Source organism: Pseudomonas sp. NPDC098740, assembly GCF_044760065.1.
Classification (GTDB): domain Bacteria; phylum Pseudomonadota; class Gammaproteobacteria; order Pseudomonadales; family Pseudomonadaceae; genus Aquipseudomonas; species Aquipseudomonas rossensis.
In genome coordinates this window covers 173,014-348,230 of sequence record NZ_JBIWAM010000004.1, presented here as the reverse complement: position 1 = coordinate 348,230, position 175,217 = coordinate 173,014, and the positions used below count along the sequence as shown (strand labels likewise).

The 175,217-nt window shown below is 59.9% G+C and carries 150 protein-coding genes and 6 pseudogenes (1 of these 156 running past the window's edge); 73 read left to right on the top strand and 83 right to left on the bottom strand.

Features of this window, described 5'->3' with window-relative positions:
• Positions 1-221 precede the first annotated feature (221 nt).
• From ACIQU2_RS07590 to ACIQU2_RS07555, 8 genes are all read right to left on the bottom strand, one after another.
• Positions 222-659: a CPCC family cysteine-rich protein gene (locus ACIQU2_RS07590; protein WP_403139782.1), complete on the bottom strand. Its 438-nt coding sequence runs from the start codon at positions 657-659 to the stop codon at positions 222-224.
• Between the two features lie 192 nt (positions 660-851).
• Positions 852-1,184, bottom strand: a complete 333-nt coding sequence (locus ACIQU2_RS07585) for a hypothetical protein (protein WP_403139780.1) — start codon at positions 1,182-1,184, stop codon at positions 852-854.
• Between the two features lie 151 nt (positions 1,185-1,335).
• On the bottom strand, positions 1,336-1,641 hold the full coding sequence (locus ACIQU2_RS07580) for a hypothetical protein (RefSeq protein WP_403139778.1): 306 nt from the start codon (positions 1,639-1,641) through the stop codon (positions 1,336-1,338).
• A gap of 13 nt (positions 1,642-1,654) precedes the next feature.
• Positions 1,655-2,164 carry a DUF2247 family protein gene (locus ACIQU2_RS07575; protein WP_403139776.1) on the bottom strand — a complete coding sequence of 170 codons (510 nt, stop codon included), beginning with the start codon at positions 2,162-2,164 and terminating at the stop codon, positions 1,655-1,657.
• Between the two features lie 6 nt (positions 2,165-2,170).
• Positions 2,171-6,994: an RHS repeat-associated core domain-containing protein gene (locus ACIQU2_RS07570; RefSeq protein ID WP_403139774.1), complete on the bottom strand. Its 4,824-nt coding sequence runs from the start codon at positions 6,992-6,994 to the stop codon at positions 2,171-2,173.
• Positions 6,991-7,734, bottom strand: a complete 744-nt coding sequence (locus tag ACIQU2_RS07565) for a DUF4123 domain-containing protein (protein ID WP_403139772.1) — start codon at positions 7,732-7,734, stop codon at positions 6,991-6,993. Before ACIQU2_RS07565 ends, ACIQU2_RS07570 begins: the two co-directional genes overlap by 4 nt.
• Entirely contained in the window at positions 7,724-9,766 is a 2,043-nt protein-coding gene (tssI, locus tag ACIQU2_RS07560) for a type VI secretion system tip protein TssI/VgrG (RefSeq protein ID WP_403139770.1), read from the bottom strand. Before tssI ends, ACIQU2_RS07565 begins: the two co-directional genes overlap by 11 nt.
• Positions 9,767-9,897: 131 nt before the next feature.
• Positions 9,898-10,413: an Hcp family type VI secretion system effector gene (locus tag ACIQU2_RS07555; protein ID WP_054051032.1), complete on the bottom strand. Its 516-nt coding sequence runs from the start codon at positions 10,411-10,413 to the stop codon at positions 9,898-9,900.
• A 445-nt stretch (positions 10,414-10,858) separates the two neighbouring features.
• Here ACIQU2_RS07555 and ACIQU2_RS07550 point away from each other — a divergent pair, with 445 nt between their 5' ends.
• Positions 10,859-11,536, top strand: a complete 678-nt coding sequence (locus tag ACIQU2_RS07550) for a type 1 glutamine amidotransferase domain-containing protein (RefSeq protein ID WP_347806555.1) — start codon at positions 10,859-10,861, stop codon at positions 11,534-11,536.
• Positions 11,537-11,692: 156 nt separating this feature from the next.
• On the opposite strand, the gene ACIQU2_RS07545 is transcribed toward ACIQU2_RS07550, so the two are convergent.
• From ACIQU2_RS07545 to ACIQU2_RS07535, 3 genes are all read right to left on the bottom strand, one after another.
• On the bottom strand, positions 11,693-13,078 hold the full coding sequence (locus ACIQU2_RS07545) for a VOC family protein (protein WP_403139768.1): 1,386 nt from the start codon (positions 13,076-13,078) through the stop codon (positions 11,693-11,695).
• Between the two features lie 276 nt (positions 13,079-13,354).
• Positions 13,355-14,296 carry an alpha/beta fold hydrolase gene (locus tag ACIQU2_RS07540; RefSeq protein ID WP_403139766.1) on the bottom strand — a complete coding sequence of 314 codons (942 nt, stop codon included), beginning with the start codon at positions 14,294-14,296 and terminating at the stop codon, positions 13,355-13,357.
• Between the two features lie 22 nt (positions 14,297-14,318).
• Complete coding sequence (locus ACIQU2_RS07535) at positions 14,319-15,773, bottom strand: flavin-containing monooxygenase (protein ID WP_403139764.1); 1,455 nt, start codon at positions 15,771-15,773, stop codon at positions 14,319-14,321.
• 192 nt (positions 15,774-15,965) lie between these two features.
• On the opposite strand from ACIQU2_RS07535, the gene ACIQU2_RS07530 reads away from it, so the two are divergent.
• Both ACIQU2_RS07530 and ACIQU2_RS07525 read left to right on the top strand, forming a co-directional pair.
• The gene (locus tag ACIQU2_RS07530; RefSeq protein WP_403139762.1) at positions 15,966-17,039 is read left to right on the top strand and encodes a diguanylate cyclase; all 1,074 of its coding nucleotides are present in this window, start codon (positions 15,966-15,968) and stop codon (positions 17,037-17,039) included.
• Between the two features lie 334 nt (positions 17,040-17,373).
• Positions 17,374-17,676 (top strand): hypothetical protein, encoded by a 303-nt coding sequence (locus ACIQU2_RS07525; RefSeq protein ID WP_403139760.1) that lies wholly within the window; start codon positions 17,374-17,376, stop codon positions 17,674-17,676.
• Between the two features lie 98 nt (positions 17,677-17,774).
• Here the strand turns inward: ACIQU2_RS07525 and ACIQU2_RS07520 are convergent, their stop codons facing one another.
• The 8 genes from ACIQU2_RS07520 to ACIQU2_RS07485 all read right to left on the bottom strand — a co-directional run bounded on the left by ACIQU2_RS07520 (position 17,775) and on the right by ACIQU2_RS07485 (position 25,979).
• Complete coding sequence (locus tag ACIQU2_RS07520; RefSeq protein WP_347805545.1) at positions 17,775-18,644, bottom strand: oxaloacetate decarboxylase; 870 nt, start codon at positions 18,642-18,644, stop codon at positions 17,775-17,777.
• Between the two features lie 130 nt (positions 18,645-18,774).
• Positions 18,775-19,809, bottom strand: a complete 1,035-nt coding sequence (astA, locus tag ACIQU2_RS07515; RefSeq protein WP_403139757.1) for an arginine N-succinyltransferase — start codon at positions 19,807-19,809, stop codon at positions 18,775-18,777.
• A 61-nt stretch (positions 19,810-19,870) separates the two neighbouring features.
• On the bottom strand, positions 19,871-20,887 hold the full coding sequence (locus tag ACIQU2_RS07510; protein WP_403139755.1) for an arginine N-succinyltransferase: 1,017 nt from the start codon (positions 20,885-20,887) through the stop codon (positions 19,871-19,873).
• A 119-nt stretch (positions 20,888-21,006) separates the two neighbouring features.
• Positions 21,007-22,356 (bottom strand): APC family permease, encoded by a 1,350-nt coding sequence (locus ACIQU2_RS07505; RefSeq protein WP_403139753.1) that lies wholly within the window; start codon positions 22,354-22,356, stop codon positions 21,007-21,009.
• Positions 22,357-22,413: 57 nt separating this feature from the next.
• Positions 22,414-23,166: an N-formylglutamate amidohydrolase gene (locus ACIQU2_RS07500; protein ID WP_403139751.1), complete on the bottom strand. Its 753-nt coding sequence runs from the start codon at positions 23,164-23,166 to the stop codon at positions 22,414-22,416.
• Positions 23,150-24,481, bottom strand: a complete 1,332-nt coding sequence (locus tag ACIQU2_RS07495; protein ID WP_403139749.1) for a glutamine synthetase family protein — start codon at positions 24,479-24,481, stop codon at positions 23,150-23,152. Before ACIQU2_RS07495 ends, ACIQU2_RS07500 begins: the two co-directional genes overlap by 17 nt.
• Positions 24,478-25,122: an isochorismatase family cysteine hydrolase gene (locus ACIQU2_RS07490; RefSeq protein ID WP_347805551.1), complete on the bottom strand. Its 645-nt coding sequence runs from the start codon at positions 25,120-25,122 to the stop codon at positions 24,478-24,480. The genes ACIQU2_RS07495 and ACIQU2_RS07490 overlap by 4 nt, the downstream gene beginning before the upstream one ends.
• Before the next feature lie 2 nt (positions 25,123-25,124).
• Complete coding sequence (locus ACIQU2_RS07485) at positions 25,125-25,979, bottom strand: MurR/RpiR family transcriptional regulator (protein ID WP_403139747.1); 855 nt, start codon at positions 25,977-25,979, stop codon at positions 25,125-25,127.
• 341 nt (positions 25,980-26,320) lie between these two features.
• Here ACIQU2_RS07485 and ACIQU2_RS07480 point away from each other — a divergent pair, with 341 nt between their 5' ends.
• Positions 26,321-26,893 carry a histidine phosphatase family protein gene (locus ACIQU2_RS07480; RefSeq protein ID WP_403139745.1) on the top strand — a complete coding sequence of 191 codons (573 nt, stop codon included), beginning with the start codon at positions 26,321-26,323 and terminating at the stop codon, positions 26,891-26,893.
• Complete coding sequence (gene cobF, locus ACIQU2_RS07475) at positions 26,893-27,648, top strand: precorrin-6A synthase (deacetylating) (RefSeq protein WP_403139743.1); 756 nt, start codon at positions 26,893-26,895, stop codon at positions 27,646-27,648. The genes ACIQU2_RS07480 and cobF overlap by 1 nt, the downstream gene beginning before the upstream one ends.
• A gap of 124 nt (positions 27,649-27,772) precedes the next feature.
• Here the strand turns inward: cobF and ftrA are convergent, their stop codons facing one another.
• A complete protein-coding gene (gene ftrA, locus ACIQU2_RS07470) occupies positions 27,773-28,747 on the bottom strand; it encodes a transcriptional regulator FtrA (protein WP_403139741.1) in 975 nt (324 codons plus the stop codon).
• Between the two features lie 101 nt (positions 28,748-28,848).
• On the opposite strand from ftrA, the gene ACIQU2_RS07465 reads away from it, so the two are divergent.
• Positions 28,849-29,283, top strand: a complete 435-nt coding sequence (locus tag ACIQU2_RS07465; protein WP_403139739.1) for a rhodanese-like domain-containing protein — start codon at positions 28,849-28,851, stop codon at positions 29,281-29,283.
• Between the two features lie 110 nt (positions 29,284-29,393).
• Here the strand turns inward: ACIQU2_RS07465 and ACIQU2_RS07460 are convergent, their stop codons facing one another.
• Complete coding sequence (locus tag ACIQU2_RS07460; protein ID WP_403139737.1) at positions 29,394-30,026, bottom strand: type 1 glutamine amidotransferase; 633 nt, start codon at positions 30,024-30,026, stop codon at positions 29,394-29,396.
• A gap of 246 nt (positions 30,027-30,272) precedes the next feature.
• Here ACIQU2_RS07460 and ACIQU2_RS07455 point away from each other — a divergent pair, with 246 nt between their 5' ends.
• From ACIQU2_RS07455 to ACIQU2_RS07445, 3 genes are all read left to right on the top strand, one after another.
• Entirely contained in the window at positions 30,273-31,052 is a 780-nt protein-coding gene (locus ACIQU2_RS07455) for an ABC transporter substrate-binding protein (RefSeq protein WP_403139735.1), read from the top strand.
• Positions 31,053-31,265: 213 nt separating this feature from the next.
• On the top strand, positions 31,266-32,378 hold the full coding sequence (locus tag ACIQU2_RS07450; RefSeq protein ID WP_403139733.1) for a succinylglutamate desuccinylase/aspartoacylase family protein: 1,113 nt from the start codon (positions 31,266-31,268) through the stop codon (positions 32,376-32,378).
• Between the two features lie 193 nt (positions 32,379-32,571).
• A complete protein-coding gene (locus tag ACIQU2_RS07445; RefSeq protein ID WP_403139731.1) occupies positions 32,572-33,288 on the top strand; it encodes an alpha/beta hydrolase in 717 nt (238 codons plus the stop codon).
• 3 nt (positions 33,289-33,291) lie between these two features.
• Here ACIQU2_RS07445 and ACIQU2_RS07440 read toward each other — a convergent pair whose 3' ends face one another.
• Positions 33,292-33,879: a hypothetical protein gene (locus tag ACIQU2_RS07440; protein WP_347806261.1), complete on the bottom strand. Its 588-nt coding sequence runs from the start codon at positions 33,877-33,879 to the stop codon at positions 33,292-33,294.
• A 98-nt stretch (positions 33,880-33,977) separates the two neighbouring features.
• Here ACIQU2_RS07440 and ACIQU2_RS07435 point away from each other — a divergent pair, with 98 nt between their 5' ends.
• Positions 33,978-34,316: a hypothetical protein gene (locus tag ACIQU2_RS07435; protein ID WP_403139728.1), complete on the top strand. Its 339-nt coding sequence runs from the start codon at positions 33,978-33,980 to the stop codon at positions 34,314-34,316.
• Positions 34,317-34,552: 236 nt separating this feature from the next.
• Positions 34,553-35,224: a hypothetical protein gene (locus ACIQU2_RS07430; RefSeq protein WP_403139726.1), complete on the top strand. Its 672-nt coding sequence runs from the start codon at positions 34,553-34,555 to the stop codon at positions 35,222-35,224.
• Positions 35,225-35,691: 467 nt separating this feature from the next.
• Here ACIQU2_RS07430 and ACIQU2_RS07425 read toward each other — a convergent pair whose 3' ends face one another.
• The 4 genes and pseudogenes from ACIQU2_RS07425 to ACIQU2_RS07410 form a co-directional block, all read right to left on the bottom strand.
• The gene (locus tag ACIQU2_RS07425) at positions 35,692-36,579 is read right to left on the bottom strand and encodes an alpha/beta hydrolase family protein (RefSeq protein WP_403139724.1); all 888 of its coding nucleotides are present in this window, start codon (positions 36,577-36,579) and stop codon (positions 35,692-35,694) included.
• A gap of 31 nt (positions 36,580-36,610) precedes the next feature.
• Positions 36,611-37,501, bottom strand: coding sequence for an MBL fold metallo-hydrolase (locus tag ACIQU2_RS07420; RefSeq protein ID WP_347804953.1), 891 nt, complete (start codon positions 37,499-37,501; stop codon positions 36,611-36,613).
• 328 nt (positions 37,502-37,829) lie between these two features.
• Positions 37,830-38,084 (bottom strand): annotated as a pseudogene (locus tag ACIQU2_RS07415) (type II toxin-antitoxin system RelE/ParE family toxin); the annotation flags it as partial.
• A 4-nt stretch (positions 38,085-38,088) separates the two neighbouring features.
• On the bottom strand, positions 38,089-38,280 hold the full coding sequence (locus ACIQU2_RS07410) for an antitoxin (RefSeq protein ID WP_403139722.1): 192 nt from the start codon (positions 38,278-38,280) through the stop codon (positions 38,089-38,091).
• 548 nt (positions 38,281-38,828) lie between these two features.
• Here ACIQU2_RS07410 and ACIQU2_RS07405 point away from each other — a divergent pair.
• The gene (locus tag ACIQU2_RS07405) at positions 38,829-39,197 is read left to right on the top strand and encodes a DUF6124 family protein (RefSeq protein WP_403139720.1); all 369 of its coding nucleotides are present in this window, start codon (positions 38,829-38,831) and stop codon (positions 39,195-39,197) included.
• Positions 39,198-39,279: 82 nt separating this feature from the next.
• Here ACIQU2_RS07405 and ACIQU2_RS07400 read toward each other — a convergent pair whose 3' ends face one another.
• The 4 genes and pseudogenes from ACIQU2_RS07400 to ACIQU2_RS07385 all read right to left on the bottom strand — a co-directional run bounded on the left by ACIQU2_RS07400 (position 39,280) and on the right by ACIQU2_RS07385 (position 42,154).
• Positions 39,280-39,606, bottom strand: a complete 327-nt coding sequence (locus tag ACIQU2_RS07400) for a putative quinol monooxygenase (protein ID WP_403139718.1) — start codon at positions 39,604-39,606, stop codon at positions 39,280-39,282.
• A gap of 28 nt (positions 39,607-39,634) precedes the next feature.
• Positions 39,635-40,305 (bottom strand): annotated as a pseudogene (locus tag ACIQU2_RS07395) (glutathione S-transferase family protein).
• Between the two features lie 84 nt (positions 40,306-40,389).
• Positions 40,390-41,301, bottom strand: coding sequence for a DMT family transporter (locus ACIQU2_RS07390; protein WP_403139716.1), 912 nt, complete (start codon positions 41,299-41,301; stop codon positions 40,390-40,392).
• Positions 41,302-41,359: 58 nt separating this feature from the next.
• Positions 41,360-42,154, bottom strand: coding sequence for a hypothetical protein (locus ACIQU2_RS07385; RefSeq protein WP_403139714.1), 795 nt, complete (start codon positions 42,152-42,154; stop codon positions 41,360-41,362).
• A gap of 164 nt (positions 42,155-42,318) precedes the next feature.
• On the opposite strand from ACIQU2_RS07385, the gene ACIQU2_RS07380 reads away from it, so the two are divergent.
• The 3 genes and pseudogenes from ACIQU2_RS07380 (at position 42,319) to ACIQU2_RS07370 (ending at position 44,782) form a co-directional block, all read left to right on the top strand.
• Positions 42,319-42,852, top strand: a complete 534-nt coding sequence (locus tag ACIQU2_RS07380; RefSeq protein WP_403139712.1) for a chalcone isomerase family protein — start codon at positions 42,319-42,321, stop codon at positions 42,850-42,852.
• A 10-nt stretch (positions 42,853-42,862) separates the two neighbouring features.
• Positions 42,863-43,387, top strand: a complete 525-nt coding sequence (locus ACIQU2_RS07375; RefSeq protein ID WP_347806399.1) for a DUF3833 domain-containing protein — start codon at positions 42,863-42,865, stop codon at positions 43,385-43,387.
• 77 nt (positions 43,388-43,464) lie between these two features.
• Positions 43,465-44,782: pseudogene (locus ACIQU2_RS07370) on the top strand (Nramp family divalent metal transporter).
• Between the two features lie 21 nt (positions 44,783-44,803).
• On the opposite strand, the pseudogene ACIQU2_RS07365 reads toward ACIQU2_RS07370, so the two are convergent.
• Positions 44,804-45,586: pseudogene (locus ACIQU2_RS07365) on the bottom strand (LysR substrate-binding domain-containing protein); the annotation flags it as partial.
• 5 nt (positions 45,587-45,591) lie between these two features.
• Between ACIQU2_RS07365 and ACIQU2_RS07360 the strand changes: the two are divergent.
• Positions 45,592-46,137, top strand: coding sequence for an NADPH-dependent F420 reductase (locus ACIQU2_RS07360; protein ID WP_403139798.1), 546 nt, complete (start codon positions 45,592-45,594; stop codon positions 46,135-46,137).
• A 266-nt stretch (positions 46,138-46,403) separates the two neighbouring features.
• On the opposite strand, the gene ACIQU2_RS07355 is transcribed toward ACIQU2_RS07360, so the two are convergent.
• From ACIQU2_RS07355 to ACIQU2_RS07345, 3 genes are read right to left on the bottom strand one after another with little or no spacing between them, the layout of a single operon-like run.
• Complete coding sequence (locus tag ACIQU2_RS07355; RefSeq protein ID WP_403139710.1) at positions 46,404-47,585, bottom strand: acetyl-CoA C-acetyltransferase; 1,182 nt, start codon at positions 47,583-47,585, stop codon at positions 46,404-46,406.
• Positions 47,586-47,596: 11 nt separating this feature from the next.
• Positions 47,597-48,262, bottom strand: coding sequence for a CoA transferase subunit B (locus ACIQU2_RS07350; protein WP_403139708.1), 666 nt, complete (start codon positions 48,260-48,262; stop codon positions 47,597-47,599).
• A gap of 36 nt (positions 48,263-48,298) precedes the next feature.
• Positions 48,299-48,997, bottom strand: coding sequence for a CoA transferase subunit A (locus ACIQU2_RS07345; RefSeq protein ID WP_403139705.1), 699 nt, complete (start codon positions 48,995-48,997; stop codon positions 48,299-48,301).
• 209 nt (positions 48,998-49,206) lie between these two features.
• On the opposite strand from ACIQU2_RS07345, the gene ACIQU2_RS07340 reads away from it, so the two are divergent.
• A complete protein-coding gene (locus ACIQU2_RS07340; protein ID WP_403139703.1) occupies positions 49,207-50,109 on the top strand; it encodes a LysR substrate-binding domain-containing protein in 903 nt (300 codons plus the stop codon).
• A gap of 115 nt (positions 50,110-50,224) precedes the next feature.
• On the opposite strand, the gene ACIQU2_RS07335 is transcribed toward ACIQU2_RS07340, so the two are convergent.
• Both ACIQU2_RS07335 and ACIQU2_RS07330 read right to left on the bottom strand, forming a co-directional pair.
• Positions 50,225-51,067 (bottom strand): NAD-dependent protein deacetylase, encoded by an 843-nt coding sequence (locus tag ACIQU2_RS07335; protein WP_347804686.1) that lies wholly within the window; start codon positions 51,065-51,067, stop codon positions 50,225-50,227.
• A 148-nt stretch (positions 51,068-51,215) separates the two neighbouring features.
• Positions 51,216-52,262 carry a class I SAM-dependent methyltransferase gene (locus ACIQU2_RS07330; protein WP_403139700.1) on the bottom strand — a complete coding sequence of 349 codons (1,047 nt, stop codon included), beginning with the start codon at positions 52,260-52,262 and terminating at the stop codon, positions 51,216-51,218.
• 597 nt (positions 52,263-52,859) lie between these two features.
• Here ACIQU2_RS07330 and ACIQU2_RS07325 point away from each other — a divergent pair.
• Both ACIQU2_RS07325 and ACIQU2_RS07320 read left to right on the top strand, forming a co-directional pair.
• On the top strand, positions 52,860-53,699 hold the full coding sequence (locus tag ACIQU2_RS07325) for a DUF692 domain-containing protein (RefSeq protein WP_403139698.1): 840 nt from the start codon (positions 52,860-52,862) through the stop codon (positions 53,697-53,699).
• Positions 53,692-54,447, top strand: a complete 756-nt coding sequence (locus ACIQU2_RS07320) for a DUF2063 domain-containing protein (protein WP_403139696.1) — start codon at positions 53,692-53,694, stop codon at positions 54,445-54,447. The genes ACIQU2_RS07325 and ACIQU2_RS07320 overlap by 8 nt, the downstream gene beginning before the upstream one ends.
• 31 nt (positions 54,448-54,478) lie before the next feature.
• Here the strand turns inward: ACIQU2_RS07320 and ACIQU2_RS07315 are convergent, their stop codons facing one another.
• A complete protein-coding gene (locus tag ACIQU2_RS07315) occupies positions 54,479-55,873 on the bottom strand; it encodes a sensor histidine kinase (protein ID WP_403139694.1) in 1,395 nt (464 codons plus the stop codon).
• Complete coding sequence (locus ACIQU2_RS07310) at positions 55,851-56,534, bottom strand: response regulator transcription factor (protein WP_033058247.1); 684 nt, start codon at positions 56,532-56,534, stop codon at positions 55,851-55,853. Before ACIQU2_RS07310 ends, ACIQU2_RS07315 begins: the two co-directional genes overlap by 23 nt.
• A 379-nt stretch (positions 56,535-56,913) precedes the next feature.
• Here ACIQU2_RS07310 and ACIQU2_RS07305 point away from each other — a divergent pair, with 379 nt between their 5' ends.
• Entirely contained in the window at positions 56,914-57,852 is a 939-nt protein-coding gene (locus ACIQU2_RS07305; protein WP_403139691.1) for a hypothetical protein, read from the top strand.
• A gap of 254 nt (positions 57,853-58,106) precedes the next feature.
• Here ACIQU2_RS07305 and ACIQU2_RS07300 read toward each other — a convergent pair whose 3' ends face one another.
• Both ACIQU2_RS07300 and ACIQU2_RS07295 read right to left on the bottom strand, forming a co-directional pair.
• Positions 58,107-58,718: a glutathione S-transferase gene (locus ACIQU2_RS07300; RefSeq protein WP_403139689.1), complete on the bottom strand. Its 612-nt coding sequence runs from the start codon at positions 58,716-58,718 to the stop codon at positions 58,107-58,109.
• A 71-nt stretch (positions 58,719-58,789) separates the two neighbouring features.
• Positions 58,790-59,710 carry a MurR/RpiR family transcriptional regulator gene (locus tag ACIQU2_RS07295; protein WP_074875619.1) on the bottom strand — a complete coding sequence of 307 codons (921 nt, stop codon included), beginning with the start codon at positions 59,708-59,710 and terminating at the stop codon, positions 58,790-58,792.
• Between the two features lie 311 nt (positions 59,711-60,021).
• On the opposite strand from ACIQU2_RS07295, the gene iolC reads away from it, so the two are divergent.
• The 14 genes from iolC (at position 60,022) to ACIQU2_RS07225 (ending at position 77,877) form a co-directional block, all read left to right on the top strand.
• Positions 60,022-61,959, top strand: coding sequence for a 5-dehydro-2-deoxygluconokinase (iolC, locus tag ACIQU2_RS07290; protein ID WP_403139686.1), 1,938 nt, complete (start codon positions 60,022-60,024; stop codon positions 61,957-61,959).
• 181 nt (positions 61,960-62,140) lie between these two features.
• Complete coding sequence (iolE, locus tag ACIQU2_RS07285; RefSeq protein WP_403139684.1) at positions 62,141-63,034, top strand: myo-inosose-2 dehydratase; 894 nt, start codon at positions 62,141-62,143, stop codon at positions 63,032-63,034.
• Positions 63,031-63,840: a 5-deoxy-glucuronate isomerase gene (gene iolB / locus ACIQU2_RS07280; protein ID WP_403139682.1), complete on the top strand. Its 810-nt coding sequence runs from the start codon at positions 63,031-63,033 to the stop codon at positions 63,838-63,840. The genes iolE and iolB overlap by 4 nt, the downstream gene beginning before the upstream one ends.
• A gap of 44 nt (positions 63,841-63,884) precedes the next feature.
• Entirely contained in the window at positions 63,885-65,387 is a 1,503-nt protein-coding gene (locus ACIQU2_RS07275) for a CoA-acylating methylmalonate-semialdehyde dehydrogenase (RefSeq protein ID WP_403139680.1), read from the top strand.
• Positions 65,388-65,412: 25 nt separating this feature from the next.
• Positions 65,413-66,234 (top strand): TIM barrel protein, encoded by an 822-nt coding sequence (locus ACIQU2_RS07270; RefSeq protein ID WP_403139678.1) that lies wholly within the window; start codon positions 65,413-65,415, stop codon positions 66,232-66,234.
• Between the two features lie 127 nt (positions 66,235-66,361).
• Positions 66,362-68,293, top strand: a complete 1,932-nt coding sequence (iolD, locus tag ACIQU2_RS07265) for a 3D-(3,5/4)-trihydroxycyclohexane-1,2-dione acylhydrolase (decyclizing) (RefSeq protein WP_403139676.1) — start codon at positions 66,362-66,364, stop codon at positions 68,291-68,293.
• A 39-nt stretch (positions 68,294-68,332) separates the two neighbouring features.
• A complete protein-coding gene (locus ACIQU2_RS07260) occupies positions 68,333-69,343 on the top strand; it encodes a Gfo/Idh/MocA family oxidoreductase (RefSeq protein WP_347804699.1) in 1,011 nt (336 codons plus the stop codon).
• Between the two features lie 145 nt (positions 69,344-69,488).
• Positions 69,489-70,349, top strand: a complete 861-nt coding sequence (locus tag ACIQU2_RS07255; RefSeq protein WP_403139673.1) for a sugar phosphate isomerase/epimerase family protein — start codon at positions 69,489-69,491, stop codon at positions 70,347-70,349.
• A gap of 139 nt (positions 70,350-70,488) precedes the next feature.
• Complete coding sequence (locus ACIQU2_RS07250; protein WP_403139671.1) at positions 70,489-71,541, top strand: Gfo/Idh/MocA family protein; 1,053 nt, start codon at positions 70,489-70,491, stop codon at positions 71,539-71,541.
• Positions 71,542-71,697: 156 nt separating this feature from the next.
• Positions 71,698-72,624, top strand: a complete 927-nt coding sequence (locus tag ACIQU2_RS07245; protein WP_134417173.1) for a sugar ABC transporter substrate-binding protein — start codon at positions 71,698-71,700, stop codon at positions 72,622-72,624.
• Between the two features lie 70 nt (positions 72,625-72,694).
• Entirely contained in the window at positions 72,695-74,260 is a 1,566-nt protein-coding gene (locus ACIQU2_RS07240; RefSeq protein WP_403139669.1) for a sugar ABC transporter ATP-binding protein, read from the top strand.
• Between the two features lie 57 nt (positions 74,261-74,317).
• Positions 74,318-75,340: an ABC transporter permease gene (locus ACIQU2_RS07235; RefSeq protein WP_403139667.1), complete on the top strand. Its 1,023-nt coding sequence runs from the start codon at positions 74,318-74,320 to the stop codon at positions 75,338-75,340.
• Between the two features lie 328 nt (positions 75,341-75,668).
• Positions 75,669-76,073, top strand: a complete 405-nt coding sequence (locus tag ACIQU2_RS07230; RefSeq protein ID WP_007907888.1) for a TraR/DksA family transcriptional regulator — start codon at positions 75,669-75,671, stop codon at positions 76,071-76,073.
• 199 nt (positions 76,074-76,272) lie between these two features.
• Complete coding sequence (locus ACIQU2_RS07225) at positions 76,273-77,877, top strand: methyl-accepting chemotaxis protein (RefSeq protein ID WP_403139664.1); 1,605 nt, start codon at positions 76,273-76,275, stop codon at positions 77,875-77,877.
• Positions 77,878-77,992: 115 nt separating this feature from the next.
• Here ACIQU2_RS07225 and ACIQU2_RS07220 read toward each other — a convergent pair whose 3' ends face one another.
• The 3 genes from ACIQU2_RS07220 to ACIQU2_RS07210 form a co-directional block, all read right to left on the bottom strand.
• Positions 77,993-78,232, bottom strand: a complete 240-nt coding sequence (locus tag ACIQU2_RS07220; protein WP_033057641.1) for a DUF2789 domain-containing protein — start codon at positions 78,230-78,232, stop codon at positions 77,993-77,995.
• A gap of 131 nt (positions 78,233-78,363) precedes the next feature.
• Positions 78,364-78,594: a hypothetical protein gene (locus ACIQU2_RS07215; protein ID WP_134099586.1), complete on the bottom strand. Its 231-nt coding sequence runs from the start codon at positions 78,592-78,594 to the stop codon at positions 78,364-78,366.
• A 156-nt stretch (positions 78,595-78,750) separates the two neighbouring features.
• Positions 78,751-78,999, bottom strand: coding sequence for a hypothetical protein (locus tag ACIQU2_RS07210; protein WP_347804748.1), 249 nt, complete (start codon positions 78,997-78,999; stop codon positions 78,751-78,753).
• Positions 79,000-79,412: 413 nt separating this feature from the next.
• Between ACIQU2_RS07210 and ACIQU2_RS07205 the strand changes: the two genes are divergently transcribed.
• The 3 genes from ACIQU2_RS07205 to ACIQU2_RS07195 all read left to right on the top strand — a co-directional run bounded on the left by ACIQU2_RS07205 (position 79,413) and on the right by ACIQU2_RS07195 (position 81,221).
• Positions 79,413-79,883 carry a hypothetical protein gene (locus ACIQU2_RS07205; protein ID WP_347804744.1) on the top strand — a complete coding sequence of 157 codons (471 nt, stop codon included), beginning with the start codon at positions 79,413-79,415 and terminating at the stop codon, positions 79,881-79,883.
• Entirely contained in the window at positions 79,883-80,086 is a 204-nt protein-coding gene (locus tag ACIQU2_RS07200) for a hypothetical protein (RefSeq protein ID WP_347804743.1), read from the top strand. Before ACIQU2_RS07205 ends, ACIQU2_RS07200 begins: the two co-directional genes overlap by 1 nt.
• A gap of 118 nt (positions 80,087-80,204) precedes the next feature.
• Entirely contained in the window at positions 80,205-81,221 is a 1,017-nt protein-coding gene (locus ACIQU2_RS07195; protein ID WP_403139660.1) for an ABC transporter substrate-binding protein, read from the top strand.
• 136 nt (positions 81,222-81,357) lie between these two features.
• Here ACIQU2_RS07195 and ACIQU2_RS07190 read toward each other — a convergent pair whose 3' ends face one another.
• Together ACIQU2_RS07190 and ACIQU2_RS07185 are read right to left on the bottom strand one after the other, a co-directional pair.
• A complete protein-coding gene (locus tag ACIQU2_RS07190; protein WP_403139658.1) occupies positions 81,358-83,490 on the bottom strand; it encodes a TonB-dependent receptor in 2,133 nt (710 codons plus the stop codon).
• A gap of 89 nt (positions 83,491-83,579) precedes the next feature.
• Positions 83,580-83,966: a DUF2946 domain-containing protein gene (locus tag ACIQU2_RS07185; RefSeq protein WP_347804740.1), complete on the bottom strand. Its 387-nt coding sequence runs from the start codon at positions 83,964-83,966 to the stop codon at positions 83,580-83,582.
• 95 nt (positions 83,967-84,061) lie between these two features.
• On the opposite strand from ACIQU2_RS07185, the gene ACIQU2_RS07180 reads away from it, so the two are divergent.
• Positions 84,062-84,499: a DUF3995 domain-containing protein gene (locus ACIQU2_RS07180; RefSeq protein ID WP_347804739.1), complete on the top strand. Its 438-nt coding sequence runs from the start codon at positions 84,062-84,064 to the stop codon at positions 84,497-84,499.
• A gap of 118 nt (positions 84,500-84,617) precedes the next feature.
• Here the strand turns inward: ACIQU2_RS07180 and ACIQU2_RS07175 are convergent, their stop codons facing one another.
• From ACIQU2_RS07175 to ACIQU2_RS07145, 7 genes are all read right to left on the bottom strand, one after another.
• Complete coding sequence (locus ACIQU2_RS07175; RefSeq protein ID WP_403139656.1) at positions 84,618-84,980, bottom strand: Na+/H+ antiporter subunit G; 363 nt, start codon at positions 84,978-84,980, stop codon at positions 84,618-84,620.
• Positions 84,977-85,255 carry a K+/H+ antiporter subunit F gene (locus tag ACIQU2_RS07170; protein WP_008151692.1) on the bottom strand — a complete coding sequence of 93 codons (279 nt, stop codon included), beginning with the start codon at positions 85,253-85,255 and terminating at the stop codon, positions 84,977-84,979. The genes ACIQU2_RS07175 and ACIQU2_RS07170 overlap by 4 nt, the downstream gene beginning before the upstream one ends.
• Complete coding sequence (locus ACIQU2_RS07165; RefSeq protein ID WP_403139653.1) at positions 85,252-85,740, bottom strand: Na+/H+ antiporter subunit E; 489 nt, start codon at positions 85,738-85,740, stop codon at positions 85,252-85,254. The genes ACIQU2_RS07170 and ACIQU2_RS07165 overlap by 4 nt, the downstream gene beginning before the upstream one ends.
• Entirely contained in the window at positions 85,737-87,419 is a 1,683-nt protein-coding gene (locus tag ACIQU2_RS07160) for a monovalent cation/H+ antiporter subunit D (protein WP_403139651.1), read from the bottom strand. The genes ACIQU2_RS07165 and ACIQU2_RS07160 overlap by 4 nt, the downstream gene beginning before the upstream one ends.
• Positions 87,416-87,760 carry a Na+/H+ antiporter subunit C gene (locus tag ACIQU2_RS07155; protein ID WP_007986256.1) on the bottom strand — a complete coding sequence of 115 codons (345 nt, stop codon included), beginning with the start codon at positions 87,758-87,760 and terminating at the stop codon, positions 87,416-87,418. The genes ACIQU2_RS07160 and ACIQU2_RS07155 overlap by 4 nt, the downstream gene beginning before the upstream one ends.
• Positions 87,760-90,678 carry a monovalent cation/H+ antiporter subunit A gene (locus ACIQU2_RS07150; protein ID WP_403139649.1) on the bottom strand — a complete coding sequence of 973 codons (2,919 nt, stop codon included), beginning with the start codon at positions 90,676-90,678 and terminating at the stop codon, positions 87,760-87,762. The genes ACIQU2_RS07155 and ACIQU2_RS07150 overlap by 1 nt, the downstream gene beginning before the upstream one ends.
• Positions 90,679-90,950: 272 nt before the next feature.
• Positions 90,951-91,955 (bottom strand): DMT family transporter, encoded by a 1,005-nt coding sequence (locus ACIQU2_RS07145; RefSeq protein ID WP_347804747.1) that lies wholly within the window; start codon positions 91,953-91,955, stop codon positions 90,951-90,953.
• A 15-nt stretch (positions 91,956-91,970) separates the two neighbouring features.
• Here ACIQU2_RS07145 and ACIQU2_RS07140 point away from each other — a divergent pair, with 15 nt between their 5' ends.
• The 6 genes from ACIQU2_RS07140 (at position 91,971) to ACIQU2_RS07115 (ending at position 98,227) form a co-directional block, all read left to right on the top strand.
• Entirely contained in the window at positions 91,971-92,534 is a 564-nt protein-coding gene (locus ACIQU2_RS07140; RefSeq protein WP_403139646.1) for a helix-turn-helix domain-containing protein, read from the top strand.
• Positions 92,535-92,689: 155 nt separating this feature from the next.
• Positions 92,690-93,892, top strand: a complete 1,203-nt coding sequence (locus ACIQU2_RS07135) for an SfnB family sulfur acquisition oxidoreductase (RefSeq protein WP_403139644.1) — start codon at positions 92,690-92,692, stop codon at positions 93,890-93,892.
• 10 nt (positions 93,893-93,902) lie between these two features.
• Entirely contained in the window at positions 93,903-94,340 is a 438-nt protein-coding gene (locus ACIQU2_RS07130) for an acyl-CoA dehydrogenase (RefSeq protein WP_403139642.1), read from the top strand.
• Positions 94,340-95,740 (top strand): LLM class flavin-dependent oxidoreductase, encoded by a 1,401-nt coding sequence (locus ACIQU2_RS07125; protein WP_403139640.1) that lies wholly within the window; start codon positions 94,340-94,342, stop codon positions 95,738-95,740. The genes ACIQU2_RS07130 and ACIQU2_RS07125 overlap by 1 nt, the downstream gene beginning before the upstream one ends.
• A gap of 205 nt (positions 95,741-95,945) precedes the next feature.
• Positions 95,946-96,785 carry an acyl-CoA synthetase gene (locus ACIQU2_RS07120; protein ID WP_403139638.1) on the top strand — a complete coding sequence of 280 codons (840 nt, stop codon included), beginning with the start codon at positions 95,946-95,948 and terminating at the stop codon, positions 96,783-96,785.
• 14 nt (positions 96,786-96,799) lie between these two features.
• Entirely contained in the window at positions 96,800-98,227 is a 1,428-nt protein-coding gene (locus ACIQU2_RS07115) for an FAD/NAD(P)-binding protein (RefSeq protein WP_403139636.1), read from the top strand.
• Positions 98,228-98,302: 75 nt separating this feature from the next.
• On the opposite strand, the gene ACIQU2_RS07110 is transcribed toward ACIQU2_RS07115, so the two are convergent.
• The 4 genes from ACIQU2_RS07110 to ACIQU2_RS07095 form a co-directional block, all read right to left on the bottom strand.
• Positions 98,303-98,527, bottom strand: a complete 225-nt coding sequence (locus ACIQU2_RS07110) for a hypothetical protein (protein WP_010455083.1) — start codon at positions 98,525-98,527, stop codon at positions 98,303-98,305.
• Positions 98,528-98,634: 107 nt separating this feature from the next.
• Complete coding sequence (locus ACIQU2_RS07105) at positions 98,635-99,366, bottom strand: substrate-binding periplasmic protein (RefSeq protein WP_403139633.1); 732 nt, start codon at positions 99,364-99,366, stop codon at positions 98,635-98,637.
• A gap of 271 nt (positions 99,367-99,637) precedes the next feature.
• Complete coding sequence (locus tag ACIQU2_RS07100) at positions 99,638-99,901, bottom strand: phage infection protein (RefSeq protein WP_403139631.1); 264 nt, start codon at positions 99,899-99,901, stop codon at positions 99,638-99,640.
• Positions 99,902-100,098: 197 nt separating this feature from the next.
• Positions 100,099-100,839: a response regulator gene (locus ACIQU2_RS07095; protein WP_347804727.1), complete on the bottom strand. Its 741-nt coding sequence runs from the start codon at positions 100,837-100,839 to the stop codon at positions 100,099-100,101.
• 216 nt (positions 100,840-101,055) lie between these two features.
• Between ACIQU2_RS07095 and ACIQU2_RS07090 the strand changes: the two genes are divergently transcribed.
• Together ACIQU2_RS07090 and ACIQU2_RS07085 are read left to right on the top strand one after the other, a co-directional pair.
• A complete protein-coding gene (locus ACIQU2_RS07090; RefSeq protein ID WP_403139628.1) occupies positions 101,056-101,316 on the top strand; it encodes a DUF2790 domain-containing protein in 261 nt (86 codons plus the stop codon).
• Between the two features lie 62 nt (positions 101,317-101,378).
• Positions 101,379-101,630, top strand: a pseudogene (locus ACIQU2_RS07085) (alpha/beta fold hydrolase); the annotation flags it as partial.
• A 64-nt stretch (positions 101,631-101,694) separates the two neighbouring features.
• On the opposite strand, the gene ACIQU2_RS07080 reads toward ACIQU2_RS07085, so the two are convergent.
• Positions 101,695-102,135 (bottom strand): NUDIX hydrolase, encoded by a 441-nt coding sequence (locus tag ACIQU2_RS07080; RefSeq protein WP_403139626.1) that lies wholly within the window; start codon positions 102,133-102,135, stop codon positions 101,695-101,697.
• Positions 102,136-102,217: 82 nt separating this feature from the next.
• The gene (gene ppnN, locus ACIQU2_RS07075; RefSeq protein WP_008151729.1) at positions 102,218-103,591 is read right to left on the bottom strand and encodes a nucleotide 5'-monophosphate nucleosidase PpnN; all 1,374 of its coding nucleotides are present in this window, start codon (positions 103,589-103,591) and stop codon (positions 102,218-102,220) included.
• A 211-nt stretch (positions 103,592-103,802) separates the two neighbouring features.
• Here ppnN and ACIQU2_RS07070 point away from each other — a divergent pair, with 211 nt between their 5' ends.
• Entirely contained in the window at positions 103,803-104,330 is a 528-nt protein-coding gene (locus tag ACIQU2_RS07070; RefSeq protein ID WP_347804724.1) for a DUF3087 domain-containing protein, read from the top strand.
• 306 nt (positions 104,331-104,636) lie between these two features.
• On the top strand, positions 104,637-106,214 hold the full coding sequence (locus ACIQU2_RS07065) for a sensor domain-containing diguanylate cyclase (RefSeq protein WP_403139623.1): 1,578 nt from the start codon (positions 104,637-104,639) through the stop codon (positions 106,212-106,214).
• Between the two features lie 2 nt (positions 106,215-106,216).
• Here the strand turns inward: ACIQU2_RS07065 and ACIQU2_RS07060 are convergent, their stop codons facing one another.
• The 3 genes from ACIQU2_RS07060 to dapA all read right to left on the bottom strand — a co-directional run bounded on the left by ACIQU2_RS07060 (position 106,217) and on the right by dapA (position 108,559).
• The gene (locus ACIQU2_RS07060) at positions 106,217-107,134 is read right to left on the bottom strand and encodes a LysR family transcriptional regulator (RefSeq protein WP_403139621.1); all 918 of its coding nucleotides are present in this window, start codon (positions 107,132-107,134) and stop codon (positions 106,217-106,219) included.
• Positions 107,135-107,248: 114 nt separating this feature from the next.
• On the bottom strand, positions 107,249-107,623 hold the full coding sequence (locus tag ACIQU2_RS07055) for a DUF2784 domain-containing protein (RefSeq protein ID WP_403139619.1): 375 nt from the start codon (positions 107,621-107,623) through the stop codon (positions 107,249-107,251).
• 60 nt (positions 107,624-107,683) lie between these two features.
• Positions 107,684-108,559 (bottom strand): 4-hydroxy-tetrahydrodipicolinate synthase, encoded by an 876-nt coding sequence (gene dapA / locus ACIQU2_RS07050; protein WP_403139617.1) that lies wholly within the window; start codon positions 108,557-108,559, stop codon positions 107,684-107,686.
• Between the two features lie 418 nt (positions 108,560-108,977).
• Between dapA and ACIQU2_RS07045 the strand changes: the two genes are divergently transcribed.
• Genes ACIQU2_RS07045 through ACIQU2_RS07035 form a run of 3 tightly spaced genes read left to right on the top strand, consistent with a single transcriptional unit; the run spans position 108,978 to position 110,209 of the window.
• A complete protein-coding gene (locus tag ACIQU2_RS07045; protein ID WP_403139615.1) occupies positions 108,978-109,676 on the top strand; it encodes an AzlC family ABC transporter permease in 699 nt (232 codons plus the stop codon).
• On the top strand, positions 109,676-109,987 hold the full coding sequence (locus tag ACIQU2_RS07040) for an AzlD domain-containing protein (protein WP_282377912.1): 312 nt from the start codon (positions 109,676-109,678) through the stop codon (positions 109,985-109,987). The genes ACIQU2_RS07045 and ACIQU2_RS07040 overlap by 1 nt, the downstream gene beginning before the upstream one ends.
• A 60-nt stretch (positions 109,988-110,047) precedes the next feature.
• Positions 110,048-110,209 carry a hypothetical protein gene (locus ACIQU2_RS07035; RefSeq protein ID WP_008157331.1) on the top strand — a complete coding sequence of 54 codons (162 nt, stop codon included), beginning with the start codon at positions 110,048-110,050 and terminating at the stop codon, positions 110,207-110,209.
• 45 nt (positions 110,210-110,254) lie between these two features.
• On the opposite strand, the gene ACIQU2_RS07030 is transcribed toward ACIQU2_RS07035, so the two are convergent.
• The 6 genes from ACIQU2_RS07030 to ACIQU2_RS07005 all read right to left on the bottom strand — a co-directional run bounded on the left by ACIQU2_RS07030 (position 110,255) and on the right by ACIQU2_RS07005 (position 114,461).
• Positions 110,255-110,500, bottom strand: coding sequence for a hypothetical protein (locus ACIQU2_RS07030; protein ID WP_403139612.1), 246 nt, complete (start codon positions 110,498-110,500; stop codon positions 110,255-110,257).
• A 91-nt stretch (positions 110,501-110,591) separates the two neighbouring features.
• Positions 110,592-110,864 carry a hypothetical protein gene (locus ACIQU2_RS07025; RefSeq protein ID WP_403139795.1) on the bottom strand — a complete coding sequence of 91 codons (273 nt, stop codon included), beginning with the start codon at positions 110,862-110,864 and terminating at the stop codon, positions 110,592-110,594.
• A 263-nt stretch (positions 110,865-111,127) separates the two neighbouring features.
• Positions 111,128-111,808, bottom strand: a complete 681-nt coding sequence (locus ACIQU2_RS07020; protein WP_403139610.1) for an SOS response-associated peptidase — start codon at positions 111,806-111,808, stop codon at positions 111,128-111,130.
• A gap of 51 nt (positions 111,809-111,859) precedes the next feature.
• Positions 111,860-112,573: an ABC transporter ATP-binding protein gene (locus ACIQU2_RS07015; RefSeq protein ID WP_403139608.1), complete on the bottom strand. Its 714-nt coding sequence runs from the start codon at positions 112,571-112,573 to the stop codon at positions 111,860-111,862.
• 3 nt (positions 112,574-112,576) lie between these two features.
• Positions 112,577-113,413: an ABC transporter permease gene (locus tag ACIQU2_RS07010; protein WP_403139606.1), complete on the bottom strand. Its 837-nt coding sequence runs from the start codon at positions 113,411-113,413 to the stop codon at positions 112,577-112,579.
• A 49-nt stretch (positions 113,414-113,462) separates the two neighbouring features.
• Positions 113,463-114,461: an aliphatic sulfonate ABC transporter substrate-binding protein gene (locus ACIQU2_RS07005; protein ID WP_403139604.1), complete on the bottom strand. Its 999-nt coding sequence runs from the start codon at positions 114,459-114,461 to the stop codon at positions 113,463-113,465.
• A 352-nt stretch (positions 114,462-114,813) separates the two neighbouring features.
• On the opposite strand from ACIQU2_RS07005, the pseudogene ACIQU2_RS07000 reads away from it, so the two are divergent.
• From ACIQU2_RS07000 to ACIQU2_RS06990, 3 genes and pseudogenes are all read left to right on the top strand, one after another.
• Positions 114,814-115,314, top strand: a pseudogene (locus ACIQU2_RS07000) (ABC transporter substrate-binding protein); the annotation flags it as partial.
• Positions 115,315-115,413: 99 nt separating this feature from the next.
• Positions 115,414-116,313 (top strand): polysaccharide deacetylase family protein, encoded by a 900-nt coding sequence (locus tag ACIQU2_RS06995; RefSeq protein ID WP_403139602.1) that lies wholly within the window; start codon positions 115,414-115,416, stop codon positions 116,311-116,313.
• 119 nt (positions 116,314-116,432) lie between these two features.
• Positions 116,433-116,675, top strand: a complete 243-nt coding sequence (locus ACIQU2_RS06990; protein WP_403139600.1) for a DUF1652 domain-containing protein — start codon at positions 116,433-116,435, stop codon at positions 116,673-116,675.
• A 168-nt stretch (positions 116,676-116,843) separates the two neighbouring features.
• Here the strand turns inward: ACIQU2_RS06990 and ACIQU2_RS06985 are convergent, their stop codons facing one another.
• Positions 116,844-117,728: a LysR family transcriptional regulator gene (locus ACIQU2_RS06985; protein WP_347804827.1), complete on the bottom strand. Its 885-nt coding sequence runs from the start codon at positions 117,726-117,728 to the stop codon at positions 116,844-116,846.
• Between the two features lie 127 nt (positions 117,729-117,855).
• Here ACIQU2_RS06985 and ACIQU2_RS06980 point away from each other — a divergent pair, with 127 nt between their 5' ends.
• The 9 genes from ACIQU2_RS06980 (at position 117,856) to ACIQU2_RS06940 (ending at position 125,818) form a co-directional block, all read left to right on the top strand.
• Positions 117,856-119,004, top strand: a complete 1,149-nt coding sequence (locus tag ACIQU2_RS06980) for a muconate cycloisomerase family protein (protein ID WP_403139597.1) — start codon at positions 117,856-117,858, stop codon at positions 119,002-119,004.
• 10 nt (positions 119,005-119,014) lie between these two features.
• Complete coding sequence (gene catC, locus ACIQU2_RS06975; RefSeq protein WP_403139595.1) at positions 119,015-119,305, top strand: muconolactone Delta-isomerase; 291 nt, start codon at positions 119,015-119,017, stop codon at positions 119,303-119,305.
• Between the two features lie 55 nt (positions 119,306-119,360).
• Complete coding sequence (gene catA, locus ACIQU2_RS06970) at positions 119,361-120,290, top strand: catechol 1,2-dioxygenase (protein ID WP_403139593.1); 930 nt, start codon at positions 119,361-119,363, stop codon at positions 120,288-120,290.
• A 210-nt stretch (positions 120,291-120,500) separates the two neighbouring features.
• Positions 120,501-121,460, top strand: a complete 960-nt coding sequence (locus tag ACIQU2_RS06965; protein WP_403139591.1) for an AraC family transcriptional regulator — start codon at positions 120,501-120,503, stop codon at positions 121,458-121,460.
• A 218-nt stretch (positions 121,461-121,678) separates the two neighbouring features.
• Complete coding sequence (benA, locus tag ACIQU2_RS06960) at positions 121,679-123,043, top strand: benzoate 1,2-dioxygenase large subunit (protein WP_403139589.1); 1,365 nt, start codon at positions 121,679-121,681, stop codon at positions 123,041-123,043.
• Positions 123,040-123,528 carry a benzoate 1,2-dioxygenase small subunit gene (gene benB, locus ACIQU2_RS06955; protein WP_403139587.1) on the top strand — a complete coding sequence of 163 codons (489 nt, stop codon included), beginning with the start codon at positions 123,040-123,042 and terminating at the stop codon, positions 123,526-123,528. The genes benA and benB overlap by 4 nt, the downstream gene beginning before the upstream one ends.
• A 10-nt stretch (positions 123,529-123,538) precedes the next feature.
• On the top strand, positions 123,539-124,552 hold the full coding sequence (gene benC, locus ACIQU2_RS06950) for a benzoate 1,2-dioxygenase electron transfer component BenC (protein WP_347804832.1): 1,014 nt from the start codon (positions 123,539-123,541) through the stop codon (positions 124,550-124,552).
• A 139-nt stretch (positions 124,553-124,691) separates the two neighbouring features.
• Positions 124,692-125,465: a 1,6-dihydroxycyclohexa-2,4-diene-1-carboxylate dehydrogenase gene (locus tag ACIQU2_RS06945; RefSeq protein ID WP_403139585.1), complete on the top strand. Its 774-nt coding sequence runs from the start codon at positions 124,692-124,694 to the stop codon at positions 125,463-125,465.
• 152 nt (positions 125,466-125,617) lie between these two features.
• Positions 125,618-125,818 carry an SPOR domain-containing protein gene (locus tag ACIQU2_RS06940; RefSeq protein ID WP_282377869.1) on the top strand — a complete coding sequence of 67 codons (201 nt, stop codon included), beginning with the start codon at positions 125,618-125,620 and terminating at the stop codon, positions 125,816-125,818.
• Positions 125,819-125,875: 57 nt separating this feature from the next.
• Here ACIQU2_RS06940 and osmE read toward each other — a convergent pair whose 3' ends face one another.
• Positions 125,876-126,229, bottom strand: coding sequence for an osmotically-inducible lipoprotein OsmE (osmE, locus tag ACIQU2_RS06935; RefSeq protein WP_403139582.1), 354 nt, complete (start codon positions 126,227-126,229; stop codon positions 125,876-125,878).
• 13 nt (positions 126,230-126,242) lie between these two features.
• A complete protein-coding gene (locus ACIQU2_RS06930; RefSeq protein WP_282377872.1) occupies positions 126,243-126,482 on the bottom strand; it encodes a hypothetical protein in 240 nt (79 codons plus the stop codon).
• A gap of 170 nt (positions 126,483-126,652) precedes the next feature.
• On the opposite strand from ACIQU2_RS06930, the gene ACIQU2_RS06925 reads away from it, so the two are divergent.
• Together ACIQU2_RS06925 and ACIQU2_RS06920 are read left to right on the top strand one after the other, a co-directional pair.
• Positions 126,653-126,871, top strand: coding sequence for a hypothetical protein (locus ACIQU2_RS06925; RefSeq protein ID WP_347804835.1), 219 nt, complete (start codon positions 126,653-126,655; stop codon positions 126,869-126,871).
• Between the two features lie 69 nt (positions 126,872-126,940).
• Complete coding sequence (locus tag ACIQU2_RS06920) at positions 126,941-127,276, top strand: hypothetical protein (protein ID WP_347804836.1); 336 nt, start codon at positions 126,941-126,943, stop codon at positions 127,274-127,276.
• A gap of 46 nt (positions 127,277-127,322) precedes the next feature.
• On the opposite strand, the gene ACIQU2_RS06915 is transcribed toward ACIQU2_RS06920, so the two are convergent.
• The gene (locus ACIQU2_RS06915; protein WP_403139579.1) at positions 127,323-127,454 is read right to left on the bottom strand and encodes a hypothetical protein; all 132 of its coding nucleotides are present in this window, start codon (positions 127,452-127,454) and stop codon (positions 127,323-127,325) included.
• 9 nt (positions 127,455-127,463) lie between these two features.
• Here ACIQU2_RS06915 and ACIQU2_RS06910 point away from each other — a divergent pair, with 9 nt between their 5' ends.
• The 3 genes from ACIQU2_RS06910 to ACIQU2_RS06900 are packed head-to-tail and all read left to right on the top strand — an operon-like array spanning position 127,464 to position 130,704.
• Positions 127,464-128,753 (top strand): NAD(P)/FAD-dependent oxidoreductase, encoded by a 1,290-nt coding sequence (locus ACIQU2_RS06910; protein ID WP_403139577.1) that lies wholly within the window; start codon positions 127,464-127,466, stop codon positions 128,751-128,753.
• A gap of 25 nt (positions 128,754-128,778) precedes the next feature.
• On the top strand, positions 128,779-129,333 hold the full coding sequence (locus ACIQU2_RS06905; RefSeq protein ID WP_140682294.1) for a helix-turn-helix domain-containing protein: 555 nt from the start codon (positions 128,779-128,781) through the stop codon (positions 129,331-129,333).
• Positions 129,334-129,357: 24 nt separating this feature from the next.
• A complete protein-coding gene (locus tag ACIQU2_RS06900) occupies positions 129,358-130,704 on the top strand; it encodes a glutamine synthetase family protein (RefSeq protein WP_403139574.1) in 1,347 nt (448 codons plus the stop codon).
• A gap of 252 nt (positions 130,705-130,956) precedes the next feature.
• On the opposite strand, the gene ACIQU2_RS06895 is transcribed toward ACIQU2_RS06900, so the two are convergent.
• A complete protein-coding gene (locus ACIQU2_RS06895) occupies positions 130,957-131,589 on the bottom strand; it encodes a response regulator transcription factor (protein ID WP_008154581.1) in 633 nt (210 codons plus the stop codon).
• 33 nt (positions 131,590-131,622) lie between these two features.
• The gene (locus tag ACIQU2_RS06890) at positions 131,623-132,990 is read right to left on the bottom strand and encodes a cache domain-containing protein (RefSeq protein WP_347804838.1); all 1,368 of its coding nucleotides are present in this window, start codon (positions 132,988-132,990) and stop codon (positions 131,623-131,625) included.
• Positions 132,991-133,511: 521 nt separating this feature from the next.
• Between ACIQU2_RS06890 and ACIQU2_RS06885 the strand changes: the two genes are divergently transcribed.
• The gene (locus tag ACIQU2_RS06885; protein ID WP_403139571.1) at positions 133,512-135,569 is read left to right on the top strand and encodes a carbon starvation CstA family protein; all 2,058 of its coding nucleotides are present in this window, start codon (positions 133,512-133,514) and stop codon (positions 135,567-135,569) included.
• A 14-nt stretch (positions 135,570-135,583) separates the two neighbouring features.
• A complete protein-coding gene (locus ACIQU2_RS06880; protein WP_007900300.1) occupies positions 135,584-135,781 on the top strand; it encodes a YbdD/YjiX family protein in 198 nt (65 codons plus the stop codon).
• Between the two features lie 100 nt (positions 135,782-135,881).
• Here ACIQU2_RS06880 and ACIQU2_RS06875 read toward each other — a convergent pair whose 3' ends face one another.
• Both ACIQU2_RS06875 and ACIQU2_RS06870 read right to left on the bottom strand, forming a co-directional pair.
• Positions 135,882-136,595: a metallophosphoesterase gene (locus tag ACIQU2_RS06875; protein ID WP_347806289.1), complete on the bottom strand. Its 714-nt coding sequence runs from the start codon at positions 136,593-136,595 to the stop codon at positions 135,882-135,884.
• A 131-nt stretch (positions 136,596-136,726) separates the two neighbouring features.
• Positions 136,727-136,930 carry a hypothetical protein gene (locus tag ACIQU2_RS06870; RefSeq protein WP_283184049.1) on the bottom strand — a complete coding sequence of 68 codons (204 nt, stop codon included), beginning with the start codon at positions 136,928-136,930 and terminating at the stop codon, positions 136,727-136,729.
• A gap of 613 nt (positions 136,931-137,543) precedes the next feature.
• Here ACIQU2_RS06870 and ACIQU2_RS06865 point away from each other — a divergent pair.
• Complete coding sequence (locus ACIQU2_RS06865) at positions 137,544-137,945, top strand: DUF5329 domain-containing protein (RefSeq protein WP_403139567.1); 402 nt, start codon at positions 137,544-137,546, stop codon at positions 137,943-137,945.
• A gap of 427 nt (positions 137,946-138,372) precedes the next feature.
• On the top strand, positions 138,373-139,182 hold the full coding sequence (locus tag ACIQU2_RS06860) for an integrase arm-type DNA-binding domain-containing protein (protein WP_403139565.1): 810 nt from the start codon (positions 138,373-138,375) through the stop codon (positions 139,180-139,182).
• Between the two features lie 258 nt (positions 139,183-139,440).
• On the opposite strand, the gene ACIQU2_RS06855 is transcribed toward ACIQU2_RS06860, so the two are convergent.
• Complete coding sequence (locus ACIQU2_RS06855) at positions 139,441-141,144, bottom strand: ABC transporter ATP-binding protein/permease (protein WP_403139562.1); 1,704 nt, start codon at positions 141,142-141,144, stop codon at positions 139,441-139,443.
• Positions 141,145-141,250: 106 nt separating this feature from the next.
• Here ACIQU2_RS06855 and fhuF point away from each other — a divergent pair, with 106 nt between their 5' ends.
• Positions 141,251-141,997: a siderophore-iron reductase FhuF gene (gene fhuF / locus ACIQU2_RS06850; protein WP_403139560.1), complete on the top strand. Its 747-nt coding sequence runs from the start codon at positions 141,251-141,253 to the stop codon at positions 141,995-141,997.
• Here the strand turns inward: fhuF and ACIQU2_RS06845 are convergent.
• The 7 genes from ACIQU2_RS06845 to ACIQU2_RS06815 all read right to left on the bottom strand — a co-directional run.
• A complete protein-coding gene (locus ACIQU2_RS06845) occupies positions 141,988-143,631 on the bottom strand; it encodes a cyclic peptide export ABC transporter (RefSeq protein ID WP_403139557.1) in 1,644 nt (547 codons plus the stop codon). The genes fhuF and ACIQU2_RS06845 overlap by 10 nt on opposite strands.
• On the bottom strand, positions 143,628-147,443 hold the full coding sequence (locus tag ACIQU2_RS06840; RefSeq protein WP_403139555.1) for an amino acid adenylation domain-containing protein: 3,816 nt from the start codon (positions 147,441-147,443) through the stop codon (positions 143,628-143,630). Before ACIQU2_RS06840 ends, ACIQU2_RS06845 begins: the two co-directional genes overlap by 4 nt.
• 52 nt (positions 147,444-147,495) lie before the next feature.
• On the bottom strand, positions 147,496-156,591 hold the full coding sequence (locus tag ACIQU2_RS06835; RefSeq protein ID WP_403139553.1) for an amino acid adenylation domain-containing protein: 9,096 nt from the start codon (positions 156,589-156,591) through the stop codon (positions 147,496-147,498).
• 87 nt (positions 156,592-156,678) lie between these two features.
• Positions 156,679-170,613, bottom strand: a complete 13,935-nt coding sequence (locus tag ACIQU2_RS06830) for a non-ribosomal peptide synthase/polyketide synthase (protein WP_403139551.1) — start codon at positions 170,611-170,613, stop codon at positions 156,679-156,681.
• A gap of 58 nt (positions 170,614-170,671) precedes the next feature.
• Positions 170,672-173,734, bottom strand: coding sequence for an amino acid adenylation domain-containing protein (locus ACIQU2_RS06825; RefSeq protein ID WP_403139549.1), 3,063 nt, complete (start codon positions 173,732-173,734; stop codon positions 170,672-170,674).
• 114 nt (positions 173,735-173,848) lie between these two features.
• Complete coding sequence (locus tag ACIQU2_RS06820) at positions 173,849-174,895, bottom strand: TauD/TfdA family dioxygenase (protein WP_403139547.1); 1,047 nt, start codon at positions 174,893-174,895, stop codon at positions 173,849-173,851.
• Positions 174,896-174,912: 17 nt separating this feature from the next.
• Positions 174,913-175,217, bottom strand: the 3' portion of a protein-coding gene (locus tag ACIQU2_RS06815; RefSeq protein ID WP_403139545.1) for a condensation domain-containing protein. It continues 3,121 nt past the right edge of the window; only the last 305 of its 3,426 coding nucleotides appear in the window; its start codon lies off the right edge, out of view; the stop codon is at positions 174,913-174,915.

Sequence of the window (175,217 nt, the reverse complement as noted above, 5' to 3'; positions counted from 1 at the left end):
ACTATGAAGCATTGCTGCCGTGGAACTGCTCGCCGGAAATGCCACGGTAAACGGGAAGCGCATCTGACGGAAGGTGTGCTTCATGGATCGCATACCTAGCAACGGAGCTGCAAAGCGGCATTTGCATGCCTTGATCGTGTTCGGTCTGTCAAAACCGGTCGCTGAGGTTGCAGCGGCTGGGGGAGGCTATCGACATTTTTTGTTCTTGCTGTTGTAGTTTTTTATATAGTCCACTTCACTAAAGGCAATATATTCATATTTTTCACGAATATTTCTTTCGCCTCTCCGAGTGTCATATGAATTGGGCCGCTGTATTGTTCAGGATCGACCACGCCATTATCTTCCCATTTGCATAAGTCGCAAATTTCGTAGTTTGCTCTTGAAAAGAGTGTGCGATAACCACAGCAAGGACAGGCCTCCAATGGTTCGATGATTCCGAATACTTCATACTCTCCAAGCCCCATTTTTATCATGGACTTTGATATGTGTGAATTTGTCACTCCTTTGTACGTCGAGGCAAAGGCAATCAATAACAACTCGTCATGCAGAATGTTCTGCACATCGCTCGGAGGTTCATCATTAGATAGTAGTAGATGTTGCATTTCTTTTGATAGTAAAGAAAACTCTTCGTCGCTCTCGTCAATTCCCCACCAGTTCAATAGCTGCGATTCGCGCGCTTCGTTATCGAGTGAATCTAAAGTTTTTTGCTCAGTTTGTAAATTGCGTTGACTCGTGAGATTTTTTGCATGTTAGGATCCCAAAAGGTCAAATTTATTTTGTGAATGCTCAGAATATACGTTTCCCCTTTGTATTTGCTTTCTTGTTTTTTGGGGAGGGAGATATCGCTGGATCTAAAAATAAAAAAACAAACCAGTCTTATTGTGTAGAGCCAACCTGTTTAGGTAGATTATTTTTTCTATGCTGTCGAGCTTTGTGTGTTCGGCTGCATCGCTCAATATATTAAGCAAGGTACTTAGTTCTGCTTGCCCTTGAATGCTTTCGTCTTCGTACTCGTCTATTAATTTTCCTAAAGATGGATTTATCTTTTCAATCACTCCTGATTGCGATAGTTGAACGTATTGCTCCTCTGATAGTTGAAACTCCTCAAGATCCCCTGGCAGACACTCATCTAGATCTAAACGTTTCATCGCTTCGGGGTTCAATGGTGCCGAGATTATTTTCATTTTTCTGACTCCTTGTTGAATTGCCTTACTCCGTTATGCAGTTTTGTATTCGGCTTGTTGTTTTTGTTTGGTGGTGCTTTATAAACTTTTAGGGGGGATGCTGGTTTTGTTGTTTTTTTATGTTGTGAAGGATGTGTTTTTTTGTTGGATGTTATATTTCTAATTCGTTTAAAACGTTGAGAATTGCTTTGTTTAGCTCTGTCCAGCTTCTGGCTTTGTCGCTGAAAGTCGGATGCTCCCAGTCGTAGGCTTTTATTAAAGAAACTCTAAATGTACCGTTTTCACAGAACTCAGGGTACCAGCCTATATCAATGATCTGATCATGAGGGAAGACGGCTTGGAATAGGTCCTCCTTTAAATCATCAATGATCATGGAAGTGTCAGCAAGCTGATCCAGGCGGGATATATCATCAAATGTGATTGTTCCGCCGCGCTCAATGATTTTTCTAGTATCCATACAGTTCCATTTTTCAGTCCCCGTTGTGGATCCTGTCTTGTTGGGCAAACATGGATTTGTAATCTGATAAAGCAGCTCTCCAGTTTTCAAATAATAGCTCTTCAGATCCTTCTACTCCTTCGGGTGAAGGCATGTATCTGACAAAGGGTGCAATTTCTTCTGGATAGTCAAAGTCTGCATACAACTCTTCTACCTTTCCAAGGGGGTCGTTATAGTTTTCTTTGTTCTCCAGTAAAAATGAAAGCAATAAAAAGATCCAGGGCTTCGTGAGGTTTGATTCTGTTGGTGAGTATTTGTCAGTCAGTAATTTTAGTATGTCGCGTACTAAGTAGTTTTCTTGTGGCTCTAGTGAGGCAAGTTCAACTGCTTCTGCTGGAGATGTGCTTGTTAACGCATCACAAGCATACTCCGATACTCCTTTTTCATCTATATAGCCGTTTTCAAGTCCAAAAAAGAGTTCCCTCCAACTAAGCCATGGTGTTTTTGAATATATGTAGTGGCCATCAAGTAGTAGTGGTTTCATTTTTTTCTACTTAGGTAATTTGGATGGGATCTGATTTGGTGTGCCGGTTATTCTTCCTTCAGGGATAAATCTTTGATGGGTAAGTTGCATTTTTGAATTTACGATCCATTCAAAAATTCCCTGTCTATCGTTCATCGTCCCCGGCATTTGTGTAAGCGTATTGTTTGTGCCATCTCCGCCCCTCAGTGGGAATACTCTCCCTTTATCATGTATCTGGTCAACGACATAGCTTGGTGCCCTATGCATCGGATCCTCTTTCAAAGCGCTATCTATTGGCTGAGCAGCTTTTATTTCTTGTGCAGCATAACCTGCACGTTGTCTTTCAAAGAGAGCCACATTGTGGGCGGAGTTATCGCGTGCCTCGGGGGCGTTAGGGGCTCCTTCATTCACTGTCGTATTGGTAGCCGGATTTTTTACCGTGCTTGATGGAGTGGAGCCATTATCCAGACACCCACTCAACCCCAACGGATCCACCCACCCCGTAGGGTTAGGCACGTACTGGTAGTTATTCAATCCACCCGCAAGCTTAATCGGATCCGGCGTCAGAAACCGTCCAGTCCCTGGATTGTAGTAGCGATGCCGGTTGTAGTGTAAGCCCGTCTCGGCATCGAAGTACTGCCCCTGAAAGCGCAGCGGATTGTCGATTTCGGCGACGTCCAAAGAGGCGAGGTTGCCATAGGCGCGATATTTCGCGGACCACATGATGTCACCGCTGTAGTCGGTGAGTTCTTGCGGGGTGCCGAGGTGATCGAGTTGGTAGTAGAAGGGTGTCGCTTTCAGCGGGCCTTCGCCGTCGAGCATCGCCAGAGGTCGAAAGCTGCCCGGTTCGTAGATGTAGCTGCGATAGCGGTTGTCAGCGCTTTCGGCAATCAGGCGTTCGCCTTGCCACAGGAACTCGGTGGCGTGGCCGTCGACGGATTTTTCGATACGGCGGCCGAAGGCGTCGTATTTATAGGACGCGATACTGCCGCCCGGCAGGCTGGCGCCGATCAAGCGGTGCTGGCAGTCGTAACGGTATTCTGTGACGAGTTTTTGCCCGGTGCCGCGACGTTCGCGGATCAGGTTGCCGTAGGCGTCGTAGTCATAATGGCGGTCGCCCTGCATCAGCAGGCGGTTGCCTTTGACGTTCGCCAGGTTCGCGCTGGGTTGATCGCCTTGGCCCAGCAAGTTGCCGGCCGGGTCATGGGCGAAACTTTCCGGGGTGCTGCCACGGACATTGATCAGGCGGTCGAGCGGGTCATAGTGGTAGCTGCGATTGCCTTTGCGGCTGTCGTCGATGCCGACGAGGTTGCCATTGGCGTCATAGGCGTAGCGACGATGGAACAGGTTGCCATCCTGTTGGCTGACACTGTGGGCTTGCAGGCGATCTTGTTCGTCGTACTGGTATTGGCTGAGCAACAGCCCTTGTTGGCGCTGCTGTTCGCGACCGGCGTTGAACTGGTGAGTGGTCAGACGCGAACCGTTGAGGTCGATGCTGCTGAGCTGACCGCCGCGTTGGTGGCGGTAATCAAGCTTGCTGCCATCGGGGAGGCGGCAGTGGCTCAGTTGACCGAGCTTGTCATATTCATAGCGCAGGGTGCCCCAACCCTGATGTTCGGTGATGAGGCGGTCTTGAAGATCGTATTCATACGCCAGCGGCCAGTTGCCGTCATCGACGTTAACGAGTCGACCGAGGGCGTCGTAGCTGTAGTGAGTTTCCTCACCGTCAGCCAAGGTTTTCACTAGTAAGCGGCCCGCAGCGTCGCGCTGGTATTCAGTGGCCAGTTCACTGCCGTCGTCGCCGAATTCGGTTTTCTTCAGCAGCTGGCCGTTGAGGTCGTATTCATAGGCGGTGCGGCGGCCATCAAAACCGGTTTCCTGCTGGATCAGGCCGTTTGCGTGGTAATCGAGGTGGTAGTGTTCGCCACGTTCGTTTTCGATCTCGGTCAGCAGCAGTCGAGAATTGTCATAGCGATAACGCAGCTGACTGCCGTCCGGATTGATGCGGCGACTGACCAGGTGCAGACCATCGGCGTATTCGTAACGGGTCACGCGACCGAGTTCATCACGTTCGGCGGTAACGCGACCGTACGGGTTGTAGGTGAACGCACGGGTGGCGCCGCCGGGCAGGGTAACTTGCGTCAGACGATCAACAGCATCCCATTGGTAGTGGGTGATGGCGCCGGTTTCTTCCTGTCGTGTGATTTGTCGGCCCAACGCGTCGTAGCGGTATTTGCGCTGGCCGCCATCGGGCAGGCGTTCTTCCAGTAGTTGGCCGAGATTGTTCCAGCCCAGTTGGTGACGGCTGCCATCGGGGTGACGAATCTCCAACAGGCGACCCTGACGGTCGTAGCTGTAGTGGGTTTCGTTGCCATGGGGATCCGTTTGTTGGGTGATATCACCCTGGCGGTTGCGCTCGTACTGCCAGCGAGCTCTGCCGCGTTGCACATCGATGAGTTGACCATCGTAGTAGTTGTAACGGGTTGGTTCATCTTCTGGAGGAACAACTGCAATCAAACGCCCGGCGTCGTTGTACTGATACTCGGTGACGGCGCCAAGTGCGTCTTTTTCAGCGATCAGACGACCTTCGTCGTCATAAGCTTTTTGCGTTTGCGCACCATCGGGAGCAGTTTCGCTGATCAGTCGTGCATTCTCGTCATGCACGTACACCTGCTCGCTACCGTCGGCATTGAGGACGGTAACCGTGCCTTTGTCGTCCCATACGTAACGGGCTTCCAGCTGCGAGTAGCTTGCCCAGTGACGGACGCAACGCGCGAACTTGCCTCCACGTTCCCATTCCCAGAAGAAACTGGCGCCACCCGCCAGTTGACGCTCGAGAATGACGTGCTGGTCGTTGTATCGATAATGCTCGCTTTCACCGGCGGCATTGGTGGAACACACGAGCTGATTGCGCTCGTTGTAGTGGTACGTGACTAGGGTCTGCACCGTCTGCCATGGATCCTGTCGCTCGCCGCGTTCGTTGTACTCGGGACGCTGCTGCTGATAGTCCACTGCAGAGATATGGCGGTCGTCATAACGCAGAAACAAGGCGCGGCCCGCGCCATTATCGATACGCTGGATGCGGCCGACCATGTCATAGCTGATGTGCAACTGGTTGTCGTAAGCATCGCTGATGGTGATCAGGCGACCGGCGCGGAAGAGGTAGAAACGTGCTTTTGAACCGGCCTGGGTCAGGATCAATTCGCCCGGTGCGTCGCCGAGATAAATAGCCGCTTCAGCCAGGCTGTTAGTGATAGCCGGACGTTGCTCAGTCGGCATCGGGAAACGGGTCTGACGGTTTTCATTGTCAGTCCACAGCACACCTTCGTCGTCCAGTTGCAGACGATGGGACAGCGAATGGCTCCAGCCAAAACCGAGGCGACTGTCGATTTCGACTGCACTGCTGCGGTACAGGCGCGTCCATTCCAGCGGCAAGAGGCCGTCAAGTTGGCCATCGGTGAGCGTCAGCAATTCCTCGCCAGTAACCATCGACACGGGTTCGCCGTCGGTACAGGTTTTATCAGCGCATTGTGCTGGTTTGTCGGCGAGGGTTTTCGATTGATCGGGGGCGTTGTCGACCGGTTCTTTTTGTTCGATGCGCGTGGTGTTGTTTTTTTTGCCGCGCGCATGGATCTGCGCATCGGTTTCCACCTTTCCACCGGTAACCTTTGGCTTTTTCTTTGGTGCTGTTGCGGTCACAGCCGGCTTGGGGGCGGCGATTTCGATGCTAGCCTTGCGTGCCTGATTGACCGCTGAATTGCCGTTGAGCAGCAATGGTCTGGCGGCTTCGGTGTGGGCTGTGGCGTTTTTCCTGCTGATCTTCATCAGCATTCCGGTGAAGTCTTCGATCAGCTTCAGCACCTTGCCACCGGTTTGCGTGGCATTGAGTGCCTTTGTCCCTACTCGTACCGCGAGCCCCAGACCACCGGTCAGAACTATGCCGACCAGAATGTTCAGCAGGACTTCAGTGGTCAGTTCGGACAGCACTTCGGTGCAGGTTTGTGGCGGCAACATCTTGACCCACGCCATGATCGCGGCCACGTAGACCCACATCAATGGCTCGTCACTGGCGATCAACAGGGCGGTGTGAATCGCTTCGGCCGAGGCGTTGTAGATGCGCTTGATTTCTTCCTCGGTGAAGAACTTCTTCAGTTTTTCGTAATTCTCGCGAGGATGCGCGACCAGGTTGTAGAGGTTTTTGATATCCCCCCATAAACTCATGATCGCTTTCAGGAAACCTTTCCAGGCCGCTTCCAGATCTTGCATGAGACGGCCAGCCATGGAAGCGCTGTTATGCGCCTGCCAGAGCGGCAGAAAATCGGTGCTCCACTGGGTTTGCAGCCAACCACTTAGGTCACCGATCACGCCCTGATAAGAGTTGAACAAGGTGTCGATTTGCGCGGGAGTCGGGTTTGGAAAAAAAGTGATTTTGTATTGCTGGTTTGGCGTAAGACCTTCGACTTCCAGAATCCCGCTGGCGGGGATCGTCTTGGTGATCGCCTGACCTATTTCATTTTTGCCAAACAGCTTGCCGTCAGCCACAGGCGCCAACCGAACCGGTGTATTACCGATAGGGACAAAACGCGCAGACTCGAAACTGTGAACCAGTTTGAGCTTGCCATTGGCTGGGCAGTTTGCGTAAAGGTCGACTTTGTCTTTGCTGTCTTTGTCCTGAGTGCCGACTTCGTCACCGACCTGAAATTGTTGTTCCGCATCCAGCACGCTGCCGTACCAGGCTTCGGCATTGGCACGGTAGTCAACAATACACTTCTTGAAATCACTGATGATGACCTGAGCGTCTGGTTGTTTTGCTGTGAGGTTCCCAACGATCGAACCCATCAAAATGCTCATGCGGCCACCTCATTTTCCAAGTGGGCTTTCAGCAGCCCTGTGTAGTTTTCTTCCGTGAGTGGGGTGCGTTTCACGAAGCGCGTCACTTTTTTTCGCAGGTTGGATTCAGGGAACGAGAAGTACAAATCGGCATGATCCTCCTTCAGCCACTGCATCATGTTGCCGACCACAGTGGATGGATTTTGCTTTGTCAGCCCATCCAGCAATACCTTTGGCACCTCCCACCACGGCCAATCCTTCGCCGGCGGCACCACCCTCGGCCCAACCTCCAGGCTTCGCCCATTAATCAAATACCGATCAAACACCGGCAGCACTTCTCCCGCCGTATCACCCAATCCCTCAAGAATCGGACAAATATGCCGCCCATCCCAAAACCGAAAAAACACCTCGGTCCCATCCGGCATCCGCACTTGAGTCAGGCTGCGCAGATGCTCAAACACAACGTCCGGCGCACTGGTGGACACCGCCAGCCAGCCCCAGTCCTGCGCATCGGTTTCGGCGATCCACGGTAGGAAGTTTGAGTTGGGTTTCACCTCGGTGAGGTAGGGCATCACCGGTTGCCAGGCTGCGTAGGGTGTACCGCCCCAGATCGGGGTGACCTGGGTGGTGGGCTCAACCTGATAAAGCGTCTTCAGCGCTTCGGCATCAGTGGCCGCACTGACAATCAAATAGAGACGTTCATTAGCCTGCAACGGCCGTTCCGCCAGCCAATCCTGCGGGGTCAAAAGATCAGATCGCACAAGCACCTGCCTTACATTTCTCACACTCTTCACAGAACGGCGCATTACGTTTGAGCGTATTGATCTGCGCCGGGGTCAGGACCGCGCCGGCCTTGTCGGCATCCGCCTGTTTCAGCACGCCGGGCATCAGTGGTGCGGCGCCGGTGCCGTTGCCGGGACTTCCACCCGAGTTCATGTTGATCACCGGCCCGCTCAGGGTGACGCCACTGCCGTCGATCTTGATGAAGCTGCCGCCGCCCTTGAGGGTCAGTTCGCTGCCGGCTTCGAGCACGACTTTCATGCCGCTGCTCAGGTGGATTTCCTGGCCGGCTTCAATGAATTGCCCGGTGCCGACTTTGATGTGCTGGTTAACGCCCACGGTGAGGTGGTCGTTGGCGCGGGTTTCGACTTTGCGGTCGGCGTAGACGGTGTGGTGTTCTTCGGCCTTGAATTCGCTGTAGCTGTTTTGCTCGACGGTGTCGTGGCGTTCGTTGCCGACGCGGATTTTCTGGTCGTGCTCGACGTTTTCGTCCCAGTCGCGCTGGGCGTGCAGGAAGATTTGTTCCTGGCCCTTTTTGTCTTCGATGCGCAGTTCGTTGTAACCGCCGCCACCGGGGGAGCTCAGGGTTTTGAAGGTGCTGCGGGTCTTGTTCGCCGGCAGGGCGTACGGGACGACGTTTTCCTTGTGGTACAGGCAGCCGCTGATCAGCGGTTGATCGGGGTCGCCTTCGAGGAAGGTGACGAGCACTTCCATGCCGATGCGCGGGATGGCAATGCCGCCGTAGTGGGCGCCGGCCCAGGCGGAGGAGACGCGCAGCCAGCAGCTGGTCTTGTCGTCGGCCTGACCTTCGCGGTCCCAGTGGAATTGCACTTTGACGCGACCGTATTGGTCGCAGTGGATTTCTTCACCTTTTGGCCCGGTGACCACGGCGCTTTGGCTGCCGAGGATGCGCGGCTTTTTCTGGGTCAGCGGTGGCCGGTTCGGCACGTCCCACGGGGTGGCCTGGAAGCGGTTGCGGTAGCCCTGGTGGAAATCGTCTTTCAGGTTAGTTGTGCTGCTGGTGACCGACTCTTCCAGCACTTGCGGCTGTTTGCCTTCGTGGAGGACTTCGGTCAGCAGCCACAGGTCGTTCCATTTGGCTTTCGGGTGTTGGGTCAGGGCCAGGAAATGGCCGCTGACCAGCAACGGCTGATCGCTTTTGCCTTCGGCGAGCTGGAAGTCGCTACGGTGACGTTCGAGGGCGCGTTTGGCCAGGTGCTTGCCGCGTTCTCGGTCGATAAAGCGACCGGGATAGTCGTAGTCTTCGAGGTCGGGCAGGGCGTCGCCACGGTTCTCGCTTTCCAGCGTCAGGCGCGGTTTTTCGAAGTCGTAGTCGCGGCGGGTGGTGCGGCTGGTGCGGGTTTCCAGGCGCAGGTCGAAGCGCTTGATCACCGGGTCGTTGGCGACCATGCCGGAGTCTTGCTGATAGGCCACTGGCGCGAGTTTCGGGAACACCGTCTGGTCATCGCCGAACACCAGCTTGTGGGCCGTGGCGCTGTGCTGAAAGTGGTAGTGGATACCTTCTTCCTCGCACAGACGCTGAACGAACTGCAGGTCTGATTCATCGTACTGAACGCAGTAAATGCGCTCCGGATAAATCGCCCCGACTTTGAATTCGTAGGCATTGCTTTGAATGCCGTGCTCTTCGAGGACGCTGCCGATGATTTTCGGCACGGTGAGGTTCTGGAAGATGCGTTGGTTGATGCGGTGCGCCAGGTAGGACAGGTGCGGGCGCAGGGTCACCGCGTAGCGGGTCAGGCGTTTGCCGGAATCACCCTGGGCGGCGCGATAGATCTGGCCATGAATGCCGCTGCCGTCAGGCGAGAGCTGCAAAAAGGCTGGTTTGTGCAACAGGGTCTCGAGGTCCAGGGACGGCTGTTCACTGACCAGCTCCACCTCAAACACAAAAGGCTGGCTGATGGCTTCCCGGCCTTGCAGGGCAAGCACCTGGAGATCGTTATCCAGACCTTCGATAGTCAGGGCAAAGTGAGTTTGATTGGCCGGCGCGAACATCCCTTGTTCCTCGTGCAGTGCTGCGGCGTTCGCCAAGACCGGAAAAAGGAATCAGCAGACGCAAAATTCTGGAAGGGCGAAAACAACATCGACCAGCAGAGCTGGCCGATGCTTGAGACGGTCGGCCTGAGTTAGGCGACCGGCTGACGCCAGTCATCGGAACCCGAAGTACCGGATACTTCGTGGGTCCAGGTGATTTTGCGGTAGGTGAATTGCACTTCTTCCAGGTGCGTGAAGTGCGAGTTCGACGGATCCTGGCAGTTGTGCATTTTGTTGTTGATGGCGACGATGATCGCGTCTTCCAGTTTGGTGGTGTAGTAGTGCTCTTGGGTACCTTGAGCCGAAGTGCGGTACCACTGGATAACGATTTCGCTCATGCGCTCGCCGGAGGTCAGAGCCGCCTGCAGCAGTGGCGAAGCCTTGTCGTAGACCTTGGTGATCACGACTGGCTTGTGAACGCGCTGACCGGTCGGTTGGCCGGACTGTGGGTCACGCGGGATGATCACGTCGTGGCTGAAAGCCTGAACCATGACCTGGTCTTCGTGACCTTCCTGGTAGGTGTTGCCAACCGAGTCGGCGGTGAATGCGCCGGCAGTGATCAGACCTTGTTTCTCGCCAGTGACGGACATGTACGCTGGTGTAGCCATGGATGTGCTCCTTGCTAAAAGTTAGGGTGCCCGGGAGGCGGTATCGCCCGGTGGGTGCCTGACTGTTATCAAGGTCCGTGCCATAAACGGGTAACACTATATAAATCAGGTGGTTGAGAGGTTTTTTAGATCGTCTGGATAATGTTCGGCCGCGATTGCCTGTGAATGTGCGCAAGAAATTGCGCAGTGCTGCGCAACTTCTTGCGCACTTGGCTGAGGCGCCTGACAGGCTGGGCGATCAGCCACCCGGGAAGAGCTTTTGCAGCCGTGAGTGCGCAACTTCTTGCGCATCAAGGCGGTTGGCCATCATTCGGGTGACCAATCGTCTCATTGGCCGAAAACCGGCAGTAAAACCGCTAGGGTGACAGGTGCAACGAATGCTGCAGCCTGGAGGTCAAACTCAGCGCCGAGATGAATGAACATCTGCGAACTCAAGGAGAACGACATGAAAATCCTGATGGTTCTAACGTCACACGATCAATTGGGTAACACGGGTAAGAAAACCGGCTTCTGGCTGGAGGAATTCGCCGCGCCGTATTTCGCCTTCAAGGACGCCGGCGCTCAGTTGACCCTGGCCTCACCCAAGGGTGGTCAACCACCGCTGGACCCGAAAAGTGACGAGCCCGACGCGCAAACCGCAGCCACCGAGCGCTTTCGCAAAGACCCCGCCGCCCAGTCCGCATTGGCGTCTACCGCTCTGCTGAGCAGCGCGAGAGCTGAAGATTACGACGCGATTTTCTACCCGGGCGGCCATGGCCCGCTGTGGGATTTGGTCGAAGACAAAATTTCGATCGCTCTGATCGAGGCGTTTTACCAGGCGGGCAAACCGGTCGCGGCCGTCTGCCACGCACCGGGTGTGTTGCGTCACGTCAAGGATGCGGACGGCCAGCCGCTGGTCAAAGGCAAGCGCGTGACGGGGTTTACCAATTCTGAGGAAGAGGCTGTGCAACTGACGAAGGTTGTGCCGTTTTTGGTGGAGGACATGCTTAAGGAGAAGGGTGGTGTCTATTCCAAAGGTGCTGACTGGGCGAGTTATGTGCTCACTGATGGTTTGCTGATTACTGGTCAGAATCCGGCTTCCTCTGAAGCAGCGGCACAAGAACTATTGGCGAAGCTCCGCTAAATCTGACATGTAGCAGCTGGCGCAGCCTGCGTCCGACTGCGCAGCAGTCGTAAAACCGGCAAACACGGTGTGTCTGAAAGACCGCGGCGGCGGATACAACGACTGCTGCGCAGCCGAACGCAGGCTGCGCCAGCTGCTACAGGTTCGAGCCACGCCTCAGACAGCGAGGCTCGACGCTGCGAAACATTCCTCGATCGAGCGCCGCTGCGTCTCGGCATACAACGCCAACTCATCAATCGTCGTTCGACCCAGCGCCTTCTCGAACACCTGCCGGTTCGACTGCACGCCATAGTGGGTTTGCGCCGCATCTCCCAGGTTCGACTGAAAAATCCCCGCTGCGCTAACCGGCAGGAAATCTTCGTACACCAACGGTTCAACCCGCAAATACCCGCCGCTGAGCAGATCCTCCAGCGACCACGATTTCAGCTCATCGGCCCCCAAACCTTTTTCCGTGACGAAGTAGCGAAAGTACGCCAGTTCCTGTTGGCGCATGCCCTCAACGGTGTCAGGGAATTCTGCAAAGTGCTGCGCCATCAGCGCGTTGTAACGTGCGGCATTGGCCTCATTGGGGAAGTCTTGCAGTTCATCCCGGGCAGCGTTGAGCAAACGGTCGTAAAGCGCCCGGCCTTTGGGGGTGAGCGCTGCGCCGCGTTGCTCGATCTCGCCGAAACGGGCGCTGTGGCTGCCGTGAGTCTGGGTTTGATCGGTGAAGGCGACAGGCTCGTCCAGGGCCTTGAAACTGGTCTGGCGCAGCAGGATCGGGCACTGACGGCGGGGTGGCCCTTCGATCACCGCTTTGGGGGTGATGCCGTGGGCAGGCATTTGCGCCTGGACGATGTCGATGTCCAGGGTGCGCGGCGTCAGGTGGTTGATATGCGGGCCGTTGAACGCCACCACGTCGGCGATCAGGCGATGCTGGGCGCTGAGTTTGCGGTACTGCTCGGCGGTCACGGTGGCGGTGTGATGCCAGCGGAACGTTTCCAGCGCCTGCTCGACGAAGTCCTGGGCCTCCTGTTCGGTGAGGCCGCCCTGTGTTTCGGCGCGCTCGATGAGAATCAGCGCAGTGGGCGTGAAGATCGAGCGTTTATCCAACACCGACTGGGCGAACGCTCGCAGTTCCAGGTCGTCGATCAGTTCCAGGCGCAGCAGGGAGGTGAAGACCCGGAACGGGCTGACCTGCAACGCCGCTTCATGCACCGCGCGAAAAGCCGTGGAGTGCACCGGCACGCCGGCCGGGGTCAGGTCGTAATAACCCACCGGCTGCATGCCCATCACCGCAAACAGCCGGGCGAGGGTGGCCAGTTCATCGGCGGTGCCGACACGGATCGCGCCATGCCGCTCCAGGTCCAGGCGCTGGATTTCACCGGTGCTGTTCAACTGTCGGGCGATCTGTGGATCGCTGTCCAGCACGTGGTGGTTGGTCTGTTCCACCAGTTCCATCAGCGCGCCGTACAGCGGCACTTCTTCGCGGTACATGTCGGACATCGCTTTGGAAAAGCGTTGGCGGATCAGGTCAGGGCTGACGAAGTTCGGGTGACTCATGAAAGAATTCCTGGCGCGGTGACGTAAAGGATGCGGGAAAAGATCGCAGCCTTGCGCGGCGCCGACAAACGAAGAATCTTACGGACTTCATTCTGCAAAGGACTGCTGGTTGTAGCAGCTGCCGAGCCTGCGAGGCTGCGTTCGGCTGCGGAGCAGTCGCAAGTCCTGCACACACGTTCCTTCTGACACACCGCAGTGGCTGATTTCACGACTGCTTCGCAGCCGAACGCAGCCTCGCAGGCTCGGCAGCTGCTACAGGGGCGCGGTGTTCGGCTGCTACACAGGAAGTTCCGAGCGCAGCGATGCCAAAAATTCCCGATACAGCCGGGCCGTGTTCGTCGGTTGTTCCACCATCGGCATATGCCCGGTGTGGTCCCAGACTTCCACTCGCAGATCGGCGATGCCTTTGCTCCAGATCGCCACGCTGCTGACATCGATCAAGCGGTCCTTGTGTCCCCACAGCAATAGCGCCTGGCACTTGATGTCGGGCAGTTTCGGCTCCATCGGCGGGCTGGCACGGAAGTCGTTGAAGATTTCTTCCAGCTCATCGCGACTCTGTTCATAGCGCTGCGCGATGGCGTCCAGCACCACCTTGGGTACCCACGGCGGTTCGGCCATGGTCATGGCGTAGAAGCGCTGGAATTCTTCCCGTGAATGAATCAGGAACGGGTTGTGGCCCTTGGCCAAATGCCGCTCCAGGTCGCTCACTTCGGGGGCGGTGACACCCGCGGGGTCGATCAGGGCCACCGAAACAATGCGATCCGGGTACGTGGCCGCCAGCCACGCTGCCATGTAACCGCCCATCGAGTTGCCAATCACATGGACTTTCTCGACGCCGCAGACATCGAGCAACTGGATCATCCGCTTGGCCTGCAACGGAATGTCGTAGCCGCCGCCCGCCTTGAAGCCGGTTTCGCCATGGCCGGCGATGTCGGGGATGATCACCCGATAGTTGCCGACAAAGTGCCGGGCAAAGCGCAGCCAGATATTTTTGTCGGCGCTGTAGCCGTGGAGCATCAGCACGCTGCTGGACGCTTCATACGGCCCGCCTTGCCAGGTCGAGACGGTCATTTCGGCGATCGGCACGACAATTTTGTGCAGTCCATACAGCTTGGCCTCTATCGACATGTTCAAGTCATAGAGCCAATGACCGATGGCCGGGTAGCTCAACCAGCTCCAGGCCACGAAAACTGCGATTGCGACAACCAACAAAAGCATCAGGCATCTTCCTTTTATGTGATCAGGACAGAATGTGATCGGCGGGTTTCAGCGCTCTGGTCAACCGGTGATAGCTGAAACTGAACCCCGGAAACATCGCAATCACATGACCGCTCTTGCTTTGATACCAACTGTGGCAGCCCCCGGACTTCCATACCGTGCGTTCCATCTCCCGGTGGATCATTTCAGTGTAGGTACGTTCTGCTTCGGGGCGTACCTCGATGCTGCGCAAACCGTGTTCTTTTAACGTACGGATGCAATCGAGAATGTAATTCATCTGGGACTCGATGATGAACAGCGCCGAGGTATGGCCGATGCGCGTGTTGGGGCCGGTGACGATGAACAGATTGGGAAAGTCCGGCAGGCTGGTGCCGAGATAGGCCCGCGGATACTGGGCCCAGAACGCTTTGAGCTGTGTGCCGTTTTTGCCGGTGACCGGGTAGGAAATCACCCCGTCGGTGGCGTCGTAGCCGGTGGACCAGACGATCAGGTCCAGATCGATGTGTTGGCCGTCCTGGGTGACGATGCCGGTTTCATCGATGGCGGCGATGCCTTGTTCGCGACTGTGTAGTGTCACATTACTGCGACCGAGTGCCGGGTACAGGGTGCTTGAGATGATTATCCGTTTGCAGCCGATTGCGTAATCCGGCGTCAGTTTTCGCCTTAGTTCCGGATCGGGCACTTGCCGTTTGAGGAAGCGCAGGGCGTGTTGCTGAACCAGACGGATTGCCGGCCGTGAGTATTTGAAGGCAATCACCCGGGTTTCGAACTGCCAGTAGATCATCCAGCGCAACAGCTTGTAGGCCGGTTTGAGCCCCAGCAACCATCGCTGAAATGGCCCAAAGGCACGGTCGGCCCGAGGCAATACCCAGTGCGGCGTGCGCTGGAACACATGCAGATGCTCGACGTCCGGGGCAATCGTCGGAATCACCTGGGCCGCGCTGGCGCCGCTGCCAACGATGGCCACGCGTTTTTGCCGGTAATCGTAGGTGTGATCCCAATTATTGGTGTGAAAAGTCTTGCCCTGAAACCGCTCCTGGCCCTCGAAGTGCGGAACGACGGGTTGGCTCAGCGGCCCGGTGGCGTTGATCAGGAACTGCGCATGGAATGTACCTTTGCTGGCGGTGTGCACCGCCCAGCGTTTGCCGTCGTCGTCCCATTCGATGCGTTCGACATTGGCCTGCAGTTCCACCTTGTCTCGCAGGCCGAAGTGCTCCACCACGTACTGGGTGTAGTGGTGCAGTTCGGCCTGCTCGGCGAACATTTGCGTCCAGCGGTAGGGCGCGAAGGACAGCGAATAGAGTGGCGAGGGCACGTCGACCGCGGCACCGGGGTAGGTGTTTTGGCACCAGGTGCCGCCGAAAAAGTCCCGCCGTTCCAGCAGGCGGAAATCGCCGATGCCTGCCTTGAGCAAATTGATCGCGGCGCACTGGCCGCCAAAACCGCTGCCGATGATCAACACTTGAAAGGTCTGCATGGGCCTCCTTTTTTATCGTTATTGATCGAACCCTCCTTTCATGTATAGCCAAACATTGGGCGCCCGCCTCATGGCTATGCCTTGGTTTTCAGACCGCCAGCCGGTGATGGCTATTTGCTGTTGCCCTGATAGACTCTCACCACACTTGAAACCCTGTGTTTTCAGGTTCCGTTCTGTGGCGCAGAGGCTCCTATGGGAAAAACGGGAGGAAAAGGACTTTCACTGGCCAGGAGGCTTTATACATCGCGAATCCTGGGATTAGCTTTGGGGCTGTTGCTCGTGAGCGCGGCGATGTATCCACTCAACCCGGCACCGTGGGTCTGGGTGGCGATGCTGCTCAACGCCATACTCTGGCCGCACCTGGCTTATCAATGGGCGCGCCGCGCGCAAGTGCCTTATCACGCCGAACACCGCAACCTGCTGGTGGACGCCTTTCTCGGCGGCTTTTGGGTCGCCGCCATGCACTTCAATCCGCTGCCTGGCGCGACGACCCTGGCCATGATGGCGATGAACAATGTGGCCATTGGCGGTTTGCGTTTCCTGTTGGCGGGAACCGTGGCGCAGATTCTCGGGATAGGTGTCGGACTGCTGATTTTCACCCCCGCATTCATCCCGCAAACCAGCCAAATGCAGCTGTATGCCTGCCTACCCTTAATGTGTTTGTATCCGCTGGCATTGGGCTGGATCTGCTTCCGCCAGGCCTACACCCTCGGTCGACAAAAGCGTGAATTGTTGGCCCTGAGCCGCACCGACAGCCTCACCGGCCTGCTGAACCATGGCGCCTGGAAGGATCAACTGGACGTCGAATTCCAGCGTTGCAAACGTCAGCAGCAGGGCGGGGCGATTGCGCTGATCGACATCGACCATTTCAAATCCATCAACGACACGTACGGCCACGTCGCCGGGGACATTGTCCTGCGCCAGCTGAGCAAAATGCTCAAGCAGAACTTGCGCGCGGCGGATGTTGCCGGGCGCTACGGTGGCGACGAGTTCTGCGTGATCCTCCCGGACCTTCCGCTCACGAGTGCTGCGGCGGTCATGGATGCCCTGCGTGATCGCTTCGCCACCTTGGGTTATGAGCAGAGCCCGGCGCTGAAAGTCAGCCTGAGCATCGGCCTGGCCGCCTTCAACCCGGCCCACACCGACGCGACCCTGTGGCTCAACGATGCCGACCAGGCGCTCTACGAAGCCAAAGCCACCGGTCGTAACCGCGTCATCTGTTGCGGCGATGGCGAACTGCATCACCCATTACTTGATTCGGTGTGAATCGTGATCGTTCCCACGCTCTGGAACGATCAACTTGTGGCGCACAACTTTCCAAGACGTTTCCTACGACGTACCCTGTTGCCGCGTTTCGGCATCGACCCCTATAGTTCGGGCTCGCGGAAAACACCGCGAACGACCTTGGCCGGTCGGTCACCCAAACGCATCAGTGTCATTGTTTGGACCTTTTTACGTCTGAACATCGTGTTATGGCAGCTGTGCGCGGGACACCCTCGGGTGTGCCGGATTTATGGGTTGCCGGTCGGCCAACCCGCACACAGCTGCCACCTAATTCGCTTGGCCGCGAACGGTGGTTGCTCTATTTGGAGTTACACCCATGTTCGACCAAGTCATGCCCCGTTACCTCCCCATCGACACCTACGACGCCGAAACCCCGGTGCTCTTCATCAACACTCACAAAGAACTCAGCGACATCACCGCTTGCGCTGCGCATCGCTTCACCGTGGTTCGCGATCTGGCGGACACCTTGTCCAGCCTGAACCTTAAAGACATTTCCGATTGCGATCTGACGCGCGTTACCCGGGCGGTTCATCTGCTGATGCGCGAGGTGTGCGCAATGCTGGATGTGGTTCAGGTGCGGGCGTTGCAGCGGGAGGTGGAGTTCAATACCGCGATGTAGGCAAGATCAAAAGATCGCAGCCTGCGGCAGCTCCTACAGGGCGTACGCCATCTCAATGTAGGAGCAGCTGCAGGCTGCGATCTTTTCGGTGGTATCCGTTATTCCTTGACGCTCATAAACTCTTCCGCCCAACGGATGTATTCCTCAGGCTGCGTATAGGTATGGGTCAACTCGGTCGCATTCAGGTCCGACGCCTGAGTAAAGATCTGCCGTTGTTCCCGCAGGCTGTCATACGTGGCCTTGATCGCGGCGAAGTAGGCGCCGTGACCATCGATGGTGACCCGCACGCCCAGTTCGGCCAGGCGTTTATCGTCGCGCAGCAATGGGTTGCCGTAGGTGACCAGCATCAGCGGTACGCTCAGGTGCTCGGCGATTTGTTCGAGGTGGTCGAAGTCCCGCACGCCCACCATGCAAATCCCGTCTGCACCGGCCTGCTGGTAATGACAGGTACGGCTGATGACTTCCTGCACCGGCAGGATCCCAGCGTTGGTGCGGGCGATGATTGCCATCTCCGAGTCGCCCCGGGCTTCCAGTGCCGCACGAATCTTGCCGACGCCTTCCGCCACCCCGATCAGGTCGGTGGACTTGCGGCCGAACTGGGCGGGCAGCAACGTGTCTTCGATGGTCAGGGCGGCCACACCGGCACGTTCGAGTTCGACGATGGTGCGCATGACGTTGAGCGCGTTGCCGTAGCCGTGGTCGGCGTCGGCGATGACCGGCAGTTGGGCAACGCGGCCAATGCGAGTGGCCTGCTCGGCAAACTCGCTGAGGGTGATCAAGGCAAAGTCGGGGGCGCCCAGTACCTGCAACGATGCGACCGAACCGCCCAGGATCCCCACTTCAAAACCCAGGTCAGCGGCAATGCGGGCCGACATCGGGTCGAAGACCGACGCCGTGTGATAGCAGGCGTTGGAGGCGAACAGCTCGCGAAAGTTACGGCGCAAATCTTGATGAGAAAGCCTGGACATATGAGTTCCACCACTGCAATGGGAATGGAAGGGCTTGAGCAAAAGTGTCAACGCCGAAGGAACAAAAGGCTATCACGCGAGCGGGGGAAGGATGATGACGAATTTGCAGAGGCGGACGGACCACCGTCGGTCACGCCGCCACCGACTGCTGTTGTTGATTGAGCAGCGGCACAGCGCGTACCGAGTTGCCGGGTTGCAGTTGCAGGCGTTTGGCGGTGAGGCGGTCGACGATCAGGCTGTTGCCCACCTGCCTGGCCTGGGCGGCGGTGATGCGGCAGCTTTCCAGGCGACGGTTGTGGATCAGCCACACCGGGGCCTGCTCGTCGGGTGTACCGATGGCCAGCACCAGCGGTTGGCTGTCGCGCACGGTGCGGATAGTCGAGACCGGGGCTTCGATCACCGGACCGGCGTCAAAGATGTCGATGTAACCCTTATGGGCAAAACCTTCGGCGGTGAGGATTTTCAGGGCCGGTTCGGTGTTCGGGTGCGCCTTGCCGATCACGGCCTGGGCCTGTTCGGTGAGCAGGCAGGTGTAGAGCGGTTGGCGTGGCATCAGTTCAGCGATGAACGACTTGCTGCCCAGGCCCGACAAGTGATCGGCGTGGCTGAAATCCATCTTGAAGAAGTGCCGGCCCAGGCTGTCCCAGAACGGTGAACAGCCTTGTTCGTCGGCGCTGCCACGCAGTTCGGCGATGAGTTTGTCGCCGAACAGGTGCGGAAACTCGGCCACAAACAACAAGCGCCCCAACGACAGCAATCGACCGTTATTGCCCTGGCGTTGATCGGGTCGCAGAAACAGCGAGCAAATCTCCGATTGGCCGGTCATTTCATTGTTCAGGAACAACGTCGGAATCTGTCGCCGGATACCCAGGTCCGGTGACGAACTGACCGTGAGCCCGACCCGGTAGTTGTACCAGGGCTCGCGCAGGCCCACGGCGCCCACCAGGCCACTGACGCCCACCAGTTGCTGATCGTCGTCTTCGAGCACGAAGAGGTAATCGGCATCGGCGCGTTCGACCTGTTCGGCGAAGGTTCGTTGGGCCCAGCGTACCCGGTGAGTCAGGCGTTCCTCGTTGGCCGGCAGGGTGGTGAAGCCGGGGCCGGCCTGGTGCACCAGATTCAGCAAGGCGGGCAGGTCGGTGACGTGAACCGGGCGGACAATCATGATGCAACTCCTTCTGCACGCCCGCTCGGGCGCTGTCGTTGGGCGCGGGGCCGGGTGATGCTCACAGGGCGATCAGCCGGATCGGGCTGCCTTCGGTCACGTTCAGGGCGGCGCTCATCTCGGCGCTCAACCCCACAGGTTGCCCGGCCTGGTAATCCAGATCGGCGACGATGGCGCGATAGTCCTTCAGCGAATCGTTGCTCACCAGATAACTGCCAAGGGCATCGATGGACGCACCCGGTTTCGCCGTGCCGGTCTGGCTCTGGGCGATGGAGCGGATGCCGGGAGTGCGCGCATACAACGTCGGACCGCCGTCGAACAGGTCAATGTAGCTGTTGGTTTCAAAGCCTTCGCGCTCGAGGATATCGAAGGCCTCCTGGCCATCGGGGTGGATGCGGCCGATGCAGTCCTGCGCCGCCTTGGGCAGCATCGGCACGTAGATCGGGTATTGCGGCATCAGTTCGGCGAGGAAGGTTCGGCTTTCCAGGCCGCAAAGTCGCTCGGCCTCGGCGTAGGGCAGGTCGAAAAAGTGCTTGCCCACCGCATCCCAGAACGGCGAGTGCCCTTCATCGCTGCTGAAGCCGACGATCTCGGTGATGACGGCTTCGGAAAATCGCTGCGAGTGGGCGGCGATGAACAATAGCCGTGCCCGGGACAGCAGTTCAGAGAACCGTGTGCGTACCAGCGCTGCGTCAATATGAAAACCTCGCAGCAAGGTATGGCCGCTGAGGTCGTGGCACAACGACAACGCGGGCACGCCGTGCTCGATGTTCAGCTCCCGCGAGGCGCTGGTGAAATGCCGGTTGCGCAGGCTGTAGAACGGCTCGCTGAAACCGGCGGTGGCAAGAATCTCCGAGCAGCCCACCAAACGCTCCCGGGTCAGATCTTCCAGCACGAAGAAATAGTTCTCCGGGCCATGACCCTCAACGTCTTTTTCGAATGAGGCGCAGGAGTCGAGAATCTTCTCGCGCAGGCATTCGGTGTCGTCCGGCAAAGACGTGACGCCTACCAGACTGTCGCGCGCCAGTTGCTGCAACTGGGGCAGGTCGGTTAACTCGACTGGGCGTAAGACCAGCATGGATGCACTCCTGTATCAAAGGGTTCGGCGGTTGGCACCGAACCTGACTATCACTGTCGGTTTCCACGCGTTAAATCAGCGGTCGCCTGATTTTTTGTCAGACGCCGCTCTTTTTCTTGTCAGCCGTTGCTTGGGTCGGGCAGTACCGTGCTGGTGCCCAGTTTGTTGAGTACAAACAGGTAGACCAGGCCCAGGGCAATCCAGATCAGGCCGAGTTTCTGTGCATCGACGCCCATGTTGTACATGATGGCCGCGACGATGATGAAACCGATCACCGGGCAGATCAGGTGACGGATCACCTGTCCGGATTTCTGCCGCCGCCAGTAGTAGTTGATGACCGTCAGGTGCAGCAACATGAAACCGCTCAGTGCGCCGAAGTTCACCAGTGAGGTGAGGGTGTCCACCGAGTTGATGAACAGGTAGCAGATCACCAGCGACAGCACGGCCACCAGGTAGATGCTCACATACGGCGTGTTGTGTTTGGGATGAACCTTGGCCAGTACCTTTGGCAGCTTGCCGTCTCGGGCCATGCCGAACAGCAGACGGGACACCGCTGCTTGAGAGGTGATTGCCACCGCAACGCCCCAGGCCAGCGCCGTCGCCACGGCGGTCAGGGTTGCCAGCCAGCTGCCGGCCGCGAGTTCAGCGATTTCATAAAACGCCGTGTCAGCCGATTTGAAACCCATGCCGGCCGCCAGATCTGTCGCAATCCAGGTCTGTACGACGAAGATCACGCCCATGACCACCAGCGTGATCAGCGCGGCCTTGCCGACGCTTCGGCCCGGGTCACCCTTGATCTCTTCGGCGAGGGTGGAAATCGCATCGAACCCGAGGAACGACAGCACCGCAATCGACACCGCTTGCATCAGCAGGGCGAAGTTGAATGTCTCGGGGTTGTACAACGGCGCCAGTGTCAGCTGACCGTTACCGCCGCCACTGTGCAGCGCGTTCCAGGCGTAAAACAGGAAAATCCCCAGCACCACCAATTGCGCCAGCAGAAAGAGGATGTTCATCCGCGCGGTGAAGGTGATGCCCCGCAAATTGACGAAGGTCGCGCTGACCAGGAAGGCCAGGATGAAACCGACCTTCGGAATGTCCGGGTACAAATGATTCAGGGCCATGGCCGCGTACACATACAGCAGCGGCGGAATCAGCAGGTAATCGAGGAGCATCAGCCAACCGGCGATAAACCCTACGTGCTGGTTCAGGCCCCGTTGCGCGTAGGAATAAACCGAACCGGCAATCGGAAAGGCCCGAGCCATGCTGCCGTAACTCAGGGCAGTGAAGAGCATCGCCACCATGCCGATGATGTAGGCCAGCGGTACCAGCCCCGGTGCCTCGGCATTGACGTAGCCATAAACACCGAACGGTGCGATGGGGATCATGAAGATCATCCCGTACACCACCAGATCGGTCAGCGACAGGCTGCGTTTCAACTCTTGCTTGTAGCCGAATTCTTCTATTTCCATGAAGCCTTTCTCCTTGGGATGAAAGCAGCTGCAAGCTGCGAATTTGAAGCGATTCCTTTACAACAGCGGTGCCAGGTATTCGGTAAAGCGACTGACGTCTTCAGGCGTGCGCAGCAGGTCGTTGCGCACCTCGATCAACACCGATTCCAGGCCTCGTGCATCGCCGTGGACCGGCACGGTCATGTCGCCCAGCGGGTTGATTTTGTACGGCTCATTACCGGCAACCTTCAAAGGGTGCTGGCTCAAACCGTCAATCAAACGCTGGGCATAGGTCGTGGCTTGCCCATACAACACGCCGATTTCCAGCATGCGTGGCTGGCCGTGATAGACCGGCGTGAAACTGTGAATGCCCACCACCCGTACCGGCCGCCCTTGAACGACACGTTCGTCGATCAAGTCTGTCAGACGCGAGTGAAACGGCTCGAACAGGGATTGCCGACGGTACTCTCGGGTGGCTTCGTCCAGATCCCGGTTGCCCGGCACCTGATAAATCTCGCTCTGCGCCGGAATGCTGTCCGGGGCTTGGCGCGGTCGGTTGAGGTCGACCAACAGTCGCGAATAGTTGGCTGCCAACAGGGTTGCGCCCAATGCTCGGGACAAGCCCTCGGCCAGCGCCAGGGCGCCGATGTCCCAGGCGATGTGCTCGCGGGCCGCCTCGTGACTCAGGCCCAGGTCATTTAACCCGGCCGGAATAAAACGGCTGGCGTGTTCGCACACCAGAATCAACGGGTGATCGGAGTCTTCCCGACTCAGGGTGTACGCGGGCCCGATGTAAAGACCGAGCTCAGCAGATTCAGTACAGGCGCGCATAGTGCTCACAGCGTTCGGCGGGCGACAGCTGTTCCGTCAGCGTCAGCTCCTCGGTTTTAAGGGCGAGGTAAGTGTCCAGCAACGCGCTCGGCAGGGCTTCAATCAGGGCCTCGCTGTTGCGCAGGCAGTCCAGGGCCTGGGCAAGGGAAGCGGGCAGGGCGACGATGCCGCGCGCCTGGCGTTGTTCTTCGTTCAGGGAGTCGGGGACTTCATCGGTGATCGCATTCAAGGCCAGGCGTTGCTCGATGCCCAGCCGACCGGCAATCAGCAGCGCGGCCATGGCCAGATGCGGTGAGGACGTGGCGTCCATGGCGCGAAATTCCAGGTTGTATTGCGATGCCACCGATTTGCCGCCCAGGCTTGTCGTCGGGCAGATTCGCAGCGCCGCTTCGCGGTTGCGTTGCCCGAGGCAAGCGTAGGACGCGCTCCAGTGATGAGGTTGCAAACGTTCGTAGGACACCGGCGTCGGCGCGGTAAACGCACAGAGCGCGGGCAGGTGATGCAAGATGCCGGCGGCCCAGTGCTGGCCGAGGGTCGACAAGCCATTGGTGGTGCCGGCGTCGTACATCACCGGTTGGCCAGCCAGGTCCAGCAGGCTGACGTGCAGGTGCACGCCGTTGCACACCGCGTGCTCCGAGGTCTTGGGCGCGAAGCTCAACTCCAGGCCCATTTGCCGGGCGATCTCGCGGGTGATTTCACGAACGTTCACCGCGCGGTCGGCAGCGGCCACCCCAAGGGTCGGGCGACAGGTGATTTCGTATTGATGCTTGCCGTACTCGGGCAGGAACATTTCCGGCTCGACGCCACCGGCACGCAGGGCGCTGAGCAGCCAACCGCCAAACTCGGCACCCTGACGCTGGGCTTGCAGAGAAAACGCCAGGTGTTCAACGTCGCCGGTGTTCAAGTTGAATTCATGCTCGAACGCCGCATTGATCTGCAAGCCCAACTCGGCGCGATAACGCTCTACCTCGTTGCGCAACACCGTACGCGGGCAGGCACCCCATGGGCGGCCATCGGTTTCGCGGATGTCGCTGTGAATAAAATCCAGCGCCGGAGCGTGGGCATCCGGGCCGTTACTGACCGTCACTCGGCTGAGCAGATCGGGCATCAGCCGCAAATCTCCATAAGCACCCCACGGGTTGGCGTAGGCGATGATGTCTTGCGGGGTCAGCGCGCTGTTGGCCGGCACCCAGCCACAACCCGTCCTTTGATAGTGCTCGAGTTCGTCCGTGGGAAAGGAGCGTCCGCGTGTCACGCCGATCAGGTCGGTGGTGACGAGGGTGGTCATGGGCAGTGGCAGCAGGCGCTCGCTCATGGCTGCATCTCCTGCAACCGGCCGAGCACAGTCTGGGTGTCGGTGATCCAGCAGTAACCCTTGATTGCATTCAGGCAGGCCTGATGCCGCGCGGCTGTGTAAGTCGCGCAGGCATCTTCCACCAGCGTCACCAGATAACCGCGGTCCGCGGCGTCACGCACGGCCATGTCCACGCACTGGTCGGTGACGATGCCGGCGATGATCAGGTGCCGCGTCCCGAGGTTGCGCAGCACGTAGTCGATGTGGGTGGAGTTGAAGACTCCGGACGAGGTCTTGGGCAGCACGATTTCGTTTTCTGCCGGGGTCAGGTCGTCGATGATCCGTGCTTGCGGGCTGCCCTTGGGCAAGTGCATGTCCGAGAGCTTGTGGTCCAGCGAGCGGTCGCGGCCATCGGCGGTGAGGCTTTCGATGATCGTGTGCAGCACGTTTTGCCTGGCGCTGCGAAAGGCGCTGAGCAACCGGCGTTGATTGGGCACCACCTGCATGTGGGTGCGGGTCAGGAAGTACTCGGCGTCCGGCCCGTTGAGGTGCGGGTCGAACTGCGGCTCAAGCCAGGCGCGTTGCATGTCCACCAGCAACAGCGCGGTGTGATCGGTGACGAATGGCAAATCCCGGGGCGAGTGGTGGGGGAGCGTGAACATCCTTATTTATCCTCCAGCAGGTGGGTGTCGAAGTCGGTCCGCAGGGCGTCGATGCCTTCCAGGCGATCGGCCAGACCCGGACTGCGCAGGGTCAGGCAGGCAATCAGCGCCTCGACCTGGGCCAGCGCCGGAACCAGGGAGTCGAAGGCCGACACCGATTCCACCGGCGCACTGATAATCAGGTCGGCCATTTCCCGCAACGGTGAAGCATAGATGTCGGTGAACAACACCACGCGTGCATATCGACTTTTCGCCGCATTGGCCACGCGCAGGGCCTGTGACTGATAGCGGCGATAGTCGAACACCAGCACCACGTCCTGACGCTGCACGTCGAACAATCGGTCGGGCAGTTGCGCGTTGTCTTCCAGGGCGAAACAGCCCGGACGCAGCAGGCGCAGGTGGTTGAGCAAGTAATTGGCGAGGAAACTGCTGAAGCGCCCCCCGAAGCAATGCACCTGATGGCGGGTGTCGAGCAGCCATTCCACCAGAATCCGCACATCTTCGGGTTGGGTCAGCGCATGGGTGTCCACCAGCGCTCGATGGCTGTGCGCCAGATATTGGCTCCAGGCGTCGCCTTTCTGAAGATGAGCACGAGGCTGCAACAGGGCACTGGGGGAGCGGAGGCGGTGGTCCATGTCGCTGAGCAGGGCATCCTGGAAATCGGCATAACCGCTGAAACCCAGTTTTTTCACCAGTCGCACGATGGTGGGATCGCTGACACCGGCATGTTCGGCCAAACGTGACATCGGGCCCAGTCCGTTACGCGGGTACTGGTCCAGCAAGGCACGGATGACTTTACGTTCCGACGGCGTAAGGTCCAGGCCGGGATCGGTGATCAGGTCTCTGAGAGAAGGCATCCGGGCTCCTGCTGGATGGATATGTCGGTTTTATTTCATAAATTGCTAAAACAGTATTTATGTAGCGGACTCAACATGTCTAGTGAATTTTTCAATGGTTTTTTAAAGCCCCAAAATAGGGCGAGAACCCCGTGGACCATGGGCTACATGGAGGTCGACTGAGCTTGTAGGCCATCGCCCATAGTGGTGTCGGATATCGCCGATTTTTTCAGGTGTATTAAGTTGTCGAACCTGTATGGCCGGATCAAACGAAACGCCCTGGATCGCGCTTCTTGCGGCACAATTGGGCCATTATTCGCGGCGTGACGCCGTTTTCAATTTCCTCGACAGAGTGATCCTTCGTGCAGGCAACCCGTTTGACTCTGATGTGCCACGCTCGAACCGTCGCACAAAAATTGGCGTGTTTTCCTACGAATGAGCCAATAGAGATGGATTGGCAATCGGCAAAGGGATCGCGTCATGCTCAGTTCAAGGGGACGCCGCGGCTGGTGTGTGGACCTGAACTGCGAACCCGGCAAACCGCCGAGCTGTTCGGCAGCGACGTGGAGATTGTCGAGGCATTGAGGGATTGCGATTTCGGGCACTGGCACGGCGCGCGGATTGACGATCTGCAAAAATCCTCAGCCCAAGCGCTACAGATCTGGCTCGATGACCCGAATTCGGCGCCCCATGGCGGCGAGTCGGTGGTGCAACTCGGTGAGCGGGTGGCCGCTTGGCTGAAAACGCTGGAGGCAACACCGGGACACATCGTTGCTATCACCCATCCGTTTGTCATTCGCGCCGCGCTGACGCAGGTGCTGCGAGGCGCGGCGTTCAACCTGATCGACGTTGAACCGCTGTCGGCCATCGAGTTGCGGTTCAACGGCCGCTGGCGCTTACGCTTGCTGGGCACTGACCCTGAAGGAGCCTATTGATGAAAAAACTTCTGGTCATCGGCATCGGCGCCGGCAACCCCGACTACATCACGATGCAAGCCCTGAAAGCGCTGAACCTCGTCGACGTGTTTTTCCTCATGGACAAGGGTCAGAGCAAAGACAAACTGATCGACCTGCGCCGCGAGATCTGCGAGCGCTACATCACCGATCGCGACTACCGCTTCGTCGAAGCCCACAGCCCGGAGCGCGAACGCGGTGATGTGGATTACAAGGCCAGCGTGGAAGACCTGAACCTGGCCAAGCAGAAGACCTTCGAACGGTTGATCAGCGAGGAAATGACCGACGACCAGTGCGCCGGTTTTCTGGTGTGGGGCGACCCGGCGTTGTACGACAGCACCATTCGGATCTTGCAGGCGATTCTGGCCTCGGGCCGGTGCGTCTTTGAATTTGAAGTGATCCCCGGCATCACCAGCGTCCAGGCGCTGGCTGCGCAGCATAAGGTGCCGCTGAACCGCATTGGCCGCTCGATTGAAATCACCACTGGCCGACGGCTGGCGGCGGGGCAGGTGAGCGATGCCGACAGCCTGGTGGTGATGCTCGATGCAGAAGATTCCTACCATCGGGTGGCGGACCAGGAGACTGAGATTTACTGGGGGGCCTACCTGGGGACGCCGGATGAAATCCTGATCAGCGGCAAGCTCAAGGAGGTGGCGGATGAGATCGAACGGGTGCGCAAGGCTGCCCGGTTGGCCAATGGGTGGATTATGGATACGTATCTGTTGCGTAAGCCTTGAGATTAGCAGTGTCTGGGCTGGCCTCATCGCGAGCAAGCTCGCTCCCACATAGAGCGACGTCCGTCCAGACAACTCGGTCAACTGTGGGAGCGAGCTTGCTCGCGATGAGGCTCTAAAGAACACCTCAAATTATTGCTTTAACCTCACGTCCAAACCGCTCCCGATACACCGACGGCGGCACGCCGACCGCACTACGAAACGCCACCCGAAAACTCTCCACCGAGCGATAACCGCAGCGCTGGGCAATCTGGTCGGTGTTCTGGCTCGTGCTCTCAAGCAGCTCGCGGGCCCGGCCCAGGCGCTCATGCTGCAACCACGCCTTGGGCGGCATGCCGGTGGCTTCAGTAAACCGGCGCAGAAACGTCCGTTCACTCATGGCCGCCTCACTCGCCAGCTCACGCACCTCCAGCGGTTCATGCAAACGCTCGCGTGCCCACTGCATGACGCGCGACAAATCGCTACGCGGCGTAGGACTGACCGGTGTCGGAATGAACTGCGCCTGGCCGCCGGTGCGTTGCGGTGACATCACCAGCCGTCGCGCCACCGAGTTGGCCACCTGCGTACCGAAGTCCCGCGCCACCAAATGCAGGCAGGCATCGATACCGGCAGCGCTGCCGGCCGAGGTGATCAGCTGACCTGAATCGACATAGAGCACGTCCGGGTCCACCAGAATGTTCGGAAAACGCTCGGCCAACTCAGCGGTGTAACGCCAGTGCGTGGTGGCGCCGCGACCGTCGAGCAAACCGGTGGCCGCCAGCACGAACACACCCGAGCAGATCGACAGCAGCCGCGCACCCCGCGCGTGGGCCTGGCGCAGGGCCGCGATCAATGCTTCAGGCACTGGGGCGCTGCGATCACGCCAGCCGGGAATGATGATGGTCCGCGCGGCCTTGAGCAGCTCCATGCCACCATCGGCCAGCACCTGAATACCGCCCATGGCGCGCATCGGACCCTGATCAACGGCGGCGATCCGGTGCTCGTACCAAGGGAAGTCAAACTCCGGACGTGCCAGGCCGAAGATCTCCACGGCGATGCCGAATTCGAACGTACAAAGGCCGTCGTAGGCCAGAATCGCGACCAATCCAGGGGTGGGCTGCATTTGGCGGAAAGTTCCCGGTGAGTGTCTTGTGCGCCACTGTAGCCGCAAGCGTCGGGCGGATAAAGTCTTCTCACACCCACTGAGACTTTGGAGTACAGCCCATGACCAGCCTGGTCCGCGAAATTCCCGCCGCCCCATCGGCCATCGCCCTGATGCATTTCAGCAACCGTCTGACCTTCGAAACCGACTGTTCCGACGTCCACGGCAGCCAACAGGCCGGCGAAGTGGATTTTGTCCTGGTAGACGTGCGCGGCCCGCTCGCGTTCGAGCGTGGCCATGTGCCGGGAGCGATCAACATTCCGGGGCGACTGCTGAGCGCTGAAGGTCTGGCGGCCTACCCGAAAACCAGCGTGTTCGTGGTGTATTGCGCCGGGCCCCACTGCAACGGTGCCAACAAGGCTGCCGTGAAACTGGCGGCGCTGGGTTACCCGGTCAAGGAAATGATCGGCGGGGTGACCGGGTGGCTGGATGAAGGGTTTGAGTTGAGTGTTGCGCTGCAACGGCCTGCCAGCACCGTGATCGGTTGCGAATGTTGATGTAGTCGAAAAGATCGCAGCCTCGTTTCACTCGACAGCTCCTACAGGTCTACGCGATCGCCTGTAGGAGCTGTCGAGTGAAACGAGGCTGCGATCTGTTGATCTTGCTTCTATACGGATGCCCACCACCCATCCAGCGTCGCCTGCAACCACTCGAACACGGCTGCATAGTCGGCGCTGTCCTGTTGACCTCGGGGCAGCGGTGACTCGTCGGCAAAGTGTTCATTGAGCGTTGCCACCGATTCAGCCGTCCACTCCGGATGAAACTGCAAACCCACCCGCGTCGGCCCGACGCAATACATCTGCTGCTCACACTGATCACTGCTGGCCAGCAACTGCGCGTTTGGCGGCAGGTCGATGGCGTCTTCGTGCCATTCCAGCACGTTCAGATGCTGACCATCGACGAACGTCACGCGGGTCCAACCGGTTTCGGTTCGATCCATCCGCCGCACCTTCCCGCCCAGGCTCAGCGCCAGTAACTGCGCCCCCAGACAAATGGCAAACACCACCGCGCCTTGATCCAGGCTGCCCGCCAACCACTGGCGTTCAGCTTCCAGCCAAGCCGGCCCACCGTTGGACTCATAAGGCCCGCCCAATAGAATCACGGGTGCTGCACTGACTGGCGGCAACTGACCGAGGTCGGCGCGAAACACGTTCAGGGTCAAACCTCGGGACGCAGCCCACGTGGCAATGGCTCCGGGACCTTCGGCGGGGTGGTGCTGGATCAGGTTCAACGTGGGCATAAGGGCTCTCTTGTAGTTTTTGCTTGTAGGTTTTGTCTGAAAAAAGGGCTTGTCCTATAGTCTTTGCACCGGCTTGGCGCACGCTTCAAGGGACTCAAATCCGTCGGCCACTTTTATATAAGTATTTGTCGCTTAAACACAATTGACCCTCCTTGAGCCGCTCTAGACTGCCGGGCACTTCGGTCTTCACCAACCGAAAGCCAATCGAACGCTGCCAATAAAAGCCTCCGCACACAGGAGTTATAAATGAAGAAGCTAGTGATGTTCGGTGCCCTGGCACTGTCGATGTTGTCCCTGACGGCTGTGGCCGAAGACGCCAAGCCGATCCGCCTCGGTATCGAAGCCGGTTATCCGCCATTCTCGATGAAAACCCCTGACGGCAAACTCACCGGCTTCGACGTGGACATCGGCGACGCGCTGTGCGAGCAGATGAAAGTGAAGTGCACCTGGGTCGAGCAAGAGTTCGACGGCCTGATCCCGGCGCTGAAGGTCAAGAAAATCGACGCGATCCTGTCGTCCATGACCATCACCGACGATCGCAAAAAGAACGTCGACTTCACCATCAAGTACTACCATACCCCGGCGCGCTTCGTGATGAAGGAAGGCAGCGACATCAAAGACCCACTGACCGAACTCAAAGGCAAGAAAGTCGGTGTGCTGCGCGCCAGTACCCACGACCGCTTCGCCACTGAAGTGCTGGTGCCGGCCGGTATCAACCTGGTTCGCTACGGTTCTCAGCAGGAAGCCAACCTGGACATGGTCGCTGGTCGTCTCGACGCGATGCTGGCCGACTCGGTCAACCTGAATGACGGTTTCCTGAAAACCGACGCCGGTAAAGGTTTCGCTTTCGTGGGCCCGACCTACGAAGACGCCAAGTACTTCGGCGGCGGCGCCGGTATTGCTGTGCGCAAGGGCGATACCGCCCTTGCAGAGAAATTCAACACCGCCATCACCGAAATCCGCGCCAATGGCAAGTACAAGCAAGTGCAAGACAAGTACTTCGACTTTGACGTTTACGGCCAGTAATCACGCCGTTCAAAAAAGTGGCAACCGTTGACGCGGTTGCCACTTTTTTTGTGCGCGCATGAATTAACCTGCGGCACACATCCCTTGTAGGAGCTGCCGAAGGCTCGGGCCGCGTTCGGACGATCTTTTGATGTTGCTTTTTAAGATCAAGATCAAAAGATCGTCCGAACGCGGCCCGAGCCTTCGGCAGCTCCTACAGAACAAGGAGTCCTCATGCAACGCATCGACCATTCACTGCCCTGGAGCCACCTGGGCACCGAGCGCACCCTCAGCGTGTTTCGTTATGGCGCGGGCACTCGCAAGGTTTACATCCAGGCCAGCCTGCACGCTGATGAACTGCCGGGCATGCGCACGGCGTGGGAACTGAAAAAGCGTCTGACCGAACTCGAAACCCAAGGTCAGTTGCAGGGCGTGATCGAACTGGTCCCGGTGGCCAATCCCATCGGCCTCGATCAGCACCTGCAAGGCAGCCACATGGGCCGCTTCGAGCTGGGCAGCGGCAAGAACTTCAACCGCTCCTTCGTCGAACTCAGCGCACCGGTCGCCGAGTTGATCGGTGATCGGTTGGGCAGTGACGCGGCTGCCAACATTGCGCTGATTCGCCAGACCATGGGCCAGGTACTCGACGGCTTGCCGGCACCGTCCTCGCAGCTGGAAGCCATGCACCGCTTGTTGCTGCGCCACGCCTGTGATGCCGATATCACCCTCGATCTGCATTGTGATTTCGACGCGGCGATTCATCTGTATGCCTTGCCACAACACTGGCCGCAGTGGCAATCCCTGGCGGCGCGTTTGAAGGCTGGGGTGGCGTTGCTCTGTGAAGATTCCGGAGGCAGCTCATTCGATGAGTCGTGTTCAACGCCGTGGTTGCGCCTGGCCAGGGCTTTCCCTGAGGCGGCGATCCCGCCGGCCAACCTGGCGACGACGCTGGAACTGGGCAGCATGGGTGATACGCGAGTCGATCAGGCTCAAGCCAATTGCGAGGCGATTCTCGGGTTCCTCGCCGAGCAGGGTTTCATCAAAGGCACTTGGCCAGCGGCCCCGAGCGAATGCTGTGAAGGCATGCCGTTCGAAGGCACCCAATACCTGTTTGCGCCGCATCACGGAGTCGTCAGTTTCCTACGCGATTCGGGTGAATGGGTGAAGAAGGGTGATGCGCTGTTTGAAGTGGTCGATCCGCTGAATGATCGAGTTACCACGGTTTGCGCCGGGACCAGTGGGGTGTTGTTTGCCATCGATCGCGGGCGCTACACCCAGCCGGGCACCTGGCAGGCGAAAGTGGCGGGGCGCGAGCCGATTCGGGCCGGGAAACTCATCAACGATTAACCGAGGAATCTTCACCGCTTTTTAGTCCGCCATCGCGAGCAAGCTCGCTCCCACAGGGATCGTGTGAACACTGGAGATCCAATGTGGGAGCGAGCTTGCTCGCGATGGCGGCATCAGCAACACCAAGAATCCCCCGGCAAGCTTCACAGTGTTAGGCTCTCCCCCGAATCCTGCGCTCTGTGAAGGAAGGTTTATGTTGAAGTTTCTCGCTCTGCTGACACTCCTGGCGTCCACTGCCGTCCACGCTCAAACCCCGCTGCAAACCGATCTGCCGCTCAAGTACCTGGAGCAGGCCAACCCCGAATCGCGTAATCAGCCCCTGGTGATTTTCCTCCACGGTTTTGGCAGTAACGAGGAGGACCTGTTCGACATCAAGGATGAATTGCCCGCGTCATACAACTACCTGTCGGTACGCGCACCGATGGTGATGGAGGAGGACAGTTACAAGTGGTTTCGCGAGAAGGGTAACGCTGCCTACAACGGTGAGACCGATGATCTGAAGTCCAGCGGCCAGGTGCTGCAGGATTTCGTCGCACAGGCGGCGAAGAAATATCACACCGAACCGAACAAGGTATTCCTGGTGGGTTTCAGCCAGGGCGCGATCATGTCCTATGAGGTGGCCCTGCGTCATCCCGAGGCGGTGGGCGGGATCGCGGCGTTGAGTGGACGGATTTTACCGGTGCTGAAGTCCGAACTGAAACCGGATGAAAAACGCCAGAAGCTGGCGATTTTCATCGGTCATGGCACTGCGGATAAACGCCTTCCGTACATTGACGGCACGGACGCCGACAGCCTGTTGCAGAGCCTGTCACTCAAGCCTGAATTTCATGCCTACCCTGGCGTCGGTCACAGCATCAGTGCTGCCGAAATGCAGGACTTGAGCGCCTGGTTGCAGCGTCTCAATCCCTGATGCTTACTTGCCGGTGACAATCTGTTTGACCAGCGTCTCGTGGCCAGCGTTGTCGCTGAGGCGGGAAATCACCTGAACGATCGCCATGCGCGTGTTGGAAGCGGCCATCAGCGTGGTGTCGAGGGTTTTGCCGCCGCCCTGGGTGGCGGTGCTGTCGATCTGCCGCAGCCCCAGGCCAGTGCCTTTCTGGGTCAGGCTTTTTTCACTGAGTTTGGTGAAGTCCGGCAGCGCCGTGGCTTGTTCGGTGGCGAAGTCAGACGCCACGGAGTCGAGGAACTGACCGTCGTTGTCTTTGACATTGAGGCCGCCGGGGATGGTGTTTTCAGCGGCGATCACTACGGTTTTAGTGGCCTTGTTGGTGTACATGGTGCCCGTTGCCCCGGCGGTGCCGGTGGCCGCGTCGCCGGCAGGCAACGGGTTGGCGACGAAACCTTTGGGCAGGGTGAACGTGAACTTGCCGCCGAGCATCGAGACTTTCTGTGCGGGCGCGGTATCGCTGGCAGTGGCCTTGGCGGCCTGCGCATTCAGCGCTCCCAGACTGGCAACCGCCGTCAACAACAGGACAACGGTTTTTTTACTCAACAATGACATTCAGAAACTCCAGGGATGATCGGTCTCGCGGTGGGGGGCGATCATCCCATGGAGGTTGCGGCGCATTCCAGCGCGGTCTAACGGACGGTCACGTTCTTATGGCCAGCGCAATTACCTATGGCTACTTATGGCCCAGCTCCAACCAACCACTGCTGGGCGTCATCGGCCTGGAACGGCCACTCACCGCACGCATCGACGACGCCACCAGCGAGGTCAACCTGCTCAACGAAAACGGCATCACCACCGTCTTCAACTCCTACGGCACCGGCCTGCGTCTATGGGGCAACCGCACCGCGGCCTGGCCCAGCGTCACCCACATGCGCAACTTCGAAAACGTGCGCCGCACTGATCTCCGATTCTTGCCGGTGCTCGCTGGTATTGGGTCGACTCCTGTCGGTCGCCACCGGCAGAAATCGGCCAAAAGCGGACATGCATGACCGAGCACTTCCGACGCAAAGGTTGGTGCATAACCCCAGTTTCGGCTCTGAAAGCGCAATCTAGAGCCGTCAGGGCCGTCTGCAATAGAATTTCATCCACCAATTGGGCGGTTCTTCGTCCATTAATTTCGTGTCTATTTATAGTTAGGCGTCTAAGGTTTCTTGCTAGATGTCATTTCGGGGGCAGTGACATTTGGCAAGCTTCGCAGCGCCCCAGTCAACTAGAGGACGTGAGCATGTCTATGGATAAAAAAAAGAAAACTCCTGACAGTAACCTCATAACCGTTACTGGCACACTCAGCGGAAGTATCAATGGAGTGACTATCAATGGAACAGTTACGGGCACAGCCGACAGAAGCACGGGGCATGTCACGAATGTCTATCACGGCATTGACCCTGCTATTGGCCCAGAGCTAAGTCGAATCGTTCTGGGGCTAACCATCGTATGCGCCAATATGGCTGTCGAAGTGGGGCCGGGGCGAAATCTCAACTCGATGGCCCCACTGCAATCGATGCAGCGCATCGCGACTTTCACACTACCGTCTCACTCCATGCAGTGCTTGCAGACGGTGGCGTGGCAGGAGCCAAACGTGGCTGTGGTCACTATGGCGTACTCGGGCACTCTTCCGTCGTTCTCGGGAGCATCGCTCCCGATACCCGATGTGCTATCTGAGTTTCGGCAGACCGGCCCTCAGACGATCCACCAAAGCGGCACGACCCAAGCTACGTTTGACGGCTCCCCACAGCCCCTATCCGTCGATATTCAGTATTCGATCAATGGGCCCAAGATCGCTTGGTCAACGCCGCTAGGGTCGCAGTTCCTAGAGAATGCGAACAACACATCGTCGTATGACGAAACGACGCAGGAGATTACTTATAACACCGATGTGCGCATGCTGAAGACCTAACTGTCGGCTCCACTCGGACGCCACACTGGCCATGCCTTCGGCATTTTCATGGCCAGTGTTGGTACCCTCCGCGCTTCGCGCTCCGCAACCAGTTAACCTGAGCGTTTCTGACCGTTTTTGGCCGCTTACTGCTTTCCGCGAAAGTCTGCAATGGGTCGTGAGCGGACGTAGTCGAACGTCCGTTTTTGGCCGATTACTGCCCGTCATGACAGGCAGTAGTCGACCCAAAGCAGTCAGTCATGAAGGGCAGAAAACAGCCGTTTTTGTTGATTCGACTGAGACATGGAACGGTTCTTTTCCGGTCAACGTCTGAGTCCAGGTGGCGTTGCGTGGTCTTCGTGTTGACGCTCACGCATTCGCCGAACACGGTAACGTCATGCGGCTTTAGCGACTAAGCCCCTTGCCAGTCGTTAGTCAACGGCAAGGGACTCGTTTCAAGCAACTTGAAATAGTCGGGGATACCGGGATCAGCGAATGTGTTTCTTGACGAAGGTAGCGGTAATCGAAATCAGCTCGTCGATCTGCTTCTCGTCTTTGGTCATGTTGAAGGCGTGATCCATGGGCCGGACAAGCAGCTCATGTTCTCCGGGGTGATAGCTGATAAAGCTTTTCCCGAGGGTTGGCTGCGGAGAAACGATGTCGTCATTAGTGCCGACGGCGACGAGCAGTGGCCCCTTGTATTGGGTGATCTCGGCGGCGGCATCGAGGGTCATCAAGCTGACAAAGAACGCGGATTTAAGCTTGACCTCGCCACCACCAGGTACTGCCAGTACGACGGGGGTGTCACCGCTGCGCAATGCTTCCTTGATCTTCTCGGAGCCCCACAGCAGCGGGAAAGCGGCTCCCATATTGGTCGCAGGGTTCCAAAGTGCGACCGCGTCGAGTTTATGCGGGGTCCGTCCTGCTACAGCAGCACCAATTGCTCCGCCCATGCTCCATCCAACAAGCGCCATGCGGTTGGCGTCGACGCGCCCGGACTTGGCCAGAAAGTCGAGCGCAGCCAGCCCATCCTCAACATCCGTATCGAGTGTGCCGTCGGTCTTTGCACCATCACTGTCGCCATCAAAACGGTAATCGATACGGAGGCTGGCAATGCCTTGTTCGGCCCAAAGACGTGCGGCCCGGGCAAAGATACCTTCATTGACGGCCGGAATGATCCCCTCATCCCTACTGCCCCCGAAACTGTGAAGTAGCAGAATTACCGGGGGCTTCTTAACGCCGTCGGGCAGGTTCAGGGTGCCGACGACGTTCATTCCCTCAACGGAGAAGGTGACTTTTTCTTCAGCCGCAAACGCGAAATACGGGGCTGTAACCAGGCTTGCGAGAAGTACTATACGGGTCAATAAAGTAGGCATGGGGGCGATCCTCAGCTAGACGGGTAAAGGTTTAATTCTTGGGCTGGGGGGCGTCGCCCGAAGATGCAGTCGGCGTTCCGAGCAGTCCGATAGCGCTGTACCAGAGCGGTCCTTGATTGATGCGGTCGGGGTGGAGTTCGATCATCTTGTCGAAGAACTCACGTGGGGTCGGCTTCTCGGCGAGTAGTTCTATGGCATCCAACAGGTATTGGCGGGTCTGCTCCAGAATGACTGGATCATCGGCACGATTTTTCTGTTTGTGCCCAGCAATAACGATGCGCGGTTTCAAAGCTTCTACTTGGTCAATCGCCTTGACCCAAGCTTGGAGCCCCCCGTTGCCGCCTTCGAGGAGATATTGGTGTACACCGTTGTAGGCAACGTCGCCGGCCACCACCAGTCCCATGGACGGCACATACAGCACCGTGGTGTCGTCAGTATCTGTGTGACCGACATCTATGGCCTGGATGGTATTGCCCTCAAGTGTGAAGCCTTCAGCAGGTATCGGTTGAGCAATAACATCGGTCTTTCCAATGAGCCCGGGAAAGTCCTTGTCATATACCTTTTCGCGTCCGACAGTGGCCTGCTGGTGCATGAGCCGGATCGTGCCTTCGGTGGCATATACAGTGGCCCCTGGGAACCGCTCGAGGATCTGTTCAGTGCCGAACCAGTGATCGCCATGTCCGTGGGTCACGTAGATGTATTTCAAGTGCTTACCGGATTGCGCAACCCAGTCGCTGACCTTTTGCGTTTGCTCACGGCTCATTGGCGGATCGATCAGCACAGCGTCGGTTTTCCCGAAGATCAGGGTTGAGGTGATCGGCGATGAAACGATGCGATCACCATTGGGTAGGCGTTTATCGCTCGCCCTAATTACCCCGTCAGTAACGAGTACTTCATAGGACAATGCCGAAGGGTGGGACATATCGTTCTCTCCTGTACTTTTCGCTGCTGCGGACTCGGCAGCGCCTGATAAGCAGGAGGCCGTGACCAAGATAGTGGTGAGCAGTGCTCGAATGGAGTTGCTGGGCATAACTGACCTCTATCTAGTGAAGTGGGACGGAGGTTGGACATCTACTTGCGTTGCCGATGTCAGATGCAGCATTGATCGAACCATTAGCCAGGAGTGTAGATTAGTGCTGGGAGCATGAGTCGGTCCTCGATGCGACGCAGCTTCGACCGCTTATGGCCGTTCTCTGCCGGTTATATCCACGAAGCGTGCTGGTCAAATCCGATGCAAATGACTGGTCGAGTCAGGGGTATTCCTGCCTGGCATGCAAAACGGTCACGATCTCGATTCGATCCGTCACCCGGTAGACCACCAAGTAATTGGGGTGCACAACAATTTCCCGCGTACCGGGTACACGACCAAATCGATAAAGGTAGAGATGTTGCGGAAGGGCTGAGGTAGCAGCCTCGATGGCTTGGTACAGCTCGCTCGCCGCTACAAGGTGGCGGTCGCCAATATAATCAATGATTTGCCACAGTTCAGCCCGCGCTTCGGGCCGTCACTCAACCAGCATCGCGCTTATTGCGCTTGGTTTCGATAAGGGATCGCATATCAGCCATTACCTGATCGTGCGGGACATTCGGGCGTGGATCATCGAGCGACGCCTGCACTTTGGCACGGAACCAACGGTCGTAGCTGGCGGCCTGCTCTTCGGTTTCAAACTCTGAAACGATGGGGGAAAGTTCGGCGCTCATAGTGTGACCTCCGGGATCAATACCTAGCAATCTCATCGGTATGTGGCTCGCTGTCGTGGGTGTCAAGATGAAGTGCACCCTGCCAAGCATCACGTGGTCCCATGTCTCTACCTGATGGGAGCAACCACACTAAACCTCTCGCTTCCGACAGCCAACCCCTAAAAAATGTCAGACGTTTCCTCAATTTTTTGAAAGCTTTCATGCGTTTAACGTACGCGTTTAAAGACACTCGTTGTTACGTCCTAACGGCTACAACGCCTTGCGCCGTTGCCTACGCGTACGCCAGAATCCGCTGGCTTGTGCGCCTTGGTACTGGGCCTTATCGTTTCCCCGTCGCTGAAAAACAGCGATCGGGTTTGGTAGCCCGGTGTACTGGCGCATAGCCGAATGCAGACGCTTTTTCAGGTCGATGCTTTTTGGTGGCCATGCGCAGGGTCCCTCGGGGCGCCGGTTCCAGTACTCCGGTCTACCAACCTGTGTATGGCCACCACCCTTCGTTTGGTAGCGAAAGTGATGGCTCCTATATGACCAGTACTGGAGTTCCATCTATGTTCAAAGTTACGCCCAACCCCCCGAATACCAGTCCGTTACCCTACGACGCCTTTCTTGATCTTGACCCCAAGAAAATGAATGAGGCGGCCGACCGCGCACTCAGCTTTTACCTCAACCCCGGGGCGTCGAAAACGCAGATACCGCCCCGCAAGCCCAGCACCATTTTCACCATCGACGCAGCGGTGGATGACGAAACGTTGCTCGTCGAGGCCTGCGAATCGTTGGCAGCAGCCAGCGCCATAGTCAACGATCTCACCGACTTAACGGACGGCCCACGACGCCAAACGATGCTGGTGCTGCAACGGGTCATCATGTTGGGTGAGTTAGCGGTTAATCGCGTATTGGATAACCACAAGCCTGGGTAGTCGCCAGGCGGGTAGCGAGGGCGCTTGCGCCCTCGCTGTTTAGCAGCATTCACGCGGCTCGTGGTCACGCTGGAAGGTCCGTTCAGCCCCCACGTCGCACCGGATAGCTCTTGATCACATCCAGAAACTCAATGCGACGTTCGCTGACCAGCAACTGCGGGAGCAGCTGTTCATACGCCTGTCGATACGGCTTGCTCAGGTGACGCGTGATGAAGTCGCCCTTGCTGCAGTTCCAGGTTTCGTAGAGCACCAGGGTGTTCGGGTCGTCCTGGAGTTGGTGAACCCAAGTGTTGACGAAGTCCGGTTCGGCCGACATCTGGTGCACCACGTCCAGCAGCCGTTCTTTCATTTCGGCGAAACGTTCCGGTTTGGCCGGCAGGTAAACGATAAACGCGACTTGATCACTCATTTCATCACCTTCGCACGCTGGGATTGGGTTACTGCGGCTGGTTCTGCGGGAACAGGTTGCGACGGGTTTCTTCGTCGAACTCCGCCTTCAGCACCAGTTTCTCTTTAAGACCGTGGGCACGTTGAGCGGCTGGTCGGGCGCTGATTTCATCGAACAGGCGCTTGACGCTCGGGTACGCCGCTAGACCGTTCTCGCCGAGGATGTACGGCGCGTAATTGGCCCAACCCCAGAGCGCCATGTCGGCGATGCTGTAGGAGTCGCCGGCCAGGTACTGATGGTCGGCCAGACGCTGATCGAGCACGCGGTAGTGGCGTTCGACTTCCTTGAGGTAGCGGTCGCATACGCCAGGTCTTCCGGTGCGTGGTGCAGGAAATGCACCGCCTGGCCGGAAAATGGAGACAGGCCCGTCGCGATGAACATCAGCCAGGACAGTAGCTCGGCTTGCCCGACCACGGAGGTCGGCAGGAAACGCTGATGTTTCTGCGCCAGGTGCAGCAGGATCGCCTGGGAGTCGAAGACGGTGGCGTCGCCATCGACCAGAGCTGGCACTTTGGCGTTCGGGTTGATCGCCAAAAAGGCCGGCAGGTGTTGCTCGCCTTTGAAGGTATCGATGCCGATCAATTCGTAGGGCGTTTGCAGTTCTTCAAGCAGCAGGGCGACTTTCATCGGGTTCGGCGATGGGTGGAAAAAGAACTTCATGGTGTAGGCCTCAGTCAGTGGTTGGTTTTGAACTGAGGCTGATGTTGAAGTAAATACGTTCGAATGACGTGCGAGCTTTTTGCTTTACTCGTTCGAAACTATCGAACGTGTTATCGGCGCTTTAGCAGTTGATCGCGACGTGGCGATGACTGCACCGGCGATAATCAGCAGCGCGGGGACGATCAGAATCGGGCTGGCATGGCTGCGTCCCACGGTGATCAGCAACAACGTGGAAATCAGCGGCGCCAGGTAGGACAGCGCCCCCAGCGTCGCCAGACTGCCGTGTTTGGTGGCGTGATCCCAGGCAAAAAACGCCAGTCCTACCGGCCCAAGCCCGAGGACGACAATCGCGGTCCATTGGCTGAAGTCGGGCTGTACCGTGGTTTCGAACGCCAGGTGACAGACCAGTCCGGCCACGGCTACCAGGCCGCAGATGCCACCAATGATGCTGCTCGGTACTTCGCTGAACCGGCGGTTGATCACCGAGTAAACCGACCATATCAGCGCACAGCCAAACGCCGCGAGATAACCGGCGACGGGCATCGCGGCATCAGCATTCGGAGCGCGCTGCTGCATGATGAAAGCCGTGCCGGCCAGGCCCAGCAGTGCGCCGAGCAATTGCCGTTTGTGCAGCCTTTCTCCGGCCGAGAACGCCGACAGCAACACCAGCAACAGTGGCCAAAGGTAGTTGATCAGACTGGCTTCAGCTGCCGGGGCGGCTTTGAGTGCGAAAAAGTACAGCGCGTGATAAACGAAAATTCCGACGAACCCGGTCGCCCATACAGCCCAGGGCTGGCGCCAACTGGTGAACCCTGCGATCCCGCGTCGGCCCAGAATCATCAGGCTCGCCGCGAACGCCGCGCCGAAGCCCAGTGTCAGCAGTTCAAACGGTGGAATGCCTTCGGTGAGGGTGGTCAGCAATGCCAGCGAGGACCAGAGCACTATCGCAATCACGCCGACGGCCGTCGCGCTGTGGCTGTTTCGAAGCGGAGTCATGTCTGTTCCTTCAGCGCGATGAGCGGGCGACCATCCTGGCCCGATGACATCAACCAGCTTAGCGTTTGATCGCCGTACGTCCAGCGTCCGGTGAGGGGCTCGCCGGCTTGGCCAACAAGCGCTTGGTCACCCCGAGCATCCCTACTGACATCGCGACGCCCAGGGCGAACGCGGTCAGACCCATGCCAGGCAAGGCCAGCGCCAACACCAGGCAAAACGCAGCGAACGAATACATGCCAGTCGCCGTCGCTCGCAGCAATGCGGCCGTAAACGCTGGGCCGCGGGTTTGCTGGGAAAACACCGCCATCACGCTGCCGAGCACCGGGAAAACTGCGAGCAGACCGCTCCAGCCTTCGCCGACGGTGCTGGCGAGTAATGTCACGGCGAGGGTGAGCAGGGCGCCGGCAATCATGCGCAGCAGCAGTCTGTCGGACTTCGGCGCCGGGCCTGTAACGATGGGTTGCACGCTGGGAAACAGGTATGGCGCCGCCAGTAGCGCGGTGGCGGCCGCAATCACCGAGAACACCAGCGACGGTGGAATCAGCGAGAGCACCACGGCCACGGCGGCCCAGACCAGCAGTGAAATCGTCAACGCCCATGGCCATCCCGCCCGTTGTGCGACCTGGGCGTAGGTCACGCAGAAGGCAATCATCGCGAACATCGCCGACAACGCCGCCGTCGCTGATTGAGCGGCGAACACCTGGCCTTGTTCGATGGCCAGGAAGAACAGAATCGGCCCGACCACCACCGGCAATCCCGACAGCCAACCGGCTATGCTCGGGCCCCAGCGTTTGCCAGCCAGTGAAATCAACAAGAGAAAGCCTGGAATCACCAGCAGTTTAAGCATCAACACGCACGCGTCTCCGACCTGAGTGGGGCGCTAACGTTAGCACTGCGGACGTAGGATTGCTCTAGGAATGAGGAGATTTTGTATACAAACCTTACGGCTCAAATAATTGTACAAAATGATGCTTTGCGTATAAGTTTTTAGCAGATACCCATGGTGAAAAGAACGCGATGAACAGACCCCGATTACGCCTGTATTACGGTGTGTTGTTGCTGGGATTGTCATGCACTCAGGCCTTGGCCAATTGGCAGGAGGCATTGCCCGGTGCGCAGATCATCGGCACCGGCGAGTTTCGGGTGTTCGGTTTCGCCGTCTACAACGCTCGGCTCTGGAGTGCGGCCCGGCCCTTGGCGCCGGACCAGCCGTTTGCCCTGGAACTGATCTATCAGCGCAGCATTTCCCGCGATGATCTGGTGCAGGCCAGTGTCGATGAAATCAAGCGGTTGTCCGGCGCCTCGGTCAGCACCGAGCAACTCGAGCGCTGGAAGGTGCAGATGCAACAGTCGTTCGTCGATGTAAAAGCCGGCACCCGCATTACCGGCGTTTATTTGCCGGGGCAGGGGGCGCGGTTCTTTGTCGGCCAGCAGCCGCAACACGAGGTGAAAGACCCGCAATTCGCCCGGGCCTTTTTCGATATCTGGCTCGACCCACGTACACGTAATCCCGAGTTGCGCCAGCAGTTGCTGGGCAGCGCCAAGCCTTGAGGTGCATGACATGCTGAAGAATCTGCTGTTGGTGTTGTGCGTCTGCCTGGCCGGTTGCAGCGTCGATGTGCAGCGCTACAGCGAGCAAAACCCCAAGCTCGATCTACCCGGGTTCTTCGTCGGGCGAGTGGATGGCTGGGGAATGTTCCAGAAGCGCTCGGGCGAGGTGATCAAGCGCTTTCATGTGCTGATCAACAGCCGAATGGACGGCCAGAACCTGATCATGCATGAAGCCTTTACCTACAGCGATGGCACCCGGCAGACCCGCGTCTGGACGTTGTACCCGGACGGCCCTGGCCGTTGGCGCGGTACGGCCAGCGATGTGGTCGGCGAGTCCCGCGGTGAGGTCGCCGGCAACGCGCTGCACTGGCGCTATGAACTCAGCCTGCCGGTGGACGACAAGGTCTACCAAGTGCATTTCGACGACTGGATGTACTTGCTGGACGAAAACACCATGGCCAATCGCTCAGCCATGACCAAGTTCGGTGTTGAGTTGGGCCAGGTGACATTGTTCTTCCGCCGCCACGGCGCCTGATACCCGGGCATCTGCCTCTGGGGCGCACGGGCTGAAACGTCTAAGCTGCGCTTTTCCACCTGTCGACGGATGTTTGCGTGAAATTCAGTTTGCCCAAAACCGCCACGGCGCCGTTCTGTCCGCCGGAAGTGGCGGTCAGCGTGGCCGTTGATCCGCGCGCCTCATTCTTCAAGCGAATGCTGCGCTTTGCCGGTCCTGGCTTGCTGGTGTCCATCGGCTACATGGACCCGGGCAACTGGGCGACCGCCATAGAGGCCGGCTCGCGGTTTGGTTACAGCTTGTTGTTCGTGGTGCTGCTGGCGAGTCTGGCGGGGATGGTGGTGCAGTGTTTGTGTTCGCGCCTGGGCATTGCCACCGGGCGTGATCTGGCGCAGTTGTCCCGGGAGCGCTACAGCACGCGCACCGCACGGACCCAGTGGGTGTTGGCGGAATCTCGATCATCGCCACTGACCTGGCCGAAGTGCTCGGCTGCGCCCTGGCGTTCCATTGCTGCTGGGCTGTTCGCTGACCTTCGGAATCGCGCTCACGGCGTTCGACACGTTGCTGGTGCTGGCCCTGCAAAACCGTGGCTTGCGCCGACTCGAAGCGATCATGCTGGTGTTGGTGGGCACCATTGGCGTGTGTTTTTTCGTTGAATTGCTGCTGATCAAACCCTACTGGCCGGACGTCGCCCGGGGTTTCACTCCGTCACTGTCCGCCATCGGTGATGCCGCGCCGCTGTACCTGGCCATCGGTATTCTCGGGGCCACGGTGATGCCGCATAACTTGTACCTGCACACCTCCATCGTGCAGACCCGGATGATGGGCAAGGACATGGCCAGCAAGCAGGACGCGGTGAAACTGGCGCGCATCGACACCATCGGCTCCCTGGCGCTGGCGTTGCTGGTCAACGCGGCCATCCTGATCCTCGCCGCGGCGGCGTTCCACAAGACTGGGCATACCGACGTTGTGGACATCCAGGACGCTTATCACCTGCTCGACCCGTTGGTGGGCGGGGCGCTAGCCAGTGTGTTGTTTGGCGTCGCGTTGCTGGCTTCGGGTCAGAGCTCGACCTTCACCGGGACCATCGCCGGGCAAGTGATCATGGAGGGCTTCCTGAACCTGCGGATTCCTTGCTGGCAACGGCGATTGCTCACGCGCGGGCTGGCGCTGATCCCGGCGTTCATTGGCGTCTGGCTGATGGGCGACAATGCGATCGGCAAGCTGCTGGTGTTGAGTCAGGTGGTGTTGAGTCTGCAATTGCCGTTTGCGTTGTATCCACTGATTCGCATGACCAACGATCACAGGCTCATGGGGCCGTTGGTGAATCGGTGGCCGACGCGGGTGCTGGCGTGGGGGTTGTTTGGGGTGATCAGCGGGGCGAATAGCTGGTTGATCTTGCAGTTTTTGGTGTGAAATCCTTAAAAGATCGCAGCCCCGTTCAAACGCCTCAACGATAAAGTCGATAAACACCCGAGTCTTGGCCGGCATCAACGTCCGGCTCGGGTAATACAGCGAAATCGGCCCCGCGTCGGCATGCCAATCGGGCAGCAGGCGCACCAGTTCGCCACGCTGGATATTCGCCAGCACATCCGGCAACACCAGCAGTGTCACGCCCAAGCCGAGTATCGCCGCTTCGCGCATGGCGGCCGGGTCATTGAGCACAATGTGTTCGTTCAGATTGGCCGGTGCTTCGTTGCCCGCGCCATCATGCATCAGCCATTGGCGAATCCGCCCGGTACGGGTGCCGCGCATCACAATGCCGGTGTGTCCGGACAGGTCTGCCGGACTGTCGGGCAGGCTGCGTCCTGCGAGGTAGGCGGGAGAGGCGACCGCCACCACGTGCGCCGCCGCCAACGTCCGCGACACCACCCCTGGCGTCAACTTGAAGCCGCCGCCAATGGCCGCGTCATACCCTTCGGCAATCAAATCCACAGGGCGGTTTTCGAAGTGCCATTCCGGGCGAATCAGCGGGTAGCGCGCCAGGAACGCCGGCAGCAGCGGCAAGACATGACCGATGCCAAACGTCGGCGCCAGACTGACCTTGAGCACACCCGCCGGCTCGCCTTGGTCGCTGCTTACCGCGCTGATCGCTGTCTGTAACGCTTCCAGATTGCCGCCGATGCTCGTCAGAAAGCGTTCCCCGGCTTCGGTCAGGGACAGCTTGCGGGTCGAGCGCTGGAACAGTCGCACGCCGATGTTGCGTTCGAGCATGGCCAAGAGCACTGTCGCGTCAAGGCATTGAAGTGGTGATCGCCAACAGCCGTGGGCCGCAAAGCCTGGCCTCGCTGGTGGCAGAACTCGGGCCAACGGCGCGTGCCGGAACCCGCGAGGAGGCCGCCGCACAAGCTATCGTGTTGGTTGCGGTCAACTGGTCGAAGTTGCCGACCGCGCTCGCCGGTCTGCCGGATTTTGGCGGGCGGATTGTCATCGATGCCAACAACTCAATTGAGGCGCCGTCGTTCAAGGCCGTGGATTTACAGGGGCGAATGTCCAGCGAAGTGTTTGCCGAATGGGTGCCCGGTGCGCGGGTGGTGAAGGCGTTCAATCACCTTCAGGCGCGGTTTCTGAAAAGCGATCCGGCGGCGGACGGTGGGCGGCGGGTGCTGTTTCTCTCGGGTGATGATGCCGATGCGAAAGCTCAAGTGGCGGCGCTGATCGAACAGCTGGGCTTCTTCGGGATTGATCTGGGGGAATTGAGCGTCGGGGCGCGGCTGGTGCAGTTTCCAGGCGGTCCGCTGCCGGTGCTGAATCTGGTGAAATTCGCCTGACGATGCAACCTGTAGCAGCTGGCGAAGCCTGCGTTCGGCTGCGAAGCAGTCGTTAATTCAGACAATGCGGTGTCTCAGGAAGACCGCGCACTCAGGTTTGACGACTGCTTCGCAGCCGAACGCAGGCTTTGCCAGCTGCTACAAAGTATGCGGCGCGGCGTAGATTTATGACTGACTGTAGGACCCGGTGCGACGTGAATCGCACCGGGTGTTTTGCCAGACGGCGAACGGATATTCGTGGGTCCCCGCGCCGTCTGTTGAACGCTTTACGTCCGTTCGATCGCCAGTGCCACGCCCTGACCACCACCGATGCACAGGGTGGCGAGGCCTTTCTTGGCGTCACGCTTGATCATTTCATGCAGCAGAGTCACCAGTACTCGACAACCCGACGCACCGATCGGGTGGCCCAGAGCGATAGCGCCGCCGTTGACGTTGACCTTGTTCAGGTCCCATTCCAGATCCTTGGCCACCGCCAGAGATTGCGCAGCGAAGGCTTCGTTGGCTTCGATCAGGTCCAGTTGGTCGATGGACCAGCCGGCCTTGTCCAGGCAACGACGAGTCGCGCTGACCGGGCCGATGCCCATGATCGCCGGGTCGACGCCCGCATTGGCGTAAGCCGCGATTTTCGCCAGCACGGGCAGGCCGAGGGCCTTGGCCTTTTCCGCGCTCATCAGGATCACGGCGGCGGCACCGTCGTTCAGGGAGGAGGCGTTACCAGCGGTCACCGAACCGTCCTTCTTGAAGGCCGGTTTCAGTTTGCCCAGGGAGTCGGCGGTGGTGCCGGCGCGTGGTTGTTCATCGGTGGCGAAGGACAGCGGATCACCCTTACGCTGAGGAATCAGGATCGGCGTGATCTCATCGGCAAAACGCCCGGCTTCGATGGCGGCCGTGGCTTTTTGCTGCGAGGCCGCGGCGAAGGCGTCTTGTTGCTCGCGAGTCAGGCTGTACTTGTCAGCCAGGTTCTCTGCGGTGATGCCCATGTGGTAATCGTTGAACGCATCCCACAGGCCGTCGCTGATCATGGTGTCGACGATTTGCGCGTGACCCATGCGCAGGCCGGTGCGGGCGCCGGGCATGACGTAATTGGACAGGCTCATGTTTTCCTGGCCGCCGGCAATGATCACGTCGGCATCGCCGCAACGAATCGCCTGAGTGGCCAGGTGCAGCGCTTTCAGGCCCGAGCCGCAAACCTTGTTCAGGGTCATCGCAGGCACGGTAAATGGCAGGCCAGCCTTGATCGCGGACTGGCGGGCAGGGTTTTGTCCGGCGCCGGCGGTCAACACCTGGCCCATGATCACTTCATCGACTTCAGCTACGTCCAGGCCGGTTTGCGCCAGCAACTGACGGATCACCGCGGCACCGAGATCAACCGCGGACACGTTGGCCAGGGCACCCTGGAAACTGCCAATGGCGGTACGGGTGGCGGCGACAATGACGACTTCTTGCATGGAATGATTCCTCACTGGGCAGCGAACTGCATTTCCGGAACGTGATTCGGCACGATCAGTTTACCGGCGGTCTTGGCGACAATCTCCTCGACGCTGACGCCCGGTGCACGCTCCTTGAGAATGAACGCGCCGTTTTCGATTTCCAGGTAAGCCAGGTCAGTCAGCACACGCTTGATGCAACCGGCGCCGGTCAGTGGCAGGCTGCATTTGGACAACAGCTTGGACTCACCGTCCTTGGACGCGTGGGTCATGATGACGATGATGTTGTCTGCACCGGCTACCAGGTCCATGGCGCCGCCCATGCCCTTGACCAGCTTGCCGGGAATCATCCACGAGGCGATGTTGCCTTGCACGTCTACTTCAAAGGCGCCCAGCACGGTCAGGTCGACATGACCGCCGCGGATCATCGCGAAGGACTCGGCCGAGGAAAAGATCGACGCGCCGATACGCGCGGTCACCGTTTGTTTGCCGGCGTTGATCATGTCGGCATCGATGGTTTCTTCAGTAGGAAACGGGCCCATGCCCAGCAGGCCGTTTTCCGACTGCAGCATGACTTCCATGCCTTCGGGAATGTAGTTGGCGACCAGGGTCGGAATGCCGATGCCCAGGTTCACGTAAAAGCCGTCCTGCATTTCGCGGGCGACGCGTTGAGCCATTTGTTCGCGGGAAAGTGCCATTGTTGTTATTCCTTCATTCGGTCCGGGGGCAGGGGATCACTTACGCACGGTGCGCTGTTCGATGCGCTTCTCGAACGTGCCGCAAATGACCCGGTCGACGTAGATGCCAGGCGTGTGGATCTGCGACGGGTCCAGCTCGCCGGGTTCGACAATTTCTTCGACTTCGACCACGGTAATCTTGCCCGCGGTGGCGGCCAGCGGGTTGAAGTTCTGGGCGGTGTGGCGGTAGATGACGTTGCCGAAATGGTCGGCTTTCCAGCCTTTGACGATGGCGAAGTCACCGGTGATGGATTCTTCCATCAGGTACTTGCGACCGTGGAATTCGCGCACTTCCTTGCCGTCGGCAACGGGAGTGCCGACGCCGGTGGCGGTGAAGAACGCCGGGATGCCGGCGCCGCCAGCGCGCATTTTTTCGGCCAGGGTGCCTTGAGGGGTCAGGACTACTTCGATGGCGCCGCTGAGCAGTTGCTCCTCGAACATTTTGTTCTCGCCGACGTAGGACGCCACCACCTTGCGGATCTGCCGGTCTTCCAGCAGCACGCCGAGGCCGAAACCGTCGACGCCGCAGTTGTTGGAAACCACGGTGAGGTCACGCGTGCCTTTGCGCTTGATCTCGGCGATGAGGTTTTCCGGGATCCCGCACAGACCGAAGCCGCCGGCAATCACGGTCATGCCGTCTTCAAGACCTGCCAGAGCTTCCTCGTAGGAACTCACGCGCTTGTCGAAACCTGCCATATGCACCTCTTTTATTCTTTGTGGGCGGCTGGCTAGCCGTATGGGATGGAGTGTCTCGCCGCAGTATTCATTTGTTAAGTTGATTTTTAAGGTTGATTGATAGATAAAACTCACCAATAACCCCTGTGGGAGCGAGCTTGCTCGCGATGGCGATTTTAAGGAAGCCATCGCGGGCAAGCCGTGCTCCTGATTACTGGAGCAACTCGCACATGACAGTCAAGCAGATCCGCGCATTCCTGGCCGTGGCCCAGAGTTTGAGTTTTGCCGTGGCCTGCGAGCGGTTGCACCTGTCGCAATCGGCCTTGAGCCTGACCATCAAGGCGCTGGAGGAGGGGCTGGGCGGGCGCCTGTTCACCCGCAATACACGCAATGTCGCGCTGACCGCGGAAGGCGAGTCGCTGGTGCCACTGGCGCGTCGTCTGATTGCCGACTGGGACAATGCCGAGGATGAGCTGCGCCAACGCTTTACCCTCCAGCGCGGTCGCGTGACGCTGGCGGCGATGCCCTCATTTGCCGGCAACCTGCTGCCGCCGATCCTGAAAACCTTCCGCGCGCGCTATCCCAAGGTCAACGTCACGGTGAATGACGTGATCAACGAGCAGGTGCTGGAGATGGTGCGTGACCGGCAGGTTGAGCTGGGGGTGGCGTTTGAACCGACTCAGAGTTCATCACTGGCATTCACGCCGTTGTACATGGATCGGTTTGTGGCCGTTGTGCCGAAGGATTCTCCTTTTGCCGAACGGGATGACATTGATTGGCAGACCTTGCTCAAGGAACCGTTCATCACCTTGCAGCGACCGTCCACGGTGCGGGTGATGCTCGAAGAACACTTGCAGGCGCGCGGGATGAAATTGCCGGTGGAGTTTGAGAGCCATCAATTGGCGACGGTGGGGCGGATGGTGGCCAGCGGGTTGGGGGTTAGCGCGGTGCCGGCGTTGTGTGTCGGGCAGATGCTGGAACTGGGTGCGCGGTGCATTACCTTGCGCGATCCGGTGGTGGAGCGGGCGATCGGGGTGTTGACCAAGCCAGGGATTGAGCTGTCGGCAGCGGCTCAGGCGTTGTTCGATATTCTTAAAGCCGAAAACCTCGGCCAGCGCCTTTCTGCGCGATGAACACAATACCCTGTGGGAGCGGGCTTGCCCGCGATGGCGGTGTGTCAGTCGACGAATATGTTGGATATGCAGGCCTCATCGCGGGCAAGCCCGCTCCCACAGGGTTTTGGGTTGATCAGGATGAGAGGTGTTGAGCCAGTAAGGGCAAAAGCCGCTCACACGAGGCTTCTATTTTCAGATCAAGGATGTCATCCGCCCGAGTCTTCCCCAGATTAATCGCAATCAACGGTTTCCCCTGATCCGCCACCGCCCGGCATAACCGAAACGCCGAATACGCCATCAGCGAAGACCCCACCACCAGCAACCCCGCAGCCTTTTCGACCGCCGCCATCGCTTTGGCCGCCGTCGCCTGCGCCACGTTCTCGCCAAAAAACACCACATCCGGCTTCATCCGCTCACCCGCGCAATGCGGGCAATGCGGCACCTGAAACCGCGCCTCAAACGCCGCATCCAGCAGCGTGTCGCCATCGGGTGCCTGCACCGCGTCCACGCCGGCCAGATACGGATTCTGCGCTTCCATCAGTTGCTGGATCGAATCCCGTTCGCTGCGTTTTCCGCAGTCCAGGCACAACACCCGGTGCAGGCTGCCGTGAAGTTCGATGACGTCATGGCTGCCGGCCTGGTCGTGCAGGGTGTCGACGTTTTGAGTGATCAGCCCGCTGATCTGCTGCGAACTTTGCAAACTGGCCAAGGCCTCGTGGGCCACGTTCGGCTGGGCCTGGCGCACCCGCGGCCAACCGAGCATCGCCCGCGCCCAATAGCGACGCTGGGATTCGGGGGCGGAGAGAAACTCCTGATACATCATCGGTTGCCGGCCACGCCGCACGCCCTGGTTGTCGCGGTAGTCCGGAATGCCCGACGGAGTGCTGATGCCGGCGCCGGTCAGGACCACAAACGGCTGCTCGGCCATTAACTGCTGAAGGTGGTCGAGTTGTTCGCGGATGAGGTTGTCGAGCATGTTCAACACTCCGGGGGGGCTGTAGGAGCTGCCGCAGGCTGCGATCTTTTGATCTTGATTTGACGATGCTCAAATCGCTGAAGATCAAAAGATCGCAGCCTGCGGCAGCTCCTACAGTAGACCGTCAGCCGTCAGCCGTCAGTGGTGTTTACTTACGCGCCTCCAAAATCAGGTTGAACGGTGTTTCCGTAGCCCGCCGGAACGTCTTGAACCCCGCCTCGGTGAAGACCTTGCGCAGCCGCGCCTCGCCAGCCTGGGCGCCGAGCCCGAGGCCGACTTCCTGGGACAGCGAGTTCGGGGTGCAGATGAAGGTCGAAGCGGCGTAGAACAAGCGGCCAACCGGGGTGATGTTGTCGTCGAGCGAGTCGTTGGCGAACGGTTCCACCAGCAGTACCGTGCCGTCCGGTTTCAGTGCGTCATAAGCGTGCCGCGCCGCGCCCACCGGATCGCCCATGTCGTGCAGGCAGTCGAAGTAGCAGACCAGGTCATAGTCGTCGCCGGGGAAGCTTTTTGCCGTGCCCTGGAAGAACCGCGCACGCCCGGACACGCCACCGGCTTCAGCGCGCTGGGTGGCGACGGTGACGGAGGGCGCGTGGTAGTCGAAACCGACGAACCGCGAATCCGGAAACGACTGGGCCATGATCACGGTGGATGCGCCGTGGCCGCAGCCGATATCCGCCACTTTGGCGCCAGTCTCCAGTTTGGCGACCACGCCTTCGAGCGCCGGTAGCCATTCGGCGACCAAATGCGCTTTATAACCTGGCCGGAAGAACCGCTCCGTGCCGCTGAACATGCACGGATGGTGATCGCCCCAGGCGAGGGCACCGTCGCCGCGCATGGCGTTGACCAGTTTGTCCTTGTCATGGAAAAACGATGCAACCACCCCGACGCCCCCCGCGATATAGACCGGTGAGTCTTCGATCGCCAGTGCCAGGGCCTGCTCTTCGGGCAGGCGGAACTGGCCGTCGCGGTGTTCCATGTAACCGGAAGCTGCGTGGGCGCTGAGCCATTCGCGCAGCAGGCGGGGGTTGCAGCCGGTTTTGTCAGCGAGGGCTTCCGGGGTGACTGGCTGACTGTCGGCCATGGCCCGGTACAGTCCGAGCTCTTCGCCGAGGATGACGTTGGCGAGCATCGCCGCGCCGCCCATGTCGTTCACCAGTTTGCCCATGAAATCATTGAGTCTGGCCTCGTCCATCACGTGTGCTCCTTCAGCAGGATCACAGTCCAGAGGCCTTGTTTTTCGAGGCGTTCAGCTCTGGGCGGTGGTCGTGGGAATGAACAGGACGATAACCACGCCCTGCGTGCATTTAGTTTAGTTCGGGGGCCGTGCAGCGCTTCTTTGAGCGACGAAAGCTCATTTCCCTGACTGACACTGGCCCCTGTGGGAGCGGGCTTGCCCGCGATGGCGGTGTGTCAGGCGACAAATATGTTGGGTCTGTCGGCCTCATCGCGGGCAAGCCAGCTCCCACAGGGACGCATGTACCCCACTGTATCTAACCGGCCTCCCGATACAGTGCCCGCTAACTCAGGGCTACTGCCGAACACAGGCGAGATACAAACCTGCGATTAACTGCGTAGGCCATTTGGCACCGTGCTGGATCGCATCGGCATTGGCCATCTGGTGCGCGAGAAGTACGACCTGGCTTAACGCGCAACGGCGGGTCTGTACCACAGTGTGTACAGACCCGCTTGCGATACAACTGCTGCGATTTTCTGCTGGAGCGGAACACAGACCCGATACACCCTTTCGGTTAACTGTGATTCCGTTCTGACAATCATTGAGATCGACATCATGCAGACCCCCATCACATCAGCGAAGGCGACCGTCGGGCTCGGTTTGCGTCGCGGTTTAATGAAGGACCTTCAGGCAGCCCGTGTGGGCGATTTCGATTTTCTGGAAGTCGCGCCGGAAAACTGGATCGGCATCGGTGGCGCTCATGTTCATGCGCTGCGTGCCCTGGCCGAGCGTTATCCGTTGTCCTGTCATGGCTTGTCACTGTCATTGGGCGGCCCGGCACCGCTGGACGTCGGGTTTCTGCAGGAAGTCCGGGTGTTCCTCGATCACTACAACGTGCCGCTGTACAGCGAGCATTTAAGCTACTGCAGCGATGACGGTCACCTTTACGACTTGCTGCCGTTGCCCTTTACCGAAGAAGCGGTGCATCACGTCGCCGCACGAATTCGCCAGGCCCAAGACATTCTTGGTCGGTGCCTGGCGGTGGAGAACGTCTCCTACTACGCCGCGCCACAGCAAGACATGGACGAGGTGACCTTCACCAATGCGGTGCTGCGCGAAGCCGATTGCAACCTGTTGCTGGACGTTAACAATGTGTACGTCAACTCGATCAATCACGGTTTCGATCCGCAGACCTTTCTGGCGGGCATCGATTCGGGCCGGGTGGTGGCCATGCACGTGGCCGGGCATTTCGATGAGTCCGACACCTTGAAAATCGACACCCACGGCGCTTCGGTCAAACCGGTGGTCTGGTCGTTGCTGGCTGAGGCTTACGCTCGCTTCGGCGCGCAGCCGACGCTGCTGGAACGGGATTTCAACTTTCCGGCATTTTCCGAACTGGTGGCCGAATTGCAGACCATTCGCCGCCTGCAAACCGAGGGGGTGAACCGTGGATAAGCCGAGCCTGTTTGAGCAGCAAAACACCCTGGGCCTTTACCTGCGCGATCCCGATCATTGCGCGCCACCGGCCGGGATGGACGTGACACGGGCGCAGGTTTATCGCGACCTGATTTTCGCGAACCTGTCGTCGTTGCTCAGCGGGACTTTTCCGGTGCTGATCAAGATTCTCGGTGATGAACACTGGCGTTCACTGGTACGGATTTTCCTGCGCGACTACCGCGCGCACACGCCGAAATTCGGCGAGATCGCCAAGGAGTTTGTCGAGTTCCTGGCCTCGGAACCGCAAGCGTTGGCCGAAGGGGCATGGCCGCCGTTCATGGTGGAGCTGGCGCATTACGAGTGGATCGAGATGGCGTTGCAGCAGTCCGAGGCCGAACCGTTGCCGCTGAGCGATGCCGGGTTGTTGCTGGACCGACCGTTGCAGGTTTCGCCGCTGGCCTGCCCGTTGGCGTATGCCTGGCCGGTGCAGTTGGTGGGGCCGGATTATCAACCGGAGACAGCGCCGGCTCCGCCGACATTGCTGTTGGTGCGTCGGGCTGAGGACTGGAGTGTGAAGTTTTCTGCACTGAGCCCGTTGGCTTGGCGGTTGATGCAGCGGATTGAGGAACTTCCTCAACTGGACGGGCGTGAGCAGCTGGAAGGATTGGCGGTGGAGGCGGGGATGGCTGGGTCGCCGGAGTTTATGGACACTGGGGCGGTGTTGTTGCGGCAGATGCATGAAGAAGGAGTGGTGGGCTTGGCATGATCGTTCCCACGCGCGTGGGAACGATCAAGCGTCAGGTCTGGGGAATCAAGCTTTGCTGGCAATCCAGCACTAACCGCGCACCGCCGAGTTCACTAGTACCGACTTCAAGCGCAAACCCATGCAAGCTCACAATCGCCGCAACGATCGACAGCCCCAGCCCGAACCCGCTTTTCTGATTACCACTATCGGCACGATAAAAGCGCTGGAACACTGCCTCCCGCTCTGTCTCCGGAATCCCGGACCCCGAATCGAGCACTTCGATCCGCGTAAATTCCCCCTCATTGACGCCCCGCAAAATCACCTCGCCACCCGGCGGCGTGAACTTGATCGAGTTGCTCAGCAGGTTCGCCACCGCTTCGAATAGCAACGCGCGGTCGCCATTCAGTGGCGGCAAGACGTCAGGCAGTTGCAGCTTGAAAACCAGTTCGCCTTCTTCCGCCAACGGCAGATAAAAGTCATGCAGCTCTTGCAACAACGGCACCGGATCCAGCTGCACAAAACCCGAACGGCGCTGACGATCTTCCAGCTCGGAAATCCGCAGCAACCCTCGAAAGCGCGCCATCAAGGTGTCCGCTTCACTGAGCACTGAGTCCAGTTGCACCGCCAGCGTCGAACCCTCATCAGCCTGTTGCTGAATCCGGTACAGCTGCGCCCGCAGGCGCGTCAGCGGCGTGCGCAGGTCGTGGGCAATGTTGTCGCAGACGCCTTTGACCTCGTTCATCAAGCGTTCGATACGTTCGAGCATGGCGTTGACGATGGCAGCGAGCATATCCAGCTCATCGCGGCGATTGGACAATGGCAGACGGCGGGTCAGGTCGCCGGCGACGATGGCTTCGGCGCTGGCCTGAATCTCGCGTATTCGCCGCAGAGGCCGGCGACGCAACAGGTGCCAACCGGCGATGCCCGGAAGGACCGTCAAGGTCACGCCCCAGAACAACGCGTGGAGGATGATTCGAGTGACGGCGAACAACGAACCGTTGTCCCGCACCAGGATCAGCCAGCGGCCGTCCTTGGTCTGGGTCGCCACCGCGTCGCAGCTGTCGGCGGGCAGGGTCGGGTCGTCGGAATCGGCGCAGTCGCTGAGCATGTGAATCTTGCCATCCAGCGGCAGGCCTTCGGGCATGTGGCGCAGCGCACCGCTGAGGTAGCGGTGCTGAGTATCGAACAGGCCATAAGCGTCGATGCCGCGAATGTCGAAGGTCATGCTGACGGCGAGGGCGTCGGCCAATTGTTCGCCCTGAAAGTGCGAAAACAAATGCTGACGTTGCATCAGCGAGTGTTTGGCCAGGTTGTCCAGGTAGGCGGAAACCTCGTAGTACATGACCCCCATGAGAATCCCGCTCCAGAGCACGAACAGCGAACTGTAGAGCGCCAGCAAACGGCTGCTGGAAGAGCGCCAGCCGTTAGAGGGGTTCGGCAATGACATAACCCGAGCCTCGCACGGTTCGAATCAGTGGGACATTGCCTGGCGGGTCGATCTTTTTGCGCAGCCGGCCGATGTGCACGTCGATCAGGTTGGTGCCGGGGTCGAAGTGGTAACCCCAGACCTCTTCGAAAATCATCATCCGCGACAGAATCTGCCCGGTGTTGCGCATCAGGAATTCCAGCAACTTGTACTCGGTCGGCAGCAGCGTCAGCAGTTGACCGTCGCGGCTGGCTTCATGGCTGATCAGGTTCAACTCCAGATCCGCCACCCGCAACGTGGTGGCCTGGGCGGTCACGGTGTTCTGCCGGCGCAGCAGGACTTCAACCCGGGCGGCCATTTCATCGGTGGCGAACGGTTTGGTCAGGTAATCGTCACCGCCCGCGCGCAAGCCGCGCACACGCTCATCGACGTCGGAGAGGGCGCTGATCATCAGAATCGGCGTGGCCACGCCCATGGTCCGCAGCGTGGTGACAATCGCCAGACCATCGAGCTCGGGCAGCATGCGGTCGAGGGTGATCAGGTCGTAGTTGCCGCTGACCGCGCGCGCAAGACCTTCGCGGCCGTTGTCGACCCAATCCACGTCGAGGCCATGGCTGCTCAATTCGGCGACGATTTCCCGGGCGGTCACGGCGTCGTCTTCGATGGTCAAGATGCGGGTCATAGGGCGGGCCTGATTAGGAGTACTCAACGTTGAGCGGCATTTTGCCAAGAAATGACCGCAGGCTTTCTAAATAAAATTTCATGTGAATCGAAAAGATCGCAGCCTTCGGCAGCTCCTACATTCGATCGCGTTCTAAATGTAGGAGCTGCCGAAGGCTGCGATTTTTTGATTTTTCCATTGAAAACCCCGCTCTCGGTCAACAATGCATAAAACCCGCCGCAACAGACAGTTCCTTGCAATTTGCATGGCCATTGGAAGTTCAAACTTTATAAGTGATTGAAAACCAGCAATTTACTCAAAGTTGGCGACTGGCACGGTGACTGCATTTCCTCCGTTGAAGAGTTGTAACACCATCTTTCCTGCCTGGAGCGATATAACAATGAATAGATCCTCTGATGGTTTCTATCCTGCCTTCGAAGAAACGAGCACGCTCTCTGGCGTGTCCTGGGGGGCGATCTTCGCGGGGGCCGCTGCGGCGGCGGCGTTGTCGTTGATTCTCGTGCTGCTCGGCTTTGGCCTGGGTTTTTCGGCGGTGTCGCCGTGGGCCAATGAAGGGGTGAGCGCCAAGGGCCTCGGCATTTCAACGATTGTCTGGCTGGCCGCTACGCAAATCGTGGCTTCCGGGCTTGGCGGTTACATCGCCGGTCGTCTGCGGGTGAAGTGGGCTTACATGCACGGTGATGAGGTTTACTTCCGTGATACCGCCCATGGTTTTCTCGCCTGGTGCGTGGCGACGCTGGTGACGGCGACGCTGGTGGTCGGCTCGGTCAGCAGCATTGTCGGCGGTGGCGTGCAGGCCGGGGCGAGTGTAGTCGGTGGCGCCGCGAGTGCCGCGACGCTGGCGGCGGGTACCGCGGCAAGCACTACCAGCAGTGACCCGTACGGTTACTTTGTCGACAGCCTGTTCCGCGATGATCGCCCGACTGCGGTCAGTGATGACGCCGTTCATGGCACCGTGACCCGCATCTTCGTGCGCAGCCTGAGCAACGACGGTCAGCTGGCTGCTGAAGATCGCACCTACCTGGCGCAATTGGTCGCCCAACGGACCAACCTCACTCAAGCGGACGCTGAACGTCGCGTTGATGAAGTGTATGCCCGCACTCAAAAAGCCGTGGCCGACGCCAAACTCGCCGCCAAACAAGCGGCCGACACCGCCGCCAAAGTCGCTGCCTGGACTTCGCTGTGGATGTTCATCGCGCTGCTGATTGGCGCGTTTTTCGCCAGCCTTGCTGCAACTTTCGGTGGTCGTCGTCGGGATGCGGTCGAGTACCTCGAAACCGACGCTTATGTATCCACCACTTCAGTACCTGTTCGTTAACCCAGGAGAACTCTCATGCGCTCACTACTGCTGCTCTTTCTTGGCATACCCATCCCGATCATCATCCTGATCGCTCTGTTCACCTGATACCACTGGGGCTCATGCCTCCGCCGCTTCTACTTTGGGTATAAGCGGCGTTTTGCGGTTTTGGGGTGAAACAAGGTCAAAAGATCGCAGGCTGCGCCAGCTCCTACGGATGTATGCGGATCCCTGTAGGCGCTGGCGCAGCCTGCGATCTTTTGATCTTTAAACCATCATTCGATCGGTGTACTGACAAAATCCTCAAGCCCTTCGGCATACGCGGTAAACGCACTGATCTGTGGAAACCGATTCACATCCACCTGATCCGGCACCACCAGATTGGTGAAACTCCACGCCACCGCCAACGTAATCCCGTCTTGAGCAATCGTCCCATCAGTCTTCAGCGGCTGCATTTCCAGCTCCCGCTCCAGCGCCGAATAGGCGGCCGCCAATTGCCCTTCAACCCGCTCCACCCAGGGTTCAAACTGAATTTCCGCTGGCCGCAGGTTGCGTTCGTAGTAGAGCTGCACGGACTTTTCGCACGCCGCCAGCCCCAGGCCGATCAGGCGCAATGAGCGCAGGCGTTGATCGAGATCGTCGGGCATCAGGCTGTTGCCAGGACCGGCCAAGGCTTCCAGATAATCGATGATCAGCGTGGAGTCGATCAACACTTCACCGTCGTCGAGCACCAGGGTGGGCGCCTTGACCACCGGGTTGATCTGGTGGAATTGCTCGAAATGCCGAAACACCGAAACCGACTGGTGTTCCAGTGGGATGCCAAGGCGTTTGGCGGAGATGGCGACGCGCCGCACGTAGGGTGAATCCAGCATGCCGATCAGCTTCATTGAACCGCTCCTTCAGATGTCCATGTTGGACAACCTTAGCTGAGGTTCAGCGAGCTGGAAACGGCGTGCTGCTAATCCTCGAAGCCGACCTGTTCGTGAATCTCATCGACCTTCAATTCCAGCCGATAGGCCACGGCAATAAACAGCGCCTGGCACAAGCACAGTGTGGCACTCAGCGAACGGAAGGCAAACGAACTGCCTTCGTTGACCAGCAGCACGGTGTTGGCGCGCTTGGCCAGGGGCGAGAGGTTGCTGTCGGTGATGATCAGGGTTTTCGCCTGGTTGTGCTGGGCGATGCGCAGGCAGTGTTGGGTTTCCTTGCCGTAGGGCGTGAAGCTGATGGCGATCACCAGGTCATTGGCGCGCACGCTGCGCATCTGCTCGCGGTAGCTGCCGCCGAGCCCCGAGACCAGGTGGATGCGTTTGTTGGTGTGTTGCAGGTTGTAGACCAGGTAATCGGCCACCGCGAACGAACGACGCACCCCGACCACGTAGATGTTGTCGGCATTCACCACCAGGTCGACGGCCTTGTCGAAGGCCTGGTCATCGAGTTCCAGCCCCAGCCGTTCGATGCCCGACAGGGTCGCATTGATGCACTCGCGCGCCAGGTCGCCGCCGCTGGCCTTCTGCGACTTGTTGGCGATCATGCTGCGAATGCGCTGCTGGTAGTTCTGAACCGGCGTGGTCTTGTGGGTATAGGCCTCGCGGAACAGCGCCTGCATTTCGCTGAAGCCGCTGAACCCGAAACGCTGGGAAAACCGCACGATCGCCGACGGGTGCACTTCGCACTCGCGGGCGATGTCGCTGATGCGGTCGACCATGATCCGGTCGCTCTGCTGGCTCATGTAACTGGCGATGCGTTTGAGCTGCCGCGGCAGGCTTTCATATTCGTTGGTGATCAGCTGCAGCAGACGCTCGGCGTTGATCGGGGGGCTGGCGAGATCGCTGTCGGGCGTGCTCTCGGTCGTCGCCGGCTGATCGGTGCGGGTCATAAGGAATCCTTCTGGCTTGTTCTTATAGGGACGACAGAGAGCGTCATCCCCTGACAATAGGTTGGCTGAGCGCAGTCTACAGGGTAGGCCGGAATAAAATCTTGAGCTTGCGGTCAGTACGAGGTGTGCTGAAACGATGCACTGCCTCTGGAACACTTGTACCAAAGCTTATTGGAAAAAATATTCCACGTAAAAATTATTTGGAATAATTATTGATTGTTCGGTCCCGGACGTTTTAGTCTGCATCCACCAAGAGTGTTCGGCGCGGCCATCGCCCCGAACGCAGGCTGATAAAAATAACAGGAGCCAGCATGGGCCAGACTCGTTTTGCCAGTGGGCGTCAATTGGATCTGATTTGCCTGGGGCGCCTAGGCGTCGACCTCTATGCGCAGCAAGTCGGAGCGCGGTTGGAAGATGTTTCAAGCTTCGCCAAATACCTCGGCGGGTCGTCCGCCAACATCGCTTTCGGCACGGCTCGGCTGGGCCTGAAATCGGCGATGCTGAGCCGGGTCGGGGACGACCACATGGGCCGCTTCCTCGTTGAATCCCTGACCCGCGAAGGTTGCGACGTCAGCGGCATCAAGGTCGATCCGGAACGCCTCACCGCCATGGTCTTGCTGGGCCTCAAGGATCGCGAAACCTTTCCTTTGGTCTTCTACCGTGAAAACTGTGCCGACATGGCACTGCGGACCGAAGACATCAGCGAAGCCTTCATCGCCTCCAGCAAAGCCTTGCTGATCACCGGCACCCATTTCTCCACCGACGGCGTCTACAAGGCGAGCATCCAGGCGCTGGATTACGCCGAGAAGCACAACGTCAAACGGGTGCTGGACATCGACTATCGCCCTGTGCTCTGGGGCCTCGCCGGCAAGGCCGACGGCGAAACCCGTTTCGTCGCCGACCAGAACGTCAGCCAGCATGTGCAGAAAATCCTCCCGCGTTTCGACCTGATCGTCGGCACGGAAGAAGAATTCCTGATTGCCGGCGGTTCCGAGGATTTGCTCACCGCGCTGCTCAATGTTCGGCGCGTGAGCGCTGCGACCCTGGTGGTCAAGCTCGGCCCGCAGGGCTGCACGGTGATTCACGGGGTGATCCCGGCACGTCTTGAAGACGGCGTCATTTATCCCGGCGTTCGGGTGGAAGTGTTGAATGTGCTGGGGGCCGGCGATGCCTTCATGTCGGGCTTCCTCGCCGGTTGGCTGGAGGACGCGAGCGACGAGCGCTGCTGTCAGTTGGCCAATGCCTGCGGCGGTCTGGTGGTGTCGCGCCATGCCTGCGCACCGGCCATGCCGACCCGTGTCGAACTCGACTATCTGTTTAACAGCCCGGTGCCGATTACCCGGCCGGATCAGGACGCGGTGTTGCAGCGTCTGCATCAGGTCAGCGTGCCGCGCAAACAGTGGAAGCAACTATTCATCTTTGCTTTCGACCATCGCGGGCAACTGGTGGAACTGGCGCACAAGGGCGGTCGCGACCTGAGCGCCATCGGCGAACTCAAGCAACTCTTTATCAAGGCTGTGGAGCGGGTCGAAGCCGATTTGCGCGAGCAAGGCATCGAGGCCGATGTCGGGCTGTTGGCCGACCAACGCTTCGGCCACGACTCGCTGAACGCCGCCACCGGTCGCGGCTGGTGGGTGGCGCGTCCGGTGGAAGTGCAGGGTTCGCGGCCTTTGGCTTTCGAACATGGGCGCTCCATCGGCAGCAACCTGATTGCCTGGCCGCAGGAACAAATCATCAAGTGCCTGGTGCAATTTCACCCCGACGACGAACCGCTGCTGCGTCTGGAACAGGAAGCGCAGATCAAGGGTTTGTACCAGGCATCCCAGGTCAGCGGTCATGAGCTGCTGCTGGAAATCATCCCGCCCAAGGATCATCCGTCGACCCATCCGGACGTGCTGTACCGCGCGCTGAAACGCCTCTACAACCTGGGCATTTACCCGGCGTGGTGGAAGATCGAAGCGCAGAGCGCCGAGGAGTGGAAACAACTCGACGAACTGATTCAAGAGCGTGATCCGTACTGCCGAGGCGTGGTGTTGCTGGGCCTGAATGCACCGGCAGCAGCACTGGCCGAAGGGTTTCAACAGGCCAGCCAGAGCCAGACTTGCCGCGGGTTTGCAGTCGGCCGAACGATTTTCCAGGAGCCGAGCCGCGCGTGGATGGCCGGTGAAATCGACGATGAGGCGCTGATCCGTCAGGTGCAGGGCACGTTCGTTGAACTGATCGATGCCTGGCGCACTGCCCGAAACTGAACATTTTCAATGTGTGAACACTGAACCTGTGGGAGCGAGCTTGCTCGCGATAGCTGACTGACAGTCAACATTATTGGCGCCTGACACACCGCCATCGTCGGAACGCCGCCCGGAGCAAGCTCGCTCCCACAGGGTTTTGTGTCGCTCTTACTGGTTAGGTAAAACAATAAAAGGTGCAGCCATGCCCGCTATTCGAATTGGCATCAACCCGATCTCCTGGAGCAACGACGACCTGCCGTCCCTCGGTGGCGAGACGCCGCTGAGCACCGCCCTGAGCGAAGGCAAGGAAATCGGCTACGAAGGTTTCGAACTCAACGGCAAGTTCCCCAAAGACGTCAAGGGTGTCGGCGACGTGCTGCGGCCTTACGACCTGGCGCTGGTGTCCGGTTGGTATTCCAGCCGTCTGGCCCGTCGCTCGGTAGCCGAAGAAATCGACGCCATCGGCAGCCATGTCGAGCTGTTGGCGAAGAACGGCGCCAAGGTGTTGGTGTACGGTGAAGTCGCCGACTCCATTCAAGGCCAGCGCATTCCGCTGGTTGAACGCCCGCGTTTTCATACCGAACAGGCCTGGCAGGAATACGCCGACAAGCTCACCGAACTGGCGCGCTTCACCTTGTCCCAAGGCGTGCGCCTCGCGTATCACCACCACATGGGCGCCTACGTCGAATCCCCGGCAGACATCGATAAATTGATGGCGTTGAGCGGTAGTGAAGTCGGTCTGCTGTTCGATTCGGGCCATTGCTACATGGGTGGCGGCGAGCCGTTGCAGGTGCTGCGCAAACACATCGAACGCATCTGCCACGTGCATTTCAAGGACGTACGCAAACCGGTGGTGCAACTGGCACGCAACAACCTGTGGAGCTTCCCGGACTGCATCATCAACGGCACCTTCACCGTGCCCGGCGATGGCGACATCGACTTCGGTGCCTTGCTCGACGTGCTGCTGGCGGCCGATTACCACGGCTGGCTGGTGGTCGAAGCCGAACAGGACCCCGCGGTGGCGCCAAGTTATGTCTACGCCAAAAAAGGCTACGACACCTTGCGCACGCTGCTCGACGAGAGGACTGCATTATGAGCCTGCTGGTCAAAAGCAACGCCCGTGGCCGGACCATGGTCGAGCTGGGCAAAGGTGAGCTGGAATACGTTGGTTTCGCCGCTTACCGCCTGAGTCTGGGTGAAACCCTGCCGATGTCGGCCGGTGATAAAGAACTGTGCCTGGTGCTGCTCAGCGGCCGGGTCAGCATCAAGGGTGAAGCGCCGGGGCAGGGCGCGTTCGACTGGGACAACATTGGCGATCGTCAGTCGGTATTCGAAGACAAATCCCCCTTCGCCGCGTACTTGCCACCCGGCAGTCAGGCGCAAGTGGTTGCGCTCAGCGATGTGCAAATTGCCGTGTGCGCCGCGCCCGGTTCGACGGGCAACGGCATTGGCCCACGGCTGATCAAACCCGACAGCATGAAGCGCAGCGTGCGCGGCAAAGGCGCCAACACCCGTTACGTCTGCGACATTCTGCCGGACACCGAACCGGCCTATTCGCTGCTGGTGGTGGAAGTGCGCACACCGTCGGGTCACTCGTCGAGCTACCCGCCGCACAAGCACGACACCGACGATTTGCCGCACCAGAGTTTTCTCGAAGAAACCTATTACCACCAGATCAACCCGCCCCAGGGCTTCGTGTTCCAGCGGGTGTACACCGATGACCGCAGCATCGATCAGGCCATGGCCGTGGAAAACAGCGACCTTGTGGTTGTGCCCAAGGGCTATCACCCGGTCAGCGTGCCGTACGGCTACGAGTCGTACTACCTGAACGTGATGGCCGGCCCGAAACGAGTCTGGCAGTTCCATAACGATCCGCAGCACAGCTGGCTGATGGATCTCTGAACTAAAAAGCCTGAATTCCAACCTCTGCAGGGAGAACACGATCAATGAGCGACGCCCCGATCATCGGCCATTACATCCACGGTCAAGTGCAAGACAGCAGCAGCGAACGGTTCAGCAGCGTCTTCAACCCGGCCACCGGCAGCGTTCAGGCGCGCGTCGGGCTGGCCAGCCAGAAGACCGTAGACGAAGCCGTCGCCTCGGCCCTGAAAGCCTTTCCGGCCTGGTCCGAACAATCGTCCCTGCGCCGTTCGCGGGTGATGTTCAAGTTCAAGGAATTGCTCGACCTTCATCACGATGAGCTGGCAGAAATCATCAGCCGCGAACACGGCAAGGTGTTTTCGGACGCCAAGGGCGAAGTCACCCGGGGCATCGAAATTGTCGAGTATGCCTGCGGTGCGCCGAACCTGCTGAAAACCGAGTTCAGCGACAACATCGGCGGCGGCATTGATAACTGGAACCTGCGTCAGCCGCTGGGCGTGTGTGCCGGCGTCACGCCGTTCAACTTCCCGGTGATGGTGCCGCTGTGGATGATCCCGCTGGCGCTGATCACCGGTAACTGCTTCATCCTCAAGCCGTCCGAGCGCGATCCGTCCGCCAGTGTGCTGATGGCCCGTCTGTTGAGCGAAGCCGGTTTGCCGGACGGTGTGTTCAACGTGGTCCAGGGTGACAAGACCGCCGTCGACGCCTTGCTGCAACACCCGGACATCGAGGCGATTTCCTTTGTCGGCTCGACGCCGATTGCCGAGTACATCCACCAACAAGCCACCTCCCGCGGCAAGCGCGTGCAGGCGCTGGGCGGGGCGAAAAATCACATGATCGTCATGCCCGACGCGGATCTGGATCAAGCGGCGGATGCCTTGATCGGCGCGGCTTACGGCTCGGCCGGCGAGCGCTGCATGGCGATTTCGATTGCCGTGGCGGTGGGCGATGTCGGCGACCCACTGATTGCCAAACTGCTGCCGCGTATTGATCAGCTCAAGGTTGGTAACGGCCTGAAGGGCGACAGCGACATGGGGCCGTTGGTGACCGCCGAGCACAAGGCCAAAGTCGAAGGTTTCATCGACGAAGGCGTGGCCCAGGGCGCGCAGCTGATTGTCGATGGCCGCCACTTCAAGGTGCCGGGCGCCGAGAACGGCTTCTTCGTCGGCGCGACACTGTTCGATAACGTCACGACCGAGATGAGCATTTACCAACAGGAAATTTTCGGCCCGGTGCTGGGCATCGTTCGGGTAGCGGATTTCGCCAGCGCCGTCGCGTTGATCAACGCCCACGAGTTCGGCAACGGCGTATCCTGTTTCACCCGCGACGGCGGCATCGCCCGAGCCTTCGCCCGCACGATCAAGGTCGGCATGGTCGGCATCAACGTGCCGATTCCGGTACCGATGGCCTGGCACTCTTTCGGCGGCTGGAAACGCTCGCTGTTCGGCGATCACCACGCTTACGGCGAAGAAGGCATCCGCTTCTACAGCCGTTACAAAAGCGTGATGCAGCGCTGGCCTGACAGTATCGCCAAGGGCCCTGAATTCAGCATGCCGACGGCCAACTAATTCACCTGTGCGGAGAACAAAAACAATGAGCAAACCCCTGCGTTTCGCCCTGAACCGTATGGTCGCCCCACGTTTGTCCCTGCCCGCGTTCATCGAGTTGGCGGTGACCCTCAAGGCCGACGCCATCGAGATTCGCAACGACCTTAAAGGCGTCGAGATCGAAGACGGCACCGCACCCGAGCGCGTCCGTGAGTTGTGTGCCGCCAAAGGCATTACCGTGCTATCGATCAACGCGCTGTATCCGTTTGATGTGTGGAATGACGAGCGCCGTGCACAGGCCTTGAAGCTGGCCGCTTACGCCCGTGATTGCGGCGCTCAAGGGTTGGTCATGTGTCCGCTCAATGACCGTGCCGACCCGCGTAATGAGGCCGCACGCGCTTCAGGTCTGCGCACGGCGTTGACTGAACTGGCGCCGATCCTGCGCGAACACGGCATTCTCGGTTTCATCGAACCGCTGGGTTTCGAAGAGTGCTCACTGCGCCGCAAGCGCACGGCAGTGGACGCGATCAAGGCCATCGGCGGGCTGGATGTGTTCCGTCTGGTTCACGACACCTTTCACCATCACCTGGCTGGCGAACATGAGTTCTTCCCCGAACTGACCGGGCTGGTGCACATCTCCGGCGTCGAAGATGCCGAGGCACCGTTGGCGACCATTCGCGACGGCCACCGGGTGCTGGTGGGCGAGGGCGACATCCTTGGCAACGCGGCGCAAATCGACACCTTGCTCAGCAGCGGTTACAGCGGCTACCTGTCGTTCGAACCATTTGCCGACAGCGTCCATGGCCTGGCGGATATCCAGCAGGCGATCGGCGCGAGCATGGATCACCTGCAAAAATCCCTGGCCTGACATCTCCCCCCGTAGGAGCTGCCGAAGGCTGCGATCTTTTGATGTTGTTTTTAAGATCAAGATCAAAAGATCGCAGCCTTCGGCAGCTCCTACAGTGGGATCGGATTTGCATACAGAAGGTGCAAGCATGACCACAACACGACTGACCATGGCCCAGGCCCTGGTGAAATTCCTCGATAACCAGTACATCGAGGTCGATGGGGTACAAAGCAAATTCGTCGCCGGGATCTTTACCATTTTCGGCCACGGTAACGTGCTGGGTCTGGGCCAGGCCCTGGAGCAGGACAGTGGCGACCTGATCGTCCATCAGGGTCGCAACGAGCAAGGCATGGCCCACGCGGCCATCGGTTTTGCCAAGCAACACCTGCGGCGCAAGATCTACGCCTGCTCCTCATCGGTAGGCCCAGGCGCGGCGAACATGCTGACCGCCGCCGCGACGGCGACCGCCAACCGCATTCCCTTGCTGCTGTTGCCCGGCGATGTCTATGCCTGCCGCCAGCCGGACCCGGTGCTGCAACAGATCGAGCAGTTCCACGACCTGAGCATCAGCACCAACGACGCGTTCAAGTCCGTGAGCAAATACTGGGACCGCATCAACCGTCCCGAGCAACTCATGACGGCAGCGATCCACGCCATGCGTGTGCTCACCGACCCTGCCGAAACCGGCGCGGTGACCCTGGCCTTGCCACAAGACGTGCAAGCCGAGGCCTACGACTACCCCGATTACTTCCTGCAAAAACGCGTGCACCGCATCGAACGTCGTCCGGCGACTGAAGCGATGCTGGGTGATGCGCTGGCGCTGTTCAAAGGCAAGCGCAAGCCGCTGATCATTTGCGGTGGCGGGGTCAGATACTCTGGCGCCAATGCCGCGTTGCAGGCGTTTGCCGAGCGCTTTGATGTTCCCTTCGCCGAAACCCAGGCCGGCAAGAGTGCGGTGGTGTCCAGTCACCCGCTGAACGTGGGCGGAATTGGTGAAACCGGCTGTCTGGCGTCGAATCTGTTGGCCAGGGATGCGGATCTGATCATCGGTGTCGGCACCCGCTACAGCGATTTCACCACCGCGTCTAAATCGCTGTTCCAACATCCGGACGTGCAATTTCTCAATCTGAACATCAGCCCCAGCGATGCCCTGAAGCTCGACGGCGTGCAACTGTTGGCGGATGCCAAAGTCGGGCTGCAAGCCTTGGCTGAAGCCTTGGGCGATTACCATTCTGCGTGGGGCGATCAACCGCGTCAGGCCAAGGCTCAACTGGACGAGGAAGTCGACCGCATCTATCAGGTCGAATACCAGAGCAAAGATTTCATCCCGGAAATCAACGACCACATGGACCCGGCGGTGCTGCGCGAATTCATCGAGCTGACCGGTTCCTGCCTGACCCAGAGCCGCGTGCTCGGCGTGCTCAATGAAACCCTCGCCGATGACGCCGTGATCGTCGCCGCCGCCGGCAGCCTGCCCGGTGACTTGCAGCGCAGCTGGCGCAGCAAGGGCGTGAACACCTATCACGTCGAGTACGGCTATTCCTGCATGGGTTACGAGGTCAACGCCGCACTGGGCGTGAAACTCGCCGAGCCGGATCGCGAGGTCTACGCGTTGGTCGGCGACGGCTCTTACATGATGCTGCATTCCGAACTGGCGACCTCGATTCAGGAGCGACGCAAGATCAACGTGGTGTTGCTGGACAACATGACCTTCGGTTGCATCAACAACCTGCAGATGGAACACGGCATGGACAGCTTCGGCACCGAGTTCCGGTTCCGCAACCCGGAAACCGGCAAGCTCGACGGCGGTTTCGTGCCGGTGGATTTCGCCATGAGCGCGGCGGCCTATGGCTGCAAAACCTACAAAGTGAACACGGTCGAAGAACTGAGCGCTGCATTGGCCGATGCGCGATTGCAGACCGTGTCGACGCTGATCGACATCAAGGTTCTGCCCAAAACCATGATTCACAAATACCTGTCGTGGTGGCGGGTCGGCGTGGCGCAAGTCTCCACCAGCGCCCGCACCGATGCGGTGGCCAAGACCCTGAATGAACGACTGGCCAAGGCCCGTCAGTACTGATTGCCCTGAACGAACAACAACAAGTCTAGGAGTCTTTACATGTCTTTGAAGATCGGAGTTATTGGCACCGGGGCCATCGGCCAGGACCACATTCGTCGTTGCAGCCAGACCTTGCTCAACAGCCAGGTGGTCGCGGTTACCGACATCAACTTGCAGCAAGCCGCGAAGGTCGTTTCCGACCTGAAGCTGACCGCCGAGGTCTATCCTGACGGTCACGCGCTGATCAAGGCGCCCGAAGTCGAAGCGATCCTCGTCACCTCCTGGGGCCCGAGCCACGAAGAGTTTGTGCTGGCAGCGATTACGGCGGGTAAGCCGGTGTTCTGCGAGAAGCCGCTGGCGGTCACCGCTGAAGGCTGCCGCAAAATCGTCGAGGCCGAAGTGGCCCACGGCAAACGCCTGGTGCAGGTCGGCTTCATGCGCCCGTATGACGAAGGTTATCGGGCACTGAAAGCAGTGATCGACAGCGGTCAGATTGGTGAGCCACTGATGTTGCACTGCGCGCACCGCAACCCGACCGTGGGGGAAAACTACAAGACCGACATGGCGATCACCGACACGCTGATCCATGAGCTGGACGTGTTGCGCTGGTTGCTCGACGACGATTACGTGTCGGTGCAAGTGGTGTTCCCGCGCAAGAGCAGCAAGGCCCTCGCGCATTTGAAAGACCCGCAGATCGTGCTGCTGGAAACTGCCAAGGGCACGCGCATTGACGTGGAAGTGTTCGTTAACTGCCAATACGGCTACGACATCCAGTGCGAAGTGGTGGGGGAGACCGGCATCGCCAAACTGCCAGAGCCGTCGCAGGTTCAATTGCGCAGCGGGGCGAAGTTGTCCAACGCGATTTTGATGGACTGGAAGGATCGGTTTATTGCCGCGTACGACGTTGAGTTGCAGGCGTTCATCGATGGTGTGCGGGCCGGGCAGGTCGGTGGCCCGTCAGCGTGGGATGGCTTCGCCGCTGCCGTCGCAGCAGACGCGTGTATCGAAGCGCAGAACAGCGGGGCGATCGTCAAAGTCGGCCTGCCAGATCGCCCACACTTCTACGGCTAACCCGATCCCCTGTAGGAGCTGCCGAGTGAAACGAGGCTGCGATCTTTTGATCTTGATCTTAAAAATCAAAAGATCGCAGCCTCGTTTCACTCGACAGCTCCTACAGGGGGGGCGGTGTCGAATTTGGGTGAAGGAGAACAATAAAATGCGCATCGCACTAGACCCCTACATGTACCGCACTTTGTCCCTGGACAAGATGGTCGATAAGGCCGCCGAGCTCGGTTACGAACACATCGAACTCTCGCCCCGGGAAGATTTCCTGCCGTTCTACAAAGCCCCGCGAGTCGACAAGGCGCGGATCAAGGAATTTCGCAAAGCCCTGAGCGACACCGGGGTCAAGCTCTCTTCCTTGTTACCGATGTACCACTGGGCCGCTGCCGACGAAGGCCTGCGTGTTGCCGCCGTACGCAACTGGAAACGGGCGATCCAGATTGCCGTGGAGATGGACTGCGAGCTGGTCAACACCGAGTTCACCGGTCAGTCAGACAACCCGCTGGTATGCGAGAACCAGTTCATGCGTTCCATGGATGAGCTGATCCCGGAGTTCGAGCGTGAAGGCATCAAGTTGGATATCCAGGCCCACCCTTACGACTTTTGCGAGCGCAACAACGAATCGGTGGACATCATTCGCGGTCTGGATCGCGAGTGGATCAACTACCTTTACGCGGCGCCGCACACCTTTTTCTATGACGACGGCAAAGGCGATATCGCCTCGATGCTCAAGTATGCCGGGTCGAAGCTGAGCCACCTGATCATCGCCGACACCTACAACCACAAGGCTTCTTCCGGCTTGCGCTACATCGTCAACCCGCCGGGTGTCGTCGCCACCGTGCACCAGCATCTGGACATCGGTCAGGGTGAGGTCGATTGGGATGCGTTTTTCGGCACCTTGCGCGAGATTCAGTTCGACGGCATCGCTACGGTCTCGGTGTTCGCCTGGGAAGATCGGCCGGATGAATCCAACCGGATGATGCTCGAGCGCGTCAAAAGCGAACTCTGTCGCTGACGACACCACAAACCCCTGTAGGAGCTGACGAGTGAAACGAGGCTGCGATCTTTCAAGATCAAAAGATCGCAGCCTCGTTTCACTCGTCAGCTCCTACAGGACCGTTTCGATCGTCATAACAATAAGAAGGAGTTGATTCATGCGTATCGGACTTGTCGGTTACGGCCATGGCGGCCGGTTTTTCCATGCTCCGCTGATCAGCAGTTTGCCGGCGGCGAAGTTCGTGGGTGTGGTTACCCGTTCACCGGAACGCCGACAATTGCTGGCGGCCGAGCACCCAGGGGTGCCAGCGTTCGACAGCATCGGCCAACTGGTGGAGGCCGGGATCGATGTGCTGGTGGTGTCCACACCGCTCAAGGGTCGTCCGGCACTGGTGCTCGATGGTATCGAACACGGTGTGGCGGTGGTCAGCGACAAACCGTTTGCCGCTGATGCGCAGCAAGCCCAAACCCTGATCACCATGGCCGAGCGCCAGGGCGTGCGGCTCAGCGTCTACCAGAACCGTCGCTGGGACTCGGACTTCCTGACCCTGCGCAAACTCATCGAGTCCGGTGCGCTGGGCCAGGTCACCCGTTTCGAATCGCGGATCGAGCGTTACTCACCACAGGCGGTGAACAACGGCAGTGGCGGTGGCTTCCTTCGCGACTTGGGCAGCCATCTGGTGGATCAGGCGTTGCTGTTGTTCGGCCCGGTGACACGGGTCTACGCCGAACTTGATTACCTGGAAAAAGGCCAGGTCTTCGATAACGGCTTCTTTATGGCCCTGACCCATGCCAGTGGCGTCACCTCCCACCTGGGGGGCAGTTGCCTGCAAAACACCCCCGGCCCGCGCTTTCGGGTGACCGGCACCCAAGGTTGTTACAGCGTCGATGGCCTGGACGGGCAAGAAGCATCGGCACTCGCCGGGCTCTCGCCGAAATCCGAAGGTGAGCGCTGGGGTGTTGAAGAGCATCGCCGCTGGGGCTGGTTCGAACAGGGTGAAGTGCGCGAGCGGGTGCCCTCCGAGCGCGGTTGCTGGAATCAGTTCTATTTACAGCTGCAAGCCGCGTTGCAGAGCGGTGGCCCACTGCCTGTGGACGCCCGTGATGCACTGGCGACCACCCGCGTGCTAGACGCTGCGCGACTGAGCTTCGAGCGGCATCAAGTGGTGGAATTGGGCCCGTTCAAGAGCCATGGAATAAAATCAGAATAAAATTCTAAAATGAGTTGATATAGAAATTATTTTCTAATAAAGTCATTTTCAGCGACCTGCCTCGCAACCTGTTTCAACCCTTTTCCCGCTTGCCTGCCTACTGAAATCGTCACGCCTCATCCATAAAACCAACAAGAATGTGGAGAAAGACTTTTCATGAAGACCAAGATCCGTTTCGCCTCACTTGCCTTGTCCCTGATGTTCGCCAGCGGCGCGGCGCTCGCCGATATGAAGATCGGCGTCAGCATGTCCCAATTCGATGACACCTGGCTGACCTACCTGCGTGAATCCATGGACAAAAAAGCCAAGTCCTATCCCGAGGGCGTGCAGCTGCAATTCGAAGACGCCCGCAGCGACGTGGTCAAGCAGTTGAGCCAGGTCGAAAGCTTCATCAGCCAGAAAGTCGATGCCATCGTGGTCAACCCGGTGGATACCGCCGCCACCAAGAAAATCACCGAAGCCGCCGTCAAGGCCGGCATCCCGCTGGTCTACGTCAACCGCCGCCCCGATGACCTGAAGCTGCCCAAAGGCGTCGTCACTGTCGCCTCCAACGATCTGGAGGCCGGTGAAATGCAGATGCAGTACCTGGCCGACAAAATGGGCGGCAAGGGCGACATCGTGATTCTGCTGGGCGACCTCGCGAACAACTCCACCACCAACCGCACCAAGGGCGTCAAAGACGTTCTGGCCAAATACCCGAACATCAAGATCGAGCAAGAGCAGACCGGCATCTGGTCGCGGGACAAGGGCATGACCCTGGTCAACGACTGGCTGACCCAGGGCCGTAAGTTCGACGCGATCGTGTCCAACAACGACGAGATGGCGATTGGCGCGGCCATGGCCCTGCAACAAGCCGGCGTCGAAAAGGGTAGCGTGCTGATCGCCGGTGTCGACGGTACGCCCGACGGTTTGAACGCGGTGAAGAAGGGCTCCCTGGCTGTCTCGGTGTTCCAGGACGCCAAGGGTCAGGCGGACGGTTCGATCGACACCGCTGTGAAAATGGCCAAGAACGAGCCGGTTGAACAGGCTGTGTGGGTGCCATACCGCTTGATTACCCCGCAAAACGTCGACACGTTCAAATAGCCCGTCGGTTCAATAACAACAATAAACACGCAAGGTTGCGACCGCGACCTTGCTGATGGAGTACCTGATCATGTTCGCTTCAGCGACTGCTTCGAGCACCCCGTTGGCGGGTATCCAGCCAGCTGCAACACCTGCCGATGAGCCGTACCTGCTGGAGATCATCAACGTGAGCAAGGGATTTCCCGGTGTGGTGGCCTTGTCCGATGTGCAGCTTCGGGTACGCCCCGGTTCCGTGCTGGCCCTGATGGGCGAAAACGGCGCGGGCAAATCCACCCTGATGAAAATCATTGCCGGCATCTATCAGCCGGATGCCGGTGAACTGCGCCTGAGGGGCAAGCCGGTGGTCTTCGAAACGCCACTGGCAGCGCTCCAGGCCGGGATCGCGATGATCCACCAGGAACTCAACCTGATGCCGCACATGAGCATCGCCGAGAACATCTGGATCGGCCGTGAGCAGCTCAATGGCCTGCACATGATCGATCACCGCGAAATGCACCGCTGCACCGCGCAACTGCTGGAACGCCTGCGGATCAACCTCGATCCGCAGGAGCAGGTCGGCAACCTGAGCATCGCCGAACGGCAGATGGTCGAGATCGCCAAAGCGGTGTCCTACGATTCCGACATCCTGATCATGGATGAACCGACCTCGGCCATCACCGACAAGGAAGTTGCGCATCTGTTCTCGATCATTGCCGACCTCAAGCGTCAAGGCAAAGGCATCATTTACATCACCCACAAAATGAACGAAGTGTTCAGCATCGCCGATGAAGTGGCGGTGTTTCGTGACGGTGCCTACATCGGCCTGCAGCGGGCCGACAGCATGGACGGCGACAGCCTGATTTCGATGATGGTCGGCCGCGAACTGAGCCAGCTGTTCCCGGTGCGCGAGCAGCCGATCGGTGATCTGCTGCTGTCGGTGCGCGACCTCAAACTGGACGGCATTTTCAAAGGTGTTTCCTTCGACCTGCATGCCGGCGAGATCCTCGGCATCGCCGGGTTGATGGGCTCGGGGCGGACCAACGTCGCCGAAGCGATTTTCGGCATCACCCCGAGCGACGGTGGCGAGATTCGTCTCGACGGCGAAGTGGTGCGCATCAGTGATCCGCACATGGCGATCGAGAAGGGCTTCGCGCTACTGACCGAAGATCGCAAGCTCAGCGGCCTGTTCCCGTGCCTGTCGGTGCTGGAGAACATGGAAATGGCGGTGTTGCCGCATTACGCCGGCCACGGTTTCATCCAGCAAAAAGCCCTGCGCGCCTTGTGCGAAGACATGTGCAAGAAGCTGCGGGTCAAAACCCCGTCGCTGGAGCAGTGCATCGACACCTTGTCTGGCGGTAATCAGCAAAAGGCGTTGTTGGCGCGCTGGCTGATGACCAATCCACGGATCCTGATTCTCGACGAGCCGACCCGCGGTATCGACGTCGGGGCCAAGGCCGAGATCTACCGGCTCATCTCCTGCCTCGCCAGCGAAGGCATGGCGGTGATCATGATTTCCTCGGAACTGCCGGAAGTACTTGGCATGAGCGACCGGGTGATGGTCATGCACGAGGGTGACCTGATGGGCACCCTCGACCGCTGCGAAGCGACCCAGGAACGAGTGATGCAATTGGCCTCGGGCATGTCCGCGGTTCACTAATGGATGCCGGCGCTGGTTTTGGCCAGCGTCGGCGACGCGATAGAAGGGTGAGTTTTTATGAACGCGATACTGGAAAACAAGCCAGCAACGGCACCGGTCAAGAGTCGCCGGCGCTTTCCGACCGAGTTGAGTATTTTCCTGGTGCTGATTGGCATCGGCCTGGTCTTTGAAGTGTTTGGCTGGATCGTGCGCGACCAGAGCTTCCTGATGAACTCCCAGCGTCTGGTGCTGATGATCCTGCAGGTGTCGATCATCGGTCTGCTGGCGATCGGCGTGACCCAGGTCATCATCACCACCGGCATTGACCTGTCCTCCGGCTCGGTGCTCGCGCTGTCGGCGATGATCGCTGCCAGCCTGGCCCAGACGTCGGACTTCGCCCGGGCGGTGTTCCCGTCGCTGACTGACTTGCCGGTATGGATTCCGGTCATAACCGGGCTTGGGGTGGGATTGCTGGCGGGGGCCATCAACGGCAGCATCATTGCTATCACCGGTATCCCGCCGTTCATTGCCACCCTCGGCATGATGGTCTCGGCGCGTGGCCTCGCGCGTTACTACACCGAAGGCCAGCCGGTGAGCATGCTCTCGGATTCCTACACGGCTATCGGACACGGCGCGATGCCGGTGGTCATTTTCCTGGTGGTCGCGGTGATCTTTCACATCGCCCTGCGTTACACCAAGTACGGCAAGTACACCTACGCCATCGGCGGCAACATGCAGGCAGCGCGTACCTCGGGGATCAACGTCAAGCGGCATCTGGTGATCGTCTACAGCATCGCTGGGTTGCTGGCAGGCCTGGCGGGTGTGGTGGCGTCGGCACGGGCCGCGACCGGGCAGGCCGGGATGGGCATGTCTTATGAGCTGGACGCGATTGCCGCGGCCGTGATCGGCGGCACCAGCCTGGCCGGTGGCGTAGGGCGCATCACCGGCACGGTCATCGGCGCACTGATCCTCGGGGTCATGGCCAGCGGTTTCACCTTCGTCGGCGTCGATGCTTACATTCAGGACATCATCAAAGGCCTGATCATCGTGGTGGCAGTGGTCATCGATCAGTACCGCAACAAGCGCAAACTCAAGCGCTGAGCCTCAGATAAAGCAGCCAATGCGCCACGCCTGTCCCGCGTGGCGCAACCATTTGTCTTCTATATACAGCCGCGTGATTGAATTTCTTGCTATAAACGCACTCCGATAACCACCGCAAAGGCTGCCGTAGAGCACTTTCAGGGCTTTGTCGGACAAATTCGCTGTCTTTTCAGTTGCTGAGGCCTCAAGTCGGCCTTAGACTGCCGCCCCTCGTAAATTGAGTGCCGGGTGGCGCTTGGAATTAAACGGCGCCGTTCCGATGGCCGACCCAGGTCCGCCGGAACGCTCCCTAATTCGCCTTAATGCACGTTTTTTTATAGAGATATCAATGACAAAGGACAAGTTGCTGGCCATGCCGGCGGATGACTACATGAATGCCGAGCAACATGCTTTTTTCTCTGAGCTGTTGCAGAACATGAAAGTCGAAACCCATGAGCGCATCGAACAGAACCGCATCGCCATCGAAAGCCTGGACACCCCGGCCGATCCGGCCGACGCTGCTTCTGTTGAAGAAGAGCGCACCTGGCTGGTGAACGCGATCGATCGCGACCAGCGCATGCTGCCTCAGTTGGAACAGGCTCTGGAACGCATCAAAGAAGACAGCTTCGGCTGGTGCGACGACAGCGGCGAGGCCATTGGCCTGAAGCGCCTGCTGATCAGCCCGACCACCAAATACTGCATCGAAGCTCAAGAGCGTCACGAACAGATCGACAAGCACCAGCGTCAGGCCTGATTTCGTAATGCCCGCATCGCGGGCAAGTCTTGCTCCTACAGGAGTGAGGCTTGCCCGCGATGCTTTTTTTCGTCTGCGAAAAACCCGTGCACTTCTATTGATCTGCTGCAACGCCCACTACTAATGGACCATAGATAATGGCCTTGTAGTGGCGTTTAATGCCGATACAACAATTAGAATTATTCGTGGGGTGACGAAGATGACGCGAGACGGATCGCTGGTTGCGGCAGTGCCTGCACCCGTGCTTTTGCCAAGAAACCTTTGGCTGACGCCGACCCTGCAAAGCATCGCCCTGATGCTGTTGTTGTGCGGCATGACGCTGGGCGGCTGGTCGCTTTACCTTGGCCTGCCATTGGCGGTGCTGGTTATCTGGCTACCTCGCTTGCGCTCGCGCGCCATCCCTGAGGCAACCCCCGTCGACAGCGCCAGCGCGATTGCCGAGTTAACTCGCGATCTTTCCTACACCACCAGTCATAACGCGTTGTCTGCCGCCGGTGTGGCCTTTTCGGTCAAGCAACTGGCAGACAAACTGCAATCGCAGCTCGGTGCCGCGGCGCAGATTGTCAGCAACGCCGAAGTGATGATCGCTACCGAACAAGCCACCTCGACACTCAGCCGGGAAGCGCTCAGTGCGGCCAGCGAGGCTCATCGGAGTAGCGCGGCAGGGCGCACGGAGCTGATCGAGTCCATCGCCCGTATGCATCAACTCAGTCAGCGCGCCAGTAACAGCCGTGAACTGATCGAAGCCCTGAGCCTGCGCAGTGACGATATCCAACGGGTCACCCTGGTGATCCAGTCCATCGCCAGCCAGACCAATCTGCTGGCCTTGAACGCGGCTATCGAGGCGGCGCGGGCCGGGGAGCATGGTCGCGGATTTGCGGTGGTGGCCGATGAGGTTCGAGGTCTGGCCGCGCGCACGGCGACAGCCACTGGCGAAGTCGGGGAAATGGTCGCTGATATTCAGCAACGCACCGCGCAAGTGGTGGAGCAGATCCGTCAACTGTCCAGCGACCTCGACACCGGGGTCAAGCAGGTCGAGCACACCGGTGAGCACCTGGAGAACATTGCGCGTCTGGCCGCTGGCGTCGAAAGCCAGGTCGGGGAAATCGCCAGGGGCGCTGACACCAACCGCGAACAACTCGATAGCCTGTTTCACGCCATCGAACAGATGCGCAGCGACCTGGCGATCAGCGACCAACAGACCCAGCGCCTGGCCCAGGCCGCCGTGCAAATGGAAGGTCAGGCCGAAACCATCAGCGAACGCCTCGCCGAAGTCGGGCTGGATGACTACCACCAACGGATTTATGACCTTGCCCGCGAAGGCGCGAGTCAGATCGCGGCGCGCTTTGAAGCGGATATCGACGAGGGCCGCGTGAGCCTCGATGACCTGTTTGACCGCAATTACCAAACCATTCCCAACACCAGCCCGGCCAAATACCAGACCCGCTTCGATCGCTACGCCGATCAGGTCTTGCCGGCGATCCAGGAACCCTTGTTGCCGCGTCATGAAGGCCTGGTGTTCGCCATCGCCTGTACGCAGCAGGGCTATGTGCCGACCCACAACAAGGTCTTCAGCCAACCACTGACCGGTGATGCGCAGGTCGATACCTTGCAAAACCGCACTAAACGCAAATTCGCCGACCGCACCGGGATCCGCTGTGGCAGCCATCAGCAGGCCGTACTGCTGCAAACCTACACCCGCGACACCGGTGAGCTGATGCACGACCTCTCGGTGCCCATCATGCTCAAGGGCCGACATTGGGGTGGTCTGCGATTGGGTTACAAGCCGCAAAGCCCTCGTTGAGGCCCCTCCCTGTAGGAGCTGTCGAGTGCAACGAGGCTGCGATCTTTTGATCTTCGCTTTTAAAACATCAAAAGATCGCAGCCTCGTTGCACTCGACAGCTCCTACAGATGCAGGCTAGTGGATCTGATGCATGCGCAGGTTCAGGTCGTCGACCACCCGCGCCCAATCGGCGTCTTCACGCAATTGTTCTTTCAGGAAGCCGGCTTGCTGCGGAGTCCAGAACTCGGCATCGATGAGTTTTTTGTCGTCGGCCAGGGGAGAATGACTGGCAATGAAATCGTCGATGGCCTTCTCGCTGGAGTCCAGACCGAGTTGGTCGAACAAACCTTTCAAGTCGTGTGTCGGTGAATCCATGTTCATCTCCTTGCGGGTCGCGTCGAGTGCGAGATCTGAGGGGCGGCTTCAGTACATCTGAGAGAGCCGCGCTTCAGGAGTTCGATGGCGATGTTCAAAAGCAGAAGTGAGCATAGACTGCAAACCGACTATCAGGCTTTCAATGCACCTTCATCGACGGCAACCTTCAGCGCCTTGGCGGCATCCTGGGCGGCAATGGCGGCGACGTCCGAGGTCTTGAACCAGCGATCTTTCTCGACCTGGTGATATGTCACGGTGGTCAGCGGTGGTTTGGCGCGCATGATAATGACTGCCTGGAATTCGCCTTCGACTTCTCTGGCTTCGCCCCGGATAAAAAATTCACCGATATCAAATTCCGTCACGTAGCAGCCTTCCCTTGAAATATTCTGTTGTTTTGAACGCCGCCCATCCTGGGGACGGGTTTCATTGGTCGGGCAGTATGGCAGTAGTTGCATGCCGGCGGCTGAGTTAAGTCGCCGGCATGACGAAGCGTCTATTGAAATGAACGGGCGGGACCGTCAACCGCGTAACTCGAGCGAGCGGGCAAGGGCGCAGGCTTCGTTATGATTGCCGCGGAAACCTCTGACGCGGCCGGTGGAAATTTCCTTGATATGAAAAAAGGCATTGCCAGCCAGAATGACCTGAAAACGTGGCCGGGCAAGCTCTACAGGGTAGTATTCATGCGGTTGAAACATCCCTGGGTGCAGTGTCGTCGAGCTGTTCGTGTCAGGCGCCTGAGGGTGAGCAAAATGTGTCAGCGTGCACATATGAAGTCCTTTTCGTTGTTTTACCGACGTGTGTACGTGGTTTTGGGTAGTCTCGATGAGCATCGCTGCTCTAGAATCACCGTCAGTGTTTGGCGATCGATGTTCATCTAAAGCAATTTTTTGCTGGCGATATGTCGGAAAAGTGCTTTTTTTAAAGAGCTTTTTCCCTAAAGTTGGTAGTCCCGTTTTTCTGGCCGTCGGAAGGGCTTTTTCCTTCAACCTCTGACGAACGCCAGGCAAGACGACGTGAGTGTTGTTCCAGTAGTCTTCTCAAGCCTCGCGATGGATGAGCCCTCTGCTCGTTTCAGGATTTCAACCCGGGTCATTTGGCTACACTTTCGGCATTGCCGCTTTTTTCTGCTGTGCGCTGTTTTCCTGCGTGCAGCATCATTTTCAGATGTGGGGATGTTTCCTTGGCAGTAAGTAATCTCGATATGCATGCTTTGTTCGTGCTGGGTGATTTGCGCGCAAAGCTGGTTAAACAGTTCCAGTCACGTTTTGTTTACATCACCGAACAGAACGCTGAAGGCATATATATTGCCGAGATCGACACCGAAGAGGCGCTGGTGGTTGATGACAAACCAGGGCTTAAACTCAAGGTCGGCGATCATTTCAGCGCCTCTGTATTGCCCAGTCGCGAAGGCGGCAAGCTGGACATCAAGTTCCGCGAAATCAAACTGACGGTTTACGGCCTGGGTGATTATGCCTTCGTCACCACCGCGGATGGCCATGGGGTCGTGTTCAAGGAAGGTCATAGCGTAGTGATGGTGTTCGCCGCTCACCAACAGTTGCAGGAAGGTCTGACCAAAACCCTGAAAGCCGTGACCGCCAAGGCTGCCAAGTGGCGCAAAGGTGAACTGATCACCTTCAAGGCCAGCGAATAATGACCCTGACCCGCGCCGACTTCCACGAACAGAACCAGGCCAGTGCGCAAGCCGAAGCCCAGCGGCTGTTCGACCAGAAGGCTGTTTTGCAAGGTGCATGGCTGGGTTGGGTGGCGTCACAGATCTATACGTTGCGCCCGGCGGAGTACGCCAGCATGGTACGAAGAGCGTTGGCGCGCTTGCAGGAACCTCCCGAAAACTGATTGATCTCCCTCGAAAGCAGGAACCTCTACTACAGTCAGTTGACTGAGTATTCAGAGGCTTTGCGGTCTTCTGCCAGGCCATCCTGCTATTGCTGTGAACAGCACGAGGTGCAAAAGCATGAACGGATTTCGACGGTTGCTGGCCGCTACCCTGGCCACTTTCGGATTGTTGGCTTCACCCGTTCCGGTGTTCGCTGCCCAGGCGCCGATCCACTTCGCCGACCTGAACTGGGAAAGCGGCAGCCTGATTACCGATATCCTGCGGATCATCGTCGAGAAGGGCTACGGGCTGCCGACCGATACCTTGCCGGGGACGACCATCACCCTGGAGACCGCACTGGCCAACAATGACATTCAGGTCATTGGCGAAGAGTGGGCCGGTCGCAGTCCGGTCTGGGTCAAGGCTGAGGCCGAAGGCAAAGTCGCGAGTCTCGGCGATACAGTCAAGGGCGCCACCGAGGGTTGGTGGGTGCCCGAATATGTGATCAAAGGCGACCCGGCGAAAGGCATCAAGCCGCTGGCGCCGGGCCTGCGCAGTGTCAGCGACCTGCCGAAATACAAGGACGTGTTCCGCGACCCGGAAACCCCGGGCAAGGGGCGCTTCCTCAACAGCCCGATCGGCTGGACGTCGGAAGTGGTCAACAAACAGAAACTCAAGGCGTATGGGCTGGACGACAGCTATGTGAATTTCCGCAGCGGTTCCGGCGCAGCGCTGGATGCGGAGATCAGTTCTTCGATTCGGCGTGGCAAACCGGTGCTGTTCTATTATTGGTCGCCTACGCCGTTGCTCGGCCGCTTCAAACTGATTCAGCTGGAAGAGCCGCCGTTCGACGCCGATGCCTGGAAAACCCTGACCGACGCCGACAACCCGAATCCGAAACCGACTCGCTCGCTGCCCTCGAAGCTGTCCATTGGCGTGTCCACGCCATTCCTGAAACAGTATCCGCAGATTGCCGAGTTCTTCAGCAAGGTCGAGTTGCCAATCGATCCATTGAACAAGGCGCTGGCCGAGATGAGCGAAAAACATACCCCGCCACGGCAGGCGGCGCAGGCGTTCATGAAGGCGCACCCGGACGTGTGGCAGGCCTGGGTGCCCAAGGAAGTGGCGGATAAAGTCTCCGCCGGGTTGAAGTGAGCGGGTTGGTTGGAAGGTTGTGTTGTGCCGATTACCGCTATCGCGAGCAAGCTCGCTCCCACATTTGATCTATGTCGTTCACAGAGTTTGTGTACACAGGAGATCCCTTGTGGGAGCGAGCTTGCTCGCGATGCTTTTAGAACCGGGTCTGCACCGCCAACTCGAAGGTGCGCGGCGTACCGAGGTAATACGCCGGTGACACATGGGCGAATTCGGCATACACCTCATTGGTCAGGTTGCGCACCCGGCCGGTGACGGTGGTGTGTTGATCGACCTTGTAGCTGAGGAACGTTCCGTAGAGCGTGTATGAAGGCACGGTCAGGGTGTTGGCGCTGTCGGCAAACACCGAGGCCACATACCGCGCATCGACACCACCCTGCCATTGTGGCGCGAAGTCATAGGTCAGCCACAGATTGCCGACCCGGTCCGGCACGTTGGTCGGTGTGTTGCCTTTGCGTGAAACCACGACACCCGCCGCATTCTTCTCGTTGAATTCGTCGTACTGCGCGTCGACCCAGGCGAAGTTGCCTTCGGCCAACAGCTTGTCGGTGATCCGCAACGAACTGGCCAGTTCGATCCCTTTGGACGTCTGTTGACCCACGGGAATGCTGCTGGTCGGATCCAGCGGATCGGTGACTGCGAAGTCCTTTCGCTCGATCGTGTAAGCCGCCACCGTCGCCGAGCCGCGGCCGTCCAGATAGTCGAATTTACTGCCGACTTCCCATTGCTTGCCGGTGGACACGTCGAAGTCTTGCGTGCCGTTGGGCTGTTCGGCAGCGGTGCTGTATTGCACGTAGACGTTGGCGTCGGGAATGAATTGGTAAGTCAGGCCGACCCGACCGGTCACCGGCTCCCAGCTGCGCTTGAGGTGCCGGGGATTGCTGGCGGTCACGACCCGGTGGTTGGTCACGTCCAGGTCGATGTCGTCGTAACGCAGGCCGGTCAGCAGCGCGAGTTTGTCGGTGAGTGCCAAACGGTTCTCGGCAAACAGGGCTTTGGTCGTGACTTCATCAGTCTTGTCGCTGACAAAGCCCGGTAGGGTGCCCGGGATGTCATAGAAGTGCCCTGGCGCAAAGTTGTTCGGATCGACGGTGCTGGCACCTTTGACGTTCAGCGGCGACTTGGTGGTCTGGTTGACCTTGTACTCGAAGCCGCCGGACCAGGTCGTGTCCAGCCCGAACAACGTGTTGTCGTGGCGCAGTTCTAACTGGTTGCCGTTCTGCTCGCCCTGATGCCGGACCTGATAGGCCGTGGAGCGATTCACCGAACTGTTGTCGGCGTTGTACTGGTAGGTTTCCAGGTTGCGGTAATCGCGCTGGCTGTCGAGGTGGTAAAGGGTGTTGCGCAGGGTGGTGCTGTCGTTGATCCGGTAGTCGATGATCGAGCGAACCCAAATCGTGCGTTGCTCGTAGCGGCCGTCCTCGACGTTGTAGTTGTTGAATCGGTTGTGTTTGTCGATTTTCAATTCGCCGGCCTTGGGGTTAAGCACCGGTGTGCCCCAGTAAGGACTGTCTTCGTGTTCATCCTGATATTCCAGGGCCAGGGTGTGGGACAGGTTGGGCGTCAGGTCGCTGAGCAGCGAGAACGCCACGCTCCACGCATCACGCTCCTGACGGTCGATGTAGCCGTTGCCGGTGTTGTGGCTGACGTCGAGCCGCGCGTAGTGCTGCACGTCCGCGCTGGCATCGCTCAGGGCGTGGTTGAGGCCGAATGCAGTCTCGGTGGTGTCATAACTGCCGTAGCTGACCCGGCCTTCGATGGCTTGCTCTTCACGCGTCGCCAGTTTGGTCATGTAGTTCAGCGAACCGCCCACGGAGCCAGCACCATTGATCAGCGATGACGGGCCGCCCACTAGCTCCACGCGATCATAGATCCAGGCGTCTACTGGCCGGGCGAGGCCGCCGGAGACATTGACGCCGTTGAACATCTGGGTGATCTGGCTGCTGGTGAATCCGCGATAGGAGACGAACCCACCGAAACCCGGCGGTGCGCTGGCATTGACGCCCGGCAAGGTATTGGCGGCGTCCTGAAAGTTCTGCGCGCCGTGGCGCTCGATGTCGTTGCGGTTGGCCACGGCTACCGAGGCGGGGGTTTCGCGCACGCTCAGGCCAAGCCGCGACGCCATGCCGCTGGACTGATCCAGACTCAGCCCCGGCTCAGCCGCCGCTTCGCCATCAATGGTGATGGGCGCGAGGTCGATTGTGGATTGCGCCCAAGCGTTTACAGACAGGCAGCCGAACAGGCTTGCCAGTAAAGGAATGCGTTTCATCGATGAATCCTGAATGCTTGACTAGGAAACAGCGCACACGCCAACGCCACGCGTTGGCGAGGTGAGCTGATCGGAAAAGGCGAAGAAATTCAGGCGGCAGGCGGAGCGCGAGGATTGGCCGAGGGCCAGGTGAAGCGGGCAGGGAGGTCAGCATTGGCGACGACGGCCAAGGGCGGACTGTGTTGCTGCGGGAGGATAGCCAGGGTCAGGCTGGAGTTGAGCGCCGGGCCCATGCCGCCGGTGGAGCACAACGGGCAGCCGAAGGCCTTGGACAGGGTCGGCAGTTTGTCTTCGGAGGTGTTCGACGAGGCCGGTAGCTGGCTGGCCGGGTCGACGGTACAGAACTGGCCGCCGATGCCGTTGAGCTGCATCCCGACCATTTGCCCGTGACCGATACTGCAGGCGAACACGTTGAACAGGACGCAGCAATAAAGCATCCAGGCCATCAATGTGCGATCAGTTCGGGCGAGTTTCATGGGGCGGCACTTTATCATCGCCGATGACGAATACCCTTACAAAATCGTTCAAGGAAGTTCATTCTGCTGCGACATTTCACGCTGGAAGTCTGAACATGAGCCTATTGATCGCGCAATGGATGGCTGCCATCTTTCTGTTGATCAGCCTGATCCACCTGTATTGGGCGGCGGGTGGCAAGTTGGGTAGCGAGGCGGCGGTCCCGCGAGTGTCCGCAGAGGACGGCGGAGAACCCAGGCCGGCCTTCAAGCCTTCAGGCTTTGCCACGTTACTGGTGGCGGTCGGGTTACTGCTGATTGCGATGCTGGTGTGCATGCGGGTCGGCCTGTATCTGCCGACGGTGCATCACTGGTCGCTGCAATGGGTGATCAGCGCCATTGCGATGCTGATGTTCGCCAGGGCGATCGGCGATTCGAATTTGATAGGGTTCTTCAAGCAGGTGAAGGATTCGAAGTTTGCCCGGCTCGACACCTGGGCGTATTCGCCGTTGTGCGTGGTGCTGGGGGCGGGGTTGTTGGCCGTTGCCTGGATTTGATCTGAGGTAATGCAAGATCAAAAGATCGCAGCCTCGTTTCACTCGACAGCTCCTAAATGGGTTATGCATTCCCCTGTAGGAGCTGTCGAGTGAAACGAGGCTGCGATCTTTTTCGCGTTTAACTCCCGCTCTCCGTGCGCCGACTACTCACCTCGGCCGGCACATCATCCCCCGCCATGCGCTTGCGAAACAGCGCCGCCCGCGCCAGCAGCAACGTGGTCACCGGCACCGTTATCGACAACAGAATCGGAATCAGCCAGGCATGTAAAATCGGCCCGGACTTGAGCGCCGAAAAGTAAATGATCGAGGCCAGCGCCACGCACCAGGCGCCCAAGGTCGACGCCAGCGCAGGCGGGTGCATGCGCTGGAAGTAGTCCTTCATCCGCACCAGGCCAATGGCGCCGGTCAGCGCAAACAGACTGCTGAGCACCAGCAGGATCGCCACCGGAATTTCAACCCACAGAGACAGTTCAGCACTCATTCGATCACCTCGCCACGCAGCAGGAATTTCGCCAGGGCAAACGAGCCGACGAAACCGAACAGCGCAATCAGCAGCGCCGCCTCGAAGTAAGTGTCACTGGCATAACGAATGCCCAGCGCCAGCATCATCAGCATCGCGATGATGTACAGGTAGTCCAGCGCCAGAACCCGGTCCTGGGCCGACGGCCCCTTGAACAGCCGGATCAGGGTCAGAATCATCGCCAGCGAAAAGATGAACAGGCTCAGCAGGATTGCGTTCGACAGCAAGGCGCTCATTCGAAGATCTCCATCAAGGGGCGCTCGTAGGTCGCCTTGAAGTGCTGGATGAACAGCGCTTCGTCATCCAGATCGAAGACGTGCAGCAACAGAATGCTGCGATCCAATGCCAGTTCCGACCACACGGTGCCGGGGACCACCGTGCAGATCATCGACAGCGCGGCCAGGCCGTTGGCGTCACGCAAATCCAGCGGCACCTTAATGAAGCGCGAACGCGGTGGGCGGCGACCAGCGTTGAGCACGCCCCAGGCCACGGCGAGGTTGGACACCACCACGTCGCGACCGACAAGAAAGAACAAACGCACAATCACCCCCGGCCGACGAATGCGGATCGGCAGCGGTCGCAGCTTGCGCATCATCAGCGGCGCGCAAAACCCCAGCACCGCGCCCAGCAGCAGATTGCCGGGGCTCATCGAGAGGTTCAGCACCAGCCACAACAACCACAGCGCCAGCGACAACCAGGGAGCAGGAAACAGTCGCTTCATGGTTTGACCTCCGCGATCGCAGCTTTGGCTTCCGGGCTTGGAATCGCACGGGTACCGAGCACCGCCATCACGTATTGCTGCGGGTTGTTCAAGGCCTGGGCGGCCGCCTGGGTGTAGCGCAGCAGCGGTTCGGCCTTGAAGGTCAGCGCAATGCTCAAGCCCAGCAACGCAATGATCGGCACGCATTCGAAACGTCGCAGCAACGGCGACGGCCGCTCCTCGGGTGTCCAGAACCGCTGGATGCCCAAGCGCGAGAACGCGATCAACGACGCCAGCCCGGAGAGGATCAGCAACGCGAGCAAGCCCCACGCGGCATTGGAAACCGGCTCATCGCTCCCATTGCCCAGGCCCAACGGATTGAGCAGGGCGCTGAGCAAGCCGAGTTTGCCAATGAACCCCGAGAGCGGCGGCATGCCGATGATCAGCAGCGAGCAGGCAATGAAGCTCAACCCGAGGAAAGCCATGGTCCAGGGAATCACCTGGCCGACCACGGCTTTCTGCTCGTCATCGAGGTTGATGCCTTTGGGCGGCTGCAAGGATTCCATCGGTCGCGGTAGATCGCCGTCATCGAACAACGGCATTTCATTGGCCGAACGCGAACGCTCGATCAACTCGGCCAACAGGAACAACGCGCTCAATGCCAGGGTCGAGCTGACCAGATAGAACAGTGCCGCGCCGATCAGGTTGGGCTGGGCGAAACCGATGGCCGACAGCAGAATCCCGGCCGACACCAGAATACTCAGACTGGCCAGGCGCTCCAGACGTTGTGCGGCGAGGATCGCCACCGCAGCGCAGACGATGGTCGCCATGCCGCCGTAGATCAGCCAGTCGCCGCCAAAGTACGCCGAGGCACCAGCCTGACCAGAGAACAGCAAGGTCCACAAGCGCAGCAAGGTGTAGACGCCGACCTTGGTCATGATCGCGAACATCGCCGCCACCGGCGCGCTCGCCGCGGAATAGGCCGGCACCAGCCAGAAGTTCAGCGGCCACATCCCGGCCTTGGCCAGGAACGCCACGGCCAGAATCCCCGCGCCGGCATGCAGCAGGCCGCGATCGGCTTCCGGCACCAGCGGAATTTTCAGCGCCAGGTCGGCCATGTTCAGGGTGCCGGTGACGCCGTAGATCAGCGCCGCGCCGATCAAAAACAGTGACGAGGCCAGCAGGTTGATCGAGATGTAATGCAAACCCGACGACACCCGCGACCGACCCGAACCGTGGAGCATCAGGCCATAAGAGGCCGCCAGCAACACTTCAAAAAACACAAACAGGTTGAACAGGTCCGCCGTCAGGAACGCGCCATACAGGCCCATCATCTGAATCTGGAACAGCGCGTGGAAACTCGAACCGGCGCCGTCCCAACGGGCCATGGCGAACAGCAGGGCGCTGACGCCGATGATCCCGGTCAGCACCAGCATCAGCGCCGACAGTCGATCGACCACCAGCACGATACCGAACGGCACCTGCCAGTTGCCCGGCAGGTACACGCCGATGGAGCCGGGGACGCCCGTCTCCTGAGTCCATTGCAGCAACAGCACGGCAATGCCCAACCCCACCAGGCTGGAAAACAGGTTGATCTTGGCCTTCAGCGGACGGTGTTTCTCGCCCAGCATCAGCATCACGGCGGCGGTCAGCAGCGGCAGCAGAATCGGTGCAGCGATCAGGTGCGGCATCAGATTCATTCTTTAGGCTCCCGGCCATCCACATGGTCGGTACCGGTCAGGCCCCGGGAAGCCAGCAGCACCACCAGAAACAACGCGGTCATGGCGAAGCTGATCACGATGGCGGTCAACACCAGCGCTTGCGGCAGCGGGTCGGTGTAGTGCAGCAGATCTTGCGGTACGCCGTCCTTGATGATCGGCTCCTTGCCGATAAACAGGCTGCCCATGCTGAAGATGAACAGATTGACGCCGTAAGACAGCAGGCACAGGCCCATCACCACCTGAAACGTCCGTGGCCGCAGGATCAGCCAGACGCCGGACGCGGCCAGCACGCCGATGGCGATTGCGATGACTTCTTCCATCAGACGGTTCCTTGCGTGGCGACGGATCGAGGCAGGGCAGCGGTCTTGTGACCCCGTACCGATTGGTGAGCGAGGGCGGTGAGGATCAACAGGGTCGAACCGACCACCACGGCGTACACGCCGATGTCGAAGAACAGCGCACTGGCGATGTGAATGTCACCGAACACTGGCAGTTCGAAATGCCAAGTGTGGGTGGTCAGGAAAGGATAACTGACCGCCATCGCCCCAAGCCCGGTGACCGTGGCGAACAACAACCCGGTGCCCATCCAGCGCAGGGGTCGCAGGCTCATTTGCGCTTCGACCCACTGGGTGCCGGCGACCATGTATTGCAGGATGAACGCTACGGACATCACCAGGCCTGCGACGAAGCCGCCGCCAGGTTGATTGTGGCCGCGCATGAACAGGTAGACCGACACGACAAATGCGATCGGCAGCAGCAGACGCACCAGCACCGCCGGCACCATCATGAAGCCGAGCGCGGTATCGCTGGCGTGACGCGGGTTGACCAGGTCGGTGACCACATCCGGTGCCAGCAGACGTTGCTGGGCCGGCAACTGCAGGCTTTCTTTTGGTGGACGGAAGCGTCGCAGCAAGGCGAACACGGTCAGGGCCACGGCCACCAGCACGGTAATTTCACCGAGGGTGTCGAAGCCGCGGAAATCCACCAGCATCACGTTGACCACGTTGCTGCCGCCGCCTTCGGGCAGGGCACGGCTGAGGTAGAACGACGAAATGTGATTCGGTGTCTGGCGCGTCAGCATCGCGTACGAAAGCAATGCCATGCCGCCGCCGACCACGGTCGACAACAGCAAGTCGCGGATACGGCGGATGCGTGCCTTGCGCAGGGTGCTCGGCAGCGGCGAGACCTCTTCGATTCGGCGCGGCAACCAACGCAGACCGAGGAGGATCAGCACCGTGGTCACCACTTCGACCGCCAGTTGCGTCAGCGCAAGATCGGGCGCCGAGAACCAGACGAAGGTCACGCACGTCATCAGACCGCAGACGCTGACCATGGTCAGGGCCGCGAGCCGGTGATACTTGGCCTGCCACGCCGCGCCAAGGGCACAGGCAATCGCCAGCAGCCAGAGGGTCACGAACACGATCGAGCCTGGAATCTTCGGCCGGTCGCCCCAGCTCAGGCTGCTGTGGAGCATCGGGATCAACCCGGCCAACACGGCCGCGAGCACCACCAGGAACAATTGGGTTTGCAGGCGCTTGGTGCTGATCCGCCGCTCGAGACGACGGGCCAGGCGCATCATGATCACCAGGCTGCGTTCGAACAGGCGCTTGCCGTTGAACCGGCCAATGATCGGCGGGTACTTGAAACGCCCGTGTTTGAGCTGATTGCGCAACAGCAGATAAAGCACGATGCCGCAGGACATGGCGATCAGGCTCATGATCATCGGCGCGTTCCAGCCGTGCCAGATCGCCAGGCTGTATTCAGGCAAGGTGCCGCCCACCACCGGCAGGGCGGCCGCGGCCAGCAACGGGCCGACCACCTGCGCCGGGAAAATCCCCACGACCAGGCAGGCGAATACCAACAACTCCACCGGCGCGCGCATCCAGCGTGGCGGCTCGTGCGGGGTGTGCGGCAGGTCGGTGGCGGTCGGGCCGAAGAACACGTCGACGGTAAAGCGCAGTGAGTAGGCGACGCTGAAGGTCCCGGCGATGGTCGCGACGATGGGCAGCGTCATCTCGATCCAGGCCGTGGCATTGATGAACACGGTTTCGGCGAAGAACATCTCTTTGGAGAGGAAGCCGTTGAGCAGCGGCACACCGGCCATGGAAGCGCTGGCGACCATGGCCAGGGTGGCGGTGAACGGGATCAGCTTGATCAAGCCGCTGAGCTTGCGAATGTCCCGGGTGCCGCTTTCGTGGTCGATGATCCCTGCGGCCATGAACAGCGAAGCCTTGAACGTAGCGTGGTTGAGAATGTGAAACACCGCGGCCACAGCGGCCAGCGGACTGTTCAGGCCCAGCAGCAGGGTGATCAGGCCCAGGTGACTGATGGTCGAATAGGCCAGCAAACCCTTGAGATCGTTCTGGAACATCGCGCAATACGCACCGAGCAACAGGGTGCAGGCACCGGCGCCGCTGACGATGTAGAACCATTCTTCACTGCCGGACAGCGACGGCCACAGTCGTGCGAGGAGAAACACCCCGGCCTTGACCATGGTCGCCGAGTGCAGATAAGCCGAAACCGGTGTCGGCGCCGCCATCGCGTGAGGCAGCCAGAAGTGGAAGGGGAATTGTGCGCTTTTGCTCAGGGCGCCGATCAGGATCAGGGGGAGCAGAATAGGGTAGAGGGCGTGCGCGCGAATCAGATCGCCGGCGGCCAGGACCTTGTCCAGGTCATAGCTGCCGACCACATGGCCGAGCAGCATGACCCCCGCCAGCAGACACAAACCGCCTGCGCCGGTGACCATCAGCGCCATATAAGCACCGCGTCGCGCATCGGCGCGGTGGTGCCAGTAACCGATCAACAGGAATGAAAAGAGGCTGGTCAGCTCCCAGAAAAACACGATCTGGATCAGGTTGCCGGAGATCACCAGCCCGAGCATGGCGCCCATGAACGCCAGGAAAAACGCGAAGAACCGCGGCACCGGATCGTCCGGCGACATGTAGTAGCGGGCGTACAACGAAACCAGCGTGCCGATGCCCAGCACCAGCATCGAGAATAGCCAGGCGAAACCGTCCATGCGCAGGACAAAGTTCAGGCCCAGGCTGGGCAACCAGACAAACTCTTCGCGGATCACGCCGCCATCGGCGATATGCGGGTACAAGAGGGCGACCTGAACAGTGCCTATCAAGGCAACCAGGCCAGCCAACAAAGATTCGGTGTTTCGCGCGTTGTGCGGCAGCAAGGCTGCCAGACAGCTGCCGATAAAAGGCAGAAGCAGTAGAACTATCAGGGACATAGGCTTCTAATCTGCGGAAGTTTGTGAAGCATCATACGTGCCAGCTCTCGGATCACCAAACGCCAAGCTGTCGCAGAATCCTACAAAGTAGACGGAAAAAACCTGATTCACATTGTTTCAATGGTCTGTTTTCAGCAGGTCTGGCCCCTTCGCGAGCAAGCCCGCTCCCACAGGGTCCAGTTGTGTTCACACCATTGCGGTACAACACAGAACCCATGTGGGAGCGGGCTTGCTCGCGAAGGCTATCTATCAGGCGCCACAGATAGTGCGGCTTAACCCTGCGTTTCCCGCCCCAACTCTTCCTCAGACGCAGCAGCCTTACCCTTGGTCTTCAACTCACTGACAATCACCGCCGCCACAATCAACCCCGCGCCCACCAGCGCAATGGCCGGCAACCGCTCACCCGCGATCCGCCCGACAATCCCGGCCCACACCGGCTCACCGGCATAGATCAACGTCGCCCGGGTCGGCGAAACACTCTTCTGCGCCCAGTTCATCGCCACTTGAATCGCCGCACTGGCCGCGCCCAATCCCAGCGCGCTGCATAACAGCAGCCAGGAGAAGTCCGGAATCCTTTCCTGAGTCGGTACCACCATCAAAAATGCCAGCACCGAGGTGACCGCCAATTGCACCACCGTCACCCGACGCACATCGACCTGGCCGGCATACGTACTGATCAGAATGATCTCCGCCGCTATCGCTACGGCGCTGATCAATGTGGCGATTTCGCCCGGGCTGAAATTGAACGAAGCGCCGGCCGGTCCCGACAGCAACATCAACCCGGTAAACGCCAACATGATCCCGATGCTCGGCATCAACCCCGGACGCCGCCCCAGCACCAGCCATTGCAGCAACGGCACGAAGGGCACGTACAACGCGGTAATAAACGCCGACTGACTGCTGGGAATGCTCTGCAACCCGACGGTCTGCAATCCATAGCCAAGCATGATCGCCACGCCGATAAAGGCCCCGGCCTTGAGTTCAAACAGCGTCAGCTCCCGCAGATGACGCCACGAAAACAGCGCAACAATGATCGCCGCCGCGGCAAAGCGCAGACCGACGAAGAACATCGGCCCGCTGACGGTCATCGCATGCTGCACCAGCAAGAAGGTGCCGCCCCAGACCATGGTGATCAGCACCAGCACGCACTCGGCCTTGCTGAACCGCGAGAAACGGGAGGAAGTGTGAGGGGTATTCACCGACGTCATGACCTTGCGCGCTACCTGAGGGGGACGCACAATGCGCCGAATGTTGCGCAGTATACTGCCCAACCCCATCAAGTGAGCAATATAGTGCACAAAGATTCCACGCAGCGGGCTTCGGTCCTCCAGCACGTCAGCCAGAACGTTCGACGCTTGCGCCATGCCGCCGACATGAGTCAGATCGCGCTGGCCGAAAAGTCCGGGGTCAGCCGCCGAATGCTGGTGGCCATCGAGGCCGGTGAGAAGAACGTCAGCCTGACCACCCTCGACCGTGTGGCCGAAGCGCTGAACGTCGCATTCAGCGACCTGATCCAGGCCCCGGATGCCCGCGACCCGAGCCGCATCAATGAAGTGGCCTGGGCCGGGAATATTCCTGGCAGCAAAGCCGTTTTACTGTCCAAAGCCACGGCTACCCGCGAGGTGGAACAATGGGAGTGGTGCCTGCAACCGGGGGAGATTTATCCGTCGCAACCGGACGCGGAGGGCTGGAGTGAGCAGATCTATGTGTTTGAAGGCTGCCTGACGCTGATGCTGGGCGATACACCGCATGAGATTGCTGCCGGCCAGTTCTACATGTTCGCCAGCAATCAGCCCCACGCCTATCGCAACGATGGGCCGGTGGCGGCGCGGTTTGTGCGAAATGTAGTGATTTAACTGTTTGAGGATCAACACTGGATAGACACTTTGCTGTTTTAAAGCTGCGAGCCTTTCTCGGATAATTCTTTAACCTATTGAAAATAAAGTGATTTAGTTTCAGGCACGACTCCTGCAAAAGCTCTGGTGCATTCACCAGATCCCGGAGTCGGCCCATGACAGCCTCAACCCAACCCCCTCGCACCGCCCACGTCATCCGCTCGGACGCCGAGGCAATCGCCGTCGCCCACAAGCTTGCTGCGCGTTTCGCCATCGAAGCCAGCGTGCGCGACCGCGAGCGACGCCTGCCGGTTGCCGAGCTCGACGAGTTTTCCGCCAGTGGCCTGTGGGGCATCACCGTTCCCAAGGAATACGGCGGCGCCGGAGTTTCCTACGTGACCGTCGCCGAAGTCATCAAGATCATTTCCGCGGCCGACTCGTCCCTGGGTCAAATCCCGCAAAACCACCTCGGCGTGCTCGACATCCTGCTGCAAACTGCCACTGAGGAGCAGAAGCGCTACTACTTCGACAAAGTCCTGCAGGGCTACCGTTTTGGCAACGCCTTCTCCGAATCCAAAAGCAAAAACGCCGGGGCTTTCGAAACCCGAATCCGTTTCGATAAAGACACCGTGCAAATCGATGGCGAAAAGTTCTACTGCACCGGCGCCTTGTTCGCGCAAATCGTACCGGCCGTGGCAGTCGATGAAGAGAATAAGGCCTTCATCGCCTTCATCGAGAGTGACACTCCCGGCTTGACCGTCATCGACAGCTGGGACGGTTTCGGCCAGCGCACCACGGCCAGCGGCGGTGTCACCCTGAACGCGGTGAAGGTCCCGCTCGGTGCTGTGATCCCGGCCCACAAGGCCTTCGACGAACCCACCGCCGACGGCCCGATTTCACAAATCATTCAGGCGGCCGTGGACACCGGCATTGCCGTCGGCGCCCTGGAAGAAACCAAACGCTACGCCCGCGAAGCCCGGCCATGGATCGACAGTGGGCAGGATCACGGCTGGCAGGACCCGTTCAGTATCGCTGCGATTGGCGACCTGGAATGGCGGGTCCACGGCACCGAAGCGATCCTCAAAAAGGCCGGCCGCGCAATCGACCACGCATTGCTCAACCCCAACGAAGACACGGTGGCTCGCGCTTCGGTGGTGGTCGCCCAGGCCAAAGTGCTGTCGGCCGAGATCGCCTTGCTTGCCAGCAGCAAACTCTTCGAACTGGCCGGTACTCGCTCTGTGCTTGGCAAATACAACCTCGACCGCCACTGGCGCAACGCCCGGACGCACACCCTGCACGATCCGGCACGCTGGAAATATCACCTGATCGGCAACTACCTGCTCAACGGCGTGAAGCCTGTGCGCCACGCCTGGAACTGAGGAGCCCACCATGAACGCTTTGACTCAATCGATTGTTGCCGGGCAGCCCCTGGCCAAAAGTCAGCATGATTTGCACAACGCTCGCAGTTTGCTTGATGCGACGTTGCGTTTCGTCCGGCAGCAGGCCCAAGCCACGGATGATCCTTACGTCATCAGCCGCTTCGGCGATTTGCACATCCGCATTGAAGTCGCTGCCGCGCTGCTCGAACGCGCCGAAGATTTTCTGAACAGCGTTGATGACGACACGGAAATCAGCGTCGCCATCGCCGAGTCGCACCTGGCCAGCGCCGACGCGCTAAATGCCGTCAGCAACGCTGAATTCGAACTCACCGGCCAACGCACCGTGTTGCCCGGATCGTTGCATGACCCGCTGCGCTGGAAACTCCACCTCATCGGCAACTTCCGCCTCAACGGCATCCATCCCCGAAGCTTTCGGAGTGCGATTTGATGGCCCGTGAAATTCGTCTCAACGCGTTTGACATGAACTGCGTCGGTCACCAGTCGCCGGGTTTGTGGGCGCATCCGCGGGATCGCTCCTGGCAATACAAGGATCTGGAGTACTGGACCGATCTGGCGAAAATCCTCGAACGCGGCAAGTTCGACGGTTTATTCATCGCCGATGTGCTGGGCATCTACGACGTTTACAACGGCAATGGTGACGCGGCGATCCGTCAGGCGGCGCAGGTGCCGGTCAACGACCCACTGCAATTGATTCCGCCGATGGCGCTGGTCACCGAGCATCTGGGGTTCGGCCTGACCGCCTCGCTGTCCTTCGAGCACCCGTATCCGTTTGCCCGACGCCTGTCGACGCTCGATCACCTGACCAAGGGCCGTGCCGGCTGGAACATCGTCACCTCTTATCTGGAAAGCGGTGCGAAGAGCCTCGGCCAGAAAAACCAGACCGAACACGACGCCCGTTACGACTTCGCCGAAGAGTACCTGGAGGTTTGCTACAAACTGTGGGAAGGCAGTTGGGAAGAGGGTGCGATTCTGCGGGATCGCGAGCGGCGGATCTTCAGCGACCCAAGCAAAATCCACGAAATCCAGCATGTCGGTAAGCACTTCCAGGTGCCGGGCATTCACCTCTGCGAACCTTCGCCGCAACGCACGCCGGTTCTCTATCAGGCTGGCGCATCCAGTCGCGGCAAGCAGTTTGCCGCCGAGCATGCCGAGTGTGTGTTCGTTGCTGCACCGTCGAAAGTGCTGCTGAAGAAAACCGTTGCCGACATCCGTCGTCGTGCTGCCGAAGCCGGACGCGATCCGTCGAGGATTCTGATCTTCAACCTGCAAACCGTGATCCTTGGCGAGACCGACGCCAAGGAAGCCAAGTTCGAGGAATACAAAACCTGGGTCAGTTACGAAGGCGCGATGGCGTTGATTTCTGGCTGGACCGGGATTGATTTCAGCCAGTTCAAACCGGATGAACCGCTCAAACACGTGCACACCAACGCCATTCAATCGGCGGTGGAAGCGTTCTCCACGACAGACCCGAACAAGATCTGGACACCCAACGAACTGGCTGACTGGGTGGGCATCGGCGGTTTTGGTCCGTTGTTTGTCGGCAGCCCCGTGACCGTCGCCGATTTGTTGCAGGAGTGGGTCGAGGAGACCGATGTGGATGGCTTTAACCTGGCCTATGCATTGACTCACGAAACCTTCATCGACGCCGTGGAACTGCTGGTGCCGGAGTTGCAGAAACGTGGAGTCTACAAAACCGAATACGCGCAGGGGACCTTGCGCGAGAAGTTGTTTGGGGAAGGGCCGCGCTTGCCGGAGATTCATCCGGGCGCGGGTTATAGAGACCTGGCGGCGTTGCGGCAGCAGGAGAAGAAGTTAGTGTCTGCCTGATCAGATCTCAGACAAACACACCCTGTAGCAGCTGGCGAAGCCTGCGTTCGGCTGCGCAGCAGTCGCAAATCCTGCCTGCGCGGATTACCTGACACACCGCAGTGCCTGATTTCACGACTGCTGCGCAGCCGAACGCAGGCTTCGCCAGCTGCTACAGGGTGCTTCAAGACCATACAGCCCGGCGCACCACCGAGGAGGTAAGCCAATGAGCGTGCACGAACTCAAACGTCCGCCAATCGCGGACACCACCGAGTGGCGGGTCGAAGTGCCCAAGGCGCTGGAGCAATTGCGCCACTGGGCTCAGGTCAGCCCCTTACAACCGGCCTTTCGCCACAAACGCCATGGCCAGTGGTTCGTCTGGCGCTGGATCGATGCCTTGCGCGATGTCGAGCGTTTGGCCGACGGCTTGAGTCAGCAAGGATTCACAAAAGAATCGCGTCTGGCGTTGAGCGGCGCCTTCGAGCCGAATCTATTGCTGCTGGCCCTGGCATCGCAACACATCGGCGGTGAGTTGCTGACCTTGCCGGATAACCTCGACCCCGAATCACTGCACGAAAACCTGTGGCGCAGCCGTCCCACTCACGCGTTCGTCCAGGACCGACAGACCCGACAACTCTGGCTCAACGAAGGCCAGTCGCTGCTGAACTTCGCTGATCTGCTCGGCCCGGTTGAACCCCCGCAACACCTGAACCGCTGGGCACAAGGTAAGCCATTGTGGAGCGAAGAGGGCACCCAATGGCCGGCCGGCCTCAGCGTTTTGCTCGAGCATTGGCTGACCAGCGGCCAATCACTGGCCTTCCCGGAAAGCCTCGACAGTGCCAGCCGCGACCGTCGTGAAGTGGCACCCTCGGGATTGCTGTTATCGGCCGAGCGCCTGCAATTGCTGGCCGCCGAAATCGACCTCCGTCTCGCCCCCCAAGGCACCTGGCGCCGACGCCTCTGCGACTGGGCGGTATTTCTCTGTCCTACTTTGGTACTGCTTGATGAACCTTCCAGGGGTTTGGCGCCTATTATCGTCCAGGATATTTTTGAGATGAAACATTGATCAGTGAGAACGCCATGACTGAAACCCAAAGCGGACAGGCCACCGACGCCATTCGCCACGCGGACATCCTGATCGTCGGCGGCGGCCTCAGCGGTGCAATGCTGGCGGCGCAGTTGCTGCGCCTGCCGGGCAAACGCAAGGTGCTGGTGATCGAACCCCGCGCCGAACTGGGACGGGGCGAGGCGTACAGCGCGGTCGAATTGGGCCATACGCTCAACGGCAATGCGGCGCGGATGAGCGTCGACCCGGACAACGCCGACGACCTGACCCAATGGCTGACCGAGTACATCGCGGCCGGCGGCTGGCCGGAGTCTGACGAGCAACATGTGCCGGTCAGCGAATTGTTCCCGCCTCGCGGGATTTTCGGCCTGTACGTGCAGCAGCGGCTGGCCGAAGCGCAAGCGGTGGGGGCGTTGAACGGTTCAACGGTCGAGCATGTGCGGGCTGAGGTGATTGACCTGCAAACGGCGGACGATTCGGTGCGACTGACCTTGAGCGACGGGCAACACTTGCAGGGCGCTTATGCGGTGTTGGCCACGGGGATGTTTCCCGCCGCGCGTACGCCACAGACCGAGTCCAGCGGCTTGAACGCGGCGGCGCTTGATCCGTGGGATGTCACCGCCATGCAACAACTCGATCCGCAGTCGACCGTGCTGATCATCGGTTCGGGCCTGACCATGGTCGATGCCGTGGTGTCGCTGGAACAGGCCGGGCATCGCGGGCCGATCGAAGTGTTTTCCCGGCATGGCTTGCTGCCTCATGTACGTCGTCAGCCACCGGCCTGGGCAGATTTTCTCGCCGAGGATCACAGCATTCGTACGCCGCGACAGCTGGTGCGCGAACTGCGTCGGCATTGCCGAGACGCCATCGCTCAAGGTATCGACTGGCAGGCGCCGCTCGACACCGTACGGGCGCACATTGGCCGCTTGTGGAATCAGGCGACGGATGTGCAGCGTCGGCAGTTCGTGCGGCATGTGCGGCCGTGGTGGGAAAGTCATCACCATCGCTCGCCGCCGTTGAGTGCCGAACTGGTGGAGCGATTGCACAAGGAAGGCCGATTGCGGATTCAGGCCGCGTCGTTCAAAGGGCTGGAGCCCTCAGCGGATGGAGCAATGAGCATCCGCATTCGGCGTCGTGGTGAATCAGAAACCAGCGTTGTCAGCGGCGCGGCGTTGATCAATTCCAGCGGCATCGAATACGACTGGCGCCGGGTCGCCCGACCGCTGCCACAGCAACTGCTGGCGCGCGGACTTGTCCGGCCGGGGCCGTTGGCGCTGGGGATTGCGGCGGCAGTCGATGGCGCGGTGTTGGGCGCCGATGAACACGTCGCCAGCCGTCTGTTCGCCATGGGCCCACCGTTGCGCGGCATGTGGTGGGAAAGCACCGCAGTGACCGACGTCGCGAGCCAGGCCAAGGCGTTGGCGGCGCGGTTGGCGGGCTAAACCTTCAGAAACAACAAACCCCGGGTAGATCGGATCTCCCGGGGTTTCTTGTTTCAAGCGGCGCAACGCCGTTGATCAATAACGCTGATACTTCGAACCGAACTCAGGGCGGTTTTCAGCGACGTAGAGTTTGCTCGCCTGGCTGTCTTTGTGATCAACGCCGACAGTGTTCACGTTCAGTGTGGCCGGTTGGCTGACTTTGGCCGCTGCAACGACTTGCGAGGTGGCGTGAGGGGCGGCGATGGCGGAGGTAGCGCCAAGAACCGAAAGGGCGAAACCAAGACCGATGATGCTTTTCATGATGGTGCTCCAGAGCGTGGGGAGAAGATGGGGCCACTGTAGTGCTGGAGCGTCGCGATGAAAAAACACCCTGACGCATAGTTGTTATCGAGCGCGTTGATCTGTTGTCAGCGGGGTGTGTTGTCGCTGAGCCAGCGCTGTTTGAGTTGTTCCAGACGCCCATCGCGGTTCATCTCGTCCAGCGCCTGTTGCCAGCGCGCGACCTGGCTCGCATCGGTTTGCGGGGAAAACGCGATGTAGGTGCCTTGCTTCATCAGCGGCATCTGATAATGCAACTGGCTGGGCGCCAAGCCTTCTTCCCGTGCCAGGGTGGCGATGGAGAGGGTGTCGGCCACCACAAATTCGATGCGCCCCAGACGTGCCAGACGCATCATTTGTTCGGGCGTTTCCACGCCGTACAGATTGTTCAGACCCTGCTTGTGCAAGTAGTCGTAAGCCAGCCATTTTCGCGGGACGGCGATACGGCCCTGGATGCTGGCGTCCTGCAAACTGCGCACCGGTTGCTGGGTGTTCGCGGAATAAATCGCCGTCTCCACGTCCATCAACGGACCGACCCACTGGTACAAGCCATCGCGTTCGGCGGTGCGCAACACGGTAAACACCCCGGTGGCGGGCTCGGTCGTGGCGACGCGCAGGGCGCGCAGTAAAGGGACTTGTTGCAAGTGCACCTGGTCGCCGGTGCGTTCGGCCAGTGCCTGCACCACGTCCACGCCAAACCCCACCAGTTGATTACCTTGCTGAAAATGCAGGGGCGGGTGGTTGTCGGTGAGCAGGTTCAGATCAGCCGCGAGCGCCGTAAAGGTCAGGAAAGACAACAGGCAACCGGCAATGCGCTTCATGAATCGTCCTTGATGAAATGAAGCGCAAATCTTAGACGGGCGAGGTGCAACTGTCCCGAGGAATTGTCGGGGCTTTTACGTCAGATCTCAGGATTTATGGGCGTCGTGCATGGGGGATGCAGATGGGTTTTGTCTGACGGAACACAGTCAAATGTGGGAGCGAGCTTGCTCGCGATGAGGCACTGTCAGTCGGCATCATTTTTGAATGACACACCGCCATCGCGAGCAAGCTCGCTCCCACATTCGATCTCTGTTGTGATGTAGATCGCATTCAATACCGCTGATATTTCGAGCCGAACTCGGCGCGGTTTTCCGCGACAACCACACCACCGCGTACCGCATTGCTCGGGCTGACCGATGCCACACGTTCGCGCAGTTCTTGCAGACGGTCGGAGCCGCCTTCCACCAGCAGTTGTTGAACCTGGCCAGGGGACGCAGCATTGCCGGTGTGGGCCGACGCCAGGCTCGACAGGCCGAGACCACTAACCAGTGCCAGACCGAGTGCCAGGGACGAGACTTTCGAGAAGTTGAACATGGGTGATTCTCCGTGCGTTTAGTTTGAGTGGGTCGGTAGCGGCTGCTATCCGGTGATCACAGTTAAACGCTCGGGTGTATCGGTGATGTGTGCTCGAACAAGCCGAAATCGGTGTCTGCGTATCTGTCGCGGGTTCTTATACAGACGGATACAACACCCTATGAAAAACGCTCCTCAGGTTCTGCTGGCGGAGAGCTTCATGATTCTGCGCCGAGCAATTCCACCGGGTAGGAGAACACATAGCCTTCGCTGCGCACGGTTTTGATGTAGGTCGAGTCCCGTGAGTCATCCATCAATCGCTGGCGCAGACGGCTCACCAGCAAGTCGATGGAACGGTCGAACAGGTCGGCGTCGCGACCCTGGGTCAGGTTGAGCAACTGGTCACGGCTGAGTACCCGTTGCGGGTGATCGAGGAACACCCGCAGCAGACGGTATTCGGCGCCACTGAGGGCCACCATCGTGCCGTCTTCGTCGAGCAAGTGCCGGGCGGTGGTGTCCAGGCGCCAGCGGCCGAAGCCCAGCAGCCGGCCGCTTTCGGTGATCAGCAGGTTGGGCGGCAGCATCCGGGTGCGGCGCAACACGGCATTGATCCGCGCCAGCAGTTCGCGGGCGGCGAAGGGTTTGGTCAGGTAGTCGTCGGCGCCCATTTCCAGGCCGAGGATGCGATCGGTTTCGTCGTTGCGTGCGGTGAGCATCAGGATCGGCGTGGCTTTGTGTTTGCCCGAGCGCAATTCGCGGCACAGCAGCAGCCCGTCATCGCCGGGCATCATGATGTCCAGAACGATCAGGTCCACCTGATTGGTTTCCAGAAAGCTGCGCATCTGCCGGCCATCGGCGACGACGGTGGTACGCAGCCCGTTCTTTTTCAGGTAATTGCCGACCAACTCGCGAATCTCCCGGTCGTCGTCGACGATCAGGATGTGGTTCACATGTTCCATCGCTTAGCCCTCTTGTCATTCTCCCGTTGCGCATTCCAGGGATTGTCCCAGGCGCTTTGTATCGCACTGTATCTGGTGCCCCCGGAGACACCTTACGCCTTATTAATTCCGGTTCTACGACACATGGCAGATACCTCGGGCCGATTAAATGGGTTCCACCGAGACAAGACGACTTGCCTCACAACCACTGCCCATTGCAACCCTGAGGAAATCACCATGAACTGGAACACACTTGTTGCCGCCAGCTTCTTCGCGGTCCTGAACGTTGCAGCGTTTTCGGCCCATGCCGATGTTCAAGCTCCGTCGCAGACAACTTCTCACGGCACCCACCTGGATATCAAGAAAGTGGTTTCCGTCGTCGACAACGGCGGCAATTGCGGCATTGTCGATGCCCGCCTGACCTATCTCGATTCCAGCGGCACGCAGAAAGTCCTCGATTACAGCAAATTCGCAGAGTGCGGCAATCAGGGCGGCTGATCTTTCCATTACGCTCATCGCTGTCAAAACCGATGAACGCGCAGGAATCCGTTGCCGCCCAAGGCATGATTCAGGGCGAACCTCAATATGAAGCGCTGGAGCAGCGGCTGGCCAAGGCCCCGGTCATTACGGTGCCGACCATCACCATGGAAGGGGATGCCAACGGGGCGCCACATCCGGCCGCCGAGGATTATGCCAAGCGCTTCACCGGTAAATATGAGTACCGACTTATCAACGGCGGCATCGGCCACAACTTGCCGCAGGAAGATCCGCAGGCCTTTGCCAAGGCAGTGATCGACGCGGATCACCTCTGATCATTCCCACACGAGAGCGTGGGAATGATCCTCATTAGATTTTTTGTTATTCATCTGGCACTGGTCAGGCCTGCTCCATCATTTGGATCAGGTTTTCTGGCCAGACTGTTTCAGCGGTATCTTTCAGCTCGGCGACTGACCACCATTTGTGTTCAGTCATCACCCGGGCTTCATCGGTCGTCCAGCCATCACGCGTCAGCCGTTCACCGTCGGCGCGGACGACAAAGTAGCGTTCCACGGACAAGACGGTTTCGCCGCTGGGCAACATCATCGAAAAGTTGCGCTCTGCCACGCTAGTGCCCACTGCGTCGATGTGCAGTCCGGTTTCTTCATACAGTTCGCGTATGGCGGCGGCTTCAAAGGTTTCACCTTCCTCAAGACCGCCACCCGGCGTAGCCCAGTGGTCGCATCCGTCCAAGGCATCCCCCTTGTGCTGGAAGCGAAACAGCAAGACCTGACGGGCGGGGTTGATCACGAGGAGTCGTGCGGAGTTGCGTTGGCGCATCAAAAATTCTCTTTCCATAGACGTTACAGCTCACGTTGCTGATCATTCCCACGCGGGAGCGTGGGAATGCTCTTTAGCCGAGTTACGCAACCACTTGATAACACGGCACATAAGCCGCGCCACCTGGCAGTTTCATCCGGTGCTGGGCGACGAAGGCCTTGAGCAGTTGATCCAGCGGTTGCATCACCGCCGCATCGCCACGGATCTGGTACGGCCCGTGCTCTTCGATCAGGCGGATGCCCTTGTCCTTGACGTTGCCGGCGACGATGCCGGAGAACGCGCGGCGCAGGTTGGCGGCCAGTTCGTGGGCCGGCAGGTTGCGGCTCAGTTTCAGGTTGGCCATGTTTTCGTGGGTTGGATCGAACGGACGCTGGAAGCCTTCGTCGATCTTCAGCAGCCAGTTGAAATGGAACGCGTCATTGCGCTCGCGGCGGAACTGTTTGACCGCTTTCAGACCTTGAGTCATTTGACGCGCGACTTCAGCCGGGTCGTCGATGATGATCTCGTAGTGTTGCTTCGCAGCTTCACCCAAGGTGGCGCCGACAAACGCGTCCAGTTGCTCCAGATACGGCGCGGCATGTTTCGGTCCGGTGAGAACCACGGGGAAGGGCAGGCCGGCGTTGTCCGGGTGCATCAGGATGCCGAGCAGGTAGAGGAACTCTTCGGCGGTGCCGGCGCCGCCCGGGAAAATGATGATGCCGTGGCCGACGCGGACGAAGGCTTCCAGACGTTTTTCGATGTCCGGCAGGATCACCAGTTCGTTGACGATCGGGTTGGGCGCTTCGGCGGCGATGATGCCCGGCTCGGTCAGGCCGAGGTAGCGGCCGCCGTGGATACGCTGCTTGGCGTGGGCGATGGTCGCGCCTTTCATCGGGCCCTTCATTACGCCAGGACCGCAACCGGTGCAGATGTCGAGGCTTCGCAGGCCGAGTTCGTGGCCGACTTTCTTGGTGTATTTGTATTCTTCGGTGTTGATCGAGTGGCCGCCCCAGCACACCACGATCTTCGGCTCGACGCCGGGGCGCAGGGTGCGGGCGTTGCGCAGCAGGTGGAACACGTAGTCGCTGATGCCCTGGGAGGTGCTCAGGTCGATGCGTTGGGCGTCGAGTTCGTTTTCGGTGTAGACGATGTCGCGCAGGGCGCTGAAGAGCATTTCGCGGGTGCTGGCGATCATTTCGCCATCAACGAAGGCGTCGGCCGGGGCGTTCAGCAGTTCCAGGCGTACGCCGCGGTCCTGCTGGTGAATGCGGATTTCGAAATCCTTGTAGGCTTCGAGGATGGTTTTTGCGTTATCGACATGGGCGCCGGTATTGAGGATGGCCAGGGCGCACTGGCGGAATAAGGTGTAGGTGCTGCCGGATCCGGCTTCGCTCAGTTGCTGTACTTCACGTTGAGAAAGGGTTTCCAGACTGCCTTTTGGGCTGACCGAGGCGTTGATTACTTGTCGTTGGGTCATTCAATGATCCTTAAAACGATGCCATTCATACAGGCAAATGGCATCCGAATAGTATGTATCCATGAAAGAAGATGGCACGAACTGCGCTGTATCGCCATTTCCCCGTTTGACGATGAAAAGTTGAAAAGGAGCCTCAGCATAGCTAAATCCCCTGCAGAGGCGATAATGCCCCGCAGCCTTTTTACCCATGCCCTCAAGGAACCCCGTCGCGATGTTCGAAATCCAGCCGCAGAACCCCGAACGCTATCGAAGCCAGACGCGACGCAGCACGATAATCATAGCCTTGATTTTTCTGGCCCTGGCGATGGTGTTGTCCACCACGGCGGTGGCGCTGTTCGGCGAACCCGGTGGCGACAATCTGCGATTTAACGTCGGCGGCGTGTTTGTGTCGGTGCTGCTGATGGCAGCGCTGATGCGGGGCGCGTTCTGGACCCAGCCATGGATGGCCCCGGCGGTCTATGGCTGGCAGCTCAAGCGCAGCCTGATGAGCATCACCAACGTCATGCATCAGGTGACGGCGGCGGTGGAGAAGGAGGATCCGACGGCCATGAAGCTGCTGCGCTTCTACCATCTGGGGTTGAGCCAGATGCACGAGCTGGACGGCAACTCCAGTGATCACAGCCAATTGACCCGCGAGATGGATCAGCACAAGGCGCGGATGGAAGCGCTGGGCATCGAGACCGAACAGACGAAATTGAATCCTGCCTGGATCGAGGCCGTGAAGCAGGCGCGCGCCTGACCGCGGTAACTGCTGACTGGTTTCCAGCTTCGCGCAGCGCTTTGGTCACGGCGGCCTGGGAGATGTCCAGTGAACGGATATGCCTGGCAGCGAGCGGTTGCAGCAGTTTTTGGCGGGAAGTCTCAAGTAACAACAACACTGAACCGCAGTCCACGCGAGCCGGTGGTGAGAATACTTCTCGCGCAATTCACCTTTCGGGTGTTTGATGAGGCATAGTCGCCTGGCGCCAGGCGGCTCATACCCGCCAGGGGTCATAAAAAGGGCGAACGGGAAGATTCGCCATGTGGTCAGGATTCAGGGAGCGTCATGGGTCATCCGTCCGTTAACAATCGAATTGAACAATCCCGCCATGGCGTGCCTTGGGTCGCCGAGCAAGCCGGGGCAACACTCAAGGTTCGCTCTGCGGTGATTCTGCTGGTCGCGGTGTGCCTGTCCATGACGGCTATCGTGATTTGGGAAGCCTGGAACTCGCGCCAGTACCATCTGCACGACAAAGAAGTGGCGATGTCCAACCTTGCCCAGACCCTGGCCTCGCAAGCACAGGCGTCGATCAAGCAAGCCGATACGTTGCTGTTGACCCTGGTGGATCGTCTCGAAAACGACGGCATCGACCAGGCCCGGATGCCCCGGCTGGAGCGTTTGCTCAAGGCCCAGCGCAGTGAGTTGAGCCAGCTCCATGGCTTGTTTATCTACGACGAAGACGGGCGCTGGATTGCCAATTCCAACGGCGCCGTGGTGCCCGATGCCAACAACGCCGATCGTGAATATTTCATCTTCCATCGCAATCATCCCGACCGCGGCCCCCACATCGGCCCCTCGATCAAGAGTCGTTCAAGCGGTGAATGGATCATGACGGTGTCCCGCCGCGTCAATCATCCGGATGGCCGTTTTGCCGGCGTGGCGTTGGCAACGATTTATCTCAGCCATTTCCTCGGGCTCTACGACAGCATCGACATGGGTGATAACGGCGTGATCAACCTGATCGCCGACGACGCCACCATCGTCGTTCGCCGGCCGTTCAAAGAAGCTGAAATCGGCATCAGCGTCGCCAAGGGACCGTTGTTTACGCAACTGTTGCCCAAGGGTAATTCAGGCACGGCAATGGTCCCGTCCTATGTGGATGGCGTCGAGCGTGTGGTCGGTTTTCGCAGGGTCGACGGTTATCCGCTGATCATCTTTGCGGCGCTGAATAAAGATGAAGTCCTGGCAGCCTGGCGTAATGAGGTACTGCTGAGTGCCGGGATCGTCTCGTTGTTCCTGGGGTTTCTGGGCGTCCTCGGTTATCGCCTCATTCGCCTCATGAAGCAGCAGAATCACGTGCAGGGCGTATTGCTGGATGCGCAGGAAAAACTCATCGAGGTCAACCGCAGTCTTGAGTTGCTGGCGCTGGAGGATGCGTTGACCGGGCTGTCCAACCGACGTCAGTTCGATCTGTTCATCCTCGCCGAAATGGGCCGCGCCAGGCGTAACCAGACCCACCTCGCGTTGCTGATGATCGATGTCGATCACTTCAAAAGCTTCAACGATCTTTACGGCCATGTGGCTGGCGATGAGTGTTTGCGCAACATCAGCACGATCATCAGGGACAACATCAAGCGCCCCGGTGACCTGGCTGCGCGCTATGGCGGCGAAGAGTTTGCGGTGGTACTGCCCGGGACGGACTATGTGGGGGCGTTTCTGGTGGCGGAAAAAATCCGTCGCGCGGTTCAGCAGGCCGGCATCCAACACAGTGAAGGGGCTGAAGGCACGGTGACGGTCAGCCTGGGGGTCGCCGCTTACGATCCGGCGTCACAAGCCCAGCCCAGCGACCTGGTAGGGGCCGCCGACAAGGCGCTTTACGTGGCCAAGGCCAGCGGCCGGAACATGAGCGTCATTGCCAACTGAATTCAAACAAACCGGTCACTGCCCTGAACCAGTTTGGTGGACAGGTACGATTGCTTGAGTTTTTCCAGCCACCAGCCCAGGGCGCGGCCGTTATGATCGCCACGCCAGCCGGCATACAAAATGTTCGGCTCACGCGGGTCGGCCATCTGTTTTTCAACCAGCGTGCCGTTTTTCAGCAACGAGTCGACCCGATGCTTCGGCAACCAACCCACGCCCAACCCGTCGCACTGGGCGAGGATCTTGGCGCGCATGGTTGGCACGGCGAGCACCGGTTGGCCGCCGGAGACGCCGTAAGTACTGCCCTCGGTAACCCTGGACGAATCGGCCACGACAATCGCCCGATGCTGCGCAACCATGGCGCGTGAAATCGGCTCTTGGGCCTTGGCCAGCGGGTACCTGGGCGAAACCGCGAACACCCATTCCATTTCCCCCAGTTGCATCCAGCGCAAGGAAGGGATGGCCGGTGGCTCGTTGGTGGCGCCGATGATCAAGTCCGCGCGGCCTTCACGCAGGGCTTCCCAAACACCTTTGAGGACTTCCTGAGTGATGCGCAACGGCACGCCGGACTCCAGCGCATCGAACTCGTGAATCACCGGGATCAACGCTTCGAATTCGAGCAGCTCATCGGTGACGATCCATAACCGGCTCTCCCAGCCATTGGCCACTTGCTGCACCCGCTGGGTCAGCCGCGAGACGTCTTGCATCAGTCGCGCCGCCTCGTTTACCAGCAACTCACCTGCCGGGGTCAGTTGCAAGCGGTAGCGACGGCGGTCGAACAGCAAGGCGTCAAAGCGTTCCTCCAGTTGCCGCGCCGCGTAGGACACCGTCGAGGGCGCCTTGCCCAAGTGGGCAGCGGCCCGGGACAGGCTGCCGGTTTCGCGGATGGCTTCGAGCAAGGTGAGATCTTCAATCGATAGCATGGGCGGAATCCTTGAACGAATAAGATCAAAAGATCGCAGCCTTCGGCAGCTCCTACGGGAAACGCATATCCCAGTGTAGGAGCTGCCGCAGGCTGCGATCTTTTGATCTTGGTGTCAGGTTGCCCGACGTAACTTCCACAGCCTGATCAACCGAAGGTAGACCAGCACGTTGATTGCCAGCACCACGCTGCCCAGTCCCAGCTGAATTGCCGGTGTCAGGCCCGCCGGGTAAATGACCGGCCACACGTAATGTTCGATGAAACCGCCGCTATAACCGGTTTGCCCGGCCGCGTCGCGCATGAGGTTTTCCCACTGCGTCAGCGGGCAGTACAGGTGGAAGACTTCCACCGACACGCCCCACACAGCCGCAGGCAGGTGCCACCAGATCAGGGGGCGCCATTTGAGCACCAGCAGCCCGCCGAACAGCACGAACAGAATGAACAACAGATGAAACAGGACCAGCCCGTCGGCGGCGATTCGGTAAAGCATGTCGACTCCCTGACGCGTTATGCGAATGGCTCCATGGTACTCGGGCTGGTTGCTGGCGCTCTATCGATTGTTGCTGTTCAACGCTGTGAGCACTTCCTTCAAACGCACCACCGTGGTTTCGCTGCTGCGTTGCATCGGCGCCCGCAGTTCGTCGTCGATCAAGCCTTCGAGGGTCAGGGCGGTTTTCACCGGGGCGGGGTTGGGTTCGATGAACAGGCTGTGAATCAGCGGCAGCAGTTGGAAGAATGTCGCTCGACCGGCCGCCAACCGGTTGTCGCGGATCTGTTGATACAACGCCACGAACAGCTCCGGATGAACATGCGCCGAAGCGGCAATGGCGCCTTTGGCGCCCAGACACAAGGCGCTGAAGATCTGGTTATCTTCGCCGCACAGCACGTCGACCTTGCCACTGCCTAGCAGCGCCAGGGTGTTGGCCTGATTGCCGCCGCAATCCTTGATCGCGACGATTCGCTCATGGGCGACGATGTTGAGCAGGGTTACCTGCTCGAACGCCACGCCGGTGCGGTAAGGGATGTCGTAAAGAATGAGCGGAACGCTGGAGGCATCGGCGACGGTTTTGTAAAACGCTTCGAGGCCAGCCTGAGACGGACGGATGTAATACGGCGGCGGTACCAGTAAACCGGCCAGTGGACGTTTCAGGATCTCGCTCTGTAATTGCAGCAGCTCGGTCATATTGTTGCCGGCCAGGCCCATGACCACCCGTTCCGCCGGCACCTGCGCCAGCACCGCATCGAGCACCGCCAGTTGCTCGTGTTTGCTCAGTGCCGCCGCTTCCGCCGTGGTGCCGCAGACCACAACGCCATCGACACCTTTTTCCAGCAGATGATTGACCAGCCGGCGCAAGCCGACGAAATCGATCGCACCGTTGCGAAACGGTGTAACGAGAGGGACCCAGATACCTTGAAACGATGACATGCACGTACTCCTGAAGGTTGACCGATTTCGTCACCGTCAGAAGCGTAGAAGGCAGTAAGCAAGGGGAGGGTGTCCGTCGCGCTCAATGTCCTGTCAGCTCATCTGACGGGACAGCGCGCCCCGGTCACATGAGCGACTGTTTCTTCGATTTGAGGGCGTGCGCAACGCAACCTTGCGCCTTGGCATTCAAGCCAATGACGACAGTGTTGAGGTTGAAGGTTGCGGACATACTTGCTTACACCCTGAATGAGGCGCTCAGTTTTAAAAGCCGGCGCGATTTTTGTCAATCGCGAAAATCAGCGAGCTCCGCACGCATTCTGCCGTTGTGCTTGGCCGCGGACCAATTGCGCAAGATTGTTCAAGCCTTTGGCCATGACTGCTGGCACAGTCTGAGGTCTTTCCCTGGTTGTAGAGCGTTATGTCCAATTCACTCATGCCGCGCAGTGCCTTTCTTCGCGGCGCTGCGGCGATCATGCCGTTGTCCCTGGCCACCGCGCCCTGGGGGCTGCTGGCCGGTTCCATGGCCATCGAAGCCAATCTCACGCCCCTGCAAGGCCAGGGTTTGTCGAGCATCGTATTTGCCGGGGCGGCGCAACTGGTGGCGATCGGCATGCTCAAGGGCGGTGCCGGGATCTTTTCGATTCTGCTGACCACGCTGCTGCTGACCTCCCAGCATTTGCTCTACGGGATGAGCATGCGTTCGGTGATTTCGCCGTTGCCGGGACGCTGGCGTGTGGGGCTCGGTTTTTTGCTCACTGATGAGCTGTTCGCCCTGACCAGTGCGCATGACAAACAACAGTTCAACCGCTGGTACGCGCTGGGTGTCGGCCTGACGTTTTACATCGCCTGGAACCTCTTCACCCTGGCCGGCATCGTGCTGGGCAGCAGCATTCCCGGGCTGGAACATCTGGGGCTGGACTTCTCCATCGCGGCGACTTTTATCGCCCTGATCACCCCCGCGGTGCGAAACGTGCCGACGGTGGTGTGTGTGGCGGTGTCGCTGTTCTGCTCGGTGCTGTTCAGCTACTGGCAATGGGGCTCGGCGCTAGTGCTGTCGGGGTTGGCGGGCATGACCGCAGGCTTTATCTGCAACAAAATCTACGGTGGACGCACATGATGGTCTGGGCGGTTATTGTCGGTATGGGGATACTGGTTTTCCTCAACCGCTATGTGTTTCTGGAGCCTCGGCTGCCCGTGCGCTTGAGCAGTAATGCGCGGCAGTTCCTGGGTTTTGCGGTACCGGGCATGCTGACCGCGATCTGCGGGCCGATCGTGTTCATGCCGGACAAGCAGCTGAATCTGCAGTGGGACAACCCGTACCTGATCAGTTCGCTGGTGGCGGTGGGGCTGGTGCTCTACACCCGCAATACCTTGCTCAGCATGGTGTTGAGCATGGGGTTCTTCTTTTTGCTGCGTTGGTGGCTCTAAGTCGTTCCCGTCGAAACTGTTCTACGCTTCAAGGGGACCCCTACAGGAAGAGAGGTGAGCATGGCTAATGATCCAAAGCGTCCGTACCCGGATGAAGATGTGGATGACGAACCCACGGAAGAAGAGATTGAGCGGCAGAGGCGTTCGACGCCAGACTGGAAGCACCCCGACGACGGTAAAGAGCTGTCAGATCGCGACCAGGAACGTCCGCTGAAACCTTGACCGCGCTGCACATACAAAAAAGCCCCGCTATCAAAGCGGGGCTTTTCATTGGGCGATTATTAAATCAGATCGCTTCATTCCAGCGAATGTGTGTAATGCCCAATTGCTGCGCTTTGATGCGCGCGGTTTCGAGGTTGGCGTGTGCGGCGATTTGACGACCGGAGTCGGGATAAGCATGGGCGGAAGCCGAATGTATCGCCTCGACATCGTAAACTGTTCGGCCAGTTTGAAAAAGTGCTGACGAACGCCGTCGAACATATAGTGCACGGCATAGGGGACGAGTTTGCTCATGTATTCCTCCTTGGGCCGAAGCTCAGTTATTGAGAGTGGCTCGATGTCGGGTTCGTTCAGTTCGTTGGCTGAATGAACCCGGTCCATCAACTCAAACTTCTTCCAACACCAGAAAATCGGGGTGGGAGGCCCTATAACCCAAGGTCTTGTCGATCCAGGCGTTCAGCTCGTTGACCATGACCGGAGGTTTACCCGGATAGCGTTCGAGGGTTGTACGCAGGAGGTTGCCGATAGTGGCAATTGAATGCAGGTTGCGGGTCTTTATGTATTGCCCGATAAAACAGTCGAGTGGGTAATGCTCTGTCTTCGAAAGATAAACACACGCCAGACCATCGACTTGATTAATTGTGAAATCGTCGCGCAATTTAATTCTCTGCAAGGCTTGTTGTTGTAGGGATTTCCTTGGTTTGTTGACTCTTTGGTCAATTGCGGGGTGCCGAGGGAATGCGGCGCGCATGCTATCCATAGTTGTTCTAAATGTATCGAAGTGTCAGACAGGCGGTTAATAGTTAAATCGCCAAACAAAGGAAAGTGTTTCTTGGATGACACGACATGTGTAACGATTAAGTGTTGAATATGTATATATAACTGGTACTTATTCCTGCATTTATGTCTGTATTGATACGTTCAGGGTGTTTCATCAATCAGTGTCGCGCCTTGATTTCTTGAATTGCCCACCGCTTTGTCCACCTTGTACCACTCGAAAACCTCGCTGACTTCACCCTGCCTCAGCACCAGTTGCTCAGCCCGTTCTGTGGGTGTGGCCGGGTCAAGCCATTCCCGCGCCAGCGGTGCAGACAACACAACGGGGCGTCGGTCATGAATGTCGAGCATGCCGCCCATGCTGTCGGCGGTGATGATCACAAAACCGTCGTCGGCCCGCGGCTCACCACCCGGGCCGGGAAACTGTCCGATCGCGGCGCAGAAAATCGGCGCCCGGTCCCGTCGGCGGATGAGCCACGGTTGCCTCGTCGAATCCCCGGCGTCGACCCATTCGAACCAGTTGTCGATCGGCACAATTGCGCGGTGCGGCCAGATCGCCCGGAAGAACGGGCCGTGGGCGACTTTTTCGACCCGTGCATTGATCGGTGCCGCACGATCTTTGGCCCAGTGCGGCCGCCATCCCCAGCGCTGAAAATCGGCGTGCAGCCCGTTGCTCTCCAGATGCAGAAGGGCGAGTTGCGTGGTGGGCGCAGCGTTGTAGCGGGCCAGCGGTTCATCACCGACGTGGTTGATCAACGCGTCGGGGATGCTCAGCACCGCGACAAAATCGTGAATGCCACGGTACTGCGACAGGCGTCCGCACATCAACTGATCCTCTGACCGAAGCTCTCTGGCTGGAGATTTCAGCTTAGTTGCTCAGATCACATGGGCACGCTGCAACTCGGTCAACGACAAGGCCTTGAGGCGAGCCAGCAAAGGGTCCCGCCGGTCACGGGGATGGGCCAGTTGCACCGCAAGCTCCTGACGAATACTGCTGGGGCGATTGTCCATCACCAGCACCCGATCACTGAGGTACAGCGCTTCATCCACGTCGTGGGTCACCAGCAGCAGGGCGATGGCGTGACGTTCGGCCAGTTGCAGCAGCAAGTCCTGCAGTTTCATTCGGGTAAAGGCGTCCACCGCGCTGAAGGGCTCATCCAGCAACAGCACTTGCGGTCGCGAGTAGAGGCCGCGAGCGATCGCCACCCGCTGCGCCATACCGCCGGACAGTGCTTTGGGCAGGGCTTGAGCAAAACCGCCGAGGCCGACTTCGTCGATCAGTTGCGCGACCCAGGCTTTGTCGTATTGGTTGTCGGCGCTGAACCCGATGTTCTGTTCGACCGTCAGCCATGGCATCAGTCGTGGCTCCTGGAACACAAAAGCGACTTCCCCGGCGCTGCTGAGCACTTCGCCCTCAAAGTCCTTTTCCAGGCCGGCGATGATCCGCAGCAACGTGCTTTTCCCGCAGCCGCTGGGCCCCAGCAGGCTGATGGCTTCCCGGGGTTGCAATTGCAAATGGACGTTCTTGAGCACGGTGGTGGTGGCGAAGGTTTTGCGCTCGACGCGAATGTCCAGCAGGTGGTCGGTCATGGCTCAATCCTCTGCGCTTTGGCCGTTGAAGGTGTCGCGCCAGGCGAGGAAACGCTTCTCCAGGCCGGCGAGGATGCCGTCGCTGAGTTTGCCCAGCAGCGCCAGCACGATGATTGCCGCCAGCACGATGTCCGGGCGTGAAGTCTCGCGACCGTCACTGAGCAGATACCCCAGGCCTTTGGTCGCGGCGATCAGTTCGGCGGCGACCAAAAACATCCAGGCCAGGCTCATGCCGCTGCGCAAGCCGGTGAACAGGCCGGGCAGGGCGGCGGGCAACAGGATTCGGCGCACCAGTCGCGGTCGGCTGAAGCCGTACATCTGCCCGACTTCCACCAGTTTGCGGTCGATGTCGCGGATCGCCGCGACGCCATTGAGGTACATAGGGAAGAAGGCGCCGATGGCGATCAGGACGATTTTCGAGGTCTCGTCGATGCCCAGCCACAGCAGCAACAGCGGCACCCAGGCCAGGCTCGGAATCGAGCGCAGGCCGGCGAACGTCGGCTCCAGCCAGGCTTCGGCTTCGCGGCTCAAACCGACCCACGCGGCAAACACCAGGGCCAGCCCGGCGCCGATGGCGAAACCCAGCAGCACCCGCAACAGACTGGCGCTGATGTGCTTCCACAGCGCGCCTTCGGCGAGGTCTCTCAAGGTCAGCGCGATCTCGCTGGGGGCCGGCATTTGGTAAGACGGCAACCAGCCGATACGCACGACGAATTCCAGCAGCAGGATGATCAGCACCGGTAGGGCGAGGGCCTTGAGGCGAAGTTTCCAGGCGTTATTGAGGCGTCGGAGTGCGGGCAATGCCAGCGGGGCGGACAGGTGTTTGCTTTTGCTGGTCATTGGGTTCTCCGGTCACGACGAATCAAGATCAAGAGATCGCAGCCTCGTTTCACTCGACAGCTCCTACACGAGCCACGGTTTCTTTGAAGCCGGTGTCGATCAGTTGATCGATGACTTGATCGACATTCACCCCACGACGAACCAGTTCTTCAGAAACCAGAATCGGTGCGGCAGCCTTGGAGGCGATCACGTCCTTGGCGGTCAGTTGCGGGCTGCTCAGGTCGGTGCGCGACAATTGCAGCTTGGCCACTTCCAGCGGCAGACCGGATTCGCCAGCGAGTAGTTTCGCCAGTTCCTCGGGATTTTTTACCGCCCACTCGCGAGCTTGCTCGTAGGCATTCAGTACGGTTTCGATGGTCTGTGGGTGTTCTTTGGCATAGGTGTCGGTGACGCTGACCACGCCGTAGCTGTTGAATTGGGTGTTGCGATAGAGCAACCGGGAGCCGGCCTGAACCTGGCTCGCGGCCATGTGCGGATCGAGTCCGGCCCAGGCGTCGACGTCACCTTTTTCCAGCGCGGTGCGACCGTCCGGGTGCTGCAAATGCACCAGTTCCACATCATCTTTGGTCAGGCCTGCCTCTTGCAGGCTGCGCAGGGTAAACAGGTACGGATCGGTGCCCTTGGTGGCAGCGATTTTTTTGCCTTTCAGATCGGCCACGGCCTTGTAGGGCGAATCCTTGCGCACCACCAATGCCGTCCATTCGGCGCGACTGTAGACGTAAACCGATTTGATCGGGCTGCCATTGGCGCGGCTCAGCACGGCGGCGAGGCTGGCGGAGGAGGCGAAGTCGACGCCGCCGCTGTTGAGGTATTCCAGCGAGCGGTTGCTGCCCTGGCTCAGCACCCAGCTGACCTTGGTCTGTGGCAGGGCTTTTTCCAGAAAGCCGAAGTGTTTGAGCACCAGGCTCACGGGCGAGTAATAGGCGTAATCCAGATGCACCTCGGCCGGTGGCGCTTCAGCGGCCTGGGCAAGCGGTTGCAGGCTGAGCGCCAGGGCGCAGGCGCTGAGCAGAGACCTGACGTGGGGAAAACGGAAGGTGGTTTTCATGGGGCAGCTCCAGGCAAGGCGGCGAGGTTCTTATTTCCAAAAAAACATTTTTTATAAATGCTTCCTGCATAAAAGGAATATTGCAGGCTCTGTGCCATGTTTTACGTGACGAGTGTTTTCAAGGCCTTGGCCCTGAAGCAGCGGCAGAGAAATGTTCAAGGGACAACAGTCTGTTTAGTCGCTGTTGCTGGGCAAACACTGTTCGCTGCGGGTCATGAGCTTATGCATTAATCGAATTTTAAAAGCTTCTTGTAAGAGCGTTATGGTCTATCGCAATACCCCTCAAGGAGCCCCTGATGAACCTGTCCCGATTCGTGCGCAGTCTGCTGACCAGCGCATTGTTCGCCGCACCACACTGCCGGAAGACTATGTCGACTTCATCAAACTGATGCCGATCGATGCCGCCGCCGCGCTGCCTCAGGGCAGCATCGACGCGTTTCCGGTCTGGGAACCTTACATCTCCCAGCAGATTCTGTTCTCCGGCGCCCGGCCGATCCTCACCGCCAAGAACCTGATGCCCGGCCTGAGCGCCATCGCCGCCTCGACACCGTCGATCGACAGCAAGCGCGAAGCCATTGCCGACTTTCTGGTGCGCCTGAAAAAGGCCCGGGCCTGGGTCGACAACCACACTGACGAGTACGCCGATCTCTGGGCGAAGAAAGCCAACCTTGACCAGAACGTTTCGCGCCATTGGTTGCGCCAGGCCCACATGACCGTCGGCCCGGTGGATGCGCAGGCAGCAAAGGATCTGCAAAGCACCGCGGACTTCCTGTTCAAGGTAAAAGCGCTGCCGGCTGCATTGGCGACTGCACCGATTATCGACAGCTCGTTTCAACAGGCGTTTGCCGAGTAACCCACGATGCCGGGCAGCGCTGGAACCAAACACTGTGTACCCTTATCCAACCTCGGCCCGCAGCGACCTGCGGGCCGACGAAGGATAAATGGGCAAAACATGAAATGGCTGTTCAAGGTTCTATCCGTACTCATCATCGCCACAGGGCTGGTTGGGTGTATCGCTTCTCCTATCGAAATGACGCCGCAGACCGAGCAGCGTCTGAGCGCGCAACCACCGATCCGTTTTCTGCTGACCTTCGACGACGGTCCCAGCGCCTCGAGTTTCTGGAATCCGACGATGACGGTGCTCGACAGTCTGGCGACGAACCCGGTGCAGCCGAACCTCAAAGCGGTGTTCTTCGTGCAGACCCGTGCCTCACGAGCCGGCGGCAGTGAAATAGGGCGCCAGGTCATGCATCGCGAACAGGCCGAAGGTCAGATCCTGGGCTTTCACACGGCCACGCCCGGGCACGCCAATCATCGATCCCTGGATCCGCAAGAACTGGAACAGTCCCTCACCAACGGCAGCGCCGACATCGCCGCGATCACCGGCGCGCCGCCGACCCTGGTGCGCCCGCCATTCTGGAACTACGATAAACGGGTCTTCGCCGCCTATCAGCGGCACGGCATGCATGTGCTGCTGACCGACCTGAGCGCCAATGACGGCAAGATCTGGGGTTTCAACGCCAACCCCCAGCGGCGGGCCCACTTCATGCGCACAATGTCCGAAGTGCGCGAGCGTATCGCCCTTGGCGAGTTACCGGTGGTGGACGGGGTGATTCCGGTGGTGGTGACCTTTCACGACCTCAATCGCTACACCGCCCGGCATACTCGCGAATACCTGCAAATCCTCCTCGACAGTGCACAGTCTACCGGTGTGAAAACCGCAGAAAAGCCGTTTTACGACGACACGGCAGCGCTGCAACGGGCCGCCATGGCGCGTACCGTTCGCGACAGTTCACAGCCGGTTAAATTACCGGGGCTCTGGAATTGGATCTGGGGTGGGGATTCTCACTGAAAGGTCGCCAAAGTGAGAAACAGCTAACACTTATTTTGAGCATTGGCGGGCGCAGGATTGGAAAAGCCCATCTATGCTGAGCAAGTTGGATCCGATTAATGGCCACGGAGGCGCCAGTCATGGTTTCAGTTCCTGAGCTTTGCCGCATTGTTGAGTCCGGTTTTCAACCGCTTTCCTGTGCCTGCACGGTGAATCCCGAGGGAACGTTACGGATCAAGGTCTACGAACCCGCCACCGGGCGAATTGATCTGTTGATTACCGGTGTATCACCCGAACGGCTGACCAACGTTCGCGATATCTCCAACCTGATTGGCGAGTTGCGCATCGAGATGCGCGCCGGTCGTCGGGCGTTTGCCGGCTGAAGTGGATCTATGTAGCAGCTGGCGTAGCCTGCGTTCGGCTGCGAAGCAGTCGTGAAATCAGGCACTGCGGTGTTTCAGGTGAACCGTGGATACCGGTTTTACGACTGCTGCGCAGCCGAACGCAGGCTTCGCCAGCTGCTACGCATCGCATTGCAGCAGGCATTCGGGTCAGTCCCGCGGCTGCAGTTCATCAATCATCTGCAAGCAATGATTCAACCCCGGCGATACGTCGCCCACGCGCCTGCTGAGAATGATCGGCGAGGTCGCGTTGTCTTCCAGCAGCGGCGTGAAACCGATGTCGTCGCGGTGCAGCAATTGCACCGAGGCCGGCACCAGGGTGACGCCGATTCCCGCTCCCACCAGACCGATGGCTGTTTGCAGCTCATTGGTCCATTGCGCCACATGGATGCTCACGCCATAGGATTCGAATAACGCGATGACGTGATCGGCATAGCTGGGCCGCGGGTTGCCGGGGTACAGCACAAAAGGTTCTTTCGCCAGTTCGCGAAGGCTGATCGGCCCGGCCAGTAATGGATGGCCGGCGGGGAGGGCGGCGACCAGCCGATCTTCGGTCAACACAGTCTGGATGATCGCCGGGTCGTCGATGCGGATGCGGCCGAAACCGATATCGATACGCCCGGCCTTGAGCGCCTGCACTTGTTGCAGCGTGGTCATTTCCGAAAGCCCCAGTTCAAGCTCCAGGGGCTCGCCGCTGCGCAAACGGCGAATCAGTTCCGGCAGCACGCCGTAGAGCGTCGACGGGGCAAAACCGATGCCCAGCCAGGTCTTCTCGCCCAGACCGATCCGTCGCGTGTTGTCGCATACCTTGCCCAGTTGCTCGAGCAGGGCGGTAGAGTGTTCATGGAAAAACCGCCCGGCATCGGTCAGTTTCAGCGGCCGCCCGCGTTCCAGCAACAACACCCCGAGTTCATCCTCCAATTGCTGCATCTGCCGACTCAGGGGTGGTTGGGCAATGTGCAGAAGCTCGGCGGCACGGGTGAAGTTGAGGGTTTGAGCCAACACCTGAAAATACCGCAGGTGACGCAGTTCCATGGAGCCTCCAGATGCAAGTCGGTTGCATACCTTAAAGGTATCAAGTCAGACCAATTCTATATTGGCTTCCCGAAAAAAGCCGTACCAGAATCGGTTCCAGAACTTTAAGAACCTGACGGGTATCGACATGCTTGCAACAGCCATTGAATCGATCGAGACGATCATCGTCGATCTGCCGACCATCCGCCCGCACAAGCTGGCGATGCACACCATGCAGAACCAGACCCTGGTGATCATTCGCGTGCGCTGCGCCGACGGCATCGAAGGTATTGGCGAATCCACCACCATCGGTGGCCTGGCCTACGGCAACGAAAGCCCTGACAGCATCAAGACCAACATCGACCGACACTTCGCGCCGCTGCTGCTGGGCCAGGACAGCGCCAACGTGAACGCCGCGATGTTGCGCCTGGAGCGCAGCATCCGTGGCAACACCTTTGCTAAATCAGGTATCGAAACCGCCTTGCTCGACGCTCAGGGCAAACGCCTTGGGCTGCCGGTCAGCGAGTTGTTGGGCGGCCGCGTTCGCGATGCCCTGCCAGTGGCGTGGACTCTTGCCAGTGGCGACACCGACAAGGACATCGCCGAAGCGGAAAAAATGCTCGACCTGCGCCGCCACCGGATCTTCAAACTGAAAATCGGTGCCGGTGAGGTCAACCGCGACCTGGCCCACGTCATTGCGATCAAGAAAGCCCTGGGCGATCGCGCCAGCGTGCGGGTCGATGTCAATCAGGCCTGGGATGAAGCGGTTGCGCTGCGCGCCTGCCGGATCCTGGGAACCAACGGCATCGACCTGATCGAACAGCCGATTTCGCGCAATAACCGTGCCGGCATGGCGCGCCTGAACGCCATGAGCCCGGCGCCGATCATGGCCGACGAATCCATCGAGTGCGTGGAAGATGCGTTCAATCTGGCCCGTGAAGGCGCGGCGTCGGTGTTCGCCCTGAAGATCGCCAAGAACGGCGGCCCGCGCGCCGTGCTGCGAACCGCTGCGATTGCCGAAGCCGCCGGTATCGGCCTGTATGGCGGCACCATGCTCGAAGGTGGCATCGGCACCCTGGCCTCGGCCCATGCCTTTGTCACGCTGAATAAACTGGCGTGGGACACCGAGCTGTTCGGTCCATTGCTGCTGACTGAAGACATTCTCAGCGAGCCGCTGGTCTATCGCGATTTTGAGCTGCACGTGCCGAAAACACCGGGCCTGGGTGTGAGCCTGGATGAAGAACGTCTGGCGTTCTTCCGTCGTGACAAAACGTCTACTGCCATTCATCACGCCTGAGGAGAGCACTATGCTGTTCCACGTAAAAATGACCGTGAACCTGCCGGTGGACATGAATCCGCAAGCAGCCGCCCAATTGAAGGCTGACGAAAAAGCCCTGGCCCAGCGCCTGCAAGAGCAGGGCAAGTGGCGTCACCTGTGGCGCATCGCCGGGCACTATGCCAATTACAGCGTTTTTGACGTCGACAGCGTGCAGGAACTGCACGACCTGCTCATGCAATTGCCGCTGTTTCCGTACATGGCGATCGAGGTCGAGGCGATGTGCCTGCATCCTTCTTCCATCCGCGGGGATGACCGCTGAACCCAGCCTGTTCAGTTCGCTACGCTAATAATTACAAGATGAGGAACCCACCAAAATGAACGTCAAGATTTCCCACACTGCCAGTGTCCAGAAGTTTCTCGAAGAGGCCAGCGGTCTGCTCAACGACGCCGGCGACCCGCGGGTCAAGGCCCTGGTCTACCGCATCCTGCGTGATTCGGTGAACATCATCGAAGACCTGGCCGTGACCCCGGAAGAGTTCTGGAAAGCCGTCAACTACCTCAACGTGCTGGGTGCGCGTCAAGAGGCCGGGTTGGTGGTGGCCGGGCTCGGTCTGGAGCATTACCTCGACCTGCTGATGGACGCCGAAGACGAGCAGGCCGGCAAGGCCGGCGGCACGCCGCGGACCATCGAAGGCCCGCTGTACGTGGCGGGTACGCCGCTGTCGGAAGGCGAAGCGCGACTGGATGACGGCGTCGATCCGGGTGTGGTGCTGTTCATGCAGGGCCAGGTCAAGAACACCGCCGGCGAACCGTTGGCCGGCGCGGTGGTGGATGTCTGGCACGCTAACACCGGCGGCACTTACTCCTACTTCGATACCACTCAATCGGAGTTCAACCTGCGTCGTCGTATCGTCACCGATGCCGAAGGTCGTTATCGCTTCCGCAGCATCGTGCCGTCGGGCTATGGCTGCCCGCCGGACGGTCCGACCCAGCAACTGCTCGATCAACTGGGCCGTCATGGGCAACGGCCGGCGCACATTCACTTTTTCATCTCCGCGCCGGATCATCGTCACCTGACCACCCAGATCAACCTCGACGGCGATCAGTACCTGCACGACGATTTCGCCTATGCCACTCGCGATGAGCTGATTGCCAAAATCACCTTCAGCGACGATCCACAACGCGCAGCGGCGCACGGTGTCAGCGGTCGTTTTGCCGAAATCGACTTCGATTTCACCTTGCAGACCTCCGCGCAACCCGACGAGCAGCAACGCCACGAACGGGTCCGCGCACTCGAGGACTGATCGCGGAATCCTGTGGGAGCGAGCTTGCTCCGGGCGGCGTTCCGACGATAGCGGTTTAACATTCAACATTGATGTTGATTGGCACTCCGTCATCGCGAGCAAGCTCGCTCCCACAAGGGGTTTGTGCAGCTCGCCGGAAATATCTCAAGCTCCTGACACACTGTTCTAGAATGGCCCGACGCAACCTATAACAACAATGAGAGTGACCCGATGATGCAAGCGCAACTGTTGAGTCAGCGCAGCACCGTATTCGACCACGCCGACCCTTACGCGGTGTCGGGGTATGTCAATCAGCATGTCGGTAACCATTGCATTCTGATGCCCCGGGCCGGGCGGCCGCTGGCCAGCCTCAATCACCGCAAGTTTGCCAGCCTCGACCTGTGTCGCATCAGCTATGGCGGCAGCGTAAGGGTCACTTCCGGTGCTCTGGAAAGCATCTATCACCTGCAAGTGCTGCTGCGCGGCAACTGCCTGTGGCGCGGCCACGGTCAGGAACACTACTTCGCGCCCGGCGAGTTGCTGCTGATCAATCCCGACGATCCGGTGGACCTGACGTATTCCGACGATTGCGAAAAATTCATTCTGAAAGTCCCCACCCCGTTGCTGGAATCCGTGTGCGATGAGCAGCGCTGGCGGTACCCGGGGCAGGGTGTGCGGTTTCTGGAGAATCGCTATCAGCTCGATGAACTGGAAGGCTTTGTCGGTCTGCTGGCGATGATTTGCCAGGAGGCCGAGGCCACCGAACAGATTCCCAAGGTGCAGGAGCACTACGCGCAGATCATCGTCAGCAAGATGCTCAGCCTGATGAAGACCAATGTCAGCCGGGTCAGTCTCGGCTCACAGACGGCTACGTTCGAGGTGCTTGCCGACTACATCGCGGGCCACCTCAAACAGGACATCGACAGCGAAGAACTGGCGCGCCAGGCGCGGATGAGTCTGCGGTCGCTGTACGGATTGTTTGAACGCAACGCCGGCACCACGCCGAAAAACTACATCCGGCAAAAACGCCTTGAGCGCATCAACGCCTGCCTGAGCGACCCGACCTGCAACGTGCGCAACGTCACGGAAGTGGCCATGGATTACGGCTTCCTGCACCTGGGCCGGTTCTCCGACAGCTACCGCAAACAGTTCGGCGAGTTGCCGTCGGACACCCTCAAGCGCCGGCACTGACTGCATTTACCCTGTGGGAGCGAGCTTGCTCGCGATGAGGCCAGCACATCCAACATCTTTGTTGACTGATACACCGCTATCGCGAGCAAGCTCGCTCCCACAGGTTCGGCGTCACTTCTGCACAAAACGGATACAGGTCTGCACCCAGCGGATAGTCCGCCACATCCCCCCCGTCCTAGCATGGCCCTGCCTGAATAAAAACAATGGAGGCGGCGGCCATGACCCTGCGACCCGAATACCTTCACTCCCTGCTCGAAGATGACAAAGAACAGGGCATCTATCGCTGCAAGCGCGAGATGTTCACCGACCCGCGGCTGTTCGATCTCGAGATGCAGCACATCTTCGAAGGCAACTGGCTGTACCTGGCCCACGAAAGCCAGATCCCCAACAAAAACGACTTCTACACCACCACCATGGGGCGCCAGTCGATCTTCATCGCGCGCAACAAGGACGGTGAGCTCAATGCGTTCCTTAACGCCTGCAGCCATCGTGGCGCGACGCTGTGCCGGCACAAGTCCGGCAACAAGAGCTCGTACACCTGCCCATTCCACGGCTGGACCTTCAACAACTCCGGCAAGCTGCTCAAGGTCAAGGATCCGGCCGAAGCGGGCTATCCGGCGAGCTTCAACTGCGAAGGCTCCCACGACCTGACCAAAGTCGCGCGTTTCGAGTCTTATCGCGGCTTCCTGTTTGGCAGCCTCAAGGCTGATGTCGTGCCGTTGGTTGAACACCTGGGCGAGTCGGCAAAGATCATCGACATGATCGTCGACCAGTCCGCCGATGGCCTGGAAGTGCTGCGCGGTTCTTCCAGCTACATCTACGAAGGCAACTGGAAGCTCACCGCCGAAAACGGCGCCGACGGCTATCACGTCAGCTCCGTGCACTGGAACTACGCCGCCACCCAGAACCAGCGCAAGCAGCGCGAGGCCGGCGATTGCAACCCGACCATGAGTGCCGGCAGTTGGGCCAAGCAGGGCGGTGGTTTCTATTCCTTCGACAAGGGCCACATGCTGCTCTGGACCCGTTGGGCCAACCCCGAGGATCGCCCGCTGTACGAGCGTCGCGATGAACTGGCCCAGGACTTCGGCAAGGCCCGCGCCGACTGGATGATCGAGAACTCGCGCAACCTGTGCCTGTACCCGAACGTGTACCTGATGGACCAGTTCAGTTCGCAGATCCGTATCGCCCGGCCGATCTCGGTCGACCGCACGGAAATCACTATTTACTGCATCGCCCCCAAAGGCGAAAGCGACCACGCCCGTTCGAGCCGGATTCGTCAGTACGAGGATTTTTTCAACGTCAGCGGCATGGCCACCCCGGATGATCTGGAAGAGTTTCGTTCCTGCCAGACCAGTTATCAGGGCAGCGTGACCGCCTGGAACGACATGTCCCGTGGCGCCGAACACTGGATCGAAGGCGCCGATGAGGCGGCCAAGGAAATCGACCTGCATCCGCTGCTCAGCGGCGTGCGCACCGAAGACGAAGGCCTGTTCGTGCTGCAACACAAGTATTGGCAGCAGACCATGCTCAAGGCCTTGGCCGCCGAGCAGTCCGACCTGATTCCTGTGGAGGCCGTGCAATGACCATCACCTATGACACCGTGCGTGATTTTCTCTACCGCGAAGCGCGCTACCTCGATGACCGGCAATGGGACGAATGGTTGGAGTTGTACGCCCCGGACGCGACGTTCTGGATGCCGTCCTGGGACGACAACGACGAGTTGACCGAAGACCCGCAGCGGGAAATCTCGCTGATCTGGTACGGCAACCGCACTGGCCTGGAAGACCGCGTCTTCCGCATCAAGACCGAACGTTCCAGCGCGAGCATTCCGGACACCCGCACCTCGCACAACATCAGCAACATCGAGCTGCTCGAACAGGCCGACGGGCTGTGCAAAGTGCGCTTCAACTGGCACACCCTGAGCTTTCGCTACAAGACCGTCGACAGCTATTTCGGCAGCAGTTTCTACACCCTCGATGTGCGCGGTGAAAACCCGCTGATCAAGGCCAAGAAAGTGATCCTGAAGAACGATTACGTTCGCCAGGTCATCGATGTCTACCACCTGTGAGGCAGCGGTCATGACTCATTCCATCGCATTCAATTTTGAAGACGGCGTCACCCGATTCATCGACGCCAATGCCGGCGAAACCGTGGCCGATGCCGCGTATCGCCAAGGCATCAATATTCCACTGGATTGCCGCGACGGCGCTTGCGGCACCTGCAAATGTTTCGCCGAGGCCGGCCGTTATGAGTTGGGCGAGGAGTACATCGAAGACGCGCTCAGCGCGGAAGAGGCCGAGCAAGGTTTCGTCCTGACCTGCCAGATGCGCGCCCAGAGCGATTGCGTGGTGCGCGTGCCGACCTCATCCGAGGTGTGCCGCACACGTCAGGCCAGTTATGACGCCACCATCAGTGCCGTGCGCCAGTTGTCCGACAGCACCATCGCGCTGTCGATCAAGGGCGAAGCCCTGAGCAAGCTGGCGTTCCTGCCAGGGCAATACGTGAACCTCGGGATTCCCGGCAGCGAGCAGACCCGCGCCTATTCGTTCAGCTCGTTGCAGCGCGACGGCGAAGTCAGTTTCCTGATCCGCAACGTGCCCGGCGGCTTGATGAGCAGCTTCCTCACCGGCATGGCCAAGGCCGGCGACAGCATGAGCCTGGCCGGGCCGTTGGGCAGTTTCTACCTGCGCGACATTCGCCGTCCGTTGCTGCTGCTGGCCGGCGGTACGGGGCTGGCACCGTTCACGGCGATGCTGGAAAAAATCGCCGAGCAGGGCAGTGAGCATCCGCTGCATTTGATCTACGGCGTGACCAACGATTTCGATCTGGTGGAAATGGATCGACTCGAAGCCTTCGCCGCGCGAATCCCGAACTTCAGCTTCAGTGCCTGCGTGGCCAACCCGGACAGTCAGCACCCGCTCAAGGGCTACGTGACCCAGCACATCGAGCCGCAGCATTTGAACGAAGGCGACGTCGATGTCTACCTGTGCGGCCCGCCACCGATGGTCGAGGCCGTCAGCCAGTTCATCCGTGAAAAAGGCATCGCGCCGACAAACTTTTACTACGAGAAATTTGCCGCCAGCGCGGCGTAAGTATTCTCTGCGGCATTGTCCCTGTAGGAGCTGTCGAGTGAAACGAGGCTGCGATCTTTACAAGGGCGACATCAAAAGATCGCAGCCTCGTTTCACTCGACAGCTCCTACGGAGGGGTTGGCGCAAACACGAGGTGGGTATGAACAGATTTCACGAAAAAGTCGCGCTGATCACCGGTGCTGCCCAAGGCATCGGTCGGCGCGTTGCCGAGCGCATGGCGGCGGAAGGTGCTCGGTTGATTCTGGTCGATCGCTCCGAGCTGGTGTTCGAGGTTCAGCAGCAATTGGGGCAGGGTGGCCAGGTGCTGGCGCTGACCGCCGATCTTGAGCAATACAGCGAATGCAGTCGCGTCATGCAAACCGCCATCGAGCGTTTCGGGCGTCTGGATGTGCTGGTCAATAATGTGGGCGGGACGATCTGGACCAAGCCTTTTGAGCATTACGAAGCGTCGCAGATCGAGGCTGAAGTGCGCCGCTCGCTGTTCCCGACGCTGTGGTGCTGTCATGCCGCGCTGCCGTTCATGCTTGAACAGGGGAGTGGCGCCATCGTCAACGTTTCGTCCATCGCCACGCGCAGTGTCAATCGCGTGCCGTACGGTGCGGCGAAGGGTGGGGTCAACGCGCTGACCGCTTGCCTGGCCTTCGAAACCGCCGGTCGCGGGATTCGGGTCAATGCCACTGCACCCGGTGGCACCGAAGCGCCGCCGCGGGTCATTCCGCGCAACAGCGCCGATCAGAGCGCGCAAGAGAAGGTCTGGTATCAGCAGATTGTCGACCAGACGCTCGACAGCAGTTTGATGAAGCGCTATGGCACGCTGGATGAACAGGCAAGCGCTATTCTGTTTCTGGCCAGCGACGAAGCGTCCTATATCACCGGCATGATCATGCCGGTCGGTGGCGGCGACCAGGGCTGACACGCAAACAACCCATCCAGAAATGGAGCCATCGTGGTATCGGGTTTCTACGGATACCCTCCTGGCTCGACGTCTGGTCGGCACTTCAATGAAGGTCGGGTGTAAGGTATTCAGGTGAATCCAGGATCATCACTGCCGAAATGGAGGTGACTATGAGCGTTCCGATGCTGACCAAAATGCACATGAACGGTTATGACGTACTCAGCGTGAACAACGGTCCGTGGCGGGTGTGCACCAAAGGTGACCGGCTTGGAGCCTTTGGCAGCAGAGAGGAAGCACTGGCCTTTGCGGCCTCTCTTCCCGGCTACAAGGCTAGATCAAGCCGGCCTGCACGCAGCCAGAAGTCAGATTGATAGTGCGCTGCAGCCCCGGTTCGCCGGGGCTTTTTCGCATGGCGTTAAGGTCTGGGGCTAATAACCGCCACCACCGGAACTGCGGGAAGACTCTCGGGCTTTTTGCTGCATGCGACTCCATTCCGCGCAAGTCATGAAGCTTTTATGGTCGACCTTGCCCATGCCATCGAAACTGACGTTGTACGTTTCCTGATGGCCGGCCTGCGTCAGCTTGTAGTCAAAGCACGTGCCTGGCTCAGCCGTGCGATCCGTTATCGATAAAGGCTGGCCGCCGATCTGCTGGACTTGATCCTTGCTCATGCCGGTCTCCACCTTTGCGACCAACGGCTGATCCCGATAGATGCGCGACTCAGTGCTGCAGCCACTTGACGCTGCCAGTACGACGATCAGCGCGCCTATCGGCTTGTTCATGGCAGCGCTCCTGCTAATGAGATTTCGTTCGAGTGATGAACTTGGCTTTCACTTCCTCGGCATAACCCTTCAGTCGTTCTTCATCTCCCTGAAACAACTCGCAAAGCTTTTGGGCTGCTTGCGCATCCACATCATTGCCGAGCTGGCGTAGCTGCTCTGCGATGCGCAAAAGCTCTACCGCTGACCATCTCAGATCCGACGCAACGCCTTGCAGGTCACGCCGAAGTTCGTTTTCAGATTCGTTGAGCCACATGATGACCTCCTGAAAATCTCTGCTAAGAAATTTTAGTCCCATTTCCGAATTCATGGCGTTTCGTTCGTCCGGGCCGTTGGCGTAGCCTTTTGTCGGGAAAATGAACGCGAACGGGCAGATCTGATGTCGTAGTGAGGTAGTGAATTTTCGCTAGGGCGAGGCAACTTCCAATGACGACCACCGATGACTTTCGATTTCATGCCCATGAGCTGATGGTTGACATGGACGCGGCTACCACGGAAATGATGAAGCTGATTTCCGCGCATCAGCTGAGCGGCCCGGAATGGGAGCGGGTCACTCAATGGCAGCATGAGGCGTACGAAAGATGGATGACCTATCTCAACGAGAGGTCATACCCGGATCCGGGCGATAACAACGCGCCTCGCTGAGTGCTGTTCAGCGGATGGATGTCTAGGCAGCGACGCGCTACATTCCTCTTTTTCGGATAAGGAAGCGTCATGCGCAAGTTGATTGGGGGAGCAGGGTTGGCGTTGCTGGCGGGCTGTTCGTTGCCCGCGTCCTTGGTGCCCGGTGAGCCCAATGTCAGCAAGTACAGCAACAAGGCGCCAAAAGACTATGCCGCGTGTGTTCAGCCGGCGTGGCAGCAGGAAATACCCAATACAACCCAATCGGCGATTTCCAACGGCTACAGGATCACGGCGCCGAGCATCATTTCGGCCGACGAGATCGTGGATATCGTGAAATCGAAGGATGGCAGTCACGTATCGCTTTATCAGGGGCCGCCGTGGGCGAAATCAGGGGCGTTGCGCAAGGCAGTGCGCGATTGCCTGTAAGGTTTAGCCGGTGATTCCTGTCGCCTGAAACGTCGACAGCGTTGTTTTAATAACGCTGTCTGTTTGAAAAAAATCCCGCCCGGGTTCTCTTGGGCGGGATTTTTTTTGCGCCTTGAACGGTTGCGGTCGTGAAATTTAACGTGTACTTTTTCATGAAAATATAAGTATAAAAATTCACGAGGCCTGCATGTTTCAGCAATCTACCCAGCACGTCGCCAGCTATTACGCCCACACCTGCGCCGATCGTCTGTTCGATCGAGCCGCGTTGGAGGGCGAGCAGGACACCGAGGTGTTGATCATCGGGGCCGGCTTCAGTGGGTTGCATACGGCGTTGCGTCTGGCCCTGGCCGGTAAGCGCGTGACGTTGCTGGAAGCCAGTCGGGTGGCCTGGGCCGCCTCGGGTCGCAATGGCGGTCAGGCCATTCTCGGTTGGTCGTGTGACATGCCGCCGTTGGAGGCGGCGCTGGGTTACGAGCGTGCGCGCCGGTTATGGGACAGCATGCGTTGGGCTGCCCGGGAGTTGCGAGACTTGCCCGCGCGCCATGGCTTCGATTGTGACTATCGGCCTGGCCACCTCTGGACGTCGGTGATGCCGCGTCGGGTGAGTCTGCTGACAGAATGGCAGCACGAGGCCAGCCACAAGTGGAGCCACGATGGTTTGCAGTTCATCGCGCGCGAGGCGTTGCCTGATTGGGTCGCCAGTGAGCGTTACCAGGCAGGTCTGTTTGATCCTGAAGGCGGGCATTTGAATCCGCTGAAACTGGCGCTCGGCCTGGCCGCTGCGATTGAACAGGCTGGTGGACGCATTCATGAACAGAGCAAGGCGCTGAGTTATCGCGAAGAGGGCGGTCAGTACGTAGTCACCACTGAACGCGGTCGCATTCGCGCTGACGTGCTGGTGCTGGCGTGCAACGCCTACCTTGATCGGCTTGATCCGAAGCTGTCGAGTTGCGTGTTACCGGTTGGCACTTATCAGGTGGCCACCGCGCCACTTTCAGAGCAACAGGCGACCGCACTATTACCCAGCAATGTGTGCGTCACCGACAACCAGTTTGTCCTCGATTATTTCCGCCGTACGCCGGACAACCGCCTGCTGTTTGGTGGTGGTTGCACTTACCTGGGCGGCATGCCGAAGGACATCGCTGCTGCGACACGGCCCTATTTGGAGCGCGTGTTTCCCCAGCTCAGGGGCGTCGAACTGGACTTTGCCTGGGGGGGACACATTGATCTGACCCTCAAGCGCACGCCTGACATTGGTCGACGTGGCGATCTCTACTGGCTACAGGGTTACTCAGGTCATGGCGTGCTGCCGACTTTGGCCGGGGCGCGTGCCGTGTCCGACGCGATACTTGGCCAGCCGGATGAGCTGGCGTTGTATCAGGGTTTGATCAACGGCAGTTTTCCCGGTGGAAAGTATTTGGCAGCACCGCTGGAAGCCATCGGCAAGGCCTGGTATCGGCTGCGCGACAGTATTTGAAGCACCAATTTCGGGAAGCCTTTAGATGGACATGCAAGAAGAAATCTCGGCGCTGGCGATCCTGATCCAGGACCTGCGCAAACACAAAAAATACACGCTGAAAGACCTGGCGGACAAAATCGGTCGTTCGGTCGGGTTTCTCTCGCAAGTCGAGCGGGGGTTGTCACGTCCCACGGTGGCGGACTTGACCGCCATCAGCGAAACCCTCGGCGTGCCGACTACCTATTTCTACAGCTTGCCCAAGCCCATGGCATTGCCTTGGGTTACCCGTCCGGATGAGCGACGCACGCTGTATTACGCCGACGGGATTACCGACATCCTCGTCTCTCCGAAGATGAGGGCGTCCTTTTCAATGCTTGAAAGCCAACTGGAGCCCGGCGCCAGCAGTGGTGATCGGCACATGAACGACAGCTCGGAGCAGGGTGGCTATGTCCTCGAGGGTGAGCTGACGCTGTGGCTGGATGACGATAAACCGGTGACATTGCGCACCGGCGACAGTTTTCAGCTAGCCAGTCATACACATTGTCGCTACGGCAACCTCTCGGATCAGCTCACCCGGGTGCTTTGGGTTTACACCTGATAAAAACAACAAGGAACACTAACGATGGATGCTGTCTGCTCTGATCTGGTTGCTGAGGTTCGCGCGTTTCGTCAGCGCTTCCCGCAGGTGCGTTACGTTGACCTGATTTCCCTGGACATCCCCGGGCATTTTTACGGTAAGCGCTACCCGATAGAAATGCTCGAGAAGGTCGCCGCTGGCAGCGTGCTCAAGCTGCCGCAAAACTGTGTGTTATTGGGCACGCAGGGCGGTCTGTTCAAAATCGGTGACTACTGTTTCAACGACGGCGACCCGGATGCTCCACGCCGCTTGGTGCCCGGTACGCTCAAGCCCGTGAGTTGGGAAAAACAACCGCTGGGGCAGATGCTGATTACCTCAAGCGGTACTGATAAGCCAATCGTCTTCGAGCCGCGTGAAGTGTTGGCGCAGGTGCTTGAGCGCCTTGGCCGAAAAGGGATTTTCCCCGTGGTCGCGTTCGAACTGGAGTTCTATCTGTTCGATCGCCAGCTACGTGACGGCTTGCCACAGTTCCCTCGCGATCAGCTGACCGACGATGCCGATGATCAGCCAAATATGCACATCGAACGGCTGTCGAGATTTTCACCGGTACTCGATGACATGGTCGAGACCGCGCGGGCGCAAGGCATCGATGCCACGGTGATCACTGCGGAGTTGGGCCCGGGCCAGTTCGAGATCAATTTCGGTCACCTTGACGACGGTCTGCGTGCGGCCGACTGGGCGGCCCTGTTCTGCCGCAGCACACGGGGCGTGGCCCTCAAGCACAACCACCGCGCCAGCTTCATGGCCAAACCCTACTTGCAGCACCCCGGTAGCGGCATGCATGTGCATGTGAGCCTTTACGACGAGGCGGGAACCAACCTGCTGGCGGCTAACGATCAACAGGCGCTACGCCACGCGGTGGCCGGTTGCCTTGAAGTGTTGCCGCATTGCATGCCGATCTTTGCACCGAATCACAACGCAATGCGGCGCTTGAGCGGCACGGTGAATGTCGCGACGCGCGCCAGTTGGGGCTTTGAAGATCGTGACGCCTGCCTGCGGGTGCCTGAGTCGGACGCTAAAAATCTGCGCATCGAACATCGCCTGGCGGGCGCGGATGCCAATCCTTATCTCGTGTTGGCGGCGATTCTGGTAGGGCTGGAGCAAGGGCTGGAAGTGGGGCGTGAACCGATTGCATCCCTCAACGAAGATCGTGGCAGCGGTATCGACTTCCCATTGGAGATGCTGGAGGCCGTGCGTTCGATGCAGAACAACGCGCAGCTGCGCGAGGGTTTAGGGGCAGAGTTTGTAGATGTCTACTGCGAAAACAAGCGCCAGGACCATTTGGCGTTCCTGCAGGACATCAGTGCGCGGGAGTATCGCTGGTACCTCTAAATCAGTCCTTGTCGCTACTCGTCCATAAAAAATGTGTGGATATTTAATGAGTTAGAAGATTTAGTAACTGGATAGTGAATCAAAATATCTTGTTACAGGCAGAAATATTAAGTAATATTCGCCCCGCGTTCACCACCACGGTTTATGCATTTTGAGTCCCAGGCGTCCATCAGCTGCCTGGGATTTTTTTTGCCTGAAATTCGGATAGGTGTGCACAAGACCAGAATCACAGCGGCAAATGATGCATATCCGCTACCGCGAAATGATCCCGTGATCGATTGCGTATTTGACCAGGGCCGCCGGTTTGTCGATGTTGAGTTTGCGACGGATGCTCAAGCGATGGGTTTCTACCGTGCGAACGCTGATGTCCAGTTCGCGGGCCATCTCCTTGTTGTTCAGCCCTTGCGCCATCTTGTACAACACCTGGCTCTCGCGCGGTGTCAGCTCGTTGTCGGTATTTTTATCGGCGATGAGCCGCTGGGCGATCTCGGCACTGTAGAACGTGCCGCCACTGGCGATGGCTTCGATCGCCGCGATGATTTCCCGCGACGGTGAGTTCTTCAGTACATAGCCGCTGGCCCCCGCGCGAACGGACTCACTCACGTATTCATTATTGTCGTACATGCTGAGCACCAGCACCTTGAGCGACGGGTACTGGCTGCGCAACACCCGGGTCAGCTCGAGCCCGTTCATGTCCCGCAGGCTGATGTCGACCAGCAACAGGTCCGGCTGGCAGCGCCCGACCATTTCAATGGCATCCGCGCCACTCTCGGCTTCGCCCACCACTTCCAGGGGGGGCATGACCGCCAGCAGCGCTTTGATCCCGTCGCGGACCAGGGCGTGATCGTCGACCAGGGCGACGCGGATCGGGTAGGGCAGGTTCATTGCGGGCATTCACTCTTGTTGTTGTGGGGCGAGTCAGCGTTTTGCACCGGGCACTTTCATCGGCAGCAGAACGTCCAGCTCACTTCTTCCCGGCATCGAGATCAGGTCGAATCGTCCACCAAAATGCTCGACACGCTCACGGATATTACGCAGGCCAATGCCCGCGTGACGACGTTCGACCTGGGCGACGTTGAAACCGATACCGTCATCGACCACCGTCAACCGTACGGAATCTTCGGACCCGTGCAGGGTAATGGAGACGTTTTTAGCCTGGGCGTGTCGTTCAATATTAGTCAGGCCTTCTTGCACGATGCGAAACAGCGAGACCGCTGCCCCATCGACCAAGTGACAGTCGAATTCGTTGTCGTTAAAAGTCACCACCAGGCCGCTGCGTTGCTCGAATTCTGCGGCGAGTTGATCGATCGCAGCCGGAAGGCCCAGGGTGTCGAGCAGCGAGGAGCGTAGGTCGTGGGAGAGGCTGCGAACCTCGCCAATCGCTTCCCCCAGGCGTTCCGTGGCGTCTCTCAGCGTACTCAAACCCTTGTCGTGTGCTTGCCCATTCTCGAGCAGATGGCTGGCCAGTTCGAACTGAAACTTGATGGAGACCAGTAACTGGCTGATGCCGTCGTGCAGTTCACGGGAAACCCGTGAGCGCTCTTCCTCTTGCAAGCTGACGATACGCTGAGTCAGGCGCTGAAGTTTTTTGTCGGCCAGACGATGCTCGCTGACGTTCAGCGTCATGCCGCTGGCGAAGACAAACAGCACCGCCACGAGGGCCACCGCGGCAATCGCCAGCATGGTTTTACGAATGCCCTGGGCCACTTCGTCACGCGCCTGCTGGGTCGCGCGCTCCACGTCTTCAAGGTAGATGCCGGTGCCGAGCATCCAGCCCCAACGATCCAGCATCACCACATAGGCGAGCTTGTCGGTCACCTGGCCGGAAGAGGGTTTGTTCCAGGCGTAGCGCTGAAAGCCTTCGCCCGATTGCGCACTTTTGAGCAACGCCTGGATCACAGGCAAACCGTGAGGGTCCTTCATGTCCCACAGGTATTTGCCCACCAGCTCCGACTGGCGCGCGTGCATCAGGCTGCGACCCTCGTGGTCGTAGACGAAGAAGTAGCCATTGATGCCAAAGCTGAGCTTGCGCAGTTCTTCCAGCACTTGTTGCTGTGCGTGTTCGTCACCGTGACCGTCGTCGTACAGCGGTTCGATCAGGCTTTGCGCCATTTCGACGTAGTTCTTAAGTTCGGCGCGCTTGCTGGCCAGAATGCTGTCTTCGATCAGTTGCGCCTGTTGTTCACCCAGTTGGCGGTTCATGGAAATCACCAGCGCGCAGATGACGGCGATGGCCAACACCAGCGGAAGAATCCCGAGCGCGACGATTTTGTGTTTGAGCTGCATCTCTGCTCCTGTCCGGACCGAGGGAAGGCGAAGGCCCGGCATCATATGCCAAAGATACGCGCGTCCAGTAGCGGTGCTGGAAAACCAGCACCGTCTATGACGAAAAAGCTTACCTGCAGGCTTTAACGCGGCGCGGATCAACGTTGATAGAGGCGCCGATGGAGGTAGCCACGAGTTGACGGAGAGGCTCAGGGCGTGAAGGGGCGGGTAGATCAAGATCAAAAGCTGCAGGCGAGCTAACGCTCGGCCTGTTGAGTGGTGAGGGGCGAAAGGCGTATCCGATCCCTTGTGGGAGCGAGCCTGCTCGCGAAGGCGGCCTGACAGCCGACCCATTACTCGCAGGTGTACACCATTCCCCTGTGGGAGCGGCGTCATCTACGTAGAACTACGTAGACGCCATGTACGTAGTAACGCGGATTTATTTGTAGACGGCATGCGGGGATATTGGGCCAGCTCCGCACAGCGGACACAATTATAAAAATTACCGCCGCAGTCCACTGGCTGTCGGCAGGAGACACGCTATGCCCCGTCTGGCTAAACACCTCGCCTGGTTTGCCGTGGCTGTCCTGGGAGCGTTTGCGCTAAGTGTCGTGGCCCTGCGCCGCGGCGAAGCGATCAACGCCCTCTGGATCGTAGTCGCAGCAGTCGCTATCTATCTCGTCGCATACCGCTACTACAGCCTGTTCATCGCTACCAAAGTGATGCAACTCGACCCCAATCGTGCCACGCCGGCTGTCGTTAACAATGACGGTCTGGACTACGTGCCGACCAATAAACACGTCCTCTTCGGCCACCACTTCGCCGCCATCGCTGGCGCGGGGCCGCTGGTCGGTCCGGTCCTGGCGGCGCAGATGGGTTACCTGCCCGGTACGCTGTGGCTGATTGCCGGCGTGGTGCTGGCCGGTGCCGTTCAGGACTTCATGGTCCTGTTCATGTCCACCCGCCGCAACGGCCGTTCCCTGGGCGACATGGTCCGTGAAGAAATGGGCCGCATCCCCGGGACCATCGCGCTGTTTGGCTGCTTCCTGATCATGATCATCATCCTCGCGGTGCTGGCGCTGATCGTGGTCAAGGCCCTGGCCGAAAGCCCGTGGGGTATGTTCACGGTGATGGCGACCATCCCGATCGCGATGTTCATGGGCATTTACATGCGCTACATCCGCCCGGGTCGCATCGGTGAAATCTCCATCGTCGGCGTGTTGCTGCTGCTCGGTTCGATCTGGCTCGGCGGGCAGATTGCCGCTGATCCGGTCTGGGCCAAGGCCTTTACCTTCACCGGGATCCAGATCACCTGGATGCTGATCGGCTACGGTTTCGTCGCCGCGGTATTGCCAGTGTGGCTGATTCTGGCGCCGCGGGACTACCTGTCGACCTTCCTCAAAATCGGCACCATCGTGGCCTTGGCGATCGGCATCCTGATCACCATGCCCGACCTGAAAATGCCGGCGCTGACCCAGTTCGTCGACGGTACCGGGCCGGTATGGAAGGGCGGTCTGTTCCCGTTCCTGTTCATCACCATTGCTTGTGGCGCAGTTTCCGGTTTCCACGCGCTGATTGCTTCCGGCACTACGCCGAAGTTGTTGGCCAGCGAAGGCCATGCCCGTTACATCGGTTACGGCGGCATGCTGATGGAATCCTTCGTCGCCATCATGGCCATGGTTGCTGCGTCGGTGATCGAACCGGGTGTGTACTTCGCCATGAATAGCCCGGCGGCGCTTGTCGGCTCTGACGCTGTTTCGGTGGCTCAGACCGTCAGCAGCTGGGGCTTTGCAATTACCCCGGAAGCGCTGCAAGCGGTGGCCAAGGACATCGGTGAAACCACCATCCTGGCCCGTGCCGGCGGTGCGCCGACCCTGGCGGTCGGTATCGCGCAGATCCTGCACCAACTTCTGCCGGGTGAAAACACCATGGCGTTCTGGTACCACTTCGCGATCCTGTTCGAAGCGCTGTTCATCCTGACGGCAGTCGATGCCGGTACCCGTGCCGGCCGTTTCATGTTGCAGGACTTGCTCGGTTCCTTCGTGCCAGCGCTGAAACGCACTGAATCCTGGATCGCCAACCTGATCGCAACCGCCGGTTGTGTGGCGATGTGGGGTTATCTGCTGTACCAGGGCGTGATCGATCCGCTGGGCGGCATCAACACCTTGTGGCCGTTGTTCGGTATCTCCAACCAGATGCTGGCCGGTATCGCGCTGATGTTGGCGACCGTTGTGCTGATCAAAATGAAACGCCAGCGCTACGTCTGGGTCACCATGCTGCCCGCTGTGTGGCTGCTGATCTGCACCACCACCGCAGGCTTCATCAAGCTGTTCGATGCCAACCCGGCGATCGGTTTCCTGGCCTTGGCCAAGAAGTACAGCGATGCCCTGGCCAACGGTCAGATCCTCGCCCCGGCCAAGAGCATCGACCAGATGCAGCACGTGATCTACAACGCGTACACCAACGCAACGCTGACCGCGCTGTTCTTGCTGGTGGTCTTCAGCATCCTGTTCTTTGCACTCAAGGTCGGTATCGCCGCCTGGGGCACCAAAGAACGTACGGATAAAGAAGCGCCATTCCAGGCACTGCCGGACGCCTGATCGAGGATTGCAGCATGTTCAATGACCTGAGTCGCCTCGGTAAATACCTCGGTCAGGCCGCGCGCCTGATGGTCGGCATGCCCGACTACGACACCTACGTCGAGCACATGCAAACCAAGCACCCGGACAAACCGGTGATGAGTTATGAGGTGTTCTTTCGGGAACGCCAGGAAGCTCGTTACGGAAGCAAGGCTGGGCCGAAGTGCTGTTGAGGGTGGGTGGCAGTGATGCCACCTGAATAGCTAATAAAGAACCCGGCTGATGAGGCCGGGTTTTTTTTTGAGTGAATGGCATTGGCCGATCCGTGTTGAGTCAGCTTGCGGGGATGGTTTCGAGCGTTTCGAGATCCAGCAGGGTGAAATAACCACGGTCCGGCCTCCAGCCACCCGTATCGATGTGAATCACATTGCCAAGGCTGACGGGCATATAAAGCGGCGTATGCCCTACGACCAGTGCGCGTAGGCCTTCAACGCCATGCGTTTCCTGCTGATCGATCCGCCTTCGTGACCACATGCAGTAGTGCTGCAGCTCCTGCAGACGCCTGTTGGTTTCCGGCGACTCCAGTTCCTTTCGCAGTTGCTGCCATGATGGAAATGGACAATCGGCGTGCACGATGCCGATCAGGCCGTATGCTGTTTCGACTTCGATCGCGATAGGGAGCTTGGCGAACTGCGCCGCGAATGCTTGCTTCTCGAACAGCGACAGGTCCACGAACCATGAACCGCCGTTGTCGATCCAGCTGTCGACGTCGCAGCTATCGAAGCACACCACGTAGTCGTCATGGTTGCCTCGCACCGGGTGGAACCATGCCTTGTCCAGCCAATCGAGCGCATCATGGCATTCGGGCCCGCGGTCAATCAGATCGCCAACACTGAACAGGCGATCTACCGAGTGGTTGAACCCGGCTGCATCCAGAGCGTCCTGCAACCGAGTGAAATGGCCATGAATGTCACCGACCGCGAAATCTCGGCCGGCAACGTTTGCGGCGAAGCGCTTAACACGCGACATCTCTAAAGTTTCGAGCATGGGAATGCCACTCCGGCTGCTCCCCAACGGGCTAGTCAGTTGAGTTTAGGCCAAGAAGTGGTACTCGACCTTACCGCGCCGGCAGGCAGACCTTTACCGCCTGCCCGACAGGCTGCCCAGATCAAACACCGTCAGAGCAAGTAGGCCGTTGCTTGCGCGAAATGGTTGTCCTGCACTCCTGCGATAAGGTGCAGAGGAATATGTTGCGCATCCATGGATGGAACTTCGAAACTATCCACAATCTGGGTGTGGCGCTCACTCAGCCCGGTCGACTCTTCGACAAGAGCCTTAGCCATTCTCGCGTGGTTCGCTGCGATTTCATTGAGAGTTGACACGTTACATCTCCGGTGACTGACCAAGCGCATCGCTGGCGTCCTAAGCGTTAATTAAAGTGCTGCCGCGTCAGAATTACGTCGTTCTGGGGCTGCCACGAGCGTCTTCTGCAAACCTTAAGCCAGGAATAGTCAAAAAAATCGCGCAGCGCTTCTGATACGACGAATGGTGCCGCCGCCATAGCGGTTGGCTTTGAAGGGGATATTTCCTGAGCCTATAAGGCCGGGGAAAAAGGTGATTAGACGTGCAGAAGTTGTTTTGTTAAAAAAATAGTGCATGGCTGCTATTGACGCGCCAATGCATCTCCATTCGGTTAGATGGAAATCGCCCAACATTGAGCTGGGCAACGATCAATGAGTCTGATGCCGATACAGGGATAAGTAACTGCGACTTTGGCCAACTGCTCGCGCACAGAGGTATTGGGCTCATTGATCCCTTTTCCCTTCCACAGGTTGATCCCTTCGAACGAACCACATCGCACAGCGTTCTGCTGGTTACCGTTGGGTATTGCGCGCAGGGGAGCGCATGCGGACTGGCCCAAACTTGAAGGCTAACAGCGCTGGCTGCTCGGGCGATGCCGCGCTACAGTCACCCCTTTCAGGACAAGGAAGTATCATGTGGATTTTGAAAGTAGCAGTGACTCGACCCATTTTCCGCCGATGGCTGATCACTGCTTCTATCGGCCTTTTTGCAGTGGCGGGCGGTGCGCAGGCTCAAACCACGCCACAGGCAAACCAGGAGATAAAAGGCTTGCTGGATTTTGTGGAGCGCAGTGAGTGTAAGTTCGTGCGCAACGGCAGTGAATACCCTGGACCCCAGGCTCGGGCACATCTCGAAAAGAAGCTGAATTATCTCGAAGGCAAAAACCTGGTGAGCAGCGCAGAAGACTTCATCGATCTCGCTGCCACTAAAAGCAGCATGAATGGCAAAGCCTATGAAGTGCGTTGCTCAACAGGTGTCCAACCGACGAGCACCTGGCTGAAGACAGAGCTACAGAGACAACGCCAGCTCCATTGAGCCTACCCCCGAAACGAGAAAGCCCAGGGCAACTGCTGGGCTTTTTCGTTTCGGGGATTCGAAAGTCGTGGTCGACGCCGGAGCGGGGTGAAACGGACTGAATTACAGAACGCTTTCCATAATAGTGATGGAAGATATGCCGACAGACGATGATTCCACCAAACCCCAGAAACGACAAAGCCCTGACTAATCAGGGCTTTGTCGGTACAAATATGGCGGAGGCGATGTCTCTTTTTTTGATGTTTATTGACGTCCATAGATGTTCTGTTTTGGTACGAAAAACAATTTTGAAAACAGTCGCTTATGAAGATTTTTGTCTTTTGTGTTCCGCATGCGGCTACGGAAAGCCAGGGGCCAAGGTATGGGCTGGAGTATGGGCTGAGACTCATCTAGATTGAGTCATCATCCTTTAAATAGGAGGTGACTGATGGCATCACTGACGACAAAAACCGTAGAGAAAATAATCAGGGTCGGGTTGGCTGGAATGACCAATGATGGCGACGGCCTCTACTTGAAAGTCGGCCGCTCCGGTGGCGCTAGTTGGATCTTTCGCTACAAGATTGCCGGCAAGAGCCGAGACATGGGGCTGGGCGGGAGTCCTGAAGTAAGTCTCGCGAACGCTCGTGAGAAAGCAGCAGAGGCCAGAAAGCTGAGAACTCTTGAAAAAGCACAAGATCTGAGCGCTAAAGCCCTGCACTTCACCATCCTGACAGCCTGCCGAACCAGTGAAGTGCCTGACTCTACCTGGGCGGAGATTGATCTCGTGGCAGGGATATGGACCATTCCGGCGTCGCGAATGAAAGCCGGGAAGGAGCACCGGGTTCCTTTGTCGCAAGCGGCTTTGGATCTACTGATCGCTCTTCCACGCGTAAAGGGGAACAATCATCTGTTTCCGGGTGCTCGAAAAGGGAGACCGCTGAGCAACATGGCGATGTTGATGGTGTTGCGTCGAATGAAGCGCAACGATCTCACGACTCACGGATTCCGTTCGACTTTTAGGGATTGGGCGAGTGCGGTCACCCACTATCCACGAGAAGTCTGCGAGCAGGCACTTGCACATGCAGTAGAGAGTGCGGTTGAGGCGGCTTATCGCCGTGGAAACCTTTTCGGCAAGCGGCAAATGTTAATGGATCACTGGTCACGATATGTGTGTGGCATTCAGGAAGCACAAGATAGCGGGACAGATAACAATATCGACCGATATCAGCAGGGATTCTTTTTCGTTCGCTTACCTTGAAAGACAAGCGAAGCCAAGAAAGGGGACAGGCTTCAGTGCCCCTTCAATCGATTCTGAGCCTGATTATCACGCTGGATCACCGACACAGGCTGGCATCGGTTCCAGTTGCACCGAAGCCCTAACTGTAACCGTCACAGGGCAATGCTTGGGCCGCGTTGGCGGTGTACAGGCTCGTTCGCCTGAGCGTGTTCAACGCAGAGCAGGCACGCAGTCAGGCTCGCAAACCCCAGCCACTTTTTTGGCACGATATCAATAATCTCAAAATTCCAGCGTGGTGGAGGGGATTGGTTTGGGCGCGGAGGGCAAAGCCACTGGCACCACATCGATCACGCAGGTGTGGTACGCACCGAGGCTTTCGCGATGGCCGATGCTGACCAGCGTAATGTCGGTTGCCGCCAGCGCTTCGTACAGCCGTCGCTCAGCACTGTCGTCAAGGCCCGAAGTGGCTTCATCGAGGAACAGCAATGGTGGCCGAATCAGCAAGGCGCGGGCCATGGCCAGGCGCTGTTGCTCGCCGGGGCTCAAACGCCGGCTCCAGTCATCGGTGCTGTGCAACGGCAAGTGCTGCAACTCTGTTAGTTTGAGCACGGCTTCCAGGCGTGCTTCATCGATTTCGATAGCACCGGTCTCGCCGGTTTGATGCAACAGTTCATGCAACGAACCATTGGGCAAATAAGGCCTCTGCGGCAGGATAAGTAGACCCTCGCGGTCCAGTTCGACACTGCCCTGGTGCCGTGGCCACAATCCTGCAAGCGAGCGGAGCAGGGTGGTCTTGCCCACGCCGGAAGGGCCGCGCAGCAGCAGCCGTTCGCCGGGAGCCAAGGTCAGCGTCAGCGGTTCGAACAGCGGTAAACCGTGCTCGTTCAGCGGTGCAAAGTCATGCAAACGCAGGCCAGCTGTACGACGGGTGACGGGGTCAACCGGTGCAGGTAGTGCGTCAAGTTCACGCCAGAAACTGCATAAGCGAGTCTTGGTCGCACGCCATTCGGCGATTTGCGGGTAGCTACGAATCAGAAACGAAAGAGAAGCCTGAATTTCGCCGAAAGCCGAAGCGATCTGAGTCAGTTGCCCCAGTTGGATTTCCCGCGAGAAGAAGCGCGGCGACACCAGCAGCAGCGGCAAGGTAAAGGCAAATCGCTCATACGCCGCATTAATGCCCAACAGGTGTTTTTTCGAGCGAACCAGCTTGCCGTAGTTGCTCAGCAGCAGTCCCAGTTGTCCCAGTAACTGCTTGCTTTCCCAGCCCTGACCACGGGAAAGGGCGACGTTTTCGGCGTCTTCACGAAGACGCGTCAGGCCGAAACGAAAATCCGCCTCACGACGTTGTTGCAGGAAATTGAGCCCGATCAGCGGTTTACCGATCCAGTGCGCGATGCCGCTGCCGATCACGGCGTAGATCAAGGCGAGCCATAACATATAGCCGGGGATGGCGATGGCATGCCCGGCGACTTCAAATTCCAGCGTGCCGGAAATGCGCCACATGATCATGCTGAACAGCACCACCAGAATGATCGCCTGGAGCAGGTTCAAGCCCAGGTCCAGGGTCTGCTCGACGAAGATCTTGCAGTCCTCGGCAATGCGCTGATCGGGGTTGTCGTAGGTCACGCTGTAAAAGCGGCTGCGGTAGTAGCGTTGGCTGTCGAGCCACTTGCCGAGAAAGGCCTGGGTGAGTTTTTCTCGCCAGCTGATCAGCAAGCGCTGCTGCACTTGGAACTTGGCCATGGTGCAGGCGATGAAGGCGACGTCGAGTACCAGCAACTCCACGACGTGATAACCGAACGCAGCGGCGTCCAGACTTTGCAACGAGTTGTAAAAGCCCAGGCTCCACTCGTTCCAGCGCACCTGGATCGCAATGATCCCGGCCACCGCCAGCATGGCCAGGGCGAGTGTCAGCCACGCGCGACGACGGCCTTGAGCTGACCAGTAAGGTGCGGCCAGCAACTTCATATCTTGGATGAACATCGGAGCGTCCTGCCTGGCAAACTTGGGGGTTGACCCGCCGTGTTGAGTCTTCGGAATTCAAAAAACGTGGTAGGTTAACAGTTCTCAAACTCAGTTACGAAGCCTCATGACGTCTCTTCAAACCACCGCCCGAATGCTCGACGAAACCCTGCTCGATCAGTTGTTTCGTTTCGATGGCGCCTTTCTGCGCAGCACCTGCCGACTGAGCAGCCACGTCGAAGGCCGTGGGTTGATTGAGTTTCGCGATCCGCAAACCTGCACTGACCTGTTGAGTCTTTACGCTCACTACTATCCCGCTGCGCCTCGGGCTGCACTGGTGTCGCAATGGTCGATGGACTTGATCTGCGTGACGCTGGCCTTACCGCTGGCCGCCGCTGCACAGGATCTGCGTTGTATCGTGCATGATCCCCATGTGGCGCTGGAAAACGGCATGCCTGTGGCTCAGGTGTTTGCTGCCGGTGAGGTGCTGCCATTGAACAATCCGCTGGCCTTCGCGCAGCAACTGCTGACTGAGGACATGGCGCCTCTGGTGCAGGCACTGGCCAGCGCCGGGCGGGTGGCCCAGCGCTTGCTATGGAACAACGTGGCGGCCGCCATCGATGTCGCACTCGATTACTTCCAGATGCCGCACGCGCCACAATGGCGTGACCATCTGTTTCGGGAGCGGCACTGGGCCGATGGCACTCGCAATCCGCTATACGGCTTCCTGCAACTGGCTCCCGGTCCGAGCGGCGTGCCATTACTGATGCGCAAGGTGTGCTGCCTGCACCATCAATTAGGTGATGCACGCCCGTACTGCGACAACTGTCCGCTGGTGCCGGGCGCTGACATCACAGCGCCTCATCAGGCATAAGCCGCGTGCGCTTCCACCTGGGTGAGACGGCCGTTCTCTACTTTCAGCACCCGGTCAGCCTGCTGGAAGTAAGCGTCATCGTGGGTGATCACGATCACGGTTTTGCCCCGGGCTTTCAGTTCCGGCAACAACTCCATGTAGAACACCCGCTTGAAGGTCGGATCCTGGTCGGCGGCCCATTCATCGAACAGATAAAACGGCTTGTCATCCAGATACGCCGACACCAGCGCCAGTCGCTTGCGTTGACCCGTAGACAGTTCCACGGTGGAAAAACGGTCATCGACAATGCTGACTTTGTGTCCTAACCCCAACGCTTTCACATAACGCGTCGCTTCGGCGGTGCGATGTTCGGCGTCCGGTCCGTCGTCACCCAACAAATGTTCGAACAGGTGGAAGTCAGCGAACACCGCGGCAAAGTGCTGACGGTATTGCTCGCGGTTGTCGTCATCCACTTCCACACCGTTGAGCACCACACAACCGGTTTCCGGTGCATACAAGCCCAGCATCAGCATCGACAGCGTGGTCTTGCCACTGCCGTTGCCACCCACCACAAACACAAGCTCGCCCTGTTCCAGCGTCAGGTCCACTGGCCCGAGCATGAAAGGATGATCCTCGTGCTCGCCGGGATAACGGTGGCACACACCGTTAAGCAGCAAGCGCATCGGGCCTTCACTGGCGAACACATTACCGATCGGCGCAGCTATCTGGGCTTCGGTGCTCAGCTCCGCATCCAGTTGGCGAATGCGGTTCAGGGCGATGCTGGCTTGACGCAGCGAGGGCAGGGCGATCATCAGGTCGGAGATCGGCCGTACCAGGTACAGCAAGGTTACGGTGAAACTGGTCAGCACGGTAATCGGTTGCGGGAGCCAGAACGGCACGATGAACAGCAGCACGCCGAGGTTGAGGTAAAACAGCAGCGTACCAAGGTTGGCCACCACCGAATATCCGGCCATACCGCGCAGGAAACGCACGCGAAACTCGTCGGCACCCGGACGGATGACTCGTTCGACAAAGGCTTCGCCGCGGGCGTTGTTCAGCTGCAATTCCTTGCTGCCTTCGATCAGGCTACGAAAGTGCTGATACAGCACATCCTTTTGCTGGCGCACTCGTTCCAGATGGCTCAACGGCCCACGTTCGGCCAAGTGAAACGCCACCAGGCCGACCATCAGAAACAATGCCAGAATCGCCAGCAACGACCACGACAGCCAAGCCAGGTAGGCGAAGCATGCCAGGGTCACCACGGCGTTGACGAACAGCAACGGTACCCACTCGAACGCAGCGGTAAACGTGTGCACGTCTTCGGTGAGGATTACCAGCAAGCGGTGTTTGCCCATGCCTTGCAGGCGTTTGAGCGGGGTGGCGAGCAGCTTGCGCGACAAGTCGATACGCATCTGGAAAATCGCGCTTTGGGTCAGGTGCAGAAGCGACAGTTCTGAACAGAGTTTGCTCAGCAGCATGCCGATACACAGCCCGAAAAACCCCAGGGCCAGTTCCGGCAATTGCTGCGGGTTGGCCAACCCACGGTTGATCAGAATCACCAGCCCCGCACTGGCCAGACCGCCCAGTGCGCCAGTGATCGAGGCCAGAGCCAGCAGGCGTGCCGATTGGCGGTAGAGATAGAGAATCAGGTTCATGCGACGGTTTCCGTCGAGGCCATGGCCAGCGACTTGTTGAGTTGTTCATGGAAGGCGGACTGCCCGAGGATCGAGTCGTGATCGGCGGGGACCTGATGATGACAGGTTCGCTGGCTGATCGCGTCCCATTGCGCCGGCAGATTCGGGTGCTCGACAAGCGTCTGTTCGGCCCACCAGAGTTGCAGGATGGCCTGCACGACGGGCACCGAATAGCCGCTGACCCAACGACGCGCGTCGGCCATCACATTCAAGGTCTGTTCGACATAGGCCAGCGGTGCATTGAGCCCTAGGCCGTTGGCACTCGTCCATTGCAACAAGGCGAAACGCAATTGCTCCACGCGACCCAGTTCGGCAGTCGCCGTGCGCAGCTCCGTCAGACATTGCTCGGTGAGTCGCTGGCGGCTGTCGCTGCTCAATTCTTGCTGAACGATGGCCTGCAGCGCATCCCACGCCAGCGTTTCATCCTCGGCGTGGAACGTGCTGTCGAACAACCCCAACCACTCAATCGTTTGCCCTTGGGCCTCCAGTTGCCGGGTCAGCTCCAGCGCGAGCAAGCCGCCCATCGACCAACCGGCCAGGCGATACGGACCCTGAGCCTGAATCTGGCGGATCTGCGGCAAGTATTCGCGGGCTAATGCAACGAGGTCCTGACTGCGCAGCGACTCGGGCAGCGGAACGCCGTACACCGGCAGCACCTTCGGCAACCCGGCGACCATCGGCATGTAATGGTGAACCCCGCCCGCTGGCTGGTGCAGGCAGAACAACGGTGTCTGTCCAGTTTCACCGGCCTGCAAGGAAATGATCGCTGCCTGGTCGTGGGGCCGGGTAATTTGTTCAGAAAGGCCGATCAACGTCGGGTGCTGGAAGATCACACTGACCGGCACCTCAATGCCGAGCGTGGCGCGCAACCTGGCGGTCATACGCACCACCAGCAGCGAATGGCCACCGAGGGCGAAAAAGTCGTCATGACGGCCGATTACTTCAGCCTCCAACAGCTCTTGCCATACTGCTGCGAGCACTTGTTCGACATGCCCTTCGGGCGCTGCGTAAGCCGCGAGACTGCGATTTGGCGTACGGGTCAGCAAGGCACGATGGTCGACCTTGCCGTTGGCAGTGCGCGGCAGCTGCGCCAGCCACTGGATATCGGCGGGAATCATGTGCGCCGGTAACAGCGCCCCGAGGGATTCGCGCACGGCACTGGCCTGAAGTTGAGTGGCCGATTCTATGAACGCACGCAAGCTCGGTTCGGTCTGAGTGGTGTCCAACAAGACCACCGCCAGTTTGGCGGCGCTGACGTTGCATAGCGCGGTTTCGATTTCGCCCAACTCGATACGGTAACCGCGCAATTTGATCTGTGAGTCGGTGCGCCCGAGGAACAGTAGTTGTCCGTCCAGGTCCTGCCAGGCGAAATCGCCGGTGCGATACAGGCGTTGGCCGTCGAGGGATGGATGACTGGCCTGGATGAATTTCTCGGAGGTCATCTGCGGCAGGCCCAGATAACCTTCGGACAGTCCCGGTCCGGCAATGTGAATTTCACCTTTGAACCCTCGGGCCACGGGGGCGCCGTCGCTGTCGAGCAAATACATCTGGGTGTGGGCAATGGCGCGGCCGATGGGGACGGACCCCGCGTTCTGATCGGGTTGGCAGAGAGCGACGGTGCTCCACACCGACGCTTCCGTCGGTCCGTATTCGTTGTAGAGCTGCGCGTCCGGTAGGCGGCGATAGTGGCTGTCGACCAGCGCTGGCGGGCAGCTTTCACCGGCGACAATCGCGGTGTTCAATGGACTCGGTACTTCGCCCAACTCGTCCAGGATCAAGGCGTACAACGAAGGCAGTGCCAGCAGGTGCGATACGCCGTGGCTGCGGATCAGCCGGGCCAGTTGCAGCGGATCTTTCTGTTCGGTTTCGCTGGCCAGGTGCAGGCAACCGCCCTGGGCCAGGCTCCAGAACAGCCCGGCGATGGAGCTGTCGAAGGCGAACGACGACAGCAGCAGGAAGCGTTGCACCGGCTGCGGATACCCCGCCAGCCGCGCCGCCAGCGAATGCAGGGCGTTGGCATGGCTGATGACCACGCCTTTGGGCTGTCCAGTACTGCCAGAGGTGTAAATCAGGTAGGCCGGCTGGTCCCGCGAGACGGTCGGCTCCTCCCGTAACGGCACCACCGGCATCGCTCGATCAATCGCCATCGCGCTCGGTTGCCAGTCCGCCGGCAGATCTTGCACGCGAGCGTTATGAGTCAGCACCAGACGGGCCTGGCTGTCGCGCAGAATATGCTCGATGCGCTCGGTGGGGTAGGCCGGGTCGATCGGTACGTAGCAGGCGCCGGCACGCAGGATGGCGACCAGCGCCACCACTGCATCGATGTCACGCGGCAGGAAATGTGCGATCCGAGCACCGGGTTCCAGGCCTTGGGCAAGCAATTGCTGAGTGAGGGCCGTGACGCGTTGATCCAGTTCGGCATGACTCAAGGTGCCGCTTGGGCCAGTGACCGCCGGGCATTGAGCGTTGGAGGCCGAGCCTTGGGCGAAACAGGCTGCCAGGTTTGGCAGGGCAAAAGTGGCGGCATAAAGCTGTTCTTGCGCCGGGCTCAAAGTCGGCGAAGTGGCCAATGCGCCGGTCACCCGTTGTTGCTCGGCGGCGCTGCAAGTTGTCAGTTGGCTCAGGCTGGCGGCCGGTTCACGCAGGCTGTGCTCGATCACGCTCAGCAACTGCTCGGCGAGGAGCTCGACATGGGCAGGTGAGTAGAGCGCGGCATCAAAATGCAGTGACAAACCACTGGCCGAACGCGGCTGGTATTGCAACAGCAACGCACAATCAGCGCTGACACTGTCAACCTGTTCGATCTGCCAACCGACATCGTTAAGCGCACTGTGCGGCACGACTGCGAGTTCGCGATAACCCACGCCCGACAGTGACGGCGCGTTGCTCAAGTGGCTCGGGTAGCTATCCCGGGCATCGTTGATCAGTCCAACACGCTCGCTCAATTGTTGGCACAACGCGGCAAACGACAGCTCGGGCGCGGTGTCGAGCGTCAGCGGCATGGGCTCGGAAAACAGGCCGATGGCATCACCCAACACGTCCGGACGCGTCTGGTTTTCGTAGGCCAGCGTCAGGCGTTCGGCTTCGCAGTAGCGTTGCCACAAGGTGACCCAGGCGGCGAGCATGACCGTACCGGTGCTGACGCCGAGGCTTGTCGCTTGCTGATCGAGGCGTTGCAGGGTGGCGTCGTCGAACGACAGTTGCATCCGCGCCATTTCGACAATCCCGGTAGCCGGATTCTGCCGCTGCCAAGGCAAAGGCACATCCGCGACCATTGCATTGAACTGCTCATCCCAGAACTGTCGGCCCTGGTCGTCCACCGACTCCAGACGCCACGCCGCATAGTCGGCGTATTGCAGCGGCGGCTCCTGAGGCGCAGCTTGCAAGTAACCCAGCGCCCATTCTTCGCTGAGGTAGCCCAGGCTGGTGCTGTCCAGATGCAAGGCCGGCAGGTGCAAGGTCGCTGACTGGGTGTTCACGTGCAGTTCGATTCCCAGCGCCTGCCAATCAACGGTTGAATCGTCGATCACCTGCATCGGCAGCGACATCCCCGGCAGTTGCTGATAACGGGTGCGCAGAATCTCGTGGCGTTGCATCAAGGCCAGCAAACTGCTTTTCAGCCGTGCGCTGTCCAGCGGTTGTTCGCTGCGAATGCGCAGCGTGGCCCGCTGCGCTGACGGAGCCAGACGAGTTTGTTGCCGGCGCCACAGATGCGCCTGTTGCGGCGACAGTTCGAAGCCTTCGAATGGCGTGTCTTCGTGAGTCTGAGTCATGCTGAGACCTGTGCAAAAAAGTGGGACATGAGCGTCGATTGGCCGATGACCATCATTGTTCGGCATCCTTCACGACGCTGCGGCGACGGGCCTGGCCCAGGGTGCTCTGGCGCGCGCTACCGGCTTCACGCAGCGCAGCTTGAGCCAGCTCGCGGCGGGTCTGTTGCAGTTGATTGAGTGGCACCAACAACTGAGCGACGCTGGTGTCAGCATTCAGCACGAGTTGCTCCAGCAGGCAGACGAACAGGCTGTCGAGCAATTCGACGTAGGCACTGGCGTAACGCCCGGTGTCGTAGTCGTAAACCACCAGCAAGCCTTCACCGTCATCCACGACGTTGATCAGCAGGTCCACATCCGAAGCTTGCGGCTCAAGTTCCCGCTCGCTGATCGCCAGACCCGGCAAATGCAGGTCCTGCTGACGGGTGTTCTGCACCACCAGTTTGACCTGGAAGAACGGCGTGTAACGCGCATCCCGCTGTGGAAGCAGGTCGGCCACCAAGGCGTCGAACGGCAAATCCTGATGGGCAAAGGCATCCAGCGCCACGCGGCGGGCATCGCTCAGCAATTGATCGAAAGTCTGCTGCGGCGCGACGCGGCAACGCAGCACCAACTGGTTGACGAAGAAGCCGACCATGTCTTCGGTCTGTTGCTGATGACGGTTGGCGATGTCGGTGCCGACCAGCAGGTCTTCGCGTCCGGTCTGCTGATGCAGCAACACGTTCAGCGCGCTGTGCAACACCATGAACGGCGAAGCCTCGCGAGCCGTGGCCAACTCGCCGATGGCCTGAGCCAATGACGCGGGCAAGCGACGGCGATGACGCGCGCACTTGCCGTGGTCGCGAGCTTGAGCACCCGGCAACAACAGCGGCGCCGGGCTGGCTTGCAACTGCTGGCGCCAGTAGGCCAGTTGTTGCTGCCAGACCGGACCCGGCAGGTGCGTGCGTTGCCACACGGCGAAGTCGGCGTATTGCAGGGCCGGGGTTTCGATGCGGGCAGCCGTGGTGCCGAAACCGATGTAGTCCGTGGCCAGTTGATCTACCAGTTGCGCAATGGACCAGGCGTCCACCGCAATGTGGTGCATGGCAATGGTCAACACATGAGTCTGCGCGTCCAGTTTCAGCAACCGCGCACGAATCAATGGCGCTTGGGTCAAGTCGAACGGCTGGCCGAAGACCTCGGCCAATTGCAACTGGATGGCCGGCTCCTGTTCCTGCGCCGAGACCTGTTGCAGATTGCTGATCGGCAAGGCAAACGCCTGCGCCGCTTCGATCCGCTGCCAGGGTTCACCGTGATCGCTGTGCACGGTGCTGCGCAGCACTTCATGGCGCGCGATCAGTTGTTCGAACGCCAGGCGCAGGGCTTCGACATTCAGTGCCCCGGTCAGGGTCAGGGCGAACGGAATATTGAAACCGCTGGAGCCAGGATTCAGTTGCTCCAGGAACCACAGACGTTGTTGGGCAAACGATAGCGGCAGCGGTCGCGAACGGTCTGCCGCAGAGATCGCAGGCAGGGCCAAAGGTGCCCCCTGCAAGCGGGCGCTGTCGATTGCGCGGGCCAGGTTTTCCAATACCGGATGATCGAAGACTGCACGCAGTGGCAGGTCCACCGCGAGTTGGCTGCGAATCCGCGAGACCACCAGCGTCGCCAGCAATGAGTGTCCGCCGAGGGCGAAGAAATTGTCGTCGGCACCGATCGCCGTCTCATTGAGAATCTGCGCCCATATCGCGCCCAGTTGCTGTTCGGTGTCGCTGCGCAGCGGCCGTTGCTCGCTCAGGTCGTTGCTGTCCAGCGCACGTGCAGTCAACCCTTTGCGGTCGACCTTGCCGTTGGTGTTCTGCGGCAGCGCGTCCAGCTGTTGCCAATGGGCCGGCACCATGTACGACGGCAGACGTTGGCTCAGCCATTCGCGCAGCACCGCCACCGGCGTGTCATCGCCGGTCCAGTAGGCGACCAGTTGCAAGTCGCCACGTTGGTCGGCGTTGACGATCACGGCCACGGCTTGCACGGCGGGATGACGTCCCAGATGATCTTCGATTTCCCCCAATTCGATGCGGTGACCGCGGATTTTAACCTGCTGATCACGGCGACCGAGGAACTCGATCACTCCGTCCGCACGCCAGCGACCCAGGTCACCGGTGCGGTAGAAACGCGCGCCGGGTTCGAATGGATGTGCGACGAACGCAGCCTGGGTTTTCTCCGGATCGTTCAGGTAACCACGACCGACGCCGATGCCACCAACGCAGATTTCCCCCGGTACACCCACTGGCACTGGCCGCAACGCGGCATCCACCAGGTACAGATGATTGTTGGCGGTCGGCCGGCCAATTGGCATGGCGTTGCCGCCTTCTTCAGGCACAGCGGTCAGCGGGTGGAACGCCACGTCGTCCGAGCATTCCGCCGGACCATAGGCGTTCATCAGCGGCACATGGGCAAAGCGGCTCAGCCAGGCCTGGGCCAGCGCTGGAGGCAGGGCTTCGCCGGTCGGCAGCAACCAGCGCAGCGCCGACAGTTGCGTGTCGGTGCTGGCGAGGTCGAGCAGGGCACGGATCATCGTCGGCACGGCTTCGAGCACTGACAATTGTTGGTGCTCCAGCGCTTGCAGCAGGCGCTCGGGGTCGTGGGCGATCACGTCCGGCAGGATGTGCACGGTGGCGCCAAGGATGGGTGCGGCGAGGAACTGCCAGACCGAAATGTCGAACGCCGGGGAGGCGGTCTGGGCAATCCGGTCTTCGCTCGACAGGCCCAGGGTCGGCACCTTGCCGAAGATGTTGTTGAGCATGCCCCCTTGCTCGACCATGGCCCCTTTGGGCGTGCCGGTGGAGCCTGAGGTGAAGATCACGTAGGCCAGATCGTCGGGGCTGCCTGTGACGTTCAGTGGCGTTGCATCGCCCGCCAGCCATAGGGCTTCGGTGCGCAGGCGGCGCGGAGTCGCGGTGCTCGCGGCCAGTGCTGGGTCGATGACCGCGTCGGCACTGTCACTGGTCAACAGAATCGTCGCCCCGGACAGTTCGAGAATTTCGCTCAGGCGCTGAGGCGGATGCTTGATGTCCAGCGGCAGGTAGGCCGCGCCTGCCTTGAGCACCGCAATCATCATGCTCAGCAATGGCAGGCCGCGTTCAGCGGCCAGCGCCACCAGCGTGTCGCGACCGGCACCGGTTTCGATCAGCGCACGAGCCAGGCGGTTCGAGCGCTGATCCAGCTCGGCGTAGCTCAAGCTGTTGGCACCACACACGGCAGCAATGCGCTGCGGATGCTCCGCCACTTGTCGGGCGAACAGTTCGGGGTAGGTTTGATCCAGCGGGAAGTCCAGTTCACTACGGTTCCAGTCCACCAGCAGGGTCTGGCGTTCATCCGGCGTCAACAACGACAGCGAGGCCAGTGGCGCGTCAGGCTGGGCAACCATTTGCGTAAGCAACTGACGCAAATGGCCGAGCATGCGCTGCACGGTGTCGGTGTCAAAACGTGAGGCGTCGTAAGTCAGGCGAATGCCCAGCCGATCACCGGGGTAGAGCACCACGGTCATCGGGTAGTTGGTGTGCACGCGGTCTTCATAGATATCAACGTTGAAGTCGACTTGACGATCCGATAGACCTGCGTCGAACGGCGCGTTTTCGAACACCACCAGGCTGTCGAACAGCGAGCGACCGTGCTCGATTTCACTCCAGCGCTGAATGTCCACCAGCGGTGCATGTTCGTAGGCGCGCAGCTCGTAGTTGTGCGCGAACAACGCTTGTAGCCACGGCACCACGGTTTGCGAGTCGTCAACCTTGACCCGCAGCGGCAGGCTGTTAATGAACAACCCGACGATGTCTTCCACGCCCGGCAAATCGGCCGGACGTCCCGACACCGTAACGCCGAACAGCACGTCATCGCTGCCGCTATAGCGGGACAACAGCAAGGCCCAGGCGCCCTGAATCCAGGTGTTGGGCGTGAGCTGGTGCTGCTGGCACAACGCTGTCAAGGCGCGGGTGTCGACAATCGACAGGGTCACGTCAAGGTTGGCCACCGCTTCGACCGCCTGCTCGGTCACGGCCGGACGATCCACCACCAACGGCGTCGGTGCGCTGAAACCGGCCAGTTCGCGGGTCCAGAATTGTTCAGTGATGGACGTGTCCTGGCATTGCAGCCAATGGATGTAATTGCTGAACGACGGCAGCAACGGACGCGCCACAGGCTGGCCGAGTACGCGAGCCTGGTAATGGGCGAACAGGTCGGCCATCAACAGGCCGAAGCACCAGGCATCGGTCAGGATGTGGTGGAAGCTGCGCACGATCAGGAACTCCTGATCGGCCACCTGGAACACCCGAAGAAAGGTCAGCGGTGGGCGGCGCATGTCGAAACCCTGCCGGCATTCGGCGTCCAGCACGGCGTCCAGTTGACGTTGGCGGCTTGCTTCGTCGAGGTGACGCCAGTCGTACCAGGCGAAGGCCGGGTCGGTGTCGTGGTAGACACATTGCAGCGCTGCCTTGCCGTCCTGCCACCAGAAACCGGTGCGCAGCATCGGATGCCGGGCCAGTTGCTGCGCCCAGGCGAATTCGATGGCGCTGCGGTCCAGTGCGCCGTCCCAGCGATAACGTTGCTGCATCAGGTAGATGCCGCTGTTGGGACGTAGCAGGGTGTGCAGCAACATGCCTTCCTGCATGGGCGACAGGGGCAGCAAGTCGTCGATGCCGGCCCAGTCGAAGTTTGCACCGAGGGCTGTGAGGTCGTGACCGGCGGCGCGGCACAACGGGAACGCGTGGGCACCCGGGATGGCTTGCTCGGCGTTGGCAGCCAGCAGGGCCAGACGCTGCTCCAGTGCCTCGGCCCAGTGTTCTGCGCCTGGGCCACGGCAATCGATTTGCAGTTGACCGTGTTGCAGGCTGACGGACAGGGTCAGCCCGGCGCCATCGATTGGCGCGCTGGCGGCGATGACCTCGCCCAACGGCCCCTCAGGGGCTTGCCATTCGCCGGCCATGACAATATGCACGGTGGGCTGCGGCAGGCTCAGCAGCGGTTCGCGCAAGTAGTCGTTGTCAGCGAGATAACGCAGCACACCGTAGTCGTCCCCGGTGTGCGGGGCGGCAGCCAGTTGCGCGTCGACCTGTGCAAGCAATTGCGCGGCGTTGGCGCCGGGTGTCACGTTCAGACGCAGCGGAACGGCGTGGCTCAGCGCACCGATCACCGTCGCCGGGTTGAAGTCGGTACGGCTCAGGGCACTGCTGAGCGGCAAACGGGCCCGCTCGCAGCGACCGCGATCCAGGCTCAGCCAGATGTCCTGTTCGGCACTTTGCTGCGCCAGTTCCGCCGCGACAGCGGTGGCCACCAGCGATGCCCAAGGCGCGTGGCTGCGGCGTTGCAGCAGGTTCAGACGAACGCTGAGTGGCGCCGAAATCTGTACGCGGCTCTCAGTGGTCAGGTCATCCGGTTGTGGGACGGACGGCAGGGTTTCACCAGCGTATTGCAGCCAGTATTCCCAGGCCGATTCCAGCCCGTCTTCATCGCGGGCACAAAGGTTTTGATGTTCGGCCCATTCATCGAGATGACCACCGTGACGCGGCAATTCAATCGTACGATCGTATTGCGCTTGAGCCACGGCCAGCGTCAGGTCAGTCATCAACAACGCCCAGGAAGCAGCATCCAGGCGCAGTGCATGAGACACCAACAGCACGGCGTCGCCTTGTTCCGACAGGCACGCGTGCCAGCCTTCGCCTGATGCGTGATCCAGTGTGGCCAGGACGTTTTCGGCCAGTGCGCTCAGGTTGTCAGTGTCGAACGGCTGGCGGCTGGCACTGACCGGTTTCGGTGTGCTCGGCAGGGTTTGCGCCCAGCTTCCGTCCGCTTGTTGGGTCAGGCCCAGTTGCAGTGCACGGTGTTGCTGTTGCAGAGCCTGCACGGCGCGGTTCAGCACTTCGAGGCTGATCGGCGTATTCAGCGCCACGCAGCGCCAGTCCGCCGCCAACGGCCCGGCTTCGAGACGGGCGTGTTGACCTGCGGTCAGCGGTACATTGCGCGCAGCGCTGGTGGTGTCGCGGCTGTAGTTCGCGCCTTGGCTGATGACCGCCGAAATTTCAGCGATGGTGCGGTTTTCGAACAACTGCTTGGGGGTCAGCTTCATGCCGCGCTGGTGAGCACGGGCAATGATTTGCAGGTTGAGAATAGAATCGCCGCCCAAGGCGAAGAAGTTGTCGTGAATCCCCACGCGCTCGACTCGCAACACATCCTGCCAGATCTCGGCGAAGGCGATTTCCACCGCGTCACGCGGGGCTTCGTAATTGTCCTGACTGGTAGGGGCATCGGGCAGTGGCAGGCTAGCGATGTCCGGTTTGCCGTTAGCGTTCAGCGGGATGGCATCCAGGGCGATGAAGTCTGCCGGCACCATGTAATCCGGTACGCGCAGGGCCAGGTCATAACGCAGTTTGTCCGCCGACATTGAGGTGCTGGCCACCAGCCAGGCAATCAGGCGCGGCGTCTCGTTGGCCGGTTGCACCACACGGACCAGCACTTGCTGAATGTTGCTCGACAGGCGTTTGATTTGCGCTTCGACTTCGCCCAGCTCAATGCGGTAACCGCGCAATTTGACCTGGTTGTCGACGCGCCCGAGGAACGCCAGTTCACCGGATTCCAGCCAGCGCACACGGTCGCCGGTGCGGTAGGCGCGGGGCAGGTCGGCAACGGCGGTGAAGCGTGCGGCGGTTTGCACCGGATCACCCAGGTAGTCGATGGCCAGACCTTCGCCACCGACCCACAATTCACCCGGCACACCGACCGGCACGGTGTGACCGTGGCTGTCGAGTACCCGCAGGAGCCGGTTCGGTTGCGGATGGCCCAGCGGTTGTACGCCGGCCAATGGCTGGACGATGCGCGACAGGCAAATGCCGACGGCGCTTTCGGTTGGGCCGTAGTGGTTGTAGACCGCGAGTTCCGGGCGCAGCGCACGGATAGTGTCCAGCAGCGAGCCGTGCAGCGCTTCGCCACCGAGCAACAAGGCGCGGCGCGGCAGCAGACGCACGTCAGGATGCGCGGCGAGCAGACCGTGCAGGTGGTTGGGCGTGAGCTTGACCAGGTCCGGGGTGAAGTCGGCAAAGCACTGGGCCAGGGCGTTCGGGTCAGCGCGGGTATCGTCGTCCACCAGCAGCAAGCTGCCACCACTGACCAGCGCACCGAACAACTGGGTGTAACCGAGGTCCGCCGCGAAGGTCGATAGCAGCGCATGGCGCCACGGTTGTTCAGCCTCGGCACAACCCAGTTCGGCCAGAATGCCGCTGACATAAGCGACGATGGCGCGATGGGACAGGCGCACACCTTTCGGCGTCCCGGTGGACCCTGAGGTGTAGATCACATAGGCGCAGGCCTGTTGATCCACCGCGGGCAGGTCGATCCCGGTGGCGCGGGCCGAGGCCTCGATCACCTGCGCAGAGGCGATGTCGAAGGTCGGCACGCCGATGATGAAATTCACATCGGCACTGGCCATCAGCGCACCCAGGCGCGAGGCCGGTTGGCCCAGGTCCAGCGGCAGGAAGCAAGCGCCGGCCTGCATTACCGCCAATAGCGCGATCACTGCGTCGTTGCTACGGGGCAGGGCCAGCGCGACGCGATCACCGTGTTGCACACCGCTCTGGCGCAAGGCGTTGGCCAGTCCAGTCGAGGCTTCAAGCAGCTCGCCGTAGCTCAATGCGCCATGTGTGTCGCGCACGGCTTCACGCTCGGGATGGCGGCGGGCCTGAGCGGCGATCAATTCATGCAGCGGAGCATCCGGCACTTCAAGGGTCGCGCCGTTGCCCCAGGTGCGGGTCAGGTTCAGTTCCTGCATCGGGCACAACGGCACTTCGGCCAGTGGCCGGTTGGCGTCGCGGCTCAGTTCGTCGAGCAGCGTTACCAACTGCTCCATCAGGCGAGTGCCGGCCGCATCGGACAAGCGTTTGCGCTGATGCACCAAGTGCAGGTGCAAACTGTCGCTTTCCATCGAAGCGATCAGCGACATCGGGTAGTTGTTGCGCCCGCCGGTGTGGCGCAACGGCGCTTTGTGTTCGTCATCCGCCAGCCCGACGAGGCCCTCGTCGATCTGATCCAGCTCCCGGGGGAACGGGAAGTTTTCGAACACCATGATTGCTTCGAACAACTCGCCACCGGGCGGCAGCGCGGTCAAGGCCCGCAGACTGGCGAGCGGCGTGTGTTCATGCTCTCGCATCTCGGCGTTCCAGTCCTGGATGCCCGCCAGCCATTGGCCAACGGTCGGCGCCTCGTCCCAGCGCACCCGTAGCGGCAGGGTATTGATGAACAGACCAACCATGCGCTCGACACCGCTCAGGCGCTGTGGACGCCCGGCGACGGTGACGCCGATCAAGGCTTCGTCGCTGCCGTTATGGCGCCCCAGCAGGTAAGCGTACGCCGCTTGCAGCAGGGTGTTGACGGTCAGGTTGTTGTCACGGGCGAAGCTACTCAGGCGCGCAGTCGTTGCGGCATCCAGCACACGCTGGTGTTCGGTGCAGGGCAGGTGCGCGTCCACAGGGTCGGCGAGCAGGCCACGCGGGTCCGACTCGGGCACGCGAGTGGTGTTGGCGAAATCCGCCAGGCGACTGCGCCAGAACTCATCGGCGGATGGGCGTTCGCTGAGGTAGGCCACGTAGTCCTGGAACGGTCGCACCGCTTCCAATGCCGCGTTTTGCCCGCGACGGGCCGCGCGATAAAGATCGCGCCAGTCCGCCAGCAGCGAACCGACGCTCCAGCCGTCGAGCAACAGGTGATGGTGCGTCCATACCAGCGACCACTGCGCTTGTCCGTTCACATCGTCCAGACGCGCCAGGGTCAAGCGCATCAGCGGCGCGGCACCCAGTTCGAAAGCTTGTGCGTGATCTTCTGCCGCCAGGGCCGCCAGCCCTTGCGGGTTACCGCGCAAATCGACTTCGCGCAACGGCAGATCGACTTCCTTGAGGATGACCTGATAAGCGTCGTCCAGCTCTTCCCAGAGAAACGCCGTGCGCAATACCGCGTGGCGTTGCATCAGCGCAATCCAGGCCTGGCGGAACGCGTCGAGGTCGAGCTCACCGGCCAGGCCGATGTTCATTTGCTGGTAATAAACCCGGGATTCCGGTGCATAGGCTTCGTGGTACAGCAGGCCTTTTTGCAGCGGCGTCAGCGAATAGATGTTTTCGATTTGGTCATGCATGGCAGCAGTGTTCAATCCAGAAAATCGTAGAGGCACGTGCGCCGTGAGCGGCGCACTCCGAAGTCAAATTCAGGTCGAGGTCGGGGCTCACTTCTTCGGCCCCAGGCGTTTGAGCAGGGTGTCGAGGGTCGCCTGGTTCATGCCTTTGGCCAGCGGGAAGTCCGACGGCATCAGCGTCCCGGCCTGCGGGTCGAGGCAATGCCCGACCAGTGCTTGCAGGTGTTCCAGCAGGCGAGCGGGCAAGCGGCTGTCGGCGGCCGGGGTGACGCTGTGCCATTCGACACGCAGCACACCGTCTTCCAGCCAGGCCACCACTTCGCGGCCGTGGGTCACCCGGTTGGCCAACGCCACTTCCGGCGGAGGGGTCAAGGTGCTGGCGCGCAACCAGCCCTGTGGCGTTTGCTCATGCCCCAGGTAGTTGAACAACACATCGCCACGCCCCCACGGCAACTCGCCGCGCTGACGCAGCAGTCCGTGCCCGAGGCCCTGACCCGGCACGGCGCGCAAGGCCTCCTTGGCGTTGCGCACCCGGTCGCCGGGGGCACCGCTGGAATTCACGCGCAGCGGGTACAGGGTGGTGAACCAGCCGACGGTGCGGCTGACATCCAGGCCCTCAAACGGCGCATCGCGACCATGGCGCTCCAGATCCACCAGGATGTCGGCACGGCTTTCGGCTTCCGCCAGTGTAGCGGCGAGGGCGGCAATCAGCAGTTCTTCCGGTTGCGTGCGATACGCGGCGTGGGACTCGGTCAGCCATTGATGAGTGCGAGCCGCATCCCAACGGGCCGACAAGGTTTGACGCTCGGCAACCGTGGCCACCGGCGCACTGTTCGCAGTGATCTGGGCGTTCCAGTAGCGCTGTTCGGCGCTGACCGCAGCGGCATGGGCGTGCAGATACTCGGCCCATTGCCGGTAGGACGTGGTTTTCGCCGGCAGACGCGGGTTCTCGCCACGTTCCAGCCCTTGATACAGCTGCTGGAAATCTTCCAGTAACGGCGTCCATGACACCGCGTCGACGACCAGGTGATGCGCGACCAGATACAAACGTTGCGGCTCGCCTTCGAGCAACGCAGCGGCGAACAGCGGACCGTGTTGCAGGTCCAGGCTTTGCGCGACCTGTTGCAGTTGCTCCAGGTGTTCGCAGCACGTCAATTGTGCAGGTTCAACCGGCGCGATCTGCGCCTGCCATTGCCCGTCAACCTCAGTGAAACGCAAGCGCAATGCATCGTGGTGGGCGACCAGACGGTCAAGGGTCGCCTGCACGAGGTCTGGCTGTAGACGCCGGTCGCTGTCGGCCAGCACCGATTGATTCCAGTGCGCGGCCTGCGGCTGCTGTTGGTCGAAGAACCACTGATGCAACGGCATCAGCGGCATCGCACCGGTCACATCGCCTTGTTCGGCCAGCGTCAGCAACGGACTGGCCACTTGAGCCAATGCCGCCGGGGTCGGCGAACGGAACAGGTCTTTTGGCGTGAGCGAATAACCCTGTTCACGCAGTCGCGAGATCAGTTTCAGACCGAGAATCGAGTCACCGCCCAGGGCGAAGAAGCTGTCCGAAGTCCCGACTTCACGGCCACCGGTCAAGGCTTCGCCAAGCAGTTCACCGAACAACTGGCAGAGCAGGGCTTCCAGTTCGTTGCGCGGTGCGACGTGGTCTTCCTGAGTCTGCGGCAGTGGCCGGTTGGCCAAGGCCTTTCGGTCGATCTTGCCGTTGGTGGTCAGGGGCAGGGCCGGCACTTCGACCCACACCGCCGGCACCATGTACGCCGGCAACTCGGCGGTGAGCAGCGCGCCCAGCTCCGATTGCGCGGCGCTGCTGCTGTAGAACGCCACCAAGCGGTTGTCGATCACCAGGGTGCAGGCACCAGTGATACCAGGCTGGTTCAACAGCGCCGCATCGATTTCCCCCAGTTCGATCCGCTGACCGCGCAGCTTCACCTGATGGTCGAGACGGCCGAGGTACTCGATGTTGCCATCGGCGAGGAAGCGGCAGCGGTCGCCGGTGCGGTACAGGCGATCACCGTCGATGAACGGGCTGGCCAGGAAACGTTCCTCGGTCAGGTCCGCACGTTTCAGGTAACCGCGCGCCACGCCGACCCCGCCGATGTACAGCTCGCCGATACTGCCTATTGGCAGAGGTTGTTGCACCTCGTCGAGGATGTACAAACGCAGGTTGGCGATCGGTTTGCCAATCGGCACGATCAGGTCGTCCACCGAACAGCGCCATACCGAGACGTCGATGGCCGCTTCGGTCGGGCCATAGAGGTTGACCAGTGCCGCCCGGTGTTGAGTCATGAAACGCCGCACCAGATCCACCGGCAGCGCTTCGCCGCTGGCGAACACCTGACGCAGGCTGTGGCAGTTGACCAGGCTCGGTTCTTCGACAAAGGCTCGCAGCATCGACGGCACGAAGTGCAGGGTGGTGACCTGCTCTTGCTGGATCAATTGGCTGAGGTACGCCGGGTCACGATGGCCGTCCGGGCGAGCGATCACCAGGGTGGCGCCGGTGATCAGCGGCCAGAAGAATTCCCACACCGACACGTCGAAGCTGTACGGGGTTTTCTGCAAGACGCGGTCGTTCGGGCCAATCGGGAAGGCGTCCTGCATCCAGTGCAGACGGTTCATCAAGGCGCCGTGTTCGTTCATCACGCCTTTCGGTTGGCCGGTGGAACCGGAGGTGTAGAGCACGTAGGCCAGGTCGCTCGGGCTGACGCTGATCGGTTCACCGCTTTCTGCTTTTGGCAACGTATCCAGCGTCCAGGCGTTGTGCCCGACCGGCAAACGCGCCAGCCACTGCGCTTGGGTCAAGGTGACCTGAGCATCAGCGTCCGCGATCAGGAACGCCAACCGTGCAGCCGGCAATTCCGGGTCCAGCGGCAACCACGCCGCGCCAGCATGCACGATGCCGAGCAAGGCCACGACCATTTCCACGGAGCGCTCCATGCACACAGGAACGATGGCGCCGCTGCCAATACCGGCAGCGCGCAAGGCTTTGGCCACGGTTTGCGCGCGTTGATCGAGCTCGGCATAACTCAGGCGCTGGCCTTCGAACACCAGCGCCGGGGCGTTGGGGCTGAGGGCCGCTTGCTGGGTCAGGGCCGTGTGCAGATTGGTCGGGCCGCTGTAATGACGTTCGGTCGCGTTCCAGCGATCCAGTTGCTGCTGATCCTGTTGTTGCGGGAACAACTCGACCAGCGTCCGGGCTGGCGTCGCCACCAGTGCGTCCAGCAACGCGCACCATTGCGCGCTCCAGCGCTGCATCGTCAATTCGTCAAACAGCGCCGCCTGGTATTCCAGTGCGAGGATCATGTCGCTGCCATCGTCCTGGACTTCCCAGCTCTGTTCGAACTTGGCGTCGATCACCGGCAGCGTCTGCTCTTCGATGTTCAGGCCTGGCCATTGGCTGCTGTCCATGCGGCCGTGGTTGAGGGAGAACATCACCTGGAACAGCGGCGTGCGGTTCAGGTCGCGGCGCTGGGCCACGGCGCCGACCAGTGTTGCAAACGGCAGGTCGGCATGGGCCTGGGCCGCGCGCAGATCTGCCTCGAGGCTGGCCAGCAACTGCTCGGCCGGAGCCTGTTGATTGACTTCGCTACGGATCACCAGCGTGTTCACCAGACACGCCAGCAACGCTTGGGTTTGCGGCTGATCGCGCTGATCGGCCGGGGTGCCGAGGCGAATTTCACGCTGACCGCTGTAGCGTGCGAGCAAGGCACTCAGTGCCGTCGCAAGTACCACGTAGCTGGTGGTGCCGCGTTGGCGGGCGAACTGGCGGATGGCTTCGGCACGCGAGGCGCCGAGGTTGATGGTCAGTTGCCGGGCGCGGCGATCCGCCTCGGCACCGCGTGGATGGTCGAGAGGCAGATCGAGTTGGTAGTCGTCCTGGCCGAGGTGATTTTTCCAGTAATCCAGGCTGTCATTGCGCCGAACCTGTGTGTCCGGGTGCTGCTGCCACAGGGCGAAATCAACATAGTCGACGTCCAGGGCGGTCCAGGCAGGCGACTGTCCGTTCAGGCCGGCGCTGTAGGCCTGGGCCAATTCGTCGATCAGCAACTGCATCGCCCAACCGTCGGTGGCGCTGTGGTGCAGGCACACCAGCAACAGGCTTTCGTCGCTGTCCTGACGTTGCAACAGGTGTGCACGCCAAGGTGCGGCGGTGGCCAGGTCGAACGGTGCCATCAGCTCGTTCTGAGCATCGGCGCACGCCACCGCCCAGTCTTGTGTGGTGACCGAAGTGACCGCGAGCGCCGGGCCCTGATTGTCGATCAGTAACTGCGGCTCGCCTTCAACTTCAACGATGCGGCTGCGCAGCACCAAATGGCGCTCGCTGACTTGTTCGAATGCCTCGCGCAAGGCCTGAACTTGAAGCTCGCCATGCAAGGTCAGGGCGAATGGCATGTGATATTCACGCGAATCCGGCACCAGACGGCTGAGCATCCAGAACCGCTGCTGCGCCAGGCCCAGCGGCAACTGTGCCGGGCGCGGCTGCGCGGTGATCAGTTCACCCGGCATCGCCGCGCGCAGATGACCGGCCAGCGCCGCCACCGTCGGCTGGGCGAACACCAGCGCCAGCGGCAGGCTGGCGCCGAGGCGTTCACGAACCCGGGCGACCAGTCGCGTGGCCAGCAAGGAATGGCCGCCGAGGTGGAAGAAGTGATCGTCGATCCCCACCAACGGGCATTCCAGCACTTCGCTGAACAACTCGCAGAGTGCCGTTTCAGTGGCGTTGCGCGGCGCTCTGCGTGGCTGGTCGCTTTTGGTTTCAGGCAATGGCAGGGCGGCCAGCGCCTTGCGATCGAGTTTGCCGTTGCTGTTGAGCGGCAAGCTGTCGAGTTGCACCAAGAGGCTTGGCAGCATGTGCGACGGCAAGTTGTCGCTCAATGCCGCGCGCAATGCGGCTTCATCGGCTTCACCACACCAGAAACTCACCAGACGCTGATCAAGCAACAACGTGGCAGCGTCACGAACGCCGGTTTGCGCCAGCAATTCAGCGTCGATTTCTCCCAGCTCAATCCTCTGGCCGCGCAGTTTCACCTGATGGTCGAGACGGCCGAGGTATTCGATATTGCCATCGGCGAGGAAGCGGCAGCGGTCGCCGGTGCGGTACAGGCGATCGCCGTCGATGAACGGGCTGGCGAGGAAACGTTCCTCGGTCAGGTCCGCACGTTTCAGGTAACCGCGCGCCACGCCGACCCCGCCGATGTACAACTCGCCAATGCTGCCGATGGGCAGTGGCTGCATGGCCTCGTCGAGGATGTACAGGCGCAGGTTGGCGATCGGCTTGCCGATTGGCACGATCAGGTCGTCCACCGAACAACGCCATACCGAGACGTCAATCGCCGCTTCGGTCGGGCCGTAGAGGTTGACCAGTGCCGCCGGGTGTTGAGTCATGAAACGCCGCACCAGGTCCACCGGCAGGGCTTCGCCGCTGGCGAACACCTGACGCAGGCTGCGGCAGTTGACCAGGCTCGGCTCTTCGACAAAGGCGCGCAGCATCGACGGTACGAAGTGCAGGGTAGTGACCTGTTCCTGCTGGATCAATTGACTGAGGTACGCCGGGTCGCGATGGCCGTCCGGACGAGCGACCACCAGGGTGGCGCCAGTGATCAATGGCCAGAAGAATTCCCATACCGACACGTCGAAGCTGTACGGGGTTTTCTGCAACACGCGGTCGTTCGGGCCAATCGGGAAGGCGTCTTGCATCCAGTGCAGACGGTTCATCAAGGCGCCGTGTTCGTTCATCACGCCTTTTGGCTGGCCGGTGGAGCCGGAGGTGTAGAGCACGTAGGCCAGGTCGCTCGGGCTGACGCTGATCGGTTCACCGCTTTCTGCTTTTGGCAACGCATCCAGCGTCCAGGCGTTGTGCCCGACCGGCAAACGCGCCAGCCACTGCGCTTGGGTCAAGGTGACCTGAGCATCAGCGTCCGCGATCAGGAACGCCAACCGTGCAGCCGGCAATTCCGGGTCCAGCGGCAACCACGCCGCGCCAGCATGCACGATGCCGAGCAAGGCCACGACCATTTCCACGGAGCGCTCCATGCACACAGGAACGATGGCGCCGCTGCCAATACCGGCAGCGCGCAAGGCGCGGGCTACGGTTTGCGCGCGTTGATCGAGTTCTGCGTAACTCAGACGCTGGCCTTCGAACACCAGCGCCGGGGCGTTGGGGCTGAGGGCCACTTGTTGGGTCAGGGCCGTGTGCAGGTTGGTCGGGCCGCTGTAGTCGCGTTCGGTCGCGTTCCACTCGATCAATTGGCGTTGACGCTCCGGCACCGTCAACGGTGACCAGTCGCCAAGGCGGGCCTGGGGAGCATCGAGCATTGTTTCGAGCAATTGTTGCCATTGCGCCAACCAACGTCGGGCCGTGGTTTCGCTGAACAGCGCGGCACGGTATTCGAGCAACACCGACAGCACCTCGCCGTCATGCACTTCCCAGTTCAGATCGAACTTGGTCGCCTGAGCGGTTACCGCTCGTTCGCGGACCTGCAATTGTGGCCAGTGACTGGCCGAAGTGTCGGCGTTCTGCATCACGAACAACACCTGGAACAGCGGCGTCTGGCCGAGGCTGCGCTCCGGCGCCAGTTTTTCGACCACCTGATCGAACGGCACGTCCTGATGCTGTTGCGCGTCCAGCACGCGGTTGCGCACATGGCTCAGCAAACCTTCGAAATCCAGCGCCGGATCGAGGTCGGCGCGCATTACCAAGGTGTTGACGAAGCAGCCGATCAGCGGCTGCAGTTCAGCCAGCGGACGCTGGGCCACTGGGCTGCCGATCCGCACGTCGCGTTGGTTGGCGTAACGTCCCAACAACAACTGCGCCGCACTGAGCATCAACATGTACAGGGTGGCGCCGCGTTGCTGGGCGAACTGCCGCAAGCGTCCCACCAGTTCTGGCGGCAGTTGCAGTTGTACCGCGCCGGCGACCGGGTCGAGCTGGTTAGGCCGCCCCTGTTCGGTGGGCAGGTCCAACAGGTAATTGCCGTCTTCCAGTTGCGTGCGCCAGTACTTGAGTTGACTGCGGAACAACGCCTGTTGCCCGGACTCACGCTGCCACAGCGCGTAATCCGGGTATTGCAACGCCAGGTTCGGCAGTGTGGCGACGGTGCCTTGGCATTGTGCGGTATAGAACTGCGCCAGTTCATCCAGCAGGTTCTGGCTTGAGGCATCGTCGGTGGCGCAGTGATGCACGGTCAGTAACAGCAACGCCTGGGTGCAGCCGCTGCGTTGTATCAGCGTGGCGCGGATCGGCACTTGGGTGGCAAGGTCGAAACGCTGTCCGGTTTCGGCGTGGATGGCCTCATCGGTCAGCTGTTGCCAGGTGTCGTCAGTCGCCGCATCCAGCGCTGCCACGCGCAAGGTGAGGTTGACCTGCGGTTCGATGATCAGCGCCAACTCGCCATCGGTCTCACGCACGATACGGCTGCGCAGGATTTCATGACGTTGAACCACGCTGCTCAGGGCCGACTGTAAGGCCTGGGTGTTCAGCTCGCCGTCGAACTGCACGGCGCTGACCACGTTGTATTCGCCACCGCCAGCACTCAATTGTTCGAGGAACCACAAGCGTTGCTGTTCGAACGACAACGGCAAACGGGCGGGACGTGCCACCGGGATGAATGTTGCCTCGGGGGCTTGCAGCGGCTCACCCAACAGGGCTGCCAGCGCATCAAGGGTCGGGTGTTCGAACACTGCACGCAGTGGCGGAACCGTGGCGAACTGTTGGCGCAGACGGGCAAACAGCACCGCCGCCAGCAACGAATGACCACCGAGGTAGAAGAAATGACTGTCGCGACCAATCTGGGTCAGCGGCACGTTCAACAGCTCGGACCACAGGGCGGCGAGTTGTTGTTCGGCGACAGTGCGCGGTGGGTCCTGGGCGTCGGGTTCAGTCTGAATGTCCGGTGCAGGCAGGGCCTTGCGGTTGAGTTTGCCGTTGTCGGTCAGCGGCAACTCATCGAGCAGCACAAACGCCGACGGCACCATGTAGTCGGGCAGGGCGGCGCCGATGGTTTTGCGCCAGGCGTTGATGTCGGCCTGCTGATCGCAGGTGACGTAAGCCACCAGACGCTTGTCGCCGGGCACGTCTTCACGGGCCAATACCACCGCCTGACGGACGCCCGGTTGGGCGCCGATCAGCGCTTCGATTTCACCCAGTTCGACACGGAAACCACGGATTTTCACCTGATGGTCCATGCGCCCCAGGTATTCGAGCTGGCCGTCGGGCAGCCAGCGCACCAGATCGCCGGACTTGTACATCCGCGCACCCGCCAGCGGCGAGAACGGGTCGTCGATGAACACCTTCGCGGTCTGTTCGGTGCGATTGAGGTAGCCCAGGGTCACGCCGGCACCGCCGATGTGCAGTTCCCCCGGTACGCCGACCGGCATCGGATTGAGGAAGGCATCGAGTACGTACGTGCGCACGTTGGCGATTGGCCGCCCGATGATCGGACGCTGCGGGAAATCGTCGACGGCGCAACCGGTCGCATCAACCGTGCATTCGGTCGGACCGTAGGTGTTGAAGAAGCGGCTGCCGGCAATCGACGGCAGACGCTGCCAAAGCTGCGCATCCACCGCATCGCCACCAAACAGAACGAAGCGCGGCAAATACACTTCGCCACGACGCACGCCGTCACTTTCGAGCAGGGCCTTGAGCTGCGCCGGAGTGCATTCGAAGGCTTCCAGGCGGGTTTCGCGGAAAAACTGCGCCAGGGCCTCGGGGTCGTAGCGCACGTCTTCCGGAGTCAGGTACAGGCTATGGCCGTCGAGCAGCAAGATGAGTTCGGCCACCGAACTGTCGAAGGCAAACGAGTAGTTGAAACTGGTGCGCATCGGCTGATCGGTATAGCGGCGATACAAGCCATGGATGCGCGCCCAGGCCAGGTTGACCACCGAGCCGTTGGTAACCAGCGTGCCCTTGGGCTTACCGGTCGAACCGGAGGTGTACATGATGTAGGCCAGGTCATCGGGGCCGGCCAGTGGCGTGAGGTTGCTGTCCGGTTGATCGGCGAACAGGGCGGCGTCGCTGTCCAGCCGCAGACGCGGCAGTTCGGCGCCCAACTGTTCCATCAAGCCTTGCTGGCCGAGAAACAATGCCGGTTGCGCGTCTTCGAGCATGTACGCCAGACGATCCACCGGGTAGGTCGGGTCCAGCGGCACGTAGGCGCCACCCGCTTTGAGAATGCCGAGTAATCCGATCAACAGCTCCAGCGACCGCTCGACACACAGCGCCACCGGACGATTGGCGACCACACCGCGACTGCGCAGGTAATGCGCCACCTGGTTGGCCCGGCGGTTCAGTTCGGCGTAGCTCAGGCTGCGACCTTCGAAACACAGCGCGTCACGCTCCGGTGTGCGTTCGGCCTGCTGTTCAAACAGCTGGGCAAAGGTCAGGTGCTGTGGCACCTCCATCTCGGTGCGGTTCCACTCAACCACGGTGCGCTGCCATTCCGTGGCCATCAGCAGTGGCAGGGCAGCCACAGGGCGTTGCGGCTCGGCGAGCATTTGCTCGAGCAAGTGCTCCAGGCGGGCGAGGGTCTGGCGGGCGCTGTCGGCGGCGAACAGGTCCAGGGCGAACATCAACTCCAGTTGAATCGGCGCATTGGCCGGGCACAGCACGTGCAAATCCAGATCGCATTCGGAATGCTTGAGCGGTGTGTCGAGGGCTTCGAACTCCAGCCCCGGGAAGCGCAAGCGCGACTCCATGGCCAATTGCTGCGCGACCATCACTTGATACAGCGGCGCATGGCTGAGGCTGCGTGGCAGTTGCAGGCTGTCGACCAATTGCTCGAATGGCAGGTCTTGATGCTGCAAGCCTTCGCGCAAACGCTTGGCCACCTGACCCACCAGCGCGGTGAAATCTGCTTGTGGTTCAAAGTCGGCACGGATCGCCAGGTTGTTCAGCAAAATGCCGAGCAGGCCTTCGGTGCCCGGTTGTTCGCGGTGCGTGACCGGGGTGCCGATCAGCACCGTGGCATCGCCACTCAAACGGTGCATCAGCACCGCGAAGCCGGCGAACAACACGGTGAACGGCGTGGTGCCCAGGCGACTGGCGAAGGCTTGCACCCGGCCACTGAGGTCGGCACTGAGTTCACGCTGTACGATCCCGGCACGGTAAGTTTGCATCGACGGCCGTGGATGGTCGGTCGGCAGTGCCAGCAACGGACTGCCTTCGCTGTTGCGACGATCCAGCGTGGTGGTCCAGTAATCGAGCTGGCGCTTGAGCTCGGCACCTTGCAGGTGTTCGCGCTGCCAAAGGGCGAAGTCGGCGTACTGCACCGGCAAGGCCGGCAGTTGGGCGGGGGCGCCGTTGCAACGGGCTTCGTAACCCAGGGCCAGCTCGCGCAGGGCGATGGTCGCCGACCACGCGTCCGAGACCAGGTGATGCAAGGCGATGCCCAGCACGTGTTCACCCCGCGCCACACGTATCAGACGCGCCCGCAGCAGTGGCGGTGAAGTCAGGTCGAACGGTTGCTCAAAGGTTTCTTGCAGGGCATTGAACTGCGCACCTTCTCGAGCCGTTGCGCCCAGGCCCGACAAATCATCGAACGGCAATGCAATGTGCAGCGATTCACTGATGTGCTGGCTGGGTACGCCATCGGTGCTGCGGATGCCGGTACGCAGGATTTCATGACGCACCAACAAGTCATTCAGGCTGGCGTGCAGCGCTTCGACGTTGAGTTCACCTTTGAGGTGCAGGGCGAACGGGATGTTGAACAGCGTCGTGCCCGGCGTCAGTTGCTCGATGAACCACAGGCGCTGTTGCGAGAACGACAGCGGCAGCAGCGTCGGGCGCACCTGGGCTTTCGGCGCGCTGATCGCGGCAGCTTGCGGTGCGGCGGCGTCGGCCTGGCGGGCGGCGATGGCCACGGCCAGCAGCGCCACCGTCGGTTGTTCGAACAGCACCCGCAACGGCAGGTCGAGTTTGAAATGGCTGCGCAGGCGCGCGACGATCTGAGTGGCCAGCAGCGAGTGGCCGCCGAGGGTGAAGAAATTGTCTTCCACGCCAACGGTGTCGCGACCCAGGACGTCGGCCCAGATTTTCGCCACAGCGGTTTCCAGCTCGTTGCGCGGCGCGATGCTTTGCTGGGTGTCGGCCTGCCAGTTCAGTTCCTGGGCGGCCAGGGCCTTGCGATCGACCTTGCCGTTGTTGTTCAGCGGCAAGCGCTCCAGGCACACGAACGCGGCCGGCACCATGTATGGCGGCAATTGTGCGCGCAGGTGTTCGGGTAGCCCGTCGTTGCCCAACGTATCGTCATGGGCCGACCAGTAGGCCACCAGCCAGGCTTCGCCAACGCTGTTTTCGCGCAGCAGAACGGCGGCTTCGCGCACGTTCGGGTGCTGGGCCAGACGGTGTTCGATTTCGGTCAGTTCGATCCGGTGTCCACGCAATTTCACCTGTTGGTCGCGGCGGCCGAGGTATTCGATCACGCCATCGGCACGCCAGCGCCCGAGGTCGCCGGTGCGGTACAGGCGACCATCCAGCTGAGGATGGTCGATGAACGCATCAGCGGTGCGCTGCGGATCGTGCAGGTAGCCACGGCCGACACCGACGCCTCCTACACAGATTTCCCCAGCGACACCAATTGGCACCGGCCGCAACGCTTCATCCAGTACGTACAAGCGGTTGTTGGCGGTCGGCTGGCCGATGGGCATATGGCTGACGTTAGCGTCCGGTGCTTCGAAGATCGGCTGGAAGGCCACGTCGTCGGCGCATTCGGCCGGACCGTAGGCGTTCATCAAGGCGATGTCGGGGAAGCGTGCAAACCAGTCTCGGGCCACGGTCGGCGGCAGCGCTTCACCAGTGGGCAGCACCCAGCGCAGGTCGGGCAGTTGCAGATCGCACGGGCACAGCGCAAGCAGTGTGCGCATCAGGCTCGGGACGATTTCCAGCACACTGAGGCGTTCGCAGGCGATCACTTGCAGCAGGCGTTGTGGGTCATGCGCCACGTCGTCCGGCAGGATGTGCACCGTGGCGCCCAGTACTGGCGCGGCAAGGAACTGCCACACGGAAATGTCGAACGCCACCGAAGCGGTCTGTGGAATCCGGTCTTCGGCGCTCAACCCCAGCGCCGGCACTTTGCCGAAGATGTTATTGAGCATGCCCCGTTGTTCGATCATCACGCCTTTGGGCGTACCGGTCGAACCTGAGGTGAACAGCACGTAGGCCAGGCTGTCCGGGCCGCCCGCCAATGGCAGCGGCATATCGTTGCCATCGGTCCAGCAGGCTTCGGCGAACAGGGCTTTTGGCGCCTGATCGAGGCCGCTGAGCAACTGATCGAGCAGCGCGCTGCACCCTTCACTGGCCACCAGCAACGGCGCACGGGACAGGCTGAGAATTTCCCGCAGGCGTTCCGGCGGATGATTGACTTCAAGCGGCAGCATCGCAGCGCCGGCCTTGAACACGGCAATCATCATGGTCAACAGCGCCAGACCACGCGGGGCCATCAGCGCGACCAGTTGATCTTCACCGGCACCGGCTTCGCGCAAGGTGTGGGCCAGGCGAGTGGATCGCTGATCCAGTTCGGCATAGGTCAGGGATTCACCGTCACAGATTGCGGCAATCTGCCCGCCGCGTTGAGCGACTTGGAGGGCAAACAGTTCGGCGTAGCTGTGATCCAGCGGGAAGTCGTGCGGGTTTACCGCCCACTCACCCAGCAGTTGCTGGCGCTCATCGGCAGCCAGCAGTTCGAAACTGCCCAGTAGCGCCTCCGGTGCGGCAAGCATGCTGCGCACCAGGCTGGCGATATGGCCAAGCAAGCGCTGCACGGTCGGTGCCTCGAAACGCTCGCGGTCGTAAGACACCCGAATGCCCAACTGCTCGCCGGGCAGGATCACCACGGTCAAACCGTAGTGGGTGTGCACGCTGTGATCCATGCCTTCGAGGCTGAACTGGAAACCACCTTCCAGAATCTGCTCGTCAATCGGGGCGTTTTCGAACACCAGGATACTGTCGAACAGGGTTTCGCCCCGGGGAAAATCGCTCCAGCCCTGAATGTCGGTCAGCGGCGTGTGTTCAAAATCACGCATGTCGACGTTCATCCCTTGCAGCGCGCTCAGCCACTGCCCAAGCGATGCTTCGGGATCCACCGACACCCGTAGCGGCAGGGTGTTGATAAACAGGCCGATCATCTCTGCCACCCCGGTCAGCTCCGCCGGACGGCCCGCCACGGTGACGCCGAACAGCACGTCCCGTTGACCGCTATAGCGCGACAGCAGCAACGACCAGACCCCTTGGAAGAACGTGTTCGCAGTGATCCGGCGGCTACGACAGAATGCCGTCAGCGCCTGGGTTTCCTGCTCGCTCAGGTGAATCAGTTGATCGTCCACCAGCACCGCGTCGGTGTAGCGGTCGCGGGTCACGCCGTTGTCCACGGTCAACGGTGTGGGCGCATTCAGCCCGTGCAACTGGCCGCGCCAGAATTGCTCGGCCTTGCCCGCATCCTGGCGTTGCAGCCACTGGATGTAATCGCGGAACGGCCGCGGGCTCTTGAGCTCAGGCGTGCGGTCGTTGCACAGCGCTTCGTAGACTTTGAGGAAGTCCACGGTCACCAGGGAAATGCACCAGGCGTCCATCAGGATGTGGTGGAAGCTGCGAATGAATTCGTAGGACTCATCGGCCAATCGCACCAGACGGAAGCGAATCAGTGGTGGCTTCGACAGGTTGAAACCGACTTTTTGCTCGTCGTCCAGCAACGTGCGGATCCGCGCTTCCTGTTCGTGTGGGGCGAGCCCACGCAGGTCAAGGGTGTCCAGCGGCACCTTGACCTCGCGATGGATCACTTGCACCGGTTGCTTCTGGGTTTTCCACTGAAAACTGGCGCGCAGGGAAGGGTGCAGCGCCACCACCTGGCGCCACGATTCAAGGAACGCCACTTCATCAATGGCACCGCCGATGCGGTAGCGATCCTGCATCAGGTATACGCCGGAATCTTCGTGCAGCAAGGAGTGGAACAGCATCCCTTGCTGCAACGGCGACAGTGGGTAGATATCTTCAATCGGATTGGCGGTGGTTTTTTCGGTGGTCATTGAAAGCGTCCTGCAAAAAAAGGGGCAACGGCGATGGCGCGGCGGCGAGGGAAACCGGTCACAGGTCGGCCTCGTTCAGTTCAGCCATCAGCGCTTGCATTTCGTCATCGGACATACCCGAGGCGCTGAACTCGGTGCTGTCGGCTTGCGGCTCAATGGCAATGGCGGCCAGCGGCTGTGCGACTTCGGCCATGGCAGCAATGGTCTGGCGTTCGAACACATGCTTGGCGGAAAGCGCGATTCCTTGCTCGTGGGCCTGGGCCACCACTTGCAGGCTCAGGATCGAGTCGCCGCCGATGGCAAAGAAGTTTTCGGTGACGCTGACGGTCGAGAGTTTCAAGACCTTGGCCACGATGGCTTGCAGGGTGGTTTCCATCGCGTTGCGCGGTGCCACGTGAGCACCTTCGTCGAACTGGTCTGGGTCGGGCAGCTGGCGGGTGTCGAGTTTTCCGTTGGGGGTGCGCGGGAAGGTCGGCAGGGTCACCACTCGGGCCGGCACCATGTACGACGGCAGGCGTTCACCGAGGAAGCGCTTGATCGCTTCCGAGTCCGGCGCGTAGCCATGAGCGGCCAGGATGTAGGCCAGCAGACGCTTGCCGGCGGCGTGCTCCTGCACGATCACTGCGGCTTCGCGCACATCGCTATGGCTGCACAGTTGACGCTCGATTTCCCCGAGTTCGATGCGGTAGCCGCGCAACTTGACCTGATGGTCCTTGCGGCCGAGGAAGGCCAGGCGTCCGTCCGCCAGCCAGCAGGCCAGGTCGCCGGTGCGATAGGCGCGGGTGCCATCGGCCAGGGTGACGAAGGCCTTGGCGGTTTCTTCGGGCTTATTGCGATAACCCCGGGCCAGGGTTGGGCCGGCGAGGACGATTTCGCCCGGTTCGCCGATGCCGCTGGTGACGCCGTGTTCGTTCAGTACGCGCAGGTCCATGCCGGCAATCGGCCGGCCAATGGTCAATGTCCGGCTCGGGTCCAGCACTTCATAAGTAGCCCAGACCGTGGCTTCGGTGGGACCGTATTCATTCACCAGTTGCGCGTGCGGCAAGGTCTTGCTGTGCTGGGCGATCAACGATGGCGGGCAGGCTTCACCGGCGACAATCCAGCACTCAAGGCTGTCGACAGCCCCCGCGCGCTGCAACTGATCGAGCAAAGCCTGATACAACGAGGGCAGCGATAGACCGTGGCTGACCCGATGCTGGGCAATGAGCTGCGCCAGACGGGCCATCTCCAATTCTTCGCCCGTCGCCGGCAATACCAGACGCCCGCCCTGGGCCAGCGTCCAGAAAATCCCCGCGACCGAGCTGTCGAAGGCAAAAGACGACAGCAGCAGGTAGGCGCGCACCGGCGTCTCATAAGTGGCCATGCGCACTTGGGTCGAAAAGCTCAGCGCACCGTGGCTGATTTCCACGGCTTTCGGCGCGCCAGTGGAGCCGGAGGTGTAAATCAGATACGCCAGGTCGTCCGCGTGAGGCACAGGCAGCGACGGCAGGTCGCTGGATTCGGGTGCCGTCAGGTCGTCGAGCACGAAGCGTTGCAGGCTGGCGGGCACGCTGTCGGCCAACTCGGCGCTGACCACGATGTGTGCAATGGCACTGTCGGCGAGCATGTAGGCGCGGCGATCCGCCGGGTAGGTTGGATCAACCGGCACGTAAGCGCCACCGGCCTTCAACACCGCAAGCATGGCGATGATGGCGGCGTTGCTGCGGGCGAACAGAATGCCGACGGGCACGCCCGGACCGATCCCGGCCGCCGCCAGTTGATGGGCCAGATAAGTCGCGCAGGCATCGAGCTGGGCGTAGCTCAGGTCGCCGTCCTTGTCGCTGAGGGCGACAGTGTTCGGCTGCTGCTGAACCTGACGGGCAATCAGCTCGACCAGGGTCACCGGTTCAATCGACGGCAAGCTCGGTTGGGCACCGATAATCTGTGCCTGAAGCGGTCCGTTCAGTGGCAGATGAGCCCAGGCTTGCTGCGGTTCGGCCAGCGTGCCCAGCAGCAGTTGCAGCCATTGTTCGGCGAGACAGGCCGCCGCTTCACTGCTTAACGTGTGGCGGTCGTAAACCATTTGAACGCGCAGGCTGTCGGGCAATTGACGGACGTCCAGGCAAGCCTTTACCGGGCTCATTACTGCGCTGGCATGACGCTCTTGGGTATCACCCGAGCGCCAGGCGAAAGCGTAACCGCCCGTCAGGCTTTGGGTGTAATAGTCCTGCCAGCCAGCCGTGCGTTCGATTATCGCGCCGACGTGCTGACTTTGCTCCATCAGGGTCGTCTGAGCATCCAGATCGATGCGCACCGGCAGGCACTGCTCGAACAAACCCAGGGCGTTTTCCAGTTCCGGGCCACGGCTTTCGTGGATCAATGTGATCGGGACCTGCTGTTGGCCGGCGAGTCGTCCGAGTACTGCGGCCCAGGCAGCCAGCATCAGGTTTGAGGTCAGGGCCGGATGGCGGGCGAGATCGGTGGGCACTGCGATCTCCATGTGTGCCGGCGCAAATCCGCTGCCGATGGTGGATTCAAGCGACAGCTGCAAGGTCGGCTGTTCGGTTTCGCTCAATGGTTTCCAGAAGTTCACGCCCGGATGGTCCGGCTCGTCTTCCGTCAGGCTCCAGCGCCACTCGGCGTAATCGGCGTATTGCAGCGCTTCGGACAGGTCGGGTTGGGTGTCTTGCAGCAATACGCCCGCCAGCAGTTTCAGGCTGGCGAGGTCGAAGTGGCTGCTGGCGGCGGCCAGGTCCAGCACCGATTGTTCGTTCGACAGTTGCACCAGCGTCACGGCGAGCGGATTCGTCCAGTCGCGGGCTTGCGCGGCAAGGCGGGTCAGCTCGATTTCCTGTTCGGCGCAGCTGTGCTGACGCAAGTCCTGAACGGTCACCGCCAGTGCGCAGTTGTCGTGAATCACTTGCACCGGGTGGCGCAGGCCCGGCACCGGCGTCAGGCGCGTGCGCAGGATTTCACTGTCGGCCATCAATGTCAGTAGACGGCTGTTCAGTGCATCGACGTCCACCGGCCGGGATAACGACCACTGCAAATGGCAACTGAACGAGTGTTCGACCGCGTCGTTGATGTGCGGGTACACCGATGCCTGTTGCGGCGAAATACGAAAACCTTGAAGTCCGCTCATGTTCAACTCGACTAAAAATGGGGCTTGAAACTGGGGCACGACAGCGGCGCCGAGGCTCGCCGAACAGATGTCAGGCAAGCCTCTGGCGAGCAACTGGTGCACCCCCGTTGAAAGTCAGACGGCAACGTCACTCTGCAGCAGGGCTTCGGCCATGCCGGTCATGATTGCGCGCTTGCCGGTGAAGGGTTCACGACCGTGTACCGCGAGCATGTTGTCGATGAACAACACGTCGCCCTGTTGCCAACTGAACCGCACCAGCGAGTCGAGGTAGGCTGCTCGCAGGGACTCCAGTACTTGCGGTTCGATCGGTTCGCCGTCGCCATAAAAGGTGTTGGTGGGCAGGTCGAGGTCGTTGAAGTTGCTTTGTAGCGAGTCGCGGATCGCCGGGGGCAGGGTGCTGATGTGGAAGAAGGTCGCGTGGTTGAACCAGACTTCTTCACCGGTACGCGGGTGACGTACCACCGCCGGCCCGCGCTGGCGGGTGCGCAAGCGGTTGTTTTCTTTCCATTCCACTTCGATGCCAACGCTGGCGCAGTAGGCTTCCACTTCGCTGCGGTCTTCGGACTGGAACACGGTCTGCCACGGAAGGCCGAATCCGTCGCCGTAATTGCGCACGTACAGCACACCTTTTTCACGGAAACGTGCTTCGATCTCGGGGCTGATGCTCGCCTTCACGGCACGAGTCGAGCCGATCGGCGTTTCGCCACCGGTTTCGGACGGGATATGGCAATAGAAGAACAAACGCAGCGGAAAGCGTGGCGAATAGGAGTGTTCGTTGTGCGGGAAAATCATCTGGTCGGCCGGGTAATCGGTCGAGGTGTAGATGTTGCCGCCGACCCGGGTGCGCGGCGAGGCACGGAACATGTATTCCAGCGCGCCGGGGGAGAGGGCGGCGATCACTTGGTCGAATTGCTCCACGGACAATACGGAGAAACCGCGAAACAGCAGGGCGCCGTATTGCAGCAGTTTCTTCTCCAGGCTTTCACGTTCCCGGGTTGCCCAGGCAACCAGGTCGACGCCGCTGACCGCCGGCTCGATCACCAGCGGCAAGGCGTGGTCGGGGCTGAGTAAACGCTCGCTGACCAGTTGCTGTTCCGAGACGTTCATGGCTTTGCGGCGCACAGTGCCGAGGGCGCGAGACGATGGGGGCACGATAGACATAAAGGCATCCAACTCGGTTAAAGGGTCAAGGAGCGACGTTTGGTTTGCATCAGCTGACTGCGCCCGGCCAGGGCTTGGGACTGCTGGCGTTCGCGCTGGAACGTTCGATCCCATGCGTCGAGTCGTTCGGCCAGTGCCGGCAGCGGCTCGTCCAGTAGGTTGAGGGTTTCGTCCAACAGACGTGTCCACAGATGTTGCAGGCGCAAGGCGCGATCCTGATCGAAGCAGTCGCCGCGATATTTGAGGGTTGCGTCGATGCCTTCAGTGCCGTGCACCAGATCAAGTACCAGGTGGAAATCGCCCGGTGCCTGCGCCACGTCCA

Excerpts from the sequence above, each read along its gene's own strand:
- ACIQU2_RS07585 (WP_403139780.1), bottom strand. The coding sequence starts at position 1,184 with ATGAAAATAATCTCGGCACCATTGAACCCCGAAGCGATGAAACGTTTA.
- ACIQU2_RS07580 (WP_403139778.1), bottom strand. The coding sequence starts at position 1,641 with ATGGATACTAGAAAAATCATTGAGCGCGGCGGAACAATCACATTTGAT.
- ACIQU2_RS07575 (WP_403139776.1), bottom strand. The coding sequence starts at position 2,164 with ATGAAACCACTACTACTTGATGGCCACTACATATATTCAAAAACACCA.
- ACIQU2_RS07570 (WP_403139774.1), bottom strand. The coding sequence starts at position 6,994 with ATGAGCATTTTGATGGGTTCGATCGTTGGGAACCTCACAGCAAAACAA.
- tssI (WP_403139770.1), bottom strand. The coding sequence starts at position 9,766 with ATGTTCGCGCCGGCCAATCAAACTCACTTTGCCCTGACTATCGAAGGT.
- ACIQU2_RS07555 (WP_054051032.1), bottom strand. The coding sequence starts at position 10,413 with ATGGCTACACCAGCGTACATGTCCGTCACTGGCGAGAAACAAGGTCTG.
- ACIQU2_RS07550 (WP_347806555.1), top strand. The coding sequence starts at position 10,859 with ATGAAAATCCTGATGGTTCTAACGTCACACGATCAATTGGGTAACACG.
- ACIQU2_RS07545 (WP_403139768.1), bottom strand. The coding sequence starts at position 13,078 with ATGAGTCACCCGAACTTCGTCAGCCCTGACCTGATCCGCCAACGCTTT.
- ACIQU2_RS07540 (WP_403139766.1), bottom strand. The coding sequence starts at position 14,296 with ATGCTTTTGTTGGTTGTCGCAATCGCAGTTTTCGTGGCCTGGAGCTGG.
- ACIQU2_RS07535 (WP_403139764.1), bottom strand. The coding sequence starts at position 15,773 with ATGCAGACCTTTCAAGTGTTGATCATCGGCAGCGGTTTTGGCGGCCAG.
- ACIQU2_RS07530 (WP_403139762.1), top strand. The coding sequence starts at position 15,966 with ATGGGAAAAACGGGAGGAAAAGGACTTTCACTGGCCAGGAGGCTTTAT.
- ACIQU2_RS07525 (WP_403139760.1), top strand. The coding sequence starts at position 17,374 with ATGTTCGACCAAGTCATGCCCCGTTACCTCCCCATCGACACCTACGAC.
- ACIQU2_RS07520 (WP_347805545.1), bottom strand. The coding sequence starts at position 18,644 with ATGTCCAGGCTTTCTCATCAAGATTTGCGCCGTAACTTTCGCGAGCTG.
- astA (WP_403139757.1), bottom strand. The coding sequence starts at position 19,809 with ATGATTGTCCGCCCGGTTCACGTCACCGACCTGCCCGCCTTGCTGAAT.
- ACIQU2_RS07510 (WP_403139755.1), bottom strand. The coding sequence starts at position 20,887 with ATGCTGGTCTTACGCCCAGTCGAGTTAACCGACCTGCCCCAGTTGCAG.
- ACIQU2_RS07505 (WP_403139753.1), bottom strand. The coding sequence starts at position 22,356 with ATGGAAATAGAAGAATTCGGCTACAAGCAAGAGTTGAAACGCAGCCTG.
- ACIQU2_RS07500 (WP_403139751.1), bottom strand. The coding sequence starts at position 23,166 with ATGCGCGCCTGTACTGAATCTGCTGAGCTCGGTCTTTACATCGGGCCC.
- ACIQU2_RS07495 (WP_403139749.1), bottom strand. The coding sequence starts at position 24,481 with ATGAGCGAGCGCCTGCTGCCACTGCCCATGACCACCCTCGTCACCACC.
- ACIQU2_RS07490 (WP_347805551.1), bottom strand. The coding sequence starts at position 25,122 with ATGTTCACGCTCCCCCACCACTCGCCCCGGGATTTGCCATTCGTCACC.
- ACIQU2_RS07485 (WP_403139747.1), bottom strand. The coding sequence starts at position 25,979 with ATGCCTTCTCTCAGAGACCTGATCACCGATCCCGGCCTGGACCTTACG.
- cobF (WP_403139743.1), top strand. The coding sequence starts at position 26,893 with ATGAAAAAACTTCTGGTCATCGGCATCGGCGCCGGCAACCCCGACTAC.
- ftrA (WP_403139741.1), bottom strand. The coding sequence starts at position 28,747 with ATGCAGCCCACCCCTGGATTGGTCGCGATTCTGGCCTACGACGGCCTT.
- ACIQU2_RS07465 (WP_403139739.1), top strand. The coding sequence starts at position 28,849 with ATGACCAGCCTGGTCCGCGAAATTCCCGCCGCCCCATCGGCCATCGCC.
- ACIQU2_RS07460 (WP_403139737.1), bottom strand. The coding sequence starts at position 30,026 with ATGCCCACGTTGAACCTGATCCAGCACCACCCCGCCGAAGGTCCCGGA.
- ACIQU2_RS07455 (WP_403139735.1), top strand. The coding sequence starts at position 30,273 with ATGAAGAAGCTAGTGATGTTCGGTGCCCTGGCACTGTCGATGTTGTCC.
- ACIQU2_RS07450 (WP_403139733.1), top strand. The coding sequence starts at position 31,266 with ATGCAACGCATCGACCATTCACTGCCCTGGAGCCACCTGGGCACCGAG.
- ACIQU2_RS07445 (WP_403139731.1), top strand. The coding sequence starts at position 32,572 with ATGTTGAAGTTTCTCGCTCTGCTGACACTCCTGGCGTCCACTGCCGTC.
- ACIQU2_RS07440 (WP_347806261.1), bottom strand. The coding sequence starts at position 33,879 with ATGTCATTGTTGAGTAAAAAAACCGTTGTCCTGTTGTTGACGGCGGTT.
- ACIQU2_RS07435 (WP_403139728.1), top strand. The coding sequence starts at position 33,978 with ATGGCCAGCGCAATTACCTATGGCTACTTATGGCCCAGCTCCAACCAA.
- ACIQU2_RS07430 (WP_403139726.1), top strand. The coding sequence starts at position 34,553 with ATGTCTATGGATAAAAAAAAGAAAACTCCTGACAGTAACCTCATAACC.
- ACIQU2_RS07425 (WP_403139724.1), bottom strand. The coding sequence starts at position 36,579 with ATGCCTACTTTATTGACCCGTATAGTACTTCTCGCAAGCCTGGTTACA.
- ACIQU2_RS07420 (WP_347804953.1), bottom strand. The coding sequence starts at position 37,501 with ATGTCCCACCCTTCGGCATTGTCCTATGAAGTACTCGTTACTGACGGG.
- ACIQU2_RS07410 (WP_403139722.1), bottom strand. The coding sequence starts at position 38,280 with ATGAGCGCCGAACTTTCCCCCATCGTTTCAGAGTTTGAAACCGAAGAG.
- ACIQU2_RS07405 (WP_403139720.1), top strand. The coding sequence starts at position 38,829 with ATGTTCAAAGTTACGCCCAACCCCCCGAATACCAGTCCGTTACCCTAC.
- ACIQU2_RS07400 (WP_403139718.1), bottom strand. The coding sequence starts at position 39,606 with ATGAGTGATCAAGTCGCGTTTATCGTTTACCTGCCGGCCAAACCGGAA.
- ACIQU2_RS07390 (WP_403139716.1), bottom strand. The coding sequence starts at position 41,301 with ATGACTCCGCTTCGAAACAGCCACAGCGCGACGGCCGTCGGCGTGATT.
- ACIQU2_RS07380 (WP_403139712.1), top strand. The coding sequence starts at position 42,319 with ATGAACAGACCCCGATTACGCCTGTATTACGGTGTGTTGTTGCTGGGA.
- ACIQU2_RS07375 (WP_347806399.1), top strand. The coding sequence starts at position 42,863 with ATGCTGAAGAATCTGCTGTTGGTGTTGTGCGTCTGCCTGGCCGGTTGC.
- ACIQU2_RS07355 (WP_403139710.1), bottom strand. The coding sequence starts at position 47,585 with ATGCAAGAAGTCGTCATTGTCGCCGCCACCCGTACCGCCATTGGCAGT.
- ACIQU2_RS07350 (WP_403139708.1), bottom strand. The coding sequence starts at position 48,262 with ATGGCACTTTCCCGCGAACAAATGGCTCAACGCGTCGCCCGCGAAATG.
- ACIQU2_RS07345 (WP_403139705.1), bottom strand. The coding sequence starts at position 48,997 with ATGGCAGGTTTCGACAAGCGCGTGAGTTCCTACGAGGAAGCTCTGGCA.
- ACIQU2_RS07340 (WP_403139703.1), top strand. The coding sequence starts at position 49,207 with ATGACAGTCAAGCAGATCCGCGCATTCCTGGCCGTGGCCCAGAGTTTG.
- ACIQU2_RS07335 (WP_347804686.1), bottom strand. The coding sequence starts at position 51,067 with ATGCTCGACAACCTCATCCGCGAACAACTCGACCACCTTCAGCAGTTA.
- ACIQU2_RS07330 (WP_403139700.1), bottom strand. The coding sequence starts at position 52,262 with ATGGACGAGGCCAGACTCAATGATTTCATGGGCAAACTGGTGAACGAC.
- ACIQU2_RS07325 (WP_403139698.1), top strand. The coding sequence starts at position 52,860 with ATGCAGACCCCCATCACATCAGCGAAGGCGACCGTCGGGCTCGGTTTG.
- ACIQU2_RS07315 (WP_403139694.1), bottom strand. The coding sequence starts at position 55,873 with ATGTCATTGCCGAACCCCTCTAACGGCTGGCGCTCTTCCAGCAGCCGT.
- ACIQU2_RS07310 (WP_033058247.1), bottom strand. The coding sequence starts at position 56,534 with ATGACCCGCATCTTGACCATCGAAGACGACGCCGTGACCGCCCGGGAA.
- ACIQU2_RS07305 (WP_403139691.1), top strand. The coding sequence starts at position 56,914 with ATGAATAGATCCTCTGATGGTTTCTATCCTGCCTTCGAAGAAACGAGC.
- ACIQU2_RS07300 (WP_403139689.1), bottom strand. The coding sequence starts at position 58,718 with ATGAAGCTGATCGGCATGCTGGATTCACCCTACGTGCGGCGCGTCGCC.
- ACIQU2_RS07295 (WP_074875619.1), bottom strand. The coding sequence starts at position 59,710 with ATGACCCGCACCGATCAGCCGGCGACGACCGAGAGCACGCCCGACAGC.
- iolC (WP_403139686.1), top strand. The coding sequence starts at position 60,022 with ATGGGCCAGACTCGTTTTGCCAGTGGGCGTCAATTGGATCTGATTTGC.
- iolE (WP_403139684.1), top strand. The coding sequence starts at position 62,141 with ATGCCCGCTATTCGAATTGGCATCAACCCGATCTCCTGGAGCAACGAC.
- iolB (WP_403139682.1), top strand. The coding sequence starts at position 63,031 with ATGAGCCTGCTGGTCAAAAGCAACGCCCGTGGCCGGACCATGGTCGAG.
- ACIQU2_RS07275 (WP_403139680.1), top strand. The coding sequence starts at position 63,885 with ATGAGCGACGCCCCGATCATCGGCCATTACATCCACGGTCAAGTGCAA.
- ACIQU2_RS07270 (WP_403139678.1), top strand. The coding sequence starts at position 65,413 with ATGAGCAAACCCCTGCGTTTCGCCCTGAACCGTATGGTCGCCCCACGT.
- iolD (WP_403139676.1), top strand. The coding sequence starts at position 66,362 with ATGACCACAACACGACTGACCATGGCCCAGGCCCTGGTGAAATTCCTC.
- ACIQU2_RS07260 (WP_347804699.1), top strand. The coding sequence starts at position 68,333 with ATGTCTTTGAAGATCGGAGTTATTGGCACCGGGGCCATCGGCCAGGAC.
- ACIQU2_RS07255 (WP_403139673.1), top strand. The coding sequence starts at position 69,489 with ATGCGCATCGCACTAGACCCCTACATGTACCGCACTTTGTCCCTGGAC.
- ACIQU2_RS07250 (WP_403139671.1), top strand. The coding sequence starts at position 70,489 with ATGCGTATCGGACTTGTCGGTTACGGCCATGGCGGCCGGTTTTTCCAT.
- ACIQU2_RS07245 (WP_134417173.1), top strand. The coding sequence starts at position 71,698 with ATGAAGACCAAGATCCGTTTCGCCTCACTTGCCTTGTCCCTGATGTTC.
- ACIQU2_RS07240 (WP_403139669.1), top strand. The coding sequence starts at position 72,695 with ATGTTCGCTTCAGCGACTGCTTCGAGCACCCCGTTGGCGGGTATCCAG.
- ACIQU2_RS07235 (WP_403139667.1), top strand. The coding sequence starts at position 74,318 with ATGAACGCGATACTGGAAAACAAGCCAGCAACGGCACCGGTCAAGAGT.
- ACIQU2_RS07230 (WP_007907888.1), top strand. The coding sequence starts at position 75,669 with ATGACAAAGGACAAGTTGCTGGCCATGCCGGCGGATGACTACATGAAT.
- ACIQU2_RS07225 (WP_403139664.1), top strand. The coding sequence starts at position 76,273 with ATGACGCGAGACGGATCGCTGGTTGCGGCAGTGCCTGCACCCGTGCTT.
- ACIQU2_RS07220 (WP_033057641.1), bottom strand. The coding sequence starts at position 78,232 with ATGGATTCACCGACACACGACTTGAAAGGTTTGTTCGACCAACTCGGT.
- ACIQU2_RS07210 (WP_347804748.1), bottom strand. The coding sequence starts at position 78,999 with ATGTGCACGCTGACACATTTTGCTCACCCTCAGGCGCCTGACACGAAC.
- ACIQU2_RS07200 (WP_347804743.1), top strand. The coding sequence starts at position 79,883 with ATGACCCTGACCCGCGCCGACTTCCACGAACAGAACCAGGCCAGTGCG.
- ACIQU2_RS07195 (WP_403139660.1), top strand. The coding sequence starts at position 80,205 with ATGAACGGATTTCGACGGTTGCTGGCCGCTACCCTGGCCACTTTCGGA.
- ACIQU2_RS07190 (WP_403139658.1), bottom strand. The coding sequence starts at position 83,490 with ATGAAACGCATTCCTTTACTGGCAAGCCTGTTCGGCTGCCTGTCTGTA.
- ACIQU2_RS07185 (WP_347804740.1), bottom strand. The coding sequence starts at position 83,966 with ATGAAACTCGCCCGAACTGATCGCACATTGATGGCCTGGATGCTTTAT.
- ACIQU2_RS07180 (WP_347804739.1), top strand. The coding sequence starts at position 84,062 with ATGAGCCTATTGATCGCGCAATGGATGGCTGCCATCTTTCTGTTGATC.
- ACIQU2_RS07175 (WP_403139656.1), bottom strand. The coding sequence starts at position 84,980 with ATGAGTGCTGAACTGTCTCTGTGGGTTGAAATTCCGGTGGCGATCCTG.
- ACIQU2_RS07170 (WP_008151692.1), bottom strand. The coding sequence starts at position 85,255 with ATGAGCGCCTTGCTGTCGAACGCAATCCTGCTGAGCCTGTTCATCTTT.
- ACIQU2_RS07165 (WP_403139653.1), bottom strand. The coding sequence starts at position 85,740 with ATGAAGCGACTGTTTCCTGCTCCCTGGTTGTCGCTGGCGCTGTGGTTG.
- ACIQU2_RS07160 (WP_403139651.1), bottom strand. The coding sequence starts at position 87,419 with ATGAATCTGATGCCGCACCTGATCGCTGCACCGATTCTGCTGCCGCTG.
- ACIQU2_RS07155 (WP_007986256.1), bottom strand. The coding sequence starts at position 87,760 with ATGGAAGAAGTCATCGCAATCGCCATCGGCGTGCTGGCCGCGTCCGGC.
- ACIQU2_RS07150 (WP_403139649.1), bottom strand. The coding sequence starts at position 90,678 with ATGTCCCTGATAGTTCTACTGCTTCTGCCTTTTATCGGCAGCTGTCTG.
- ACIQU2_RS07145 (WP_347804747.1), bottom strand. The coding sequence starts at position 91,955 with ATGGGGTTGGGCAGTATACTGCGCAACATTCGGCGCATTGTGCGTCCC.
- ACIQU2_RS07135 (WP_403139644.1), top strand. The coding sequence starts at position 92,690 with ATGACAGCCTCAACCCAACCCCCTCGCACCGCCCACGTCATCCGCTCG.
- ACIQU2_RS07130 (WP_403139642.1), top strand. The coding sequence starts at position 93,903 with ATGAACGCTTTGACTCAATCGATTGTTGCCGGGCAGCCCCTGGCCAAA.
- ACIQU2_RS07125 (WP_403139640.1), top strand. The coding sequence starts at position 94,340 with ATGGCCCGTGAAATTCGTCTCAACGCGTTTGACATGAACTGCGTCGGT.
- ACIQU2_RS07120 (WP_403139638.1), top strand. The coding sequence starts at position 95,946 with ATGAGCGTGCACGAACTCAAACGTCCGCCAATCGCGGACACCACCGAG.
- ACIQU2_RS07115 (WP_403139636.1), top strand. The coding sequence starts at position 96,800 with ATGACTGAAACCCAAAGCGGACAGGCCACCGACGCCATTCGCCACGCG.
- ACIQU2_RS07110 (WP_010455083.1), bottom strand. The coding sequence starts at position 98,527 with ATGAAAAGCATCATCGGTCTTGGTTTCGCCCTTTCGGTTCTTGGCGCT.
- ACIQU2_RS07105 (WP_403139633.1), bottom strand. The coding sequence starts at position 99,366 with ATGAAGCGCATTGCCGGTTGCCTGTTGTCTTTCCTGACCTTTACGGCG.
- ACIQU2_RS07100 (WP_403139631.1), bottom strand. The coding sequence starts at position 99,901 with ATGTTCAACTTCTCGAAAGTCTCGTCCCTGGCACTCGGTCTGGCACTG.
- ACIQU2_RS07095 (WP_347804727.1), bottom strand. The coding sequence starts at position 100,839 with ATGGAACATGTGAACCACATCCTGATCGTCGACGACGACCGGGAGATT.
- ACIQU2_RS07090 (WP_403139628.1), top strand. The coding sequence starts at position 101,056 with ATGAACTGGAACACACTTGTTGCCGCCAGCTTCTTCGCGGTCCTGAAC.
- ACIQU2_RS07080 (WP_403139626.1), bottom strand. The coding sequence starts at position 102,135 with ATGCGCCAACGCAACTCCGCACGACTCCTCGTGATCAACCCCGCCCGT.
- ppnN (WP_008151729.1), bottom strand. The coding sequence starts at position 103,591 with ATGACCCAACGACAAGTAATCAACGCCTCGGTCAGCCCAAAAGGCAGT.
- ACIQU2_RS07070 (WP_347804724.1), top strand. The coding sequence starts at position 103,803 with ATGTTCGAAATCCAGCCGCAGAACCCCGAACGCTATCGAAGCCAGACG.
- ACIQU2_RS07065 (WP_403139623.1), top strand. The coding sequence starts at position 104,637 with ATGGGTCATCCGTCCGTTAACAATCGAATTGAACAATCCCGCCATGGC.
- ACIQU2_RS07060 (WP_403139621.1), bottom strand. The coding sequence starts at position 107,134 with ATGCTATCGATTGAAGATCTCACCTTGCTCGAAGCCATCCGCGAAACC.
- ACIQU2_RS07055 (WP_403139619.1), bottom strand. The coding sequence starts at position 107,623 with ATGCTTTACCGAATCGCCGCCGACGGGCTGGTCCTGTTTCATCTGTTG.
- dapA (WP_403139617.1), bottom strand. The coding sequence starts at position 108,559 with ATGTCATCGTTTCAAGGTATCTGGGTCCCTCTCGTTACACCGTTTCGC.
- ACIQU2_RS07045 (WP_403139615.1), top strand. The coding sequence starts at position 108,978 with ATGTCCAATTCACTCATGCCGCGCAGTGCCTTTCTTCGCGGCGCTGCG.
- ACIQU2_RS07040 (WP_282377912.1), top strand. The coding sequence starts at position 109,676 with ATGGTCTGGGCGGTTATTGTCGGTATGGGGATACTGGTTTTCCTCAAC.
- ACIQU2_RS07035 (WP_008157331.1), top strand. The coding sequence starts at position 110,048 with ATGGCTAATGATCCAAAGCGTCCGTACCCGGATGAAGATGTGGATGAC.
- ACIQU2_RS07030 (WP_403139612.1), bottom strand. The coding sequence starts at position 110,500 with ATGAGCAAACTCGTCCCCTATGCCGTGCACTATATGTTCGACGGCGTT.
- ACIQU2_RS07020 (WP_403139610.1), bottom strand. The coding sequence starts at position 111,808 with ATGTGCGGACGCCTGTCGCAGTACCGTGGCATTCACGATTTTGTCGCG.
- ACIQU2_RS07015 (WP_403139608.1), bottom strand. The coding sequence starts at position 112,573 with ATGACCGACCACCTGCTGGACATTCGCGTCGAGCGCAAAACCTTCGCC.
- ACIQU2_RS07010 (WP_403139606.1), bottom strand. The coding sequence starts at position 113,413 with ATGACCAGCAAAAGCAAACACCTGTCCGCCCCGCTGGCATTGCCCGCA.
- ACIQU2_RS07005 (WP_403139604.1), bottom strand. The coding sequence starts at position 114,461 with ATGAAAACCACCTTCCGTTTTCCCCACGTCAGGTCTCTGCTCAGCGCC.
- ACIQU2_RS06995 (WP_403139602.1), top strand. The coding sequence starts at position 115,414 with ATGAAATGGCTGTTCAAGGTTCTATCCGTACTCATCATCGCCACAGGG.
- ACIQU2_RS06990 (WP_403139600.1), top strand. The coding sequence starts at position 116,433 with ATGGTTTCAGTTCCTGAGCTTTGCCGCATTGTTGAGTCCGGTTTTCAA.
- ACIQU2_RS06985 (WP_347804827.1), bottom strand. The coding sequence starts at position 117,728 with ATGGAACTGCGTCACCTGCGGTATTTTCAGGTGTTGGCTCAAACCCTC.
- ACIQU2_RS06980 (WP_403139597.1), top strand. The coding sequence starts at position 117,856 with ATGCTTGCAACAGCCATTGAATCGATCGAGACGATCATCGTCGATCTG.
- catC (WP_403139595.1), top strand. The coding sequence starts at position 119,015 with ATGCTGTTCCACGTAAAAATGACCGTGAACCTGCCGGTGGACATGAAT.
- catA (WP_403139593.1), top strand. The coding sequence starts at position 119,361 with ATGAACGTCAAGATTTCCCACACTGCCAGTGTCCAGAAGTTTCTCGAA.
- ACIQU2_RS06965 (WP_403139591.1), top strand. The coding sequence starts at position 120,501 with ATGATGCAAGCGCAACTGTTGAGTCAGCGCAGCACCGTATTCGACCAC.
- benA (WP_403139589.1), top strand. The coding sequence starts at position 121,679 with ATGACCCTGCGACCCGAATACCTTCACTCCCTGCTCGAAGATGACAAA.
- benB (WP_403139587.1), top strand. The coding sequence starts at position 123,040 with ATGACCATCACCTATGACACCGTGCGTGATTTTCTCTACCGCGAAGCG.
- benC (WP_347804832.1), top strand. The coding sequence starts at position 123,539 with ATGACTCATTCCATCGCATTCAATTTTGAAGACGGCGTCACCCGATTC.
- ACIQU2_RS06945 (WP_403139585.1), top strand. The coding sequence starts at position 124,692 with ATGAACAGATTTCACGAAAAAGTCGCGCTGATCACCGGTGCTGCCCAA.
- ACIQU2_RS06940 (WP_282377869.1), top strand. The coding sequence starts at position 125,618 with ATGAGCGTTCCGATGCTGACCAAAATGCACATGAACGGTTATGACGTA.
- osmE (WP_403139582.1), bottom strand. The coding sequence starts at position 126,229 with ATGAACAAGCCGATAGGCGCGCTGATCGTCGTACTGGCAGCGTCAAGT.
- ACIQU2_RS06930 (WP_282377872.1), bottom strand. The coding sequence starts at position 126,482 with ATGTGGCTCAACGAATCTGAAAACGAACTTCGGCGTGACCTGCAAGGC.
- ACIQU2_RS06925 (WP_347804835.1), top strand. The coding sequence starts at position 126,653 with ATGACGACCACCGATGACTTTCGATTTCATGCCCATGAGCTGATGGTT.
- ACIQU2_RS06920 (WP_347804836.1), top strand. The coding sequence starts at position 126,941 with ATGCGCAAGTTGATTGGGGGAGCAGGGTTGGCGTTGCTGGCGGGCTGT.
- ACIQU2_RS06910 (WP_403139577.1), top strand. The coding sequence starts at position 127,464 with ATGTTTCAGCAATCTACCCAGCACGTCGCCAGCTATTACGCCCACACC.
- ACIQU2_RS06905 (WP_140682294.1), top strand. The coding sequence starts at position 128,779 with ATGGACATGCAAGAAGAAATCTCGGCGCTGGCGATCCTGATCCAGGAC.
- ACIQU2_RS06900 (WP_403139574.1), top strand. The coding sequence starts at position 129,358 with ATGGATGCTGTCTGCTCTGATCTGGTTGCTGAGGTTCGCGCGTTTCGT.
- ACIQU2_RS06895 (WP_008154581.1), bottom strand. The coding sequence starts at position 131,589 with ATGAACCTGCCCTACCCGATCCGCGTCGCCCTGGTCGACGATCACGCC.
- ACIQU2_RS06890 (WP_347804838.1), bottom strand. The coding sequence starts at position 132,990 with ATGCAGCTCAAACACAAAATCGTCGCGCTCGGGATTCTTCCGCTGGTG.
- ACIQU2_RS06885 (WP_403139571.1), top strand. The coding sequence starts at position 133,512 with ATGCCCCGTCTGGCTAAACACCTCGCCTGGTTTGCCGTGGCTGTCCTG.
- ACIQU2_RS06880 (WP_007900300.1), top strand. The coding sequence starts at position 135,584 with ATGTTCAATGACCTGAGTCGCCTCGGTAAATACCTCGGTCAGGCCGCG.
- ACIQU2_RS06875 (WP_347806289.1), bottom strand. The coding sequence starts at position 136,595 with ATGCTCGAAACTTTAGAGATGTCGCGTGTTAAGCGCTTCGCCGCAAAC.
- ACIQU2_RS06865 (WP_403139567.1), top strand. The coding sequence starts at position 137,544 with ATGTGGATTTTGAAAGTAGCAGTGACTCGACCCATTTTCCGCCGATGG.
- ACIQU2_RS06860 (WP_403139565.1), top strand. The coding sequence starts at position 138,373 with ATGGCATCACTGACGACAAAAACCGTAGAGAAAATAATCAGGGTCGGG.
- ACIQU2_RS06855 (WP_403139562.1), bottom strand. The coding sequence starts at position 141,144 with ATGTTCATCCAAGATATGAAGTTGCTGGCCGCACCTTACTGGTCAGCT.
- fhuF (WP_403139560.1), top strand. The coding sequence starts at position 141,251 with ATGACGTCTCTTCAAACCACCGCCCGAATGCTCGACGAAACCCTGCTC.
- ACIQU2_RS06845 (WP_403139557.1), bottom strand. The coding sequence starts at position 143,631 with ATGAACCTGATTCTCTATCTCTACCGCCAATCGGCACGCCTGCTGGCT.
- ACIQU2_RS06840 (WP_403139555.1), bottom strand. The coding sequence starts at position 147,443 with ATGACTCAGACTCACGAAGACACGCCATTCGAAGGCTTCGAACTGTCG.
- ACIQU2_RS06835 (WP_403139553.1), bottom strand. The coding sequence starts at position 156,591 with ATGCATGACCAAATCGAAAACATCTATTCGCTGACGCCGCTGCAAAAA.
- ACIQU2_RS06830 (WP_403139551.1), bottom strand. The coding sequence starts at position 170,613 with ATGACCACCGAAAAAACCACCGCCAATCCGATTGAAGATATCTACCCA.
- ACIQU2_RS06825 (WP_403139549.1), bottom strand. The coding sequence starts at position 173,734 with ATGAGCGGACTTCAAGGTTTTCGTATTTCGCCGCAACAGGCATCGGTG.
- ACIQU2_RS06820 (WP_403139547.1), bottom strand. The coding sequence starts at position 174,895 with ATGTCTATCGTGCCCCCATCGTCTCGCGCCCTCGGCACTGTGCGCCGC.